Below are 230,686 nucleotides of genomic sequence, written 5' to 3'. Positions count from 1 at the left end.
ATCACTGTAGGGTATGAACCAAAAATGACTACGTTGCCTTACGGTTACGTGGAGCGTTTGCAGGAACAGGGCCTGCTCCATGGACGTACACAGGTGGATAACTTCGGCATCGCTGGACTTAAAACCAGTGGTTTGAAGAACTTTACCAATGCGATCAAGGAAGGCAAGACGTTGACTTCGGAAGCTATTCAACCAAGTCTGCCTGATCCGAGAGCGGGACAGTTCGGAGCTAATACGGCTGCGATCCGTGAAAGCATTGCACAGGCTAATCTTGTGGCGATGACGATTGGTGGCAATGATGTTTCGGAGCTTCTAGGTACAGCGAACACCATGAGCGAGCAAGAGCTGCAAGAGAAAGTGAAGGAACTGCTGTCCACGTATACAAGCAATGTTACTGCTATCATCAATGATATTCATGCGATTAATCCAACTGCCCGAATTGTTATTGCTGACCAGTATCAGCCGATGCCGGAAGTAGCAGGCAAAGAGCTGTATGCCAAGCTGATGAAGGCTTCCCAAGGATTCACACAAACGATTGATGGCATTGCTGCTCAGTTCACAGCTCAGGGTGCAGATGTAAAAGTCGCTCATGTAGCCAAAGACTTTATTGGCGGTGAGGGCACCATGACACATATGATCAAAAACCGTGATTTCCACCCGAATCAGCTCGGATATGCTGCTATTGCTGAAGAGTTTGCAAAAACCATCTGGGGTGACTACACGAAACTGACTGCACCTGATGCGGGCCAACCGATGAACATCATCGTAAGTGGCAAGACGCTGAGCACACCGTATAAACCAGTTATTCGTAACGGCAAAAACTTCGTTGCAATCCAGGACATTGTGAATGCGGTGGGTGCCAAAACGGTATGGGACAACAAAACGTCAACTGCGACCATTACCTACGGAGATCGCACAGTAGCTGTGAAAATTGGAGCAAATGCCGTGAAAGTGAACGGCTCATCCGTTGCAGTGGATACACCGGCGTTCCTGAACAAAGTAGGCAAAGAAGCTAAAACCTATGTACCGGTAGCTATGGTTGCCGAGGGTCTTGGTTTTGACGTGCAATATATCGCGAAGCTCAGAACGGTATTTGTAAATCCTTAAGGTTTTACCTCACACATATGATGAAGTGGCGAAGCAGGGCTTATACCTGTCTCGTCACTTTTTTTGTGGTGTTCTTTTAAAAGAATGCATGATGAGATAAAAAGCTAAAGCAAGCAAACTTAAGGTAGAAAAGGTAAACGTAATGGACAACTAATGCAATGTAGTAAAAGCTGTAGATGAATAATGCGAGGTGGAATGATTAGCGGGTGATGGATGGCAGAGTTATTTAACGATCTGGAGAAGGTTTATTTTGCTTGAAATGAGCTTATTGGAATTCTAACGATTCGTAGAGACGTTATTTAGGGAAATCCCTTCGATTTATCCTGTTGTCACATGAAATGGGGTCAAATAGCGTCGTTGGTGATCGTTAGGTTTTGGAACCTCGTCAAAATGGCCAAATAAGGTCTGCTGTGATCTTTAGAATTATTGCTGCACGGTGTTGATCATATTTCTTCGAAACCCATGCACTCAAAGTAATATAACAGTTGTATACCTTCTCAGGTGACCCAACATGTTGCGTAAATATGACTTGTCATCCGACCATGGATGTGTAAATATGAAAATAACTTACAAGTAAGCTGAATTGTTCGAATCAATAAAGACCTTTGTTCATCCCTTTAGTTAGTCCAGCATCCCCAAAACAGCAACCCTTCGCCAAGCAAAGGAGCGCTCCTGAGTGAGTAAAATTAAAAACGCTTTCAACACACTCCCCATCCATCACAAAACAATGTTGCTGATTGGCTTTTTGATGTTGATCAGCTTTGCTTTTTACGTATCTGTCATGCAGTACGTGTTGAACATTTATGACCGCCAGATTTACGAGAAGTCATCACAAGTACTGAATATGTCGTCCGTTGGCATAGAGAACAAACTGCGCGAGTTATCCAATCTGTCCTTCAAAGTGATGTCGGATGAGCCACTGCAACAGTATCTGCTGCAACTGGAGAAGGCGGAAACGGGATATGAGCGGAATGGTCTTCGTAAAAAGATTACAAACCGTCTTGTCGCTTACGCCGGTTCCGAGAAATACGTCTACTCTATGATCTTTATCGACAATGATAACAATGTCATGGCGGCAGGCAATCGGGAAGGCATCTCGTCGGCGAAGCAAAAAGAACTGATTTCGCTCGGTGAACAAAAAGCGGGTTCCAACGTATGGCTGGCAAGTGGAGATCAACAGGCGAGGCTGCTGTCGGTTAGACAAGTGAAGTCATTTACTGGCGGGGCATTTACGCTGGAGAAGCTGGGTACCCTGATTATCCGGGTGCGGCTGGATCGTATCGTCCAGGATCAGATGCAGGAACCAGCGGAAGACTCTCAGTTGCTAATCGTTGATGGAACGGAAGTTATCTATCCGACCGAATCCACCGTTAGCAAGTCCGAAATAGCAGATGAGCTGAAGCGGACCCAACCCTACGGAATTGCCACGTTAGAGCAGGGAAAGTATTTTGTTGCCCGCACGCACTCATCCTATACCGACTGGAACTATTTGTACACGACCCCATTTAATCAGATGTTCAAGCAGATTCAATTTGTTAAACAGCTGGTCATGGTCATTTTTATTATGATCTTTCTGGTGGCACTTGTGATCGGAGCCAAATACTCTCGCAGCATCACCCATCCGATTGCTCAATTAATCAAGAAGATGCGTAATATTGAAAAAGGGGATCTGGATAAACTGGAGGAAGCAGCCCTTGGCAATATTCCCGTATCTCCGCAAAATGAAGTCGGACTGCTGCATCGAACGTTTAAGATGATGCTGCAGCGAATTCGTGAGCTGATCGATGAGAACTATGCAAAACAACTCGTCATTCGCGAGACCGAATTGAAAGCGCTTCAAGCACAGATTAATCCGCACTTTTTATATAACACGCTTGAATCCATTAACTGGATGGCCAAAGTGCAGAAACAACATCAAATCTCGGAAATGGTCGAGGCTCTTGGATTTCTGCTGCGTAGCTCAGTCAATATGTCTGAGAAATGGATTACGCTGGAACGGGAGCTGGATATTGTGCGCAGCTACGTCACGATTCAACGTACCCGGTTTGAGGAAAGACTTGATTTTGACATGTATATCGCACCTGAGGTTGGAACTGCACGAATTCCCAAGTTGACGTTGCAGCCGCTTGTGGAAAATGCCATTCATTATGCGCTGGAACCAAGCATCGAACCTTGCCAGATTCGAATCCGTGCCAGAGCAGAAGGGGAACACATTCGGATTGAAGTAGAGGATAACGGGCCGGGTATGACCTCCGAATTCATGGAACGTTTGCAGGAAGGACAGATTCAGACCAGAGGGCAAGGCATAGGGCTTACCAATATTCAGGAACGTCTCAGACTGACCTTTGGCGACGAAGGCATCATGAACATAAGCAGCAAGCCTGGATCAGGAACTGTAGTATCGATCAGCATACCTTGGATCAGAGAGGACGATGACGATGTACAAAGTGATGCTCGTAGATGATGAACGTGTCATACTGGAGGGAATTTCCCAGGTGGTTGATTGGGCGGCTGCAGGGACAGAGCTTGTGGGCACGGCCAGAAATGGAGTGGAAGCTCTGGGGAAAATCGAAAGCGCCAGACCGGATATTATCATTACTGACATTTCCATGCCGGGTTTGGATGGACTGGGTCTGATCGAAAAAGCTTCCGAGGCTTATCCAGCGGTACGTTTTATCATGTTGTCCGGCTACAAGGAGTTTGAGTATGCTCGGAAGGCGATGCAATATGGCGTGAAGCATTATCTGCTGAAACCCTGTAACGAGAATCAGATTCATGATGCTCTGGTTGAGTTGTTACAGGAGCGTCAGGATGCACAGGTGAAAGAGCATGTTGCAGGAGAGATCAAGCAGCGTTTGCAGCGAGTACTTCCCCATGTGAAGGAGCAGTTCTTGCTGGAGTTCATGACCAATCGCACGTATGGCCCCGTCGATCTGGCGTATTATCAGGATCTGTTCAATCTGGAGCTTCAACAGAACAGTGTCCGGTTGCTGTTGCTTCGTATTGTGGATGAGCATGATTACAGCCATTTATTTGCGATTAAAAATATAGCTGCTGACCTGCTTCCGGGTGTACTGTTAAGCACCACGATTGAAGGCAAGCTCTTGATTGTGCTGGCAGAACAATCCGATGTGAATGTACTACAGGAGCAGATTGAAGCGGTTCGCCAAACTTTTACCCGTCTCTACAAATTAGAGCTGACGGCTGCGCTCAGTGAAGCCGATCATATGACCCAGTCCCGGCGGTTGTTCCGCGAGGTAATGCAGTATTTGAATCACCGCTTTTTCATTGGAGAGGGCAAACTCATTACCAAGAATGATGTGTTGCTGGCAGGGGAATGTGACGGTGTGAATGTGGAACAGGATGCCGAGCAGCTGTGCCAGTTAATTAAATCGGGCAATACAGAGGAAGCTGCCGCTGAGGTACATCGTCTATTCGAACAGCTGGCAGACCAGAAGCTGGATATTGAAGTGACACGCGCTTATGTGGTGCAGTTATACTCTGCCATGATTCAAGTCTGCCCGCCGGAAGAGGCGACCGATTTCACGCAGCGGATGGCGGAACTGACACATATTGATACTCTGCCTGATTTGAATACGTTTGTGGCAAACAGTGCTGCCCGGTTAACCGCTGGTTATTATAAAAATTATATTAGTCGCCAATCATCAGCGGTGGAGAAAATGATGGACATCGTGGAACGTCACTATGGTGAGGCTGACCTTTCCCTGAGCGGAGTGGCGCACCAGATGTTATATATGAATCCCGACTATCTCGGCAAAATTTTCAAAAAAGTCACCGGCGAAAATTTCTCCAATTACGTCAATCGCCTGCGCATTGAACGGGCATGTGAACATATCCGTAGAGGCGGGGATGTGAAGGTATTTGAGCTGGCTGAATTATTTGGTTTTGGAGGTAACTCGCAATATTTCAGTCAGGTGTTCAAAAAATGGACCGGCATGACACCTACCGAATTCCGCAGATTCGGCATCTAACAATGAATTGGCAATGGCAAAGCCATATAATGCGAGGTAATGCCGTATCTCAAGAGGAGGACAACTGGCGCTTGGAGCGTCTGGGGTGTCCTCCTCTGTTTTTTGAACCAACAAGACGGTTTTGTGTATTCAACTTGGATCGTACTTTTGCGAAAATGACATTATCAAGTTTGTGAAAGCGTTATCAGTATATCGTTAACAGATAGAGATAACTCGTTCACAATACCATATCAGCATAAAAAGGGGAGATTGGCATGGTGAAAAAGGCACTATTCCTGATGATGGCTGCGTTGCTTGTTTTTACAGCAGCGTGTAGCTCAGGTGGAGGCAGCGAACAGGGGTCCGGGAGTAAGGGGGATTCAGTAAATCTGCGTATCGCATGGTGGGGCTCGGATACACGACATGAATATACACAGAAGGTCATCGACCTGTATAAAACGAAAAATCCAAACGTCAAAATTGACGTGGAATATGCTTCTTTTGATGACTACTGGAAAAAGCTTGCCCCGCAAGCCGCAGCGAACCAGCTGCCTGATATTATTCAGATGGATATTTCCTACATCAGCCAATATGCACAGAACGGTCAGCTTGAAGATCTTGCACCGTATCTGGGCAATCAGATCAAGGTGGATGACGTGGCCGAGAATGTCATCAGCACAGGTGTAATTAACGGCAAACAGTATGGTGTACCTGCCGGGGTTAACGTACTTGGCTTCCAATATGACCCGGCACTGCTCAAGAAAGCTGGCGTGGATGCTATGCCGGAAAATCTGACGTGGGAATCCTACGAAGCGCTTGGCAAACAAGCAGCAGAGAAGGGACTGTATCTGGATGGCGGCGTAGCTCCGGATATCTTTTTCCACTATTTCCTGCGGACCAAAGGCAAATCGCTTTACAACCCGGAAGGAACCGGGCTTGGATATGACGACGATGCTCTGTTCGTAGAGTTCTTCGGATTAATGCACCGGATGATCGAGCAGAAGGCTGCACCTTCACCGGATGTGGCTAACCAAACGAAAGGCATCATTGAAGAGTCGGATTTGGTCAAAGAAAAAGGCATCGGGGTATGGCAATGGTCGAATCAGTTCGTCGCTTTGCAACAGGTCGCTAACCGTCCACTCGCGATTGCGCCAATGCCGGGACCGGATATGGAGAAAGGACTTTATATGCAGCCAAGTATGTACTGGGGTGTAACGTCCAACTCCAAGGTGAAGGAAGAAGCAGCGAAGTTCATTGACTTCTGGGTGAATGACGAAGAGGCCAACAAACTGATCAAAGGGGAGCGCGGTGTGCCGATTTCCGGAAAAATGAAAGAGGCCATTGCTCCTGAACTGAGTGACGCAACGAAACAGGTATTTGAATTCGTAGCATCGATGGAGCCGAAGGCTTCCCCAATGAGTCCACCACCACCGGTTGGATCACCAGAAGTGATCTCCTCACTCGCTGATGTAGTGGAAGAGTTGAACTTTGGCAAGATTACTGCCGAACAGGCGGCACAGACCTTCCGCAAAAATGCAGAGTCCGTGCTTGCAAACAATAAATGATAATTGAATGATGGCTTGCTCGTCCCACTTGCAGGGATGGTCGGGAACGAGGCTGCTCGCTGACGGTGAGGGCCTTTCCCCGTCCCATCTGCATCCTGAAGTACGGTAGCAAGCTGATCCATGAAGGAGGTACGTTCCACTTGAGGCAGTATTCTTCATTGCGCAGAAACTTGACGGGGTATGCTTTTATCAGCCCATTTATTATTGGTTTTCTCGGATTTACGCTTATCCCGATGTTTGTTTCCCTCTACATGTCGTTTACGAGTTATAACCTGTTCACCTCTCCCAAATGGATCGGGATGGACAACTATACCAAGATGTTTTTGAATGATCCGAAATACTGGAACTCGGTCAAGGTTACATTTTTATACGTATTCATCGGGGTACCGTTAAGGCTGATTTTTGCCCTCTTTGTCGCAATGATCCTGAACACGGGCTCTCGTATGGTGGGAACGTATCGTACGTTGTACTATCTGCCCTCGATCATCGGAGGAAGCGTTGCTGTATCCATTATGTGGCGTAACCTGTTCAGTAATGAAGGTGTCATTAACAGTGCGATGACCGCCATCGGCATTGGGCCGATCAGTTGGTTCGGTGACCCGGATGCCGCTCTTGTGATGCTGATCTCCCTGTCCGTATGGCAGTTCGGTTCATCGATGCTGATCTTCCTGGCAGGACTCAAAAACATTCCTTCCGAGATGTATGAGGCTGCAGGTGTGGATGGCGCCAATCCGGTTCGGAAATTTTTCAGCATTACGTTGCCCTTGCTCAGTCCAATTGTACTGTTCAATCTGATTATGCAGACGATCGGTGCATTTATGACCTTTGTTCCTGCTTACATCATCTCCAAAGGGGAGGGCGGCCCGATGGACGGTACGATGTTATACTCGCTGTATCTGTTCCGTCAGGCATTTATGTTTAACAACATGGGTTATGCTTCCGCGATGGCATGGGTGATGTTGCTTATGATCGGATTACTTACAGTGGCTGTGTTCCTGACGTCCAAGTTTTGGGTGTTTTACGAATCTGAAGGAGGGAAGTAATGATGGTGTGGAGAAATGTAAAATGGCCGATCTATCATCTGTTCGTTGCCGCACTTGCCCTTCTGATGCTCTACCCGGTACTGTGGATGTTATTCAGTTCTTTCAAGGAAAGCCGAACGATTTTTGTAACCGCAGAGAGCCTGTTTCCGACCGAATGGATCTGGTCGAACTATGTAGATGGCTGGAAAGGAACAGCAGGACGGCCGTTTATGGATTACATCACCAATTCACTGATCATTGTGGTGATCTCTACCATTGGGGCAGTGTTGTCGTCGTCACTGATCGCGTTTGGTTTTGCCAGACTGAGTTTCAAAGGACGTACCTTCTGGTTCTCGCTGATGATGCTCACGCTGATGCTGCCGCATGACGTGGTATTGGTTCCGCAGTATATCATCTTTACCAAGCTGGGCTGGCTGAACACGATTCTGCCAATTGTAGTACCTACCTTCTTCGGGATGCCGTTTTTCATCTTCCTGATGGTGCAGTTTATTCGCACGATTCCGAAAGAGCTGGACGAGGCCGCAACGATTGATGGCTGTAACAAATTCAGGCTTTATATCCAGATCATCATGCCTCTGATCAAATCTTCGCTGGCGACAGCGGCAATCTTCTCCTTTTACTGGAGATGGGAGGACCTGCTCGGACCGGTGTTGTATCTGAACTCGCCTGACAAGTATACCGTATCAATGGCGCTCAAAATGTTCCTGGACAGTGAATCTGCCTCCAACTGGGGTGCGATGTTCGCGATGTCTATTGTTAGTCTGGTGCCGGTTGTGGCCATATTCTTCATCTTCCAGAAGCAGATTGTGCAAGGCATGAGCACGAGTGGTTTGAAGGGGTAAGGAGGCAAGCAGTCATGGAGTGAGGGCTCGCATGAAATAGCTAAGGTTGCCTCTTCTGCAACAAACAGTCCATACATCGCAAGGAGGACACAAATTGCAGGAAGTACAGGGTAAGGAAGGATTAAGCGGGGGAAATCATGCAGTGGACTCTGCAGTTATGCAAAAGGATACACAGAGCGTGACCTCCTGGAAGTTTAACTTTGGTCCATCTTCAGATACAAAATCCAATTCGACTTCAGGAACGGGTAAAGTAGAGAAGGAAACGGGCAAAGGCGGAAATCATGCAAGTCCGGACAAAGCAGAAGGTTATAAGGCTGTTTCCTCCGCAACGATATATGATGAGCACAGAGGATACGGATTCGAGCCAGGTTCGTTGGTCTATGAGAAACAGCGGGTTGAGGAGCAGGAAGCCCAGTCGCATTTGGCAAAAGGGTTTCGTGCACCGCAGGGGCAGACAACGATGTCTGTCCGCTTGCGTTCGAGCTTCTGCATCCCGCTCAAGGCGTCGTTTGTGCTCGATATACCGGACGGGACGTATCAGGTGATTATGATGGCGGGAGATCCGCTTGCCGATACGATAACTCATGTCAAAGCGGGAGAAGGTCGCCTGATGTTACCAGCAATTCGTACGGTCGCTGGACAATGTGCAGAGATGAAATTTGCTGTTGTTGTGCGTGGAGGCCGGCTTCGCCTTAGCTTCTCGGGGCCAGCTCCTCGTATCAATGCATTGGAGGTTACACTGGCCAATCAAACGATGACTGTATTTCTCGCCGGGGATTCAACGGTAACGGATCAGCCGGAGAGCGGATACCCGTATTGTGGCTGGGGGCAGCTGCTGCCTGCACAGTTCAAACATGATGTGGCGATGGATAACCATGCGCAATCGGGCCGGAGTTCCCGTAGCTTTATTCATGAAGGTCGCCTGGATGCAATTAGGCAGCGAATAAAGCCCGATGACTTTCTGTTTATTCAATTTGGACATAACGATGAGAAGCCTGACCCAGAACGGGGAACGGAGCCTTTCACCACTTATAAGCAGCATTTGAAAAAGTATATCGATACCGCACGCGAGGCCAAAGCTCGCCCGGTGCTGATTACACCGGTACATCGCCGATATTTCGCGGAAGATGGCACATTGACAGATACACACGGCGATTATATTACCGCCGTGCGTGAACTTGCGGCAGAGGAAAAGGTGCCGCTCATCGATCTGGCTGAGCGCAGCCGCCTGATGTTTGAGGAGGCGGGTGAGGAAGGCACCAAGGATGATTTTATGTGGGTGCTGCCTGGCGAGTATATCAACTTCCCAACAGGGATGGAAGATAACACACATTTTCAGGAGCGAGGTGCACGCCGCCTGGCAGAGCAGGTGGCCGAGGCCATTCGTGAGCTGCGTTTGCAGCCGTTACAGATGTATTTGCGTTGAACCGCGAGCCACACAAACGCTTTTAAATAAAACGTGAGTTGAGCGAAGCAACGAGCGCAAAAAAATGGCCCAAGCGAAGCGAAGGTCATGCTTTTAAAAGCAGTAGAGGGAGAGCGAGGCAGCGAGGGGGGCGGAATCGGAAAAAGGGAGCGAAGCGCCCGCGTTTGGTACGGGATTTCCCCATGGAGGGGGAATCAAAGAAATCCCGGACCAATGAGTGGCCCGAAAGCCGATCCGCGCACCGAGCGTCCGCTCGCGAGCAACCAATTGTTTTAAGTGAAACGCGAGTTGAGCGAAGCAACGAGCGCAAAAAATGGCCCAGCCGAAGCGAAGGCCATGCCTTTTAAAGCAGTAGAGGGAGAGCGAGGCAGCGAGGGGGGCGGAATCGGAAAAAGGGAGCGAAGCGCCCGCGTTTGGTACGGGATTTCCCCCATGGAGGGGGAATCAAAGAAATCCCGGACCAATGAGCGGCCCGAAAGCCGATCCGCGCACCGAGCGTCCGCCCGCGAGCAACCAACGCTTTTAAATAATACGCGAGTTGAGCGAAGCAACGAGCGCAAAAAAATGGCCCAGCCGAAGCGAAGGTCATGCTTTTAAAAGCAGTAGAGGGAGAGCGAGGCAGCGAGGGGGGCGGAATCGGAAAAAGGGAGCGAAGCGCCCGCGTTTGGTACGGGATTTCCCCATGGAGGGGGGATCAAAGAAATACCGGACCAATGAGTGGCCCGAAAGCCGATCCGCGCACCGAGCATCCGCCCGAGAGCCAACACGAGTTTTAACTCACATCACCTTCGCAATGAGCCTAAGGAGAGTGTCCCATGCCAGACCACACAAGTATCCCCAGATCCACACGTCATGGTCATACCTACTGGGTTATTCCGGATGGTTACATCCCCCCGGATAGCTCAGGCGTGTTGGAGAGTCACGAGAGTATCTGTGTATTAAATACAGGCAGTGCAGATGCAGCACTGGAAATCACAATTTATTTTGAAGATCGAGAACCCCTTGAGCATATTCAGGCCAATGTCCCGGCTCGAAGAACAAAGCACATCCGCACCGCATCATTACGTTCTGGAGAAGAAGCCATCCCTTCGGGCGTACCCTATGCGATTACAGTATCAAGTAATGTACCCGTCATCATTCAGTATAGTCGTCTGGATTCAACACAACTGGAACTGGCATTAATGAGCGTCATGGCATACCCAATCACAGAAGTGTAGATCTACGTAAAAATCGATGTCCCAGTAGTCCAAAGTCAATGGAACCCAAAGACCTGTAACCCGGCATCAGATCAGATGCAGAGTACAGGTCTTTTTTTCGTTTACGTTACTCCCCGTATTTATACGTACTGGCATTCAGAATATGCACTTGAACGTCAACTTTGCCAAGCTGGAAACGTGAGAGTGGGTCGGCCCGCTTTGCTACCTCTTCTTTCCACCAATCCAGATGGTGGCGGTACAGGTGTTCCACAAGACCAAATGAATCTATTTTGCGTGTTTTGGTTTTGGCAAACGTATTACGGAGTTGAGACTCAATCTGCTTGCTCGCCTCATGCTCCATAACACGGGGAGAACGAGGAGGAGCATGGTCCTCGGCAATCGTACCTTTCACCGACGTGAACAGATCAAAGGTGATACCGTTGGTATTTTTTTTCGCTTCTATACGCGTTTTGGGTTTGTGAAGATTCAATGTAAGGTCAGGAGTACTGGTATGTTTCCCATAGACGTACAGCGGATATTGATACACATGGTCGTAGTTCACATAACGTGTGCCGTCTGCTTCGGCTCCAGACACTTTTCCCTGGCTTTTGCCATTGCTCACAACGTAAAATCCATCCATTCGAATCAGTGGCGGGGTCTCTTCACCTTTATGCCACGTCTGATTTTTAGTGGAAACGGAAGGTAGAAGCACTACCGATGAAGGTTCTCTCAGAGAATCCAGCAATTGATGCAGGCGAATAGGCTCATACCCGGAATGTTGCCTGTACAGTTTCATCGGTTCAAACAATTCAATCGTTTGAGCCGACTGGTTCAGGATCGCGGAGGGAGAGAGCAAGGTGGACATGTCCTGGTCCGTTGCATAAATCCATGGCGTGTATCTCAGCTGCCCGGAGTGAAGTAACGTATCAAAAATATCCTCAAGTCGTGCTTCCAATGCACTTTTGGATAACACAATTGCCTTCACATGAGTCCACAAGGTCTGTTGCTGTGAAGTCTCATATAGATCGTTGATTGCCATACTCAAAGTGGTGCCAGTACCTCGCCCGATCCAGATTTGACTGCCCTCTCTGGACGTTGGGCCTTCTTGTTTCGCTATGCTCGAAAAATCGATTAACTGGGCGTACGTCGTATATTGATTATCCGAGTAATCGATGCCGATGGCTGTAATAAAGTTAATGCTCTGCACTTCCTTGGAATCCCAGCATCCTGTCAGCAGCATGACCCAAACCGCAAGTATGCTAATTACGCAAGCCCTTCTCATCAAGGTTTTTCCTTATGACGGGTAGAGTCCTGTGTGCGTAATACGGCTGGGCGCTGGGTGCGTGTCATGGAAGGTGGCATCGATACAGCTTGTGTGAAGTCTCCCGGAATGTAGGGTGATACAGGGGAGAGGTAAGATACACCGTAGCACTCCAGAGATACGAGATGAACTAACAGGGCAAACAGGGCAACCATAAATCCGAATAACCCCAAGACAGAGGAAGCGATTAACATACCGATACGGACTTGGGATGTGGCTCCCCCCAGAACGGTGTTCACCAGAATGTAGCTGGAGATCACGGAGATCGCTACAGTGACAATAATGGTGGGAGATGTAATTCCGGCACGAATGGCCGCATCCCCGATAATTAAGCCGCCGACCACACTTACGGTCTGTCCCAATGCACGTGGCAGCCTACGACCAGCTTCATTAAACAATTCAAACATAAATATCATTAGAAATGCTTCAAGGGTAACCGGCATGGGCAAACCCATCCGTGTTCCTGCAATCGTTGCGAGCAGCGGCAGCGGAATCTGTTCCAGATTAAAGCTGGTCAGACCGATGTAGAAGGCCGGAAAAAAACAGGCAATGAGCAGCCCGGCAATCCGTAATATGCGTTCAAAGGTCACGATGAAAAAGGGAGTGCTCTCGTCCTCCGGTGACTTCAATTGATTAAACAGTGTTGTGGGTGCAATGACGGCTACAGGTGACCCATCTGTGATTACGGCAAAACGCCCGTTGATTAAGGAGTCCGCGACATAATCGGGCCGTTCGGAGTTATCCGTGAGCGGAAAGATGCTTCGCACGCCTCCCATAACTGCACGTTCCATGATAGAGGTGCCCATGATGCCATCCACGTTAATCTGATTCAGATTGCTGCGAGCAGTATCCAAAATTTCGGGGTTAATAATATCTTTGACATACAACAGGCCAATGGTTGTCTGTGTCCGGTCCCCTTTTACTATTTTCTCATAACACATGGATGACGTTTTCAAACGTTTGCGAACCAAGGCGATGTTTGTGGGCAGCTCTTCGGTGAACCCATCACGTGGTCCTTTTACGGACGTCTCGATGGCGGATTCTTCAGGAGTACGTCCTGGAATATTGGCGATATCGAGGCTACAGGCTTGTACACCATTTTCAAAAACAAGCAAGAGTTGTCCACTGAACAGGAGCATGTTTATGTTTTGCAGATCAGAGATATCCTCTATGGGCTTCAGGGTTAAACCTAGCTCATTGGGCACAGTCTCTTCCATGATCAGTGTATGTTGTTCCAGCCGTGGGATGATGAATTGATTGATCTGTTTACTATCCACCAATCCGTCGCAATAGAGCAGAATGACAGATCGAGCGGTCTCCTCTTTGGCAGAAAACGTCTGGATGACCACATCCGCGCAGGATTCGAAGTTTTTTCTCAGGGAGGAGAGCAGGGTTTGATAGGAAGTGGTATCAATCAGGTGTTTCTCCATGGTGGTGTTTCCTCCTCTGATGGCGTGATTGGATGAAGGCAATCAGGGTTGCCAGAACCGCAAATCCGCTCAGATATACGAGATTAAAAGGGAAGATGTAATCAACCAGAATCTTCACGAAAGTCATATCGTCCAGAGGATACAGCATGGATAGTATAAAGAATACAGCTAATGAAACACAGGTGATCTTTCTTCTGGAGACACTTTTAATATTCCAAATCTCTACCACAATATACATGGCCAGGCTGATCCGGGTGAAAGAACCTGCAAGCCACTGATAGATGGAAAAGAAGTCGGTCTGCGCAATATATTTTCCCAAGGAGGCGATGCGCCATTCTTCAAAAGCAGGATATCTCATTTTGGCCGCTTCGTAAGGGTCGAATTCTACGATAGCTCCAATAAGGGGGCCTGTCGTTAAACCAACCATGATAAAGGCAAGCATTAGATACTGCCATAGCTTTATTCGTTTGGCGAGGTGAGGTTGAATGTACCAGAGGAAAAGCAATTCAAACATGCCTGCGAGACTGTATACCATACCATGAAATACTGGCGACCATCCATGCTCCAGCACAGGTAACATCCGGCTGTAATCTTTGTACTGGGAATTAACGATAGCAACATAGAAGCCGAGCAGTACAACGAGGGGCAGAATCAACCCCGCGGTGAAGGCAAGAGAACGCATGCCTTTAAAGGCGGCATATGCACATAAGGCCATAAGTGCAATGGTTGTTGCAATAACAGGCGTTTCCGTCAAATAGTTCGTTTTGGCCCAGGTGGTGGTGTCGCGAAGGGTGAAGTAGATTGTGCATAGAAAAAAGAGACTGTTTCCCGCCCGCAGCAGCAAGCCTACGGGTCTGCCGAGATGGGAAGACAGCCAATCATGCAGATTTTGATGCTGTAGGAAACGGGAAACGAAGGCAAGCATACATGCAAACAGGAGCAACGGTCCAGTCGATAAAAGCACGGAAATCCACGAATCTCTTTTCGCCGCACTCAGAAGGGCAGGAATAATTAAGACATGGCTAATAAGGCCAACGGATAGCATGATTAACATCATGACTTGTAAAAAAGAAGGTTGTGTACGTTTCATGCTGAGGAACTCCTTTTCAGGGTAGAGTATCCTCAGCAGTGTTAACGTGTTCGGGAAGCTTCATACAGGGCGAATATTTAGTTGGGCAGCTCTTTTTTAATCAGCCCCTGCTTGCGACCGCTCATGTTGGTGCCCAAAACTCCGATGATGATCAGGACTGCACCGATATAATGATAGCCATAGACCGGTTCATGCAGAATCAAGGCTCCCCCTGCAATAGAGATGAGTGTGGAGAAGTTGGTGAAGACGCTCATACGGGAAGCTTCCAGATGTGTCAGTGCATAACTGGCAAGAAGCGTAGAGAACATCGTAGAAAGAATTGCCAGATAGGCCAGTGCACCCAGATAGGAAGGTTCTCCAAGAGGTTTGATGTAATCGGCCATAGAACCGTTGAAAGCATGAATGCCGAGCGAAGCAACGTTAAAGACAACACAACCAACCAAGAGTGTTACCCAAGTTAATTCCAGTGGTTTGTACTTCCGGGTCAGCGGTCTTGCAAGCACGCCATAACCAGCAAAACATGCAGCAGACAAGAGCAGTAAGAAGATTCCTTTGAAATTACTCAGCGACATGCTGCTGCCTTTCATCATGAAGATAAAGATTACGCCAGCAACGGATAGAAGCACAAACATTTTCTGCATCGTGGATGAACGCTCTTTCAGGTAGATTGAGGCGAGTAACATCGTGAATATTGGTGTAGTGGCCTGAATAATGCCGGCTTCCGACGAATTAGAGGTGACCAGTCCAAAGGCTTGAAAGGCAAAGAACAGGACAGGGGACAGCAACCCGAGCGGGATAATTCGCCACAGATCAGCGAGGCGAAGATTAATTTTGATCCAGCCGAATAGAACTGGAATACTGACAACAATCAGTGAAAGAGCAAACCGATGTGCGAGCACATCAATAGGATCTGCTATGGTGACGGTCATTTTTACAAATAAAAAAGAGAGACCGATAATCGCTGCATACAATACAGCTGCAATATAAGCATAAGTACGTGTAGACGTATTATTCATTTGTATTCCCTCCGATATGATAGTAGCCATGATGAATGCTTCTGATGATCCTATATCTAAACCTGACAGGATGTGGAATACATTCGCTTGATTTAATATTACTTCTGCTCATCTCGTGCTACAATAGTCAAAAGCGTGAATTGTACCGGTACAATCTAATGAAGGAAGGGAAAGGTATGAAAAAATATGAGGTGATTGCTCATGCATTGCAACAGTGGATACAAGAGCAGATGGTACAACAGGGGAGCCGTCACTGGGATGAGAAAGGAATCAGACTGCCAGCTGTTCGCCGTGTGGCGGAGCAGTATCACTGCAGTGTAAGCACAGCGATTCGTGCATATGAATGGCTGGAACAGCGACATTTGGTGTACGCGGTTCCCCAATCCGGTTATTACGCTGTTCAGAATGGTTTGGGTATACAGGATATGGATTGGGAGGAACCGCTGGATTTTGCATCGGCCGCTCCTGATCCCAGGGTGTTCCCTTATGCCGATTTTCGGCATTGCGTGGAGTTGGCGATGAAACAGAAGCAGGATGAACTTTTTTTATATGGTACCCAGCAAGGGTTGCCTTCGCTCATTAAGCTTTTACAGAAACAGTTCGCCGATTATCAGGTGTTTGCGCGGCGGCCAGAGCAGTTTTTCATCACATCGGGTGTGCAACAAGCGCTTGCGGCACTGGCGTTGATGCCTTTTCCCGGCGGAAAAACTACAGTCATGGTGGAACTGCCGACATATCACAATATGCCTACCCTGCTGAAGAGCCTGAATGTACCCGTTGCAGGTGTACGAAGAACACTAGGGGAAGGGCTGGACTGGGATTCTCTTGAACGTCAGTTTGCAGAGGGAGCGATCAAGTTTTTCTACGTCATGCCGCGGTTTCATAATCCCATCGGAACATCCATGACGGTCAAGGAGAAAAAAAGGTTACTCCGACTTGCTCAGCGGTATGATGTCTATCTGGTGGAGGATGACTATCTGGCAGATTTGGAGGACAGCGCAAGACAAGATCCTTTGTGGGCTTATGATACGCATGACCGGGTAATTTATCTGAAAAGTTATTCCAAGATCCTGTTCCCTGGACTTCGTATGGGTGTAGCTGTTCTACCCTTACCCTTGATTGCCTCTTTCGGCACAATGAAAAGAATGCTGGACATCGACACCTCACTGCTGTCTCAAGCTACACTGGAAGTGTATATTCATAGTGGAATGTTCGCCCATCATCGCAAAATCATTCGTAGCCGCTATGCCTCACGTATGGATGTTGTTCATGAACAACTGGCCGCTCATCCTGAATTCGAGCCCTTTTTTGCCGCGCCACGAACCGGAGGGGAGCATACGGTACTCCCTTTGCCAGGAAATATGCCTGTTCGTGCCTTGCTGTCCCGCTTAAAGAAGCGCGGAATTATTACGGATACAACAGAGCAGTATTATCCCGAAGGGACTTACCGCGCCTATACGGATCAGATGCTGCGCCTAAACATCTCCAATGTTCCGAAACAGCGTATTGAAGAAGGGATGCGGATCATTCGGGAGGAGATTTTGAAGTTGCAGATCAGATCTTCAACGTGAAGATAGACCAGCCTTTGATGGACTGGTCTATCTCGAATTTTATAACATGTTGCCGAAGGTAAGTGTTAGGTGGGGGCTACTCCTGAGCCATCGCTTTAAAAGAAGCTTCTGCAGCTTCCAGAGTAGCAGCGATGTCTTCATCCGTATGAGATGTGGTCAGGAACCAGGCTTCATACTTCGATGGAGCCAGATTGATACCGCGATTCAGCATGTGGCGGAAGAAGGACGCGAAGCGTTCACCATCCGTGTCTTGTGCGTGATCATAGTTTGTCACCGGATGGTTGCAGAAATGTGTGGAGAACGCACCACGAATCCGGTTGATCGTCAGATCAATGCCATGGCGGTCGGCGGAAGCCTGCAGACCAGCAGTCAGATCGATAGCGAGACGTTCCATTTCTTCATATACGCCAGCGCTTTGCAGCACTTCAAGACAAGCAATACCCGCCGAGATAGATGCCGGGTTACCCGCCATTGTTCCGGCCTGATACGCTGGTCCGAGTGGGGCAACTTGTTCCATGATATGTTTACGTCCGCCGTAAGCACCAATCGGCAAGCCGCCGCCAATGATTTTACCAAGTGCGGTGAGGTCAGGCTCAATCTCTGCATGATTGTTCAATCCGGCATACGTTTGAGTAGATCCGTAATGGAAACGGAACGCAGTAATAACCTCGTCATAAATCACGAGTGAACCGTTCGCACGTGTCATCGCACAGAGGCCTTCGAGGAACCCAGGCTCCGGCATAACCATACCGAAGTTACCGACGATCGGTTCCACCATCACCGCAGCCACATCATCACCCCAGCGTTCGAGTGCATCCTTCAGACCACCCAGATCGTTATAAGGAACGGTAATGACTTCATGAGCAATACTGGTCGGGATACCGGCACTGTCGGGAATGCCAAGCGTAGACGGGCCTGAACCGGCAGCAACCAGCACGAGGTCGGAGTGACCGTGATAACATCCGGCAAATTTCACAATTTTATTCCGTTTTGTATACGCGCGTGCCACCCGAATCGTTGTCATTACAGATTCTGTACCTGAGTTCACAAAACGAACCTTGTCCATGGACGGGATGGCTTCTTTGAGCATCTTGGCAAGTTTGATCTCAAGCTCCGTCGGTGTACCGTACAGAACACCATTCGCAGCAGCTTCCGTAATGGCTTTGGTAATATGAGGGTGGGCATGTCCAGTCACAATCGGACCGTATGCCGCGAGGTAATCAATATATTTGTTGTCGTCAACATCCCAGAAGTGAGCACCTTGCGCTTTTTTCATAAAAACGGGTGCTCCGCCTCCCACTGCTTTGAATGAGCGTGAAGGGCTGTTTACGCCGCCCACAATATGCTCCAGGGCTTCTGTATATAACAACTCAGAGTTCGTGCGTGTATTCATAAGATAACTTCCTTTCGTAATTCCAATAGTTTAAACGAGCAAAACAATGACATGCTATGATTATTTTCGCATACTTTGGCGTACAGGCACAGCGAAAGGGCAGCATATAGGCTGCCCTTCTAAGAATGAATTGGATCATCGCTATGGTATAGATGGTGCTTTGATCCATCCATACATTTACCAAGTTAGCTCAGACCTGTATCTCGGCCATACTACTTCATATCACCGGCTCACTTACTCTGCCGGCTGCTGTGTGTTCTTCTCATCACCGCTGGCGGTTTTGTCTTCCTTGGCTTTTGGATCTTCTGTCTTGGCTGGCGGGTGAATGATGTCCTGAACATGCTGTTTCAACTTTTCTTCACTGGTTACCGACAAGACTTGCGCACCGCCTGGTGTGCGTTCTTCTTTCAACAGATTCATTGGGGGAACCTGCTCACTGCCATTCATACTGCTCTGGTAACCAAGTCCACCCAGCTTCCACATGTCCGAAAGGGTAAGATTGGTATCTACAAACGGGCTGACTTCTTCCAGGATGGAAGGCAGCTTGGCAATGGTTGTCGTGGATTGCATTTTTGCAGTCACGGCTTTGAGCAGCTCCCGCTGACGTTCCGAACGGGCGAAATCTGACATGGCATCGTGACGGAAACGAACATACATCAAGGCTGTTTTGCCGTCGAGATGCTGGTACCCTTTTTTCAGATCAATATCGTACTCGTTGTTGTCGGCTTTACTTGTATAATGCATGTCCTTCTCTACATCAAAGTCTACACCGCCAACTGCATCAACCAATTTGATGAATCCTTGGAAATCGGTATACACATAATATTGAACAGGGATACCGAGCAAATCACTTGCGGCTTCCATTGCTACATTCGGGCCATGGGTGATGGCTGTGTTAATACGATCTTTACCATATCCGTCGATATTAATGTAAGTGTCACGCAGAATGGAGAAAAGATTGATTTTTTTGGTCAGCGGGTCAAGTGATACAACCATCATGCTGTCGGAACGGGGAACTTCACCCTTTTTCAGACCGCGCGCATCGACACCCATAACCAAAATATTAACAGTCTCGGTGCCTTCCCATTTGGGAGGGTCAGGTGTATTCACTTTCTCTACATTTTGAATATTGGCAAATGGCGAATCCTCGCCTTTCTTCTGTAATCCATCCAACTGATTAAGAATAGAACCGAAATAATAGGCCGTTGCTCCTCCAACAATTAACACGAAGGCGGCAAGAGAGATCCATAGGGTCCTCTTCGTCTTTCTGGTCATGCTAGCGCTCCTTTGTAATTGAGATAAAAAATAAACGAGTTCAGTACATGTAAAGTTGCGTTGAATTTGCGTATAAGTCGAAGCTTTCCGTTCGCTTCCCCTCCGAACCTCAAGGCAGAGGAGGCCGCTTCGGACTATTTTTTTAGCTTGCTGAATTTTGACTGTTACTATTATAATTTCTTTTTGGGCTACAAGCAATTTCAACAAAATCCAAGTGAGGTATAAACATGCTGGCGATTGATGTCAAAGATTTGCGAAAGTCGTTTAATGTCCAGAAAAGCCGTGGTGGGCTGAAGGGCGCGTTTCAAGATCTGTTCAAACGTCAATACCAGGAAGTATTGGCTGTGAATGATATTTCATTTCAGATACCGCAAGGCGAAATATGCGGATATATTGGAGAGAACGGTGCCGGCAAATCAACAACGATCAAGATGTTGACCGGCATTTTGGTGCCTACATCCGGGCATATATCAGTAGGTGGGTATGTTCCGTATCAGGAGCGGGAGAAGTTTGTCAAAAATATTGGTGTGGTATTTGGGCAGCGCAGTCAGCTATGGTGGGATATCGGTGTTATTGAATCTTTTCATCTGCTGCGCAAAGTATATCGTGTGGGGGAACAGGACTTCCGTAAACGGCTGGACGAGCTGGTCGAGCGTCTGCAATTACAGGAGCTGTTAAGTCGTCCGGTACGTAAGCTAAGTCTCGGTCAGCGGATGCGCTGTGAATTGGTAGCAGCCTTGCTGCACAATCCGAGCATTGTATTTCTGGATGAACCGACGATTGGTCTGGATATCGTGGTGAAGTCGGAGATTCGCGAATTTCTGAAAGACATGAATCAGCAGCATGGCACAACCATTTTGCTTACAACTCATGACTTGCAAGATATCGAAGCATTGTGTTCGCGAGTCATCATGCTGGATGCAGGAAGCATCATCTATGACGGTGGTTTGGATCACCTCAAGTCTCAGTGGGGCACAGAGCGGGAGGTGCGCTTTAAGTTCGGCACAGGCCATAATCTGGCACAGATGAATGAATGGACAACTGCTATGCCTGTAAGATGGACCGTGGAGAATGAACTGTCGGCATCCGTGTGGATTCCGTTAGAATTGAACGTTTCTGATGTACTGGCTCGTGTGGTGGGTCAGGCAGATATTACGGACATTCAAATTATTGAGATCAATACAGATGAGATTGTGCGTAGCATCTACCAGTCCGGTTCTGCCGAGCGTCCCGAGATTGTATCAGCAGGAAATGAAGCGGCAGGTGTATCCTAGATGAATAGTGCATTTATCGATTTCATGCGCATTCGTTTTCTGACGATGCTGGCGTATCGAGTTAATTATTATTCCGGCATTTTGATATATACGCTGAATATCGGCGTGTATTACTTTACATGGCAAGCTATTTATGGAAGTAGCGGAGAGATCGGCGGTTTTACGGCAGCACAGATGACAACGTATGTTGCGGTCTCGTGGATGGCGCGTGCATTTTATTTTAACAATCTGGATCGGGAGATCGCCGCTGATATTCGGGATGGCTCCATTGCGATTCAGTTTATCCGGCCGATTAACTATGTGATGGTCAAAATGATGCAAGGGCTTGGCGAAGGCATATTCCGCTTCTTACTGCTCATGATCCCAGGCATGATTATTGCCATCCTGCTGTTCCCGGTTGAACTGCCAACAGCGCCTTCGGCGTGGATTGGTTTTCTCGTCATGCTGTTCTTCAGTTTCATCATTAATTCCCAGATTAATGTTATTACGGGACTAGCCGCATTTTTTGTGGAAAATAACGAAGGCATGATGCGCATGAAACGGGTGGTGGTCGATTTGTTCTCGGGTCTGATCATTCCGATCAGCCTGTACCCGGACTGGTTGTCCACGATCATGAAGGTGTTGCCGTTTCAGGCGATCACGTATCTGCCCGGCTCGGTCTTCACTGGCAGAGTAGAGGGCACAGGCATCTGGAGTGTACTCGGTATTCAAGTGCTCTGGTTTGTCATACTGCTGCTGCCAATGGTGCTGATCTGGCGGCAGGCACGTAAGCGTCTGTTCGTGCAAGGGGGATAAGCGAATGTACTATATGGGTCTAATCTGGGAATATTTGAAAAATTATATGAAGACTCGTCTAACCTACCGCGCCGACTTCTGGGTCGAGATCATCTCGGATCTGCTCTTTCAGGCAACCAATCTGATCTTTATCTTTGTCGTTTTCCGGCATACGGACAACCTCGGTGGCTGGAGTGAGGCGGAAGTATTGTTTGTTTACGGATACTTTATGGTGCCTTACGGCATCTTTAGCTGTTTTATCAATCTGTGGGGGTTCAGCGAGCGTTATATTGTCAAAGGTGAGATGGATCGCATTCTTACAAGGCCTGCACACAACCTGTTTCAGATTCTGCTTGAAAATGTAGACCCGCCCTCTCTCGTAGGTTCGTTCATCGGGTTAATTATCATGATCAGCAGCGGCGCAGAGATGGGGCTGGTACTGGAATGGTGGCACATCCCCGCATTAATTATTCTGGCGATCAGTTCGGTGCTGATCTATGCAGGTATCTATACCACATTGACGTCACTATCCTTTTACTCTGATGCGCCGACAGGTATCCTGCCGTTGATGTACAATATTCAAGGATATGGACGTTACCCGGTAACGATCTATAACAGAGCCATTCAGGTGTTGCTCACCTGGATCATCCCGTTTGCTTTTGTGGGAATCTATCCTGCTGCACTGTTCCTGGATCGGGCCGAGATGCATCGCATGGCTTTGTTGACTCCGGTCATGGGGGTGGTCTTTGCAACGATTGGACTTACCTTGTGGAACTTTGGTGTGAAGCGGTATCGGGGAGCGGGGTCATGACCCGCTAAGAGATCATTTCATCATGTAACGTCAATTCCAGTGGTTTCTGAGAGCGAGCTTAAAGGATTACATCACGCAAGTCTGAAGGATCATATCATTTGAATTCCAAGGAGGACATGAAAATGACTTTAGCAGAAGGTGTACAAGTTCCGGATTTTGAACTGCCATCCAGCACGGGGGAGTCTGTGAAGCTGTCTGATTTTCGCGGCAAACGTGTGCTGATTTACTTTTATCCCAAAGATATGACCTCGTCCTGCACGCAGCAAGCCTGTGATTTTCGGGATCGACATGAAGAGTTTCAGGGGCTGAATACGGTCATTCTAGGCATCAGCACCGATCCAATGAAGCAACATGACAAGTTTATTGCCAAATATGGACTTCCTTTTATCCTTTTATCGGATGAGGAGCACACGGTTGCCGAGCAGTTTGGCGCATGGCAGTTGAAGAAGATGTACGGTAAGGAGTATATGGGCATCGTGCGTTCCACCTTTCTGCTGGATGAAGAGGGCAAGCTGATCAAGCAATGGACGAAGGTACGTGTGAAGGGACATATTGAAGAGGCGCTGGACACGGTAAAAGGACTCTAGTTATATCTGATGTTATGAAAATAAATAAAATCGTGCATTCAGCTAGCATAGTTAACAATAAACAGGCTACATCTATGGACAACATTCCATTGAGATGTAGCCTGTTTATTTTTGCGAAAGAGTATTTGCGTTATTTCGTTGTTTGAATCGACCTTTAATGAGATAAACCAGCAACAAGCACGAAGGAATGACGATACTGACTGTAATGTCCCAATAGAACCAGGGGTACATGATGCCAAGTGTATAGAAAAGAACATCGGGCGCAAGCACTATAGCCATGCCAAATAATAATATCGTGGTCGGCAGGATGAGCGGCTGGTATGACTTGAGACGAAACAGCTGAGCAAGGCCTAAGATGAATCCAAACGTGTACAGCGAAGTTTTAAAGTAAGTAGATACGAGCCAGGCTATGGCAGAGAGTGCTTCAATTCGTTGCAGGAAGCCGCCGATGTTAATTTTCTGTGCAAGGATATAGGTTACATAGATGTTGTGTTGTGTCAGTTCAGCCCCAAGCACAAGCAGAGAGGTCAGAAGGATGAATGTTAATATGACCCCGCCAAGCAATCCGGCTAAAAACATGTCTCGTCGCTTGTGAGTGCCGTGATTTACATAGGGGTAAATCATGGTGATAATGATAAGTTCTCCGTATGGAGCTGTAGCACCTCGAATACTCGCGCTTATAAACGAAAACAGGGATGTGTCGAAGAAAGGCTGGATATTGGATATTTCCATCTGTGGGAGCAAGCAAAGAATGAAGATGCTTAAACTGAGGATAACAAATGGCACTAAAATCTCCGCAGACCTACCAAAAGTTCCTAATCCTTTGAGTGCTGACCAGCCTAGAGCAATGACAAAAAGAAGAATGATTGCCCGAATCGGGGTGCGGAGATAAATCTGAGTGGTCATAAAATCTCCGACTTCGCGGATACATATAGCCGATCCAATCAGAAAGTAAAACAGGTACGCAGCAGCTAAAATGCCACCTATCCACTTACCAAGTATTTTAGAGCAAATTTCAATGAGTGTAAGTCCAGGATACGTCTGATGCAGTTTATAGAAAATCCACAATATGGCCATGCCAATAAATTGAGAGATGATTGTACAGATCCAAGCGTTCTGGCGGCCGGAATAGGTAATTAATGTAGGATAGATCAGCATCATATCCCCTATCAGGCATAAGAAGGTGAGAACAGCGAATTGTCTTACGGTAAGTTTCTCTTTAATTAGCATGATCTGCACCCTCCTTTTATGAATTTGTTTTACCTTTGATGGTTGTTAACCTGGATTTAATCAGATGAATGATCAACAGCAAGACAGGTAAGACCAGACTCACAGTAAAATCCCACTCCAACCAATAGGGAATGACCGTTGTGTTAAAAAAAACCATATTGGGTGTCACAAGATTAGATAGCGCATATACAATCAGTACGCATGGCAGAATGAGAAATTGGTAGCTCTGGAGACGAAAAAGCTCAGCGATACCAAGAACAAAGGCGTACAAATAAACGGTAGCTTTAAAATAGGTGGATATCAGCCAGGAAGAAGCCATCAGTACTTCAATACGCTGAAAAAAATTGGCGATATTGATTTTTTGTGATAATACAAATGAACCAAAGATCGTGTGCTGGGTAAGAAAAAGGCCCATAACCAGCATAGAAATAGTGACCAGGATGGCCATGAGCAAATTGGAAAATCCGGCAGATATCATAAGATCACGGGTACGATGAGCCTGTTGACTTGCATAGGGAAGGATCATCAGAATGGGAAGAGATTCACCCACCGGGTATATAAAACTGACCACAATCCCATGTGTAAGTTGGTTAATGGTGGTGTCTGTGAATGGTACAAGTTGGTTTAATTTTACCTGAGGTAGCAAAAACACTACTAAAATTAACATAAAAATAGTGATGATTGGAACAAGTATTTCACTGCTTCGCCCGATGTTTTCCAGTCCGTTATACAGAGCCCAACCGATGGGGATGACAAAAATAAGAAGTACAACCCGAATGGGCGTATATAAAAAAATTTGGCTGGTCATAAAGTCACCTACGATCCGCGATTGTGCTGCAGAGCTAAAAATAAAATACATCAGGTAAAACAGGGATAACACCGTGCCTGGCCAAAATCCAAGGATTTTACGAAAAACCCCAATCAAATTTTCATTGGGATACGTATCTGCAAGTTTGACGAACAGATACATCAAGCCCATGCCAAGAGGAACACCGATAAACGCATAGAGCCAGGCGTTTTGCCCTGAATAGGTTGCGATGACCGAAGGATAAACCATCATCATGTCACCTGCAATAATCAAAATGGTCAAGATACTTAATTGTCTGATGCCAAGCCGACCTTGCTCCAGCATGTTGTCAACTCCTCTTTGGCTAGCTCCCCGTAATATAAGCTAGTAATTGATTCACGGGTTTGTAAATCCAGATGATGATGTAGAGCGGGCTTGGAAACTCCCATAGATTGACCGCGACAACACCAAAAAAGGTGCCTGTCAGTAGTAAACAGGAATAGACAGTGACTTCTTTCCACTCCTTTTTTCTCCATAACTTAGGTAGATCGATCACCCCCATTAGGCCACCGATAATGACAACTGCAATCGATAACAGCAAATGTGATCACTCCTTGGCTTTTCTCATGAATGAATTGTCCAACGTTCCGATACGACGAATCTGTACGTTAGCTTCATATGTGATGTCTAAGTTTTGAAAATACTTATCCCAGTTCTTTTCTTCTTTTTTATAAATTTTCGGATATTTATGGTAGATGTCTTGTCCAAAACCGAAGATGTCCACTTTATATTTGCTGCGCACGAGACTTACAGTCTCTTTCATCAGTTCGACAACCCGATCCTGTGCCATTTCCTCTAATTTTTTGATGGCTTCCATCGAACCAATCTCCATATCACAATCGACGGAACCAATGACGGAGACCGTATTAACTTTCAAACTAATTTGGGGTTCACCCCGCACCATTTTGACTTTGTGATCGGTGGAGGTACGCAACGTTTTCAGGGTGACATAACCTCCTTCCGGACATTCGGTGGGGCCAATCGTTGATTTCACGTTATCGCGAATGTAGTTGTACCCTTTAGACTTATCCTGGTCAAGCCAGCCAATCAGCTTATCTTTCCGAAACACGCTAAGGCCGCTAAACTGGAGAGATGCCGGTGGTTTGATGCTCTCAACATTTTTGGTTTCTCCACTTCCCTCTTCATTCCCAACAAGCTCGACTCCAGTAATGACCGGGGACATACTGGGCGTAAGAATGTATTGCATCAGCTTGTCATTGGTCACGGTTGTTGTCGGAGCCCAGCTTTTGGCGGAAATATCAAGAGCGTTAAACAATTTTTCTGCCGGAATGTTTTCCAGCGGAGTGAGCACGTTCAAAATGTTGGAGGCCGTCGTTTTACGAGCTACCATCACATAATAGTCCGGACGTACGTCTGGTTCCCTTAATAGTGCTTCTATGACGTCATATATGCCATTTTTTCGCGCAAACTCTTCTCCGAATACCAATACCCGGATATGAGCCATAAAGATGGCGCGAGGGCTTGTCTCGGTAAGTTTTTGAATCGCTTCAAGCAGTGTACGGGCACTTGCTTGGTATTGGGTAACCGATGTAGCATTAGTTCCTTGGCCTTTGGCAACCTCACGAGGCACAACAACTTGTGCACTAACTTTAATCATGTCGCCGTCTCGATCTACACCCAGACCAAGCATAATTCCGAGTTGATTCAGTTCCTGACGATCCCAGCACCCGCTCAGCAACGGCAGTATAACGATGAGGGACAGCAAGGCGCGTAAACATTTCATCATAGCTTTTTTTCTCCTGCCTTCATTAACGCTTGGTTTTTTTACTTTTCTGTCGGGTTACGTTTGAAGTGCCAGATGATAACGGGCGGGTTTTCATATGTGACCAGGGAACACGGAACAGCGTATCTTTCAGGTCATTTTTAATGAAGGGTGCAAAAGGAGACATGTACGAGATACCAAAAGAGCGTAAACTGCAAAGATGGGTTAACGTAATGAGCAGAACGATCAGAATGCCATAGAACCCAAACGCCGCCGCCGCCATCATCAGAATAAAACGCAGAATTCGAACGGATATGGATAATCCGTTTTCTGGAATGACATAGCTGGAAATGGCCGTGATGGAAACGATAATAACCATAGCCGCAGAGACAACGCCTGCCTCGACCGCAGCTTGTCCGATAACAAGTGTGCCTACAATGGATACGGCCTGTCCGACCGTTCTCGGAATTCGAATCCCTGCTTCACGCAATATTTCGTAGGTCAATTCCATCAGAACGGCTTCAATGAAGGCTGGAAAAGGCACCCCTTCACGCTGTGCAGCCAGGCTGATCAACAGTGTGGTTGGAAGCATCTCCTGATGAAATGTCGAGATAGCAATATAAAAGGATGGAGCCAGCATGGCGATCAGAAACGATAAATATCGCAACATACGAACAAGGGAACTTATATCAGAACGTTGGTAATAATCTTCAGGTGATTGGAAAAAGTGCATGAATAATGCGGGCACAAGCAATACAAATGGTGTGCCGTCTATAATGATGGCTACTCGCCCTTCAAGCAGTGCGGCGCAGACCGTATCCGGACGTTCGCTATTGTAGACCGTCGGAAAGATTGTCGTGGTTTTGTCCTGAATCAGTTCCTCGATGTACCCGCTCTCCAGAATACTGTCGATATCAATTTCACTCAGCCGTCTGCGAAGCTCATCAACAACCTCTTCGTTGACTGTATGTTCGAGAAATACGACACCTACTCTGGTTTTGGTGACACGTCCAATCTCTCGCTCCTCAATCCAAAGCTGAGGGTCACGAATCCGCTTGCGAATCAGTGCCGTATTTGTACGCAAGTTTTCTGTAAAACCTTCCATTGGTCCTCGTACAACGGTCTGGGACACAGGCTCACCCACCGCACGGTCTTCCCAACCGGCAGCACCGATCTTGAGTCCTCGCGTAGATCCATCCAGCAGCAGGATGGCTTCACCGGCCAGCATCGCTTTCAACGCAGCATCCATATCATCGATGAACGTTACTTCACTGGCGGTGAGAACATCGTTCTGGAGATAACTTATATGTTCATCGTCCGCAGAGAAATCGGGCAAGTTGCGCACTTGCATCAAGGGTTGAAGGACGGCCTGGTTTACCACTTGAGTATCGACGAGTCCATCAATGTATAACAGCATCGAAGGCCATTTGTGCAGGCTTTGCAATGGACGAATCATCAAGTCATTACTATTCCCCATGATCTTTTTGCAATAGGCAATATTTACAGCCAGATCCGGATGAATGGCATGCGTTTCATGTGCAATTTGTGTATCTGTAGCCATCCATTGTTCCCCCTCACACATCCTTTATTTGCAAGTAGTATGACCGGGAGTGTTTCAGTTTATGAAAAAAATATGAATGAAAGGGTATTCGGTCTTCATATGCCAATAAAATCAAACAAAAAAAGCCGTATATATACGGCTTCTCTACTATTAAAGGTTGAATGGACTTGAAAACTAGTCCGCATTTTGTTTTTGACGCTGGCGAGCAGGGAGGGGTTTGCGACGGGAACGAGCGAACAAAGCTTTGCGGTAACGATAGACGATGCCAGCGATCACCAATAATACAACCGTGGCAAGAATGTATGCCGTATATTGATGGGCCAGTGTGAATACGGCACTCCAGCCAGGGCCAAACAACTTACCGATCCCAAGGAATAGCACGACCCAGAACAAAGCTCCAGAATAAGCGTACAGAGCAAACTTGCGAAACGGAATGGCGGCAATGCCGGAGAAGTATCCTGTGAAATGGCGAACACCTGGGATGAAATATCCGATAAATATCAGGCCGTAACCATATCTGGCAAACCATTTTTGTGTTTTGTCCAGCTTGTCCGGTTTGAGTAAAAACCATTTTCCATATTTAGTAATAAAAGGTAGTCCAGCTTTGGCTCCGATGAAATATGTAATGGTCATGCCAATCGTTGTACCCAGAAACGCCAGAATGATGAGTATACCGAAATCAAGCTGACCTCTGTAGGACAAGTAGCCGGCATAAGCCATCGTCGTTTCGCCTGGGAAGGGAAGCGCAATAAATTCCAGAAGCAAGCCGAAAAATAATACACTATATCCGTAAGACCCGAATAGCTCCTGGACCTTCTGAAGTAATTCCAATAGGTTCACACTCCTGGTGATTTCATATGAATCAGGGCTTTAAGTGCTGTTTGCCCGTACTTGTTTGTTATTTTCCTAATGCTACCGAATTGTAGATCAAGAATCAAATGCTATATCAAGCTCGATCAAAAATGTTGCAAAATAATAGAGGAATGACGTCTTTTTTGCGATCTGTCTCCATATAATTCTAACAAATCTGCTGAAGTCTATCAGCAAATTCAATAGAGTGCTGGAGGTTGATTCACAAATGGCGCAGGGATCACACGAAATGATGCAACGAAATGGGCGGCTTGCGGGGCAGCAAACTTTATCTCATTCCTGTGGGACAATACGGTTTTGGCAGCGTCTGTTGCTATGGTTTTCGCTCGCCGTGTTGCTGCTTACAGGTCTACTTGGAGCAAGTGTTCCGTCTGCTGCAGCGTCGGCACAAAGCAAAAAAACAGACAAAGTTGTCTACTTGAGTTTTGACGATGGGCCCGGCAAACATACACCGGAAGTATTGGAGATTTTACGTGGTGCGAAGGTTAAGGCTACTTTTTTTGTACTGGGAGAACATGCGGAACGCAGGCCTGGATTGATCAAGCGGATGACCAGTGAAGGTCATGCCATCGGCAATCATACATATAACCATGAATATAAAGAGCTATACCGGGATTTCCAAACGTTCTGGCAGCAGATTAAACGCACGGAAGAGATCATTAACAACATTGTGGGTATCCGTCCTGTACTGGTCAGAGCACCTGGTGGAACGTACGGACATTTCGACCACACTTATTTTGACCTGTTGAAAAAGGCAGGATACGCTGTCATGGACTGGAACGTAGATAGCGGTGATTCCAAGCGAAAAAATGTACCCGCTAGCGAAATTGTTGCTCATGCTACAGATGTCCCTGCGGGCACATCCTCAGCCGTCGTGCTGATGCATGATGGAGGTGCACATGCGGAGACAGTGAAAGCACTGCCCGATATCATTCAATACTATAAACAGGAAGGGTATCGGTTTGCAGTGATGCAGGCATCCGATAAACCTGTGCAATTCCAGGTCAAACCTGCGGCTAAATATAAAACTCGCCAGTCTCCGGCCCCGAAATGGATTGCCCGACATATAGACACAAACGCAGAGCAATGGATGGCGACCAAACCACTCAAGATTGAATTGGGATACATGACGGTTGAGCTCCATTCGAACGAATATCAGTTCAAAGATCAGACATTGCTGGTTCCGCTACGCAGTTATATGAACAAGCTGGGAGGCAGTATAAGCTGGGATCAGGCTTCAGGTACGGCCACCACCTGGTGGAAAGACAGGATTGTCAAGATCAACCCGGGCGTAGGTACATTAACGTCCAAACGATTACATGATCAGGAGGGGAGAACGCTGCAAGCGACTATAGAGAGCCGTGAGGGAACAATTTGGGTGTCTGTGGGCGATTTGATGCAGCAACTCGGAGCAAAACAATATACGGTTCAATCCAGGGACAGTGAGTGGGTACTTACCGTAGAACCGCCGTGGACGTCTATGGAGCATGGACATTTTTATAGCATGATTTGAAAGAAACGGTGGATCATCTGACTATTCTCTCTACTTCCGGGCAACAATGAATCATAGATTACGATAATCAGGATTCATAGGTAAGGAAGGAGAGTGTAGTCCATTGACCAGAGTAAGAATAGAGCATGATCATGCTACCGAACTGTTGAAAAGACTTAACCATCGAATTGCCGACGTGATCATCGGCAAGAAACAGGAAATTCAATATATTATTGCAGCTATGCTCAGTGAAGGACATATTCTGCTGGAGGATGTACCCGGTACGGGGAAAACGATACTGATCCGTACGGTAGCTTCTTCGTTAAACTGTGCGATGGGACGCATTCAGTGCACGCCGGATGTGATGCCAGCTGACGTGACTGGCGTATCGATCTATCATGCCGCTACAGGAGAGTTCAACTTCAGGCCGGGGCCGCTGATGAACAATATTGTACTTGCAGACGAAATCAACCGGGCTTCTCCCCGGACACAGTCTTCGTTACTGGAAGCGATGGAAGAGCGCAGTGTTACCGTAGATGGCACAACCCACACGTTGCCCAAACCTTTTCTACTGCTTGCGACACAGAACCCGTTGCAATTTGAAGGCACCTACCGTTTGCCGGAAGCGCAGTTGGATCGCTTCATGATGCGGATTACACTGGGGTATCCCGAACCGGAGCAGGAAGTAGAGTTGCTTTCCCGTGAGCGTAGCCAGGATCTGCTGGAGCACATGCGTCCCATTATGCTGGCTGAGGAAGTTGTCGCCATGCAGCGAGAAGTAAGACAGGTGCATGTGGATGCTGTGATCAAGCAATACCTTGTGGCTGTCGCTGTGGCTACGAGAACGCATGATGCCGTAAGGCTGGGCATCAGTCCCCGGGGAACGCTGGCCTGGATGACAGCCGTGCAGGCATATGCCTATTTGCAAGGGCGCAGTTATGTTGTGCCAGATGACGTGCAATCACTCGCCGTTCCTGTGCTCTCCCACCGAATTCAGCTGAAATTGATGAACAGAATAGACGGAAGTGCAATGCAAGAGCAGGTGATCCGTGAAGTGCTGTCATCCGTACCTGTACCTGTGCAGATGAGTGGTCAGGGAAGGGGACGGCGGGCATGAGAGGGTTGCGCGGGAGCATAGCTCAAGTGTTGATGGCTGTTCTTCTGAGTTGCTTCTATTTCTGGCATGGCGGAAAATCGGCATTGTTCTTGGCGGTTGTATCCGTGCTAATCGTGATACATGGAATACTTCTGCGTGTGTTTGGTCCCTCTCAAATTCATATAAACAGGCATATACGGCAAGGTCAGATTGAGGCAGGAGAACACATCCGTGTGCGGGTAGAATTACAGATGCAATGTCCGCTTCCGCTATTGTGGTTTGTGGTATGTGACAACACCCCCGGTGGTGTGCATCGCAAATTGCTTTTTCCAGGATTGAAGAGACGATGGTCTTATCAATATGAGATAACAGGTCTTGCTCGAGGAGTGTATGTGTGGGAGGAAGGGCGAGTATACTGGGGTGACGTTTTTGGGTGGAATAGAGCCTGCACGATCATTCAAGGTGAGGAGCCGGTTGTTGTTGTGCCTGCTACTACCGGAAAAGCCGTGACATCGATCCGGCCAGAAGCGTGGACAAATCATGGCGAAGGCGCGGGGGTACAGCATCAGTTGCAGGGTGCTCCTGGCATAGAAATCCGTGAATACCGGCAGGGGGATTCGTTTAACCGGATTCATTGGAAAAGTACAGCCCGAACCGGGAAGCTGCACACCCTGATTCCTGAAATGCAGCAACATTCCTCACTGGCGATTATGGTATACGAAGAACATTCAGGATATGCGAGTAATGGTGCTGATAATCGGGCTCAGGAAGAGTTCGAACGCGCAGTGCATGGTGCGGCTATCTGGGTTCGTGAGGCAGCAGGTGCACAAATGCCTTGTCAGCTTTGGTTGAGCGGAGATGGGCTGGCAAGTAAAACGGACATGCCTTTTGATGAAGTGTTATGGAATGAAGTGCGGACGAAACGCAGGGATGATGTTGGTGAAAGCCAGAGAAGTCAGGGTAACCCTGAAGAAGGTCTAGCTTATGCATTGAAACGGCTGGCCTATGCTCGATTACATCAAGAGCGGGTATCAGATGGAGAGTTGCTGGATGTGGGCAGACTGGAGCATCTCCCTTATGGATCAAGTATATTGGTCTTCACCGGGCAGCTGGATGAGCGTTTGGTTGTATGGCTCGAATACGCGTCTGTACTTGGGTTCCAGGCCATCGTACACCTGACGGAGACTGTTGTAACAGTAGATGGGAAGGCCGGAAATGGAGGATATTTGTCCTCCCAATCGCGGAAGGATGATCAGGTTCGAGGGAAGAAAGATGATTATCTGGAAGACAACATGAACGTTCTGCTGAAGGGTGTGACGAGCAGAAAAGGAAGTGCTGGATCTTCGGCTGGATCGCGTTCGTCAGCGGTGCAGGCCAATCGTTCGCAAGAGTGGACTGAACGTCTTGTATCCAAAGGGGTACAGGTTGTCAGTCAGGAGTACGTTGCAAGCGTTGGAGCTATGTCTGGCGGAAAGGCGGGGATTGTTGATGTGGGGGCATAAAATGAAACGGCAGCCCGAATCTGCAGTCTACGTTGGACAGGTGGCGAAGGTACAGAGTTCAGAAGTGAAGCTTGCATTATCTCAGCCCGGGAGTTTACCTCCTCCTGCGCTATATCTATGGCTTATCACAGCGGGGCTGCTCGTATTGTGCATGGAATGGATATTTCCTGTGACTTCGGATGGTCAAGTAGGCAGTGAACGATTTACCGCTGTTATGGCAGGCTATTCAGCTGTTCTTCTATCTACTGGTTTGCTGCGTACCAGCTTGGTTACAGGCATTGTGCTACGTATCCCTATGGTCTATGCTGCGTTATGTGTGATGTATGGGGCCAGTCATCCAATTGAATGGGGCATATCCTATCCTGGCATGCTCAATGCAGATCTGGGAGAATGGATTGACAAAGGGCGTTTTCGTGTGATGAGCAGGGAAACGAGAGGTCTGTTCATGCTATGCGGTTGGAGCATGCTGCTGGCTTCGGTGCAATATCTGGTGTTGCTTCGCCGCAGTATCTCTCTGTTTGGTACAGGAACATTAGTATATCTGATTTTGCTGGAGAGTCTGGTGGGATATGATGCTTATGGCTCCGTGGTGCGTTCGGTATGCTGGCTGCTGTGCATTCAGGGCATGCTGCATCTTCTTCGCCTTTCAGAAGGAACAGGTCATGAGAGGAACGAGCAGGATCAAGGGAGGACACATTATGAAGGTGCAAATCGAAGTATAATTCAGGGGAAGAACCAAAGTGTAGATCAAAGTATTATTCATGGCACAGACCAAGGTGCAAATCCAGGTATAAACCAAGGTGTAGATTCAGGGACAAACCAAAAGGCGACACGACGCGAGAAGAGTAGCTCTCCTCGGATACGGAGTAAGGTCTATCTATTTTGGATCACTGCATCTGTGAGCACAGCGGTCTGTATAGTGTTGATATCTACACTTCCTGCCCGGTTGAGTTCTGTGTCACCTGCCGGACAAATTTCTGTTATGGATACGGTCGAACGATTGGCTAAATGGGCAGGATATACGCCGTCAGGAAGTATGCCAGCTTCCCTGAGTGTGACGGGATACAGTACGGTTGATGCGCCTATGGGAGCACCCCTGGTGCAGGGGAATGAACCTGTGTTCACGGCAAACACACCTGTCTCCACGTATTGGCGCGGGGAAACCCGTTCTTATTACAACGGTAGTGCCTGGAGTGATACGGAACAGCGCTTCCGTTATGCGAATCCATCTGATTTGTTGCGTTCCGATGGATGGGAAGATCACCCCTACTGGCAGCGCGTCCGTCAGATCATTACGATGGAGCGGGAGTGGAGAGGGCCTAACCCTCTGTTTACCGGGGGGCTTCCAGTGAGTTTGTCTTTTCAGGACGGAAATACGATGAATAACAAAAATGAAAAGCGGTTGCTGTCCAGTGAAGATACGGGCACATTATGGCTTGCAGGGGGAAGGGACAAGAACGATCTTGTCCGGAATTATACCGTAGATGTGATGGTGCCGAATGTAACACCAGAGCAGCTTAGACAGAGTGTGAGCATCGATGGGAAGAATGTTAGTAGTGAGGGTGGCAGGAAGAACTTTGGTGTGGGTGGTCAGAAGCATACTGGCGGGGGAAATCCGGCGGATCCGGCCTCCATTCGCAGAAAGGATTTACAGCTTCCAGATACACTGCCCCAACGGGTAAGAGATCTTGCTGCCGATATTATTGATCCCAGTGCAACGCGGTACGATGCTGTACAGGCCGTTCGCGCTTATCTGAAAGCAAACGCTCGTTACTCGCTGGATACCCGGATGCCCTCGCCCGGTACAGATTTTGTGGATGATTTTCTATTTGTGACCCGGGCGGGGTATTGTAATCATTTTTCCACCGCGATGGTTGTTCTGCTGCGTGCCGAGGGTATATCGGCACGCTGGGTAAAAGGTTACGCCCCAGGACAGGCAGACTCGCAAGTCCCAGGGCGTGTTGTTGTCACCCAGGGCGATGCTCATTCCTGGGTGGAGGTCTATTTTCCCGGCGTGGGCTGGATGCCGTTTGAGGCTACGCCGGGGTTTGGTTCGGCGCAGGCTGCAGATGCCAGCGCCGCTGGGGTCGCCGCGGCGGAGCCTGGCGAAGGAGCACCGCTGCCGGATGGGGGCAGCGGGCTGGCTCGTGCAGGCGCGTGGCTGGCCGCGCACGCCCGTGCTCTTGTCGCGGCGCCGTGGCCGGCCGCGACGGCACTTGCGGCAGCGGCGCTGCTCTGCGCCGCTGCATGGGCCTGCGCGCTGCGGCTTCGCCCCGCGCTGCGGCTTGGGCTGCTGCTGGCGTGGCCGCGCAGCAGCTTCCCGGACCGCGAGCGGCTGCTGCAGGCTGCCGCTCCGGTCTGGCGCGCGCTTGCGCGCCGGTACGGCCCGCGGCCGCCGGGCATGACGCTGCGGGAATACGCAGCGTCACCCGCCGTGGCCGCAGGCACGGACGGCGCGGACATCGCGCGCTTTGCAGCCGACTGGGAGCGGCTGCTGTACGGGCCAGACCGTCCGCTGCGCGCGGACAGTCTCGACTTCCTGCGCCGGGCGCTTCGCCTGGCCCGACGATCCCCAGGGCGCCAGCGCTAATTCCTGACCAGTCTCGTTTGCCCAAGGGTGAACGAGACTTTTTAATTTACACCACTACACTCTATCGAGGTACAACGGAGCAACTGCGAATGAACTTGGTTGGAGGTAAATAGCAAGAGTACGATATTTCGATTTCCAAACTTTGTGGGGCCCGAATTAGACTTCACCATTTCTAACGATCACCAGCGACGCTATTTAGTCCTTTTTTGACATTTTAAAATTCTAACGATCACCAGAAACCTTATTTACTTGAAATGCCGCGATTTTCGCTGAATTTTGGGAGTTTTAGTTCAAATAGCGCTTCTGAGGATCGTTAGATTTTCAAACACCGCTTAGCGTGCGAAATAAGGTCCGGTTTGATCGTTAGCGTGTTGAGATGTTTTTGGTGCTGCCTCTTGGCATATTTGCTTTGCAACTTTAATACCGAATCACCACTCTCGCTTATACTGATGACTTTACCATGGCTTGTTATATGTCCATATGGCGGATGAGATCCGTTCTTTTATCCAATTATAAGAGTACACATGAGGGTGGAGCATACGTGCTTGCTATATTGAACAAAATTTCATCCTGTAGATTCGCCTTTAGGGAATAGCATCGACTGTCGCTTTATGTCACATCTTCCCGTTACTTGCCTGAAAAATGGAGTTTCGTCTTTCCTTGACGGTAGGTTTTGTCGTTGCGTATAATTAGTTTCATTGAATTGAGGGAGGCACGGTAATGAATAAGCAGAATGAAATTGTGGTTGTCCTTGACTTCGGGGGCCAATACAACCAGTTAATCGCCAGAAGAATCCGGGATCTTGGCGTATACAGCGAGCTTTTGCCGTATAACACACCAGCGGAGAAAATTGCTGAAATTGCGCCAAAAGGTATCGTATTCTCGGGTGGGCCTTCCAGCGTATATGCTGAGAATGCACCGCACGTAGATCCGGGTGTCTATGATCTTGGACTTCCAATCTTCGGAATCTGTTATGGCATGCAGCTGATGGCTCAACAGCTTGAAGGTAAAGTCGAACGTTCCGAGAAGCGTGAGTACGGTAAAGCAGATCTGGAGTTTGCTGCAGGTGCAGCACTGGCTCAAGGTATCGAAGGTGAACATACAGTATGGATGAGTCACGGTGACCATGTTGTTACATTGCCTCCGGGCTTCAAACTGGATGCAGGCACGGAAAGTGCGCCAATCGCTGCAATGAGCAACGACGAGCGCAAATTTTATGCAGTTCAGTTCCACCCGGAAGTACGTCACTCCGTTCGTGGTAACGACATGATTCGCAACTTCCTGTTCGAAATCTGCGGCTGCGAAGGCAACTGGACGATGGAAACATTCATCGATGACACGATTAGAGATATTCGTGAAAAAGTGGGCGACGGCAAAGTGCTGTGTGCACTCAGCGGTGGCGTGGATTCTTCTGTTGTAGCAGCTTTGCTGCACAAAGCGATTGGCGATCAACTGACGTGTATGTTTATCGACCACGGTCTGTTGCGTAAAGGTGAAGCAGAGAGTGTAATGGAGACGTTTGTTGGCAAATTCGATATGAAGGTTGTCAAAATAGATGCACAAGAACGTTTCATGTCCAAGCTCGCTGGTGTGGATGATCCCGAGCAAAAGCGTAAAATTATCGGTAACGAGTTTATTTACGTATTTGATGAAGAGTCCAAGCAATTTGATGATTTCGCATTTTTGGCACAAGGTACACTTTACACAGACATCGTAGAGAGTGGTACAGCTACAGCGCAAACAATCAAATCCCACCACAACGTGGGTGGTCTGCCGGAAGACATGAACTTCAAGCTGATCGAACCGTTGAACACACTGTTCAAGGATGAAGTGCGTAAAGTAGGTACAGAATGTGGTCTGCCGGACGAAATCGTACACCGTCAGCCTTTCCCTGGTCCGGGTCTTGCGATCCGTGTGCTGGGTGAAGTGACGGAAGAGAAGCTGCAAATCGTTCGTGACTCCGACTACATCCTGCGTGAAGAAATCGCCAAAGCCGGTCTTGACCGCGAAATCTGGCAATACTTCACTGCCCTGCCTAACATGAAGAGTGTTGGCGTTATGGGTGACGCACGTACGTATTCCTACACGGTAGGTATCCGTGCTGTAACATCCATCGATGGCATGACTGCAGACTGGGCACGTATCCCTTGGGATGTGCTGGAGAAAATCTCCGTACGGATTGTTAACGAAGTAGATAACGTAAACCGTATCGTTTATGACGTAACGTCCAAACCACCTGCAACAATCGAGTGGGAATAAACCATGAATGGGATTGCTCCCAAAATTCATTGTGATTTTTTAGCCCCCACTGAAGTTCCATCGTAAAGTAAAATGGAAACCTCCAGCCCCGCTTATATCGCGGTTTTGGAGGTTTTTTTATTCTGATTTTGATACTGGCTCATCAGAATGAACTCTTTTGGAACAGCCCTGTTTTGCATATAAATTTTTTATTTGTTGAGAAGTTTTCTTTTAAGCGTACCCCAAAAGGTTTCATTTTTAATCTTATCTATACTATTTTTAAGCGAGTTGTTTTCTGTCTTTAAATCATGAATTTCTTGCTTTTTTTGTTCTGATTCTACTTTCAATTTTCTAACTAACTGTTTATTTATTTTGTAATCTAATAGTAAGGCTTGATTATTGGAGATATCTTCTTCAAGATGAATAGCTGTTCTTTTAAGTTCATCATTTCTTTTTGCTGATTGGATTTTATCTTCTTCGAGTTTCTTAATTTCAACATTTAGCTCATCTTTTTTCTTTTGGTACTTAGCAATTTCGGTTTCAAATTGTGACAACAATATATAACTCTCCTTGTTCTCGTATTCTGGTTTTGACTTAGCTATAAATTTTCCTAATAATATGAATTTATTGTAGTTTTCATATCTTTTTTTAAGATGATCTATTTTATTTTGTCTTTTTTGTTCATTTTCAAAAAATTCATTTGTTTCGGGAATTTCATCTTGTATAGCTTTAGGTATTGATGCCTCAAATGTTGCTATATTTTGGTTTTGCAAAATATTCCTTTTCTTTGGCTCGACTGCATGACTTACTTTTACTTCAATAGCTAATTTGGAATTCCATAAATATTTGTAAGAATGCGGATCTGTGTAGTCGATGTCCAAGAATACATCAATGAATATTCCACTTTTATTATCGACCTTTATATAATGTTCTATCTGAGCGGATTTTATGGTTACTTGAACTTCTCTTTTATTCTCATCTTTAATAATAAATTTGTTTAACTGCAAGAACATCATTTGATATAGTAAATGGGCATTTGTCATGTTTTTTGAATAAAGAATCTGTTTTTTATTTTCATTATTAAAATAGCGAAAATGTGATTCTCTGGCAACTTTCTGATCACCAGGGCTGGAGGAAACGGGTAGCATTCCACTGTTCTCATAATCGAAAAAAACAGGATTATCTTTATTGATTTCAATTTTCCCTTGATTTCTTAGTCGAAGAGCTTCAGAAACATGTACTTGTCTATTTTCAAGTGAAAAATAGGCAAACTTTTTTGTTTGCGCTTTCAAGATATAACCTCCATTCTATGTATTTATTTCTAAACTAACACTTTAGTGACCATTATACAATTTGAGTACATTGACAGATCACCTTGAATGAATAGCTAGGGTTACGTATAGATCCGAGTGCATTAAATAAGAAACAACGTGCCACCTGAGACTATGGGTACATAAGAGTGCTGTGTTACTGCAAACAAAAATAATTTGGCTAACCTGAAAAATCAGTTGCTGCCTCCATTGTATATTTACACCTAATGAATAAATGGCTTTTTTATTGTCTGCCATGTGTATGTTTAGTTTGAAAATATGGACATATCCAGCTTTGAATCCGTTATCAATCGTATATACATCTGGGTTGTAAATTGCTAAAATGGTTTGATTTGTTAAATAATACGAACGTTATTTAAGGTGGGTGGTATAATCATTCGTTTTTATCGTTGACAAAATAGATGCCCCCTCCTAAAATGGGTGATGGGAAACAAACAAAAAGCGCATACTAATTCGTATAATCCTGGGGATTGGCCCGGGAGTCTCTACGAGATCACCCTAATGATCTGGCTACGAAGAGGAGCAGGCTAAGCACATGAATTCTACATGACTGCGGTGGGACATCACCCGCGCACATTAGAATTTTTTTTGTTCTTGGTCAACGGGCTGTGTGCCTGCTTCTGGTCAAGCTGAACTCTGGGGAATTTACTTCTCAGGGTACTTTGTCGTTTTTCAATATAGCTTCAACATCTCTAAGGAGGAGTTAGTGAATTATGGATCGTTTCTTTAAACTCAAAGAAAACGGAACAAATGTTAGAACGGAGATTGTTGCGGGTCTCACCACCTTTATGACAATGGCGTACATTCTTTTTGTAAACACATTGTTCTTGGGTCAAAATGGGGCAGGAATGTCCGATAACGCAGTATTTTTTGCGACAGCCGTTGGTGCTGGGTTAATGACAATTATTATGGGGTTGTTCGTAAACGTTCCGATCGCGCTCGCTCCGGGTATGGGATTGAATGCATACTTTATGACCGTAGTTCTGAGTTCGAATGGTGCGATTAGCTGGCAGGCGGCACTCGGTGCTGTATTCCTCTCGGGTATCGTATTCATTATTCTGACAGTGACCCGCGTTCGGCAAATGTTGCTCGTTGCGGTTCCACAATCCATTAAAATGGCAATTACCGTAGGTATTGGTTTATTCATTACAATTATCGGTTTCAAACTAGCCAATCTGGTAGCAGTAACCGTGAATGTTGCACCGGATGCAGATTTGAGCCAGCCGATTCCAGGCAGTAGCTTTAACTTGTCTCTGGGGAACTTTGTAACTCACCATGATGCATTGCTTGCTTTGATTGGTCTGCTGCTGATCGCAGTCCTTATGGTGATGCGTGTAAAAGGTGCTTTGCTGATTGGTATCGTTGCGACAACGTTGATCGGTATTCCGATGGGCGTAACCAATCTGAGCGGACTGTCCAGTGCGAGCTGGTTGCCTAACTTCAGTGATCTTGCTGTTGGACAACTCGATCTGAAAGGCGCTATAAGCCTGGGATTGTTTGAAATCATCTTTATTTTCACATTCGTTGAACTGTTTGATACCTTTGGTACGATGGTTGGGACGGCGACGCGTATGGGCATTATGAAGGATAAAGCCAAAGGTGAGAAAACGATTGGTAAAGCAATGCTCGTCGATGCAGTTGGTGTCAGCGCAGGTGCGGCACTGGGTACAAGTACGATTACGGCTTACGTTGAGAGTGCTTCAGGTGTTGAAGCTGGCGGACGTACAGGTTTGACCTCAGTAACGACAGGTCTTTTGTTCATTCTGGCTTTGTTTATCGCACCACTTGCTTTGGTTGTTCCATCTGCTGCAACAGCTCCAGCACTTATTATTGTAGGGGTACTGATGATGAGCCAAGTTCGCAGCATTGAGTGGGATGACTTCCTGCAAGCTTTCCCAGCTTTCCTTACCATTGTACTGATGCCATTTACAGGCGGGATTGCAAACGGTATTTCTGCCGGGATCGTATCCTACGTCATTTTGGCTGTGTTCAGCAATCTCGTTACTGAACGTAAAGTGAAAGTACACTGGCTGATGTGGGTGCTCGCGATTATCGTTGTATGCCGTTACGTATTCATCGGCGGAGAGTAAGTATTATTTTGTATATGAAGAAAGCGGGGCTTCGATAGCACATCGAGCTCCGCTTTTTTATTTTTCCTTCTATATATGTGTTATTATTTGATGATTTTTGAACTGCTCCAGCGTTTTAATGAAAATATGATTCGGACTATCTTGTCTATGGCAGTGGACGATAAGGTATTTGAAGTGATCCACTCGACATTTGTATGCTCTGTTGCCGAAGTGCTTATAACGTAATGCATTAATGGGCTGAGAGGTATAAAAGGTCGGGTATTTTGATGTGAGTGGCTCGGAAGGGGGAGATGGGGAGGTGATCTGATCTGGTCTCATCGTAACCTTTGACGTGCATTAGCTAGAAGTTAAGCTTCCTCTTTTGGTTGAGTTTATTTGGTGGTATAGTATAAGATTTCTGAATAACGCTTACAATATGGATGCATTCGATTTAATATACCATTGATTGTTTATGTAGCAGTGAGGGCTAAAAGGTGGATATAAAAAAGCTTGCATTCTAAAAGTGTACATGATATATTATTAATCCGGCCAAGAAAACACAGTTTACACGGTGCGGCAAGCAAATGGAAAACAAGCTTCGAAAGAAACTTGAAAAAAGAGCTTGCAAAGTTGGTTCGGGCATGATAATATATAAGAGTTGCTGAAACGAACTGGTTTCGGTGGCGAGATAAGTTTGATCTTTGAAAACTGAACAACGAGTGAGTAAACATTCTGCTTGCAGAATGAACGCGAAAGTATGAGACAAGCCTTGGCTTGGATCGACTGGAGCACAAATGAGATTTTTAATCTCGTCAGATTCAAAATGAGCTTATCGCTCTTTTCAATACCCCGATGAGTTTGACAGCGTTTAACGACGCTGACCAAATTCATCTTCATTGGAGAGTTTGATCCTGGCTCAGGACGAACGCTGGCGGCATGCCTAATACATGCAAGTCGAGCGGACTTGAAGAGAAGCTTGCTTCTCGGACGGTTAGCGGCGGACGGGTGAGTAACACGTAGGCAACCTGCCCTCAAGCTTGGGACAACTACCGGAAACGGTAGCTAATACCGAATACTTGTTTTCTTCGCCTGAAGGAAACTGGAAAGACGGAGCAATCTGTCACTTGGGGATGGGCCTGCGGCGCATTAGCTAGTTGGTGAGGTAACGGCTCACCAAGGCGACGATGCGTAGCCGACCTGAGAGGGTGATCGGCCACACTGGGACTGAGACACGGCCCAGACTCCTACGGGAGGCAGCAGTAGGGAATCTTCCGCAATGGGCGAAAGCCTGACGGAGCAATGCCGCGTGAGTGATGAAGGTTTTCGGATCGTAAAGCTCTGTTGCCAGGGAAGAACGCTTGGGAGAGTAACTGCTCTCAAGGTGACGGTACCTGAGAAGAAAGCCCCGGCTAACTACGTGCCAGCAGCCGCGGTAATACGTAGGGGGCAAGCGTTGTCCGGAATTATTGGGCGTAAAGCGCGCGCAGGCGGTCATGTAAGTCTGGTGTTTAATCCCGGGGCTCAACCCCGGATCGCACTGGAAACTGCGTGACTTGAGTGCAGAAGAGGAGAGTGGAATTCCACGTGTAGCGGTGAAATGCGTAGATATGTGGAGGAACACCAGTGGCGAAGGCGACTCTCTGGGCTGTAACTGACGCTGAGGCGCGAAAGCGTGGGGAGCAAACAGGATTAGATACCCTGGTAGTCCACGCCGTAAACGATGAGTGCTAGGTGTTAGGGGTTTCGATACCCTTGGTGCCGAAGTTAACACATTAAGCACTCCGCCTGGGGAGTACGGTCGCAAGACTGAAACTCAAAGGAATTGACGGGGACCCGCACAAGCAGTGGAGTATGTGGTTTAATTCGAAGCAACGCGAAGAACCTTACCAGGTCTTGACATCCAACTAACGAAGCAGAGATGCATTAGGTGCCCTTCGGGGAAAGTTGAGACAGGTGGTGCATGGTTGTCGTCAGCTCGTGTCGTGAGATGTTGGGTTAAGTCCCGCAACGAGCGCAACCCTTATATTTAGTTGCCAGCACTTCGGGTGGGCACTCTAGATAGACTGCCGGTGACAAACCGGAGGAAGGTGGGGATGACGTCAAATCATCATGCCCCTTATGACCTGGGCTACACACGTACTACAATGGCCGGTACAACGGGCAGCGAAATCGCGAGATGGAGCCAATCCCAGCAAAGCCGGTCTCAGTTCGGATTGCAGGCTGCAACTCGCCTGCATGAAGTCGGAATTGCTAGTAATCGCGGATCAGCATGCCGCGGTGAATACGTTCCCGGGTCTTGTACACACCGCCCGTCACACCACGAGAGTTTATAACACCCGAAGTCGGTGGGGTAACCGCAAGGAGCCAGCCGCCGAAGGTGGGATAGATGATTGGGGTGAAGTCGTAACAAGGTAGCCGTATCGGAAGGTGCGGCTGGATCACCTCCTTTCTATGGAGAATCGTTTCCCGCGTGGAAACATTCAAAAAGTCTTCAGGAAGTATGCTTCCGAAGCGAGCTTTACTTCGTAAAGCTTTCAACTCACTCGTTGCTCAGTTTTGAGAGCTCAAACTCTCAAAACTTCTCGTTTATTCGACCGACACTTCTTGTGAACGGCCCGAATGAAACGATTTGTTCTTTGAAAACTAGATATCGAAACGAAACAAACGCGAATTAGAACATTCCTTTAAGGGATGAATGCTTGCTCGGTTCATGTAACCGAACAAGCATTCATCCTAGCTGATCTTGTGCAAACAAGTGAAGTGTTTTATAAGGTAGATTGCTGGAGCGAGTGATCGAAATGGAGCGACTTTTGGCTTTGCGCAAGCAAACCAAGCGGAGCGACAGCTCGAACACGAGCGTCATGGTTAAGCTACTAAGAGCACACGGAGGATGCCTAGGCGCTAGGAGCCGATGAAGGACGTGGCGAACAACGAAACTGCCTCGGGGAGCTGTAAGCAAGCTTTGATCCGGGGATGTCCGAATGGGGAAACCCAGCTGGGGTAATATCCAGTTACTCATAACTGAATACATAGGTTGTGCAGAGGCATACCAAGGGAACTGAAACATCTAAGTACCTTGAGGAAGAGAAAACAATAGTGATTCCGTCAGTAGCGGCGAGCGAACGCGGAGAAGCCCAAACCAAGGAGCTTGCTCTTTGGGGTTGTGGGACGTCTCACATGGAGTTACAAAGGAACCGGTTAAGCGAAGAGGTCTGGAAAGGCCCGCCAAAGAAGGTAAAAGCCCTGTAGTTGAAAGTTGGTTCCCTCCGAGACGGATCCCGAGTAGTGCGGGGCACGTGAAACCCCGTATGAATCCGGCAGGACCATCTGCCAAGGCTAAATACTTCCTAGCGACCGATAGTGAAGCAGTACCGTGAGGGAAAGGTGAAAAGCACCCCGGAAGGGGAGTGAAATAGAACCTGAAACCGTGTGCTTACAAAAAGTCAGAGCCCGTTTTAGGGGTGATGGCGTGCCTTTTGTAGAATGAACCGGCGAGTTACGTTCCCGTGCAAGGTTAAGGTGAAGAGCCGGAGCCGCAGCGAAAGCGAGTCTGAATAGGGCGCCATAGTACGTGGACGTAGACCCGAAACCGGGTGATCTACCCCTGTCCAGGGTGAAGGTGCGGTAACACGCACTGGAGGCCCGAACCCACGCATGTTGAAAAATGCGGGGATGAGGTGGGGGTAGCGGAGAAATTCCAATCGAACTCGGAGATAGCTGGTTCTCCCCGAAATAGCTTTAGGGCTAGCCTCGGAAAACAGAGTCGTGGAGGTAGAGCACTGATTGGGTGCGGGGCCCGCAAGGGTTACCAAGCTCAGTCAAACTCCGAATGCCATAGACTTACTTCCGGGAGTCAGACAGTGAGTGCTAAGATCCATTGTCAAAAGGGAAACAGCCCAGACCATCAGCTAAGGTCCCCAAGTGTGTGTTAAGTGGGAAAGGATGTGGAGTTGCACAGACAACCAGGATGTTGGCTTAGAAGCAGCCACCATTGAAAGAGTGCGTAATAGCTCACTGGTCGAGTGACTCTGCGCCGAAAATGTAACGGGGCTAAACACACCACCGAAGCTATGGCTTGGATCGACTTCACTGCTTCTTTGAGGCGGTGTTTACCACAAGGACATTTTTGTCAGACAAGGCTTATAATCTTGGAAGACCAAATGTTTCTCAGGGGATAAACACAGGACTTCGAAGCTGGAGTGAAGTCGATCCAGGGGTAGGGGAGCGTTGTATAAGGGTTGAAGGTGTACCGTAAGGAGCGCTGGACATTATACAAGTGAGAATGCCGGTATGAGTAACGAAAAGATCAGTGAGAATCTGATCCGCCGAAAGCCTAAGGGTTCCTGAGGAAGGTTCGTCCGCTCAGGGTAAGTCGGGACCTAAGGCGAGGCCGAAAGGCGTAGTCGAAGGACAACAGGTCGAAATTCCTGTACCACCGTAAATCGTTACGAGCAATGGGGGGACGCAGTAGGGTAGTGACGCGGACTGATGGATGTCCGTCTAAGCAGTAAGGCTGATGTGTAGGCAAATCCGCACATCGTAAGGCTGAGCTGTGATGGGGAGCGAAAATTACAGTAGCGAAGGTCATGATCTCACACTGCCAAGAAAAGCCTCTAGCCAGATGAAGGTGCCCGTACCGCAAACCGACACAGGTAGGCGAGAAGAGAATTCTAAGGCGCGCGGAAGAACTCTCGTTAAGGAACTCGGCAAAATGACCCCGTAACTTCGGGAGAAGGGGTGCCCCGGTAGTGTGAATAGCACGAGGGGGCCGCAGTGAAAAGGCCCAAGCGACTGTTTAGCAAAAACACAGGTCTGTGCGAAGCCGTAAGGCGAAGTATACGGGCTGACGCCTGCCCGGTGCTGGAAGGTTAAGGGGAGTGGTTAGGAGTAATCCGAAGCTGTGAACCGAAGCCCCAGTAAACGGCGGCCGTAACTATAACGGTCCTAAGGTAGCGAAATTCCTTGTCAGGTAAATTCTGACCCGCACGAATGGCGTAACGACTTGGGCGCTGTCTCAACGAGAGATCCGGTGAAATTTTAATACCTGTGAAGATGCAGGTTACCCGCGACAAGACGGAAAGACCCCATGGAGCTTTACTGCAGCTTGATATTGAATTTGGGTACGATCTGTACAGGATAGGTGGGAGCCTTAGAAGCATGAGCGCCAGCTTGTGTGGAGGCACCGTTGGGATACCACCCTGATCGTATCTAGGTTCTAACCTGGTGCCCTCATCGGGTACGGGGACAGTGTCAGGTGGGCAGTTTGACTGGGGCGGTCGCCTCCTAAAGAGTAACGGAGGCGCCCAAAGGTTCCCTCAGAATGGTTGGAAATCATTCGAAGAGTGCAAAGGCATAAGGGAGCTTGACTGCGAGACCTACAAGTCGAGCAGGGACGAAAGTCGGGCTTAGTGATCCGGTGGTACCGCATGGAAGGGCCATCGCTCAACGGATAAAAGCTACCCTGGGGATAACAGGCTTATCTCCCCCAAGAGTCCACATCGACGGGGAGGTTTGGCACCTCGATGTCGGCTCATCGCATCCTGGGGCTGAAGTAGGTCCCAAGGGTTGGGCTGTTCGCCCATTAAAGCGGTACGCGAGCTGGGTTCAGAACGTCGTGAGACAGTTCGGTCCCTATCTGTCGTGGGCGTAGGAAATTTGAGAGGAGCTGTCCTTAGTACGAGAGGACCGGGATGGACGTACCGCTGGTGTACCAGTTGTTCCGCCAGGAGCACCGCTGGGTAGCTATGTACGGACGGGATAAGCGCTGAAAGCATCTAAGCGTGAAGCCCCCCTCAAGATGAGATTTCCCAGTATGTAAGACCCCTTGAAGACGACGAGGTAGATAGGCTGGGGGTGGAAGTGCAGCAATGCATGGAGCTGACCAGTACTAATCGGTCGAGGGCTTATCCAATAGCACGTTTGAGTTTGCGTAAGTTTCGTTTCGAATCTAGTTTTCAGAGAACAACACTCTGATGAATGGAAGAAGCTATGCTTCGACCAATCGCGTTTGGTGGCGATGGCGGAGGGGTTCCACACGTACCCATCCCGAACACGACCGTTAAGCCCTCTAGCGCCGATGGTACTTGGACCGCAGGGTCCTGGGAGAGTAGGACGCCGCCAAGCAAATTAAAGACACACTTGATGAAAATCAGGTGTGTCTTTTTGTTATGTTTGAGTAAATAAATGTACCTAAGAACAACGCACAGTATTGTCAAAGGCTATAGGAGGTAGTTGTTCTTTTTGTATATTATTTCGATCAGTACTAACCTCTACAAAGACAGGGTTATATAAAGTTTGGATAATAGGAATGATAGAGATTTAAAAAGACAAAAATAATTAGTACCAAGTACTAAGACTTAGTGCTATAATAATAAAAAAACAAATGAGGTGATCTCAGCTATGAATCATCAATCTAAATCAACAATAACAGCCATGGGTACGTATGTACCGGATCGAATATTAAGCAATGCAGATTTGGAGAAATTGGTCGATACAAGCGACGAATGGATTGTGCAGCGAACAGGAATGAGAGAACGCCGGATTGCAGCAGAGCATGAATTTGTATCGGATTTAGCCACGAAAGCCGTGGAAGATATGGTACGTCGTTACGAGGTGAATATCACCGATGTAGATATGATTCTTTTTGCAACAAGTACGCCTGAGTATGCTTTCCCAAGTTCGGCTTCACGAGTACAGGCGAATCTGGGCATTCCCCATACAGGAGTGCTTGATCTGAACGCGGCTTGTGCGGGCTTCGCATACGGGATGCAGCTTGCAGATAGTCTGGTGACCAGTGGTATGTATAAGAAGGTACTTGTCATCGGGGCAGAGACATTATCTAAAATAACAGATTATACTGATCGTACAACTTGTGTGTTGTTTGGAGATGGAGCAGGTGCCTTTTTAGTGGAGCGTACTTCTGGTCAGGGTGACTTCAAATCTTTCGTTTCTGGGACACAAGGAGAAGGCGGGAGGCACTTATACAAAAGCGGACTATCTACGGAGATGAATGGTCAGCCCTTGAATGCCGAAGGCACTTTGGTGCAAAACGGAAGAGAGGTTTACAAGTGGGCAATCCGCATGGTTCCAGAGCAACTTGCTGAACTTATTACGAGAGCTGGAATGTTACCTGAGCAGATTGATTGGTTTGTCCCGCATAGTGCCAACATGCGTATGATTGAAGCGATGTGTGAGCGCGGGCCTATTCCGATGGAACGTACATTAACAAGTGTGGAATATCGGGGGAATACCTCTGCTGCCTCCATTCCGCTTGCATTGCAAATTGCAGTGGATGAAGGGAAGCTAAAATACGGACAGAACGTTGCGCTGTTTGGTTTTGGTGGTGGACTGACGTACTCAGGTCTGGTTGTTCAATGGGGCGTGCCAGATAGGGCATAAATGTAAGTACCAATGTATTTAATAAATCAGACTTCAGCCCAGTCTTCATAGCTAGCAAAGAAGGAAGAAAAAAAGGAGCTGTCCCAAAAGTCATGTTATGATTTTTCAGCCCCCACTTTAGACAGGAGTTCAAGCAAGAGAGAAGCCTTCAAACCCACTTTAGCGGTGGTTTTGAAGGCTTTTCCGTTCAACGTTTGGGACTGGCTTATCCGTCGGTACCCTTTTGGGACAACTCCTTCTATTTATTATTCTCCAACTAATATTCCCCAACGTTACTGTTCGAAGTCTCCATCACCTTCATCTTCCCAAAACGTATTAAACACATTAAAATCAGTCCATTTGCCCGAGAAATAAAAAAACAAATCTAATTTTTCAAAAAAATCAGGCCCTTCCATTTCTCCCTGATCTACAATAGGTTTGCCTGTCCTGCGTAAAATAGGATATACCTCTGCATAATCTGCACCATCAAATGCGATCATTATAGGTGCATCGAGTACGCTCAAACGTTCATAAGGGTAGGTTATACTTTCACCGTTCACAATGACTTTCAGATCAACCGGTTCTGTTGCGCTGATCGCCAGATAGGCAGTAGAAACGTTATCCATACTAATAAGTGCCACGTTATCTGATATCAGACTACCTAAAGAAGAATCTCTATAAACGTACTCGCGGGATAACTCTCTGGGAATCAGTTCATCTTTGGTTGGCTGATGTTTATAACCTTTCCCGCCATAAAAGTTATAGATGCGTTGCAGGATAACCACGGTTTCCGCTAAGGTTACCTTTTGGTTCGGATAAAACTTTCCTTTAGCGTCACGTTTCATGATGCCTGCTTTGGAGAAGCCAAGCAAGGCTACCGTTTTAACACTATCAAGATCGGAGCCAAGATATGCATTCTGTTTTTTTTCTTTAACAATACCTAACTCGGGAGCGAGTGGTTGATAAGCATATTTCCATTTGTCATATGTTTCATGAGAAGAGAATGTTCTTTTCGGGATATCCATGAATGATTTTACTTTAGTTATGATTTCTTTGGTGTCCATTTCGTCCAGGCTATAACCGATATCAGGAAAGAGTGCATTCAGGGCAATCAACAAATCCCAGCGAGACAATTCTTTAGTGGGTCGGTAAGTAAACGTATGGTTGTTATAATTAATCAGATCTGCTGCTGCGATCATGCCAGAGGGATTGCTCGGAATGCTTCCGTACACATCTCTAAAAATAGAATAATACGTACTTCCTTCGGGTACACCTGGAATTTCGATTTTTTTGTCTTGTTCAACACGAAACTCCTTGAATAAGGTATGTATCATTTGGGTTAATTCGGCTTTGGATACCGTCTGATTTAGACGATCTGCTTCCTGTTCAAAGCTTTGCATGACATCGTGAGAAGCCATAAATTGTACAGCGGGCTTGGCCCACTTGTATTTCTTGGCATTTGAAGTCGTGGCAGCACTGACCGTTGATGTGGCAAAAAGGGAGAAACTGAGCACGGCAATAAGCAGTACATGCCATTTTGAATAATTCATCAAAGACCTCCTGTATGGTTTGGTTCAAGCTATGTTTCTATGATAGACGTTCTCTTACATATTGTAGACGACAAATTAGGATTAGGGCAATTTAAAAAAACACCCCGCTTCACAGAACTGTGAATGGGGTGCACGTGTAATGAAAACCGTTTAATAAAGGGTGTGTGTTGAGTTTAGTCTATAGGAGATCTTGTCTTGATTGAAGAAGATTTCTCCTGGAATTGGTCATCGACAAAAGAAGTAAGAGTGCTCTTGCTCATATATCATGAGTCATCAATACATTAGGGTGTAAACTTTGGTGCTTGGCGATGGTGTGTACCTTGTTCGTAGCTGTAAGCCAGCTTGATCAGTGTGCCTTCGTCAAAGGCGCGGCCCAGGAATTCCATACCTACTGGTAAGCCGTCCGTTGTAAAGCCAGCCGGTACGGTAATAGACGGAAAGCCGGAGAATGGACTTAGACGATTGTTGGCACCAGAGGTTTGACCTTTGCCGATCACGCCAGCAGCTTGTGTTGATGTTGGATAGATAATCGCATCCAGATGGTTGTCGGCCATCACTTTCAGTAAGGAATCACGAGTGATTTGGGTACGTTTCAGTACGATATCTTTATATTCCGATGTTTCCAGCGTGTCACGCGCGTCACGAGCTTTCATGGCTTGCTCTTGGGTTTTATCAAACTGACCGGATGCGATGATCTCGGATAAGCTATGATAGGGTGCTTTGTCTCCCAGAGAATCCAGATAGTTATTCAATTGGAATTTGAATTCATAGCCACTGAGGCTAGGATATTTATTAATCTCGGCAAAGTTTGGAATGGAGATCGGTACAGCGGTTGCGCCAAGGGCGGTAAGTTCTTCAACAGCTGCGTTGATGACGTCAGCAACGGCTTTTTCTTCCGCTTTGGTGCTAGGAACAAGTTCGGGAGCTACTCCAATTCGGGCACCTTTAAGTCCGTTTACATCAAGGAAGTCTGTGTAACTCGATGGAATCTTGCCTACGGCGTAAGCAGTGGCAACATCCTTTTTGTCATAACCAACGGTAGCATCGAGCATGATAGCTGCATCACTTACGGTACGAGCCATCGGTCCGCCAACGTCTTGCGTAAGCGCCAGCGGAATGATACCTTCACGACTGGACAGTCCAATGGTTGGACGAATGCCTACAAGGCTGTTAAAGCTGGACGGTATGCGGATGGAGCCGCCCGTATCAGTGCCCATACCGGCAGCTGCAAAGTTTGCAGCGATGGCGGCACCTGTTCCGCCACTAGAGCCGCCTGGATAATGGTCAAGAGCGTAGGGATTCAGCGTTTGTCCTCCAAGTGAGCTGGACGTAGTGATGCCGAAAGCGAACTCATGCAAGTTGGTTTTGCCCAAAATAATCGCTCCCGCTGCCTTCAGCTTCTTCACTTGTTCTGCATCATGAGCCGGGATGGAATCCTTCAGGCAGATACAGCCAGCCGTTGTTGGCATGCCTTGGGTATCAAAATTATCTTTCACCAGAATCGGAATCCCGTGAAGCGGACCGCGAATTCCCTGAGCCGCGCGCTCTTCATCTAGCTGTTCCGCAATTTTAAGGGCATCCGGATTCAGATTCAGAACAGCGTTGATACTTACACCTTGGTCATCGTATTTGGCGATACGATCCAGATATTGCTGCACCAGCTCTTTCGATGTCAGCTTGCCTTGTGCCATAGCAGTCTGCATATCCATAATCGTAGCTTCTTCGAGCACAAAAGGTTTTATGTAGTTATAGATGCGATCTTTCAGAACAGAGACATCGTTCGTTGTGAGCACAGCGTTAGGCAAGAAAAGAGAGTCTGTATAGCCCTTCATCAGTCCAGCGGCATTCAGGGCACCGACGGCGCTGGCATACTCGGACTGATTCGGCACATCCTGAAAGGATTCCGGAGCAGCGTCCAGCTTGAGCCATTGCTGCAAGGCGAGTGCAGCATCTTTGCGTGATAGTGTCGCACCGGAGGGCTTGTCCATGGTAAAAGGTACACCTGCAAGTGTAGCGGCTTCTTCCATGGCCTGAACGAAGGTTGCGGCACTTACCGGCACTTTCCCTGCAAGGGTGGCGGCGGTAGAGGTTTGACTTGAAGGAGTTGCTGCGGCGGCGAAAGCCGGAGGTACAGCAGTTCCTCCCCACGTTGCGGCAACTATAGTTCCCGCCAGTAATAAGGCCCCGCCTTTTTTCAATACAGATCCATGATAAGTCATGCATCCACGCTCCCTTCCTGTGTCTAAGATGATGTGTTTGGTAGCATTCTGTTGTATATGCTTTTGCACATCTTATATTTATGTTAGGTAATCTTACAACCCTAGTATTTTTTCAAAAAAACGCATACATATTGGTTTTAGGTTTGTATATCTCATATTTTCTCTTCATACCTTTGAAGTGAAGTGCATTTTTTTTCTTGAAAATTGAAAAAGTTAAGTGTTATATTACACATACATTACATTTATATGACATTGTTGTTGGATGATGAGGTAACTGTTTTGCTAATAAGAGGTACAGTGGAAACCCTGTCCGAATATCTACTAGTGGAAAACAAGATCCCGGTTGAAATGATATAATGGAAAGATGGAAAGATCCACAGACAGATCGTTGTCGCAGATCATTAGCGTTAGGATAGAAAGGAAGAGATACGAAGTGAAGACATTGGTACTCGCAGAGAAGCCATCTGTAGCAAGGGAAATTGCTCGAGTAATGGGTGCGCGTGATAAACATAAAAGTTACATGGAAGGCCCGAAATACATTGTAACCTGGGCGCTGGGACATCTGGTGGGCCTGGCTGAACCGGAGGATTACGACAAGAAATATGCCACCTGGAATCTGGAGGATCTACCGATCTTGCCAGAGCGGACGAAGCTGAAGGTGCTCAAAGAGACAAATCACCAGTACAAAGCAGTACAGCAACTCATGAAACGTCAGGATGTAAGCGAGCTTATCATTGCAACCGATGCGGCTCGTGAAGGAGAGCTTCTTGCAAGGTGGATTATGCAGATGGCACAGTGGAAGAAACCGTTCAAACGCCTGTGGATCTCATCTCAGACGGATAAAGCGATCAAGGATGGATTTGCCTCGCTTAAGCCAGGCAGTCAGTTCGACCGACTCTATGAATCTGCACGCTGCCGCGCAGAAGCAGACTGGATGATTGGACTTAATGTGACGCGTGCATTAACCGTAAGGTTCAATGCTCAATTGTCGGCTGGACGTGTACAGACCCCAACCTTGGGCATGATTATGGATCGGGAAAATGAAATTAATGGCTTCCGCTCACAGGAATATGAGACGTTAACCGCGGATTTTGGAGATTTTCAGGCTGTATGGCGGGCAACTGGCGGGGATTCGAGAGTTTTTGATAAACAGGATATGCAGCAATTGAAAGATCGAGTGGATGGACGCAAAGGCACGATTGCTCAGGTGAAAAAAAGTGAGAAAGTCGAGCCGCATCCGCTGGCGTATGACCTTACGGAGTTGCAGCGTGACGCGAACCGTAAACACGGGTTCTCCGCCAAACAGACATCTAACGTATTGCAACGTCTGTATGAACAGCACAAGCTGGTTACTTATCCACGTACAGATAGCCGGTATCTGACTTCCGACATGACTGGAACGCTGAAAGAGCGATTAGAGAGTGTAGCTATTGGCCCGTATGCGTCTCTTGCACGCCCTTTGCTGCGCAAAAATCTGAACATCACAAAGCGGATTGTGGATGACAGTAAAGTCACGGATCACCATGCCATTATTCCAACTGAGCAGACAGTGTTGCTTAATCAGCTGAGCCCGGAGGAACGTAAGTTATATGATCTTATTGTTCGCCGGTTCATCAGTTTGTTCTACCCAGCGGCTAGGTACGATTCCGTAGCTGTTACGGTACAGGTTGGGAAGGATTCCTTCCATGTGAAGGGCACAACGGTAAAGGACAGTGGCTGGCGTGAAGTTTACGGCGGTGATTACACCGACGAAGACGATGAGCGTGAGGATGACGGGGGCGGTCAGGACCGCGTGCTTCTGCCCGATGTACAGCAAGGGCAATCTGTAACTCTTCAGCGCTGCCATATCAAGAGTGGGCGTACGATGCCGCCGAAGCGCTATACGGAAGCGGCTTTGTTATCCCAGATGGAAAAGCATGGACTTGGTACTCCAGCAACACGTGCGGATATCATTGAAAAACTGGTCAGTTCCGATACGATCGATCGTCAAGGCAATAGCATGCATCCTACTGGCAAAGGTAAACAGCTGATCGAACTTGCTGCACCGCAGCTGCGTACACCGGAACTGACGGCTCGTTGGGAGGCCGAGCTGGAGCGGATTGCGCGTGGACAGGGTAAACCTGGCCCATTTCTGGATGGTATTCGTTCTATGGCAAAGGAACTGGTGTCTACCGTAAAAAGCAGCAAAGCAGAGTACAAACCACATAATGTAACCAACAGCCATTGTCCGGACTGTAACGCAAAGCTGCTTGAGAAAAAGGGGAAGAAAGGCAAGTTCCTTGTATGTCCTACGGAGGATTGCGGTTATCGCCGTTCCAATGAGAAGAGGTTATCGAACCGTCGCTGCGCGCAGTGTCACAAAAAGATGGAGATCAAGGAAGGCAAAGCAGGGTTATATGTTCAGTGCCTGCCGTGTGGAATTACAGAAACGCTGGACAAGGACAAACAGCATGTGAACAAACGCGAGCAACAAAAACTGGTGAAGCAATATGCCAAGCAGGAGTCCATCGGCTCCAACCTGGGAGATTTGCTGAAGGCAGCTATGGAGAAACAAGGGAAATAAGATTACTGCAGTATAGCGTAATTATAGGGCATCCGCGTGCACAGCCTGTTGTGCTGGAGCGGCATCCACTGGCAATCGCTGAACCAAACCTGTACGGAGCGTTATACCATCCTTAACCATGGCAGAAATACCTAGACATATGCTGCAAGCCCGGATATAACTACCTCCTTCGTATAAGATGTTTCGTTTTCAGGCAACGTAAGCGGAGGAGGTGAGCCTCAGATGCCACATAACAAACCTGAAAAACGCCATAATCAGCAGAACAAGGACAGTATTCGTGAAGAGAGTATTGCGATAAGCCCAGAAAAAGCAGCCAAGCGGGTACCAAGCCTGAACGGTATTCCGAAACAGGAGTCCTAGACTTCGTTGGAATAGATAGTATTAAGTAAGTGGCCGAAGGCGTGAGTAGTTAGAGCTTTGGTCTATCATCGGGTGTTATCAGAGTATGATTCAGCTTGTATATTGGGTGTGAAACTAATGCGGTTCTCTGCCCGCGTTGATCATCTGCCTGCCTTGGGATTATAATGGAGACAGGGAGATGTCCCGGGATAGGGGGACCGCTAAACGCATATGCAGACTGGACTTATCGTATGGTTTATATTTATTAATGTAGTCGCATATCTGGTCATGTCCGATGACAAGAGACGTGCACAGCAGAGGCGGGATCGGACGCCTGAACGAACGTTATTTTTACTGGCCTTTATCGGTGGTGCACTAGGTGTCTGGATTGCGATGTATCGGAAAAGGCATAAGACGAAACATGCCAGCTTTACGGTGGGCATTCCGTTGCTCGTGTTCCTGAATGCAGTGATGTATGGTTACTTTTTGCAATAAGTATTCATTCAACCATATGTAATTATTTTCTTAATGAATGGTTCATCTTAACCTGTGAAGGTTTAAGAAGTTACATGGTTCCAGGCTCTGTAAGAGATTTAGATGTCATACTGAGGCTTGTGCCGGGTTCTACATATATAAGGAAGGGACGGGATTTACATGTTATTTTCCAAAATCTTAGTAGCTTATGATGGGTCAAAAGCTTCAAATAAAGCGCTGGATCGTGCAATCGAGTTTGCCAAGGCGTCACCGGGGGCTGTGCTGGATGTGATTCATGCGTTTGATTTCCCACGTGTGTTTATCGGGGAAGGTCTGGCACCGCTGCCGCCTTCACTCAACAATGATTACTATAATCTGGCTGTGCAAACGACGGATGAGGCCAAAGAACGGATTCAAGCTGCTGGTGTTACGGCAAACGTTGATTTGATTCAAGGGGCTGCAGCTGAAGTACTTCTGGACTATGCCAAAGAAAACGGGTCGGATATCATTGTTATTGGTTCCCGCGGACTAGGCGGAATCCGTGAATTCGTGCTGGGCAGTGTCAGCCACAATGTAGTACAGCATGCACAAGTTCCTGTATTGATAGTAAAATGATCTTGAAATAATGGGAATGTACTCCGTTCCTGTGTGAAACAAGCCGGCTGTCTTCGAGAAATTGAAGAGGAGCCGGCTTTCTTTTTTCATTTTGCTGTAACAGGACAGGTTATTGCAAATGAATTTGGGAGTTTATTGTATTACACTGCACTGATTCCCGAACATTATATTTGTCAATATGTTAAATGTTCGTCTTTAAGTTGACATACGCTGTAGGGGATTGTTAGAATGTTAGATGTGTCGATCAGGTTAAAATAAGGTCGAGTAGGAACGAAAGATGTATGATTATGGAATAATGTGAACGAAAGATTTGGTGAATAGATATTTGCTCGTATAACGCCGGGAATAGGGCCCGGAAGTATCTACCCGGAAACCGTAAATTTCCGGACTACGAGGAGATACGGCTGAGAGTCGCATGGATGAATGCGGACAGCAAGCCCCCTTTGGCATGCCCAAATGAGGGATACGTATTTCTTGGAGTCCGGTGTCCGAAGAAAATGTGATGTTTTCGCGGGTAGCGGACTTTTTCGTTTTGTTACGCACATTGGTTCTAAAATGCTCAGATGGGAGTGGGATGTATTCATGTCAGTGCAAGTTGCTGTAATTATGGGCAGTAAGTCAGATTGGGAAACGATGAAACATGCGTGCGAGGTGCTGGACGAGCTGGAGATTGCTTATGAAAAAAAAGTCGTCTCTGCCCATCGCACACCGGATTTGATGTTTGAATATGCAGAGCAGGCGATTGACCGCGGATTCAAGGTCATCATCGCAGGTGCAGGCGGAGCGGCACATCTTCCAGGTATGGTAGCAGCCAAAACGATGCTTCCAGTCATCGGTGTTCCGGTTCAATCCAAAGCATTGAACGGTCTCGATTCCTTGCTGTCCATTGTGCAGATGCCTGGCGGCATTCCGGTAGCAACGGTTGCGATTGGCAAAGCGGGGGCGACCAATGCAGGCCTGCTCGCGGCGCAGATCATTGGCACATTTGACCCGGAGGTGCAGCGTCGCTCCGAAGTTCGCAGAGAACGGATTAAACAAGAAGTACTGGAAAGCAGTGATGAGCTATGAGTAACGAGGCAACTAGACAGGATATGGGAACAGGGCAAGAACAGCCTGTCTTATTACCTGGACATACAACAATCGGTATTCTTGGCGGCGGACAGCTCGGACGGATGATGACGCTAGCCGGAACGGCGATGGGGTATCGATTCGTGACTCTTGATCCAACACCGGATTCACCTTGTGGTCAGATTGCGAAGCAGATTGAAGCTGGATACGATGATGTACAGGCAGCAAGAGAACTCGCGCGGCAATGCGATGTCATTACGTATGAGTTCGAAAATGTGGATGCAGAGGTGGCAGCATTACTTGAGCGTGAGTCCTCTGTACCGCAAGGCAGCACTCTTTTATATACAACCCAGCATCGTCTGCGTGAGAAACGTGCAATTGAGGCGGCAGGGGTAAGGGTTGCTCCATACCGCGAGATTACAAGTCTGGATACGATGACTGCTGCGGTGAGTGAACTTGGTGTTCCTTGTGTGCTCAAAACGGTGACTGGTGGATATGACGGAAAAGGGCAGCGAGTCATTCGCGCGGCAGCAGATGCTAAAGCGGCGTATGAAGAACTTGCGGTGACAGGCGCAGAGCTGGTGCTGGAGCAATTCATCAAGTTTGAATGCGAGATATCAGTCATTGTTGCTCGCAGTACCCATGGAGAGATCAAAACGTTCCCGCCTGCGGAGAACATTCATGTGAATAATATTTTACATGCCTCCATCGTTCCGGCTCGTGTGGCCACGGACATTCAGCTTGAAGCACAGAAGCTGGCAGCTGCGGTGGCGGAATCCATGGGAGCTGTTGGATTGCTGGCCGTGGAATTGTTCGTAGCTGCTGACGGAAGACTGTATGTGAACGAGCTGGCTCCGAGACCGCATAATTCGGGACATTACACAATGGAAGCCTGCGCCACTTCACAGTTTGAGCAGCATATTCGTGCCATCTGCGGATTACCGCTGGGAGATACTACGCTACTGAGCCCGGTTGTTATGGTCAATGTGCTTGGAGAACACCTCGAAGGCATCATCGCGAGAACAGGGAAACCTGATTCAGAAGCGATGGAACTCGGTATCATTCCCAAGCTTCATATATATGGCAAGAGTGAGGCGAAGACCGGACGGAAGATGGGGCATGTGAATCTGCTCTGTCAGGACACCGAAGAAGGATTGCAATGGATTGAACAAACGAACCTATGGAGGCATACAAATTCATGATTGAACGTTATAGCAGACCCGAAATGAGAGCCATTTGGACAGAAGAGAACAAATTCCAATCGTGGTTGGAAGTTGAAATTTGCGCATGTGAGGCTTGGGCAGAACTTGGAGTCATCCCGAAAGAAGAAGCAGCTTTGCTTCGCCAGAACGCTTCTTTTGATATTGATCGCATTTATGAGATTGAACAGGAAACACGCCATGATGTAATCGCGTTCACACGTACCGTATCCGAGAGCCTGGGTGCAGAGCGGAAATGGGTTCACTACGGCCTGACTTCCACGGACGTGGTTGATACGGCACTGGGGTATGTACTGCGTCAAGCGAACGAAATTCTGGAAAAAGACATCGTGAATTTCATTGAAATTTTACGTGAAAAAGCACTTGCTTACCAACATACACCTATGATGGGACGTACACATGGTGTGCACGCAGAGCCAACGACTTTCGGATTGAAAATGGCCTTGTGGCATGAAGAAATGAAGCGTAACCTGGAGCGTTTCCGCCATGCGGCTGATGGCGTACAATACGGTAAAATCTCCGGTGCAGTTGGAACATATGCCAACATTGATCCATTTGTTGAAGAGTTTGTTTGCGAGAAGCTGGGTACCAAGCCGGCACCAATCTCGACGCAAACGTTACAACGTGACCGCCACGCCGAGTATATGGCAACGCTGGCTCTGATTGCGACGTCTTTGGACAAGTTTGCTACAGAAGTACGGGCACTGCAGAAGAGTGAATTCCGTGAAGTGGAAGAAGCTTTTGCAAAAGGCCAAAAAGGATCTTCCGCGATGCCACACAAACGCAACCCGATTGGCAGTGAAAACATCTCTGGTCTGTCCCGTGTCATTCGCGGACACATGGTATCAGCATATGAAAACGTAACGTTGTGGCATGAGCGCGACATCTCGCACTCTTCCGTAGAACGTATCATCCTGCCGGATGCTACGATGCTGCTGAATTACATGCTGAATCGTTTTGGCAACATTGTGAAGAACCTGACTGTATTCCCGGAAAACATGAAACGTAACATGGAGCGCACCTTCGGTGTACCATTCTCCGGTCGTATTATGACGAAGCTGATCGATAAAGGCTTCAGCCGTGAGCAAGCGTACGATACGGTTCAACCGCGTGCCATGCAGGCATGGGAAGAACAACGTCAGTTCCAGGACATCGTGAAGTCCACACCGGAAATTACAGCCGTGCTGAGCGAAGAGGAAATTGCAGATGCATTTAACCCGTCCTGGCACCTGAAGCACGTCGATACGATTTTCAAAAAACTCGGCTTGAACGACTAATATATATCCCTTATTAGGCTAGAGAAACGAAGGATGGGCTAGCAGAGAACGCAGAGGACAGAAATAAGCTGAAGAAGCGAAGCGCTCGCCTAAAAGCTTTCTGAAAGAAAGCTGCATCGGAAGCATACGCTTATCCCCCGGATTTTCACTTCGGAAAAGTGGATTGGAAAAATCTGGGGATAACAGCGATCGGAAGATTGTTCTGTCATCGGAGTGGAGTCCGCACCATCAGGATTCGTTCTTAGCCTTACATCTCCTGAAAGAAGGTGACCCCATGGCACTGTCCACGGCGGCAGATATTGTTAAAGCACCTCTGTTATACAAAGGAAAAGTACGTGAGCTGTATGATCTGGGTGAGCATTTTCTTATTGTAGTAACAGATCGAATCTCAGCGTTTGATTACGTGCTCGACCCGGCAGTTCCGGAGAAAGGCAATGTGCTGAATCAACTCAGTAGCTTCTGGTTTGAACTTACAGGCAGGATGATGGACAACCACTTAGTTCATACCGATGTGAATCAGCTGGGAGACCTTATCACAGATCCTGAATTGCTCAAAAACCGTATCATGGTAACACGCAAGGCAGAGCGCATTGATATCGAATGTGTGGTGCGTGGATATATCACTGGTGGTGGCTGGAGACAGTATGAGACAACCGGGGAAGTGAATGGCATCAAACTGCCGGAGGGCCTACGCAAAAACGCCAAGCTGGAAGGGCCAATCTTCACACCGGCCGCCAAAAATGATGTTGGTCATGACGAGGACATCCCGATGGAGCGTATGAAAGAACTTGTTGGTGATGCTCTGGCCATCGAACTTCAAGAGAAAAGCTTGCGCCTGTATGAGTTCGCTCGTGATTATTGTGATCAGCGCGGTATCATTCTTGCAGACTGCAAATTCGAGTTTGGTATCGTGGACGGCAAAGTGATCTTGATTGATGAAATTTTCACCCCGGATGCTTCCCGCTTCTGGGCAAAAGAAAACTATGCACTCGATATCGAGATCGACAGCATGGATAAAGAGCCTGTCCGTACCTATCTTGCGGGCACCGATTGGGACAAGAACAGCAAGCCCGATCCGCTTCCAAAAGAGGTTGTGGAAGCGACCACTGCCAGATACGTCGATATTTATAAACGTTTAACGAAATAATAAGTGGATCGTTTGAGCGCGGGCTACAGGAAAGTTTGGCTTTCGATCGCTGTTGCCCCCGGAATGTTTGGATTCGTATCCTTTTTGCAAAAGGACACATTCCGGTTGCAAAGGCGAACGCTTTGCTTCTCCAGCTCAAATCTTTCCCTCCGCCAGTGTTCAAACTGGTGGATGAGGCAATTAGGGCGCAGGCTTCATCTAGTATGAAGCCTGAAGAGATGCAACTGAAAGACTGAAAATCAATGTTGCTCAAATGACTTTAAGATCTGTCAACCTATGCGATAACTATGGATAAGTTTAAGTTTTACCGTTGCCAACTGTGCAACGCAAAGGGTTTAGGCGTTTAAAAAAAATATTGCCGCAGGATCAAGCGTAGAGGTGGAATGGTTCACGAAGGAGCGAAGCGTCCGCCTTTGTTCCCGGGTTTTGACCGCAGCGCGGGCCAAAAACGAATCAGAAAAACCTGGGAACAACAAGCGGCCGGAGGAACCATCCACATCGAAGCGAGCGTCCCAAGGCCACGCATTCACTTTTTTTAACAGCATAAAGCATTTATCCCGTTTATTACTGAGGAGGAACATCGAATCATGATCAAAGCAACCGTATATGTCACTATCAAACAAAGCGTACTCGACCCGCAAGGCGTAGCTGTTCAAGGAGCCCTGCATTCCATGGGATTCAACGAAGTGGAAAGTGTACGGATCGGTAAAGTCATGGAACTGAATCTGGATACAACAGATCGTGCGGAAGCGGAGAAACGATTGAAAGTGATGTGTGAGAAGCTGCTCGCCAACACCGTTGTTGAAGATTACCGCTACGAATTGGAGGGTTAATCTCATGAAATTTGCAGTTCTTGTGTTCCCTGGCTCCAACTGCGACATCGACTGTTACAAAGCGGTAGAAGATGCGATTGGACAAGAGGTTGATTATGTATGGCATACGGCTACGGACTTGTCCGCGTATGATTGCATCCTGGTTCCTGGTGGTTTCTCGTACGGAGACTACCTGCGTTGCGGAGCGATTTCCCGTTTCGCACCGGTAATGAACGAAGTGGCTAAAGCTGCAGAGCAAGGCAAGTATGTACTGGGCATTTGCAACGGATTCCAGATCCTGACGGAAGCAGGCTTGCTCCCGGGAGCGTTGATCCGTAATACGTCCCTGAAATTCCGCTGCCATGACACGGTACTTAAAGTGGCTAACGCAGATACACCTTTCACACGTGACTATGCACCGGGCGAAGAGATCATCATTCCGATTGCTCACGGTGAAGGAAACTATTATTGTGACGAAGCAACACTGGCAAGCTTGCAAGCGAACAATCAGATTGTATTCACATATGGTAACAACCCGAACGGTTCCCTGGGTGATATCGCAGGGGTTTGCAACGAAGCGGGCAACGTCGTCGGCATGATGCCGCATCCAGAACGTGCAGTGGATTCGCTGTTCGGTTCGGAAGACGGCAAACGGATGTTTACATCAATTTTGAAAGCATGGAGGGATCGGCATGACGCAGCAGCTATCCGCTAAGGAGCCAACAGCAGAACAGGTCGCAGAACATAAACTTTACGCACAGATGGGCGTATCTGACAGCGAGTATGAGCTGATCTGTGAGTTCATGGGCCGTAAGCCAAACTACACGGAAATCGGTGTATTCAGCGTAATGTGGTCTGAGCACTGCGCATACAAAAACTCCAAGCCGCTATTGCGTCGTTTCCCGACAAGTGGCCCACGTGTCCTGATGGGACCAGGGGAAGGTGCCGGGATCGTAGATATCGGTGACAACCAAGCCGTTGTTTTCAAAATTGAAAGCCATAACCACCCTTCCGCGGTAGAACCTTATCAAGGGGCGGCAACAGGTGTGGGCGGCATTATCCGTGATATTTTCTCTATGGGTGCAAGACCGGTAGCGCTTTTGAATTCTCTTCGTTTCGGTAAGCTGGAGAGCGATCGCGTGAAATATTTGTTTGAGCATGTAGTTGCGGGGATTGCAGGATACGGTAACTGTATCGGGATTCCGACCGTTGCAGGTGAAGTGATGTTTGATGAGAGCTATGAAGGCAATCCGCTCGTGAATGCGATGTGTGTGGGTCTGATTGATCATGATAAAATCCAGCGCGGTGTAGCCAAAGGTGTGGGTAACCCGGTGTATTACGTTGGCCCACCAACAGGTCGTGACGGTATCCACGGTGCAACGTTTGCATCCGTTGAGCTGACCGAAGAATCCGAGTCCCAGCGTACAGCCGTTCAGGTCGGTGACCCGTTCATGGAGAAGCTGGTTATGGAATCCTGTCTGGAATTGATCGACACGGGCATCGTGCTCGGTATTCAGGACATGGGTGCAGCAGGTCTGACGTGCTCTAGTGCGGAGATGGCAAGTAAAGCAGGTAACGGTCTGGAGCTGTATCTGGATCAGGTGCCGCAGCGTGAAGAAGGTATGACACCTTACGAGATGATGTTGTCTGAGTCTCAGGAGCGGATGCTGTTTGTCGTTGAGCCGAAGGATGAGGCGCAGGCGATGGAAATCTTTGAGCGTTGGGGTGTTATCTGTGCCAAAGTTGGTAAAGTTACAGACGATGGTCGTCTGAAACTGATCCACCACGGAGAAGTTGTGGGTGATATGCCGGTAACGGCTTTGGTTGACGAGTGTCCTGTATATGACAAGCCATCTTCTGTACCCGCTTATTATGAAGCGAGTGCTTCCATCGACACGCTTCGTTATGACGAGGTGTCGGATCTCGGCGGTGCATTGAAACAAGTGCTGGCTTCCCCAACGGTGGCGAGCAAAAAATGGGTTTATGATCAATATGACTACATGGTGCGTACAAGCACAGCTGTGCGTCCGGGTTCAGATGCAGCAGTGGTGACGATTCGTGGAACGCGTAAAGGTCTTGCGATGACTACGGACTGTAACGGTCGTTACGTATACCTTGATCCTGAGGTGGGTGGACGTATTGCGGTGAGTGAGGCAGCGCGTAATATCGTATGTTCCGGTGCGGAGCCGCTCGCAATTACGGACAACCTGAACTTTGGTAACCCGGAGAAACCGGATATTTTCTGGCAAATGGAAAAAGCAGTGGACGGTATGGCGGAAGCTTGCCGTGTGCTGGATACGCCGGTTATTGGTGGTAACGTAAGTTTGTACAATGAAAACGCCAAAGGCTCCATCTATCCAACGCCAGTGGTCGGTATGGTAGGTCTCGTTCATGATACGGATCATATCACGACACAGGCTTTCAAATCCGAAGGTGATGTCATCATCCTCCTCGGTGAAACCAAAGCGGAACTCGGCGGCAGCGAGCTGCAATACGCCGTGCACGGCGTGACCGAAGGCCGTCCGCCGGAGCTTGACCTGAACACGGAGAAGGCATTGCTCAGCACCGTGCTGGAAGCTATCCAATCCGGACTCGTTCGCTCCGCGCATGACTTGTCCGAAGGGGGTCTGGCGGTTGCGCTGGCAGAGTCTTGCATCAGCGGTAACGTAGGTGCACAAGTAAATGTAGAGACTGCACTCCGTGCAGATCACACCCTGTTCAGTGAAAGCCAATCCCGTATTTTGCTGTCGGCTTCGCCGGAGCAAGCAGGGAAGCTGGAAGCTTTTGTACGTGAACGCGGAGTGCCAGTAGCCGTGATTGGACGTGTTGAAGGAAGTAACCTGACCATTGAATTGAACGGAACATCAGCCGTGAACGAACCTGTAGGAGGTTTGGCTAAGGTCTGGGAGGATGCGATTCCATGTCTCATGAACTGATGACGGAACCGTTGTGGACAGGCGATTATTATAACGAAGGGTCCGGTAAGGAAGGACTCGACAAATTAAAGGAAGAATGCGGCGTATTCGGGGTGTATCGGCACCCTGATGCGGCTTCCCTTTCCTACTACGGCTTGCATGCACTGCAGCATCGCGGGGAAGAAAGTGCAGGTATGTGTGTAAGCGATGGGACACAGTTTAACTACCACCGCGGCATGGGACTCGTAAAAGAAGTGTTCACCAAAGACCTGATGCAGACACTGACAGGTGATATTTCCATTGGTCATGTGCGTTATTCGACGAGTGGAGACAGCAAATTGACCAATGCACAGCCGCTCGTATTCAAATATCGGGATGGCGATCTGGCCGTTGCAACGAACGGCAACATTGTAAATGCACCAACGATCCGGCGTGAGCTGGAGCAGAGCGGTTCTATTTTCCAGACAACCAGTGATACTGAAGTTATCGCTCACTTGATTGCACGATCTTCGAAAGGGCTGGTAGAGGCGGCAAAAGATGCATTCCAGCGCATTGTTGGGGGATACGCGTTTTTGATCATGACCAATGATAAGCTGTTAGTCGCTTCCGATCCGCATGGACTTCGTCCGCTAACGATGGGTAAACTCGGTGATGCTTATCTGTTTGCGTCCGAGACCTGTGCACTCGAAACGATTGGAGCAGAGCTGATCCGTGATATTGAGCCAGGGGAACTGCTTGTGCTGGATGCAGATGGATTGCATGAAGACCGATTCGATAATCATAAACACCGCAAGGCGCTCTGTGCGATGGAATATATTTATTTTGCTCGCCCTGACAGTGATATGAACGGAGCGAATCAACATGCTGCGCGGAAACGTATGGGTAGTCGGATGGCCATTGAGGCGTTTGTGGATGCGGACTTGGTTACGGGGGTACCAGATTCCAGCATCTCGGCGGCGATTGGATACGCTGAACAGACAGGTATTCCATATGAGATGGGCATGATCAAAAATAAATACACGGGACGTACGTTTATCCAGCCAAGTCAGGAACTGCGTGAGCAGGGTGTGAAAATGAAGCTCAGTGCAGTACGCCGCGTCGTCGAAGGCAAACGTGTAGTCATGATCGATGACTCCATCGTGCGCGGCACGACATCTCGCCGGATTGTGAATATGCTGCGTGATGCAGGGGCAACAGAAGTCCACGTGCGGATTACTTCGCCGCCATTTAAGAACCCGTGCTTCTACGGTATTGATACACCGGATAGTCGTGAACTGATCGCATCTGCTTTGTCCGTTGAAGAGATTTGCCGCGAGATTAATGCGGACTCGCTGGCTTTCCTCAGCCCGGATGGACTGATTGCATCAATTCAGGGAGATAATCAGGGCGACTATAAGGGCGGATTGTGTCTCGCATGCTTCGATAATGACTATCCGACCCGCCTCGACTTTGACGGCGAGGAGAAATTTGGCTGCAGTTGTTAGGAGGCAAGGCTTATGGGAAGAAAAAGCTATGATGAGGGCGATGTGTTTCTGATTCCAATGCATGATGGACGTTTTGCCGTGTGTCAGGTGATATGTGCACTGAGAGACCGCTTCAAAAAGGCATTTTCGTTCGGCGTGATGAGCATTCAGCGTGACGAAACCGTAAGTTTGGAAGACGGCGAATTCCTTGTCTATTCTTATGGTCAACGTAAGAGTAGCGTGATTTTCACGTCACCCAAATTGCTGAAAGATGGCAAATGGAGCATTGTTGGTAACATCCCGCTGACTCCGGCGAAAAAAGAACTGCAAGTATTCCAGTGCGCCGGTGCGGTATACAACGGTGATGAATACATTCGAATGGTTCCACCAGAAGAGTACAGTCAGTACGTTACAATGGGTGTAGCTGGGTTTGAATTGGTACAGATTCATCTTCTAGAGATGAGTAGCAATAAATGAGTTGGACTTTTCATTTACACATAAAACGGAGAGGACAGAAAAAACCTGAAGAAGCGAAGCTAAAAGCTTTCTGAAAGAAAGCTACATCGGAAGCATAGGCTGTGCCTTTATCACCGGATTTTCCCTTTGAAAAAAGGGAATCAAAAAATATGGGGATAACCGCTACTCTCCAGGTTATTCTGTCATCGGAGTGTACGGTGTAAATATTTTCAACTCAATATACAAGATACGAAGGGTGTGAGGGTTGTGTCCGAAGCATATAAAAAGGCCGGCGTTGATATCGCGGCAGGGAATGAAGCGGTTGAACGGATGAAAAAACACGTAAAGCGTACCTTCCGTCCGGAAGTGATGACGGATTTGGGTGGATTCGGTGCCCTGTTCGGATTGAACAAGGACAAATATGATGAGCCGGTATTGGTTTCCGGTACAGATGGCGTTGGAACCAAGCTAAAAATTGCTTTTGCCATGGATCGTCATGACACGATTGGTATCGACGCAGTAGCGATGTGTGTCAACGATATCGTTGTTCAAGGGGCAGAACCACTTTTCTTCCTGGACTACCTCGCTTGCGATAAGGTCATCCCTGAGAAGATTGAAGCAATCGTTGCGGGTATCGCGGAAGGTTGTCACCAGTCCGGCTGTGCGCTTATCGGCGGTGAAACGGCTGAGATGCCGGGCATGTACAGTGAAGGTGAGTATGATATCGCAGGTTTCACCGTAGGTATTGTGGACAAAGCAAAGATCATCAACGGCACAACCATCGCACCTGGAGATACGGTAATCGGTCTCGCTTCCAGCGGTGTACACAGTAATGGATTCTCTCTGGTTCGCAGACTGCTGCTTGAAGAAGCTGGCCTGGATCTACACTCCGAAGTGACGGAGCTGGGTGGCAAACTGGGCGATGCCTTGCTTGAGCCGACGAAAATTTATGTAAAACCGCTGTTGTCCTTGCTGGAAAGTGTCAACGTAAAAGGGATGGCACACATCACGGGCGGTGGATTTATTGAAAATATTCCACGTATGCTGCCAAGCGGCGTGAATGTAGATATCGATTATGGCTCATGGCCAATTCTTCCGATCTTCAATCTGTTACAGCAAAAAGGTGATGTATCGAACCGTGATATGTTCACGACGTTTAACATGGGTATCGGGCTTGTGTTGGTTGTGAACGAAGCAGATGCAGCCAAAGCCCTGGAACAGTTGAAAGCGTCCGGTGAAGAAGCGTACATCATTGGCCGTGTAACTGAAGGAGATGCGCGAGTAACCTTCACGGGAGCGGATGTTTAATGACGAACTACCGTATTGCTGTATTTGCCTCAGGGACAGGAAGTAACTTTCAGTCTTTGGTGGATGCAGCACGGAATGGCGCGTTGGGGGCCTTGGTGGAACTGCTGGTCTGTGATAAACCTGCTGCACGTGTTGTGCAGCGAGCACAGGATGCAGGGGTAGACTGCCATCTGTTTACGCCCAAAGCGTATGATTCGCGTGAAGCATACGAGGCAGAGATAATCGAGGTGCTGGAAGCCAAACAGATTGATCTGGTTGTGCTGGCGGGTTATATGAGACTGCTGACCTCCGTGATGGTGGAGCGTTATGCGGGTCGACTGATCAACATTCATCCATCGCTACTCCCGGCATTTGCTGGTAAGGATGCGATTGGACAAGCACTCGATTATGGTGTGAAAGTGACAGGGGTAACCGTTCATTTTGTTGACGGTGGAATGGATACCGGGCCCATTATTGCCCAACATCCTGTGCCAGTTCAGCCAGCAGATACAGCGGAAACGATTAGCAAAGCCATTCATGCAGCCGAACAACAGTTATACCCTGAAGTGGTATCCTGGTTCGCGCAAGGTCTTGTCCAACTAGACGGACGTCACGTCACCGTGAACAAACCGGTTTGATATAAGTTGCCTCTTTTTACACGTTAACGGAGAGGACAGAAAAAACCTGGAAAAGCGAAGCTAAAAGCTTTCAGTAAGAAAGCTACTTCGAAAGCATAGGCTGTGCATTTATCACCGGATTTTCCCCTTGAGAAAAGGGAGTCAAAAAATCTGGGGATAACAGCGATTGAAAGGTTATTCTGTCATCGTAGTGTTCTGCGTAAATACCCTGGTTCAACTTATATAACAGAAGTCGAAACTTGGTACGCATTTTGTGATATTTCTCGGGAAATAAATCGGCTGTGTTTCGTCAGGAAACGCGAAGCTTATGGGACAATAAAGGAGGAGCATATTGTGAGTATCAAAAGAGCGCTGGTTAGCGTATCGGATAAAACAGGCATCGTGGACTTTTGCCGCGAGCTGTCGCAAATGGGTGTGGAGATTATTTCGACAGGAGGTACAAGCAGCCTGTTGTCGAAGGAAGGCGTACCAGTCATCGGAATTTCGGACGTAACCGGATTCCCGGAAATTATGGACGGACGTGTCAAAACATTACATCCGGCAGTTCACAGCGGTTTGCTCGCTGTTCGTGATAACGAAGAGCACACACGCCAAATGCAGGAGCTTGGTCTAGGTTATATTGATCTGGTCGTTGTAAACCTGTATCCATTCCAGGAAACCATCGCTAAACCGGATGTAGCCTATGAAGATGCTATTGAGAACATCGATATCGGTGGTCCAACGATGCTTCGCTCTGCGGCTAAAAACCATGCTTTTGTTAGCGTTGTTGTGGATGCAGCCGACTACAGCCAAGTGCTGGAGGAAGTTCGCAGCGGTGGGGATACCACGCTGGAAACACGCAAACGGCTTGCGGCAAAAGTGTTCCGCCATACGGCGGCTTACGATGCACTTATCTCCGATTACCTGTCCAACGTTAATGGCGATCCACTACCAGAGCGTCTGACGGTTACTTACGAAAAGCTCCAGGATCTACGCTACGGCGAAAATCCACACCAACAGGCGGCATTCTACCGCAAACCGCTGGCTGCACAGGATACATTGACTACAGCCGAGCAATTGCATGGTAAAGAGCTGTCCTACAATAACATCAATGATGCTAACGCAGCATTGCAGATTGTCAAAGAATTTGAAGAGCCAGCAGTGGTTGCCGTGAAACATATGAACCCTTGCGGTGTGGGGATTGGCGAAAGCATCTATGAAGCCTACAGTAAAGCTTATGCTGCTGACCCAACATCGATTTTTGGTGGAATTGTGGCAGCGAACCGTATTATCGACAGCGATACGGCGAACAAGCTGAGCGAGATTTTCCTGGAAATCGTACTCGCACCTGATTTTACCCAAGAAGCACTGGATATCCTGACGAAAAAGAAAAACATTCGTTTGCTCAAAACGGGTGAGCTGAATGCAGCTCGTAACCGTGAAAGCCAATTCGTGGTGACATCGATTGATGGCGGTATGATCGTGCAACAATCAGATGTACACTCCATTGAAGCTAGTGAGCTTAACGTGGTTACTGATCGTGCACCTTCCGAAGAAGAAATGAAACAGCTGTTGTTTGGCTGGAAAGTTGTTAAGCATGTGAAGTCTAACGCGATTGTACTTGCTGCGAACGACATGACGGTTGGTGTAGGTGCAGGTCAAATGAACCGTGTCGGCGCTGCCAAAATTGCAATCGAGCAAGCTGGTGAGCAGGCCAAAGGTGCCGTTCTCGCTTCGGATGCTTTCTTTCCGATGGGTGATACACTTGAACTGGCAGCCAAAGCTGGCATTACAGCAGTCATTCAGCCGGGTGGCTCAATCAAAGACGAAGAGTCCATCAAAGTAGCCAATGAATACGGCATTGCAATGGTATTCACAGGCGTACGTCATTTTAAACACTAGGACAAGTGATAAGCAGATTGGAGAGTTAAAGTCCGAACGGGATCATTAAAATACTCTCTCATCAAAAAGTGGCAAGTGTTATAAAGGGGTGTCACCTGTCATGCTGATGACGTATGGGGCACTCCTTTTTTTCAGGAAAGAGAGCACCTGATGTGTTTGAAGTGTAGGAACATTACAACCCAGTAAAGCGTGGAGGGGACAGACGGATGGATATTTTGGTAGTCGGCGGCGGTGGCCGTGAACATGCAATCATCTGGGCACTCGCGAAGAGTCCAAAGGCAGGCAAGATTCATTGCGCACCAGGGAATGCGGGCATTGCGCAGCTGGCAGAGTGTCACCCGATTGCGGTGCATGAATTCGATAAACTCAAAGCACTGGCTGTTGAGCTGAAAGTAGAACTCGTCGTTATAGGACCGGATGATCCACTGGCAGACGGTATTGTAGATGCATTTGACTCGACAGGTCTTCCGGTCTTCGGTCCGCGCCGGAATGCAGCGGAGATTGAAGGCAGTAAAACGTTCATGAAAGACCTGCTGCACAAATACAATATCCCTACGGCTGCGTATGAGAAGTTTGATAACTACGAGCAGGCTCAGGCATATCTGGACGAGCAAGCGATCCCGGTTGTCATTAAAGCGGACGGACTCGCTGCAGGTAAAGGGGTTACCGTGGCATACTCCCGTGAAGAGGCCAATCAGGCGCTTCACAACATCATGGTCGATAAGGTGTTTGGTGAAGCTGGAGCCAAAGTAATCATTGAGGAATTCCTCGCCGGACAGGAAATGTCTATTCTGGCCTTTGTTGACGGTGAGACGGTTCGTCCAATGGCTGCTGCGCAGGATCATAAACCTGTGTTCGACAATGATCAGGGACCCAATACGGGCGGCATGGGTACATACTCTCCGCTTCCGCACATTCCGGCCTCCATTATTGAAGAAGCGATTGAAACGATCATCAAGCCAACAGCCAAGGCGATGGTAGCCGAAGGCCGCCCATTCCGTGGGGTATTGTTTGCAGGTTTGATGATCTCCCCGGATGGTAAACCCAAAACGATTGAGTTCAACGCACGTTTTGGAGATCCAGAGACACAAGTCGTGCTGCCACGTCTAAAAACGGACCTGCTCGATATTTTCTGGGCAACCGTTCACGGAAAGCTGGCTGATCTGGAGATTGAATGGAGCGATGAGGCTGCGGTATGTGTTGTGCTTGCTTCAGGCGGATATCCCGGCCCTTATGCCAAAGGTGTTGTAATTGAGGGACTGGATCAAGTCGAAGAGGCTGTTGTGTTCCATGCGGGAACCGCGCGTAATGAAGCGGGAGACTGGGTGACAAACGGCGGACGTATTCTCGGTGTTGTAGGCCTAGGGGCAGACATCGCAGAAGCAAGAGCCAAAGCTTATGCACAAGCAGAGTTCATTCAATTTGAAGGCAAACATCAACGCACCGACATTGCAGCCAAAGCTTTGGTGTAAGAATTACATGTGAAGCATTCAAGCAATAAGTTGGTTAGCTTAAGCAAAATAAAATGAAGTTGAATTCAAATCAACTTTGTTAAATTGATTAGGAACAGAGCATGTTATGATCTAATTAAACCAGTCCGTAGGATAGAGTGCCGAAAGGTATTTGCACCCTGCGGGCTTTTTGCTGCGTATTACCGATATCATGTGTAAAAAAGAGATAGTTAGTACCCTCCACATACTGCGTGAACATAACGTTTAGCCCTACTTTCGTAGGCATAAATAGCTGTTTATTGCCTATATGGAACGGGTAGTATTTTAGTAAACTGCACTATTCTATAACAAGAGGACTGTGGCTAGCAGAAAGAAGCATTTACGTACAAACGGGGAAATATAGAAAACCTGAAGGAACATAGAGGATAAGAACTCCATTTCCTAGGTACAGGATCACGCTGGTTAAAATGCCAGACGATAACATACATATAGACTATCCTGTAAACAATAGAATGTAAGCTTGTACCAAACCATAACGTGCTGCTGGATGGTTCGAATCAAAACATGATATAATCTTCGGAAACAGGAATCGATACGTTGGGAGGTGGATATCTATTGGGTAGGCGATATTGTAAATTGTCCAAATGGCGAATCTAGGTGGAGTTAATCAAGGAACAATGGACAGCATGAGGGGTGACCCGTTTTGATTGAAGTCGTTTCTACACGTCATGGACGTCATTGACTTCATCTTGGATTCCTGTTTTAGATTTACAAGGTCATTATGTGATTATACAGAATGGATCAGGAACTGATTTTTTATATACGTTTTACACATCAATACACGTCAATTACTCTTGGTAACTTACATTAATCAGCGCATGAAAGGTTAACAGTATGAATGTTAACGCATCACGCTGTAACTATCTTTGGAGGTGAATCCCTGACTATCGGGGAAGTCTTTGGACATAATTACCATATTAAATATCGCATTACTTATCATCTTGATTGTACTAACCGCATTTTTCGTTGCGTCGGAGTTTGCTGTTGTAAAGATTCGTACATCAAGGGTGGATCAACTGGTTGCCGAAGGCAATAAAAAGGCAGTGCTCGCCAAAAAGGTCGTCTCGGATCTGGATTATTATCTGTCCGCCTGTCAGTTGGGTATTACGGTCACGGCTCTGGGACTCGGGGCATTGGGTAAACCAACGGTGGAGAGATTGTTATATCCGGTGTTTAGTTATTTGGATGTACCTGCCTCTGCCTCGGCGATTGCTTCCTATGCGATAGCTTTTATTCTCGTTACGTTTTTGCATGTCGTTGTTGGTGAGATGGCACCCAAAACGTTGGCGATTCAGTTTTCGGAAAAACTGACATTGTTACTCTCGCCACCGCTGTACTGGTTTGGTAAAGTCATGTACCCGTTTATCTGGGCGCTCAATGGTGCATCGCGTGTAATCCTGCGTGGATTCGGTGTGAAACCTGCCGGACATGATCAAGCCTATTCCGAGGACGAGATTAAAATTATTATGAGCCAGAGCTATGAAGGCGATGAGAGCAACAAGACCAAGCTTTCGTATCTGGAAAATGTTTTTGTGTTCGACGAACGTGATGCCAAAGACATCATGGTTCCGCGTACAGAACTGGTTACACTGAATCAGGATATGACCTACGACGATATTATTCCTATATTGGATGAGCATAACTACTCCAGATATCCCGTCATCGAGGATGGAGACAAAGACCGCATTATTGGTGTTGTGAATGTGAAGAAGATTTTGCCGGACATGGTTGCGACCCGGGCACATCAATTGAGTGAATTTGTGCGTGAGATTCCATTTGTGTCGGAAGTCACTTCCATTCAAGATGCGATGATCAAAATGCAGCAGGAACGTGTTCATATGGCTGTCGTCGTGGATGAGTACGGCGGTACTTCGGGAATCATTACGATGGAGGATATCCTCGAAGAGCTGGTCGGTGAAATCCGGGATGAGTTCGATGCAGATGAAGTAGCGGACATTCAGGAAACCGGGGAAAACCAGTATCTGATTAACGGACGTGTACTTCTGGATGAACTGGAACGTCAATTCGGGATTGTATTCGAGGGTAATGAAGAGATGGATACCGTTGCCGGATGGATTCAGTACCAGAAGGGTGTCGGCGTGGAAAAAGGGGACACGGTTGAACACGGCGACTATGTCTGGACGGTTGTGGATGCCGAGAACTATCACATCAAGCAGGTGCTGCTTGAGCGTGTAAACGGCATTGAGGTCCAAGAAGCTGCAAGCGCTCTGGCTTAATTGTTGGAAGAAGAACGTTGCTCTGCATATATTTATTTCAAAACTTAATGGAGGTGAATCCCTCATCTTGAGGGAAATCATTGGACGGAATAATAGCCTTGAATTTATTTTTAGTAGCTGTATTTATCGGTTTGACCGCGTTTTTCGTAGGAGCCGAGTTTGCTATTCTGAAAGTGCGGATGTCCCGTATTGATCAATTGATCTCGGAAGGCAACAAAAAAGCAGTGGTCGCCAAAAAAGTGGCACAACATCTGGATTATTATCTGTCTGCCTGTCAACTGGGTATTACGATTACAGCGCTCGTACTGGGTGCCTTGGGTGAACCGACCGTAGAGAAGATGTTGCATCCGTTATTCCAGAGTCTGGAAGTGCCGGCTGCACTGTCAACCGTACTTTCTTACGCGATTGCATTGGCATTTATCACCTTCCTTCATGTCGTAATCGGCGAGCTTGCACCCAAAACACTTGCCATTCAGTTTGCTGAGCGAATGACGTTGTTGCTTGCACCACCGCTCTACTGGTTCGGTAAAATCATGAATCCGTTCATTTATGCGCTGAATGGTGCAGCACGTTTATTACTCAGCATATTCGGTATCAAACCGGCCGGGCATGATACGGTCCACTCCGAAGAGGAATTAAAGCTGATTATGGCGCAAAGTTATGAGAGTGGCGAGATTAACCAGACGGAGCTGGATTATCTCAAAAATATTTTTGCCTTTGATGAGCGTTTGCTTCAGGAGATCATGATTCCCCGAAATAAAATTGTTACGCTTAGTAAGGAAATGCCACTGGATCAGATTATTGAAGTGTTGAACCAGCATGAGTACACGAGGTATCCTGTGATTGCAAATGGGGATGTGAACCATTTTGTCGGGTTTATTAATACCAAGCAAACGTTAACCAGTGTGGCTGCGGGCAAAACGTTTAGTATGAACACCTCTGTGCATCCAATGCCGAGCTTCTCGGAGCGTTCACCGATCAAAGATGTGCTCGTGCAGATGCAGCATAGCCGTGTGCATATCGCTTCTGTCAAAGACGAAGCTGGCGCAACGATCGGAATGGTGACGATGGAGGATATTCTCGAAGAGATTGTAGGGGATATCAAGGATGAATACGAGCATAAGGATCTGGTAAATCCACCGAAGAAATTAAAATTGGTGTAAGAATCAGAGCCAGAAGCAGGTCTAGCTCAAAACGGTTCATTTGTATTTACGTTAAGACAGGTTTCCGTGCTTCGGTGCGGAGACCTGTTTTTTAATGTGAAAAGCGGTTCCGTGCTACACCTCTAGACTTGAACATCGAACAAGTTAAGGTCGATTGTATTATTATCTTAATTTTAAAATAAATGCTTGCATAATGCTTACAGATGGATTAATATGAATTTAAAGAATCTTAATTTAAAGATAAATAACGATGTACAATAATCCAAAACCAAGGGAGTGGAGATTATGTTCAGAACTTCAGGCATTCACCACATTACGGCTTTTGTCGACGATGCTCAGAAAAATGTAGATTTTTACGCAGGTGTGCTGGGACTTAGATTGGTGAAAAAAACGATCAACTTTGACGCACCGGATGTATATCACTTGTACTACGGCAATGAGCAAGGTGCGCCGGGTACGATCATTACGTTTTTCCCGCAGCAAAATTCAAGAAGAGGTGTGATTGGCTCAGGTCAGACCGGAGTTACCGTTTATGCGGTACCGGTGGGCAGCCTGTCGTTCTGGAAAGAACGTCTTGCTTCCTTCGATATTCCATATGAAAATAAAACGAGATTCGGTGAACAATATATTCGTTTCTTCGATAAAGGAGGATTGCTCCTTGAACTGGTTGAGCGCGAAGGCGGCGAGCCAAGCCAGTGGGCATTTAACGGGGTGACACCAGAGCATGCGATCAAAGGCTTTGGCGGTGCGGTGCTCTATAGTCACGTGCCTGAGAAAACGATGGATGTGCTTGTCAGCAAGCTTGGTCTGGAGCAGGTCGGCGAAGAAAACGGACTGATCCGTCTGCGTGCAAACGGTGATCTGGGGCAGATCATTGATATTCAATCAACAGGCATTCAGCGCGGCATCGGCGGCGCAGGAACGGTGCATCATATTGCATGGCGTGCCAAAGACTACACGGAACATGAACAGATTCAGCAGGAACTGGATCAAACCGGATATCATCCAACACCGGTGATCGACCGTCAATACTTCAACGCGGTATATTTCCGTGAACCGGGCGGCATTCTGTTTGAGATTGCGACAGACCCTCCAGGTTTTGCGCGGGATGAGCCGCAAGAGACGATGGGTGAGAAATTGATGCTGCCAGAATGGTACGAACCACAGCGTGCGCAGATTGAACAATTGCTGCCACCAATTCAAGTACGTGAATGGAAAGGGGAGTCTAAACCATGAGTACAGCCACAATGAAACATATCTATAAAGCAGGTGCGCAGCCAGATGCGCCAACATTACTCTTGCTCCACGGTACTGGAGGCACAGAGAATGATCTGATTGGACTGGCAGAGATGATTGCTCCGGGTGCAGCGATTCTAGGGGTACGGGGAAACGTATCCGAGAATGGCATGCCACGTTTCTTCCGCCGGCTTGCGGAAGGTGTATTTGACGAAGAGGATCTGATTGCACGGACGGCAGAGCTGGGTGCTTTTATCGATGCGGCTGCTGTGGAATTTGGATTTGATCGTTCAAACGTGTATGCACTGGGATACTCCAATGGTGCCAATATTGCGGCGAGTTTGATGTTCCATCGGTCCAATGTATTCAAGGGAGCAATCCTGCACCATCCGATGGTACCGCTACGCGGACTGACACTACCTGATATGAAAGGACTGCCGGTCTTTATCGGTGCAGGGGAGAATGATCCCATCGTACCGAGACGTGAAACGGAGGAACTGGCTACGCTGCTGAGCGGAGCAGGTGCTAATGTGCATATGCATTGGGAACGTCAGGGACATCAACTGACACGTACCGAAGCAGAAGCTGCGGCAGCATGGTATACATCACAGGTGTAATACAGGTACGGTACTTGAATGTATTGTATTACGAGATCGAGCACATATCGACATATATAAGAAGTTCACAACAGCCTGATCGGTGAGATCGGGCTTTTTTTATTTTTTTATAATCTATATAGGATATAGCGATTGGAAGGTTATTCTGTCATCGGAGTGCACAGTGTAAAACTGTTCATTCAACATATATGTCTCAGGAAAAATGAAGGAATCTGTTATGTAAACGTCACGAACCGGGTAAGGATTTGAAATGGTGAGAGTTCACGCGGTATGCTTAGTATATTACTTTGACACTATACGGATATCATGAACTGGAGGGGTTAATGTGGAACGTAACATCAAAGATTTGGTACAGCAGATGACACTGGAAGAAAAAGCAGGAATGTGTTCAGGACTCGACTTTTGGCATCTCAAAGGGGTGGAGCGTCTCGGCATTCCATCCATCATGGTGACAGATGGCCCTCACGGATTGCGTAAACAGGATAGCAGCGCAGATCATCTGGGTCTGACCTCAAGTGTTCCTGCAACCTGTTTCCCGTCTGCCGCAGGGCTGGCGAGTTCGTGGGATACCGAGCTGGCGCGCCAAGTGGGCGTGGCTTTGGGTGAAGAATGTCAGGCTGAGGATGTGGCGGTACTGCTTGGACCGGGTGTAAATATTAAACGTTCTCCTTTGGGCGGACGGAATTTTGAATACTTTGCCGAAGATCCGCTGTTATCAACTCAGATGGCTACCGCTCATATTCAGGGTGTGCAGAGCCAAGGCGTGGGGACATCGCTCAAACACTTTGCAGTGAATAATCAGGAAGAGCGGCGGATGTCCATTGATGCGGTGGTAGACGAAAGGACGTTGCGCGAGATTTATCTGGCCAGCTTCGAAGGCGCGGTGAAGGACGCACAGCCTTGGACGGTGATGTGTTCCTATAATAAAGTGAACGGCACGTATGCAGGTGAAAATGAGTGGTTGCTGACTGACATTTTGAAGGATGAATGGGGACATGAAGGGCTGGTAGTTTCGGACTGGGGTGCTGTGAATGAGCGGGCAGATGCACTTGCAGCTGGACTGGAGCTGGAGATGCCAGCAAGCGGCGGTATTGGAGAACGCAAGGTGATGGATGCTGTGGAGAGCGGTAAGCTGTCGATGGACAAGCTGGATCTTGCGGTGGAGCGTTTGCTTACGCTAATTTTCAAAACGGTCGATCATAAGAAAGAAGCAGCTTCGTACGATAAAACCGAGCACCACCAGCTTGCACGTAAAGTGGCATCCGAGAGTATGGTTTTGTTGAAAAATGAAGCCGGACTTCTTCCGCTAAAACGTGAAGGCAGCGTAGCCATCGTAGGTGCTTTTGCGCGTAAACCTCGCTTTCAGGGAGGGGGAAGCTCCCACATTAATCCGACCAAGGTCGATGATATTGTGGACGAGATGACTAAGGTGGGAGGCGATGGAGTGACCATCTCGTATGCACCAGGGTACCGGATTGAAGAGGACGATGTGGATGATACGTTGTTGCAGGAGGCCGTTCAGGCTGCGCAAGCAGCAGATACCGCAGTGGTATTTGTAGGGTTGCCGGATCGTTATGAATCCGAAGGGTATGACCGTGCCCATCTGCGTCTGCCGGACAACCACATCCGACTGATCGAAGAGGTGGCGAAGGTGCAGTCCCGTGTGGTGGTTGTGTTAAGCAACGGTTCTCCAGTGGAGATGCCTTGGTTGCCGCAGGTTCAAGCGGTGCTTGAAGCTTATCTTGGCGGACAGGCTGTAGGGGGCGCAATCGCCGATCTGCTCTACGGTGAGGTGAACCCGTCTGGTAAACTGGCTGAGACATTCCCGGCCAAGCTTAGCCATAATCCGTCCTATCTGAACTTCCCTGGTGAGGCGGATCGAGTGGATTATCGCGAGGGTATCTTCGTTGGTTACCGTTATTATGATAAAAAAGAGCTGGAGCCGCTGTTCCCGTTTGGATATGGCTTGAGTTATACAACGTTTGAGTATAGCGATTTACAGGTAGATCGCACAGCACTAACAGATCTGGACGAGGTGCAGGTACAAGTACGCGTCACCAACACCGGAGAACATTCAGGGAAAGAGATTGTGCAGCTGTACGTTAGTGATGTGGAGAGTACGGTGATTCGTCCAGAGCGGGAACTGAAAGGTTTTGTGAAAGTGGCACTTGAAGCAGGTGAGTCCAAAATGGTTCATTTCACCCTGAATAAACGCTCGTTCGCGTATTACAACGTGGATATGAAAGACTGGCATGTTGAAACTGGCGAGTTCGAGATTCAGGTAGGCAGCTCTTCGCGTGATATTCGTTTGCAGACTCGGGTGAGTGTCGAATCCACCGCTACGTTTATTCCTACGTACACACGTAACAGTACACTTGGCGATATTCAGCGCGATCCGGAGAATAAAAAGCTGATTGAGCAGGCTTTGCAGCAATTTCAGGAAGCGAGCGGTTTCGGCGGCGGTGACGATTCTGGTGATAATGACCATGCGGATATGATGAATGCCATGATGAAATATATGCCGCTGCGTGCCCTTGTGGCCTTTAGTGGTGGCGCCATGACCGAGGATACGATGAATCAGTTACTCGATCAGATGAACAATAAGAATCACGGCATTCGCGGATAAGAAAATGCAGGTATACGCTGATGGATCATTAATGCGAATGGAATTGGATATGCGCTAGGAAAAGGACGCGAGGTCGTACGTTTTATATTGTACGTTCAGCCGTTGCAAGGCTGAGAAGGAGACCCGATCCGATTATGGATCGGGTGTTCTTTTTTTACAAGTAAAAAGGTATAATTAGTAATTGATAATCATTTTCATTTAGGGTCAATGATGACAGACGGAACGTGGGGATCAGTGGAGAGGAAAGGTGAAGCATGAGTCATGACGGTGGATTACATACGTTAGGTTCAAGTGCATATATTCAGACCCGGGATGGCCGCAAGCTGCATTACATGTCGAAGGGCACGGGGGAAGTGACTGTGGTTTTTGAGTCGGGCATGGGTGTCTCCAGATCTACATGGGGGCTGGTAGTACCGGCGATTGCGGAACATGCGCGTACTGTTGTGTACGACAGGGCAGGAGCAGGGCGAAGTGATGTCGATTCTTCTCCACGCACCCTGACCCGAATTGCGGAAGACCTGAATGAGCTGCTGGTGGCGCTCGGGAAGGGGCCGTTTATTCTGGTGGGGCATAGCTGGGGAGGGCCAATTGTACGGGCAGCGGCGGCTACTAATCTGTCACGTCTGCGGGGGATCATTCTTATTGATCCGTCGGATGAGCATTGTGAGTTATATTTTTCTCGCATGGCGAAGGTTGGTTTTGCGGTTAATGGTGCATTTATTCCGGCTTTGGCTCGCGTGGGGCTGTATCGTTTTCTTGGCATAAAGGATTTTCTTAGTCAGCCTGCTGACATTGTAGCGGATCACCGCCGGGAGGACTTTACGGTACAAGCCGCTCAGACGATGGCTGCGGAGGGAAAGAACTTTTTGCGAGAGTTGAAGCTGTTACAAGAGCAGCCCCCGAAGCTGGGGGATCTGGAAGTGAGCATTATTTCGGGTACCTTAGCAGGCAAGGGAGAACGTAAAATCAGACCTGTAGTGGTTGAAGCTCATCGTCAGACGGTGAGCCAATTGTCCAATGCAAGGTGGGTGGAGGCAGCACATTCGGGGCATATGGTGATGTTTACAGATCCTGAGGTCATTACAGGTGAGATTTTGCGAATGCTAAGTAATATGGAGTAAGGCTAGGAATTTAGGAGAAAGGGATAGAGATTAAGAATTAAGCGATGAGGGATAGGGGACAAGTTGTAAGATTTAAGTCTTCATGGGCAGCAGCAGACGGTTTCTCTTCGCATCAGACGCAAGGACAGAGTAAAAGTGATACAATAAAAAGAAAAAGCAATGTATGACATTGCTAGAACATATAAGCGGAGTGTGGAGACAGATGAAACCAGAGAATCAAGAAACAACAGGAACGGGAGCCGGAAACGAAGTTTCCAGACATGCCAGTGTGGGCATGGAAGATATCGTGCGCGCACACCATGTGCTGCGTGAAGTGATTGTGAGAACGCCGTTACAGCGTGATGCTGTATTGTCGGCCAAATATAACTGTAACGTGTATCTGAAACGGGAAGACCTTCAAGTGGTGCGTTCGTTCAAAATTCGCGGGGCCTACAACATGATACGCAGTCTGACTCCTGCTGAAATGGAGAAAGGCATCGTCTGCGCCAGCGCAGGCAACCATGCACAGGGTGTAGCTTTTAGCTGTAATGCACTGGGCATTCACGGTAAAATCTTTATGCCAAGCACAACGCCGAATCAGAAAGTGAAGCAGGTGCGGCGCTTTGGCGGCGACAATGTAGAAGTTGTTTTGATCGGTGATACGTATGATGATGCGTATGCTGAGGCAATGCGTGCATGTGACGAACAGGGTATGACCTTTATCCATCCGTTTGATCAACCCAAGATTATCGCGGGTAACGGCACAGTTGCGATGGAGATCATGGAAAGCCTTGATGAAAATGCGGACTATGTATTTGTCACAATTGGTGGCGGCGGTTTGGCAGCAGGGGTAGGAACGTATATGAAAACGGTGAGCCCGGAGACACGCATTGTTGGGGTGGAGCCACTTGGGGCAGCTTCCATGAGTGAAGCGATGTTCCGCAAACAAGTGGTCACGCTGGATGATATCGATAAATTTGTGGATGGTGCAGCAGTAAAACGGGTTGGTGATCTGACATATGACATCTGTAGTAACATTCTGGATGACATTGTGAAGGTGCCAGAAGGCAAAGCCTGCACAACGATTCTGGAGTTATATAACGAAAATGCCATCGTTGTTGAGCCTGCGGGCTCGCTGGCAGTAGCTGCACTGGAGCAATACCGGGAACAGATCGCAGGCAAGACGGTGGTCTGTGTCATCAGCGGTGGTAACAATGACATCGACCGGATGCAGGAGATCAAAGAGCGTTCCCTGATCTATGAAGGCCTGAAATATTATTTCATGGTGAATTTCCCGCAGCGTGCAGGGGCTTTGCGTGAGTTCCTGGAGGAAGTGCTCGGCCCGAATGACGATATCGCCAGATTTGAGTATACGAAAAAACATGACAAAGAAAATGGCCCTGCCCTGGTTGGCATCGAGCTCATGTACAAAGAAGACTACCAGCCGCTCATCGAACGAATGAACCGCAAAGGCATTGCCTACACCGAGCTGAACAAAAACCTGAATCTGTTCAACATGCTAATCTGATCAAACTGTAATTGGACGAATGATTCAATTCGAACAATTCGAATTAGATAAGCGATGAAGATCTACAGGTACAGATATAGGGATAAACTGGGAACAACGCTAGAAACAGAAGTAGAGACAGGGAATAGAGCTAAAAACAGAGGCAGGCATTGTAGATATAGATGTAGAGAGGGGCGTCTTTTCACAGGTGAAATCAGTTATAAGATCGGATCAACAGAAGTCAGTGCCTCAGCTCCGACCAGCTCGGAAGGAAGATGTGGATCAGATCATCCCGCTGCTGGTGCAGGCAATTGGGGAGATTGCCTATGCGCTTGCAGGTGAGGGTAATCATGAGCGGGCGATGGACATTTTACGGGAGTTCATTACACAGGAGAATAACCGGATCAGTTATCAGAATATCACCGTGATGGAGCAGGATGGGCAGATTGCTGGGATGCTGGTGGCGTATGCCGGTGATAATGTAGAGCGACTGGATCAGCCACTTCTCAATCGTTCCGGACGTGATGAGGATGAGAAATATGCTTTGGTAAAAGAAACCCGTCCGGGAGAGTATTATCTCGATACTCTTTCGGTAAGTGAAGTTTTTCAGGGGCAGGGAATCGGCCGTGCACTGATGGCTGCATTTGAGCAGCAGGGAAGAGAACTCGGGCACACGCAGGTTGCCCTGATCGTGGAGCAGGACAATGCCCGTGCCATGCAGCTCTATGAATGGCAAGGCTACGTTCAGGATGAAGTGATTCTCATCGGTGGACATGAGTATTATCATATGGTTAAACGAATTGAATCTTAGTGGTAATTCGAAGGGGCAGGGACGTGGTTAGGCACGGATACTGTCTCAGCAGCATGAAAAAGACGAAGCAACGCCCAGGAGGGTCGTTGACTTCGTCTTTTTGGTGTCATATGTGGTGACAGATAAAGCGATTATAATCGAACGAACCATGGTCTTACACCAGAAATTACAGCAACGAGCACCAAAGTAACCACGATCATACACCAGAAGCGCCGCCCCGCCCAAGTAATCGCAATCATGCCGATGTTTTGAGCCGTGGATCGGCTAACGATCACAGATGACGCTATTTGGTCGATTTCAGCCCTTTTCAAATTCTAACGATCAGGAGAAGCGTTATTTCACCATTTCGGGCGAAAAATCATCGACTTTTACTCATTTCAGATGAAATAGCGTCTCTGGTGATCGTTAGATTTCTGAACACCTCTACATCGGCCAAATAAGGTTTCTGGTGATCGTTAGAAATATATCGTGCACTCGTACACGCATCGCGTAAGCTCCGTTACACACCCACACACCCACACACCCACACACCCACACACCCACACACCCACACACCCACACACCCATAACACTCTTAAACTCATCTGGGTGATTAGCTTGCTGTGGAGGCCTACTTATCGTCATTTTGCCGATTCATCGCATCGATTTCTTTTAATTCATTCCTGTACAGATTCCATCTTCCGATCTCGTGCCCTTAATTGGAGTCTTCACACATGCTCGCCTCTACTGATTTGAATATTCGTTCCTGGATACGTTCTGCTCCAGCCATTTTTCCACCGTTTCTGTTTTTTCAAACTTGGATTCAGCGACGACATCCATGAATTCATTCAGTTTTTTCAAAAAGGCACTATCCTCGGAAGCGTTGCGCTGTAAGACAGCTTTGTAACCTTTTTGCGCATTTTCAGCCATAATGTTGGTATCGTAATCAAACAGAGGTGTATTATCCAACCCGTAAAAGGTGTATAGAGTATATTCATTCATTAGCATCTGTACCCGCTGTTTACGATTGGAGTTAGGATAATCATTCAGGAATTGTTCCTGATTCAGAGCACGATTCAGCATGTCCTGATATCCGATCATCAGACCTCCATCCTCAGTCGAGATGTTACTCGTTTCGACAGCCATGATTCGGATGTACTGTTTGATATCCTTATTTACATAAGAAGTATATTTTTCAAAGGCGGCATAATTCATGATTGGATAGAGTGAACCCTCGATCGTAACCAGACGATAACCACTGTCTCTGGCCTGCTGCAGCAGTGAGCGAAGACTTGTGTCCTTGGTGCGGGACATCAGCTGGGTGAAGCTGTCATTCCACTTGTATAATTTCTGCATCTGATCCTGAACATTTGGCACAAGCATGCGATCCGTTATGGCGGTTAGCGCCTTGAAGCGGGCATTTTCCAGTTGAAGAACCATCAATGTTGCATGATAAGGGGTGACTTGGCTAATCTTGGACTCCAGATAGCGGTCTGTCGCAGGAAGGCCATCTTTTTTGTATAACATGTTCTGGAAGGATTTGTAGATCGCGGCCGAACTGACCGAAGTTACTTTGCTGTCCGCAGCAGGGGCAGCAGAAGCAATGCCAGCGACTGGAGCAACTGCTGTTTGCATCAGCATAGCAATCGCCGTGGCGGTAAGCAGCGTGCGAATACCTTTATTTTTGAAAAAATATATAGATGATGTCATAGATATAAACCTCCTGTAGTTCTGTGTTATTAGAAGAAGACGAAGTAGACGAAATAAAAGTTGCCTATTAAAAATGGAAATTGATAAATAGCATGTAAACCATGCTCGGTTAACGATTACTTAAAGATTATAGTAATTGATGCAGGAAGTGGTTGCGGAATGGTGACAAATTCTTCTGTTATTTTTAACCTTTACAGGGTAGATGAATGGCTAATTTTTCTGCGAAAATAATTTTGGGGAAACCGGAAACTTTTTCACAAACCGGAGCGTCTTAGTTGTGCATAGGAAAATACAGGAATTACTGAATCGCATAGCTAATCTATAAGAGTGAACTAATTATGGGAGAATGGGGATAGAGTTATGAGGAAAGCGGGAGGCAAACAAGTTAAAAAGGTGATGTCAGCGTTGGCCGTATCGGCCATGCTTATGTCTGCACTGCCAACGTCTGTGATGGATGCGGCTGCAAGAATCAGCATTTATATTAATGGTACAGAGATACCGTCTGTTCAAGCCCCTGTGATGAAGGCTGGACGTGTGCTGGTTCCGCTTCGGTCGATTTTTGAAGGACTTGATGCAGAAGTGAAGTACAACAATAGAACGAAAACCATTACAGCAACCCGTGGGGATCAAGAGGTTTCATTAACACTCGGTTCCAAGGCTGCATATATCAATGGTCAACTGAATGTATTGGATGTTCCTGCGACGACGATCAAGGGTAACACCATGGTGCCGATTCGTTTTGTGAGCGAAGCCTTCGGAGAAAAAATATACTGGAACTCACGTAGTCAGCGTGTCGATGTTCAAAACACATATACACCGGAAACGCCGATTGACGATACGCAGTTTTCCGCGTGGAATATCTACGGATCAGTATCTGGCAGCAACGGAGATGGACGTGACCTGACGGTAAGCTTCACACGTGCAACGTCAGAAAGAACAGTATCCGCTTACCGAGTGATGCTGGTGAAAAATCGGGATACAAACAGTTTTAAAGAATCAGTTGCTTCGGCAGTGTCTCCGGCAAACTACACTTCCATTACACCAAACGGCACGAATCCAAAGTTGACCCTAAACGCTCAGACACGTGACGTCAACGGTGATTTGCTGAATAGTAATGAAACATACCGTCTTTATGTACTGACCGTGGGCAACAGCAATAATAACTACCAAAACACATTAGGTTGGTCTTCACAGGCTCTGAAGCTGAACCAGGTGAAACCTTCCGTTCAGGCTGTAACGGGTCTGCGTATTGCCGATGTTAGCGATTATGGCGATGGAAGAGATCTGGAGATTAATTTCACACAGCCGAGCACGAATTCAAATATTACGTATTACCGTGCATTGGTTGTAAAAGCGAAGGACGCATCCACATTTAATCAAAATGTTGCGAATAAGGTATCTACCACAAATTCCACGATCATCTACAAAGGAAACTCTGCTACAATCAAAAGCCAGCTGACCTCTTCATCACGGGATACGTCGGGTGAGTTGATCAAGAGTGGAACGGCATATGTTGTGTACATTATGTCCGTTAGTGCGAATACAACAACAGATAGCAAGCTGTCCGCGGCTTCATCTTCACTGACCTTGTCTGTGAACACAGCAGCAGCTCCGGTTATTACACAAGTGAGAGATATCTCGGATTATGGAGATGGACGTGACATTCAGGTAAGTTTTAATCGCTCATCGGATGAGTCAAAGGTAGCGAACTATCGTGTGTTTGTTGTGCGTAACTCGGTAGCCAGCAGCTTTAACTTGAACACTGCCAGCAATCTGTCTTCAAGCTTGTACTACACCGTCAATAAAACAGGCAATAACCTTACGGTGACACTGCCTTCAAACATGCGGGATACCAGTGGTTACAACATTACGAATCTGCAGGATTATCGAATCTATGTCATGGCAGCCGGCAATCAGCAGAATAACTACACCCATGCGTTGTCGGCTTCTTCCAGTGTGCTGAGACTGACTTCGAATAATATTGCAGGTGTGGCATCGAATTTGTCTGTTACAGATGTTGCGGACAACGGGAATGGGTCAGATCTTCGCGTGTCGTTTAACAGAGCAACTAACGAATCCACTGTTTCCCACTATCGCGTGTTCGTTGTACCTGCCAATAATGTAGGAAGCTTCAATCTGAATGCTGCAAATTCTTCGAACTATTACACACAGGTGAATAAAACGGGTGGTAATTTGTCCGTAACCCTTTCGAGCAATGCATTTGATACAAATGGATATAGAATTGCAAACTACAACGCTTATCGTGTATTTGTCCTGTCCGTGAATAGCAACGGGAACTGGAGCCAAAACGCATTGTCTTCATATTCGGCCCAAATTACGCTGACACCAAATACAACGGTTACTGCACCTACGAAAGTAAGTGCAACTGATGTGGCGGATAACGGGAATGGCAAAGATCTACAAGTGACCTTTAATAGACCCTCGAATGAGGCTAATATAAATCATTATCGTGTCTTCGTGGTTAAGTCCGCCAATACAGGAAGGTTCAACCTGGAAGAAGCAAATCGGAATCCTTATTACAAGAGTGTGAATAAAGCTGGTGGTAGTGGAGATTATACCTTTAACCTAGAAAATGTTAAAACTACAGATGGCGCAGATATTACGAATGATCAGAGTTATCGTATATTTGTTCTTGCTATCAGTAACAGTAGCAGCACTCCGAATGTACTATCATCAGCATATGCAGATATCAGTTTATCAGTAACGTCTGCCGTGTCAGCAGTTAAGTTTGGCGATATTGTTGTTAAAAAAGCAGATCAAGCTGCAGGTAATGCGACTGATGTAACTGTGAATTTTAGTAAACCTGATTCGGCGCAAGGTATCAAGCGTTACATGTTAATGGTTGTACCGGCTGCAACTCCATTTGATCTTAATACGGCTAAAGCGACGATTAGAGAAAATAATGCAGTTGAGGTAACTTCAAGCCCTGCAGTACTGCCTTCCACTTTGAAAGACAGCAATGGCATTGAAATTAAAGATGGAGTGTCATATAAAATAGTCATCTTGTCAGAGTCTGATAGCAAAAGAGAATCAAATATAGCGACATCTACTAATTTTACGATTAATGCAAAAAACCAAGCACCAACACCTGTTGATAAGGCGACGGTAACAAGTGCAACGCCTACAGCTGATTCAGTTACCGTGAACTTTTCCAATTTAACCGAAACAGGGATCGCTAAATATGAAATTTACATTGTTAAGAATGACTCTACAAATCCACCCTTGAAAGCTATACAAACGGTGAATGTAGGCAGCACACAGCCAATAAAAGTAGAATTTGGAAGTGGTGCTACAGATTCTAACAATGTAGCTTTTGCAGCTGGGCCGTATAAAATTTGGGTGGTATCTGTTCCTGTCGAATCAACAAAAAACACAACGAATAAATCAGAGGATTTTATCTTCTCTATTCCAGCAGCCGTTTCAAATTCTGACCAAGGAACAGGTGGATCAGGAACTTCGGCATCTGGTACGGATTCCGGAGCAAGTGCTTCTGGTGGAAGTAACAGTCAGACTTCTGGCGGTAGTGAGTCATCATCTTCTGGTACACAAACTCCGTAAGTGTAAGGAGAATACAGGTGTGCCAAGTTTATTGTTCTAAATTTAACCCCAACTCCCTTTCCATCCTGGAAAGGGAGTTTTTCAATGCATCCGCAGGGTAATCTGTACATGGGAATTTGGCCGCTGGTTTAAAGGGACCCAACGGGGCAATAAATTTAAGCGTGAATTCGGGGAAACGCCAGGCAAAAGCAGTAAACTGGGCAATCAGCTCCAACTGAAGCAGAGTCTGCACTTGTATAACGATTAGAGAACCAATCTTCATACAATAAAAAAAGAGACCCGACGGTCTCTTTTTTTATTGTATGATTATGCCTGCTTTTTCTGCCCAAAGAGAGGCCGGATTAGAGCAAGTCCTGCAATACCAATAACGGCACTCACCCATGGTGCTAGGTAAAACACAGGAAGTTTATCCCGGAGTGGGTAACCGACGAAGAGAACAAGCACAACAATAACGATGTAAATGGCAACGCCCCGAACATTAACTTTAGGCAGGAGGTTTTTGTCCTCTCCCTGGTCGTCTGGACGCTCTGCTAATCGGCGCAGCATCTCCACGAGTGCGATTCCACCTACAGCGGCAATAATAAGAGAGAACAGGCTGATATGTTCGAAAGCTTCCGTATCCCCGTCGGTTAAGCCGAAGAACAAACCTGCACACCCCTGAATGAATAACACAACGGATATCGCTGCCCAAGCGATCATAACGTACCATTTGGGTGTTCGTTTCACGGGTTCGGTGGGTTCTGAAGGGTCAGCAGCCTGAGCTGTGTTGGCTTTGATATTTTTGTTAAAATTCCCCGAAGAATTGGTATGTGATTTCTGAGCGTTTTGCTTTTTTTCGGGACGGTTTCTTTTGCTGGTGTTTGCCGCAATAGTATCGGTTTTCATTGTTATGTCCGCTTCTGATTGCGTATCTTTATCTGTATCACTTATTCCAAGTTGAGCATAAATATCCTGTTCCAGATCAGAGCTGTACAGTTCACGAACTGATTTGTTATCCTTTTGTGCTTGTACAATGGCTTTTCCTGCAGCAAGAATCCATTCTTCCTGTGCTCTTTCGTCTGCCGGAGCCTGCCGTGCGATGGTGCTAATCTGGTTATAGAATTGCACGTTGTCTGGTGTCATACGACTCATCTCTGTGATTTGCCGATTTTGTATTTCTTTCAGCTTTTTATAGGAAATCCCCAATGCTTGCTCCCCCTGTCTTCACACGTTCTGATCTTCCATTCTCCGAAGACCCTGACGGTAATTTAGTATACGGGATGGGCTCTCGTTTCGCAAAGTCATTCCTTATAAAATAACTGCTTGTGGTTTACCCATAGTCCGATACAGGCCAGCACAACACAGGTGCATAGGAGCACCAGCTTTCCATGATGCTGAATCCATCCAAGTAGATGTGCCATGAGTACATTCCTTTCGGTAACAGGCTTACGGGACAGGCATGCCTGTGATTTTGGTTTTATTTTCCCCTGCGCATGCCTGAATATACCTGGCTTGATCCGAAGAAGCAACAATTGTGTGAACCATGAATAAAGGGCTGCCTAATCCATCACAATAGTAGCATTTCCAAACCGAAATGAATGATGGATAGGAGAGTGGTTAGCATGGATAAACAATCAGATCTGACACGTAAGATGCTGCTCAATAGTAATTCCCGTGGTGTCGTGGATGAGGTGGTTCCGTTGGAAGAGGCTGGGGAGGATACGGAATTTGGAGAAGAGCTGAACGATGACAATTGGCAGGGCAGAAGTTTTTGGGACAACGAGGGAGCAGGTCAGCAGCATGAGTGGAACGGACGAATCGAGACGCATGCGATGTTCCGCAGGAGCTATGAGTAGGATCGTAAGGAGCAACATAACAGACATGCACATGGAATGAATATAGGAACTGAACTGAAACATGACACAAATTGCGGGGCTTGGCTGAATACAGTCAGGCTCTTTTTTTTACAGGGAAATGGGTCAAAACAGAACAACTCTGGACGAAATAATTGTATCGTTTCTCGCGTTGACTTGCGGGTGTGGGAATGATAATATACTAATATCTTCTTAAAACTTACTAAACTTATCGGATTAAACATAATTAACATAAAACATTGAATATATAACGAGGAACGGATAACAAGGAACAGATCGCAAGGTCACCATGGAAAGGGGAAATCGGTATGGAACGTCAGATCAGCATCCGTCACGGAGAAGAGGAGTTAACCGCGACTATTCACTATCCGGTTGTAAAAGATATCAAAGAGGAGACACGTCAGCAACGTGTTCCCTTGGCTGTAATCTGCCATGGCTTCGTAGGAAGCCGAATTGGAGTGGATCGCTTGTTTGTGAAGACAGCCCGTGAACTCGCGGAAGACGGATATCTGGTGCTGCGTTTCGATTACATCGGCTGCGGAGAGAGTAGCGGTGAATACGGAGCAGAAGGGCTGGAGTCCATGGTACTGCAGACTCGTTCTGTGCTGGATTATGCTGTGAACTGCAGTGATGTAGACCCTACTCGTGTGACTTTGATAGGACATAGCTTGGGTGGAGCAGTTGCACTGTTGACTGCTGTACGGGACAAACGGGTTAAAAACCTGGTGATGTGGTCGGCTGTGGGTTATCCGTTTAACGATATTGTGAAAATTACGGGCCGTGATGTGTATGATGACGGTGTAAAAGCAGGAGCTGCCGATTATCTCGGCTACAGATTCACTCCCAAATTCTTCAACTCTCTGGCAGAACATCAGCCATTCCAGGAAGCGGTGAAGTTCAGCGGCGATGTGCTGGTTGTGCACGGTACTTCGGACGAGGTTATCCCTGTAGACTATGCGTTTCTGTATCAGAAGGTCTTCTGGATGCGTCAGGAAGGACGCTGCGACAAAGAGATTATTTTCCAGGGCAATCACACCTTCTCATCCGGTAAAGAGCGTGAACAACTGATCACCCGTACGAGAGAATGGCTCGGGGAGCGTCAGAAGATTGAAGAGAACTGGCAACATTGGATGATCTAAGGGATAAGTCAAAAGTCATCAGTCAAAAGTAACGGTTATTAACTTGGAAAAGCGCCTTCTTCGGGGTAAAATAGAGAGGTAAGCATCCTATCCGTGTCTGGAGGTTGGCAGCAATGACATTACCCGCACTATTCATTGCGCATGGTTCTCCCACTCTGGCGTTGGAGAGCAGTGACTACACTCAATTTTTGAACGAGCTTGGAGACAGGCTGCCGGCTCCAAAGGCCATCGTTGTATTCACCGCACACTGGGATTGTCCCGAGCCTTCGGTGACGATGGATGAATCCCATCAGACCCTGCATGATTTTTACGGATACCCTTCAGCGTTGTATAACATACAATACCCCGCAGCAGGTCAGGCCGAGATTGCAGATGAGATCTGTGCGTTATTCTCGCGTAGCAACTTGCCACATCGACCTGTCCGTGGGCGGGGGCTGGATCATGGCGTATGGGTGCCGCTGCTGCATATGTACCCTGAAGCGAACATCCCGGTTATCGCCGTATCGGTAGATTCACTGCGTTCTCCGCAAGAACAGTATGATATTGGGCGTATGCTGGAGCAGCTCAGGCATGATAATGTGCTCATGATCGGAAGTGGGGGAACAGTGCATAATCTGAGAATGCTGGCACAGGATGACGAGCCACAGGATTGGGCCGTAGAGTTCGATGACTGGCTTGCTGAGCGTCTGCAACAGTGGAATACCAGAGAATTGTTTCTGTATGAAAAAAAAGCTCCTCATGCTCGGACGGCAGTTCCGTCCTATGGCATGGAACATCTGGCACCAATGTTCTACGCCATGGGCACAGCGGATATGTCTCGCACAGCAAAGCGATTATTTCAATCGTATGCCTGCGGCACATTAAGTTTGAATTGCTGGCAGTTTGGTGACGACATATAACTTGGAGCAGATAAGAACAGATAACGATTCATCTGGCGCAAGTTATTTATGATGAATGAAATGAAGAATACAGTAGTATGATTTTAAATAAGTAAAAAGGTTCCTGCGGTCAGCTGGCTGACTGCGTGGAACCTTTTTTAGTGTTAATTACAGGACTATTTGCGAAGTTCGAATAACTCACATTCGGTACGTGAGTGGTAGGCCAGTTCACTGACACTGGACTGAACAACAATGGTTTTCTCGTCGAAACGAATGATAATACCTCCAGAGTCGATCTGGTGATTATCTTTGAAAACCCGAATTTTATGTTTTAAGGTCATGGCTTCCTGGAAATCGGCATCAGTTTCGAGACGGCGCTGCGTAGGCATAGGGATACTCCTTTGTTCTGTTGGACTTTATAACCATCATAATATGGGATTCTACTAGTGAGCAAGTGTTGAGACTTGGATGCACGATGGTTGAAGACGGCAGAGTGGCTGGGAATAAGAGCAAATCAGTGTAGGTTGTCAGGTTCTGAACAACGAATGAAAATAATGCAATAAAAAGCCCTGCTTCAAGGGGAGGAAGCAGGGCTGAATTTATATTATTTTAATGATTAAGCTGTTTTCTTAGTGGGTGTGATGGTTGGCGTGTCTGTTGGCTGAATGCTTCTGTCCTTTTTGAACAATCCGCGAAGGTAAGGCAGTACCCAATGATCCAGACCGATTTTACCAGCATTTGCACCAGCGACAACGATGAAGATTTGGAGTAGAACCAGTTGAGCATTCGTGCTTACTGTACCCGAGAAGAGGAACGCGAAGTTCATGACCATCGCCATCAGTGCTGCAACTGTTGTGAAGCATCCCAGAATGAGTCCCAAACCTACCAGGAATTCACCGAGCGGGATGACGAAGTCGAACAATCCGGCATTAGGAATAGCGAATTTTTCAAGGAACGTTGCCCACCAAGCTTGAACGGCTGGATGATCGCCCGTTGCTTTTTCAAGTGCTCCTGTGAGGAACCCGCCAGCTTGGAATCCGCCAGTCAATTTGCTCCATCCGTGAGTCATCCAGTCATAACCGATATACACCCGAAGTACTGTCAAAATCCACATTGCCACTTTGTTTTCTCTAAGCCATAGGTTGAAGCTAAACATATAAACCACTCCTTCTATTTAATCTAGTGTGTGTTGTTTTTGTTTTTCTAAGTGATCACCTTTGATGTCTTTATTGTATAGTCCGATGGCGCTTTTGTTTGTGATTAAAATCACAATCTAGTTCAAATTTTAAGTAAGGTTTAAGAAGTTCACATTTAGGACATATTTATTTGCTCATTTCATGATTCAAAGGCGATTTCTGAGATAAGACAAGGCTTACTAGGCGCAGACAAAACGGAAGTGTTGTGATTAAATGGAAAGAAATACGTGAGATGGTTGTCTGCATGAGAGAAATATCACATGACAAGCAGAAGAGAGTCAGCCAAATCGTTCAGGAGGTTCTATGTTGAAGTCTTTTTCTTGGAGCAAAGCCGTATCGGCAGCATTAATCTGCTTTCTTGCCATGAGTCTTGCTGCTTGCCAGAACAAAGAGGTCGCCCAAATTCCCCAGCCGGAGCCCACACCTGCACCCGTTCAAGAAGAGAAGCCTGTGGAGGAACCTGTTAATTCTGGCTTTACAGCCCCTTTCACGGGACTAGCCGTGGAGAGAGCGTCTACGCAGCGGCCGCTGGCCGTGATGATCAACAATGCTCCAGCAGCACGTCCCCAATCGGGGTTGAGTGCAGCGGACATTATTATTGAGGTGCTTGCCGAAGGGGGTATTACTCGCTTCATTGCCATTTTCCAGAGTGAAGGCGAGGCAGAGACGGTTGGCCCTATACGCAGCATTCGCCCGTACCTTATTGAACTGGGTGAAAGTTATGACGGTCTGCTTATTCACGCCGGAGGTAGTCCGGAGGCCTATTCGATTTTACAAAAACAGCGTAAACAGCATATGGATGAAATTTCGAATGGCGGGCCTTACTTCTGGCGTTCCAAAGACCGTAAAGCCCCTCACAATCTATATACATCTGTGGACAAGCTCAGAGAAGGAGCGGACAAGAAAGGGTACAGTCATGAATTCCAATCTCCCGTATACAAATATGACGAGGCAGGTGCCACGTCTACGGGGGAAAACGTCAAGCGGTTTGAACTCCATTATTTATTAAATAGTTATAAAGTAACGTATGATTATGATGAAGTTAGCGGACGATATATGAGAATGGTGAATGGGAAGCCAGACCAGGATAAAGATAACGGTAATCAGCTTGGCGCAGCGAACATTATTGTCGCAGGGGCTGACCATAAGGTGCTCGACGAAGTGGGCAGAATATCTGTCAATCTGGATCATGGCGGTGAGGCAATGCTGTTTCAGAAGGGCAAGATGATTCGCGGGCAATGGGTTAGAAAAAAAGGGGATATTATTCGTTTTGTGAAGGATGGACGTGAAATGAATCTTGTACCGGGAAAAACGTTCATTAACATCGTACCCAACCATTCACAATTTGCGGATCATGTGAAGCTGGCAGAGCAATAATCAGAAAATAGACAAATATCAGGAACAATCGAAAGAATCATCTCTGCAGGATGAAATGAAAGAGAGCGCTGAAAACGATGATGAGTGTTGACAATGTGTTGTCGTAAAGTGGCGCTTTTTATAAAAAATTGCTTTGGGTTATGTGTCGAATTTTGTGCATTTTTGTAAACGCAGTGTAAAATTCGAGTCTGATTTTGCCATAATTCCAAATAATTACGATTCATTTCAGGTTAATATGAGAAGAATATAAAAAAGGATCGCAGCTTTTGTACAAACCATGAAACAAATATGATAAGATATCAAAGGTTGTCATTTCATGTTTCATCGGTTATCGGCGCAATTTCTCGAAGAGGGGATAGAGCTATGAAGATTAAGAAGAAGAAGGACATATTTTTTGAAACACTGGAGAACATGGCAGATACGGTTGTTCAAGCGGCAGATTACTTCTCCCAGCATATTTCCAACCTTCAGGATGTAACTCTTTTTGCTAATGAAATGAAAAAGTACGAGTCTAAATGTGATGACTATGTGCACACGATCATTACAGAACTCAACAAAACATTTATCACGCCGATCGAACGCGATGATATTATGGAATTGACAACAACTCTTGATGACGTATTGGACGGAATTGAAGCAACAGCTTCCCGTTTCTATATGTACAATTTGGTGGAACCGGACGAATACATCATTCAATTTGCAGAGATTTTGCGCGAATCGGCTTACGAAATCCAGAAGGCGATTCATTTGTTATCCCAGAAAAAATTGCTGGCGATTCGGGAATATACCATTCGTCTGAATGATTTGGAAAACCAAGGCGACGAAGTTTTGCGTAACTGCATCAAGAATCTATTCGCTACTGTATCCGATCCGATTGAATTGATCAAGCGCAAAGAGATTTACGAACGTCTTGAGACAACAACGGATGCTTGCGAACATGTTGCGAACGTTCTTGAATCCATCATCATGCGTAATTCTTAAGGAGCCAGAGAATAATGGAAACAACGATTTGGGTATTAGGTATAGTCGTCTTCCTTGCACTGGCGTTTGACTTCATTAATGGATTTCATGACACAGCCAATGCCATTGCGACCTCGGTATCAACACGTGCACTGACGCCGCGCCGTGCCATTATTTTGGCAGCGGTAATGAACTTTGTCGGTGCGATGATGTTTACAGGCGTGGCGAAGACGATTGGGGGTAGCGTGACCGACCCCACCAAGCTTGAGAACGGGATTGAGGTCGTCATTGTTACCTTGATTGCCGCAATCATCTGGAATTTGGTGACCTGGTGGTTTGGAATTCCTTCCTCCTCTTCACATGCATTGATCGGAGCGCTCGCAGGTGCTGTACTCGTCGGAGCCGGTTCGGACAAAGTAAAATGGAGTGGATTCTCAGATATCGTCGTAGGTTTGCTGATATCACCTCTGATTGCCTTTGCCATTGGTTATATCGTCATGACGATTCTCAAATATGTGTTTGCGAAACGCAGTCCGCACAATGTGAATAAAGGCTTCCGTACGGTACAGATTTTCACAGCTGCCCTGCAGGCATTTACGCATGGTACCAACGATGCACAGAAAGCGATGGGGATTATTACATTTGCACTCGTCGCAGCCAAAGTACAAGATAATCTCGATGTACCTCTGTGGGTTAAAATTTCTGCAGCAACAGCTATGGCTCTGGGAACATCAATTGGTGGATGGAAAATCATCAAAACGATGGGGACCAAGATTTTTAAAATCGAACCGATTAACGGTTTTGCTGCCGATCTCTCTGCTGCATCCGTTATTTTCTCAGCAACATTGCTGCACCTCCCGGTAAGTACGACACACGCAATCACGTCCGCGATTCTGGGCGTAGGTTCGGCGAAACGTTTCTCCGCTGTAAAATGGGGACTGGCTGGACGTATTATTATTACGTGGTTCATTACGATTCCAATTACCGGAGCCCTTGCAGGTCTGTTGTACTGGATCATTTTCTAAATTGTTGTCAACAGAAGAGCCAAGTATTCGTGGATCGTATACAGCAAGCAGGGCGTTAACCTGTTTATAACCATGTGAATATCGGGATATGTGGATAATTATACAACGAGTTGAAGAAATGCCTGTGCACGAAGGTGTGGACAGGCTGGATATGTGGATAGCCATCCGTGGAATGATAAACCAAAAGAAACCTTCCTGTGGATAGGGGAAATGAGAGAAGCCAACCGGGTTGGCTTTTTTTGTTGTCCAGGTTGTACAATGAAATTAAGAACTTTGATCAGAGACAAGGACGTGGTCTAATCCATGATTCGTACACTTGCCATTACACAGGATCATCAAATCACTGTGAACATGCCGCTGGAGCAGCTGGATTTGAACGATTATGCCTGGATATGGGCAGATTTCAACCAGCCTACGGAGGAAGAAAGCGGGCTGCTGGATACATATTTTCATTTTCACCCGCTTGCTATTGAAGACTGTTTGCATGTATTACAGCGTCCAAAACTGGATTACTATGAGAATTTGCAGTTTCTTGTATTACATGCGCTGAATCCAGCCACACTTGAGGCAGAAGAGGTGGATCTGTTTCTGGGACAGAACTTTCTGGTGTCCTTTCATCATGGGAAACTGGAAGAAGTGGATGAGGCCTGGGATCGGCTGCTGAAACATGCACATGAACGTACGATCTGGGCAAGAGGACCGGTGGCAGCAGCATATACAGTAATGGACAAACTGGTTGATCATTATTTTCCGTCGTTGTTTACCATCGAGGATGAGCTGGCTGAACTGGAAAACCGGGGTGGTCAGGAGTCGGTGGAAGAATTGATGAATCAGGTGTTTGACCTGCGTAGTCGACTCTTAAAGCTTAGACGTACCGTTGTCCCGATGCGCGATCTTCTCTACCGGGTCATTAATTCGCAGCATGTACAGCGAACGGGAGAACACACTGCGTATTTTACTGATATTTATGACCATCTGCTCAAACTGACAGATATGATCGAAGCGGATCGGGAGATGACGGCAGACCTGCGCGACAGTTATATCTCGTTGAATTCGAATCGCATGAATCAGATTATGAAAACACTGACGGTCATTACGACGGTATTTATGCCGCTAACTTTAATTGCAGGCATTTATGGAATGAACTTCACCCATATGCCGGAACTTCAATGGAGGTATGGCTACGGTGCGGTGCTTTTACTAATGTTTGTTCTAGGGGGCTGTATGGTGGCCTGGTTTGTGAAGCGGGGCTGGTTTAAGTAGGCCGGATGGTTACACGGATAAAGATAAAAAATATAAATGGTAAAAGAACAAAAAAAGAGCCGTCAGGCGAGCCACGCGAGCAAACGAGAGATCGTTACTCCAAGAGTGGTAGCCTGGCGGTCATTATTTTTCTATCCACATGTGTATAAGTGATTCGTTAATACCAGCTTGTGCATAACTAAAATGGAGTTCCACGTTCCGAGGTTTAGTCTGCCTCAAGCACAAAAGAAGCGGTCTCCGTTTCCTGCCCATTTACAATGATCGTGAGCGTGTGCAGACCTGCGTGATACTTACGTGTGGTGATCAGTTTGAACGATTGTTTTGTAGCGACCTTGCTTCGACCTTCTGCATACATTTTGTCAGAACACTTAAATCGTTTGGGCGCCTGTTTGCCATTAGCCTTCATATATCCGATCTCATATTCAAGCCTCAGCATTTGTGGTTCACCACTTGTATTGACCACATCAAATGAAAAATGAAGATCCTCACCCGTGGCAATCTGATCCCGATCCAGCTTCAGGTTTTCAATATGAACGGCCTCCTGTTTATGGTAGCCGAAGAGGCTTAGTGCAGCAGGGTGACCTTTTTTGAGCAATGAACGACTCGCGTGACGGATAATCCAGTCGGTATGCGGGTGTTGACCGTACCAAGTCTTAGTCAGATCAAGAACAAGATTCGGATGATCTTTGGAAATATCGTTCAGATGATTCGCTACACTTTTTCGTACATACAGGGACTCGTCCTGTCGAAGCGCATGCAGGATTGGAAGAACCGGTGTAGGATCAACAATGAATTCCCCGAGCTTGGCTCCCCATGGCAAACGAGGACGACTGCCTTCGCTGGCTAGCCTGCGAATATGCTCATCGCCGCTCTCCGTCCATTCCATCATATGTTTCATCGTCTTGAGTGGATAACGTTGAATGAACGGCCTTACTGCAAACTCGGAGCTTGAATACGGTGTAAATACCGCAAGATACTTCATGGACAGCTCGTACTTGTCCGGTGCAGTCCCATTCACTTCAATAAAGTCAGGCACAAAAAGATACTCAACACCCCGCATCTGCGGAGCTGCCTGCTCTAGAATATGTAAAGCTTCTTCGTAATCGGCCGGCAGTACCTGGGTCAAAGATTCCGTAATTCGTCGAATTCTTGCTTTGAACTCCAGCGCTTCCCAGCCTTCAGCGAAAACCAGTTCCCGAAATTGCTGTGTCTGTAGCTGCGGATAAAATTGATGCAGCTGATCGCCGGTACGATCAATGAGAGCCGGTGAATACTTGTCTTTTAACAGTTCCATGGTCTACCTCCTTTAGATTTCTTTAGTATACCTCATTTTCCATTAGTAAGAACATAGGTTCTTAAGTGTTTTATTGAATATAACATTTCTAAACAGGGAGCAGGGCCAGGGTGGTGAGTTAGCATGGACGAAGCCATGTGTTGCATGAAAAAAGGTTAAGGCACCCCCCTTCTGAGAGGGAGTGCCTGGATGGAACTAGCTTTTGCGTCTTTTGGGACGCGGTTTAGCTGCTGCCGTTTTACGGCGAGCCGGAGACGAGCTGCGTTTCCGCTGCGTACCCGTCGTTTTTTTGCGGCGCTTGCGCGGGCGTGGCTTGGAGTATTCTTCGAAGTCGGCATCCGCCTCGCTGCTGCTATTTTTATTTTTTCCAAACGGCAGAATGCCCATGACGAGCTTCATCATCGGTGCCATCTGCTGAATGCCGCCAACCACTTTTTGCATTTTGGCAACGCCGCTCATGATGCCGTCGATACCACCAAAGCGGTCAATCATTCCTTTTAATTCACCCAGATTGGCGAGGGAAAAGCCGGAGCTGCCTGAAGAGGCAGCAGCTGGATCAGGAACAACTGGAACAACCGGAGTTGCACCTGCGTAGAGGTTTCCGGCAGATCCGCCTTGCCCGTAAGGTACAAGACTGGAGGCTTCGACTTCAGCGAAGGTCGGGTAAGTCGGATTAACACCAGGGTACATCGGCTGAATCTGGGCTTCATTCAAAGAGCGTGGCACAGTTTCATAAGGTGCATATGCCGAAGTGCGAGCTTGCCGCTGACCATGAGGAGCCGGACGCTGTCGTGTTCCGGGCTGGCGATGGTAATAATGCTGTGGCATGAACGATCACGTTCCTTCTATATTAGATTTTTCGGAATTGCGTTCCACCATAGATTTCGGAATTCCGTTGCATCGAGAAATCAATCGTGTGAGATAAGACAATAACAAGCAGGGTGGAACTCCCTTTTGATATACTGTATGTCATTCGCGGAGAGGCGGCGTAGGCAGATGTCACGGAAAACGGGATATTTGCGGATTTGGGCGCAGGTTATGCCAGTGTGTTTAGAAGATGTATTTAGGAATAAAAATGAAGTTTGGACACAAATTTGTAACAATTGGAATGATTGAAATCCTAGATATATAATCGGAAATGTTAACCTCAAGTGGGCAAAAAACGGGATATTCATGCTTGATGTCCACCCAGAGAGGACGATAGTACTGTTTGTAAGCGGTAACATGTGTTTTTGTTCTGTAGTGCGTGAAATCGTTAACGCTTGAAATACCAACTCAGGGTAGGTACAATGTATGTACACAGTAACCGCTAGGGGATGATGATAAAATGCAGCTGAAAAAGCTAAATGATAAAAGCATTGAACAATTATTTGAGGCCATTTTGACACTTAAGGATATTGAAGAGTGCTACGTCTTTTTTGATGACCTCTGCACCGTGAACGAGATTCAATCCATGTCTCAGCGGCTGGAAGTGGCACGTATGCTTGGCAAAGGTAACACGTACAACCAGATTGAAGCGGAGACGGGCGCAAGTACGGCTACGATTTCGCGTGTTAAACGTTGTCTGAATTATGGTAACGATGGTTATAAAATGACGCTGGAACGCCTGGGACGCTAAGTTATGAAGAAGCCGGGTGTACTCATCATTAGTCACGGTTCACAGGAGAAGACCTGGGTAGAATCCGTCGATGACGCGATTTCCCGGTTGAATCTGCCTGATCCGTTACCTGTTGAAGCCGGATTTCTGGAATTGGTGGATGGGCGTTTGATCCAGGACGGTATTAACCGGCTGGAGGCTCAGGGTGTAACCGATATACTGGTTGTGCCTCTGTTTGTATCGTCTGGCAGTACCCATGTGGATGAGATAGAATATGCGATTGGGGCCAAAGATGCACCTGAACGTGAAACAGATCTCGAACCATTCGAAGTAAAAGCCCGGGTTCATTTTGGTTATCCGGTAGATCATGATCCTGATATTGCCGTTATGGTATGGGACAAGGTTCGGTCACTGTCGCAACAGCCGGAGCAGGAGACAATTCTGCTTGTTGGACACGGCAGTATCCATGATGGATTCCGCCAACGCTGGGAAGCAGGCATTTCCTCCCTTGCGAAGCATGTACATGAAGTTAGCGCAGTTGCTCATACGGACTATGCGTTGCTGAATCCGGAAAGTGTGTATGACAAGGTGAAATACTGGAGCGAAGAGCGTGGAAGTCGCGTTATTGTGGCACCGCTGTTTTTGAGTGCCGGTTATTTTACCCAGCATGTTATTCCGAGGCGGCTTAAGGATCTGGAATATGCATATAGTGGAGAGACCCTACTGCCTCATCCATTGTTAGGTCAGTGGTTGGAGCGTCAGATTCACGTTTTGCTGGAACGGTGTAACAGGGCTGAAGAATAACGTTATCATCGGAATCATTCTATTTTGCATAAAACGTAAAACCACGTCCTTGGACGTGGTTTTTTTTGGTCTATTTTTCTTTAGTTAGAAAAGTGTAATCAGAAATTTTACAAGAATGAGGATGTCTAACCTAATTATCTAAACCAGGCCTTATTCAGATTGCTCGCAAAACTGTTGTCGTTAAAAGGCACATTGGCACTGCCAAAGTCCGTTGTATTCAGGGCATTACGTGCTGCTGGAGTCAGGTCGTCCCAACCGATGAGTGGCTGCGTTCCACCAACAACATTGGTTACACCAAGCTCGTGATTGAGCGGCCAGGTGCTATTATAGGAGATTTTTGGATGATTGCCCTGCATGTTACTGTTGCTTGGAGATACTTTAGTAAATTGACCATGACCAGAATAAGCGATGGAGAGTACTTTCGGATTGGCTACAGCCGGATTATCGACCCATACCACAATGCCTTCCCAGTCATGACGATGTCCAAATCCGGGAGAAGGATTGTCTTTAGGGAAGTACCATGCGTACATAATCGCCCACACCCCATTATGCCAAGCGGAACGGGAGTAGATCTGACCCAGATTGGAGCCGCAGCCACCATTGTGTGATCCGGATGTTGCCAAGCCGGCACTGGTGTTTCCCTGTGCATCAACGGCAGGGAAAGGGACGCATCCATGGTAGACCTTCAGAAAAGGTTGAAAACGTTTGGCTGTGATCTGCGTGGCCGTCACGGGTGTGACCTCTTGGAAACCGACGACCTGATCATGATTAATGACAGCAGCTTCCGCAGCGGTGCCCATAGGTAAGTAGGCTAGCAGGGTAACCATAAGCATAAGTACAAATTTCTTTGTTTTTTGCATCGCGCAAATCTCCTTTATAAATGTAATAGAGTGAAGCAAATATGTATGGATGAATTCTGTACTTCAATGGTACTGGAAAAATATTGATTTGATTTATATTTTTATATTGAGATTTGTAAATTTGCTGTATATCTATGTCATAATTGAATGCAAGCAGGGGAAGGCACGAAGATTAATTCCTGTCCAAGCGGGCAGAATGGAAGATCAGTGGGTTCTTTTGCAAAAGAAGAATGTTGAATCAGTTTCAAGTTGGCTAAGGCATGTTTATTAGGGTAAGGGACTTTTTGAGTTGTGATTTATACAATAATCACGATTGGATTAGGCTAGGACATCTTTACATTTGATGATATGATAGAAGTAACAGCTTTTGGAATGAGACGAAATTCCTCTGGCATAGTTATATATAGAACGAATTGTTCGGGCAAAATTAACGGAAATTCATGATTGTGTTAAGTTAAATAGTACCCCTTGGTGGACTGATGCAGCGTAAGAAGATGAGGTCATTCCGACTCATGGATAATGTGGAATAGGTGGCGTATCAGATGAAAAGTGCTCGATTAATATATAATCCGACTTCAGGCCGGGAAGAAATGAAGAAACGTCTGGCTGATATTTTACAGCGTTTGGATCAAGGCGGCATAGAGGCTTCGTGTCACGCAACAACCGGGGAAGGCGATGCAACCCGGGAAGCGGAAATTGCGATTGAACGCGGATATGACATGATTCTTGCTGCTGGTGGGGATGGCACGTTGTATGAGGTCATTAATGGTATGGCCGAGCGGGAGAACCGTCCTCCGCTGGGTGTGTTTCCTTTGGGGACGACCAATGATTTTGCGCGTGCGCTGGGTATTCCAAGACAATGGGAAGAATACGTGGATCTGGTCATTCAACAGCAGACGCGCCCACTTGATCTGGGCAAGGCGAATGACAGGTATTTTATCAATATTGCCGGTGGTGGTTCGTTAACTGAACTGACCTATGAAGTGCCAAGCCGTTTGAAAACAATGATTGGGCAACTGGCCTATTATATGAAGGGTATTGAGAAAATGGCAAGCCTGTCCCCGCAGGAATTAATCATTCATGCGAACGGTCAGGAAGAAATTCATGACGAATTCATGCTGTTTCTCATTGCAAATACCAACTCCGTTGGCGGCTTTGAGAAGCTGGCTCCGGGGGCAACCATCGATGATGGGTTGTTCGATGTAATTGGTGTACGCAAGTGTAACCTGGCGGATATGATTCGTCTTGTTACTTTGGCACTGCGCGGGGAACATCTGAACGACAAAAAGGTCGTGCATTTCCAGACGGATCACATGGAAATCACTTCACCGGGGTATGTGCAACTGAATCTGGACGGTGAGCTGGGTGGTACACTGCCAGCAACGTTTACCAATCTAAAACATCATCTGCAGCTGTTCCATCGGTAGATGTTACAATGAAATAACGTTTCTGAGATTCGTTAGAATTTTGGAACGTTATTTTTGGCGTGAATAAGGCAATTCTTTTATTAAGATTACGAAAATGACGGAACAGTTCAGAATAGCTCAAGTTAAACTCAACTCAATTCAGATCAACTCAATTAACAAATCAATTCAGCTCACCGTCATTGCAGGCGGTGTACTATATTAAGAAAGAAGTGAATGTACGTTGTCTAATACGAACCGCAGCGGTCGTGGAAAAAACCGCCGGAATTCGGCTGCTCCTCAAGGGAAAGGGAATGCCTCAGCTTCCCGTCAGCCAAGTCAATCAACGCAACCAACTCGTCCATCACCAAGTCAGTCAGGCAAAGAGGTGCGGTCACGGGGTGCATCTCTTTCTGGTGTGCGTTCCAAAGGCAGAACACGTGAATCCGCATCAATTGAAGGATTACCCGTTAGCAAAAATGAAGAAACCGTCATTGAGATCATTGGTATGAACCATGACGGAGAGGGTGTAGGCCGTGCGGACGGATACACGTTATTTGTACAGGGTGCCCTTCCGGGGGAAACCGTGCGTGTGCGCGTCATGAAAACCAAGAAGCAGTACGGATATGCCAAGTTGCTGGAGATTGTCAAAGCCAGCCCGGATCGTGTATCCGCACCATGTCCGATCTACGATCAATGCGGTGGCTGTCAGATCCAGCATATGAGTTATACTGGTCAACTGGCGTGGAAACGTCAGCTTGTTATTGATAATTTGCAGCGGATCGGGAAGCTGAACGTGCTGACGGAGGATGAGACTCAGGCAGCCCATTCAGAACAATCTCCATTGGATGAACAAATAGATGAACACACTGTACAAACCAACGAGAGTAATCACATTCGTTTGCGGCTTGAAGGTGTTATGAACGAAGAAGATACAGAACACGGGATTCGTGTCCTGCCAACGATGGGCATGGACGAGCCGTGGCGTTATCGGAATAAGGCACAGGTACCGATTGGTGTAACCGAAGGTGGTTTGGTTGGTGGTTTTTATGCCAAAGGAAGCCACCGGATCATCGACATGGAGACCTGTCTTATTCAGCACGAGCACAATGATGAAGTTGTGGCGAAGGTGAAGGAGATCGGCAGTCACCTTGGCATCAGTGCGTACAACGAAGAAACAGGCCGCGGCCTGTTGCGTCATGTCGTAGTGAAAAAGGCGTTCCGTACAGGTGAGATGATGCTTGTCCTGGTGACAAATGGCCGAGATATTCAACATAAAGACGAGTGGATTGGTAGTATCCGCGAAGCGATTCCTCAGGTGGCGAGCATCTGCCAGAACGTGAACAAAAAGCAGACAAACGTTATTTTCGGTGACGAGACCCGCGTCCTGTGGGGCCGGGATGTAATCTATGATTATATCGGGGACGTGCAATTTGCGATCTCTCCACGTTCGTTCTATCAGGTCAATCCGGTGCAGACCGAAGTGTTGTATGGAAAAACGGTAGAGTACGCCGGACTGAGCGGCAAAGAAACGGTTATTGATGCCTATTGCGGCATCGGAACGATCTCTCTTTTCCTGGCGCAGCATGCGGATCAGGTATATGGAGTTGAGATTGTGCCCGAAGCGATTGAGGATGCGCGTAGCAATGCGATGCTGAACGAGATGCGCAACGTCAAGTTCGAAGTTGGTGCCTCCGAGGACGTCATCCCGCGTTGGAAAGAACAAGGCATCGAAGCCGACGTCATCGTCGTCGATCCACCCCGGAAAGGCTGCGACCCGCGTCTGCTCGACACGATCCTTGAGATGAAGCCGGAACGCGTGGTGTACGTGAGCTGTAATCCAAGCACCTTGGCGCGTGATTTAAGAGTGCTGGAGGATGGTGGTTATCGGACGGTGGAGGTAACGCCGGTGGATATGTTCCCCCATACGGTGCATGTGGAGGCCGTAGTAGGAATGCAACGAATAGATACGTAGAAATCCTTTGTTTTCAACACTTTGCGGGTTTCATGACCTTCACGAAGGATGGCGCTGATTTCAAAAATAAGGTGCTGAAGGACAAAATCGAGGTTTCGGTCGTGCTGGACCTTGGTTTTGACGTCGAGTGTGTAGACATGTCAGGGGATAGTAAGTAGTTTAATAAAAATTTTAAGAAAACGTCCTCTATGTAGGGCGTTTTTTCTTTTTTTAATGTGTAGATTATTAATATGTCTAATACTATGAAACTTATGGGAAATGGAGTAGAATTTTATGGGATAGAGTTTTGAAAGACACTCTTTAAAATCATGGGTTAAGGGTTTCGTAAAAAAATCAATAAAGTTGGTTATAATAAATAATAGGTGATATTGAGGTAGTAATATCTGAGCAATAAATAAGAACTTTAAGGTGGTGATTTTATGGCTGGGTATAAAGAGGATAACGGAAGGATTGAAGAACTTGTTGATGAGTTTTATGGATTTGAATATGAAGAAAATGAATATGAGGAGCAGGAAGATGAGAATTATGAACGTCCTTTCGATGCAGACAAAATTAGAATAGATCAACAAATGCTATCTCTTAAATATTTGACTGATCTTATGAAAGAGAAACAAATTATTCTTAATCCAGGCTTTCAAAGAAATAAGGTTTGGAACGAAAAGAAAAGAAAGTCCCTACTAATAGAGTCTTTAATGTTAAGAATCCCTATTCCTGCATTTTATTTTTATGAGAATGAAGATTCGAAATTCATTGTAATTGATGGTTTACAGAGATTGTCAACAATAGCTGAATTTATTAACGGGGATTTTAGACTTTTTGGTTTAGAGTATCTTGAAGAATATTGTGGAGGAAAAAAATTCTCAGAACTGGATGTCAAATATCAACAAAGAATATACAGGACACAATTAGCCGTAAATATTTTGGATGCTAGGTCTCCTTCGAATGTAGTTTTTGATATTTTTAGAAGAGTGAATACTGGGGGGATTAGCCTTAAACCTCAAGAGATTCGAAATGCAATCTCTAAAAATCACACTAGGCAACTTCTAAAGAGCCTATATGCTAGCGAGGAATTTAGGGAAGCAACTCGTGGACGTATAAAGGATGATCGAATGGATGGACAAGAATTTATTTTACGTTTTATTGCTTTTTACAAAGCTTATAATTTCGATGAAGGAACTTTGAATTACTATTCAGGAAATATAGCAGCATTTCTTGATAACGCTGTATTGAAGCTTAATGAAACGAATAACAAAGAAATTGAAGAATTCATGGTAGCTTTTAAAAGAGCTATGGTTGCAGCGAAGAAGCTGTTTAAGGAATATGCATTTAGAAAATGTTATGTTAATTCAAATGGATATGTTTATAGTAATCTTGATATTATTAATAAATCTTTATATACTTCATGGGCAGTTGTTTTATCAAATCCAAGATTTATAGATATTGAATTTTTAGAATTCGGAGATGAGGTTCTAAATAAATTAGCAAAGCAGTTAACTGAGGATGTTACTTATAATACGCTTTTGACTCAGGGAACAAACAGTACACGTTCCGTACAATATAGCTTTTTAAAAGCAAAAGAGATACTGTCGGAGGTCTTAAAATATGATTTCTAAAATAAGTATTCAAAATTACAAATGCTGGGTTAATCAAGATATTATTTTTCACCCTATAACCATATTAGCAGGTGGAAATGCAGTTGGAAAATCAAGTGTTGTACAAAGTATACTCCTTATGAAAAAAGCATATGAGAACGCATATAACGGTGAAATTTTATCAAGCGATGTAAATGGAATTAATTTAGGTTTGCCTAAAGATATTATTGCTAAAGACAAAACATCCGAAGAAATCATTTTTAATAGTGTTCTTAGTGATGGAAACAGTCATGTTGTACGATTAGGCATAGGAGATGAAATAACTAATCCTTTATCACTAACAATAGAAAATCAGGAAGAGTTATTGAAAGATTTAGACCCATACAATAATTTTCAGTATTTGAATGCTGAACGTGTGGGGCCGCGAATCACTTCTGACATAAGTAGTAATTCTGTTTTTAATGTAGGGAATAAAGGTGAATTTACTAGTCATATTATTTATAAAGCAAACTTATTGAAACATGAGGTTCATGATTCAATGCGTACTAGCAATCTCAGTAGATTTTCTGCAAATTGTGAGGGTTGGCTGCAGATAATAATACCTGGAACTCAGTTGAGTATTTCAATGTACGAGGAAGTAAATAAGGTCACAATTAAATATAAGAATGAAAAAATCAAATCGGATGAATATGTACCTACTGCTACTGGATTTGGAATCACATATGTATTACCTGTAATTGTTGCTGGCTTATTATTATCTTCATCTAACAATTCTTTACTTATAGTAGAAAATCCCGAAGCTCATCTTCATCCATATGGACAATCAAAAATAGGACAGTTTTTAGCTCTGTTGTCCTCATGCGGAGTACAGGTTATTGTTGAAACTCATAGTGAGCATGTTATAAATGGGGCGAGGTTACAATTGGCTAAGATGAAAGAAACCAATAAAATGGCTGTGAATTTTTTTAATTCAATTGATTCAAGAATTGAAGTTGAAAAAATTGAACTTAATGAACATGGGGAACTGAATAAGTGGCCCAAAGGTTTTTTTGATCAAAATAAAGATGATTTAAGAGACTTATTGAGGTTACGTTTATGATTAATAGTATATCTTACTATATAGCGCCGTTGTTAGATGATAATTTATCATTTCCACAGTTTGAGTCTAGTATCGTTGATTTCTGTGATTTATTGGACGCTATTATTGATAATGAAGATGAAGTAAAGATACCAAAGGGTTTATATGAGACAGCGATAGTTAACGATATTATTTTTGCAGATTATTTATTTAACACTGAATATGCAAGTGATACTAGAGAGCTTTTTTTTGAAGTTATCATGAAACAAATTGTAGATGACATTGACTATAATTCTTTATTTAGTACGCTAGATTCAAGTGAAAATACAAGTTATAAAGCACTCACTGGGATAGTAGATAATAAGTTTATTAATCAAGATCAATTGTATGTTAAAAATAAGAACTTTATTTGTTGGCCGCATCGTTTTTACTTATTAAGGTCAAGAAATCTTGATGATTTTAAAAGAAACTATAGAAAATGTTTTCCAATGTTGATTTTTCATGAACGTATAGAAAAAACCTTAAATGTCTTTAATGATATTACTGAACATGTAGAAGAAGTTGTGAGACATTTGTCGGTTCTTAATGACTTTGCTAAGGAACTATATTTAGAAACTGGAGGAGCTTCTGATGAGATATACAGGCGATTAAAAAGTGAATATAACATTATTTCATCTGGAAGAGGTTCAAATGAAAGTTTGAACAAATTCCTCTGTAATTTCTCTAATATGGATAATGAATTTGAAGAAGTTAGATGTAATCCACACTCTAAGCTTTATACTGATTATTCTGAATATAGAATATATTTTAATTGGGGAAGAGAAAGGATTGAAAATGGTAAAATACTAATTGGTCATATCGGAGGCCATTGGGCGTAGTAAAAGAATTCAGTTGTATTATTCTAAACTACTCAGGCTGAACATAATTCCTGCTAGTATGGATCTGCTTAATAGTTCTCCCAACTACTGCTACTTACTATGTAGCTAATAGTGAGAGCTATGAATACTTTCTGTCTTATTATTTCCTTTGTTTATTACACCCAAGAGAGCATCCTTCGCCGGATGCTCTCTTTTCATATAGATATCCTTTAAAAGCCGATTGCCCTGAAATTGATATGCTCCCATCATAGTAGACAGTAGAAAAAAACAAAACTTTCTACGTCTACTATGCTGGGAGTTTTTCTAATGTCTAAACGAAGCCAGGTGTCCCTTGAAGCGAAACTACGCGCAGTGAAGCAGTGCCTTGCGTTGGAGTCCAGTCCAAACCAGGAAGCCAAGCAATTAGGATGTAGTGCGTATACGATCAGGCAATGGATATGGAAATATAAAGAAGAGGGCTTGCGCGGATTAGTGGAATCAAGAACATGGCATGCGTACTCCAACGAGCTTAAACAAGCTGCCGTGCAGGATGTATTGTCTGGAAGTTCCTCCATAGAAAAGGCAATCCAAACCTATCATATTTCAAGCCGAAGCGTTTTATCGAGATGGATTTCCAAGTATACTCAAGAGATCGTATGGAAAAACACCCTTCAAGGTAAAGGACGATCTCACATGAAAAAAGGACGTAAAACCACATTCGAGGAACGAATCGAAATTGTGAAATATACCCTCGCACATGAACTGGACTATCAGAAAGCGACTGAGAAGTATGATGTGTCTTATTCGCAAGTATATGCATGGGTTCGGAAATATCAAGCAGGTCAAGAAGAGGCTCTCCAAGATCGTCGGGGGCGTAAAAAGCCTGTAGAAGAACTGAGCGAGCAGGAACAACTCAAGCTGCGGATCAAGGAACTGGAAGCCCGAAACGAATACCTGGAGATGGAGAATGCCTTCGCAAAAAAGTTGGCAGAGATCGGGCGACGAAAACCACGTTAACCCTGGTCAGGCATGTAGAACGGTATCAAGCGATACAAGAACTACACCGTGAAAAGGGATACGCTATTGCGGTATTATGTGTGTTAGCTGATGTAGCACGATCTTCCTATTACAAATGGTTAAAATGGATACCTTCTGCCAGAGAACGTGAAGTACGTATGCTGGCTAAAGAAGTGAAGCGTCGTTATGACAAGCGAGATGGAATCAGTCATTCGTAAAAAACGGCTACATTACGTGAGTGCCACAGCGATCCATGTAGCTGAAAACAAAATGAATCGCAACTTTGATGCCCCTGCTCCAAATGTCAAATGGTCTACCGATGTGACAGAACTGAAGTATGGAAATGGGCGTAAAGCTTATTTAAGTGCCATTATTGACCTATACGATAACTCCATTGTTTCATGGGTACTGGGTCATTCCAACAACAATAAACTCGTGATGGATACGCTGAAAAAAGCGTACGTCAAGCATCCAGGTGTGTCCCCAATGATCCAAAGCGACAGAGGCTTTCAGTACACGTCTCATGAGTATAAAAGGCTCCAGTTGAAGTACGGATTTACAAAGAGCATGTCTCGTGTAAGTCGCTGTTTGGATAACCAGCCCATTGAACGATTTTGGGGCACATACAAGTCAGAAAGTTATTATCTTACGAAGTATGACACCTATGAAGCTCTGTACTGCGCAGTTCGTCGTTATATGCGCTACTACAACAACTACCGTTACACAGAGTGTCTGGACGGTTTGTCTCCGAACGAATACCGAAGAGCAGCATAACAAAGATACCTCAGCACGTCATCCGAGCTAAGGTATCCAAACGAATCATTTTTGTTTTTTAAAGTGTCTACTTGACGGGGAGCAGTTCAGATAGCTAAACTGAAAATGCAGTCTATTAAGCAGCAAAAAGGCAGCAGAATACAGGCGGAACCTAAAAAGCAGTCTCCTGCTCAATCAATGAATCCCTCTTCTTTGAGGCGAATGTCTAACCTTGAGAAACAATCCGGTGATGTTGAAAGGAGACTCTTCCGTACGGAGTCATCATTTCAATTTTCTAAGAAGTCAAAGCATTCTCGGCCGGTCAGCCATTCTATTACTAACAAAGGGCAAAAAATAATCAAAACTTTATCCAAGCAAACAAGGCTGGGGGTGTCCAACAGACCAAAAAGCAGTATGAATGCTTCGGTTCGTTTAAAAGGGTGGCATAGAGCAGGCTAGGAAAGCGGTCCACCAGGCAGCACTAGCTCGAAGAAATATACAAAGAATACAGGCCATGAACCGATTTAATCTTCGAATCATTCGTATCGTAGTAAAGGCTGCCGCTGTGGCAGTGAAGGGAATCATGGCTTTATTAGGAGTGAGTGGCTCAGTCATTATGCTGATGTGCATCGTATTAGCGGTTGCTTCTCTTATAGCATCCCCCTTTGGCATTTTCTTTTCTGACGAAAATACGGAGCAGGATGTAAAGCCCTTGTCTGCGATTGTCCAAGAAATGAATGCTGCATTTGTTGATAGGCTAGAGGAGATTAGACAAAATGCAGGTACTGTTGATCGTGAGGAGCTAAATTATATTGGTGGTGCAGATAATACTCGTGTAGATAACTGGAGTGATGTCATTGCAGTCTTTGCAGTTAAGACGGCGCTGGACGCTGAGGGTGGAATGGATGTGGTCACGATTGATGCGACGCGTGAGGAAATGATTCACTCCGTCTTTTGGGATATGAACATAATTGAATACGATTTAGAAAAGATAAAGCATGAGGAAACAGTAGCGGTAGATCAGGAGGAGGGTAGCTTAGAAAATAAGACGGTGACAACGTATGAAACGGTTCTCCGTATTACGATTACTAGCCGGACAGCCGAGGAGCAAGCAGGGGAATATAGATTTACAAACGACCAATATTCACTTATGGAAGAGATGCTTTCAGAGGAATTCAGGACTCTTATGTTTGCTCTTTTAGGTAAGGATAGTGATACAGGCTTATCACAGGAGCAGCTTGAACTGGTTTATCGAGATTTGCCAGAGGGAGCACATGGGGCTGAGGCGGTTAAGCTAGCATTAACTCGTTTAGGTGATCCGTATAGCCAGCCCAAGGCAGGAATCGGGCGCTACACAGATTGTAGCTACCACGTACAGTGGGCTTATAAGCAGTTAAATATTCAGTTGCCACGCACCGCGGCAGAACAGGCACGTTATATCGTAGATAATAACCTTGCAATCCAATATGAGCATTTAGCTCCTGGAGATTTGGTGTTTTGGAGCTATGAACGCAATGGTCGTTTTATGGATATCACGCATGTAGGTATTTATGCGGGTGATGGGAAGGTCGTGGATGCTTCCTCCAGCCGTGGACAGGTGGTATATCGGAATTTATTTGATGGGGACAAGCAGGTGATGTATGGGAGGGTTTCAAGTTCATTGTAATAAGAAGTTTTTAAGAAAGTTTAACTTGTATATTAGAAATAATAAATTGAGCAGGAAGAAAAGTACCAAGTCTACCTGAACGAGCTTTCAAAGCGATTTATGCCTATTCTGGAAGCCTATTGGCGGGAGGATGTAATAGATATTGAACATATTGGACTATGATGGAAAAGCAGGGCATCAAGAGCCAGTGCAATGATCTGATGCTCTTTAATCGGCTCTTGTGGCGTAAAGCCAGAGAACTTGAAGAGAATGAATGGACAGATGATAGAAAAATCGATCAGGTTTATGAAATGATAAAAGGTGTCGGCAAGATATTTGAGGTTAGAGCGGGAATTTGCTCTATAGAAACAGATTCAATATATTTCAAAACAGAGGATTCTATTTTCTGGCATGGGTGCTGATAGGAGAAATTACATGTTTAAAGCATACCGATTTTTAGAGCGCGGAGGAAGCTATTTCCCTGCTGATCCGTTAGAAACGGCCGCAGACGTATACGAGTTATGTAAAAGCACATAAGGCGCATTATCCTGAGATACGTGTTACTACGGATATGGATAATTACATTGCTGTGCAAGCTATTGATGGGGTTATCGTATTTCCGAAGCAGTGGACGTTGAAGGAGATTAAGGAGAAGCACATCGATGCTTCTCCCATCTTTAAATCAAATGAATTTATAAACGCCCTGGAGAGGTCAGGGTTTATTGTTCAGTCGGATGTCAGCTATACATCTTTGAGTGCAACGGAATATTTAATGGAACTGTATGACGGTATAGAAAAAACTTGAAATGAATAACCCAGTTAATTCTTTTAGGGAATTAACTGGGTTATTTTAGTGCGCCCGGGAAGGGCGATAACTAGGCGGTGAAAGTCCGCTACAGGCTTGGCAGTAGGAACTGTTAGCCAAGGGCAAGGGTGTCCGTCGCGAGGCGGAATCTGAAGGAAGCCGGAGGCAAACCCTCGGTCTGACGAACAGAAACCACATACAAGGCATGGTGGAACGGACGAGCTTGCTAAACAAAGCGAAGTCCAATACTGCCCGAATTCTGGCATGTAAATGTGGCAAATGGATGAGGGGAAGGTTATCGCTCTTACCCGGGGAGGTCTCACAGACGTGGAGTAGGAAAAAAATCTGAAACACGGAGTAAAGCTTGCTGTGAGAAGTCAGCAGACGCCATAGTACGCTTATCGCGCAAGCGACAAGCGGAAGGGCTGAACCATCGTAAGTCTTGAGTACAAACCGAAAGGAGAGTCGATGCAATGAAAGCAGAATACCGAAAGGGCTACCGGCAAAGAGATAGTGTGGAACGCGAAGGGTATGCAAGAGCGCGGAGCATCGAAGCTCGAGAAGGTAGAGAAAGAGACGGTGCAAAAGGCCTGATAGAACGCATCCTGAACAGAGACAATCTGAACCGGGCGTATAAACAGGTTAAACGGAACCATGGGGCGCCGGGAATCGACGGAATGACCGTTGAGGCGGCGTTGCCATGGCTACGGGAAAACAGAGAGGAGGTCGTCCTGCAACGTATTCGGGAAGGCAGCTACAAGCCAAGCCCGGTGCGACGCAAGGAAATCCCCAAACCAGATGGAAGCGGTGTGCGAAAGCTGGGCATCCCGACGGTCGTCGATCGGGTGATTCAACAAGCGATCGCACAGCAACTGCAACCGTTGTTCGAGCCGCTCTTTTCGGACGGGAGCTACGGATACCGCCCGGGACGAAGCGCACAGCAAGTCATTCGAAAGGTGAAGGCCTATGCGGAGCAGGGCTACGGGCATGCGGTCGAGATCGACCTGTCGAAATACTTCGACACGCTCAACCACGAGCTACTGTTAAACCTGCTGCGGAAGCGAATCCCGGACAAACGCGTCATTGACCTGATCAAGAAGTACCTGAAAAGCGGCATCATGGAAAATGGCGTACGCCAGGCAACGGAAGAAGGTTCGCCGCAAGGAGGGGCGTTGTCCCCACTTTTAGCGAATATCTACCTGAACGAATATGATCAGGAGATGGAAGGTCGAGGCGTGAGGGTCATCCGCTATACCGATGACATCGTTGTCCTCGCGAAAAGCAGGCGAGCGGCCCTACGGCTGCTGGCATCCAGCCGGACGTATTTGGAGCAAAAGCTCAAGCTTCAACTGAATACACAGAAGAGCAAAGTGGTAAGCATCGTGGCACAGAAGTACTTTAAATTTCTGGGATTTGCGTTGGGAAAGAACGGGAAGGGCGTGTACATACGTGTACACCGCGAATCTCTAGCCAAGGCAAAGCAGAGGTTAAAGGGGCTAACGAGTCGAAGTCAAGGTAAGAAGGCTCGGCAGGTGATGGAGAATGTGAAGGTCTACATTCGCGGCTGGATCGGTTATTTCTACGTAGCCGACATGAAGCGGATCCTGCAAGGCTGGAACGAATGGTTGCGAAGACGAATGCGGATGTACATCTGGAAGCAATGGAAGAAGCCTCGAACGAGGGTGCAGAACCTGCGAAAGCTGGGGATACCGGAGTGGCAGGCCTACAAATGGGGGAATACAAGGCTGGGCTAATGGCGAATAGCCGGTAGTACAGTGTTGAATCGCTCTGTAACAAACGAAAGACTCGCACAGGCAGGGTATTTTGACTTCCCTGCCCAGTACGAGCGCTTGCGTCAATTGCACTTAAACGGTTGAACCGCCGTATACCGAACGGTACGTACGGTGGTGGTGTGCTGTGAAAGGCACATCAGAGATGAGGAAGGCCCCTCGACGGGGATCGAGTCAGGCGAACCCGTCAAACAGCCCTAAGCTGCTGCAATAAAGAGTTGTGGTAGTGAGCGTCTAGGGAAAAGGTTGCCGTAAGCAATCATGTGGGATATGCAAAGATGAACGAAAGTGAACTGCCGATGAAGTATCGATAGCGTAAAGTTTTGTCAAAACCTGTTGTTCACCACTAGGCAGGGAAAAGAGCAGAAGTAGACCTGGAGGCTGACTGCTCGGCAAACGGTATTAAGGCAGCATGAGTGCATATAAGGCTCTGATGTGAAACACAGGAACCTGCATCATGATGGTAAGTGAAAAGACACAAGTCACAGAAAGACGAGGTCGAAATAGCAAAGCATGATGCAGGGGCGGAGGCGCCTGTAGTAGTCATGAAGTTGCTGTAATGGCAATGGAGCGAAGGGGCGCCATCATTCAGCTCGAAGCAGAGAACAACTGGTTAACAGGAGGATTCGATGAAAGAGAGCAAGCCATTTAACATTCCAAAGCAGGTAGTTATGACAGCATTTAAGAGAGTCAAAGCGAATAAAGGAAATGCAGGGATCGACGGTCTGGACATCAAGAACTTTGAAAAAGACCTCAAAAGAAACCTGTATAAGATTTGGAACAGAATGAGTTCCGGGAGTTACTTCCCTCCACCGGTTAAATTGGTCGAAATTCCAAAGAAATCCGGTGGGACGCGAGGACTCGGCATTCCGACAGTCGGAGACAGAGTGGCTCAAATGGTAGTGAAAGTGTATATAGAGCCGCGAGTAGAGGCCATCTTCCATACAGATTCCTATGGGTACCGTCCCAACAAGTCAGCGATTGATGCAGTAAGACAAGCGAGGAAAAGGTGCTGGAAAAATGACTATGTCTTAGAATTTGACATCAAAGGTCTATTTGACAACATCGATCACGAATTATTAATGCGTGCAGTGCGAAAACACATCAGCGAGTCATGGATACTGATGTATATCGAAAGATGGCTCAAAGCACCGTTCATAAATGTGGAAGGTCAATGGAGCGAACGCAAAAGCGGAACCCCTCAGGGCGGCGTCATCAGTCCTGTACTTGCGAATCTGTTTATGCATCACGCTTTTGACTTGTGGATGAAACGGACAAATCCAAACGCACCGTTTGAAAGTTATGCAGATGACGCCATTATCCACTGCAGAACGCAAGCGGAAGCTGAGGAGATTCTGGGAAGACTCAAGGAACGACTAGAGGAATGCAAGCTCGAATTGCATCCAACGAAAACCAAGATTGTATACTGCAAGGATAAGGACAGAGTAAAGGAGTATCCAGTCACTGAGTTTGAATTCCTGGGGTACACCTTTCGAAGGGTGTTCATCAAAGACAGACTGGGGAGATTGCAGTTCAACTTCCTGCCATCAGTGAGTGCGAAATCGGCCAAAGCGTTTCAGAGACAAAATAAAATCGATGCGAATTCATAGCTACACAGGTAGTAAAATTGAAATGATCGCAGAAATGCTGTCTCCAATGGTCAGAGGATGGCTCAACTACTTCACAAAATTTAATCCATCAGCAGTAAAGTACACCATGGACTGTCTGAACCGCAGATTAGTCAAATGGGCGATGTGTAAATACAAGAGGTTCAGAGGACATCGCACTCGAGCAGAAAAATGGCTGAAAGAACTCGCAAAAAGAGAACCCAATATGTTTCCACACTGGGTCCTCGGAATGGTACCGTAACTGGCCGAATGATAAGAGCCGTATGAATCGAGAGGTTCACGTACGGTTCTGTGAGGGCCTGAAGGTGAAACTCCTTCGGGCTACTCGACTGAGAGGTCGGCTACTCAACTAATGGGTAGCCTCCTACTCGATTTTTTCAAAAACCACATTCCCTAAATATGAAATTTTTGTAACAATAGCCAAAAAAAGTAGTTTAGAGTTATAATATACAATGTAATAATTTACAAATAAATATAATAAAAGGAGGGATGAGGTTAAAGGAGGTTTGTATTTTTACCATTAGTCGTGCTGTTTTGATTTCAGTTTTTTTATCATTCGATCTAAGGAAAAACCTACCAAGAACCAGAAAACTATAGTTAATACGTATGTTAAAACAATTGGAATACCTATTTGTCTGAAGGCTGGATAGTTTATTGAAATCCACATCACAGGGCTAGTCAAAGCTAAAAGTACGCCATATTCATCAAAATCAAAAATTTCTATAATGACGATCATTGATGAAATAAAGGTGAGCCAAAAACGAAATGTTTTAAATATTCCTCTCATAATAGAACCTCACACCCCCAGAGAAAATTCATAACTTACCATATATTATAAACCAAAACAGTTTCCAAGTGACATACCTTGTGATGAAATTATTCTTTAGGAGGGCGTTAACTTTGAAATTCAGTAAAACTTTAGTGGCTGTTGGAGCATCAGCACTTCTTTTATCCACCCTGGTTCCGGCTGTTATGGCATTGAATGGTGACTCGTCGGAGACTGAAATTGTAAAACCGAGTAGGGCATCTATAGAAAGTTTTAATCATGTTGACAAGCTGCGTTCTTTTGAAAGTCCTAATAGCTTGTCACGAAATTCTGAAGAAGAAGTAAATAAAACATTACGGCAACAAACATCTTACTTGAAGTCATTAAAAGCAAACGACTTAATCGAGACTTTGGGTGAACTAGCTCTGTATGATGAAACAAATTTTGAAAAATACGCTGAGTCAATATTACCAATTTTATATGAGAAGTGGGGCAGAGAAATACCTTTAGAAGTTACAAATATTTTTGCAGATCAAACATACCCCCAAAAGATGAGAGCGTTTTTTTTAGATATAGCAGCTAATTCGGGGGAACAATTAAGTGGCTCTAATATAGAACAGATTAAAACAGTAGTAGAAGATAAATCTGAGGATATGGTGTTACGAAGATACGCATTATTACAACTTAAAACAGAAAATGTACAAGAAAAGAGTACATTTAATAAGCAATCTTCTATTAATTTGAATGGGATATTTGAAGACTCTTCAGAACCAATTGAAGTAAGGTCCGCTGCTGTTACAGCCATGAGAAGATTAGGTGATCCTAACTTTTCAAATGCTTTGGCAACAATGGCTAAAACAGAGAATATGAATGATCCTTTGTTACGTTCATTCTTGACCAGTGCTGCTCATGCAAAGGAGTTAGATACGTATTTTGATGTTGTTAAACAAGTAGTTGATCAGACAGAGAATCAAGAGATATTTGAAAGTGCAATTTATTCTCTCGGGGTTTCTGGAGGGGAAGATGCTGTCAGAGTAGTCATGCAGATGAAGGACAAGTTCGGAGGCACTGCAAAGGATATTATTCGGTTTGCATTATTATCAAATGCTAAGCAAGTTTCAACTCTGCTGGATAGCCCATCTGATGAAGACAAAATTATGGCTATAAAAGCATCTGAAATCATGCATTATGGTGAAGTGTATGGAAAGATTAAAGAGATACACGCTAATTCCCAAAACAGCGAAGTCATTTTAGCTGCTGAACAGGCTTTAGAAAATATAGACCCCAATGATTTGATTGATCCTAATAAAAATGGAAAATGGGGAGGACAATAACATGCAAAACATTATGAAGATCAATAAAAAATTTCTTGTACTATTACTATTGCCTTTAATATTTTTGATTGGAGCCAACAGTTCATACGCAGCAAACGCCGGAGATGCAGGGTATAGAGAAGGTGGGTGGCTTACATTCGGTAATAACCATGCAGGATTATATTACGGGACTACAGGTGGGACGACAGAGTATGTTTATGAAATCCAAGGCTATCCTGCACCTTATGTCCAACTAAGCACACTTAATACTTTTAAGGATAATAAAACTTTTTATGGGTGGTTCACTAATCCCAATATTTATGCTTCTAAAAGAGATCAAATTATGAGTACAGCAGCCGCTTTGAAAAACAACCCTGATATAGGATACACCGCATTTGCACAGCTTACTTATGATGATTCTTCATCAAGTGGTTATATTTCGCCAGCTTATGTTGGAAATATTCGTTGCGATGGGGTTGTAGAATACTCATACGAATATAATGATCTTTGGGTATGGGGAAAAGCTGACCCTAACAATAGTTCAGGTACACCAAAAGATTTTGATATATCTCAGAAAGCAAATGTAAAAGCGCATTCTAATTTAGGATATGATGATCCTTGGTTTGAAGTTAGTCCTAGAGTACAGCGTGGGGCTGCTGATGTATCTAACCCTACTAAGTGGACGCAACTAAGACCAAGAACTTCATAATCTATTTTTTAAATGGAAGGTGTGCCTTTGATTAAATACAAGGGCACACCTTATTTATTTTTTGAAAAGATATATATTGAGACGGAGATATTTATTTGCATTCCTCTCGTTATACCCGTCCTTAAAGGTATACTTTTAATGCTCTGAAAAGCCCACATTGTATAATAACGAAACAATATAACTAGCCCGGCAAAAATTGTACCGGGCTAACGATTCACAATGTGATATGTGCTAAGACTTTCATCTAAAAATATATTAGTAGATTGAGGTATGGCAATTTATTTATCATTGTACTGTTTACTTAAACGAGAATCCTTCAGTTTGGGTTGTGCCTATTTTTATAGAAGATTAAGCTATAATATAAGTTTTAGCGGGAGAAATCATCCCATTGTTCCAAAGTGCCAGTACTACATCCATTTGGAAATTATGTGACTTTTGATTTCCTTGCATAATAGCCCTCCACAATTGAAGCGATTTGTATGAAGCGTAATCTCCATTTTCTGTAAGAAGTTGAACAGCTTCAATCGCATGATCTTTGTTAGTTGTTTTTTTTAGAGGTTGTTTGATATGTATCTGATGAACACCTTTTACTAAGCCTGCTTCACAAAGCCCTAAAAAAGCACTTTTGGGACATGCCTTGGTTTTAGTTGTGAAAAATTCTGTGGTGGCTTGTTTCCAGGCATCTTCCGTATAAAGAACGTCACCTGATTGAATGAGTTCCACTGCTCGAATAGCAGATTTTCCATAATTATTCAAAAAATAACCTCCATCTTCAACCATTCTATAAAAGTTAAATATCTCATTGTAATTATTCGACTTAAAGTAAAAAATACCTCCCTTAATAAATATTTCTTAGCAGATTTAGTCGAAATTTGTAGTATGATTTAGTTTAGCAAGGGTAGCTCGGAACCAAAAGTGGTGTTATAATTAATAATGGATTGCATAGAAGAGGTGATGTCAAATTAAATACTTAACAATTATAGCTTATTTAGTAGCTATTGTTTCATCAAACGTCGTGACGGCAGGAGTAGCCCCATTTTTTATCGGTCCCTTCATCATTCCAGCGGGGACTTTTATTATTGGGGCAACATTTATTTTCCGTGATTTTGTGCAAAATTTTGTGGGTCGGCGTAAGACCTACTTGCTTATTTTAATAGCAATGATTTTGTCAGCATTAACATCGTATCTACTTGGTGATACACTCTGGATTGTATTTGCTTCAATTATTACATTTGCGGTATCTGAGACCACAGATACAGAAATCTATTCTCGTCTTAAATTACCTTTTCATTTAAGGGTAGCGTATAGTGGAATTGTCGGTGGAGTCTTAGATAGTATTATTTTCGTTGTTATTGGTTTATCACCATTGGGCGCTAATATTCTTCCATGGAATGCTGTGTTCTTAGCTATCGTTGGTCAAATTATTGTTAAGACATTAGTTCAATTAGTTGCTGCAATTATTGTTAAACAAATTTTCTTTAAGCAAGGAAAAGTTATTTGAAAATAGGGCGTTCTCGCCCTATTTTATATTGTGTTAAAGGATGGGATGTTTTTGTCAAACCGTATTCTTGTTGTGACTTCTTGTACTGGAGAGAAGTTACATAAACCTATAAATCAGCTTGTATTTGACGATTTTCAAAATAAAGAAGTATTGAGAAGAAGAGAAGAAGAATTATTGGAATTTAAAGAACGTGCTGATGAAATGTACACTGGTAGTCAACATCTTGCGCTAATGAGTGGTATTAAAGAATACCGTCAACAAGGGGGGGACATTGATCTTTGCATTATTTCAGCGGGTTACGGCCTTTTGAATGAAGATGAACAAATTGTTCCTTATGAAGTAACTTTTAATTCGATGGATTCACAGTCTATAAAAAGATGGGCGCGTGAACTCAAAATTACTCAGGCACTCCAAACAAAAATTGCAGAATATGATCTTATTTTTTTCTTGCTCGGAGATAAATACTTACAAGCTGTGGAATGGCCACTGAAGCTTGATAGCAATCAAAAAGCTATCTTTTTCGCGGGAGCATCCAGTCGTACTAGAATTTTAAATTGGGATGATTATCATGTACTAACTATTGGTGAAAAAGAAGCTAAAACCTTTAGATATGGATTAATCGGAATCAAAGGCTATCTTTTTGCGCAATTATTAAGAAATGTTATCACAACAGATATTGATCAGAAATGGAGCACAATAATAGATCATCCGGATCAAATTAGATCATTTATTTTAGATTCCATTGCTTCAACTAAACAACTAGAGTTATTTAATGAAACATCGGATAGTGAAGATTTATTAAGGTTTTATAGTGAAATGTTCCCTGTTCCGGATGAATTGGTTGCTATAAATTGTATTGAGGAGCCAAGATTTTATCTTCCAGAGAATGATGATAGGGTAGATCCTAAATATGATTTTATGACTGATTTCTCAGAAAAAAACAGAAATCCATTGGAAAATGATGTGTATGCTCACCAGATATTCGATAGACCACAGTTTGATGGGTTACTTGTCTCTAAAGTAAACATTGATAGTGCTACCAAACAAAAAAATCAGATGATTGAAGAAATGGGTTTGCACGATTTTTATAAACTACCTAGAGAGTATCCTATTATGGGTGATTGCGGTGCTTTTAGTTATATTGATAAAGATGTACCACCGTATACAACCGAAGAAATTATGGATTACTATCATACATTAGGTTTAGATTATGGTGTATCTATTGATCATCTGATAGTTGGCCCATTTCAAAAAGATGAAAACATTCGAAATCAGCGTTATGAATTGACCCTTACGATGGCGGAAGAGTTTTTACGTATGTATAGAGAAAGAACAGAAATAATGAATTATCAGTTTCATCCGATAGGTATAGTCCAAGGATGGGACCCGCCTTCTTTCCGAAGAGCGGTTGAGCATCTTATTGGATTAGGTTACGATTATGTTGCCTTAGGTGGTTTAGCCAGAGAACAATCAGAAAAAATATATGAAATTTTAAAAGAAATAGCACCTATTATTCCAAGTCCCACGTTTCGAATGCACTTATTTGGTGTTGCACGAGATGTGAGAACAATGGAGGCATTTCATAAGTTGGGTGTGACATCTTTTGACTCTTCTTCACCATTGAGAAGAGCATGGTTAGGAACCGGGCATAATTACCACACCTTAAATGGAAAACACTACACAGCGATAAGAATTCCGGAGGCAAAGGAAACATCTGGACGAGTGAAAAAAATGTTGCAAAATAGTGATGAAATAGGTTTTGCTGAGTATAAAAGACTCGAACAAGAGGCCCTGGGTGCTCTTAGGGAGTTCAGTGCAGGCACAAGAGAGTTAGATTCAACGCTTGAAGCCATACTGGAATATGACAAAATACTTGGTGAAAAGCGTGAAATTCATGAGGACATGTATAGAGAGGTTCTATCTGAACGACCGTGGGAGCAATGTAATTGTAATATATGCAGGGAAATTGGAATTGATGTAATTGTATTCAGGGGCAACAATAGGAACAGACGAAGAGGCTTCCATAATACTCATGTATATTACAGTCAAATTCAGGAATTAAAGAAACGGTGGAATAAATAGTACGCAAATATGCCTTAGTGTGGTACACTAAGGCATATTTGCGTTGGGGGAAATTCCATGCTCTTTACTTTTGAAAACGTAAGCAATTTAACGAGAAAGAACAATGAGGTTTATTTTACTGTCTTGTCCCTAGGTCTAATCAAAGATTGGGGATTTCCAGTAGTTCAGTCTGATGTAGTTGGCGAAGATGTCGTTCTAGTCAATTATGATACTGTTGTAAGTTTAATTGATAACAAACTACAAGTGAAAAATCCACAATTTACATACAAACTGCCGAATGGTAGTAAGAATGATGAATATGTTGTTCTCATTGTATCTGAAGTACAACAGTTTCCGAGTTACTGTGTTCATCAACTAATGGCTTATCAACGCTTTGAACGGTTAATAGAGAGAGGAGAAAAGATAAGTAGTAACTCCACTAAATTAATGACCATCAGATCGTTGCATGGCATTTTTGAGGATTTTTTAAACTATCGGATTGAGCGTAGTCTATATCCTCAATTAGCAAAAGATTTAATCAGGTACGTTGATTCCTTAATGAATGATTATCCTGAATTAGGATACCTCTCTGTAGTACAAAGGAAACAATTCCGAAAAAAATCTATTGGTGATTCCTCAATAGCGTGGTATTGCTATATTAGGTATTTCATTGAACAATGGATTACTGGTTCTCAAATTTTGCCGCGGCCATTGTTATTAAATGAATTTCAATATGAAAATTGGACTGGAAACTTCTTTGACAGAGATAATCCTGTCTTACATGTAAATAATGGCCGATTTAAATTTAATGATGAACAACGCGGATTAATATATGAAATATGGAGACAATGGATAAAAGAAGCCTGAGGGCTTCTTTTTTTTATTTTTTAGAGTAGTCGTATGAAGAAAAATATGCTAATATTCTAAATATCACGTATTATCACGTATAAATGGGGGGTTGAGATGTGGATTTTTATATTGGTTGGTCACATAGTGATGCAATTTTTTGTGACTACTTTCCTACGTGTCCGGTGTTAATAAGTGCAATTCCAGACAATAGAGGAGGAGTAAAGAAGTATAGAAACAAACCCCAAAAGTTAATAATAGATTGTGGATCAGTATTCTATGTTAAACAAAAAAGTAGGCCGCGGCTAAAAGATGTTTTTAATATTCAACAATCAATCTTGGAAGATTGTGATTCAACGGCGAATATTCAATTGGTTCATTTTGATGAACCTCTACTGAATAAGAATTCTTTATCTGAACGTTACATGGCTATTGAAAGAACGCTATATAATGCCTACGAATATTTAAATCTCTTTAATAGGTATAAGCTTCCTAAATTTGTGAAACCAATGGGAGTAATACAAGGTTATGACCAAGCTAGTATAGAGTTTTCAGCCTATGAGTTAATTAAGATGGGATATACAAATTTCGGGATCGGGTCCTTGTTATTTAAACATCAGACTGAACAGATTGAAATGATTAGGAGAGCTGTGGATGTTGTTGGAGCTGCCAACCTTCACGTCTTTGGAGTAACGGGGATTCCTCAACTTCATGCGATGGTTGATATTGGAGTAAAGTCATTTGATTCAACTCGACCAACAATGGCCGCTGCATTCTTTCAGGTATTTTACAGTAGACCATTTAGAACTTTTTTTCTGCCTGAATCCAGAGCAAAACCCACAAGCCCTCGATTGGAAAATCCACTTCATTGTGAGTGTCCTGTATGTGAAATTAATGCAAAACAGATTTTTATTCCTTCACCAAGAGAATATATGAAGTTAAGATCAGTCCACAATTATTATCATTTATCCAGAACATTTAAAGATATTTTAGAAAATAAGCAGAGGAGGTACAAAAATGTTGTTCCAGATGTGTTACGGGCCAGAAATTGAAGTAATTTATGAGGAACTAAGATCTAAGCCTGGAATGGATACAAATGAACTGAAAACAAAATTCCAGTATAGGGAAGAGGGAGATATTACCTCTTTAATCGAATGTGCCTTGATGGTATTAGAAGATTTGCAGTTTATATATAAAGACAAAGCACAATTTTATGTGTCACAAAATAAAGCTTGGACTAACAAAGAAGTTTTTTTAAGGTTAAAGGAGATTTCAACTTCTGATGCTATACCTAGTGATTCTCTTGATTGTATATTTGCTACTATTTTTGAACAGTTATTTGTAAAGCCAGATAGATTATTTGTGAGTAACATTCATTATCAAGTTAATAGTAAGTTAATGAAGACAGTTGTTGGTCATGAAAAAATAAATGCATGGAAGCGAATGATGGAATGTTGGGGATTGGGAAGACGTGTCTACTCCGGTTTTTACGCCCTTCCACAACTCTCATTAATGAAAAGTATCATTGAAAGAAGTGAGACATGGGAGGGTGGGTTACATCTATTCTGTGAAAAATTTATTCATCCAATTATTCCGTGCTTGACATCAGAAGGGAAAATATATAGGGCGATTATTTTTTCATTAATGGGATTAGCTGAGGCAGGGGAAATAGAATTGAGTTATGTGCAAGATCTTCCCTATAAATCTTATGGGCCAAAAAATACGCTGAACTGGATTAAGATAGAGGGGAGATGTGACACTAATGCTTCCTTGTCTCAACAAAAATTCGCTTAAACTTTTAGCTGGTACTGCAGATGAACGATATGACCAATCACCTGAATACTTCAGAAAAACGCACTTTCCGCAAGTAATGCATAGGTATAATGATAGTCAGTTAGTCGCTGAAGTTACAGAAGATGAACTGCTGGATGAACTTCAAGAAACTGATGCTAGCGGTAACAGAGTTTATTTAGTTTTCGGTTCCACAGGATCGGGAAAATCCGAACTGCTACGTTGGTTAAAAGATAAGTGGTTAGTGGAAGTACCAGATAGACCCGTGATACGAATTTCACGAACAGAGCTAAATCCTCAGACCTTAATCAAAAAATGTTTAGACACACTGAATTTATCCTTGGATGTTTGTATTGATGAAGACAGGTGGGGGATTTTGCTTAAAAAGCCTATAACGCTTGTTAACCAAATGGTTTGGACAACATTAGCGGAAGCTATGGAGTCCGATGAGGAGATCGTTCCAAGCGCACTATTGTTAAGACCGGTGATTGAGCAAAATATTATTGATTTTACATCACAAGTCAAACGAGGAAAAATTAAAAATCCACTAGAGGTACTGCATCGGGAACAGTTTGAAACCTTGCTCGCCAATACAACCCTTCATATCCCATTAGAATACGCAGCATTTCGACAAAATCTCTCGCGGCAGTTGGACCATTTTCTTTTTGAAGGACAAGATATCGGAACACTTTTTAAACAAATATCTTTGCAAATAAAAAACAGAGGAATCCGTCCTTTGTTATTGATTGATGATTTAGTTCAATCAGTTAATATTTACGCAACCAGTATCCTTGATCAACTTATTACATTGGAAGAAGGAAGCTGGGATGTGGTCATTGGCTTAACACCTGGTGCAGTTCAGGATACAGAGAAGGGGTTTAGTCTCACACAAAGAATACAGAATCTTGATACGATTAATGATCGTGTAAAAAAGTTATGGCTATCGGATGAGTCGGGGAAAGACTTTTTCAATCTTGATCGTAAGCAGGTAGTACCATATATGGCAAATTATCTTACCCAACTGAAAGCGACACAGGGGTTCAGTTGCTCTCTCCAATGTCCGCATTTCAAACAATGCTCTGCTTTTCTGCCAGAGGAAAGCAACAATGTTAATTGTCTTGAAGTTCAGTTGCTCCCATTCAATAGTCATATGCTAAGACGCACATTCGATGCTATCCCTATAGGAAAAGGTAAATTACGTTACATGATACTGAATAGCAAGGAAATCCTACGTTTCTTTCTAAAAGGTAAAAAGCATATTAGTAGAGTTCTTCCACTTATGCGCAGGGAAATGTTTGCGGATCATGAAGATATGTTTATTAAAACACTATCTGAGTGGTATGCGTCTGAAGATGCAAGTCAAGTGATAATTTCTGAACCTTTGTTAAAGCACTTTGGTTATAGCGAAAATCAAATATCTATTAAGTTAAACAAGATAGCAGCAGGTAATTCAAGGGAAGAACAACCGCTTCATATAGAGTATAAAAATGATAATACTATCTTCAATGAAAAAGAGGTAGTCAGAGATTGGGTAGAAGGAAAAGAAGTAAACGATGAACTATTATTACCTGTTAGATCTGGAGTGGCCGCTCTGGTACATGATGTGATAAAGGGGGTACATATGAACCGCTCATTCTCCTCTCGAACCTCCGCAGTTATTCAATGGAATGAAGTTGTAAATAGAACGCGATATCCTATTAAACTAGACAAGAATGATGATGAGTTCTTTATAAATGTAAATCGTGATTACGTTGGTATTCAAATAACTAACTTTCAAACGATGAAGTATTCAGAAAAATTAAATATATTTCAAAAAATCTCAAATGAGTATGAAATCTCAAAGTGGATATATCAGGGAGAAAGTATTCATAAATTATGGTTTGAATCTCTTGAACAGGCTCTTGGGTTGAAGTTACCTGTATTTGTGTATGGAATGAGGAATTGGGCCCAACAAGCTAGAATATATAGTGAATCTTTATGGACTTTCGATGCGAAAGAAAAATCTCCCTTCAATAAAGACTTAATGTCATTACTTGATGAGTGTTATTCAGATTGGTATTTGTTACGTGAAAATTTTTATGAGACACCAAATGATGAGGTATTAACGGATGAAGAATTCGATCAATGGTTATTGAATTTTGTACCTTCTAAAAAGTTGGAAAGCTATATAATAGGCAATCTAACCTTGAAGGATTTCCTATCAAATTTAAAACAAAGCTATAGTGGTTATCTTGAGTTGCTTCATCAAAGCTTTAGGCAATCAATTAAAATAAGACTAATGATGATACCATTTCTTATGGGTTCTAGTAGAGCAGAATGGATTAAACTTGCAGACCAAATCTATAATTTTAACGAAAAGAAGTCTCTTCGACAACAAGATCTTGTGAACTATACGCTGCTTGAACAACAATTAGAACAACCAGAGTTAGTCATCCAATTTAATAGGTTCTTTGCTTTAAAAAATGAAGTTGATCAGTTATTAAAACAATTTGACCAGGATTTAATGGAAATAGTTGACTTCCTTATTGAGTGTGGTATGCATGTGAATCATGAAGAAGTCGGAGAAGAAATTGTTGATAATAGTAAGTTCTCTTTGCCTGAATTAGAGGAGAGAAAAAGGATAATTCTAGCTAATATGCAAAAGGTATCAGAGCTAAAAAACTGTCTTGCTTTAACTCCGCGTACTATAGTTAATTATTTGTTCAATCTTCAAGTCCAATTAGAAATTCTAAAGCCAATTAAGGAACTTCAGTTGAAAATGATTGCATGTGTTGAACTATTATTGGAGGGTTCACAGATTGAATCTAAACTCAATTCCGTAATTGATGAGTGGCAGTCGATGGACTTTTATGAATTAAAAGAACTGGTTGAAAGAAAACTTCAACATGAGCAAATCCAGATAAACCTTCTTGAAGTCATTCGAAATGATCTTGAATATGAAGACGTTGGGAATATCTATCATCTCCTAGAAATAATAAATCACAATTCTCAAATCAGGCCTTCTATAAAAAGACATATTAGATTGCTCATTGAGAATGGTTATAGTACCCTTCCACCAGTTCAGGGTAAGCGTTTATTAGAAGAGATTAAAGAGAAGTTTCCTAATCTGTTTGAAGTTGTAGAGATAAGATTAGTTGTGGGCAACGATAAATAGTCAACTTTCGATAAAATAGTACATCTGTTATCATTAAGGGAGAATGGTGAGAAAGTGGGTAAGATTATGGAACAAAAAAACAGAAAAGCCGTTGTAGTTTTTAGTGGCGGTCAAGATAGTACAACTTGTTTGTTTTGGGCAATGAAGCACTTTGATGAAGTTGAAGCAATCACCTTTAATTATGGACAAAGGCATGCTTTAGAAATTGAATGTGCTAAACAAATCGCTGATGAACTGGGAGTAAATTGGACGTTACTTGATATGAGCTTGCTCGGTCAACTAACTCAGAATGCTCTGACACGTAATGATCTCGAGATTGTTCATAATGAAGGTGAACTTCCGAGCACATTTGTGGAAGGGCGCAATCATTTGTTTTTAAGTTTCGCCGCGGTGTTTGCTAAAGGAGTAGATGCTAGACATATTGTAACGGGTGTCTGCGAGACAGATTTTAGTGGATACCCTGACTGCCGGGATGATTTTGTCAAATCCCTAAATGTGACGTTAAATTTAGCGATGGATCATAATTTTATCATTCATACTCCGTTAATGTGGATAGATAAAGCAGAGACGTGGGAAATGGCAGATCAATTAGGGGCGTTTGAATTTGTACGCCAAAAGACTTTGACTTGTTACAACGGTATTATCGGTGATGGATGTGGTACTTGTCCTGCTTGCCAGTTGAGAAAAGCGGGTTTGGATAAATTTTTGCAAGGAAAAAATTCGGAGCAAATGTTATGAATAAAATACCGGGGCAATTCGTCATTGTAGATGCATTGCAAAAGTTTAAAGAGGATATTACTTATGAACAGTTGAAATATCATCAGCGCAGAGTATTAGTTAGTAAAGAATTTACTTTTGACGCGGCGCATCACTTACATGCATATGAGGGCAAATGTAAAAATCTACATGGTCACACCTATAAAGTTGTATTTGGAGTGAGTGGATATACAAATGAAATTGGAATGACGATAGATTTTGGAATGATAAAAACAATTTGGCGTGAGCAAATAGAGCCATATTTAGACCACAGATATCTAAATGAGACGTTGCCGTTAATGAATACGACTGCTGAAAACATGGTCGTTTGGCTTTATGAGCAGATGGAAGCAGCGCTGAGTACTGATAAATACTCATCAAAAGACGTGGATGCAAGAACTGAATTTGTCCGGTTATTTGAAACACCAACCAGTTATGCCGAAGCAAGACGGGAGTGGATGGCAGATTGACTCATATGGAAAAGCCCATCCCGGTACTGGAAATATTCGGTCCAACTGTTCAGGGAGAAGGTCTGGTTATCGGACAAAAAACAATGTTTGTTCGAACGGCAGGCTGTGACTATTCCTGTTCATGGTGTGATTCCTCCTTTACATGGGACGGTTCTGCAAAGAATGAAATTAAACAATTATCTACCCAAATGATTTGGGATGAATTAATCAATCTTGGTGGAAACACTTTCGAGCATGTAACCATCTCTGGTGGTAATCCAGCACTCTTAAAGAATATTGGATACTTAGTGGATTTGCTTCATGATCAAGGAATTCGAGTTGGGTTGGAAACGCAAGGAAGCAGATGGCAAGAGTGGATGGCAGATATTGATGACTTGACGATATCTCCGAAACCACCAAGTTCAGGAATGATAACTGATTGGGATAAATTAGACGAGGTTATGGAGAACTTGAAAAATAGTTCAAATGAAATATGTATTAAAGTAGTGGTTTTTGATGAAGATGATCTTCAGTATGCAGTACTTGTTCATAAACGATATCCTCACATGAGGCTGGTTTTGCAGGTAGGTAATAGCGATGTAACGACAGCAGATAGAGAAGGATTGATGTTTGCTTTATTAGAGAAGTATGAATGGTTGATTAATCAAGTCATGGCTTCCTCAGATTTGAGACAAGTTAAAGTTCTCCCGCAGTTACACACTTTGTTGTGGGGGAATAAGCGTGGGGTTTGAAGAGATTTGTTTGTAGCAGACGTGATCTTCTATGAAAGTAATTCGAAAGAAGTTTCATCCGTTTTTTTACAATACAGAGATTGACAATAGCCTAGTATTTGGTATGATTATACTAACAATAAGGGCGTAGTGGCACTTGAAATATATTAAACTATAATTTTGACTTAGAGAGACCCTACTTTTGTAGGGTCTTATTTTTTTAATCATATCGTCAGTTCGTACTAGAGTTAATTTCTACTTGGAGGAAATTCAATGTCTAGAATCTATGTAGGTTCATTTGTTAAAGTGGCTTCTAATTCAATGGGAATTGGAAGTTTATCTGCTATTTCAGCAGACAAGAAAACAGTTGAGGTAACTTATTTTCATTCAATTAATAAACAAACGAGTGACTGGTTCTCTATATTTGATATTAAATCGGTAGTATTGGAACACCAGTCGAGATGTTACTACTATGATGTGGAAAAAGACGAGTGGAAGATGGGAAGGGCTCTTCGCAAACTTGATGACGAGTACGAAGTCGATTTTCCTGATACATATTCTTGTTACATTTCTCAAAAGGATCTTTTTGTCCGATGTGTTGATTCTACTACTAATCCTATGGAAGTGTTGTCAATTCTAGGGCAGGAGACATCTTTTTTTTATCAGAGACGCAATTCATTTTTACAAATGCTCATAGAACAGCGAGCAGTAGCTAGCGGAATGACTGGACTGATCTCCTCGGGCATTGAAATACTTCCTCATCAAGTTGAGGTGATTCGACGCGTCTTAGAGGATCCTGTACCTCGATACCTACTTGCAGATGAGGTCGGAATGGGCAAAACTATCGAAGCAGGAGTAATTCTTCGTCAAAAGCTATTGGATCATCCAAATCATCAAGCAATCATTTTGGCTCCTAAATATTTGTTAACTCAGTGGGAAGAAGAATTAACACAGCGTTGTTTAATTGATCAATTCCCTAAGCGAATTCATTTTGCTGGGTTAGAATCTATTGATAATCAATACAACACCATACCAGACATTATTATTGTAGACGAGGCACATGAACTAGCAAGAAAGGCCTTCTCTAAAGACCCTGTTGAACAAAAACAATATGACATTTTAAAGAGTATGTGTCATAGTGCCAAAACATTGCTTTTGTTATCTGCTACTCCAGTGCTAAACAATGAATGGGAGTTCTTGTCTATGCTGCATATTTTGGCTCCTGAGCAACACCGCTTAGAGGACATTGATGCTTTTAGGTATAAGCTGGATAAGAGACAAGAGGTAGGTAAAAGTCTCTTGTCATTCCGAGAGGAGACGAAACCGTTCTTAATCCAGCGACGAATTGGAAATTTCCGAATTCTCTTTAGTGAAGATAAATTACTACTGTCATTATTAGACGAATTGGAAATAAGTTTGGATTCAAAGTATGAAGAAAAAAGGAAGGAATTGATACGCCGGATACGGATACATATATCAGAAACTTATCGCTTACATCGTCGGATGCTTCGTAATCGAAGGGATAATGCTACATCCTTGTTTCAACATCACAGGGGAGAACTGCCGGTTATGGAAGAGTGGGATCTGGATGAGAGAACGGAAGAACTTCATCTTATTTTGGATGATTATCGTATAGAATCCTGGGCAGCAGAGAGGGAGGTATGGGAGGATGAAAGTGCAGTCACTTCCCCTCGGCTTAGTATTTGGAGGTCTTTTCTTGAAGGAGTATGCACCGATGAAAATTTGCTTCGTGATCTAGTTAGAATTCGTAAAGAACAAAAACTGATAGAAGATATGTCTGAAATCTTCAGTGAAATTAATTTGCAGTATATTGTTGAGACTCCGCATTTTGAGGGAGAATCAGAAATGCTGGATCGCCTATTAAGAGTATTGGCTTACCCTAGTGAAATGGGAGATAAGAATCAATTACTAGCGACAATGATTCAACATACTCAAAAACGAGCACAACAAAAAAAAATGTCCCCTCAAAAAATTATAGTATTCACTCAGCATACTCGTGTCTGTAAGCAGGTTACTCAGTTTCTGAAAGAAACGTTTGGTGATGAGGCAGTAGGCGGATATTATATGGGATTGAATAGAGAGCAAATTGAGTTAATTACAACTAATTTTCGTGATAATAGCGAGTGTCAGATACTCGTATCCGATAAAACTGGTGAAATAGGTCGTAATTTTCAGTTTGCAGATGAAATGATTCATTATGACCTGCCGTTTGCTCCAAATCAACTGGAACAGCGCATTGGACGACTTGATCGTATAGGTCGTAATAAGCCATTTCGAATATCAGTTCTAACTGGTCCAGATGCAGAGGTCAATTATCAGTGGGGATGGCATCAATTTTTGAAAGAAGGCCTAAATATTTATAACGATTCAATATCATCTTTGCAATTTTTCATTGATGCTATCCTACCCGATGTTTTACGCGATCTTTATATTCATGGGTTGCCAGGGTTAGAAAAAAGCATAGAGGGAATGAGGGTTAAAATTCATGATGAGAAAGTGCGGATTGCTGAACAACAGATTATTGATGAAATCGATGCTCATGAGCAACAGGCAAATGGTTTCTTTGATCAGTTAGTTCTTCACGAAAGCAACCCAGAGAGAATACAGCAATTACTTGAGCCTTGGGTATGTGAAGCTATGAGATTTAAAAAAATTGAAAAAGAAGGCCAAATTATCTACAAACCTGCTTTTGGCACGCTTTTACCTACGCAACACTTGGTTGCTCTTAACGAGCAGATGGAAAGACCAGGTTGCTTTGATCGCGAAATTGTGATTAAAAACAACAATTACAAGTTGTTTCGTCTTGGTGATCCGTTCTTTGATATTCTTAGTGAATATTTACGTAAGGATGATCGAGGTCAAACTTATGCATTTTGGAGAAAAGTAAAGTCTTGGACACAAGATACAGATTGGTTAGGATTTCGCCTCCATTACATTGTAGAGGGGGATCTTAAACCATTATTAAATCTATTGGAGGTAAGGGGTCTCCAAGTGGATTTAAAAGTATATCAACGACTATTGGATAAGTTCTTCGAGCCTACTTATGTCGAAGTTATACTTGATTATCAAGGCAATAGAGTAGATGACGAACTTGAATACTTGCTGGCTAGGCCCTATTGTGATGTGGAAGACGGTGGAACGGATACGAGTATAATAAAAGATAGATTAAAAGTAATATGTGACATTTTTACAACAAAGCAATGGCAAAAAGTATGTGATTTGATTTCATCCCAGTCACGCCAATATTTATATGAGGATCCTAAGTTTATTGAAAAATGCAGAACAAAAGCAGAAGTTGCAATCAACCATTTCAATTACTTAAAAGTTCAAGTGGAGATGAGAAAACTTTTCGAAGGTGATTCGGTAACATATGATGCATTTGACGAGGAGCAGTATGAGGCTCTAGTCCAGGGTATAAAGCAACCCAAGGTCCAGCTGGATTCGGCAGGATTTATAATTTTATCAGGAAGGGACTTGTTGAAGTCAGTGCGAAGAGGAGGAACCACATTTTGAATGAATTTGATGAATTGCAGGAATGGATTCTAAATGAAAACATAATCTTTAAACCAAGCAATCCTTTTATTAGTAGATTTGTTGAAGCAATTCAGAGTGGTGCCATTGGGATGGATTTAGCAGCACTGATTCGGGGCGTTTTACGTTATGAATCTGAAAGAAGTGGAGGGGAGCGCATATTTTTGCGTGTCCCTCGTAGAGCCAATTGGCCAAATGAATTAATGTATAAATTAGTTGGAATAGTTATATTGGATGAAGTTCGGGATTCGTATTTATTGTGTGCTGAGACTTGGTTGCCTGATTGGCTCCCACAGGCCGATAAAGAAGGTCCTGAAAGACCACTTTTTGCATTGAAACCACGTAATCAAATGAAGGAAGTAGAAGGAGATCCATTTTTAAAGGAAGTAAATAGACTGAATTACAGATGTAATGCACAGCGTGCTGCAGTTCGCACTGTGCTTACTTCACCTCAAGATGCAACAATATTATTAAACCTTCCTACTGGAACTGGAAAAAGTTTGTGTGGACAATTGCCAGCGCTCCTGTTCTCAAGACAAGAAGGCGTTACGGTCGTCGTAGTTCCAACCGTTGCACTAGCTTTGGATCAGGAACGTGCATTAATGCCACTGATTAATCGGCCATCTGCATATTTTTCCAGTAGTTCACGTCAAAGAGAAAATAAAGAAATTCAAGAATCGATAATGAATGGAACGCAGCGTATCGTATTTGCCTCTCCAGAAAGTGTTCTTGAATCTTTAGACTATTCGTTGCAGATTGCTGCTGAGCGTGGTTATTTCAAGATGTTAGTCATTGATGAAGCGCATATTGTTTCTGGCTGGGGTGAGGGGTTTCGTCCTGCTTTTCAAGAACTTGCAGGATGGCGTAAAATGATGTTGCGTCATTCAGTTACTCCATTCCGTACGTTATTACTTTCAGCAACTGTGACCGAAGATTGTTTGGAAACATTACAAATTTTATTCGGTAGTCCTGTACAACTTAAGATGTTCTCATCGGTAACTCTTCGACCAGAACCGGCTTATTGGATGAGAAAGTGTTCAAGCAGAACGGAGAAAATTAATAAGATGTTGGAGGCAATCCGAAGTCTACCACGTCCTCTTATCATTTATACCACTGAAGTTAAGGATGCCGAAGAAATATACTCAGCAATTCTGGCGGATGGGTACAAACGAATTCGTGTTTTTCATGGAAATACGGGACAAAATGATAGAGAAGCAATTATTCAATTATGGAGCAAAAGGCAGTTGGATATTATTGTTGCTACATCAGCGTTTGGACTTGGTGTTGACCAAGCGGAAGTTCGTGCCGTCATCCATGTCTGTATTCCTGAAAGCATAGACCGTTTTTATCAAGAGGTAGGTCGTGGTGGGCGAGATGGGAAGGCATGCCTTTCTCTTCTTATTTATGATGAAGAAGATGTTAGTCGCGGAAGAAGAATGAGTGCTGCTCAACTGATTGGAGTAGAAAAAGGGCGTCTTCGTTGGGACCGGATGTTTGCACGAAAACAGCAACTTCCAGGGCAAATAGATACTTTTTTATTCTCGATTGGTAAGCGCTCTAAAAGAATTAATGGTAGAAATGATTATAATGAACAGTGGAACCTACGTATTCTAACAATGATGTCGCGTATGGGGATAATTGAATTTGATTGGGGAGTAAGGGGACAGATTTCAGATTCAAATGATAATATTACACGAGTTGTACGGATCCTAAAACACCATCATCAAGAAGAAAGTTTCTGGAATGAGGTGGAGAAATATAGGAGGTCGAGCAGGGGGAATGATAGAGAAGAGTTCGATCTTATTAATAGGTTACTGAAAGGTGAAGAATGTGTTTCTGATGTGTTGAAAGATCTCTATTCTATTAACGATCATTCTGAAGGGATGTACACAAAAAATTATGTTGTTGCTGTACCAGCCTGTGGAGGATGTCAAGCATGTCGAAGAACGAACAAACTTCCTAGAGGAGTTCCTGGCACATCGTACCCCCTTCAATGGCCTGCTGAAAATACTACAACAGAATTACTTGAAAAGTACTTAGATCCTGTCCGACATCAGTTGTTATTGTTTAGGGAAGCTAAAGGAAGTATGCAAAATGCTTACAGTATGCGAGAAAAACAAAATATGTTTAGAATAATTCAATGGTTTCTACATCAAGGAATCCGGCATATTGTTGCAGATTCAAAATGGATTCAATGGATAAAGGAACATGAAGTATTGTCACAACGACATATATTCTTTACATCTTCTTTAGGTGAATATTCACGTCGTGCACGTGTAAAGTGGCAAATACCTACATTGGTTATTAATGAGCAACCAGAAGATTCAGTAAATGTTTTTCGTTGGATGGAGCATCCAACTACCAAAGAAAACCCTGTTATCTTTATAGTTTCTAGTACAATGGCGAATCCAATACGTCCTGAAACGTTGTTGCAGAATACCTCGAATATACGATTTTATCAGTATGAAGTTTTTAAGCAGGAGGTCGGAATATGAGTTTAATTAAAACGCCAGAAGCTTCTCCAGCACGTATATATGCCATTTATGCACTGATGGCTCAAATGAATGTACAACGATTAGAGATTGATGCACTTAAGAAGATGATTATGCCATCTGTTTTTGCATCTCAAAATCTGGAGCGTAGTGAAACGGATTTTATTGGGAAAACAATCCCTGAGATGATTTCACTTGGACTTATTCAGCAAGAGAATAACTTCTTGGAAATAACCGATACAACGATTCCAAAGGGATCAATATCATCCCAAATAGCTATGCTTCTGCCACATACCATTAGAAAAAGAGCATTAGTTCCAGAGGAAGGGCAAAATGATGATTTAGGAAGAATCATTGCATGGTACTTGTCACAGAACCCTTATCGAGCACCTGGTAATTGGAAAGAAGTTGAAGAAGCACTATTAAAGCAATTAAACGAAAAAATGGAATGTTCTAGTGATGCTCGTTATGGTCAGTTTGAAGATTGGTCTCTGTATTTAGGTTTTACTACTCGTATATTGAAACAACTGATACCAGACCCTACAAAAGTAATTAGATACTTTCTACCTGAATTATTTCATGACAGTCAAACTCATCTTATAGATACGATTGTGCATAGATTGGCACAGTTATGCCCGGTATTTGAGCATGGTAGTTATCGGACAAAAATGAATGACATATATGGAACAGAAGAACTGCTTCAGAATCACTTATCACAGTCAACCTCTTATGCTTGGCTGAGGTTGCAGGACGAAGGCATTGTTGATTTGAAGATGAGATCGGATGCAGACGTTTACGTTTTAACGGCACAAGAGAAAAAATATCGTTATTCTGAAATAACATGGAATGGATAGGAGGAAGGGATTTGAAGCCATTGTTGTGTTGGCAGACAGAGCAAGTATATAAAGTTATGGATAAGGATGCGCTACATGTTCAGCAGCACTTATTTCTTGCTACTCACCATCCAATTAAGATGTATAAACAGACGGCAAGCCCAAAAGTTCACGACAAAGGTGCATCTTACGATGAGACAACTTTCTTAAATAACTTTACATCTGGAAAAGATCAAGTTTTTGTTCCCATTCTTGGAGAATCAGGAACAGGGAAATCACATCTTATTCGCTGGTTACATGCAAAGATAGATAAAAGAGGGCGTAAGGTCCTGCTTATTCCTAGGTTAACAAACCTTAAAGAAATAATCCTTATGATATTGGAAGATCTCGAAGATCCATTGTTTGAAGAATATCGGCAACGTGTCCGACATTCAGTAGGTAATATAACGTCTGAACAAGCAAAAGAAATATTACATAACAACATTACTCTTGCCATCGGTAAGAATGGTAATCATGTGGTTGAACGCTTAAATGATGCTGAACTGTTTCTCATGGAAAATTTACCTCATCTATTTCGTGATCCAGCATTCATTCCCGAGTGGTTTAAAGAAGATGGGATTATCCATCAGCTGGCGGAACATATTGTTGGTGGTAACGGAGGCCGCTTAAATGAACGTCGAGAATTCACTATTCAGGATTTACCAATAAATCTGACATATATTAACCGTGCAAGCGAAGATGCTCAGTATGTTTATAGTGAACTTGTAGCAGATTATCAACTACAGCAAGAGGCAGTTGAATGGATCAATCGGAATTTGGATCAAGCGATTTCTACAATGCTTAGCTTGTCTAGTACCGATTTGGTAAAAATCATGAAACAGATACGTATTGAATTAGCAGCCAAGAATATTGAACTTATTTTACTCATAGAAGATTTCACTGTACTACAAGGCATTGATTATCAACTACTTGATGCGCTTATCTACACATCCGCTAAAAATAATGATATCAAAACATTAGAAGATGAAGAGGAAAAAGACAAACTATGTAATATGCGCGTTGCTCTTGGCTGTACAACTGGATATTTCCATAGGTTTGAAGATACTGTCCTAACAAGAATCTCCTTTAGAGTGACGCTTGATGTTGGAGAAGATTTAGTGCCCCCAGAAGAGATAGAGAGATTTTCTGCTAAATATCTAAATGCTTTGCGTACTCCTGAGCAAGAAATTAGGCAGTGGGCTTTAGATAAAGAGAATACTAAACCGTTGAGGTCTGCATGTGAGGACTGTTCTTTTGTTGAATCATGTCACGAAGCATTCGGACAGACAGATGGGATTGGATTATATCCTTTTAACAAAAAGGCACTTCAAATAATGTACAAAAGAGGAACCTCAGAGGAGAATTTCAATCCTCGTCTCTTAATAGGAAAAGTATTGCGTTATATTTTAGAGAATTACGCAGAACCAATATGTGAAGGACAATTTCCATCACCGGCGTTGTTCGACCATTTTGGTGGCAAATCCGTAAATCGACTTTCCGTAATAGCCCAAAAGGAAATAGAACGCCTTGATCCAGTTCATTATGACCGACGATTAGCTTTAATTGAATTGTGGACAGAAGAATACGATGTAGTTGATTTTCATCCTTTTATTCATGAAGCATTCAACCTTCCACCTTTACATGATCGAAGAGTTTTCTTACAAGAGGTAGCAACTAGTCAAGAAGCAAACGGAGAATTAGTTGTTGATTATACGTCAAAAGATCAGTTTTCAGTAAGAGAGCACTCTCCAGAGAATAAGCAAAATTTAAAAAATGAAATTGAGTCTACCTCAAGGTCGCTTGATGATGAATTACCGCAATCCTTGATGGAACGTATACAGATCCTAGATCAATGGGCTAACGGGGGTTCTTTAAGTCAAAGTCATTCACAATTTATGCGTGATATTTTGTTTGAGGCAGTTAATGATTATATTAACTGGGATTTTGAGCAAATAAATCAGAAATGGTTCCAAGATAACGGCCTATGGTCAAAACGAAGTATACTTTTTGAATCTCAATCTACACAGCAAAAACAAGCGTTAGGTCAAATTCGTTTGAATTTACCATGTAGGGAAAATGAACGAAAAGATACAGCACTTACTCTTCAAGGGTTGATCTACCATCAATACTATAAGCACTGGGAATTTAACAAAGGATCTGAATTTTTACGTTACTCTGCCCGTTATCTTGAGCAGTGGTGTTCCATGCTAATAAAGCAGATGCGTCAAATTCCTTTAAATAATGAAGCATTCGACCCTCTTCCACTGGCTTTAGATGTGCTTGCAATAACTGCCGCAATGGGGGGGGCAGTTAAGAATAATTCTCCTGAAGGCATAACAGAAGTTCTTTTTAACCCTATCACTTTACCAAGTGGCGTAAGGACATCAGAGTGGACCAAATTACTCGAATTATTACTTCTTCATAGAGATGAAATAAAAAGTATAGCCTTAGCAAGGCTGTCTATTATAAAAGGTGAAACCACAAAGCGTGTGAGATTGGTAGACGCTTCAATCGTGTATAATCATGTTTTAAATTTGGAAATGAGTAATTTAACCTTACCTCCAGATGATAAGATAGGTGCATTTGACAAATTAATTAAATGCTCCGATATGTTAAAAAAGCAAGTATGCCAGGTGCTAGAGTCCGAGCAACTAGATAAATTGAAGTGGACTGAAAGAATGAAGGAAACCCTTGGGGACACGTTGGACGGAAAGGTGACTGCTATGCAGGTAAATCAAGCAATAAAAACGGCTATTTCATCTGCAACATTACGCGGAGATCAAAATGAAATACAGGCGGCTACTGCTGCTCTAGAAGCTAGATCCATTAGCAACTTGGTACGAGTTATTAGTGATAATGAAAATAAACAAGGTTTAGAATTGGCAGTTTCTTTAGGTAAATTGCCTACGAAACATATATCTGATATTACAAGTAGCTTAACAGTAATAGAAAAATTTCTAGAGCAATCTACTAAAAAAGTTGAAAATGATCTGGTGCAATTACAGGGCGATGAATCAGTGCAGGTAATTGAAAAAATAAAAAATGATATACAAAAAGATTTAGCTTTGGTTGAGTTAGCGTTAAAATCCTTTTGAAGGAGATGGGAAAATGCTTGCTGTAAAATCGGCAACATTTATCGAGTTAGTAGAGAAAAAAAAGTTATTAGAAGAGAATAAAGAACAAATTCAGTTGTTTAAAACACGTCACATTGAACTTCGTAATGCCCTTATAGAATTAGCAAAGATTCGGTCTAAATTCTTGTTAATGCGAGATGCTGGGATACCTTGTCCAGAATTAACAGATCTGCTTAGCCCTATAGAAGTAATAGCAAAAGAGAAGGCGCAATTATTTATTGAAAATCCGCAGATGGTTCTTGAGAAGACATCTTTCCATGCATTTATAAAGGTCATTAGTACTACTGTGACATCAGTTGGCCAAGAGTTATTGCAAGAATGGAAACTATATATCGAAAGTTTAATGCCCACTATACAGCAAGATACATTAAGTATTTTTAAGAGAGTACCTGCTTTCAAACGGGAAACTGAACTTATAGAACAATATATGGATTCATTACGATTTCATAAGAGTAAATTACCGAATGATAGTGATGAGATTGAAAAATTAAGAGAAATGAGTAAAGTGCTACATCAACTTTGGATTAAATTTGGTCAAGGAAATTTTCCTCCTAAGATACTAGAATTTCTCAGGCTGGCAGGAAGTTCGACGGGAGCACCTTTGTCAATATTAACAGAAGATGTATTGAAATGGCTTAGTGAACATGGGATTTATAATGATTGTACTATTCGGATTTAAGGGTTAACTGCTCAAGTGAAGAATATTACGATCTATTGAAATGAGGGGACCTAAGATGGACTGGAAGCAATTATTCTTGAATGAATTGGAAGCAGAAGAAGCTAAATATCTTTCTTGGGGGTATGTGGAAGGATATTTCACTGATGAAGAATTGACAAGTTTGGCCGAGTCTTTTATTGAGCGGCATGAGATTCATGATTTCTCAGCAGAGGAATTAATAAATGCATTGCTTGAAGACCTGCATATCTCGATGTTGCCATCCAGAGATGGTGAGGTATGGCGAACGCGGATGGCGGAAACAGTTAGATTGATTGCACGTTTGCGGCAGTGGTTTCCTACAAAGGCGTGGCAATCCTCTCCAACTTTGGTTGCCGATTTTCGTTTTCAGGAGAAAATTCGCATTTATCCCAAAAGAAACATTAATTCCCAATCACTAATCGACACCACTAAAGGATTATTAAATTCATTAGAGGCTGATGTGCTTCGTTATTTCTTGGAAGGCAAGGGCTCTACTTATAAGTTGTCTGACTTTCAACAAGAAGCTGCTATTCAAATGTTTAAAGATCTTCAAGATGAACAATCTCGAGGCTTTATCGTGACATCTGGCACTGGGACTGGTAAGACATTGTCGTTTTATTTGCCAGCTTTAACGTGGATTGCTGCGCGGATTGATAAGACAAATTGGACAAAAGCAGTTGCACTATATCCAAGAAATGAACTTTTAAAAGATCAGTTTATGGATACTTTTAAAGAGGTTCTCGAATTAAATAAAATGAAATCTTTGGAACGTCCTATCTCAATCGGTGCAGTATTTGGAGACACGCCTACTAATCAAAATCAGGTAAAAAGTAAATGGAAAATGACATCGCAAGGCTATGTCTGTCCATTCCTGAAATGCCCTGGTTGCAAAAGTGATCTAATTTGGAGTAAGTCAGATCATGATAGTAATCTCGAACGACTAATTTGTCTTAAGAGGGAATGTAATACTGTTATTGAGGGTGAAGTTCTACCGTTAACTCGAAACAAAATGCTTAGAAACCCGCCAGACATTTTATTTACAACAACGGAAATGATGAATCGTTATATGAGTGATCAAAAATATGGTTCTCTTATTGGAATTGGTACATCTCAATCTCCTCGAATTGTGTTACTTGATGAGGTTCATACCTACACTGGAACCCATGGTGCACAAGTTGCACTGTTATTACGCAGATGGCAGCATGTGCTAGGTGGGGTGCCACTTCAATTCGTTGGCTTATCCGCAACATTGCGGGATTCAGGTGATTTTTTTAGCCAGTTAACAGGGCTGGCACGCACCAAAGTTGCTGAAGTAGATTCATCATATGGTGAACCTGAAGAAAAGGGAAAGGAATACCAATTGTTACTACGTGGGGATCCGGCATCGGGTACTTCATTGCTCTCAACAACAATTCAAACAGCGATGCTACTGCGTCGAATGTTAGATAGAACACCATCAGATGGGAATGGCACTACATATGGTTCAAAATTGTTTTTATTCACGGACGATTTGGATGTTACCAATAGACTATTTCACACACTTCTTGATGCTGAAGCGAGAGATACCAATCAGAAGAATTATCCCAAAAAACTTGATCGAGATCCACTTGCTGCTTTACGGAGTCACAATAATGATGAGGCAAAACAACGAATGCAGAATGGGCAATCATGGTTATTTGCTGAAGATATTGGTCATGACTTGGTCCAATCTTTAATAGTTGGAAGAACCAGTTCACAAGACACAGGTGTGGATCAAAAAGCAGAAGTTATTATAGCTTCTCCCTCACTTGAAGTGGGTTTCAACGATAAATTAGTTGGAGCAGTTATCCAGCACAAAGCTCCACGTGATTTAGCTTCATTTGTACAGAGAAAAGGACGTGCTGGTCGAGACCCAGATATGCGTCCATGGATGGTCACTGTTTTATCTGACTTTGGCCGAGATAGATATATGTATCAAAGTTATGAAACACTCTTTCAACCTGTTTTAGAGAGACAAGAACTGCCGATTATGAATCGTTACGTGTTGCGAATTCAAGCCGTTTTTGCTTTTATGGATTGGATCGCTTATGAGTTAAGGCATAAAAAATTTATAGTAGGAAGCCTGTGGCAAATGTTTGCGCAACCTCTTGATCATAGCTATCCAGATCAGTATCAAAAATTATTACGGGGAGAAACACGTAAATTAATCAAGAAAGTAATAGATGATAGCTCAATTCGGGGGAGAATGGAAACTTATATTCGGAAAGCATTGAGTATAACGCAGCAAGATGTTAGAGCTATTTTATGGGATCCTCCTCGTTCACTTATGTTAGAGGTTCTTCCGACGTTGCTTAGGCGGTTAGAAACAAATTGGGGGGTAGTAGGAGATTCTCGTGCTAAAGAGACACACATATCTAATCATCCACTACCAGAGTTTGTGCCGTCAACGTTATTCAGTGAACTTAGCCTGCCAGAGGTCAGCATTGTTCTGCCTTCAGATAAAGTTGAAGATCAATCAATGGATATTCTACAGGCGTTGAACACTTTTGCGCCAGGACGTGTATCCAGAAGGTTTGGAATCGATCATAGTAGAGAAAGTCATTGGATTGCCCCGCCTACGCTTAAACCGAGTGAAACTGGAGAGTCATCAGAGTTAATGATCTCAACATTTTGCAATGAAGACGAATATCGAATTCTTGGCCTATTTTCATATATTAACAAAGACGGTAGTGTTGTTGAACTGCCAGTAATCCGACCGTGGAAATTGAAACCTGCACAATCTAATTTTAATGTTGATACTAAATCTAATGCCCATTTGGTATGGAAGTCTCAGATATTTCCTTCTGTACAAGCATTTATTGAAAATGAAGAAAAAATAATTTCTGATGATGGCGAATATGGTAGAGATGTAGAAGTTCCTACAGGATTATATTGGTCATCTCTTTTGAAGGATATTCGTTTTTTTACACATGATACATTTAGCGCTGTTACAGTAAGAAGATTTGCTATTGGTTCGGAAGCATCTGTAAGATTAGTCACTCAATCGGATCCGGTGCAACTTTCTATTCGATTTGGCTTAGAGCCTGGAAAATCGGCTGCTTTAGGATTTGTCCAACAAGTTGATGGTATTCGCTTCGAATTGATGAATGTTCCAGATACTATTATTTCATCTGCTGATTTAAATACTGCAAAACTTCGATCATTTAGGACAATGTATTTTCAGTATTCTGTTATGAATGATCCATGCTTAATGGAACAAGGGAACATGTTTGTGCTGGAACGTATGGCGGAGATCTACCTGTCTGCTTTGTTACAAATTGCACTAATCAATGACCTCTCCTTAACTGAAGCTTGTGACCATATTCATTCAAATGATTTTCCAAAGATAATGAATAATGTGATGCATGTTATTTTTCAAGTATTAGAAAAGGAAGAGATCTCTGATATTGAAGAGGAGGCTCATTATCAGCGGACTCATCTCAAGTTAAAAGCTATGTTCGAGATCCCATTAATAGGCGAAAGATTAAAATCATTAGCAGTTATTCTTTGGTCAGAGGAAACAGAAGACTGGAATAACTGGGCTAAAAAGCGTTGGATCGCTACTTTAGGTGAAGCAATATTGGCAGCATGTTTAGAAATTGCTGGTCCTCATCGTAATGGTGAATTGCTTCTCGATATTGGTGGTGGACCTCAAAGACAAGAGGATGGAAGTTGGTTGGATAAAGATCAAGAGATCTGGGTTACGGAAACAATTGAGGGTGGGAGTGGTATTATTGAGGAGATTATTAAGCAGTATCAAAGAGATCCTCGGAGGTTCTTCAGATTGATAGAAAGTTCTCTTACACCGTCTGATGCCGAAATTGTTCATAGTGAGTTGTCACGTATAATCAAAGAAACACAGATAAATGAAGAACTTCAAAGTCAACTTTACGAGTTTCGTAACGCCAATGGATATAAGGAAACTACTAAAGCGGTAGAGGGAATTAAGAAAGTTATGGAGCGTTCTGGAATATTAGTGACACATCCTGTGATGAATGGACTATTTAACCGTCTGCTAAGACCTGGAAGTAACCAACAGACTGATTGTTTTATGTTCGAGTTATTACAGTTGTGGGAGAGAGAAGAAAGTAGACTTGGTATCGAAATGGATGCTCGTGTCTTTGCTTATGTCTCTAGTGTAGATAGTGGGAAGTCAGCAAATTTAATATCAGCACTTGATCACATTGATCCTCGTGCATCTGATGATGTTAATTGGAGATTTAATGTGATTTACGGCATGATTTGGCCAAGAGGTTCACAAATACGTCGTAGAGCATTAGAATCATACAATCCATTTAAGTCTCCGGTTCCGACGGATCGTGAATTATTGTTGAATACAGTGAAACTCCATAAACATGTCGAATATTGTACACCTAATTGGAGAGATCTGATGATAGAATCCCTTATCTCATATGGATCTGTTCAGTTGCTTGTTCCGCAGGATAACAAACTAGAAATCAATGATATTATTTTAAGTCTTACTGCAGCACCTCTTGATCTAGGCTTTTTACATTCTTACCCTCGAGTAGAAGGAATCACGAGAGACAATGGAATGTTTATCATTCATTTTGAAATTCGGGAGGCACTTTTATGACACGATATATATATACCAATGCTGCTTCTCGGGAGATACCGGATTTATTACAAAGCATCCTTGTCGCTGAATTAATTAGGCCGAGCCGTTGGCTCTTCCTTGCTTCACCATGGATTTCAGATATTCTAGTCATTAATAATAGAGCTAATGAATTCATGTTACTTAATCCAGAATGGGCTCGGAAAAACATTACTTTTACTGATGTCATTGTGGAGTTAATGGAGAGAGGAACTGAATTTTTTCTTGAAACACGCCCAGTTAAATCAAACCAGCATTTCATAGATAATATTAAAAGAAAGACTACCAAACCATGGAATAACCTTCATCAAAATGCTGTTCTTCATCGTAAAGGGTTGTTAGGGGATGGTTACTTTTTGAGTGGATCGATGAACTTTACTAATAACGGAATTACTACACTTGAAGAGTTTGTCCAATATACGGTTGACCCATCTGAAGTTTCAGAGAACAGAATTGTATGGGGACGATCATGGGGGAAGGGGGGAGAATAAATGTTATCTCAGATAGTTCACGATTTTCTAAAACGATTTTATGCATTACCCAATTTGCTCATATGGGACAAAATCAATACTGGGGACTATGGAGACAGATTTAAACCATATTTAGCTAGATTAGAAGGAGAGTATCCTACTTTTACAGTATTGCCTTACATGGAGCAAGATAAATCATTTACATGGTTTGCAATCGCTTTTAATGAAAACTCATTTACACAAGTGCGAGAAGTGATTCGATCTTTTGTTGGAACCACATACAGCAGTATGGATTTTTATCAAGTGGATAATTTTAATCATATTCAAGATGAAAATGTTAGAATTTTTACTAATGGACATTTTTTTAAATTTCGTGGAAACGATAAGGCCATTGGACAGAAGGTTCAAGATTTATTTCGTCTGCTACGAGAACGACCAGAACGCGGAGTAAGTATTCCCACTGACCCAGCTCCGCTATTAAGAACTTTTGAGTTAGCTTTACAGGCTGGTGAACATGGTCTTGCTGAAGCACAAATAGTAATTTTGGAACGTCATAACTTAATTGATCCTCGCAATGCATTGTTTATGAGAATTGAAATGTTATCAAGATTGAATTGTTGGAAAGAAATTTTGATTCATCCACAAATGGAAGATTTATTAAAATCACCACGACCGGCAAGAGTAACAGAAGGGATCATACGTGCGGTGTACTCGGAGTATCTGGAGACGCTAGAATCTGATTCTGAGAGTATGAAAAAAGTTTTTAGTGAAGAGATTTGGCCGGTGTATCAATCATTGTTTCGAGTACGCGGTTCCCTAACACATCCTCATGTTTTAATGTGTTTCATGTTACGCTCGGTCATGCCGGAGGAACCTATGCATGAATTGCGTAATGAAATATTGTCATTGGCTTCTGGACAGGCAATTGAACCGCTACTTCGATCATTAACAAACGACTCAACTTCTATAACAGAAACATTAGAAATAGCAGTTTTTACTTTAGAGGAAGCAAAAAGTCTAGCGGATAATAGTAGATATGAAGAAGCATTTAAGCTAGCTGTGCAACTGCCTTTGTCCAAAGAACAGATTCAGTTATTGTTAATATGTGCCTATGAACTACAAGATCTGACCATAGATAAACAAGTAGTGGATTTAATATTCCAGTCAACAACAATAATAGACTGGAAATCAATACTAACTACTAGACATTTGCGCACCTGTTTTGAGTATTTATATCCTTTAAATGATAAAAAATCTAATATACAGGAATCTAATGTTAGTGCTACGCTTCCAGGATCATGGAATGAATGGTTTGATAAGATGGAGGATTTTGATCTTAATCAAGCAACAATGCTAGCTAGACGTGGGGCAGTTGAATGGCATAGAGATGGATTTCTAGATAATTCAGCTGAAATGGAAAAGTTTAAGAATTTTTTGAAAGATGGCAGTAAGACAACACAAGATACATTGAACTTGTCAATGTTATACTTGTTGCGATTTTTTTCTGAAGATACACAATGGCCACGCGAAGAATTAAAAGATACGTATGGAGAACTTCATCGAATATTTCTTTCTCATATGCAGGGAACATCAGAAGAGATGAAAATCTCATCAGTTTGGTTGCGTACACTACTTAATTTAGGCTTACCAAAAGATCAATATAGAAGTTTATTTGAAGATCTGACAGTGACGTGGAGGAAATATGCATCTAGAGAGTATTTTAGCACTTTAGTGCCAGTTCTTAGTCAATCTGCAGATATTCCTTGTCCAGATCTCTTATCCAGATGTCGTCTTGTACATCAGGTTCAAGATCTGGCATCCAAAAATAAAAATTTTGGGATAGAAGAATGGGTAAAAGTTGAAGATAAATTAATACCAAAGGATTGGGACACATATTTTGGTTTATTGCACTCTGCCCAAAATGACTATCAGTTCTTAGCAGATTGGTATGAGCAGATTCAAAATAAGGATATAGATTGGACACCTACGTCAGCACTACGAGTCAACGATTATTTTATTGATTGGATTGTTGAAGAGCCTGAGTCTATAAAAAGATCAATACTAGCACGTGCTCTTCTACCTTTTGTTCAATTCATTGTTCAATACCGTGATTTTCCAAGAATTGATGATGTTGATCTCTACGAAAACGTGGCTGAAGCAATGCGTATATTTTCAAATAAGAACGAGGAGACTTTACAGAGCTTAATTAAGCTCTTGGATGGTCTTTTACTTAAGAAGCCGGGAGAAGCTGACGCACAGTGGCGTTACATGAAAGAATGGCTAACATTTCAGCCGATTCTACGTTTGCTATCTTCTATATTTGACTGTATGGAGTTATTTCGGGACTATGGCGTTCCTGGAATGGAAATCAAGCCCGTTTGGGATGAGTGGGTTGGTAGGCTATATGACAAGTTTGAAAAAGATATGGATTCATTGAGAGATTATCTAATTCTACTTGGTGAAGAGGTATCTGGTAATTATGACGTTTTGGAACTGCTTCGTAAACAGGTTCAGGATATTACACAAGATAACAGCGATCCACTACAAAAATTGAAAAACATGAAAATCACTATTTTTTCCTGTAGAGAAAAGGCAGCTAATCGGGCGGCTGACCAAATAATGAAACGAAATTCCCTTATTACAGTTAATGTTTGCACAAGTGATCGAGCTACAGATCAAACGACGGCATATGCTAGAAATTCTGATTTATCGGTTGTAGTTACGGCATGTATCTCCCATGCCCTAACGTATGGTATTAAAGACCATTTGTCGTATGAGCCAATTTATCCTAGAAGTTCTGGAGAAGCGGGGATTATTACACGACTTGAGGAGTATGCTATGAGTTTGAATGCGAGTTGAGTCCAATAAATGTTACAAAACTGAACTGAGTTATATACAGTTCAGTTTTGTTGTATGTCATTAATGTAATTAATGTGCAAAAATATATATATAAAGTGGTGCACAGTATTGATCAAACTAAATTTCATGAAAAAAGATGTTAATATTCGACAACAGATAGTAAGGAACTACTATGAACACTTGAAAAAAAAATGCCAAGGTAGTTACATCAACAGTGTAAATAATTGGTGCGATTTAAATTTGGATATTGACCATCTTTTTCCCGATAAAAAAAATGAAAAGTTAACAACTTCTTTTGAGAAAATCGTAACAGCCGATCTAGAAAAATTGCTTTCTATTAGAGACTATATTGATTCTAATAAAGTGAAAATGACAAATGCCTTGAAAAGATATTTGTTGAAAACAGTGTACCAGTGTAATATAGATCGACTTGCTTTTGTTCGTGACCTTGGAGTAACGGTATGTCCCTATTGTAATCGAAACTTTATTAACAGCAGTTCAAGAAAAACGAGTTGTCAATTAGACCATTTTATTAATAAGAGTGATTATCCTATTCTATCAGTATCATTTTATAATTTAGTTCCTGTCTGTGGAAGTTGTAACCATAAAAAGGGGAGTAAGGATTTTTCTTATTCTCCTTATGATAACACTATTGAAATAGATGACATGCTCACCTTAAGTTATGACATTAAAGGAGTTGAATACTTATCTGATTTGTCAAAACTGCAGATATTAATTGATTTAGGTTTAAACAAAATATTGGATAAAAATATAAAAATATTAGAACTTGAGGAATTGTATCAGATTCATAAAGATGTGGTTCAAGAATTATTGATAAAAAAAGAGATTTATATAGAAGAGTATCAGGAACAATTATTTCGAGAATTTAGGGGGGTATTCGCTTCAAAACAAGAACTTGAACAACTTATCATAGGAGCATATGTTGAGTCTGAGAACTATGGAAAAAGGCCGTTGTCCAAAATGGTTTCAGATATTGGGAAAGAGTTAGGAATAGTGAAAGGAAACATCAAAATATGAAGTTACTATATATGTATGTAGAATCACTAGGTGATATTTTTAGTGATATATTCTTCAACTTTTCCAGTGAATATATAGTTGAGTACGATAAAGCTTATAATAGAATTTTGATTAAAAGCAATCCGAAGTATTTTAAAAACTTCTATGGGAAAAGCATTTCAGATATTACAGCTATTGTTGGGAAAAATGGTTCAGGAAAAAGTTCAATTCTTGAAATTGTAGGAAGAGAAATTAGAGAAAGGATTGAATTATTGAAAATTGAAGGAGGAGAAATAAAAGACCGATATTTTATGATCTTCCATGTGGAGAAAAATATATTTTATTTTGAAGGGGTAGGTATTGTTCAAATTGAGAACATCATTGACCGCGAGAATATATCACAAGAAAATTCAGACATAGTCCGTAGTTTTTATTTTCGGAATAATGATGAAGGCATTTATACAATTGATAAAATCTATGAGAGAGAAATTAAAGACAGGATAATTTATATTAGGGATGATTTGATAAGAAGTTCAAGTAATAGCCATATTTTATTTAACCCAAGTTATGCTGAATTCATTCCTAGAGTAACAGGTTCTGTTTTTTCATGGGTAGATTGGTATAATATTTATTTGGATTTGTTTCAGGAAAATATTATTCAGAGTCCTAATATTCATATTCTTTTCCAAACATCTGATTATCTGAAAAATTTGAATGATGGATTTTTTATTCCATCAATGAGAAAGAGTTCCGGTGAAAGAATTGGTGGGATGTTAGTTGTTGAAGAAGAATTAATGGAAGATTTTTTTTCTCGTATGTTTTATTTATTATTGAATTCTATTGTTGTTTCCGGAGATACATTATTAACAGACGAACAAACAGATGAATTACACACCATCAATAGAAAGTATCACGAAAAGATCACTTATTCGCTTAATGACTACTTAGAAATATTTGAGGAGTACTCTGGTGTATTTAAAAAGAAGAATTATGCATATTCAGAAGAGGTTGTTCTAATTGAAAATTATATTATGCACGTAAAAGAATATTTTCAAGCTCTTTACCAAGTAAAAGATCATATATTACCAGGCGTAGATGAGTTCAAATTGGTAGTGCCATCTTCATATAAAGTTGACAATATAATAAATTTCTTTTATTGCCTTACAAAACTCAGAGATTTTATTATGTATCACTTCAAATATGATCGTAGAAATAAAGATGTATTCGATGAAGATGAGTTAAATACTAGATACTCAGGTCAACAAATTGAAATTAGAATGCCTTTTTATATAGAGAGGGTTCAGCTTTCTACTGGTGAGAAAAAAATCCTTGAACTGCTCAGTATCATTGTCCATGAAATTTATGAAACTACTGTAAATCAACGTATTGGATTGATGAATCACAAGATTAGAAAGAACATAATTATTCTAATTGATGAGATTGAATCTACTATGCATTTGGAATGGTCTAGAAACTTAATAAATTACGTAGTTTCTTACCTGGATGAGATGATTCTCCCGGACTACTTCAGCTACATGAAGTATATTGAGGTTGGAGTAAGTGTGCAGTTAATTATGACTACACATTCTCCCTTTCTACTGTCTGATTTGAATAAAGACTCAATAATCGCGTTAGAGTTTGTTGAAGGGAAGGTTCATAAGAGGGAATCTATTAAAGCTTTTGCTCAAAATATTCAACGAGTAATGAACAATGAGTTTTTTATAAAAGATTGCTATGGAGCTTTTGCGCAAAATAAAATAAATCAAATTATTAAATTATGTAATAAAGAAGAGCGATTAAGTAAAGGTGAGAAAAAGAAGATAAGGTATGTTATTGAAGAAATAGGTGAGCCGATTCTCAGAAAGAAGTTAGAAGAAAAATTTATGCAAAAATTAAAAGATGATTCAGACATACAAGCTGAAGAAGTAGGATTGTTAAGTAAAATTGAACAACTTTATGAAGGGCTTACCCAAAATCAAATTGTAGATAAAATAAGGAAAATATTGAATGATCGATCGGATGTTTGAATGTTTTTGAATTGTTCAATTTATATGTTTGAAGTTAATACCAGGTCTAATCTGTAGACAACATTCAAAGTGTTAACATTGAGTGTTGTTTTTTTATGCTTACTATTTTCAAAATTCTTATTAAGAATTCAAGAACTTACCTAGAAAATCCTAGAACATAAATGTAATTGAAGCGTTCAATTGATCAAGTTCTAATTTTGGTTTCATGTCTTAGAATCAAATTCATTTTTTAAGTTCCGATTTTAGTTTAAAAATGAAACGATAAGTAGAGGAATAAAACCTCCTTGTTCATTGAAAACAAAATACTTGTCTTATCCGTTACGTTCTTCGCATGCTCCAAAAGGAGAAAGCCAGTCTGTAGGTGCGCCATAATCATCTTGTATTATTTAAGATGCAAGCGATTTTGCCATGCAGTAAATAAATGGTGGTTCCATTTAAGGCGACGATCCATGCGAAGTATAATGATACTTCTGTCCAGCCACAGCTTATCGCAATGGGGGCAGCTCGCAGAGAACCTGGGAGAGGTTAGCTACCTATGAGAATGACTAACCATCGTTCGCTGGATAAGTAAATCGTCAAACCAAAACAGAGGAGAAGGGGCATTCGCATGCCCCTTTCATTTAAACTTGTGCCAAACTATGTATTTATCTTGAATAAAACCCTTTAATAATGATTTTCTTAATCTACTTTATTGGGAGGTATTGTATGAAGCGCAATCTGATCCGATACAGCATGCAAATTGCTATGCTCAAGCAGCTATTATCTATATCTCTAATTACCGAACAGGAGTTTCGTGCGCTCAAAAGCAAAATCATGAAGGACTACGGTGTGATTTCTGACCTGACAACCTGATTCGCACAATTGTTGATTACACCCAGTCTTATTATACTAATTCCGAGATAATAAGCGCTGAGGGAGGAATAACAATGGCATATGAAGTAGAAGTGATTAAGGCCAGCCGAAAAATATCTGATCGAAAAGGCGGAGGAGCCTCCGATATTTTAAGAGTAGCCCCATATGCAAGAGTAAGTACAGATACTGAGGAACAGCTTAGTAGCTATAAATCACAGGTTGCTTATTACACTGAGCTTGTGAACAAACGAGGGGACTGGCAGCTTGTAGATATTTATGCAGATGAAGCAGTCACGGGGACACAGGTCAACAAGCGTGAGAACTTCCAGCGAATGATTGATGATTGCATGAACGGAAAAATTGATATGGTTATCACCAAATCAATTTCCCGATTCGCTAGAAATACGCTAGATACACTCAAATATGTGCGAATGCTCAAGGAGCAGAATGTAGCTGTTTTTTTTGAGGATGAGAATATCAATACTATGACGATGGATGGCGAATTGTTATTAGTTATTTTAAGCTCAGTGGCACAGCAAGAGGTTGAAAATATATCCTCAAACGTTAAAAAGGGCTTGAAGATGAAAATGAAGCGTGGTGAGCTTGTTGGATTCCAAAGCTGCCTGGGTTATGATTATGATGTTCAAACGAAGAAATTATCTGTTAATGAGAAGGAAGCGGAAATCGTTCGTTATATATTCGAGCGTTACATAGCTGGCTATGGGGCTCATATGATTGCTAAGGAACTAACTGCCGCGGGTCATAAAACACGGGCAGGTCGAAGTATTTGGCAGGATGGTGCGATTCTTGGCATTGTTAAAAATGAAAAATATAAAGGTGATTTGCTTCAAGGAAAGACATTTACAGTCGATCCGATTTCAAAAAGAAGGCTGGAGAATTATGGCGAGGAAGACCAATTTTATATAAAAAATCACCACGAAGCAATAGTCAGTGAAGAGGTTTTTGAAAAGGCTCAGGCTATCCTGCATCGAAGAGGAGCAAGATTAAGAGGCGTTGAAAAGGGAAAACGTAATAAATATAGCCGACAGTTTGCTTTTAGCAGCAAGCTGGAATGTGCCTTTTGTGGGAGTAACTTATCCAGGAGAAACTGGCATAGTGGAACGAATCATACAAAGGTAATTTGGCAATGCGTCACTGCAACGAAAAAGGGTAGAAGGTATTGTCCACATAGCAAGGCTCTATTCGAAAATGTACTTGAAGGTGCTTTCCTTGAATCTTATCGGAGATTGTGCAGTAATCATACGGATGTATTAGATGAGTTGATGGGAAATATGGAAACTGTTCTTAACAATCAGAGCCATATTCGGCAACTAAATAAAGTAAAAAATGAAATCAAGCTATTGGAGCAAAAGCGTTGTAAGCTCATTGACCTTTGCTTGGATGAAAAAATAGATAGAGCTACTTATGAGAGCCGGTATGGGGAACTGGAGGCACATCTCAGTAAGCTTTTAGCTGAGCAGACTCAGCTAGAAAAAGGCTCGCGACAGGAAGTTGATTTGGAAAAGAGATTGGAGCATTTGAGAAAGGTGCTGCAAAAGCATGAAGGGCTTTCTGCCTTTGACCGTAATGTTTTCGAAAGCATTGTTGAGAAGGTTATTATAGGAGACTTTGCTGATCCTACACAGCCAGAACCACACAAACTGAAGTTCATTTATAAAACGGGCTTCACAAATACCGTCGAAAGTAAGATGTTTAAGCAAAAAAAATCCTACGTAAATGAAAGGGGGGAATTGCCTTCCCTTGCTGAGAACGACACATGTGGAGTCGGTGGCGATGTTGGTTAGGGAGTAGTGTTCTGGGGCCCTATGTATTTGTTTAAATAGCTACTTAGCCCGAAGCTTCTAAAGTTCGGGCTATTGTTATTGTTGTTTTTACCAAAATAATATATTTAGCGCAAAGCAGTGATTGTGGCTTCTGTTCATCGGGTGAATCAGTTTTCAATAACGTTGTGTGGCTCATTATTTTCCCAAGCTGCAGTAAGACGTGGTAAAGGTATACCCCATTTTTTTGCATCTTTCACAACTTCAAGTACCGAAAAACCTGCTTTAGTATTGTTGTATTCAATGAAAAGTCTTGGTAGGCTGCCCTTTGCAAAAATAACCTTGTTAAAAAGCATACTGAGAAGTGGGGGTGGAATCTTAGTCAGCAGCAGAGAAATCATATCAATCTTAGCACCTCTTGCATTAAGTACAGGTGCAATTTCCCTCATATTTTTCCCTACATTGGCGAATGAGTCCTTATGATTCAAGAGTGCTGGAAAACTTCCCAGTCTCAACACCTCGGCTTCTACAGCCGCATTCATGGCAAAGTGATTCCATAGCCAGTTTTGCATATCCTTTATCCAACTAATTTTAAGATTGGCACTTTCAAATAGTTCCTTGACCTTGTTGTTAATATGTTCAGTGCCTGCCCGTGGTTTTTCAAGAAATAGCCTTTTCAAAAAGCCGCCTCTAAGTCTATTGTCAGCAATGCCGCCGCCGGCCTCTGGGAACCCAAAGGCAACATTGTTCATAGACAAAGGTGAGATCGATGATTTCAAATCTTGCCAAATATTATTGAAAATGAGGACAGGGGTGTTTCCAGCAACAGTCGATAGAAATTGGGCTGCTTTTGGAAGTTGTTCCGTGGTTACACTTACAATAATGAGATCATAATTTGCGCGTATCTCCTCATGAAGGTTGACGTTCCAGTTTTCTTGTATCAGCTGTTTCCCTCTTCGTGCATCCCACATTTCAAGCTCTATATGGCTTCCGAAGGTTTCTTTTCTCCCTTTTCTAACGTAAAACTCTACTGTATGCCCTGCCTTTTCAAAAGCCCAAGCATATTGGGTTGATATTACACCTCTACCGAAAAATAAAATTCGCATATTATCTCCTGTAAATATTTTTTTTGAATCCTTGTTAGTAATCCAACAACATGTTGTATGATGTTATTGTATGGATTCTTTATATGGTCATCAACCATCAGATTTTTAATATCTGTCGTATGATTGGTTGAACAGATTGCACAGAAAATGGAGGCGAATCATGCATAAGCAACCTGAAATTACGGACAAAACAAGGCAGGCATTTGTAAATGTATTTTGCGATTTATATAGCCGCAAACCAATCGAAAAAATCTCCATTCAAGAGATCGCTAACCAATCAGGATATAACCGCAGTACATTTTATCAATACTTTACAGATATATATGATTTGTTGGACTGTGTTGAAGAACGTATTCTAAATTCCATTAACGAGGAAATGGCAGGCAGAGAGTTTTCTACACATACTTTCCAAGATGCACTTCAGTGCTTGGAAAATGCAGAGGAAATTTCAATTCTGAAAGCTCTCTTGGGTGACTATGGCTCTGTACATTTTGTGGAACGCCTGAAAAGAGAAATTCCCTTTGAACAATTGATTGTGGATTATCCATCAGATGATACTTTAGCACCATATATCATTGAGTTTTACATATCAACATTAATATCTATGTTTCGCCTTTGGATACGCAACGGCAAAGATCTATCGTCAGAAGAATTGGTCGGACTGATTGATAGCTTATTTGCAAAGGGGATAACGCCATATCATATTTTTGGATCGGTCAATCCGCGGCGCCAATGATTCGAATAAAAAAAAGGGATGAGAAGAACGAAAAAGAGAATGAGGGACTTGCTACAATAGAATTCCTGATACTAGGGGATGTTTCGCATATCAGCCTTTCCATTGCTCTGCGATTATACTATAATACTCAAATTTCTGGATAGATGAAGGATAATTCGTATTTTCTGTATATGGATAGTTGATTTGAAACGGCGACAACAGCAGATCAATCAATATATGCGGCGATGAGAAAGCCTTATTCTGCGCGTTTTTTTGCTACTATGACAGAAACCTGATATTGTCTCTTAATCTAGGTTAAGGCTTGTTATATCAGCCTGAAAATTTCACGATTATCCTTATGTAAGCACAGTTACACAAAAGAAAAAGCCGTCCATGCTGAAACAGGAAACGGCTTGTTGCCTCTGTTGACGTAGGAAGCGACTCGTAAAACCCTCTGTGTATGTCAGAAACCTATGGGCTTCTGTTCCTGAAACTATGTATGTTAGCATATAAAACTAATTGGCGTAAGAGGATGAGGAAAATTCCGACCTCATCGCTTGTTCACATAAGCTGGAGTTATGGTTAGGGCGGTGGTAGAGATGACATCTAGTGTTTTACGAGTTTAACTCTTTTAGGAGTTCTTGTTTCATTGCGTAGAATTTATGTTTTAAAAATACATAAATGCCCAATATAATAAAAGTAATACTATAATCCCTCCAAAAAAAACGTAATGTCCTTTTGTTTCCAATAACAATTTTATAAGAACTATAGCTAGAAGTACCACGACAATACCTATAAAAATCAAAGCCACGCTTCCTAGTCCTAATAGTGCGTCCATATTCCACCTCCCCATTGGAAAGTTCTGTTCAATATTTGTAGTTCCAACACAGGTAATAAGTCCCGATTCATAAATTCGACAAAATCTTCTAATGCCCTTAATTTGTGGCTCTCACCTTTGCAAACACATGGAGCGACCATTGAGAGAAGGAGATGATAATAATGAATGTTGAACGAACTTTCATTGGGAACGAGTCATTAATTAACCTACTATTTAATTGATGCTGAGATTGACAGAATTTTGGAGCAACATAGCGACTTACAGTATAATATGTTAATGCCAATACACGTGATTCTGTATCGTGTTCGTGAGCGATTCCAGTTTGAAGTCGAGCCGTTCTCCTTAAATGATTGACGTTCGTTCTTAACAGCCCCACAGCATGCGTTGAACATCCCCTTGGCATCAACGGGCTTTTTCAAAATTGTTGACAATTGTCATATATGTAATTATATTAAATATATCAGGCACTTGGTGCTGTAAAACTACTATTGTAAACGCTCTCCAAGTAAAATTTACACAATATAGTTCGATCCCGTCGAGGAAGAAAATGGAGAGATGATGGGGTACTTAGTCCCAGTTTTGTACAAGCTCTTTCCATTTACGAGTGACATTTTTCTTAGTTTTGTAGAGCATTTTCAGCAACGCTTCATTGCTTGGGAAAATGCTTTTTTCTGTAGGCTTTGCGATGTTGACGATGGTAACCCTCAATTATTTCCGTCGTTGTACTCTTCGCGTCAAGCTTTTTATGTCCTGCACCGTGTCATATTCCACCTCCAGCATGAATTACAGCATCTTTGCAAACAACTCTTTCAGTGCAAATTCACCTTTGTCCATCGCTATGGACTTATTCTTCTTCACTATCAATTTTACTTGCTCATCACTTATACTATCCTCTTTAATCAGCCTTTTTTCTAAAGATTATCTAACGGGGGAAACATGATGTCTAAATCAATAGAACCTATCTTGAGAGACGAAATTTTTGCTGAGCTGGACATCGAGTATCCAGAAGACCACGATACCCGTTTGATGGACCAAGGGATCGATTCAGTAGGCTTCATCAAGCTTATTGTTTTAATGGAATCGAAGTTTAACATCTCGATCCCTGATGAAGATCTGTTATTTGAGAAGTTCTCCACGGCTGGATTAATCCTTAATTATTTGACTGAGAAAACGCTATGATGACTATCATTCAGCGTCTATTTCTGGAGGCCTCTGATCGCCAAGATCATATTATCCTTGAAGATCTAAAGCAGCAATGGACTTACGCAGAGGTGATGAAAGAAGCTTACTTGATTGCTTTATATATCCACAAGAATTTTGAGCTTGAGTCCGGAAGTCATCTTGCATTATATACAAATAATGAGGCCTTGTTCATTATTGCGGCGCTTGGCATTCAATTCTGCGGTTATGTGTTAGTACCCGTTCCTTATTCGGCATCCATTACTGAAATTGAAAATATTTTAAATGCCAGTGACGCCAAATTGGTTATCAGTAAATATGCACAACCTGCGCATTTAAATTGCGACATTCCTTGGGTTACCGCTCAGGATTTATCGCAAGAACCAATGCCATCGTTCGAATCGATCTCGTTAACAAATCAGTCCGATCCCAATCAATGTGCGATTCTCCTTCCTACATCGGGCACAACCGGAAAATCTAAAATCGTTATGTTATCCCATTGGAATGTATTAACAAATGCGTTGGCACATGGCGTAAAGGTGGGGTATACGGATCAAGATTCGTTTCTTGTAACGATGCCCGTTCATTTCAGTTCTACGATTGTCACGCAACTGATTTCTTGCATGTTATATGGAACCCGAATTAAACTTATCAGCTTGCCCTTGCTGCCGCGCACAGCGTTCAAACTGTTTCAGAATAAGGAGGTCACGGCATTCTCAGCGGTGCCTACGCAATTGATGCACTTTGTTTCCGATTTCCATCAGACAAAGAACTGGAGTGCCTTTGATTCCATTGAATTTATTGTGATTAGCGGTGCGGCGATTCCCGCGAAATTAGTAGACCATCTTCAGGCTGTATTTCCCCACGCGGACATTATTCAAACCTATGGATTGACCGAAGCTTCTCCGCGGGTGAGCATGATGGAACGGGGAGAGCGCAGCTTATCCTGTGGATCACCCATAAATGACGTTTCTATTCGTCTTGTTGACGAAGAAGAGAATGAGGTTGTAGGAGCAGCTATCGGAGAAATTTGGGTCAAGGGCCCGAATGTGATGCTCGGTTATTACAAAAACCCGGAGTTAACGAACGCTACCATTGTTGAGGGCTGGTTAAAGACAGGAGATCTGGGATATTGGAATGAATCAGGGTGTCTTATACTCACAGGCCGAAAGAAGAATATCATTATATCCGGCGGTATTAATATCTATCCGGAAGAAATCGAGGAATTTTTGTACGGCTTGAAAGAAGTGGAGGAGGTCATGGTTGTTGGTGTACACGATGATTTGTTAGGCGAAGTGCCCATCGCATTTCTAAAAGTTTTTAATGAATGCCTGGTTGATATAGATGCACTGACACGACATTGCAACTTGCATTTGTCATCGTATAAAGTGCCTAGACAATGGAGGATTATAGATAACATTCCAAAAACAAAGACAGGAAAACTGGACAGGGCAAGTACGAAGCGCTTATTGCTAAATGAGATATACTGATTCGGAATCCTTAAGCCATTTAACCAAATAACTAGGGGTGAACGAAAGGTTGAAGAATTCAACTCAAACATTGGGCAGAGAAATATTGCCGGTCAGTTATCCTATGATTACAACCTATACGCAACATGCTCATCTTTTGTCCATACTTACCCATTACGAGTGCGCACACCCATGGATATATAGCAATTATATTCAATTATTTATTAACAAAGATTATAAACACCATTGGGGAGATTTTTATTTCCCTCTGACTTATGAGCTGCGGCCTTCGGATGGGTGCAAATGGATTACTACTCAAAAGATACATAGAGATACTGTAACAACTCAATGGGACTCTGTTATTCATTTTATTATAGAAAATATTAATGCTAATAACTATGTCCACACCATGGTCAATTATTTCTACGTGCCCCTAAGTGATCGCTACAATAGACTCCATTTGCATCATGACATATTTGTTTACGGTTATGATTTGGATAGAGAGATATTGTATGTTTCCGATTTCTTTAAGAACGGCGTGTATAGTCAGGCTGAGATATCATTTACTGATTTCAATCTTGCGTTCGACACTAATCACCTAACAACCAATCATGATTATCTTAGAGAAATGGTTTATCTGTATACATTCAATGATCAATATCAGGATAAATTCAGTGCAGATACCCTAGTGAATTCTATAAGAAATTATTTCACTAAGAAAACGCCGGAGTATTGGGAGATGTTCAACTATGGGGGCGACAGGGATAATCTTGACTTCGGCATGCAAATATACACAACTCTATTAAATTATGCGAAAGAGACATCGGAACATAAGGTTATGCTTGATATAAGACCCTTTCATTTACTTTATGATCATAAGAAGATAATGACGCTAAGACTCAAGTACTTGTACGATAATCAGCATTTAATTAAATTAAATCAAGAGCATATAGATGAATTCACTGCCATTGAACTTAAGGCAAAGATACTTGTGAATGTAGCGATTAAATATAATTTGACAAGGGATACGAGTATTTCCGAAAGATTACAAACGCTGATTACGAATATAGAAAGTGAAGAATTCATATTCCTTGAACGATGGCTGAAGAAGGTAGGCATTCAGTAATGTTGAGGGAGTAGATGATGTCAGCTGTGGATATCTCTTCTTGTACCCGAATAGAAGCCTTAGCCCGAAGCGGGTGGTGATCCGGTCATATTTATGGAGGGAGTGATGCCGGGATTATAATCGTTGCGATACAGCTTATTGAGTAAGCCAAACCGTTGCTCTTGTCTTAAAGATTCCGTTTGCTGACAGCTTATTGTCTTCTTGTCTTTTAACGAGCGGCATTGCTTCAAGCGCTTTTTTTCGGCACAACCACAGCGAATCCTCTCACCTCAAGAATCTCTCCTGGTATTTGACCCGACATCTTGTGACTCATGCATAGACGCGTACCTGTATAGTTTGGGAGCAACGCACAGTTCATAATTGTTTAATACCTATAATTTGTTAGGTAATATATATGAATTTATTGGGTGATGAACGCATGTTTTTTCAATAATATATGTATATGAATATAGAAATTGGTTATTAAGTGGTTTTCGATCCTTAATTATCTAATCATCTAGATGAAACAGCGATTGAATTAATAGTGGTTTCACAAACCTTAAGCAAAGGGGGGGATCATAATAATCATTGTATTAACAGGAGTCGCAGGCTTCATCGGTTCCAACCTTGCCGAGAGGCTGCTGCGGGAAGGCCATACCGTTATCGGCGTCGATAATTTTCTGACCGGGTCTACTGTCAACATAGACAATCTCTTACGGTCGCCCAATTTCAAGTTTATCGAGCATGATGTCATTTATCCGCTCGCAATTGAAGGCCCTGTCGATTGGGTGATGCATTTTGCAAGTCCTGCCAGTCCGCCAAAATATTTGTCCTATCCGATCGAAACGATGAGGGTCAACAGCGAAGGGACGATGCATCTGCTGTATCTGGCCAAAGAAAAGCAGGCTGCTTTCTTCTTGGCTTCAACAAGCGAGATCTATGGTAACCCAACTGTTCACCCTCAGCCGGAGAGCTATTATGGCAACGTGAATTCGGTTGGAGCAAGAAGCTGCTACAACGAAGCGAAGCGGTATGCAGAGGCGATCACCTACTGGATGAACAGGAAATACGGTATACCGGTAAGGGTCATTCGGATCTTCAATACATTCGGCCCGAAGATGGATCTAAATGACGGACGCGTCATTACCAATTTCATTAATGAAATCATGTCCAAGCAAAACCTTACGATTTATGGCGACGGCAGACAGACGAGAAGCTTTCAGTATATCGACGATTTGCTGGAAGGGATTGTGAGACTGCTGAGCACCACGTATGAACAGCCAGTCAATTTGGGGAATCCGGAGGAAGTCACCATACTTGAAGTCGCCCAAATATTGAAGGAGCTAATGAAGTCCAACGCGCAGTTAGAGTTTCTCCCGCTGCCGGAAGACGATCCAAGGAGAAGGAAGCCGGATATTACCATTTCAAGGACAATTATGGACTGGGAACCGGCGATCAGTTTGCATGATGCACTCGCTAGAACGATCCATTATTACCAGGGTCAATATATCCATTAAACGGGAGGTACCTATGCAAGAACAGATCATAGCGATGATAAGCGAAATCAAGGAAGACGCCCAACTGGCAAACAGTTTGAACGAGCATTCCAACATCATGGAAGACGGGGGATTGGACTCTTTACAGCTAATTACTTTTGTATTAAAGGTGGAAGAGCATTTCGGTATTGAAATCGATTTTGAACAATTCGACTTCAATCTTATGGAGTCGGTAACGACCTTCTGCAATTATATCTCGGAGCTGCAGAAGACAACGCCTGTATGAACGATAGACGCAAGTCCGAGCTCATTATCGGGACATTTGATGCGGAACGCTTCTGGCGCGACCCTAATCTAGCCAAACTGCCGTCGTTTCACGATCCTGAAATGGAGAATATCGTGATGGCCATGGATGAGCTGCTCTTCCCATTTTGCGAGGCACAGGATAGGCTCATTACTCGCTATCGAATGAACGTTTGCCATAAAGATTATTTGCATGAGATCGGATTTGAATTTCTTTCCAATTCAACCGATCTCGAGAGTCCTGATGTAGGAAGCGCAGGCAGAACCGCCAATATATTCGACCTGCTCATATCAGCCGATCGAATGGATGACATGGATCTACACTGGCTGGACGGCGCCCGGTTGTCGCCCTTTGCCGTCATTCCGGGGGCGGATCGTACTGCAGCGCGTTACGGGCTGGAACAGGATTTTCCAGCTGTCGAAACGGTTCAGATTGTCAATTCGAAGCTGTATTCAACCGAATTGAACCGGCACCTTGATCTTCGGTGTGACAGCCAGACGGTCTATTCTCCTGAAGAGTTGCTGGCAAGCGGCTTGACTTTGCTGAATCAAGGACCCTTCCTGATCAAAGATGAGTTTGGGGTATCCGGGAAAGGGAATTTGCTGATCGAGTCGGAAGCGATTTTGCAGCGAGTCACATCTTATGTCGCCGATCAGTGCAGCAAGGGAAAAACGGTTCGGTTTATTATTGAGCCGTTCCTCCGCAAGGAATTGGATTTTTCTTGCCAATTCCACATCGATCCGGACGGTACTTACCGACATATCTCAGTGCAGCAGTTGGTCAATCACAATTTCGCTTACCAAGGCTCCTATACAGCAGACGATAGGTTGCTTCATGTGCTGCAGGAAGCGAAGTATTTTGATGTAATGAAACGGGCGGCTCGCGAGCTGTATCGGTCGGGTTATCACGGCGACGTATGCGTCGATTCTATGTTGTTGACAGACGGCCGCATCGTTCCGATTGTTGAGGTGAATGCAAGAAGATCGATGAGTCTGATCAAGCATTACGTTGACCGCTACCTGAAGAAGCACGATACGGCCGGGAGCATGACGCATGCGACTTTACAGTTTGCATGCGATGTATCATTCGATCAATTGATGGAATCGCTGGACCGCGAGGGTGTTCTATATAAGCCTGATCGAGGATTCGGTATTTTACCGTTAAGTGCGAATACGCTCCTTATTAACAAAGTCGTCAGCGAGTGCAAGGGGATCCGGAATAAGCAGGTGAAAGGCAGATTGTATTATTCGTTGATCGAGGGGGAATGGGATAACGAACGATTGACCGCTAAGGTTAAGGAGGTGCTGTCGTCGTTATCCTTCAAGATCGTTGGCTGATGCAGTCTGAAGCGCTTTAAGCCATGAATGGAGGAAGAAATTTTATGGGTAAGCGGAAAGTGACGATTCTATGCTCGGGTTTCGGTCTGGGTTTCTATATTCCCGGCCTGTTAGCTGCAAGTGATTTCGAGAAAAGGGATATCGCGACGGAAGTGCTCGTGTTCGAAAGCTATTTGGAGCAAGACAAGATGGATCATATTGTAGACAGCAGAAAGGCTTACCACAATAATTTCGCACTTGCCAATTTATCGGCCCGAATGCCGATGGATATCCGGGGCAGCATTGATTATGCCCAGGTCGAGCTATTGCTGGAGGCGTGGAAAGCGGAAGATCGGTACGAATTCATATCGTTATCCGGACACTGGATCTATATTCTGGATTTGTATAGGGAGAAGATGCTGCCGAATCAAATTCATGTAGACCTGCTCTACGTTGATTCAGATCTGGCCCCGTCTTGGAAGAGCTTGAAGAAGTTTCATCCTCGCTATGACGAGTATTATTACAATGCTTGTCTCTATGACACCGACAAGATGGAGATTCGATGCGAAATCCCGGTTCTTCATCGTACGCCACTGCCCTTCGACTCAAGGAAGCGGCGGCTTGTTGTTCATGGCGGCGGCTGGGGGATGGGCACTTATCAAAGTACAATTCCAGAGCTTGTCGGCCATAACTATGGGCTTGATATCGTAGCTTACGATTGGAAGGAAGCGAAGCCCGATCCCGATCACCGATATTGGATGAACGATCCGGAATGGTGTGCATGGGTGAAGAGTGCGAACGGCCTGCACGAGTTTCCGCCATACATCGAAATAACGGGAGAAGATACGAAGTCATACGCCGCTAAGGTTGATCATCATTGGTTGATCGATGTCGCTTCGGAGGCGATGGCTATCGTGGCCAAGCCGGGAGCGGGCACATTAATCGACTCGCTTGCATCCGAAACCCCTCTTATTCTGTTGGAGCCGTTCGGAAGTCACGAGCTTAGCAATTTGGAATTGTGGGAGTCGCTGGGGTTCGGAATACGCTACGAGAAGTGGCGGGAGATGGATTTTTCCGTAGAGGTCCTTAAGGAGATGCATCAAGCGATCATGAACAGATCCGGAGAACGGACGAATTATGTGGATCAGTATTGTGCGAGAGTCGCGTTAACGAAGGGGTAAGATTTCAATGGCAGAAGGGGTTATGCGATGAGCGTAAACAAATTGAGTGTCGCCCAAGATAAGACAAGCTATCCGAGATGGATCGTCATGCAGCTGTTGGAGGAGTGTAATTTACGATGCAAGATGTGCTATGAGTGGGGACTCGAAGGGCCCTACAAAAGCAAAAAAACGTTAGCACAGCTGGATCCGGATCTGATCAAAAAGATCATCGTCGAGTGCAGCCCGGGCAAGCCGTATTACGATTTCTTCGGCGGCGAGCCGCTGATGTACCCTTGGCTGAGCGACATTCTCGCCATGATCAATCATTATGGAAGCATAGCGGACTTCCCCACGAACGGCACATTGCTTGAGCAGCATGCCGAGATGCTTGTCGAGACTGCTCCAAATAAGATCTGGATGTCGCTCGACGGCCCTGAGGAAATCAACGATAGGCAGAGAGGCAAAGGCGTATTCAAGAAAGTAATCAAGGGGATCGAGAAGCTTTATGAGCTTCGGGAAAGCAAGGGCAAGCAATTTCCGAAGATGGGTGTATCCTTTATCATTACGCCCTTGAACTATATGTACGTTGAGGAATTTTTCTTTAAGCATATCGACTTGTCGATGTTGGACCATATCAGCATGGAAGTGCAGCTCTATGCAACGGAAGAGCAGTATGCCCAATATGTGGAGGTTCTTAGTGACAAATTCGACGTGCATGAAGCTCCTTATGCCAAGGGGATGGTGTGGCGTGACACCAGTTCGTTCAGCCAGATCGATATTCCGGAATTGACGAGACAGCTCAATAATGTTAAAGCGTATTGCTTGAAAAACCACATCCATGTGATCACCTATCCGAAGACGATAGATGAACAAAATTTGAGCAACTATTTCTCGGGGCAATTCCATCAGATGGCTGATAAACGAAATCGGTGCTCCCTTCCATGGGTTTATGCGGAGATTACGGCAAGGGGGGACGTTTCGCCCTGCCATGCCTTCTATGATTTGACCTTCGGCAACGTGAACGAAGAGAGTTTGCTGGACATCTGGAGTAGTGACAAGTACAAAGATTATCGCGCGTATATGAAAAAAAATATGCTTCCGATTTGTACGGCTTGTTCAAGGTATTATATCTATTGATTCATGTGAATAACTTAATAAGTTTAAGAAGGGTGTGTTGATATGAATCCAAAATCAGAGATTAAACATTCCCCAAAGGATTTGCAAATATTGAAACGTACTATCAAGAATACGGTGGAAACAAAGCGGAACATGGAGAAAATAGCGGGTTACGCGACACCGTTGCCGGAGTCTGTCGGGATTAAACTGACGAACCAATGCAACTTGCGCTGCAAGCATTGCTATCAATGGAATGACACTGGCTATCATCACTTTATGACACCGGAGCAGCAGCGGGAACAGCTCGACTATGGGCTGCTGGAGAAGCTGATCCTCGAAACGGAACCAGCCAAGTCGAGACTCTATATCTGGGGCGGCGAGCCGCTCGTATACAGCCATTTCGACCGTTTGGCCGACTTGCTTGAAGCCCATCCTCGCGAGACGACGATCTGCACGAACGCGATGCTGATCGAGCGAAAGCTGGACGCCTTGCTGAGAATCTCCGACAACCTGGAGCTGCTCATTGCGCTTGATGGATTCGAAGAAGAGAATGATGCGCTTCGCGGCAAAGGGGTATTCAACAAGGCGATAGATGCTATTCGGATGCTAGTCGAGCTGCGCAAGGAAAACCGATTCAAGGGCAAAATTACGATCCACACCGTCGTTAACGATGCTATGACCGACAAGCTTTACGATCTGCTGGACTTTCTGGAGGGCGTCGGTGTAGATATGGTCATGGTCTGCTTCCCGTGGTACATCTCGGACGAATGCACGCAGGGAATGGACGATTACTTTGACCAGAAGTTCGACTTCCTTCCGGCGAGCGAGCACAAGGGCGAACGAAGCTGGCACGCCTTTAACTACAAGCTCGATCCGGAGCGTATCCCTGCTTTGATGAGCGAGTTGGACCGGGTGAATAATCGGGTCTGGAAAATGCGTTTACGCTACCAGCCGAATCTGGATTATGACCAGATCGAAGATTTCGTGCTCGGCAAAGAGGTGAGGAGTAAAGGCACGATGAACAAGAAGTGCCTGGCTCTCTCGAACCGGATGGATATTACGCCCGATGGAACGATTGTTGCGTGCAAATTTTTCAAGGAGTTCGAGATCGGCAAATTAAATGAAGCGTCCGTACAGGAATTATGGCACGGCATGACCTACAGAAGGATAAGGGAAATGATGGATGAACGACTGACACCGGCATGTTCCAAGTGCAGTGTCTTGCATTTGCACGGTGTTTAACTATTCTACATGAGCATAAATGAGGTGAACCAGTGAGCATTATCCAAGTGGAACGCTTATCCAAAAGCTTCAATTACTACGAAAAAGAATTGGGGTTCAAAAAATCGCTGAAAAATTTAGTGAAGCGGAAATCACTGATCAGAGAAGCGGTTAGCGAAATATCACTTGTAATCGAGCAAGGCGAGATGGTCGGGTTCTTAGGCCCGAACGGTTCCGGCAAAACAACTACGCTTAAGATGCTGTCCGGCATCTTGTATCCGACAAGCGGGCAAGCGACGGTATTAGGCTATGTCCCTTGGGAGCGGAAAAAAGAATTCAAGATGCAGTTCTCGATCGTAATGGGGCAGAAATCGCAGTTGTGGTGGGATTTACCGGCCAACGAATCGTTGTACCTGAACAAATGCATTTATGAGGTTGAGGATAAGCCCTACAACCTTGTTCTGGATGAGCTTACGGAGATGCTTGACGTTAAAGATCTGCTCAATATTCAGGTGCGTAGGCTTTCGCTGGGGGAACGGATGAAGATGGAGCTAATTGCGTCGCTCATCCACCGGCCTAAGGTGATTTTCCTGGATGAGCCTACAATCGGACTCGATCTGATTTCGCAGAAGCGCATTCGGGAGTTCCTGAAGTATTATAACCAGCAGACGAAAGCAACGGTCATTCTGACAAGCCACTATATGGCAGATATTGAGGATTTATGCAAACGAACGATCATCATCAATCAAGGGAAGATCGTATACGATGGCGATCTTCGGCGTGTGAACGAGCTGTTTCATGCAAAAAAGATCATCAAGCTGCAATTTACGGACGAAGTGCCGAGGCAAGCGCTAAGTGACTATGGCGCTATTATGCAACATGACGGCATGAATGCCGTCATGGAGATCGATAAGCATGACCTCCAGCGGCTTTCCAAGATGATGTTGGACCGGTTCCCGATCCTCGATTTCACAGTTGAAGATATACCTGTCGAGCGAGGCATCGAAAGCTTGTATCAGAAAGATGGGGTCAGACATGAAAGCCTTGCAGAAGTATAAAAGGACGTACATCCTTGCGCTTCAGAATGCGATGGAGTATCGGACCGATTTCTTTATGAGTATCATCAGCGGCGGCTTCATCATTCTCGTCCAATGCTTCCTCTGGACGGCCGTGTTTCGCAGTTCGCCGCAAGAGATTATTAACGGCTATACTTATTCACAGATAATCATTTATTCCGTGTTGTCCGGCGTCGTCTCCAAGCTGGTTTCTGCCGGCTTCGAAGGGGAAATCGCGAATGATATCAAGACGGGTGGACTGAGCAAATTTATCGCTCAGCCCATTCATTATTTCAGCTATCGGATATGCAATTTTTTCGGTGGGAAAACGGTTCAGACCGGGGTCGTCCTTGTCTTATTTGTCATACTGATGATCGTTTTTACTCAGATTTGGGGGTTTCAGGTTAGAGGGGTGCAGATATTTATGTTTCTGGTCAGCATTCTGTTCGGACTGCTCATCAACTTCCTGCTTTTTTATTCGATTAGTGCTCTCGCGTTCATCATTACCGAGGTTTGGGGCGTTTATATCGCGTTCAACCAAGGCGTCTATCTGCTCAGTGGTGCCATCTTTCCGCTTAATATTTTCGGAGATACGTTTGCCAGAATCTCCAGCTATTTACCGTTTCAATATGTCGTATTCTTCCCGGTTAACATCATCAATGGGAGCATGGCGATTCATGAAATCGTGCGCGGACTCCTCTTACAGGCGGTCTGGGTAATTGTGCTTATGGTGATTTCCAAGTTGTCTTGGGATTCCGGGATGAGGAAATATGTAGCCGTTGGAGGTTAGATCTGTGAGTATCAGCTTGACGGAGATTCGGAAGCATATACGTATGTTCTTTATTTTCGCTAAGAACAGCTTGGTCGGTTACATGGAATACAAAGCGAATTTCTACTCCGGTTTGATCATGGAGACCGTATTTCTGTTTTCCAAGCTGATCTATATCTTGTTCGTTTTCCAGCTCGGGATCGAAATCAATGGTATTTCTCCTGACCAGATGTTGATCTTCACGGGGACCTATACGATTATGATCGCAATCTATACAGGGCTGTTTATGGATAACTTTTATAGATTCGCCGGCCATATCCGCAACGGGACGCTGGACTTATATATGACGAAGCCGCTATCACTGCAGTTCATGATTTCGTTCCGGCATGTTAACTTCGCGTTTCCGATCCCGAACCTGATCGCCGGTATCACGATGATCGTACTGGCCTGGCGGCGTCTTGACATCGAGCCAAGCTTGATCCACGTGGCCGGATATATCGGCGTGATCTTGAGTAGCACAATCGTGACCTATTCGGTACTTCTACTTCCGCAAATCCTTGCCTTCTGGACGGTGAAATCCGGTTCGATCTTCGAAATACTCGACAAATGTTGGGATTTAAACAATATGCCGATGTACATATACCCCAAATGGCTGCGGAGAATAGGACTGTATGTTGTGCCGATCTTGTTCATCACCAACATGCCGTCAGTTTATTTGATCGATCGATTGGACTTGTTCCTTGGGATATGGATTTTTGTAGCTCCCGTTATATCGCTTCTAGTGGTCAGGCTGTTCTGGAAGCTGGCCGTCAAACGCTATGAAAGCGCCAGCAGTTAGAGAAATGCCCTATAAACAAATTATTGAGAAGGTGAATTGAATGAGCAAGACGGAGCATGAGCGTCATCCATTGCAGACAGAGGCCATTACAAAGAAACGGCTGCACAACGGGATTGAAATCTATCAAAACAACGAAGGCGAGACCGAGTTTCTCTACAACGAGATTTTCCAAAAGGAGATGTATTTCAAGCACGGTATTACGCTTCCGGATCATGGCACGGTCATGGACGTCGGGGCTAATATCGGCATGTTCAGCCTATATGTCAGCAGCAAGAGCGACTGCAGGGTATATGCCTTTGAGCCACTGCCTCCGACGTTTAAACTCTTGAAGATGAATACGAGCTCGCTGCCTCGCGTAACGACGGTTAACGTCGGGCTTTCCAATGAGATCAAGGAAGCGGAGTTTGCCTATTTTCCTACGATGTCCACGGACTCTGTCCAGATCAAATACAGGGAGAACCACGATCAAGATCTCCGATACGGGTTAATCAACCATTACGAAGATAATTTCGCTGACCCGCGAATGCTAAACCGCTTTGTCGACCATCTTATGTCGCCGAAGCTTCTGAATGAACAAATCTATCGTTGCAAGCTAACTACGATCTCCGAAATGATCCGCTTTTACGATCTGAACCAAATTGATCTGCTCAAAATCGACGTGGAAAAAAGTGAGTTCGAGGTGCTGGAAGGCATAGAGCCGGAAGATTGGGGCAAAATCAGGCAAATTGTAATGGAGGTACATGGACTGGACGGAGAGCAGATCAGCAGGCTCGAGAACATCTTCCAAACCAACGGCTTCTATGCCGTGATCGATTACTACGAAGATTTGAATATCCCAAATTATTATAATGTGTACGCGTTGAATCAAATGCATACGTCGGCTGGGTGATAGTCATGCTACAGCATCTGAATGCAAGGTTGGTATGCTCCAGCTGCAAGGGCGTGCTGGTCCAGTCGGAGGCATTGCTGCAATGCTGCGGCTGCGATGCGGTTTATACGAAAGATGACCGTTATGTATCAATGCTCGACCGGCGTGAGCAGTTTGTTCACCCTTCCGAATGGAACCGGAAAGAGGCTGAAATTCGGGATTATAGCGAGATTTCGGACTCCCTTGCGCTGTCCGGTATAGGTCGATTCGCCACCTTCTTAAATTATGGTTACGTCCCGCACGGGAATGAGCAACATGCGGTGATCGAGCCGGGCGATGCATGGAATAGAAACTCAGTCAAGCTGCTGCTTGAGACAGTGGGCAGGACGGCGATTCGGGAGCGGCAGGTGATCGACATCGGATGCGGCAGGGGAGGGAACATAGCAGCTCTGTCTAAATATTTCAAGCCGCTGTCTATTGTCGGTCTCGACATCTGCCCGGCGAATATTGCCTATTGCAATGATAAATCCCGAGGTGGGGAATCTTTTTATCTCGTCGGCGATGCGGAGAATATACCGTTTGCAGACGAGAGCTTCGATGTGGTGTTAAATATAGAATCCGCACATGCCTATCCGAACCGATCACGATTCTATGAAGAGGTGTACCGGATAATGAGAGTTGGCGGCGTATTTCTGTATACGGAGCTGATGCTGGGAGATCAGGTAGCACAGAACATCAGGCTGTTAGAGGAAGCAGGCCTGTCTGTAATCCGCAATCAGGATGTGACTTCGAATGTTCTTCTATCATGTGATGAGAGTGCGAAGCAGCGTACTGGCACACAAGGGATTGCGAGCAACGCCAAAGCGAGCACGAATATTGGAGATATCCATGAATTCATCGCATTGCCCGGCTCGAAGAAATATGAAGAGATGAAGGCTGGAACGCGGCAATACCGTATGATGAACCTTGTTAAGAGGTAATATAGCCGTAATATCAACAATAATTTTAGTATAGGAGAAATATTTTATGGAAGAAATTATTTCCCTGGACACCTTTCAGCCCTTCGACGGCATGACAAAAATGTTTCCTCATCATAATTTTCCTTATTTTAATTGCGGCTACAATTTGTTATTAACACTTGCCAGATATTTCAAAAAAGATGAGTTGCCGATTTTGAATAATGTTATTAGTATTTATAGATTTGATGAACAAAAAATACAAACAAGAGGATATTTCAAGTTAGAGGTGTTGGATCTTGAAGAGGGAGATCAGATCCTTGAGGAAATGGGGATCTCTATTCGTAAAAAATCCCCTGCACTAGATACGTTACAAGATGAGATCATAAACTCTATTTCAAGTGGTCATCCGATTTCCATATTTATTGATTTGTTTTATCAACGCGGGAGAGACTTTTACTATAACAAAAAACATGGACTGCACCCTGTTTTTGTTTATGGCTTCAATCTTACGAACGAGGAAATATATACGGTTGATGATATTACAGAATACAGACAATATTCTCTGCCATTTTCAGAATTTAAATGTTCATGCATGACTTCGGAACACGTAAAGATGCCAGACTACTTTTGGGAATATGCGCTAGTGCCTCCCGGTAATCATGAGATCTTAAACAATAAGAATTCAGCACACACAACCATCAATACATTCGTAGAAAATATGTGCAGGTATCAAAATGAAATAACGGAAAGTTTGAATAATATACTGTTGTTGGCAGAAAATTACGAGCTCATTATAAAAAATGAAACGATTATAGAAACACTTAGCAGTACGATTTATAGAAAATGTTCTGAGAAATACAGGTTAAATACTCTCTATAAGTACAACATTGATCATATCAATGCAAAACATACGCTTGACCCGTTATTAGACCAAATAATTCATGACTGGAAGACAGTAAGGATCTATTCGAATAAAGCCATCATGTCCCAAAAGTTCACTGGGGAAATCATAGACAAGTGCATTGGTTTATTTACAAAAATATATACGAATGAAGTACATTTTAATAATCAATTATTTTTAATGTTAAAGGCTTTCAGGTAAAATCACATCTAATATTGCTAGTAATGAGCCGCATCAACAGGAATACTGTGCAGGTGTCTTTTCATCGTATGAAAACCGCCGCGAACAGAGAAGCCGCCGCCGCTGTCTGCATCAACACTTTAAACACAAACGGCAGAGATGCCGTTTTTTTGTTTCTAGTAGGCTTTCAATCTCTGTTCTGAGTAGAGTTTTATTGGTTTTAGATAGTAGTATTTTGTCCATTTAAGTGCGTATCACTGATCGTAGAATGTTCCCAGGATTGGATGTATTATAAATTCTCTTTAAATGTTCATCGTCACCAACTCATTACTGTACTATGGCCGTTCTATGGATTTAAAAAGGTATGCTCGAAAGATAAAGGGTTTTGGAAGGTTTTGTCGAATAGTTCTACATGCCTACAAACATTCAATTAGGAGGGAATCAAACGAAGTGCAACGTGATAATAGAACCGTACAAACTAATAGGGCTGTTAGCGGTCAATCTAGGACGACTAGTCCCCAAGCAAGCAGTACAAAGAGCGTAAATGCAGTTATTTGTCGTAAGTGCAAGTCACAACAAATTGTAGCCAATAAAAGGGGATACAGCTTTGCAAACATGTTTAAAACACTGGGATGGATGGGGTTATTTCCTCTCATACTAGTGTTAGTCGGTTTTATTGGGACTTATCTTCTTACGAGGTATGTGAGAGTTGGTAGCGGTGGAGGTTTTGAAGGCATACTACTGATCATTGGTATTATTTGTTGGATATCCATTAGTTTTTCCTTACCTGTTAGTATATTAGTCGGGTTTGCTGGGAGAAGTGAAATTGTTAACGGCTGTATGAACTGTGGTTTCAAATGGAGACCTGCTAATAGGAAGTAAACTGTTGAAGGGCAAGTGTAGATCTACCCGGCCAATGTTGAGCTATAAGGGAGTTACAATACTCTTAGGAAATGCAGACTATTTTGTATAATGAAGTTTTGAGCGGTGCAGAAGGCTGAAGATGATCAAATTTAGTTAGTGGTCGGCTTCCTGTGTCAGTAGGGTGGATTTTATACATAATATGTTAATTTTTTGGACGTTTATGAACCCCTAGAGTGTCCACACGCAAATGTCGAGAGTGTAACCATGTTAGTGAGAAAAGACTAAACTAAATGTTACGATATCAGAGCCCTTTCAATATGACGGAAGGGCTCTATTTTATATGGGTAATTATGGTGATGAGCGATTCATATTAAAAATTGAGTAGTATCTACTTTTTGAACTTTAGGAAGATTCAATACATTTGAATGGAACATTTGATACGTTTTTTAATGTTACTGCCAGGCATAATTGTGTAGGTATGAGATGAAAGGAGTAACTATATGAACAGATTTAATTGTCCTTGTTGTGGCTATCCCACACTAGAGGAAAGACAAGGTTGGGAAATTTGTTGTTTATGTAATTGGGAAGATGATGGGCAAGATGATCCGCATGCAGATGAAGTTTGGGGTGGACCGAATCAAGACTATTCACTTACTGAGGCTCGTGGGAACTTCAAAGAACACTACATCATGTATAGAGATAAAGAAAGAATCTTTAAACAAACGGACAAAGAAGTTCAAACCAAGAAAAGATTAATTCATGCACTTGAAAAGCTTAGAACCGCAAGTAATGAATCTGCTCAACAAATATGGCAAGAGATCGACTCCTGTGAAAAGGAACTAGATGATATAGTTCACGAAAGAGTAGAACGTTACAGCAACAACATAGAGAAGAATCAAGAGATTATAAACCTAATCAACTCCAATAACCCTGACACAATCGTAAATGGCTTGTTATCTCTAGCATTTCATGCGGATGATGGAGAGTTTGTACAAGAACTGATGGTTCGATACACTCAGCATAAAAATGAAAATATAAGAGGAATAGCCATTCTTTGTTTTGGCCATATCGCAAGAATACATGGAGCAGTGAATAAACAGTTGATTATGCCAATTATCCATGATGCATTAAAAGATGAGAGTTCATTTGTTAGAGGACATGCTGATTCAGCATTGGATGATATAAACATGTTTTGCAGGTAAGTAACTTGGAAATCGTAGAGAGGGGCACTGACCCCTCTTTTGTTGTTAAGTCTGTCCTCGTGCTATGTCGATGCTTGGCAAACCATTTTTGTTAGATCATTTCTAATTTGATCCACATTGGTCGTTGGTAAATTGTTCAACATGATGATTGTAATTCTGTCGTTGACATAACGAATGATTTCATTTTTGAATCCAACAATACCGCCGCCATAATAGACTCTTCTCCGATGCTCATCTTCATCTATAAACCAACCATAACCATAACCATATCCAAAGCCAGGGGCAGCGAATATTGTTCTGAGGTATGAACTGTTTTTTCAGCCGTCGTGGGTTGCTTCATTAATTCTTTAATATAAGGAAGTTGTGTAATATCGGGGATGCCTTGAACGTGTTAATAAATGATGCGATTGAATATGGACACTGAGGAGCTGAACAAAAGAATCTTCAAATCTGTAATTGTAATGTTGAATACATAGATAGAATTCTGATAGCGGCGTATGGGAAGTCATCCCTACGCCGCTATTTTTTAATATCTTAGATGTTCTCTCTTACAAGCTACTCCATCCTTCTTATTAGGGGATTGAAATCCCCTCGCTATAACTCTTCGCAAATCTGATTCCTTCAACCCTTCGCTGATTCTGATCAAACTTAAAGTTTTCTTTACAATCCACAAATGATCCTATCTATCATGCTAAAATACGGAAGAAAAAACGACATGATTCGCCTGTGTCGGTGTCACCATTCGACGGATAAGAAAGGTGGATGAACGACTGCTATCTGTAGAGTTAGTAGCTTCCTGGAAGCAATGCTGACTTGCTTGGAAGTACTCGCTCAACGCCTTATCCAAGGATACCAGCCGTTCCTGCGGTTTCAAGTCAAGCTAGAGGGATGCCGGATCTCGAAGCAACCGGAAGCCCCTCAGCCCGGATGTTCGAGCTGACATTGATATCCCGAACGTGATGAACGCCGCAGTTTGCACAGCGCCATTCTATGTGCGAGGTTATTTTCCCCGTTTGATCACCACATGCCGAGCAGCTCTGACTCGCAGACAACTAGTGCTCTCGAAAGGGGCACTGGTTTTCACTCCCATTCTGCATTGCTGATCAGCTTGGTTAGAAAGCTCCATGAGACAGCGACGATCTTTTTAAACACGTTCTTTTTAATGATGGTTTCGTTTCATATTTTATTTGGTCGTTTTTTAGTCTGATCTATACATAGAGGAGATGAATGACAGTGAAAAAAGTAATAAGACAGGGGTGGAAGCGTAGCCCGCAGATTCTGATATGGATGCTGGTCTTCAGCCTGCTGGTGACTGCAGTGCCTGTGTTTCCATCGCATTCGGCAGCTGCGGCTGAACTTCCGATGCGGGAGACAACAGTCACCCCAGCTGCTAATTTTCAGGATGTAAGTCCAAAGGACTGGTTCCACGATGCAGTCATCCAGATGCAGGAGAAGGGGATATTTAGTGGCACGACTGCCAGCACCTTCTCGCCAAAAGGAACGATGACTCGCGCCATGTATGTGACGGCGCTCGGACGGATGGCCGGCGTGGATACAGGGGCGTATACCAATTCGAGCTTTGCTGATGTACAGAAGGGTACTTGGTATGCGCCTTATATCGAATGGGCGGTGAAGAAAGGTATCACCGATGGTATGGGTGGAGGCAAATATTCGCCGGATGCCACCGTATCCCGGGAACAGATGGCAACGATGACGTTGCGGTATTTTGAAAGCGAACAGATTCCGTATCAGACGGGCAATCCAATCACGACGGAACCCGGCGATCTCGCTAAAATTTCGCCTTGGGCAGCGGAAGCAGTCGTGAAGCTGTGGCAGGCAGGCGTCTTCACGGGCGACGAAAAAGGCAATTTTAACCCGCGTGTGCAAGCGTCTCGCGCGGAAGCGGCGGTTCTGTTCATGCGGAACAATGCGGTTGTGGAGGCGTGGAAAAGTCAGAATCCATCGACGGTCACCCCGACACCAACACCAACACCGACAGTGACGCCAAGTCCGAATCCAACGCCGAGCCCTGGAGGCAACAACGGTGGCGGAACGCCTGGGGATAATAATGGCGGTGGAATACCAGGAGGCAACAATGGCGGTGGAGGCACCGATAACACGACATACATGCTTACCTTCGAAAGTAACGGAGGTACGGCAGTCAAAGCACAGAAGGTCCGCAGCAACGAAAAGCTAACTAATCTTCCTGTTCCGATCAAAGACGGCTACATCTTCCAAGGGTGGTTTACCGAAAGTGATCTCTCGTCGATCTTTGCAGAGGGAAGTATGGTAACTGCGAACACCAAACTGTATGCAAAATATACAGATAGTGTGGAAAATGCTGTACAGCGCACGCCGAGTTACTCTGTCTTGAATGTCAAGCCGAACTTCACGCTCACGCTGAAGGATGCTTCGGGCAGTTTGACAGTAGCCGAGGTCAAAGCTGGATTGACATTCGTCGACACGGCGAATTCTGATTTTGCAGGAGTTAAGGTCACGGGAGGGAACGGTCTCTTCACCGTCGCGTCCGCTGCTGAAAATGGCAAGTTCGTGGAAGGCAACACGTATCAGTTGACGTTGACGGATGAGAACTTATCCTTCCAGGGCCAAGACGCATCCACAAGCATTTATGTGTTTAGCGTTGCCAAGCAAGAAGTGATGGATATTCCGCTTAATCCGACGATGATCTACCTTGCGTTCACGGACGTCAAGGATATGATACTTAATGGTGCAAAAGTCAGTTCACCTTCAATTTCGGTCATGAACACGACGGTGGGCGGTAACAGTGATCTGCTCTCCGAAGCGAATGCGAGTAGAGGCACATTCGTGTACACCGGTAGTACAGTGATTCGAGTCGGTGATACGGTTGCCATCTACGAAGGAGTTCAACCCGATCGGCGTACCGTTGAAATGACCGGTGCCGAAGACGGCGATGTCGCCTATGTTCGGATCACAAAAATAGACGACAGTACCTACACGTATGATCGTGCGGATGCGAAGGAAGTATTGCTTAAGCCGGATGTGCTACCGGTTAACGTAAAAGACGATACGGATGGGGAATCAGATAACCACTCCATCACGATCGAGCATATCGCGATGAATTACAGCGATAGCGTGTATGAGCCTTTTGGCCTGAATGAGTTGACTACAGTAGATGTAGGTGACTTTATCGGATTCTATGAAGGCACATTCGCTGCAGAAACATCCAAGGTTACCGGTTATGGACGCATCACGTCGATTACACCTGCGGCAGAGATGGATATCATCACGTATAAAGATGCCACGATTGAAGATATCCAGAATGTCTTCAATATCTACCAGAAGCAGGCCATTGACGGCAAAGATCTGTTATCGAAAGAACAAATCGAGCAGCTTGAAGAGCAGATCGAGCAGCAAGCGATCGCCAGTGGATTCGTGGATCAAGCGGCAGATTATCTATCCGATCTGGCTATGGAAACGAAGGGAATCAAGGAGATTCAGAATATTAAGGCTCAGTCCTCCCGGGGTTCGGGCGAAAGTAGTCGGGTAAGCGTGAAGAATCTGACCGTTGTTGCTTCACTCGGCACAAAGCTGAAGAACATTAGCGGTCGAAGCTCCGGAGTGAGTGCAACCTTGCAAGTAGGCGCTGATATTGTCGTCGATACCAGTGAAGAGAGTGATCTCGTCATTCATATGACCGGTACCTTCGTTCAGGAGATGGGATTGGATCTTGGCATTAATGGTGATATGCAGGGGCATTGGCTTACAGCGTGGGGGATTCCTTACTGGTACAGCATTGATGATTACGTAATCACGGCGAATCTGGATACTTATAGTTATACCGGAATCAATATTACAGCAGAGATGGCGCTTGTCGAAGTCGATAAGTTAGAAGCGGCATTAGAGAACTGGCTGGACGCACAGACTTCCGGCAAGCTAAGTCAGGTGCGGAATATTGCAACCGAGATTAAAGCCATCATGAATGGTGTACAAGATACCTCCATGGATGAGAAGAAGCTGAAGGAACAGTATCAAGAGATGCTGAAGGAAGAGACAGAATGGGTTCCGCTAATCAAGAAGACCCTGTTTGAAAAAAGTATACGAGTAGCTTACGGACTCGTAGAAGTCAAATTCGAAGCCGAGTTTGTGGTCAGCGCCCAAGTAAACCTGTCGATCGGAGCGGATTTCTATTATAAGAGTGCCAAGCGTTACTCGGTAACTTTGCGCGTGCTCAGTTTCAGTGGTACGAGCAATACGGTAAGCTTGCCGGGAGACGGTGACTACCAGTTTAGCTTTTATGTCATGGGGACACTGGGCCTCCGGGCCGGTATTCATATGGAGGTTAAAGCAGGGCTGGGTAGCGTCGATTGGAATAGCATCGGGTTATCTGTGGAGCCTGGTGTATATGTGAATCTATGGGGCTACTTCTACTATCAGTTGAAGAATGTGAACGGTGTAGAATCCAGCAAAACGTTAGGTGCTTTGTTTATAGAAATCGGTATTTATTTAGAAATCGCAGTAGGTGCACAGTTGGGTGATGGGATGCTTGAAGGCAGTGCCCCATTGTATGAGAATACATGGCCGCTATACACAGCAGGCATGCAAGAAAGCATTGAAGATTTTGCCTACCCACAGAATGATGAGCTTGGTTTGATCTTTAGAGGAGGGGCTGGCGGGACCAGCATTATAGATTTGCCAGAGTCATTTTTAAAGATGAAGGGTTTTGATTTGAAAACAGGTACAGATATGCAAGAGATTTATGATATTGATCATTTTGATATTCAAGTAAGTGGCAGTTTCATCTATTCCCCGGAGAAAAAGCAGATTAGTGTGAAAGACTGGCGGAAGGCATCGAGTACGGGGATGTTGGTTATTACGTGGAAGGGAGCTCCACTATCTTTCACATCAGCTCCAATCAAACGTACCATTCCATTGAACTGGATCAAGAATCAGGATGGTGACCTTACGATCGTATTCGATCCCAAAAACGGAGAAGCGCCCGAGACTGTCGCGGCCCTCTTTAATGCACCAATTGTTGTGAAAAAGAAAGTTCCGGTAACTCCTGGATATACTTTCGATGGATGGTATACATCTTCTGTTGGGGGTACGAAAGTGGAGATACCAAGTCGGATGCCTGCAGGCTTAGGTGCTCTTTATGCCCATTGGATCGTGAACACGGATACACCGTACAGAGTTAATCATTATTTGATGGACTCGAACTCGAAGAAAACCTCTGTGCTTGCGGATTGGGAAATGAAGACGGGCACAACAAATGAACTGGTTCGCGTAACCTCTAACAAATATGCAGATCGCGGTTACATGGAAGGAACAACGCAAGGTATCATTAAGGGGGATGGGTCGGCGATTCTTAATATTTATTACAAGCCGATAAGCCAGACAGTGACTTTCAATTTAGGTTATGAGGGCCCTTCCGAAACCAAGATAACCGACCTAATCTATACGAATATCGTGAGCCGAATTCCGGTTCCGACAAGACCGGGATATAAGTTTGCGGGTTGGTCCCCTTATGTTCCAAGTACAATGCCGACAGAGAATACAAGCTTTACTGCCAAGTGGACAGCCAGGAATGACATGCCTTACCAAGTGGTATATCTGAAGCAAGATATAGGACACCCAACCTATACGGTCGCAGATACAGAGACGTATTATGGTACAACGGATACGAAGGCAGTTCTACCTGTAGAATCACTGAAGTCTTACGAAGGATTTACAGTGGATACAACTTTCCCGGGTACTGTGCTGGAAGCCAATATTGCCAGCAACGGCACAACGGTTCTAAGGGTGTACTACAAGCGCAATACGTATAAGCTGACTTTAGATTACAACGATCAAATCACGCCTGATAAAGTAGTGGGCGAAGTGCCTTATGGATCAACGACTACTATCCATATGGGTAATCCGACTTGGCAAGGGCATCAATTCAAGGGATGGTCGCCTGATCCGCAAGCTACGATGCCTGCGCAGGATGTCGAGTATATCGCGAAGTGGGACATCGACCAATACACCGTCAGCTTTAACAGCAATGGCGGAGTGGAAGAAGTGCCTGATCAGCAGTTGGATTATGGCGCTATAGCGAGCGAACCAGAGCCTCCAACCCGGCAAGATTATACATTCGGAGGTTGGTACAGCGACAGTACGTTGACGAAACCTTACAATTTTGCGATGCCAGTCGTGAGTCCGACTACGTTGTATGCAAAATGGATGAGCAGTTATACGATTAGCTTCGACAGTAATGAAGGATCAGCAGTCCCTGACCAGACGGTTTACGGGGGAAATAAAGCCGTAGCACCCAAGTCGCCAACACGAGCAGGATATGTGTTCGGAGGTTGGTTTAGCGATACAGGTTTGACCAAAGGTTATAACTTCGCAACCGAAACTGTAAAAGGCAATATCACATTGTATGCGAAATGGACAATTGCTCAGAAATATGAGTATCAAGTGCGATTCTACGAGACGGGTGTTGCGCTGTTACAACAGCAGATGGTGAAAGAAGGTGGCGTGGCAGAGTCATTTGAACCAAAACCAAGAGAAGGATATACGTTCCTGTATTGGAGAGATAAAGAGGCACGGAGCAAGCCATTTGATTTCACAACACCGATCACACGGAATCATGATTTATACACGGCGTGGCAAACGAATAAATATGAGGTAAGCTTTATGAGCGATGGCACCAAGGTGAACAGCCAGTCCGTGTATTATAAAGAATCTGCTAAAACACCTTCAACGCCAACGAGGGAGGGGTATACGTTTAAAGGCTGGTATAGTGACACTGACTTGACGAACGGATACAACTTTAGTAGCCCGGTGTTGAATCATATTACGCTGTACGCGAAGTGGGCGCCTATGATCACAGTAAGCTTCGACAGTAAAGGCGGGTCAACAGTCAATACCCAGACGGTGGAATTCAATACTAGAGCCACGACACCTGCATCCCCAACGCGGACAGGCTACGCATTCGGTGGTTGGTATATCAATGAAGGTTTAACGGATGCCTACAATTTTGCATCGCCGGTGACGATAAATGTTACGTTGTATGCGAAATGGACACCTTTATTCACAGTAAGTTTCGATCTTAAGGGTGGGGCATCTGTAATAGACCAGAAGACAGTGGTCGAAGGTGGCACGGTTGCTGAACCTGTCGTACCGGTGCGAGAAGGCTATGTGTTTGGCGGCTGGTACAGCGATGAAGGCTTGACCACAGCCTATAATTTTGCTACACCTGTGTCGTCGAACATCACGTTGTATGCACAGTGGAAGGTTTTGTTTACGATAAGGTTCTATTCAGCCATTGACTCTGGTCCAATGCTCCCGAAGAGCGTGATGGATGGCGATGTGGTTGCTGAACCTGCCGGAGCTGAACTTCCGGTATACCCAGGACATATAATATATGCATGGACTAAGGATCTTAGAGATAAAATACCTTACGATTTCCAAACACCGGTGACAGAGAACTTCATGTTGACTGCAATGTGGAGTGAGATTTATACGGTGAATTTCGAGACTAATGGTGGTTCAGCAGTAGAGACTCAGCTTCTCGGTAGCGGAAATGTAGTCAAAGTACCCGAATCTCCAACAAAGCCAGGGTTTGTATTCGAAGGATGGTACAAAAATTCAGGTTTGACCTTTCCTTATGATTTCAGGCCAATGGTCAGAGGCGGAGCCTTGACACGTACCATATATGCAAAGTGGACTGAACTCTAATAAAGAATTTGACGGAAATTTTAAAAGTTAGATCAAAAGCCGATTGCCCTGAAATTCAGTGCAGTCGGCTTTTCGTATCATCATGTAATGACTAATCGTTGAGATGTATTAGGTGAAAAACTAAAGAGAGGCTTTCGCCACTCTTTAGTTCATTAATAACAGGAGTTTAGAAATCTCCATTGATCTGCACACTTGGCTAATATACCTTCACGTCCGTTCCAAGAACGGATTTGTTCTGCACCGAATTGCCGGATAGATATACTTTTTGCAGTTTAGGTAGTCGGCTTAGAGTCTCGATATTAGAGATGGCATTGTTTTCAAGATGAAGCTCTTCGATGGCCTGCCAATTGCTCATAAATTCAAGCGAAGCCAAATTACTGTCTTGCAGGGTGAAAGAACGCAGAGCGGACAGTTTGGCGAAGTATGGCATGATCTGGTTAACCTCAGAGACAGAGTCATTATTTACGCTAAAATACGGCTGCTCTAAGGTCAAATATTCAAGTGCGCTGTTCTCCACACCTGCTTTTTGTTCAAAATTCAGCCTACACTCGGAGCACACCAGAGATTTAATTTGCTTCAAACGAAATAATGCATCACTCTGCTTGTAGAGTGATGAGTCATAAATGTTCAGCGTCTGCATACGTGGCAAACTGTCCAAGGAGCTGAGTTGAGTGATTTCACTGATTTCCCAGAGGGAAAGTTGCTCCAGCTTCGGGAATTTCCCTAGGGCAGCCAGATTTAACTCCCCGCTTCCGCCACGGAGTGTCAGGTTGGTTGCGGCAGGTGCCTTCAGCCCGGAGAGGAAGGAGCCGGGGATTTCTACATTGCCTGCATTAGGCAATGTAAGTGCTTCTGCATTTTCGTAATAACCGGACAACGTTAATTCTCGCAGAGAAGCCAGAGTGTTTATGGCCTTTACCGAGCTAAGCTTGCTTAAAGAAGCCAGGCGCAGTTTGGTAATGGAGGTTTTTCCAGCCAATGGTTCCAAACTGGAAAAGTTTAAATTTTCGATATCCAGCTTCTGTAGGGCAGGCATATTTTGCACAAAATCGATGGATTTTACGTTGGTTAAATAGGAAAGCTGAAGCTCCTGTAGCTGGGTTAAAGCATACAGTGGCTGCAAGTCTGTTGTTTCACTGTAGTTGATGGATAAGGATGTCAGCCCGGTCATGGACGACAACCATCCCAGTTCATTGACATAAGTGAACGACAGGGACTTGAGCGGCAATTTGTTTAACAGGTGAAAGTCCGTTATAGACTCATCGACATAGGTGATCGATAAAGAGTTCAGGTTAGGGAATTCCAGCAGTAAGGCTAATTCCTGATTGCTTCGTAGCTGGGTAGTCAGGTGCGTAATTTTAGACTTGTCACCAAAGTAACCTGAAAACATGCTAAAGGATTCGTTAAAAGCACCACCATAACTTTTTAGTCCGGACATATGGGCAAAAGTGGTTTGATCTGTCTGGGAGATTTCGTAGGTTCCCGTCAGATCGAGTGCCGTAAGTCCCGTAAAGGCTTCAAAATCCCGCTGATCAATCTTTTGTGCATTCAGTTTCTTGTCCTGAGTAACATAAGTGATCTTCTCGGCCTTTTCATCGCTGAAGGGATCGGAGAAGCTATAGGTAAACTGCCATTGATCACTATCTAGATAATCTACGGTCAGATAGCGCACGCGAGCGAGCTCCTCTTCTGTCGGCAAGGCAGATCCTTTATCAAAGATATCCCGTAAAAAAGAGAGCAGAACCTCGCTCTCAGGCATCTTCCGCACAGGCAGATTGGCCTCTGTTCTTTGAAGCGTGGAACTTGTGCTGTAGTAAAAGTAAGTGCCGATGGCTCCTGATAAAATCAACATCATGATCAGTAATAGCCTTACAGAGACGTTCGGCTTCGGCGCTGCCTCAGGAGGCGTCCCGTGGTAATGATTAATGGTTTGATCCACATAGTAGACATGATTTTGCTTCAACAAAAGCTCTGTTTCACAATATGGGCACTTTAAAACCTGCCCCTCCTTGTATTCAATTCTTCCGTTGCAATTGGGACAGTTTAACGCAATAAATGCCACGGATGCCTCCTCCTTCATGACGAAAATAAGATCATACCTGTTTACTTCATAGTTTATCGTTCTGAAGTGTTACGTTCAATAAGAGAATGAAGTTTCACATAGCGAAGGAGCAGGGGGAACCTGCTCCTTTTTGATCGTTTTTTAATTTTAACGAGGGAAGTTATTGTTAACTTATCATGATTAAATAAAACGCTAAGCGATTGATGTAATCGGATGTTTGACGTCTACGGGATAGAGGTTGTCACCATGGTTTTTTACGAATAAGCCATCATTGTTAATCGTACTTTTAAAATTCATATCCTCATCATCATCTGGAGTAAAATGAAACGTTACTTTCTCCGTATCTGCATCCGCAATCTTATTCAGAATATCTTTCATATTGATTTCGTTTGAGCTGACAACATCGAAGAGGTCGATATGATTATCTTCTTTCTGATAAATAACAATGACGTTTTCGTTTTCCAAATAATAAATATCATCACTAAATACATTCAAGCAATAAAACATGAATATGCCAGGAGTACGATCGGTTGCAAACCGCTTGGATACAGGCAATCTTTGCGATGCTAATTGTTGAATAAGGTGTAAATCGTCTGCGTCAGCTACATCTAGTTTCCGCAGGTTCGCAGATTCTAATGGGTTAGCTGTACAATGAAAGTCCATTGAAAATAAATGTTCTTCTACAGCTTGGAACCCAAACTTGGGATAGAAATCAAGAACGGATTCATTGGCAAAAAGGTACATGAGATCGTACTTGTTTTCGTATTCCTCTAAAATTATGTTCATTAAACGAGCAGATAGTCCTTTCCCGCGATAGTCGGGATGTGTCATCACCGTGCCGATTTGGATCGCTTTTTTCTTCTGCCCGTGGATGACGAGTTCAAGGACATTGACAGAAGCGTTGGCAACAACCTGATCTCCATCAACAAATGAAAAAGGGATGTATCCTTCGCCCCAGCACCCTTGTTGGTACCAATTTTCAAAATGGATATCAAATGTACTCGCAGCGAGTTCGAAAAAACTGTTCCGAAGTGTGTCATTGTTTCTATAATTTTTTGTAAATTTCAAATTCTGCATGGTATCCTCCCCTTGGCGTGCAATAAGTCTATTAATAATAAGGATTTAAGATTACATTTCTACCATATATTATTCAGTAATAGGTTGCTAAACTCCTCTTTATAGCTCCGAATATTAATAATGTAGAAAAAAACCGGGTAACGTCGGCACAATTTAAAAAAAAATGATCGAATAACAGTAGACTATTTGTACCTAAAGGGGGCTAAGAAAGGTGCCTATCATCATATTTAATTTGTACAATATACCAGGTTCAAAATGTAGGCTTACACTTCAATAATAGGAGAATTATACCGATAAAACCTATATAACATAAAATTGTTCAGCAGTGTATGCACCCACTGTTTGATCTCGGTCTCAGAACCTATTTTGTTAATCCCTGGTCTTGATAATAGTTGAAGTATGCAGATTAAATTTATACAGAGGCGGAAATAGGATGAGAAAATACCAACAAAAGCAAATTCTTAATATAGTGAAATCTATATATGAAGTAATCAATGAGATTAATCGCCAGTTCCTTAATAGAAACTTCTCAACGGTAATTAATCTTTTGATAGACTGCCAAAATGCAGTGGTACAGATCGGGGAGTTCATCGAAAAGTTAGAGGGTGATGATACACAAACGGTTAAATTGTTAACCGACTATCATAAAAGTCTTTATGATGTGGCCGTAGTGATCGAAACCACTGATGTAAGATTTACCAGTCAACTTAAACAAGAACTTAACCTGATTGAAGAGAGTATTAACAATGAACTTAAGCCAAACAAAATTGAAGTTGCATTCTTTCCTTATAAAGCGTCGATGTGGGATGCGCTCGAATCTATTTGGTTTGCAGCAAAAGAAGACCCAGCATGTGATGCTTACGTCATTCCAATTCCTTATTTTGATCGGCTCCCTGGTGGTGAGTTAGGAAGAGCGCATTATGAAGGCGATCAATTTCCTGAATATGTACCTATCGTAAATTGGAAAGATTACAACATGGAGCAACGACGCCCAGATATTAGCTTCATTCATAATGCCTATGATAGTGGTAATGTAATTACTACTGTTCATCCAGATTATTATAGTAATCATTTGAAGAAATACACTGAATTATTATGTTATTCTCCCTATTTTGTAACATCCAATGAGGTTGAACAACAACTCGCTCTCTCAGCAGGGCTGGTCTATTCTGACAAAATATTTGTGCAGTCTGATCGAGTTCGTGAAGCTTATGTTAATGCCATTCAAGCATACGAACAAGATCAAAACTGCGTGGGTGGATTCGGGAAACTGGAGGAAAAGATCGTGGCTTCCGGTTCTCCTAAATTTGATAAAATAATTAACTCCAAAGCAGACGATTTCACACTGCCCGATGAATGGAAAAAATTCATTGTTAAATCGGATGGGACTTGGAAAAAAATTGTGCTCTATAACACCTCAGTAGGTCCCATCCTTAAAGGGAATGAAAAGTATATTGCAAAATTGCGGTCTGTATTCAATACCTTCCGCAACCATGATGATATCGTTCTTTGGTGGCGCCCTCACCCTTTGAGTGAGGCTACTTACAGCTCCATGCGTCCACTGCTCTTTGATGAGTATACACAACTTATTAATGAGTACAAGTGGGAGGGCTATGGGATTTATGATGATACTGCAGATTTACATCGGGCTCTAAACTTAAGCTCTGCTTTTTACGGAGATGCTACTTCACTAGTGCCGATGTATCAATGCATGCCAAAACCACTAATGGTTCAAAATGAAGATTTAAGTAGTCTTCTTTCCATTGGAAGTATATGCGATACAGAGGAATGTTTATATTTTCTAACGTTGCATATGAATGGTTTCTTTCGATTAGATAAGAAGACATGGAATGTGGAACATTTGGGGAATTTTGCGAATGAGAAAATGCTGGATTGGAGAGTATACCACTCTATTCATCAAAGTGGAAATAAATTATATTTTTCTCCACACTCTGCTACCGCGATCGCTGTATACGATATAACAGAGTCCACTTTTGAGTATATTGATCTACCTGTACCAAAAGACATAAACTATAACGTTCATAGTAAATTCTCAAAAATTATTGAATGCGAGGGTTCGCTCTACTTTATCCCATTACACTACCCGGGTATTGTCAAACTCAATATGGAGGATAACAGTACAGAACTTATAGATGATTGGGTGGATTCTGTTAGAGAGAATAGCAATCCTGAACTAGGATTTTTCTCGAATGGTGTTCATGATGAGGAAAGAGGCTTACTGGTTTTGGCATTTATTAATGCCGATGCAGTTATGGAGATTGATTTAATCCACAAAACGACTAAATTGAATGTTCTGGGAAACGGGAAATATGGTTATTCAGATATAGTATTAATCAATAAGGGCTACTGGTTGTTACCCTTGGAAAGTCCAGAATTAGTTAGCTTTAATATAGAGGATAGTTCAATTCTAAAATACAAACCAAATCTTGAAATCAAATCGGCAGATGAGTTAGGTCCTTTCCAAAAAATATTATATTTTAATGATTACTTATATTTAGTCCCAGTTGGCGCACAACAGATGGTTAAGTTTAGTTTGGTAAACGATTCGTATTCTTATGTAGATGATTTTTGTCCGGCTAGTTTCCAAAGCAACGATTTATCTTCCGAAATCATTCATACTGGATACTTTTATGTGTCATCAAACGCTACAGATCATATTTATGTTACGGAAAAACATAGTAACTTATTTATTCAATTTGACCCAGCTACAGGAGTTCTGTGTGAAGAAAGCATTACACTTTCAATTGACGCAAGGAATATGAACAATTTCTCGATGCATAAACAGGAAAGAGATTTTATAGATGCTAACAGTTGTGCATTTTGGGAACATCCTTACTTTGCGACTCTTGAAAATCTGCTGCAGATGATTTCGCAGCCTTCGCTTGAGCCGTGGGTATCGAAACGACTCGAACAGCAAGTCGAACTTCAACATGCACATATCGCACATGCTGATGGAAAAGCCGGGGTCGAAATCTATGAAAATTCGAAGAGGGCGGTGTTGAGCTAATGGAATATGATTATTTGATAGTGGGCGCAGGGCCATTTGGTGCCGTGTTTGCACACGAGGCTACAAAACGGAATAAAAAATGCCTGGTGATCGACAAGCGTAATCATATTGGGGGGAACATTTATACCGAGCAGGTTGAAGGTATAAATGTACACAAATATGGAGCACATATTTTTCATACGAACGATAAAGAAGTATGGGAATATGTCAATCGTTTTGCAACCTTTAACCGCTATACTAATTCACCTATAGCCAATTTTAAAGGTAAGATATACAATCTGCCATTTAATATGAATACCTTCTATCAATTATGGGGAGTTACTGATCCAACAGAAGCAGGAGAAATAATAGAGTCACAGCGCTTGAAGTGTGAAGAACCCAAAAATCTTGAAGAACAGGCGCTTTCATTGGTTGGACGTGATATTTATGAAAAGTTAATTCAAGGGTATACAGAGAAACAATGGGGACGTAGCTGCAAGGAGCTTCCGGCATTTATTATTAAACGATTACCTGTTCGTTTCACTTGGGATAACAACTATTTTAATGATCAGTATCAAGGTATACCTGTTGGCGGATATACACCAATCATTGAAAAGATGCTTGAAGGCAGCGAGGTTAGATTAAATACAGACTATTTCGCTCAAAAAGAATACTTCGATCGTATTGCCGCTAAAATCGTTTATACAGGCATGCTGGATGAGTTCTATGACTTCAGGTTCGGAGCACTGGAGTATCGTACTTTACAATTTGACTCTGAAGTTCTCGACAAACCGAATTTTCAAGGTAATGCCGTTGTGAATTATACAGATCAGGAGACACCATTCACCCGTATCATTGAACATAAGCATTTTGAATTTGGTACTCAACCAAAAACAGTCGTTACACGTGAATATTCAAAAGAGTATGAACAAGGGGACGAGCCCTATTATCCGGTTAATAACCAGAAAAATAATACGAGCTATTTAAGTTATAAAGAGCTTGCAGATCAAGAGGAAAATGTGATTTTCGGCGGAAGGCTAGCTGAATATAAATATTATGACATGTGGCAAATTGTCAGAAATGCACTGGACACAGTGAGAAACGAATTGGGAGAACGATAGGTTAATGAGTCACCATAAAGATTACGAAGGACAAAGAAGAAAGCAGAGGAGGTAAGCTTTGAAGATTTCATTAATGGGTCTAGCAGGGATGAAGATACGGGCAGGCGATGGTCTGCAAGAACTGGGACATCCGGAAATGCTAAGTACTCCTGTATTTTATTTTGCACAACCTGGAGATCAGATAAGGCTTATGGATTCGCAGTATAAGTTTAATGTCGCAACCTATGCGCCGAAGATCGAAGATCGCTGGATATATACCTATGATTATGCCCCCGAAGAGAACTGGACGGTTTATCGATACGACTTGAATGGAAACACATACAGGCAAGATCAGTATACTTTTTCAGAGTGTGTTTATTTTCGAATATGCTTGAGGAAAATGGATGGAACTGATTTTGAAGGACACGAGGATATCAATCATATACTTTCTTTTCAGAGAAAGAAGCCTTACCTGCATCAAATACAGCCTTGGGTACAAGCAGAAGTGAATCGGGTTTCGAAGTGTGTCACGGATGCACAGGAGAGTGATGAACTTTCCTTTTTGCTTTTGACAGATTCACACTATACAGTGAACGGGACATGGAATGATACAGCTGGAGCTATCCAAAAGCTTCATCAAAAGTTGAATTTCGATGGAATTATTCACCTCGGGGATTTTACAGACGGCATGACAACACGTGAGGTAAGTCGTTATTATGTTGAAAACATTCTTAGCGATCTAAGAAAGTGTGACGTTCCTATATGGGCAACACTGGGGAATCATGATTCAAATTATTTTAAAAATAACCCAGATCCCTTTTCCTTAAAAGAACAATGCGAGCTTTATCTAGGCAGAGATGAACCGCGATATGCTGTTGATTTTGCAGACCAACGACTACGTTTTATCTTTCTCGATTCTTTTGATCCGAACGAAGTTTTGCGTTATGGATACAATGCGTCATGTATCCAGTGGGTCAATGAACAATTGGTAAGCACACCTGCTGATTGGCAAGTGGTTATTTTTTCTCACGTTGCACCTATTGGCCGTTTACAATACTGGGCCAAAATAATGCGCGGTGAAGAAGAATTGATGAAGGTATTACATGAGCATTCCGATAAAATTTTGGCTTTCATCAATGGTCATAATCATGGTGATTTGATAGATAATGCAGAAGGATTTCCTATTTTATCGATATTGAATTCAAAATGTGAAGCTTTTACGGAATATAAGTCACCAGGTTTTATTACCCCTCATCGTAAATTAGGAGATTCTTCACAAGAAGCCTTCGACGTTATGGTTGTAAATACAGAGAAACGGCAGATCCGTTTTGTGAGATTTGGTGCAGGTAATGACAAGATCATTATAGATGGAAAGGCAGAGTGGCTTAAATGAAAATATGGGGTCACCGTGGGGCCTATTCTTCTGCACCGGAAAATACGCTAGAGGGTTTTGAATTGGCGGCTCAAATGCGAGTAGATGGGGTAGAACTTGATGTTCAGCTCACCAAAGATGGGGAAGTCGTTGTTATTCACGATGAAACTGTGGATCGAACCAGCAATGGTCAAGGATGGGTGAAAGACTTTACACTATCCGAGATCAAGAAGCTTAATTTTAATAAAAGAGGTCTGATCGAACCATGGTTTATGGAAGTCCCTACGTTGGCAGAAGTGTTAGAATTGTTGGAGCCAACAGGAATGACCATAAATATTGAGTTGAAAACAGGGATTATTTATTATGATGGAATTGAATCTATCGCATTAAAAGTCGTTGAACAATATGGGATGTCTGACCGGATTGTGTGGTCGTCATTCAACCATTATTCTGTTCAAAAAATTAAACAGTTGGAGCCAGCCTCCCAAACAGCACTGCTATGTGGTGGAGGGATTTTAGTCACGGGGGAGCAATGCGAGAAGGTTGGAGCTGAAGCATTACATCCAAGTGTGCATATGTTGCGTTATCCTGCTCTGGTGGAAGATTGCAACAAGAGGGGAATACTCATCCGTCCGTGGACAGTAACAAGTGACGAAGAACTCAAACTTGCAGAAAGTATTGGGGTAGATTCAGTGATCGTTAACCGGATCGATTGGGCAAAGGATGTTTTAGCTTATGGTAAATGACATGAAACTTGATCACATAAAAAAAGGTCCGCTTACCTCAGAGGATCTGAGAGCCGTTCAACTTATACAAATGGAAATGTTGGTAGAAGTAGATCGAATATGCCGTTTGCACGATATTAATTATGCTATGATTGGCGGTACGATGCTTGGTGCTATCCGCCATAAAGGTTATATACCCTGGGACGATGATGCAGATATTGGTTTGCTTCGAGAAGAATATGAAAAGTTTCGTCAAGTGTGTGAAACGGATTTAGATCATAGCCGGTTTTACTTTCAAGACATGCGGGCTACTCCTGGTTATCGCTGGGGATATGGCAAGATTAGAAGGAAAAACACGTACTTCCTCAGGGAAGGACAAGCTCATATGCCTTATGAATCCGGGATTTTTATCGATATTTTCCCATTCGACAACGTGCCTGACGGGAAAATTGCTGAGAAGCTGCATAACCTTCACTGCACCGTTATTCGGAAAATCTTATGGTCGGAAGTAGGCAAAAAAACAGACCGTAACCCAGTGATGAGAGGCGTGTACTCACTATTGAGCAAAATTCCACTTCAGGTGGTCTCCAATCATCTACAGCATTTTACGAATAGAGGGAATCGAAAAAAAAGCAAGCGTGTACGGACAATTACGTTTCCCGCTCCTGATAAATATAGCGAGGGCATGAAAGAATGGTTTGAACAAACTGTTGAGTATTCATTCGAAAACCTTAAGCTACTGGGGCATCGTGATTATAATGCATATTTAAAGCATAAATTTGGTGATTACATGCAACTTCCTCCTGAGAGTAAACGAAAGTCACACCCAGTTTCATATTATATGCTTCTTGACAAATTGTAATATTTATCGAATTGGCAACTCCATTCACAAATTAATTAAAAGGTAGTGTTTTCTATGTTAAGCAGCAAATTAAGAGAATACTATGAAAACTCTCCATGGAAAGATTCCGTTTTCAGTTGGTATCCTTTTGAAGAGGGAATTACCTATGAGATGGTCATGGATCCAAAGGAAAAGGATTTATCAGTGGAGGCTTTGGCATCTTATAAACAAAAATTGGGTGCGGATGGTCGTCTTCTCCTGGTATATGAGAATCCTTTTGCATTAAGGTATTGGGCAGGTAAACGGTCGGTAGATACAGGATTGCCCTACGACACGTTATTTGGGCGAGGGGAGAATCCGCTCCCAAGTAAGGCAGAGCTACAAACTCGTTTGAGACTTGCTGGTTTTGAAGGTCAAAAGTGGTATTATCCATTAACCGACCATTACTTTACACGGGAAGTATATTCAGAGAACTATCTTCCTGATGAATTTTTGAATCAGCGATTTGTTCCGTATCTAGGACAAGATATATCTTTACAATTTGATGAGCGTCCACTCTATCGAGAGGTCATTCGAGGTGGAGCATTTGAATTTATGTGTGGAGCATATTTTGTTGAGGCTCGGGTGAGCAAGGAGGCCCCTCCTTGTGCAGTGGATTACGCTGCAGTCACAATTTACCGTGAACCTGCTAAACGTTTTGCCACAACAGTTCGTGATGACGGTACAGTGTACAAGACGGCTCTTCACCCTGAGGGTAAAGCAAGCTTACAGAGAACCTTGCTTAACCACGAAGAACTGCTGGGTCTCGGTGTGAATACAATTCAGATGAGATTAGTAAAAGATACATTGGTCATGCCACGTATGAACTTGCCTACACTATGGGATTATTGGGCAAAAAAACTCTCAGATGGAGTTTTTGATGTTGAAGAGATGATCTCACAGTTTGATCGTATTCACGAAGCTATCATGAAGGCTGCAAAGAATGGAAAGTGCTATTGGGAGCTAGTTCCGGCAAATTGTTTTTATGACGAACGCAATGATGAACTGCTTTTTATCGATCAGGAATACTTTTGGGAAGATGTTGTACCTGAGGTGGCATTGACAAGGGCAGTTTTGTCACTGAACTATTCTCCGGCGTTTAGTGCAGATCCACGCAGGGATATCTGGCTTGAAATGTTGAAAACACGTTACGGAATTACAGAACGGTTTGATTGGTTATCAGAGCAGGCTGAGTTACAGACATATAAAGAAGTGTTTGGTGACGGGACACTTCAACTTGACCGTGAGACGGAGCAGACCGAGAGAAATATTGTGAAACAATCTCAAATCATCCACCGATATTACAGATTCCTACCTGTTATTGCTAAATTAGAGAGTATGGGGATGAAACGTCCAGCAATCTATGGGCTTGGTGCACGGGGGATCGTTTTAAAAAAACTCTTGGATGATAGCGGATTAGCCGTGCAAACGATTTTAGATCAAAGTCTCTGTAATGTTGAAAATCTTGAGAATAATCAAAGTCTCAGCGATAGTGATGTTTTAATTGTAAGCTTTTATAAAGGTGACACAGTAAAAAGTGAACTGGAACAAAAATTAACTATACCTATATACACGCTGGGAGAATTAATTGGTGAACAAACTAAATGACTTACAAGTTATTGAGCTAGATATCCTTAAAGAGTTTGCACGAGTTGCCGAACGTGAGGGTTTAACTTGGTTTTCTATGTTTGGCACACTACTTGGTGCGGTACGTCATAATGGATTTATTCCGTGGGATGAAGATATTGATATTGCGCTGCCGCGTAGAGAATATGAACGTTTAAGACTTTCCCAGCATTGGTTTAGTGAACCTTATTTCCTGCAAACACCACAAAATGATCCAGCAGCTGCTTCTCATTTCATAAGGCTGCGGCGGAGTGATACAGCTGTCCTTGTAAACTTTCCTAATGGATACACACGTGGTGGCCATATGGGAGCCTATATCGACATCCTTCCGCTTGATGATATGCCAAATGGCAGAGTAGCCAGGGATGTCCAGGATACTGTTCTTCAGATGCAAAAGCAAATGTATGCTTCGGCTGCACTAGATGAATGTGAGGGTGCTGAAATCTCAGAAGGAAAAGAATATTTTTGTTATAGTTCCGGGGGCATTTCAGGACAATATGATGTTCTTGCAGAGCGTTATGAGCGTTTTTGCTCCAAGTATTCTAACCAGCTATACTACGCAATGCCTGTTCTCGGTGGAGAATATGGTAGAAGAGTTTATGATAAAAAGTGGTTTTCTGAGAGTGTAGAAATGGATTTTGAGGACTTGAAAATTCCTGTACCTGTAGGTTACAAGGAAACCTTGATTACATCTTATCCTGGAGGATTATATGAGCCGGATTTGAAAGATCGCACCTCAAAACATGGAAAGTCTACTGTTATAGATCTAGGACGTCCGTACAAAGATTATGTTCGTCGTTATACTGACATGTTGAATGGTATCGAAGATAAGAAGGTTTTTATTTTTGGCGCGGGCGATAGCCTGCGAATTTGGATGAAACGTTACAGTAAAGATCTGAATGTTGTTTGTGCATTTGACAATAGGAAGGATGCATGGGGGAGTTACGCATACGGTGTACCAATACATTCTCCAATAGAACTTCCTGGATTACTCGATGAGAATTCACGGCTTATTATCGCGAGTGTCTATCACCAAGAAATAGCCCAACAGCTTGAGGAAATGCGGATACAGGAATACTTTGTTTTCATTGATGGCTTAAAATATAGTTCTTTATAGAGAAGCTAAGAGTTAAAGGATTAACAATAGAATTGGAGGATTAAAAGTTGCTAGCATCAGAGACTAATAAACACTGGGACGTTGGGTATATCTCCGGCTCTTTTGACATGTTTCATATCGGGCATCTGAATTTAATCCGCCAAGCGAAGAGAAGGTGTAACAAGTTAATTGTCGGTGTGCTTACAGATGAGTTGGTATCCAGAAGTAAAAATAAATGGCCGACTATACCGCTTCATGATCGCCTGGAAATAATTACAGCGCTTAAATATGTGGACGAGGTTGACGTTACGACTGAATTACTGCTTCATAAGCGTAATGCATTAGAAAAGTACGGATTCGATGCTATGTTTAGCGGAGATGATCATATTTCTGATGGTTGGGCCTGTGAAGAAGATGAACTTAGAACGTTAGGTGTTGATCTAGTTTTCTTTCCTTACACTAAAAAAGTATCTAGCAGCCACTTGCAGGAGATTACGCTCCCACCCAGAGCCGATCATGCGGGTAAAGCGAAAAAGATTGGTGAAGGAATCCAATTTCTATTCCCCTATGATAAGGTAAATAAAAATGAGCGAATTATCATCTACGGCATTGGCAAAGTTGGTGAACAATATTACCGCCAATTGTCTGAACTGAACTTCTGCAAAATTGTCGCTTTTGCAGATACTTATGCCAAGCCTGGTGATTGTTTTGAGGGACAACGCTGTTTGACAGCTGAGGAGGTACGTTCTATGGAACAACAATATGATCGCATTGTGATTGCTTCTACAACTTATCATTCACAGATTGTATCACGTTTACGTTCATTAGGAATTGAGCCGGGGAGAATTGTATGAAAAAAGTGATAACGTACGGAACTTTTGATCTATTTCATGAAGGCCACCGCAGGTTACTTGAGCGTGCCAAAGCTCTTGGTGACTATCTCATCGTTGGGGTGACGACTGAACAATATGATATCCAGCGTGGGAAAATGAATGTTGTTGATTCTTTAATGCGTCGTATAGACAATGTGAGAAGTTGTGGTTATGCCGATGAAATCATTGTGGAGGATCATGAAAGTCAGAAGATTGGGGATGTTCAAAAGTTCAACATTGATACTTTTGTTGTCGGCTCAGATTGGCGTGGCACATTCGATTATTTGAATGAATATTGCGAAGTCGTATATCTCGAAAGAACGAAGGATGTTTCTAGCACAGAACTTCGTATCGAAAGACATAGAAATATCCGACTCGGCATTGTGGGTAGCGGTCGTATCGCAGAGAGAACGATGTCTGAAGTGAAGTTTGTAAGTGGTATTACGGCTACATCTGTATTTAATCCTCGCTTAAGTAGTGCGAAAGTTTTTGCGCAGCGATTTGATCTGGCTACAGCATTTGATAATTATGAGAACTTTCTAAACGAAGTTGATGGGGTTTATATTGCTTCACCACACGAAACTCATTATGAATATGCACGTTTGGCTCTGCTGGCAGGAAAGCATGTTCTTTGTGAAAAACCAATGGTGTTGAGGGAAAATGAAGCTCGTGAGTTGTATGATCTGGCACAACGGACAGGCCTTGTTCTGATGGAAGCGATCAAGACTGCATACGCTCCCAGCTTTTTGAATCTCTTGGCTATCGCTAAAAGTGGACGAATCGGGAAGATTTATGACGTTGAAGCAACATTTACAAAGCTTGTACCGAATGATCCTGGGGCTAGGGAGTATATTCCCACCGTGGGGGGGAGCTTTACGGAACTGGCCAGCTACAATCTTTTGCCGATTTTAAAGTTGTTGGGAACCAAATTTAATGACCTGCGGTTTGATTGTTTTAAAGGTCATAATGGTGTAGATATTTATACAAAAGCGTATTTCCGCTTTGATGATGCGATTGCTACAGTGAAGACAGGTATAGGTGTTAAAAGTGAGGGGCAGTTATTAGTTTCCGGTACGAAAGGCTATATTCAAGTGAAATCACCTTGGTGGCTAACAAAAACATTTGAGGTTTGTTATGAGAACTATGAGCATAATGAAAGTTTCTCTGCACCGTTTCCCGGGTTTGGGATGCGCTTTGAGCTTGCTGACTTTGTTCGTAATATAAGTGAAATGTCGAGACGTAACTATAAACTCACTGCTGAGGAGTCCATAACGATGGCGAGCATTATGGAAAAGTTTTTGCATGTGACGAGGTAAGAAACCTGATTAATACTGTTCATTATCAGTTTGATCGAGAGTCAAGATTTTAGCGAAATATTGATTTTTTTCTTTGGCCTTGTCACATTAAAAAGTTATAACGATGAAAAAGAGGTCTAAGGAGTGTAATCAGTTGAACAATCCTAAAGTATCAGTCATTATTCCGGTTTACAATAGAGCAAAATATTTACAAGAATGTTTAGACAGCGTACTGATTCAGACCCTAGAGGATATAGAGATTATTTGTATTAATGATGGTTCTACAGATGACTCTTATCAGATTCTTATGGATTATGAGCAAAAAGATCGTAGAATTATAATTTTAAATCAGAATAATCAAGGTGTAGCAAGCTCTCGAAATAATGGATTAAAAATAGCAAAAGGTGAATTTGTTATTTTTATGGATTCGGATGATTTTTATCCTGAATCTGATATTTTGGAATGTTTATATGCTAAAGCTAAAACTCATCATGTAATGATATGTGGAGGATCCTTTAGCCATTCTAAGAATGGTGATGTAATTTCCAATTATACAGGGGATTACAAAGATTATGCATTTCATGAAGAAGGAAAAATTGTTTATTCTGAATACCAGTTCCACTTCGGTTTTACAAGGTTTATGTATGATCTTCAATTTTTGAGAAGAGAAAGAATTGAGTTTCCTTTATATACGAGGTATGAAGATCCACCTTTTCTTGTAAAGGCAATGATGATAGCTGGTGAATTTTATTCTATACCTAAAATTACCTATTGTTACCGGGTAGGGTACAAATCTAATGTAGTTACCGCTGAAATGGCAATAGATTGGGCCAAGGGGATCTTAGATTTATTAAGGGTCTCCAAGGAACATGGGCTAAGTAAGCTGCATAATCTCACGATACAAACAAGTCGTGCTGATTTGTACCCGGCTATGTACAAGCACATATCTGAAGGAAATGTGCAATTGTGTTTGTTAGCAACTGAAATTAATGACTCTATAGAAATTGAATATTTATTCAGATCAGGGCATCCTATCTCAGAAAATTATTTGCTTGCTTTAGATGATATAAATAACTACGTCAAAGAAGCTGAAAGAAAAGAATATGAGTTTTTACGTTATGCAAGGAAATTCGATCAAATTATCCTTTATGGTGCTGGTAATATAGGTGTTAAGGTTGCTGAGTATTTTCAACAGTTTAAGGAGATTAACATCCTTTCTTTTGCGGTTTCAGAGAAGATGAATAATTTAAGTGAGATTTTAGGGATTACAGTACAACCTATAACAGAACTAACACCATATAAACAAAGTTCACTTGTGATTGTGTCCACAGCATTGAAATTTCATGAAGAAATCAAAATAACACTCAGTCAACTGGGTTTCAAATATATTTTACTTTTTGATCCTCAGCTACTAAAACTATTTCGTTTGGGAGCTGGAAAAGACATAGAGATCTCATGATATATATTAACTCGAGGTGAATAAATGAAAATTAGCATTATAATACCAATTCATAACTCTGAGGAGTATTTAAGAGAGTGTTTAGAAAGTTTATCAATGCAAGATTTGTATGATGTAGAATTTATTTGCATCGATGACAACAGCACAGATAGTTCGAGAGAGATACTACAAGAATATGCTGATAGAGATCAAAGGTTTCGTCTAATTAATGATCCTGATGGGAGTTACGGACATAAGATAAATCGTGGTATTGCAGAAGCAAAAGGCAAATACATTGGTATTGTTGAGTCTGATGATAAAGTTTCACTAAATATGTTCTCTACACTTTATTCTTATGCTGAAGAATACCAGGTTGATTTTATTAAATCAAATTACTACACATTTATTACAATTTCAGAAGGAACATTACAAACAATTACTAATGTAGTTAATAACAGTACATTGTACGGGGAAGCTTTAGACATATCATCAAACCATCAATTGATTACTATTAAATCAGGAACAGGTATATGGTCTGGAATCTACAACAGGGAGTTTTTGTTGGATAATCACATTTCATTAAATGAGACTCCTGGAGCATCGTATCAAGATACAGGGTTTAATTTTTTTGTTGCGTTGCATGCAAGAAGAGCTTATTTTTTGAACACGCCTCTGTATTGGTATAGAACAGATAATGTAAGTTCATCTGTTAAAGATGAAAGAAAAGCAATGATGATTAGAGAAGAATTTAGGTTGATAGTTGAGAAATTAGAAAATAATAATCTTCTTATTAATGAAGTTTTATCCTTAATCGCAACCAGAAAGTTTACTGCATATTGGTGGAACATTACGAGACTATCGCTAGAAAACCGTATCGTTTTTATTAATGCTGTACTAGAAGAGATACTAGGTGATATTAATAATAACTTGGTAATCTGGAGTGAGTTGTCATCTGAAGCGTGTATTTTTTATAAAGGTTTGCTAGAGGGGGAGAGTAAAGCTTTAGACGATCTAAAAAATAGAGAACAATATGTAAAAAGGGTTATTATAGATACCTTTAATAAAATAAAAAGTAATCAAAGCTTAATATTGTTTGGAGCAGGAATAGTTGGGATAAGTACACTAGGTAGACTAATATCTATGGGTAAAATTATTAATTCCAATAGTGTTCTTTGCTTATGCGATAACAACGCTGACCTTTGGGGAAGAGATATTCAGGGAATACCAATTATGGCACCGCAAGAAGCGATAAATAATTTTCCAGATGCAGATTATATCATTACATGTAATAAATATGCTGATGAAATAAAAAATCAGTTATTGAGCCTGAATATTAAGGAAAGCCAGATTCTAGTACATGATGTATATGGTATGTATACTGATTTAGCTGCATTGAAGGGAATTTGGATGGAGTATTACGAGGAAATGTAATGACAATGAACCATATTATTTTTGGTGAAATCAGGTTTAATGGCTATTTTTTTTTAATTGTTCCTTTCCGACTGGAAGTGGAAAAGTTACACGAAAGGCGGGCTTTATGTACGATTTGTTGCTCTTATCATATTTCGTACATAAAGAAAAGCGCTAATTCAAAAGATGGATCAGGCTGCATGCTTTTCAGACTAGAATTATTGAGGGGGGGAGAGAACTTGCAGCCCAAAGTAAGTGTAGTCGTACCTTGTTACAATAAAAGTGAATATATGCATAGAATGTTTGATTCAATTTTAGCGCAAATATGGAACAATATTGAGTTGATTTTGGTGGACGACGGATCCACTGATGACACTCAATATGTAATTAGAGAGTACGCTTCTAAGTTTGAAGCGAGGGGATTTGGATTGATTACGATTAAGCAGGAGAATAAAGGATTACCTGCTGCTGTATATGAGGGACTAAAGCGGATAACTGGTGAGTATGTATGTCAAGTTGATGCGGATGACGAACTTGAACCCGAGTATATTTCAACCATGGCGGGTTGGCTATCTTTAAACCCGGATTACGATTGGGCCGCTTGTGATTTTTGGTGTGTTTATAATGATCGAAGTGTATACCACAGTTATTTTAAGACACAGGATCATGAAAAAACTTTATCTAAAATGACTGATAGTTTTCTTCTAGGTAGAATCATAGATATGGTATGGGTATACATGGTGCGTAGTAGCTATTTGATAAAAAGCGGTGTTATCGATAATTATTACCACGAAATTAATCGAACTCAAGAACCACAATATGTACTACCTTTAGCCGCGAATAAGGGTAAGATCAAGCATTTTGCTCTCCCACTGTATCGTTATATACAAAATGATACACAAATGTCAATTCGGAAGACATTTGACGATTATGAAAAATATTATGAGCAGTATTATTTAATTGTTAATAGTACGATAGAGTGGCTTTGTGATATCCACCCTGAGGATAAGAGGTTAATCGTTTTGGCTAAATGGGGTCGTTTGAGACGAATGTTACTGTTATTTGATCATTTCAATCAGACAAATTCAAACAAGTTACATCTACTGCGTAAGGAGACGGTTGATTTTATAAATCAGGTCTATGCACCAAATCCCAATATAAATGAGGGGCATCTGGTAAATCCGCAATTATTTTTTACCGCTAGCGTAGACAATAATTTTGATTATAAGCCAAAGAGGATAAACTTACGTAATGGCTGTATTATTGCTTGGGGTGCTCTCGGAAAAAACGGACGTTCACTTCTTGTAGATCTAAAGGGTACATTGCTTGAACCGCATGAACTGTGGGACAAAGGTGGAGATGGAATTTTCGTTAAAATCCCAAGTGTTGAGAAACTGTCTGCAAATGACACAGTTTTAATTTTCCCATCAGATCTTAAAATAGTTACGGAAATTTTAGAGGTTCTTCAACCCATTGGCTGTATGATTTTTACGTATAGTGACTTATTAACTTATGCAGCTTCAAACAAATTCCCGGAATTTTATAACCATTCATTTGAACTATCGCCAGAAGGAGTAAACTTATGCAACCTAAAGTAAGCATGGTCGTTGCATGCTATAACAAAGTAGATTACATCTCCGAGATGCTCGAATCTGTCATTGCACAGAAGTGGGATAATATTGAGATTATTTTAGTGAATGATGGAAGTGTGGACGGAACAAGAGAAGTGATGAGTTTATATGAAGAAAAACTTAAAGCCCGAGGTTATGAGATTAAAATTTTTGATCAGGAGAATCAAGGTGTGGCAGCGGCAGTTAAAAATGGGCTGAAGCTTGTAACGGGTGAATTTGTCTGCATGCCTGATTGTGATGATTTTTTGCATGAAGACTATGTTTTTTCAATGGTTAATGCACTCAATGAATTTCCAGACGTTAATTGTGTGATTTGTGACGAATCAAGAAATCGATGGGATATGGGTTTTGCTCCTGACATTTCTTCCTCTGAATTAAGCCATGTATCTAGCTGCAACTTAATTGAATCATTTCTATTGGGAAGGCTATTGACACATGTGGGAGTTATTATGCTTCGAGCATCATTGATATCTAAATTGCATCTAATTGAAAATTTTGTTACACATGTAAGCAATACTCAAGAACCACAGATTTGGTTGCCTATTATGTCATCAGAGGATTCTATTGTTCACTTAAAAAGACCGTTATATTCGTACATTCTTAGAGATAACTCAATTGTCACATCGCAAACAAATATGAAGTTGCTATGGCGGTATGCTGAGACGAAATGCGTATTAGTTCAAGAAACTTTAAGTAAATATATTGACTCCTCTTCGAAATTAAACTTCTATTCCAAATTAGAAACAATATATAAATATGCTTTTATGATAAGGAGAATCAATAGAAATTCTCATTTGAAAAAATACAAACCTGAATATATAAGCCTATTTTTACAATCGGTAGAAGACAGTGGGCTGATACCAATTAAATTGAGTGAGAAGTGTATTGAAAATTCTGGTTACACTATTTTATACCATGCGATTAGCAATTATTTTATAGGATACTCACCTAAATATAGAGGAGCACTTGACACTATTCGAAGAGCGGAAGGACGCTTAATCGCATACGGTGGAGGTTTTGTGGCGAAGAGTACATTAGAAGACTTTGCTAGGTGCAACATTATCCCAAATGAAGTATGGGATAGATCTGCACAAGAGAATACGAATTTATTTGGGATTCCAGTTGTGACCCCTGATTTTGAATCATTAAAGAATAATGATACAGTTATTATTTTTATGTACGGAGATCGGGATGTAGAGCTGAGAATACGCCAATCGAATTCGAATGTATTTTATTTTCATGATGTTTTGGATGACTTAAGTTCGGAATTTTACCCAGAACTTGTTCCAAGGCTGGATAACGCATAGCTGAATTTATACAAATAAAAGCATAAAGGGAAGTGTATTCTATATGGAATTTGTTATATTCGGCGCTGGTATACTTGGTAAAGCTTACTATGAAAAATTAAAAGACAAATTTAATATTGTTTGTTTTGCAGATAACAATACTAAAAAACATGGGACACAACTTCTTGAACTAAAAATTATAAATCCAAATGATATAAAAATTCGAGGACTTAAGGTGATAGTTGCTAGTAACTATCACCTTGAAATAGCACAACAACTTTATAATATGGGAATTGAAGAATTTTATATTCCAAACAAATATGGAGAAGGTGACTTGTCCAAAGTAGACCTAAGTATATACGGAGAAATAAAGGAATCACTGAATAAAGTTTGTATAATAGGTCATTACAATTCAGGTGCTGTGTCTAAAGCTTTAATTCATAATCCTTACAAGGATATTGAGGTCGTTCTTGTTAAGGATTCAAGAAGAGACAGTGAATACTATTACCATTATCTTTCTAGCAGTCTCATAATTACACAATATGCTGAGCAGTGTGGAAATAAGAAATCAATAGAATTATGGCATGGGTTTACAATAAAGACATTGTTTTTTATGAGTAACGAAGAATTAGATCGAAGCTTGTCAGAAGGAAAAAGTGAAACTTTTAATAACAAAACAGCCATTTGTTCCATGTCCCATTTATATAGTATTTTCATGGGATACTGTTTGAAGGTTGATTTCGAAAAGTTCGTTATTACGGGGTATCCACGCAATGATATGATTTTTAAATCAGATGGAAAAAGAACATTAGAAAAGTTAATGGGACCTATAAAACAACGCAAAATTCTATTTTATGCTCCAACACATCGAGATTCATTTTTAACCAGTAATGGTAATAATGCAGCTCTAATTAGTGATATGGACGGATATAACGAGAAGACATTTAATGATTTCTTAAGTAAAAATGATATCCTTTTTCTATATAAAAAGCATACCGTTCAGCTTAGCCGGCCTATGTTTAATAATTCAGATCATATCAAAGAAATTACAGACGAAATGCTGCATATGAACGATATGGATCTCTACGAAATTCTAAATGGTGTAGATGGTCTGATCTCAGATTATTCATCAATTATAATAGATTTTCTACTCACAGATAAACCTATCATCCTGACTCCGTTAGACCTTGAGGATTATAGTCAAACAAGAGGCTTAATGATGGAGCCTTATGACGCATGGATGCCTGGAGAGATAGCCTTAGAGTACAGTCAGTTTGAGCAGGCAGTGATTGATTCGTTGTATGGTGAAGATAAGTTTAAGAAAGACAGAGAGCGTCTGAAGCGCATAACGCATAAGTATGCTGACGGTAATTCATCACAACGAGTACTTGCTCTTGCACGTGAGTTGTTAGAGCTTGAGGACACAAATGTACGGGGGAATCATTAAAAAATGAAAAAAATTAAAGTGCTACAGTTGCCAATTGCGAAAACCAGAGCTGGAATCACACATTATTCAATGAGAAACTGGGATTACATTGATAAAACTAGATTTCAATTTGATTTTGTAACTTTTAGCAAATCCATTGATTTTGAAGATGAACTGACGAAAGATGGCTGTAAGGTGCACTACGTATCTTGTTATGCAGAAGAGAATCGAGAGCAATTTATAACAGAATTAAGAGAGATTTTATCTGAGGGTTACGATGCGATACATTTACACACGGGCCATTGGAAAAATTTTTTGGTAGAAGAGATTGCAATTGAAATGAGAATCCCCATTATTATCGTTCATGCACATAACAATATGATTGGTATCAATGACCCAGAACTCAGGCAGCAGGCTATTGATCTACATGAGCAACAGAAAAAAATGTTTATGCCTTACCACGCTACTCATTTCCTGGCCTGTGCAAAGTCAGCTGCGGATTGGCTCTACGGCCCGCAAATTCCCAAAGAAAACATTCGTATACTTAAAAATGCAATTAATATAGACAAGTTTTCTTATCAACCAGAAGTAAGGGAAGAGTACAGAGAAAGACTTAGCTTAAAGGATTCTTTTGTAATCGGACACGTTGGAAGATTTGCTTATCAGAAAAATCATGAGATGTTAATGGAAATTTTCGCAAAAGTCAGCAAAGAAATATCTAACGCGAAGTTAATGCTAATTGGTGAAGGAGAAGGGTTTGAGTCTATAAAAAGTACTGTATCTGCTCTTGGACTAGAAGACAGAGTTTTATTTCTTGGGCGTCAATCAGATATCGAGGTTCCCAAACTGATGCAGGCCATGGATACTTTCTGTTTGCCGTCAAGGTTTGGTGGTTTAGATCTTGTGTTAGTAGAAGCACAAACTTCAGGACTGAAGTGTCTGGTGAGTGATATTATGCCGGAAGAAGCAAAAATCACTGATCATATTCAATATTTACCGCTAGAGATTAACGCTTGGTGCGATGCCATCATTAAATTATCTAAAGGTTATATTCGAACAGATTGTAAAGATATTGTGGCGAATGCTGGCTATTCACTGACAAATCAAATTCAGGAGCTTGAAAAAATATATTCTGGTCAAGTTTGAATTTAGAGAATGGTGTTTATTACATTCACTATGTCGGTTAAAACCACTCAGATATATAATACGACACGATGAGAACGGTCTTGTCAAAATACAGATGTATAACTTGGGGAACCGGGTGATACACATAGCAGAACAATTTTTGCAAAAATGAACGCCTGAACTTACCTAAGTTCGGGTTATTTTTCATTTTCAATTTGCCGGACGAGTAAATGCCTGTCCCATCTAAAATGATCATGTCGAATACCCGATATGTATTATAATAAAAAGCGCCAACCTTTAACATGAACGGAAAAGGGGATTGAAGCCGATGATACGTGTCATGTTGATTGACGATGAAGAAGCTGCACTCGATTTGCTTGAAATATTACTTGGTCAGATTGGGAATGTGGAAATTGTGGGAAGATACTTGAACCCCATTCAGGCTCTAGATGACTTGGAAAAAATAACGGTAGATGCCGTATTTTTAGATATTCAAATGCCGGGTATGAAGGGGACACAAGCGGCTCGTCACATCCGAACGATATTTCCGGAGATGCCCATCGTATTTACGACAGCCTATGCAGAATTTGCGGTAGAAGCATTTGAGATTGAATCAACGGATTATCTGTTAAAGCCTTTTACGACTAGCCGGTTGCAGAGTACACTGGCACGCATCACAAAACATATGCGGGAACCTGTCAATCTGCAGGAACATAACAAAGGATCCATTCCTCTTGTACGGTGTCTTGGAGGTTTTCACATTATATGGCCTGGTGAACTTAACAAGGAAGTCGTGTGGAAAACGAAAAAAGAACGGGAGCTTTGCGCATTCCTGATCCACCATGAAGGGAAACGTGTTAACGCTCCCGTTATTATCGAGGCATTGTGGCCGGGGTACGATCTCGTAAAAGCTAAATCGTATCTGTACACCTGTCTGTCCTATCTTCGCAAAAGCTTGGTGGAGCAAGGGGTCCCGATCCATATTAGCAAAGGGAATCAGGGGTTCACCGCAGAACGGAATGAAATGGTAGTGGACGTCTCTTCATTTGAAAATATACTTAATCAAATACTATCCGAAGAGCTATTGAATGAGAGGGACTACGATCAGATGAATCAGATGTATACAGGTGACTATATGGAAGCTTGTGATTTTGGATGGGCGGCTGCCAGACAACTGGAGATCAAATCGCAGTATGTGCGTGCACTTCGCAGATGGCATATGCATTATCGAAGCCAAGACCAACTCTCGCTTGCAGCAGATAGCTTGCAGCGTGTACTGATGCTGGTTCCCGATTCCGAAATCGACGGCCGCGCGTTAATCCGCGTTCATCTGGAACTCGGGAATCGAAGCGAGGCACATCGTGTATGTGTACAGTTGGAACAGGCTGTTCGTGTACAGATGGGAACGGAACTGGAGGAAGAAACGATGCTGTTGCTTCAGCAAACGATGGAAAGATCGGAGCGCAGCGTTTGATGAGTCGAAAACTCCTTGCAGTACTAATTACTATAACGATGTTGTTTGCCACCTACGGGTTGCTGCTGACTTATTTTACAATAAATAAAAAAGCGATGCCGATTGCCACAAACGGAGTCATGGATCTGAGGCACTGGAATTTCGAAAGAGACGGTGTGGTTCGGCTCGACGGACAATGGGCGTTTTATCCGCATCGTCTACTCTTTAGCCATCCGCTCGGAACAGAGGGGAAAAGTGATCAACCAGCCACATTCATTCAGGTTCCGGGAGCATGGTCCAAACAAATGGATACGCTGGGAACAGCAACCTATAGACTGAGACTGCTGGTTACGGCGGACAGTAACGTATACGGGTTGAAAACAGCATCTATCCTTATCTCCAACAGGCTGATTGTCAATGGACAGGTCGTAGGCTCCAGCGGGCAGCCTGATCTGAAGGAAAATTATTGGGCACTTAATAAGCCGTATGTCAGCTATTTTACGCTAAAGCCAGGATGGAATGATCTTCTCGTAGAGGTCGCCAATCATGAATTTCGGGTCAACAGCGGGATCGGTGAGTCGATTCAATTGGGGAAGGCGGATCAGATTTCGAGTATACGCGACCTTGCGACAGCTCATGACTGGATCGTGATCACAGCGTTCCTGATTATGGGCCTGTATTTCATCGGATTGTTTTCCCAGCGCAGGAATGATCACTCTCTTGTTGTATTTGGACTTGTCTGTGTATTTATCGCGGCATTTACAAGTGTTAGCGGAGAGAGGGTACTCTTCGATGCGATTGGTCCAGTTCCATTCTGGCTATACTTCCGTATTCAGATGGTGCTGACCGTAGGGGTTGGTGCTGGATTTTTCCTGTATGTCTATACCGCATTTCGCCCTTACAGCTACAAATGGCTTACCAAAGGAGGGCTGGTCGCAGGTGCAACCTTGTTGCTTCTGCATATGGGCTTTGCAGCGCAGATCACGACAGGTCCATTCCGCCTTCTGACGTCTTTATATGTCACATTTGCTTTGCTGTATGCCACGTATGTGTTTGTGTACGCCGTTCTGAACAAGGTGGCTGGAAGCTGGTACCTCGCTGTGGCAGCCATGGCCTTGAACGCAATGGTGCTGAATCAGAACTTGAACGTTTACTTTGGCGTACCGATCTATTCTATTGCACCCGTCGAGCCATTTCTTGTACTGCTCATGCTTGCGCTGATGATGTCACTCCGCTTCTCCAACGCCTTCAAGAGAATTGAAGAGCTATCGGGTCAGCTGCTGGAAGCGGACAGACATAAGGACGATTTTCTGGCACGCACCTCACATGAATTCAAGACACCTCTTCACGGCGTAATGAATATATCCAGATCCATGCTTGAGGATGTGACGAATCCCCCAGGGATTGACCAACAAGAAAAGCTTCAATTAATGATTGATATTACGAAAAAACTGTCTCAGCTTGTCTACGATATTCTGGATTTGTCCAAGCTGAAGCAGGGCGAACTTAGAATCGAGCCGTCACCTGTCGACGTGCGTTCAGTTGTGGAGATGCAGGTTCGTTTTTATGCATATCTATGTATGGAAAAAGAAGTAGAACTTCTCAATCAGGTGCCGACAGGTCTTCCCCATGCATATGGTGATGAAGCACGATTGAGCCAGATCGTCGGAAATTTGCTGGATAATTCCATCAAGCATACGGACAGCGGGACGATTATGGTTACCGGGAGAGAGCACAGCGGTATGCTTCAGTTTGAAGTCCGGGATACAGGAGTGGGTATTCATCCGGAAGATCTGCCGTATATATTCGAACCGTTCAAATCCATTGATAACACAGGGCGGCGGGGCACGGGTCTGGGTCTGTCCATTGCGAAGCAACTGGTTGAATTGCAAGGGGGAACGCTTCTTGTGAGTTCTACACCGGGAGTGGGGACAATTTTCACCTTCACACTACCCGTGGCAGATCCAAATGGTAAATCCACCGGGATCTTGGACAATATGGCTGTATCTTACGTACAGCCTATGAAGACCGATTATTCGTTCCAAACCCCTTACGTTACCAATGCTGAAGGTAAACGCACCGTGTTAATTGTTGATGATCAGTACGTGAATCTGAAGGTTCTGCTGGATGCCTTGCAATCACTCGACTATCGTGTCATTGCTGTCAAGAACGGAGTGGAGGCTCTTCATGAGATTGAGCAACCGGGGAGGATCGATCTGGTTATTCTCGATCTGATGATGCCGGGCATGTCTGGATACGAAGTCTGCCAGGAAATCCGCAAGCGTTATTCCTTATTGGAGTTGCCTGTACTGATGGTCACTGCCGCATTCCAGCCGCAAGACAAAGTGGCGGCCTTTCAGGTTGGGGCCAATGATTATCTGCCCAAACCATTTGATCTTGAGGAACTAAAAGCAAGAATTGGCAGCCTGCTCGCCATGAAAGAGTCACTGGGACGAGCAGTAGATATGGAGGTTGCATTTCTTCAATCACAGATCAAGCCACATTTTCTATATAACGTTCTGAATAGCATTGTGTCTTCCAGCTATACAGATGTGGAACGGGCACGGAACATGATTGTTTCACTGGCTGATTACTTGCGGGGGAGCTTCCGGTTCAGTAATACGGATGAACGGATCGCGTTTGAAGAGGAGTTCAGCCTGATCCAAACGTATGTAGAGATTGAGAAAGCCAGATTCGGGGAACGCATCAGTTTCGAATATGACATACCTGAAGCTGCTTATCATGTGGCAATGCCACCTCTATTGTTGCAACCGTTAGTGGAAAATGCAATTCGCCATGGTATTGGTGATCAGATCAAAGGAGGCAAGGTCAAATTGACAGCGGTGTGTGCAGAAGGATATTGGTTATTCACCGTAACCGATGATGGAATCGGAATTTCTCACGAGCAACAGCAACAGTTACTTGATCAAATTAAACCAAACAGCGAGCAAGGTGTTGGATTACGGAATATTGATAAGCGGTTAAGATTTGAATATGGCACCGCGCTCGAGATTACAAGTGAGCCGGGGCATGGAACGAGTGTTGCTTTCCGTATTCCCGATGTGCAGCTCTGAGCAGCCTTAATCGCAGAAATATGCAGTTATAAGTATGAGTCCTATCGTATGAGCGATGGGGCTTTTTTGGTTTTTTTTAAATAAACGTACGAGTAAGACAAAAAAGAATTAAACTCCCTCAGATTTTTGTTAGAAAAAGTCGAATTGTGTCATTGTTTTAAGGTTTTTTTAAGGTATCTTCAGATATGCTGAGCTGAATGTATAGATGCAATAACAGAACGATACGATGGAGGGATCGAGACGTGGTATTTTCAGAGAGCACAACAGGGGAGAAATACAGCACTATTCGAAGAATGGCACATTTGTTTTTAGCCATGATTCTCTTGATACCATCTTTGATAGTTGGCGGTGACAAGACTCTGGCAGCGGCCAGTGGCTGGTCGATCATCGACGGAGGCGGAGCAAACGGGCTTAATGTAAATCAAGCGATGGCTGCTGAAACACCTGCAATAGTGGAGTGGAATGGGGAGATTTACGTGGCATGGAGTGAGCGAATTCAGACAACTCCTGCCATCCACCAGATTAGGGTTAAAAAGTTTAATGGGTCTGGCTGGGTGAGTATTGATGGGAACCAGCCAGTGTACGGTCTAAATGCCGATATTAACAGAGATGTTGGAAATCCTGATCTGGCGGTGTACAACAACGCTTTGTACTTGACCTGGATGGAGAAGAATGCATCTTATAAGGATCAGGTCCGGGTTAAAAAATACGACGGCACCATGTGGACGAATGCAGAAGGCGGGTCCACTATTGGAATCAACGTGAATCCTGCAGCAAATGCTTTGGGTCCCAAGTTGACTGCTTATAAAGGTGAGTTATACGCAATGTGGACAGAAGACGGTAAAATGCGTGCCAAAAAGTATAACGATACCACGTGGACAAGCATAGATGGTGGAGGAGCAGGGGGAATGAACATTAATCCTTCCAGTTATTCTGGTCCTCCTGCAATGATTGTCATGGGAGATGACTTATACGCAACATGGTACGAGATGACAACTGGCCCAAATTACAAATTGCGTGTCCTAAGGTATGACGGATTAAACTGGTCGGTGGCTGATGGAGGGGTGGGGTTAAACAGATCTGCCGCGAAGCTTCCGATTAATCCCTCTCTTGCGGTCATGAATGATATCTTGTATTTAGGATGGACAGAACCGATAGATAGAACAGACGAGCAAGTTTATGTGAAGAAGTTTGAAAGTGGTATCTGGTCCAGTATTGATGGCGACGGTAACAATGGAATAAGCGTGGCTCCGGGAGCACGCAGCAACACTATCAAGTTGGTAACATTAAACAACGAATTATATGCGGTTTGGTCTGAAAATAGTTTTACTACAGTCAACACGGTACCTATTTTCAAAATCCGTGTGAAAAAATATGACGGTAACGGATGGAAACTAGCTGAAAGCGGGAGAAATGGTGGTTTAAATACATCTACAAGTAGAACAGCAGTTACGCCTTCTGTTGTGCCAATGAACGGAGCACTCTATGCCGTATGGAGTGAGAATGATCGATCCGTGACGAATGTAAGGGCTGCGGGGTATATACCACCACCTCCGCCTAGTGTTAACGGTGTTACCGTTAGCCCCATTACAACTAGTATGCAGCAGGGTGTGAACAGACAGCTAACGGCTGTGGTGGATGCAGTGGGTGAGGCTGCAACGACGGTGACGTGGAGCAGTAGTGACGCAACGAACAAGGTAACTGTGGATTCTGGGGGAGTAGTGAGGGTCGCTCGGGATGCAGTGCCAGGTGATTACTTGATTACGGCAACTTCCACATATGATAACAGCAAAAAAGGAACGGCTACGGTGACGGTGACTTATGCACCCGCTGTCAGCAGTGTTACTGTGAACCCCAGCACGGCCAGCCTTTTGCAGGGGGAGAGTACACAGCTCACGGCCAGTGTGGCATCCGTAGGGGGAGCGCGGACAACGGTGACGTGGAGCAGCAGTGATACGAATAATAAAGTAACCGTAAACGGGACGGGTAAAGTATCCGTTGCAGCCAATACGCCTCCGGGTGATTACACCATTACGGCGACCTCCACGTTTGATACTAGCAAAAAAGGATCAGCGGTCATTACGGTGGCATACGCACCTGCTGTGACTAGTATTATCGTTACCCCGGATAACGATAGCATGATGCAGGGAGAGAGCAGACAACTTGCGGCAACGGTCCATGCGGTGGGCGGGGCTGCAACAACGGTGACATGGGTCAGCAGTGACGCAGATAACAAGGTTGCGGTAAGTAATACAGGTTTGGTTACTGCTGCACCCGATGCCGTACCTGGACTCTACTCTATTACAGCAATCTCAACTGCAGACAGTAGTAAGTCAGCTACAGCAACGATTACCGTGACATATGCTCCGGCCGTCAACGGTGTTACCGTTACTCCTGATCCTGCAAGCATTGTTCAAGGAGATAGTTTACAGCTGGGAGCCAGCGTGGACGTAGTTGGGGGAGCTTCGACGGAGGTAACGTGGAGCAGTAGCGACCTTAATGGTAAGGTGCTGGTTAGCAATACAGGCAATGTAACGGTCGCATCCGATGCGATGCCAGGCAATTACATCATTACGGCAACCTCGGTGGAAGATAACAGCAAAGCAGGTACATCCACTGTGACAGTGACATATGCACCAGCCGTTCAGGGAATCAGTATTCAGCCGGACAGTGCCCGTGTGGTACAAGGAAGAGGCAAGCAACTTGCCGCGACTGTAACTGCCGTTGGTGGAGCAGATGAAACGGTGAATTGGACAAGCAGTGACTCCAGCGGCAAGGTAACGGTGAGTAATGCAGGTTACGTAAGTGTGGCCGTGGATGCCGAACCAGGAGACTATACGATTACGGCGACCTCAGTATTCGATGCTTCCAAAACGGCAGCAGCAACAATCAAGGTGACGTATGTACCAGCCGTGAACCGTGTGGTTGTAACCCCGGTTACGGCGAGTCTCATGCAGGGGGAGAGCAGACACCTGGCAGCCACGGTGGACATTGTAGGTGATGCTGACAATAGTGTAATGTGGAGCAGCAACGACACCACAAATAAGGTTGGCGTAGATGATACGGGTTACGTTACGGTGGCTACCGATGCGGAGCCGGGTGAATATATCATTTCCGCGACCTCTACAGAAGATAGTAGCAAAAAAGGAACCATGATCCTTACGGTCACGGCTGCTCCGACTTATACGATTGCTGGAATTGCAGATCAGACATTGCAATCGGTGTTGCTCGGTTATAATTCGGGTTCTCAGGAGATGATTACAGTGCCTGTTCAACATACCGGAACAGGCAAATTAGTTAATCTGTCGGTATCTCTTAGCGGTAATGATCTAGACGCTTTTACCATCACGCAGCCCATGGTTGAATTGGAAGCGGGTGATAAGACAAGTTTCAATGTGCATGCCAAAGACGGATTGTCAGCAGGAACATATACGGCTAAGGTTACTTTGACGGCAGATCACATGCTGCCTGTGACTTTCAACATCACACAAGCGGTAAACTTACCGAATGCACCAGCTAATCCTCGCCATCTGACAGCAGAGAGTGGGGAACGCAAAGTCACGCTAAAATGGGATATGGAACCTGATGTTACGCAATATCGAATTTATATGGCAACCGATGCTGATCCGAATCACAGGGTAGAAGTGACTGCCAATGCTTCGTCACCATACACGATCCCGGATTTGGTTAATGGTACCGCCTACTACTTTGTGGTAAAAGCAGAGAATGTGGGAGGGCTGAGTGAAGCTTCTAATTTGGTTAGTGCCATTCCTTCAGATATGCCAGGGGTACCAACGGATGTGACAGCAACTCCGGGTGACGGACAAGCTGTTTTGAAATTTACAGCACCGACGGATGACGGGGGTAGCCCAATCACGGGTTATGAAGTAACCGTATCGCCAGGAGACAGGAAAGTCACTGGTAATGCCAGCCCAATAACCATTACCGGATTAAGGAATGGAACAAGTTATACCTTTACAGTGAAAGCAATGAACGGAGCAGGTAAAAGTGCAGAATCAGCCCCATCCAATGCGGTTGTTCCATTAGCTACCTCCGTACCGTCAAACAATTCGCCGGGCACACCACCCACAGCGACTGCACCTGGGCCGTCTACGACACCAGTACAGCCAGCAACGACGGGTGTAGACATTCTGGTGAACGGCAAGGTGGAGAATGCTGGACAAGCGACGGTAACCAAACGAGACCAGCAAACGGCTCTGACCATTGTAGTTGATCAGAAAAAACTCAATGACAGATTAGCTGAGGAAGGGCGAAATGCGGTGGTCACCATCCCGATCAATCGTTCGTACGATATTTTTGTAGGCGAATTAACGGGTGAAATGATTCGGACCATGGAAGAGTATGAAGCTGTCCTGGAATTCAAGACAGATCAGGCTTCATATATGGTTCCTGCCAGTCAGATTCGTATTGCGGAATTAGCTGATCAGGTTGGAGGAGCGGCCGATTTGCAAGCGCTCAAAGTGCACGTTGAAATTGCATCTCCAACAGCTGCAGAACAGAACATTGTGGAGCGGGCAACAGCACAAAATGAGCTAACGCTTGTGGCTCCGCCACTGAACTTTGTAGTTAACGCCTCCTATGGTGAGAACTCTGTCGAAATTAAAAAGTTTGATGCTTACGTCGAAAGATCGATCGTTATTCCAGACGGCATTGATCCGAACAAAATCACGACAGGTGTTGTTGTGGAGCCAGATGGGTCTGTACGTCACGTACCAACCAAAGTTCGGAAGAATAACGGACGATATGAGGCTCAGATCAACAGCTTGACCAACAGCACCTATGCCGTGGTATGGCATCCGCTGGAATTCAGTGATGTTGTGCATCACTGGGGCAAAAATGCGGTCAATGATATGGGCTCACGGATGATTGTCGAAGGATTCAGTAATGGCACTTTCAATCCAGATCAAGCAGTTACCCGTGCCGAGTTCGCAACAATGGTTATTCGTGGGCTAGGACTTCGAGTGGAGAGTCGAGATACAGCTTTCTCGGATGTGCAATCCGGACACTGGTACAGTGGGACTATTCATACAGCACATGCCTATGGTTTAATTAACGGTTTTGACGATGGTACCTTCCGTCCAGATGACACCATTACCCGGGAACAAGCGATGGTGATACTGGAGAAAGCGATGCAGATTACCGGACTCCGAGTCAAACTGAACAACGAATCGCCCGAATCAACACTTCAGGGCTTCGGTGATGTAACAGCGGTATCCCCTTGGGCACGCAGTGGTGCAGTGGACAGTGTGAAGGCAGGACTTGTGCAAGGTCGAAGCCAATCTTTGCTGGTACCCAAGGGCAAGATGACCCGTGCCGAGGTTGCGACTATGTTGCAGCGCTTGTTGCAAAAATCGAATCTGATCTAACACAAAAGCAGAACATAGGCTTTATGAGCCTGTTGTTCTGCTTTTTTCTATATGTAACAAGCAGGTTCTTTTGAATAACCTGCTCTTTGTGCTCCATTCGATATCGCGTAATCGCGCATGAACTTCGCATGAACCCATCAAGCCACAGCAAAATGTACGACGGCACTATAGAGCATTTTATTGCGAACAGGGTCAAATGTGACTTGGTGCTGAACCAGCTTTACGCGCAAAAGAAGAGCTTTGTTCACACCGATGCGGTCATCAATTGCTCGTTCCAGTTCCTGAAAATCATAAGCTTGAAGACATTCAACCTTGTCTTTGATCATTTCCAGTGAAATTTCCATATGTGATGTAGACCTCCATTGTATACAATTGGCCAAATCCAGAGCCTGCCGAGATTAATTGTAGTCGAGCCTTTGGGGATCAGCAAGTGAAGATCAGGAAACCGAATGTGATTATTCTATTTTATACAAATTCATTTTGGGAGGAATGGTTCCGAGGAGTCTTGCGATTTTCGTAATCTGTCCTCGATGATGAAATTCATGGGTTGTGCAATGTGTAAATAGCCATAATTCGCTTAATTCAGCGGTTTCACTCATCCAACTAGCTTGAATATCGGTGTCCCAGTTGTCTCTGAAATTATGGAGAAATTCATCAACCAGCAAATCTGTTTTTGCAAATAATGCACGCATTTCCTGTACATCTCTGATGGATTCAGGCTTTAACTTGGGAATGGTTCGTCCCAGACCGCGGACGCCTAACCATATGCGATAACAATCTGTGACATGAACATGCAGGTTACGGATGGATTCTCCGCCTAATGCGTTGGCGGTTTGCAAGTAAGCTGCAGGGGGCATCGTCTCACACATTCGGAAGAGGGACTCTCTTGTTCGTTTAATCATTTCATATTGACTCGTTAGTATATCCATTTTCATTAATCTCCTTTATAAGTGGCTTCCCAATCACTTTTAATTAAGGATTAAACATGTCTATAATATCTCTGATATATATTAATGTCAAATATATTCCGTTTTACAGGAGAAGTATGCTTCTTTCAGGGGTATGATATAATTGTTCTACAGATGTTTGGCTATTTTCGGGATAAATCATTTCCCTAGTATGCATAGAGAGGTTTTGGATATGAAGAAAGACAATTTTTGGCGTGAATTGCCACGACCATTTTTCATACTTGCGCCGATGGAGGATGTGACGGATGTGGTATTTCGGCATGTCGTCAGTGAGGCGGGGAGACCGGATGTGTTTTTTACCGAGTTTGCGAATTCGGAAAGTTACTGCCACCCGGAGGGTAACAAAAGTGTGCGTGGACGGTTAACGTTTACGGAAGATGAACAGCCCATTGTAGCTCATATTTGGGGAGACAAACCGGAGTTTTTCCGCGAGATGAGCATTGGGATGGCGAAGGAAGGGTTCAAGGGCATCGATATTAATATGGGCTGTCCTGTAGCCAATGTAGCGGAAAATGGCAAAGGAAGTGGTCTGATCTGCCGACCTGCCCTTGCTGCGGAGATTATTCAAGCAGCGAAAGCTGGAGGCTTGCCGGTCAGCGTCAAAACAAGACTGGGATTCACCGAGGTCGATGAATGGCGCGACTGGTTAACTCATATTTTGCAGCAAGATATTGTGAATCTGTCCATTCACCTGCGCACAAGAGAGGAAATGAGCAAGGTAGATGCCCACTGGGAGTTGATTCCCGAGATCAAAAAACTGCGGGATGAGATCGCACCGAATACGCTGTTAACCATCAACGGGGATATCCTTGACCGTGAAGCTGGCCTGAAACTGGCAGAGCAGTACGGTGTGGATGGCATTATGATTGGACGGGGCATATTCCAGAATCCGTTTGCTTTTGAGAAGGAGCCGAGAGAGCATACCACGGAGGAGTTCCTCCACCTGCTGCGGCTGCATCTGGATCTGCATGATCAATATTCCGAGCTGGAACCACGTTCGTTCAGTCCGCTGGCGCGTTTTTTCAAAATCTATGTTCGTGGATTTCGCGGTGCAAGTGAGTTGAGAGGTAACTTGATGAACGCCAAGACAACCGCTAAAGTGCGTGAGTTGCTGGATGAGTTCGTAAGGAAGGAACAGGCAGAGACAGAGAGCAGCATATAAAAATCGCCTATCATCACCTCCTGTTGCTGGAACCCGTCATCTAAGGTGGAACTTCCGATTTTCCATAGCAGGAAATAGCATCGGGATGGAAAGACATTCTTTTCTAAATCGCTCAAGTGTAATAACCGCTTGGGCCTTTTTTATTATGCAGAAATAACTGCATAAGAGCAGCCCTTTTTATATTTTTTACAAAATAAAAAGACGTTACCGGAATGGTTGATCACATCGACCAGGGATTCCAGTACACGTCCTGCGCTTATCATGGCAACATGCGGCTAAAGATTGGTGCTCAACCAGCGAATCGCTGAGTTGAAATTACGGAGATTTATGACGAGGCCAGCATGTACCCGGCTCCCCGAATCGTAATAATTCTCTCTGGATGGAGAGGATCATCCTCGATTTTTTTACGTAAATTACTGATGTGTACAGCGACTGTTCTCGTATCCTCCAGACTTTCCATGCCCCAGACGAGATTGAACAACGTATCAACAGAGATGACCCGATTCACGTTTTGTGCCATATAGGAGAGGAGACTAAATTCTTTTTTGGATAAAAAGATCGGTTTACTGCCTATGTTGACGGACTGTGCATAGAAATCCAGCGTCATTCCTGATAACTCCAACAGTTGTTCCCGTCTGCTTGTCGATACTCTGCGAAGGTGAGCCTTGATTTTGGCCATGAGCACGCCCGGACTGAACGGTTTGGTCACATAATCGTCACCGCCATCGGTTAATGCACTGATCTTTACCTCATCTTCCTCATGGCTGCTCAAAAACAAGATCGGCGCGTCGGTATAGATCCGTGCGTTCCTGCACCAGTCAATGCCACTTTCATTGGCCAGCATCACATCCAGCACAATCAGATCCGGGTTAAACGATGTAAGCAGCTGCATAGCTTCTGTCCCAGTGTGGCTATAGGAGGAACTAAAACCTTCTCGTTCACAATACGCCTGAACAATCTCGCATATATGGGGATCGTCATCAACGATCATAATTTTGTACGTGTCCTTCATGCTGTCACCTTCCTGCTTGTTGAATACAGTGGCAGCGATATATAAAATATCGATCCCGTCTCGCCATCGCTGTCCGCTTGAACGATCCCTCCATGCGCTTGTACAATTTCCCTGCAAATCGCAAGTCCGAGTCCGCTGCCCTCTACTTTCATGTCCGTGCTTGGCCGATCATATCTGTAATTGCGATCAAAGATTTGTTCGAGTTGAGCCGGGGGAATTCCCATGCCAGAGTCTTGTACACTAATGATCACACAGGGGTGATCTTCTGCCTCGTCTACGGCTAGAGCAAGACGTATCCTTCCACCAGTAGAGGTGAACTTCATCGCGTTGGATACAAGATTAAACAATGCCTGCTCTAATCTTTGTTCATCGATCTCAATGATCGGAAAGTCAGCGCGTTGATCGTCCCCTTTTCCGATGTCCAGTGTGAAGTCCAATCCTGCGTCAAGCACAACCAGCTCATATTGTTCAAAAAAACTACGTAAGAACTCGGCTGCATGAACCGGCTTCATTTGGTATTCCACTTGTCCCGTCTCCAAATGTGACAAGTAGGACAACTCCCCGATCATATGATTAATCCGTATCGTGTTATCACGGATATACTTCAGGTACTGTTCGTTGCGTTCGGGTTTCACCATGTCTTTTACAGCCTCAACATAACCAAGCATGCTGGACAGAGGCAAGCGTAAATCATGCGTGATATAGGCAAGCAGCTTCTTTCTTCCATGCTCTGAGCGGAGTAGCTGCTCATACGATGTACGCAGGTCTTCATGAGCTGCAGATAGTGCAAATGTGCGTTCCTTTACGAGTTGCTCCAGATTAGTATTCATATCGGTAAGCCTGTCATTCGCTTCCTGAAGCTCACGGGCAATCCGTACCTCGTTTGTTGCGGCCCTTGTGAATCTGGAAGAAACCAGAATCAGCTGTGCAATCGTAAATATTAACAGACCCATCGGTGATGTATTTCCGATTGGCGACCACTCATTGTAATATAAGAAGTCGTTAATCACGGTAACCAAAGCAACCACAGATACGAGTAGGAAAATCAGAGCCCCCTCCATATGCTGCATAGCCGCTTTGGCTAGTCCAACCATCAGATAGGCCATATGAAGAACAACGACCGCACCAATCAGCATTAACATTTTGGTATAGATCAGTGCAGGGGTTACGACAACAACCAGGCAGAGTAAGCCAGTTGCGATCCGGCTGCCAAGACGGAACCATCGCGAGACATAATTCGGGAAAATACATTCAAAATACTTGGTAATGACATAGCCGCCAAGAGAAAGAGTCAGATACTCCATCTTGAACTGCAATTCCCACGGGAAATCAGGGAAAAATTGTGTAAACATCAGCTCGCCATTCAGCATGGATCGGATGCCAAACAACAAGGTAAACAGACCAAAGTATAACGGTGCTCTATCCTGACGTCGGAGCAAGAACAACATCAGATTATATATGCCAATGACGAGCAGACTTGCCGTTATAAACATGTCTGTGGCAACCTTCTGTTTAGTCTGGACCGTTAATACGTTACTGCCACCTAGTTCTATTTCCTTGGTGATGCCGCCACGATTATGATAGAAGTTGGATACTTGCATCACGAGTTCTACCGTGTCGCTCTTGGGCTGGAAGAACACCAGTCTAGTTGCCAGTTGCGGTGTCATGTCACTTTTGTCCTGACCAACCATACCAGCGTCCGCAAGCAGTTCTCCATTTACCCATAGTTTATAGGCATGGAAAATGGAAGGGAGCCGCAGCGCAAGTCGCTCATTTCTGTCCTGCTCGCTTAGCTTAATGAGCAGACGAAAAGTGGCAAAGCCTTCTCCTGTCAGTTCTTGACCATCTAAACGGTAACCTAGCCATGATCCAGGGATGTTGATGTATCGGTTAGGCTGTCCCCCCTTTTCCATACGACTTCGTATATCCTCAGGCGAAAGCAACTCATGCCAGTAAAATGTCCATTCTCCCTCTAACTTTACAGGATTCGTACGAATATGATCCTGAGTTAAATCGAGTATGCCTTTTTCACTTCGAATGGGAGGGGATTCTGGTGCAGACATGATGGAATAGCTTATGGCCAAACCGATAACAACAACAAACGTGATGTGAAACAAGATCGTACGAGAACTGACTCGAAGAATATCCCTGATCATGAAGTCGACCCCAATCTACAAAATACGCTATAAATATCTGAATATCTTCATGATAGCATCAACATAAGAAAATGTGTGAGTCGTGGAGATAAAAACTTCAAGATAGGGCTGATCCATATAAAAATCAACGTTTATATTCCGGTTGCACCAATGCGACAGGATAAGGATTATCCAGCACCCATAATACGGCTAACTCACTTAATCGGGCAGGTGCATCATAATCCGATCCATTGCGTAGCCTGTGTGCCAAGTCGTGTGCCTCTTGTAAGAGAGTCGGGTTTAGTGGAGCACCTGTGCCTAAGTGCTGAACCAGGGTAGTCAGCATCTTACGATAATCTGCATCCCAGTTTCCACCACCATTGCGCAATACTTCATCAGAGATGCGCCCTGTAATACGAATGACCTCGCCCTGAACCGTTGAGGCATGACCCTGTGGAGGAATGAGATACGCCCACAGCTCTTGATGTTGCTTGGACCAATGATCTGCCTTTACATGGATGGGGCTTGTTCCATCATGCATGATCCGATTGGCCACAGGTTTAACATCAAATTGTTGATACAACTTGTCCAGTGCGTCCGACACTTTGTCAACCTTGTCTTTATTATAATTTTCACGGACGAATTCAAAATCCTTGCCGATTCGTTTCACCGACTCTTTCATTGCCGGGGTGATCGTTGCTCCGGCATTCAGCAGAATTGAGGAAATCTCTGACATATTCACAATATCGCTATTCCGGCAATTGACTAATCCCTTTGCTAGCGGGGTATTTCCTTGTTTATTTTCTACATTGATCTCAGCCCCCCGGTTTACCAGCTCCTGAACCACCGGTGTTCTATATGAATTCACTGCTACATGTAAAGGGGTTTCATTGGTGTAATCTACCGCATTCAGATCGGCACCGCGTTCAAGGAGAAGTGTTACGTTCCCCGACCAATGTGAGGCATGAGCATGCAAGGGTGTACGCTGGTATTTGTCACGGGCATTCAGATCAGCCCCTTTCTCCGCAAGCCAGTGAATAATCTCATCTGGAATATGCCGAAAGCTGAGGGCTGTACCTTTGTTATATCCCCCGATTGCATCCCATTCGCAATGTTCAAAGACCTCTTTTATCGCATCCATATCTTGATTCTTGAAAAGCTGTTCCAGATTCGCAGGTAATGTTGTTTGCTTCTTCTTCATTAATGTCTCCCTCTCCTTAGTGAGTATAAGATCTCTAATGATAGGCAATCAGGTTCACGAGTGATGGACAATGCCAGAGTAGAATGCAATGATTACCAAATTTTATTATACATGTTCATGGAGAACCAAACATCGGTTGCCTTCAAAATCGAACTATTTCTTTGTTCTGTAGCTAATAGCGGGGCGTATCGTTGTGCTGTGATATACTTTAGGTAAATGTTCTACTGAAGCTTTACTGAGAATAGGAGGAACGATGTCCTGGAGTAAATTAAAACAACAATTAGAGAGTTTCCTTAGCCCCGCACTGGCCGGAACCGTAGCGTACCGGGCAACCAGTTATCGCTATTCACCAGATAAATCAGGGAGTGGTTATCTGACCGTGGATCAGAAGAATATCCTCAATATGGGGGATTCGACCACACCGATTCGGTGGTATCAGACCGATCAGGAAATCAAAAATGATCCGAATATCGTCATTCCTGTAAGTATGGAAGAGATTGAAGCTATTCGCAAAGAAACCAAAGGGGCTGTCCCGGAAGAGCGTCTGGAGATCATGGTGCGAGGTAGAAAAAGTACATCTCATGCCAAAGAGCTGTTAGCTGCTCAAGCTGCGTTAAGCAAATCTAATTTTACAGCGGTAGCAACGACGTTTCTAGCCACTTCAATTGAGGACAATCTGGAGAGCAATGACATTCTGCTTAATATTCTGGCGCTGATCGACAGGCGGGTGGGCAAAAAGCGGATTCTGAACATGTCGGATTCGATTAAAATGAAGCATTCTGCCGTGCAGTATTTTTACGAACTGCGCCGCAGAACGGTGTGAAATCTGAATATTGCTAGATATACTAAAGCTATAGACAGCTAAAAGTTAATAATGCAAAGAGAGCCATGCGTCAACATGACTCTTTGCGCAATAGCCACTTTTAAGCGGTGGGCTTCAAACAAGTGGAGATACGACTAAGTAGACCGCAACCTTTGTAAGGGGGCGGTCTGCTTGTGTTTATCGGACAGAAGCTAACCAAGACTCCAACTAATTTGGAGTTTTTTTATTGTGATTTTATGTTGCTAAAAGGCTCAATAGGTGGAAAACGTAATGAAGAGTTGTTTAGAACAAAAGATAGTTTTTATTTTGTACTACATATTGTTTTTATACTTCAACAAAGATAAAATAGAATAAGAACATATGTTTTGTTCGTTCTATATTTTATACATATTCGGGGAATTACTGTGGTTGAACTTGTTAAGGGGTGGACACGTCCAATGATACGATTAACTAAACAGCAAGCCAGGCAGTTTTTATTGTTAAAGCACGGGTTAATGGGTGAGCATCAATTTGTCGGCAAGTCAGGGATCATGGAATATACAAGACAGGTTGGCTGTATTCAATATGATCCTATTGATATCTGTGGAAAAAATGCCGAATTGGTACTGCAGTCACGCATCAGTGGGTTTAGCAAAAACATGCTCGACGAATTGTTGTATCAGGATCGATTGCTGATGGATTATCCCGACAAGAATCTCGCTATAATCCCGGTGGAGGCCTGGCCTTATTTCGAACGGTACAGACAAGCGGCCAGACAACATGCAGAAAGCTATCCTCAAATGGAGACACTGATAGGACAAGTACGTGCCCATATACAGCAGGTTGGTCCGGTAAGTTCGAATGAATTAAATACATTGCAACTAGAAGGAGACTTCACTTGGCGTTCAGCCATTCACTGGAGTAGTGGGAACAATGTTTCGCGTTCTGTGCTAGAGCAGATGTATTCGACAGGTGAGCTGGTTATCCATCATAAAAAGGGAACACGTAAATATTATGATCTGGCTGAGAAATACATACAGGCCGATTTGTTGCATGCGCCAGATCCATTGTTGAACGAATTAGATCATCACAAGTGGAGAGTATTGCGCCGAATCGGTGCAGTTGGCTTACTGTGGAATCGTGCATCAGATGCCTGGCTTAATATATGGGGGTTGAAAACAGAGCAGCGGAATATAGCTTTTCAAGAGCTATTGCTGGAGGAGCGCATTGTTGCTGTTGAGGTAGAACAAATGAAGGAACGGTTATACTGCAAGGCAGAAGACTTACCTTTATTTGAACTTATACTGCAAAGTACGGAGTTACAAGAGCGCTGTGAATTGATTGCTCCACTGGATAATTTAATGTGGGATAGAAAGCTTATTTATGAATTGTTTGAGTTTGACTATAAATGGGAGATCTATACGCCGGCACTCAAACGGAAATTCGGTTATTATGTGTTACCTTTATTGTATGGAGATTGGTTCATTGGAAGAGCAGAGATTATCGTGGAACGGAAATATGGTAGGCTTGTGGTTAAACATGTCTGGTACGAAAAAGATATAAAGATAACCGAAGAACTTGTAACCGTGGTACAGGAGTGTTTCGAACGTTTTTCAATATTCAATGACTGTGAGACGATTTCAATAGAGGCATAAGACTACAGACCAAAGACCAAAGTTGAAGATTATACATGTTTTTAATTTGGTATAGCCTGAAGCTATAACCAGTCATGCCTATTTGGTATCTCTTCTAACCCCGTTCCGCGTGATATGATGTTTATATACAACGAGGGGGTTATTTACATGACTGACAAGTTCCAGATCGTAGGAAGTTTATTGCGGCCGGATGAGCTGCTGACATATAAAACACAGATTGAACACCGGGATGATATCCAGTATCCGTTCTATGAAAATTTTCAAGGATACCAGCAATGTGAGACCAAAGCGATTGAGCAAGTGGTACAGAAAGAGATCGAGAATGACTTGTCCGTCATCACGGACGGGGAATTTTCCAAATCGATGTGGCATCTCGACTTTGTCTGGGGTTTTGGCGGAGTGGAACGTTATATCGCGGATCATGGGTACTTTTTCCGGGATGTGGACGGCACTTCAAAATATGAGACTCGTAAAGATATCGGGCTGCGCATCACAGGTCAACTGAGCGGCAAGAATCATCATTTCATTCAACTGTTCAAACAGCTGCAAGACCAAGCGGGTGAACAGCAGACTAAACTCTGCATTCCGTCGCCATCTCATATTTTCGGTGAATTGTCCTGGTCGGACAACATTGGGGGCAAGGATGCAGTGTACCAGAATACGCAGGAACTGAAAGCGGGTCTGGTGAGTGCTTATACGGAATTTGTGCAGGATTTCGTAGATGCGGGCGGTACCATTTTGCAGATGGATGACTGCCTGTGGGAGCTGTTTGCCGACGACAATCCGAACTCGCCGTTTACCGGAGAGCATATTAATCAAGAGGAAGTACAGGGCCTCGCCACGGATTTTATTGATATCAACAATACGGTCATTGACTTTGGTCATAGCTTGGGTCTGAAAATGTGGACACATAACTGCCGCGGCAACTATGATTCCCGCAATATGGGCGGTGGATCGTATGCGAAGATTGCAAATCTGTTCTTGAAGCAATTGAAGTATGACCGTTTCTTCCTGGAGTGGGATGATGACCGTGCCGGTTCTATCGAAGCGCTGGAAGTGTTCAAAGACAGACCGGATACAGAGATTGTACTGGGATTGTTGTCCTCCAAAACGAGTACACTCGACGATGAAGAACGAGTGATTCGTTTGCTGGACGAAGCATCCAAAATCATCGATAAGGATAGGCTGTTATTGTCTCACCAATGTGGATTTGCCTCCTGTGATGGCGGTAACGAACTGAGCGAAGCCCAGCAGTGGGCGAAGATTCATCAGGGCCAGCAAATTGCGAAGCAATACTGGGGCAGCTAATCACATAAGATATAGATATTCTCATAGGTGTAGACATAAACACGGACTGTATCTCTCAAGGTAAGGCGATGGCGGAGAAAGTACTTGGCACATTGTTGGACACTAAGTAAACATACAGAAGCGGCGGCCTGTCCCGAAATAACACCGGGGAGAGGCTGCCGCTTCTTTTTATGGTCTGATTCCACTATTCGGCAGCAGCCTGTTGTGCCAGCCATTCTTTTTTTAATATCGCATATTGATACGTGTTTTCGTATTTTGGCGTGCCGTCTTCATTTTTCACAAAAGAAATGAACTCCAGGAATAGACCTTCCCGGCGCATGCCCAGCTTCTCACACAGCTTCTGGGAACGGTAGTTATTATCTTCGACATAAGCGTAAATTCTCCGAATTCCCTGTTCCATAAAGAGGTATTGCATGAAAGCACCAGCACTCTCACTGGCATATCCCTTTCCTTCGAACCTTTCATTGAAATTCCAGCCGACACTATACGTATCTGAATCTGATTTTGAACCCGATTCCGAATCTGGATCGGGACCTTCTGTCATGCCAAACAGCTCTCCAATAATTTCGTTGCTGTCTTTCAAGCACACGGCAATATGGGAGTCGTCCTTGCTTCGTTTTTCAACCTCTACAGCCGCGTCTTCCAGCGTTATAAGCTTGTGATCCATGAAGCAGTTCACTCGTGGATTCGCCGTATACTCCAATAATCCAGCCGCGTCTTCTGAGGAAAAATTGCGTAAAATCAGGCGACTTGTTTCAATCGTTTGCATAGGTATTCCTCCAATGATGATGGAGACAGATGAATGGCATCTGCTCCTTATTTCGTATTTTGAATGGTACAAAAATGTTGGATAATACAATATGAAATACAGGTTATCCTTTTTTCGTTGCCAAGTCTCTCGTTTTCACGATAGCAGGTGCAGCTTTGGTTTTGATCGTTGTACTGATTTCTTTTGCCTCTCTTGTTTCTTTTGTCTCTTTTATTTCAATGATCTCGGTTGTTTTATCCGTTTTATCCGTTTTGGAGAACAGGTTCATTAATTTGTTCTTGTAGATGTATCCGAATATAAATCCAGCAACGGCAATAACCGATATGATGATGGCGATGGTATACTGCTGCATATGAAGGTTGGAACCTACCACGGCCGAAGCGATAATCCACGGCAAGCGTCCAACCAGCAGAATGGTGAAGAAGCGCAAAGAGCTGATGGATGTCAGAGCAGCGACAAATACGAGCATATCTTTGGGCAGACCGGGGATGAGGAAAAAGATAAACAGAAAAGCAGCAAATTTTCGCTCATCATGCATAAAGGACATCCATTTCACATTTTGCTTCTGCAGCAGGCGCGATACAAAATCCCGACCGATAAAACGAGTGAAATAGAAAGCGATCGCTGACCCTATGATCAGACCGACCGTTGTATAGAAGGAACCGAGTGCAGTACCGTAGATATATCCCCCGGCAATCTGTACGACCTCTCCGGGAATAGGTGCAACGACGATCTGCAGAATTTGAAATAAAATAAACATTATCGGGCCCCAGTGTCCCGTGGAATGAATATATGCTCTGAAATTGTCCATGGACGACATGATTTTGATGATGGCAGGCGCATAATAGATCAGTAGACCCGTGGACACGACAGCAATCAGACCAAGCAATACTTTCATCACGATACGTTTTGAGATTTGCGGCATAACTTAAGACCCCTTTTTGTAATGACTTTGACTATTAACATTATAAAACGAAATCATGAAGAGATACCTACTTAACTTCTGAAGAATTCTTAAGACGATTCTGATCCGCTGGCTCTGGTGAGACTCGCAAACTATACTGAGATGAACGGAGGGATTTCGAATGAATAACAACAAGCAG

Annotated in this window: 174 protein-coding genes, 3 rRNA genes, 2 pseudogenes and 2 riboswitches (2 of these 181 running past the window's edge); of the genes and pseudogenes, 139 read left to right on the top strand and 40 right to left on the bottom strand. The window is 43.8% G+C overall.

What is annotated here, in order from left to right; all coding sequences use genetic code 11:
- The 9 genes from ACR8BL_RS13290 to ACR8BL_RS13250 form a co-directional block, all read left to right on the top strand.
- Nucleotides 1-1,107, top strand: the 3' portion of a protein-coding gene (locus tag ACR8BL_RS13290) for a stalk domain-containing protein (RefSeq protein WP_434748112.1). 219 nt of this gene lie to the left of the window's left edge; only the last 1,107 of its 1,326 coding nucleotides appear in the window; its start codon lies beyond the left edge, outside the window; its stop codon occupies nucleotides 1,105-1,107.
- A 676-nt stretch (nucleotides 1,108-1,783) separates the two neighbouring features.
- Nucleotides 1,784-3,571, top strand: a complete 1,788-nt coding sequence (locus ACR8BL_RS13285) for a cache domain-containing sensor histidine kinase (RefSeq protein ID WP_434748111.1) — start codon at nucleotides 1,784-1,786, stop codon at nucleotides 3,569-3,571.
- Nucleotides 3,546-5,099 carry a response regulator transcription factor gene (locus tag ACR8BL_RS13280; protein WP_434748110.1) on the top strand — a complete coding sequence of 518 codons (1,554 nt, stop codon included), beginning with the start codon at nucleotides 3,546-3,548 and terminating at the stop codon, nucleotides 5,097-5,099. Before ACR8BL_RS13285 ends, ACR8BL_RS13280 begins: the two co-directional genes overlap by 26 nt.
- A 254-nt stretch (nucleotides 5,100-5,353) precedes the next feature.
- Nucleotides 5,354-6,643: an ABC transporter substrate-binding protein gene (locus ACR8BL_RS13275; RefSeq protein ID WP_434748109.1), complete on the top strand. Its 1,290-nt coding sequence runs from the start codon at nucleotides 5,354-5,356 to the stop codon at nucleotides 6,641-6,643.
- Between the two features lie 140 nt (nucleotides 6,644-6,783).
- The gene (locus tag ACR8BL_RS13270) at nucleotides 6,784-7,686 is read left to right on the top strand and encodes a carbohydrate ABC transporter permease (protein WP_434748108.1); all 903 of its coding nucleotides are present in this window, start codon (nucleotides 6,784-6,786) and stop codon (nucleotides 7,684-7,686) included.
- A gap of 2 nt (nucleotides 7,687-7,688) precedes the next feature.
- The gene (locus tag ACR8BL_RS13265; RefSeq protein WP_434753114.1) at nucleotides 7,689-8,528 is read left to right on the top strand and encodes a carbohydrate ABC transporter permease; all 840 of its coding nucleotides are present in this window, start codon (nucleotides 7,689-7,691) and stop codon (nucleotides 8,526-8,528) included.
- 157 nt (nucleotides 8,529-8,685) lie between these two features.
- Nucleotides 8,686-9,954 (top strand): rhamnogalacturonan acetylesterase, encoded by a 1,269-nt coding sequence (locus tag ACR8BL_RS13260; protein ID WP_434753113.1) that lies wholly within the window; start codon nucleotides 8,686-8,688, stop codon nucleotides 9,952-9,954.
- Between the two features lie 87 nt (nucleotides 9,955-10,041).
- Nucleotides 10,042-10,230, top strand: a complete 189-nt coding sequence (locus ACR8BL_RS13255) for a hypothetical protein (protein ID WP_434756351.1) — start codon at nucleotides 10,042-10,044, stop codon at nucleotides 10,228-10,230.
- 539 nt (nucleotides 10,231-10,769) lie between these two features.
- The gene (locus ACR8BL_RS13250) at nucleotides 10,770-11,171 is read left to right on the top strand and encodes a sensory rhodopsin transducer (protein WP_434748107.1); all 402 of its coding nucleotides are present in this window, start codon (nucleotides 10,770-10,772) and stop codon (nucleotides 11,169-11,171) included.
- Between the two features lie 106 nt (nucleotides 11,172-11,277).
- On the opposite strand, the gene ACR8BL_RS13245 is transcribed toward ACR8BL_RS13250, so the two are convergent.
- From ACR8BL_RS13245 to ACR8BL_RS13230, 4 genes are all read right to left on the bottom strand, one after another.
- Complete coding sequence (locus tag ACR8BL_RS13245; RefSeq protein ID WP_434748106.1) at nucleotides 11,278-12,432, bottom strand: Ger(x)C family spore germination protein; 1,155 nt, start codon at nucleotides 12,430-12,432, stop codon at nucleotides 11,278-11,280.
- Entirely contained in the window at nucleotides 12,432-13,901 is a 1,470-nt protein-coding gene (locus ACR8BL_RS13240) for a spore germination protein (RefSeq protein ID WP_434748105.1), read from the bottom strand. The genes ACR8BL_RS13245 and ACR8BL_RS13240 overlap by 1 nt, the downstream gene beginning before the upstream one ends.
- Complete coding sequence (locus tag ACR8BL_RS13235; RefSeq protein WP_434748104.1) at nucleotides 13,882-14,991, bottom strand: GerAB/ArcD/ProY family transporter; 1,110 nt, start codon at nucleotides 14,989-14,991, stop codon at nucleotides 13,882-13,884. The genes ACR8BL_RS13240 and ACR8BL_RS13235 overlap by 20 nt, the downstream gene beginning before the upstream one ends.
- Nucleotides 14,992-15,068: 77 nt before the next feature.
- A complete protein-coding gene (locus ACR8BL_RS13230) occupies nucleotides 15,069-16,007 on the bottom strand; it encodes a DMT family transporter (RefSeq protein ID WP_434748103.1) in 939 nt (312 codons plus the stop codon).
- Nucleotides 16,008-16,183: 176 nt separating this feature from the next.
- Between ACR8BL_RS13230 and ACR8BL_RS13225 the strand changes: the two genes are divergently transcribed.
- Nucleotides 16,184-17,578, top strand: coding sequence for a PLP-dependent aminotransferase family protein (locus tag ACR8BL_RS13225; RefSeq protein ID WP_434748102.1), 1,395 nt, complete (start codon nucleotides 16,184-16,186; stop codon nucleotides 17,576-17,578).
- Nucleotides 17,579-17,654: 76 nt separating this feature from the next.
- On the opposite strand, the gene ACR8BL_RS13220 is transcribed toward ACR8BL_RS13225, so the two are convergent.
- Both ACR8BL_RS13220 and ACR8BL_RS13215 read right to left on the bottom strand, forming a co-directional pair.
- Entirely contained in the window at nucleotides 17,655-18,971 is a 1,317-nt protein-coding gene (locus ACR8BL_RS13220; RefSeq protein WP_434748101.1) for a glutamate-1-semialdehyde 2,1-aminomutase, read from the bottom strand.
- A 234-nt stretch (nucleotides 18,972-19,205) separates the two neighbouring features.
- Entirely contained in the window at nucleotides 19,206-20,246 is a 1,041-nt protein-coding gene (locus tag ACR8BL_RS13215) for an LCP family protein (RefSeq protein ID WP_434748100.1), read from the bottom strand.
- A 227-nt stretch (nucleotides 20,247-20,473) separates the two neighbouring features.
- Between ACR8BL_RS13215 and ACR8BL_RS13210 the strand changes: the two genes are divergently transcribed.
- From ACR8BL_RS13210 to bcp, 4 genes are all read left to right on the top strand, one after another.
- Nucleotides 20,474-21,520, top strand: a complete 1,047-nt coding sequence (locus ACR8BL_RS13210; RefSeq protein ID WP_434748099.1) for an ABC transporter ATP-binding protein — start codon at nucleotides 20,474-20,476, stop codon at nucleotides 21,518-21,520.
- Complete coding sequence (locus tag ACR8BL_RS13205) at nucleotides 21,521-22,315, top strand: ABC transporter permease (protein ID WP_434748098.1); 795 nt, start codon at nucleotides 21,521-21,523, stop codon at nucleotides 22,313-22,315.
- A gap of 4 nt (nucleotides 22,316-22,319) precedes the next feature.
- Nucleotides 22,320-23,105, top strand: coding sequence for an ABC transporter permease (locus tag ACR8BL_RS13200; protein ID WP_434748097.1), 786 nt, complete (start codon nucleotides 22,320-22,322; stop codon nucleotides 23,103-23,105).
- Nucleotides 23,106-23,227: 122 nt separating this feature from the next.
- Nucleotides 23,228-23,692 carry a thioredoxin-dependent thiol peroxidase gene (gene bcp, locus ACR8BL_RS13195; protein ID WP_434748096.1) on the top strand — a complete coding sequence of 155 codons (465 nt, stop codon included), beginning with the start codon at nucleotides 23,228-23,230 and terminating at the stop codon, nucleotides 23,690-23,692.
- A gap of 105 nt (nucleotides 23,693-23,797) precedes the next feature.
- Here the strand turns inward: bcp and ACR8BL_RS13190 are convergent, their stop codons facing one another.
- From ACR8BL_RS13190 to ACR8BL_RS13165, 6 genes are all read right to left on the bottom strand, one after another.
- Complete coding sequence (locus ACR8BL_RS13190; RefSeq protein WP_434748095.1) at nucleotides 23,798-24,922, bottom strand: GerAB/ArcD/ProY family transporter; 1,125 nt, start codon at nucleotides 24,920-24,922, stop codon at nucleotides 23,798-23,800.
- Between the two features lie 16 nt (nucleotides 24,923-24,938).
- Nucleotides 24,939-26,054 carry a GerAB/ArcD/ProY family transporter gene (locus ACR8BL_RS13185; RefSeq protein ID WP_434748094.1) on the bottom strand — a complete coding sequence of 372 codons (1,116 nt, stop codon included), beginning with the start codon at nucleotides 26,052-26,054 and terminating at the stop codon, nucleotides 24,939-24,941.
- A gap of 19 nt (nucleotides 26,055-26,073) precedes the next feature.
- Nucleotides 26,074-26,310 carry a hypothetical protein gene (locus tag ACR8BL_RS13180; RefSeq protein WP_434748093.1) on the bottom strand — a complete coding sequence of 79 codons (237 nt, stop codon included), beginning with the start codon at nucleotides 26,308-26,310 and terminating at the stop codon, nucleotides 26,074-26,076.
- A gap of 6 nt (nucleotides 26,311-26,316) precedes the next feature.
- Nucleotides 26,317-27,516: a Ger(x)C family spore germination protein gene (locus ACR8BL_RS13175; RefSeq protein WP_434748092.1), complete on the bottom strand. Its 1,200-nt coding sequence runs from the start codon at nucleotides 27,514-27,516 to the stop codon at nucleotides 26,317-26,319.
- A 22-nt stretch (nucleotides 27,517-27,538) separates the two neighbouring features.
- Nucleotides 27,539-29,053 (bottom strand): spore germination protein, encoded by a 1,515-nt coding sequence (locus ACR8BL_RS13170; RefSeq protein WP_434748091.1) that lies wholly within the window; start codon nucleotides 29,051-29,053, stop codon nucleotides 27,539-27,541.
- Between the two features lie 174 nt (nucleotides 29,054-29,227).
- Nucleotides 29,228-29,884: a DedA family protein gene (locus tag ACR8BL_RS13165; protein ID WP_434748090.1), complete on the bottom strand. Its 657-nt coding sequence runs from the start codon at nucleotides 29,882-29,884 to the stop codon at nucleotides 29,228-29,230.
- 247 nt (nucleotides 29,885-30,131) lie between these two features.
- Here ACR8BL_RS13165 and ACR8BL_RS13160 point away from each other — a divergent pair, with 247 nt between their 5' ends.
- From ACR8BL_RS13160 to guaA, 5 genes are all read left to right on the top strand, one after another.
- Nucleotides 30,132-31,436 carry a polysaccharide deacetylase family protein gene (locus ACR8BL_RS13160; RefSeq protein WP_434756350.1) on the top strand — a complete coding sequence of 435 codons (1,305 nt, stop codon included), beginning with the start codon at nucleotides 30,132-30,134 and terminating at the stop codon, nucleotides 31,434-31,436.
- 103 nt (nucleotides 31,437-31,539) lie between these two features.
- On the top strand, nucleotides 31,540-32,532 hold the full coding sequence (locus ACR8BL_RS13155) for an AAA family ATPase (RefSeq protein ID WP_434748088.1): 993 nt from the start codon (nucleotides 31,540-31,542) through the stop codon (nucleotides 32,530-32,532).
- Nucleotides 32,529-34,013: a DUF58 domain-containing protein gene (locus ACR8BL_RS13150; RefSeq protein ID WP_434748087.1), complete on the top strand. Its 1,485-nt coding sequence runs from the start codon at nucleotides 32,529-32,531 to the stop codon at nucleotides 34,011-34,013. The genes ACR8BL_RS13155 and ACR8BL_RS13150 overlap by 4 nt, the downstream gene beginning before the upstream one ends.
- 1 nt (nucleotide 34,014) lies before the next feature.
- Complete coding sequence (locus ACR8BL_RS13145; protein WP_434748086.1) at nucleotides 34,015-36,603, top strand: DUF4129 domain-containing transglutaminase family protein; 2,589 nt, start codon at nucleotides 34,015-34,017, stop codon at nucleotides 36,601-36,603.
- A gap of 720 nt (nucleotides 36,604-37,323) precedes the next feature.
- Nucleotides 37,324-38,862 carry a glutamine-hydrolyzing GMP synthase gene (gene guaA / locus ACR8BL_RS13140; protein ID WP_434748085.1) on the top strand — a complete coding sequence of 513 codons (1,539 nt, stop codon included), beginning with the start codon at nucleotides 37,324-37,326 and terminating at the stop codon, nucleotides 38,860-38,862.
- A 188-nt stretch (nucleotides 38,863-39,050) separates the two neighbouring features.
- On the opposite strand, the gene ACR8BL_RS13135 is transcribed toward guaA, so the two are convergent.
- A complete protein-coding gene (locus ACR8BL_RS13135) occupies nucleotides 39,051-40,133 on the bottom strand; it encodes a hypothetical protein (RefSeq protein ID WP_434748084.1) in 1,083 nt (360 codons plus the stop codon).
- 472 nt (nucleotides 40,134-40,605) lie between these two features.
- Nucleotides 40,606-40,705, top strand: a riboswitch (purine riboswitch).
- Between the two features lie 180 nt (nucleotides 40,706-40,885).
- Here ACR8BL_RS13135 and ACR8BL_RS13130 point away from each other — a divergent pair.
- From ACR8BL_RS13130 to ACR8BL_RS13110, 5 genes are all read left to right on the top strand, one after another.
- A complete protein-coding gene (locus ACR8BL_RS13130; RefSeq protein ID WP_434756349.1) occupies nucleotides 40,886-42,262 on the top strand; it encodes an NCS2 family permease in 1,377 nt (458 codons plus the stop codon).
- An 872-nt stretch (nucleotides 42,263-43,134) separates the two neighbouring features.
- Nucleotides 43,135-44,690, top strand: a 16S ribosomal RNA gene (locus ACR8BL_RS13125).
- Nucleotides 44,691-45,104: 414 nt separating this feature from the next.
- Nucleotides 45,105-48,152, top strand: a 23S ribosomal RNA gene (locus ACR8BL_RS13120).
- 95 nt (nucleotides 48,153-48,247) lie between these two features.
- Nucleotides 48,248-48,364: ribosomal RNA gene (gene rrf / locus ACR8BL_RS13115) — 5S ribosomal RNA — on the top strand.
- Together the 16S, 23S and 5S rRNA genes form the textbook arrangement of a ribosomal RNA operon.
- Before the next feature lie 276 nt (nucleotides 48,365-48,640).
- The gene (locus tag ACR8BL_RS13110) at nucleotides 48,641-49,639 is read left to right on the top strand and encodes a ketoacyl-ACP synthase III (protein WP_434748082.1); all 999 of its coding nucleotides are present in this window, start codon (nucleotides 48,641-48,643) and stop codon (nucleotides 49,637-49,639) included.
- A 272-nt stretch (nucleotides 49,640-49,911) separates the two neighbouring features.
- Here the strand turns inward: ACR8BL_RS13110 and ACR8BL_RS13105 are convergent, their stop codons facing one another.
- The gene (locus ACR8BL_RS13105; RefSeq protein WP_434748081.1) at nucleotides 49,912-51,168 is read right to left on the bottom strand and encodes an S-layer homology domain-containing protein; all 1,257 of its coding nucleotides are present in this window, start codon (nucleotides 51,166-51,168) and stop codon (nucleotides 49,912-49,914) included.
- Nucleotides 51,169-51,449: 281 nt separating this feature from the next.
- Entirely contained in the window at nucleotides 51,450-53,387 is a 1,938-nt protein-coding gene (locus tag ACR8BL_RS13100) for an amidase family protein (RefSeq protein ID WP_434748080.1), read from the bottom strand.
- A gap of 433 nt (nucleotides 53,388-53,820) precedes the next feature.
- Here ACR8BL_RS13100 and ACR8BL_RS13095 point away from each other — a divergent pair, with 433 nt between their 5' ends.
- The 8 genes from ACR8BL_RS13095 to ACR8BL_RS13060 all read left to right on the top strand — a co-directional run bounded on the left by ACR8BL_RS13095 (nucleotide 53,821) and on the right by ACR8BL_RS13060 (nucleotide 62,090).
- Nucleotides 53,821-55,950, top strand: a complete 2,130-nt coding sequence (locus ACR8BL_RS13095; RefSeq protein ID WP_434748079.1) for a DNA topoisomerase III — start codon at nucleotides 53,821-53,823, stop codon at nucleotides 55,948-55,950.
- Between the two features lie 222 nt (nucleotides 55,951-56,172).
- A complete protein-coding gene (locus tag ACR8BL_RS13090; RefSeq protein WP_434748078.1) occupies nucleotides 56,173-56,310 on the top strand; it encodes a hypothetical protein in 138 nt (45 codons plus the stop codon).
- 210 nt (nucleotides 56,311-56,520) lie between these two features.
- On the top strand, nucleotides 56,521-56,784 hold the full coding sequence (locus tag ACR8BL_RS13085; RefSeq protein WP_434748077.1) for a DUF1294 domain-containing protein: 264 nt from the start codon (nucleotides 56,521-56,523) through the stop codon (nucleotides 56,782-56,784).
- A gap of 159 nt (nucleotides 56,785-56,943) precedes the next feature.
- Nucleotides 56,944-57,378 carry a universal stress protein gene (locus ACR8BL_RS13080; protein ID WP_434748076.1) on the top strand — a complete coding sequence of 145 codons (435 nt, stop codon included), beginning with the start codon at nucleotides 56,944-56,946 and terminating at the stop codon, nucleotides 57,376-57,378.
- A gap of 309 nt (nucleotides 57,379-57,687) precedes the next feature.
- A riboswitch (purine riboswitch) is annotated at nucleotides 57,688-57,789 on the top strand.
- 171 nt (nucleotides 57,790-57,960) lie between these two features.
- Complete coding sequence (gene purE / locus ACR8BL_RS13075; protein WP_434748075.1) at nucleotides 57,961-58,446, top strand: 5-(carboxyamino)imidazole ribonucleotide mutase; 486 nt, start codon at nucleotides 57,961-57,963, stop codon at nucleotides 58,444-58,446.
- Nucleotides 58,443-59,648: a 5-(carboxyamino)imidazole ribonucleotide synthase gene (gene purK, locus ACR8BL_RS13070; protein WP_434748074.1), complete on the top strand. Its 1,206-nt coding sequence runs from the start codon at nucleotides 58,443-58,445 to the stop codon at nucleotides 59,646-59,648. Before purE ends, purK begins: the two co-directional genes overlap by 4 nt.
- Nucleotides 59,645-60,943: an adenylosuccinate lyase gene (gene purB, locus ACR8BL_RS13065; protein ID WP_434748073.1), complete on the top strand. Its 1,299-nt coding sequence runs from the start codon at nucleotides 59,645-59,647 to the stop codon at nucleotides 60,941-60,943. Before purK ends, purB begins: the two co-directional genes overlap by 4 nt.
- A 274-nt stretch (nucleotides 60,944-61,217) precedes the next feature.
- A complete protein-coding gene (locus ACR8BL_RS13060) occupies nucleotides 61,218-62,090 on the top strand; it encodes a phosphoribosylaminoimidazolesuccinocarboxamide synthase (RefSeq protein WP_434748072.1) in 873 nt (290 codons plus the stop codon).
- A gap of 335 nt (nucleotides 62,091-62,425) precedes the next feature.
- Here ACR8BL_RS13060 and ACR8BL_RS13055 read toward each other — a convergent pair whose 3' ends face one another.
- Complete coding sequence (locus ACR8BL_RS13055; protein WP_434748071.1) at nucleotides 62,426-62,635, bottom strand: hypothetical protein; 210 nt, start codon at nucleotides 62,633-62,635, stop codon at nucleotides 62,426-62,428.
- A gap of 42 nt (nucleotides 62,636-62,677) precedes the next feature.
- Here ACR8BL_RS13055 and purS point away from each other — a divergent pair, with 42 nt between their 5' ends.
- The 17 genes from purS (at nucleotide 62,678) to ACR8BL_RS12970 (ending at nucleotide 84,350) form a co-directional block, all read left to right on the top strand.
- Complete coding sequence (gene purS, locus ACR8BL_RS13050) at nucleotides 62,678-62,923, top strand: phosphoribosylformylglycinamidine synthase subunit PurS (RefSeq protein ID WP_017690695.1); 246 nt, start codon at nucleotides 62,678-62,680, stop codon at nucleotides 62,921-62,923.
- 4 nt (nucleotides 62,924-62,927) lie between these two features.
- Entirely contained in the window at nucleotides 62,928-63,617 is a 690-nt protein-coding gene (purQ, locus tag ACR8BL_RS13045; protein ID WP_110897837.1) for a phosphoribosylformylglycinamidine synthase subunit PurQ, read from the top strand.
- Nucleotides 63,595-65,838 carry a phosphoribosylformylglycinamidine synthase subunit PurL gene (gene purL / locus ACR8BL_RS13040; RefSeq protein ID WP_434748070.1) on the top strand — a complete coding sequence of 748 codons (2,244 nt, stop codon included), beginning with the start codon at nucleotides 63,595-63,597 and terminating at the stop codon, nucleotides 65,836-65,838. The genes purQ and purL overlap by 23 nt, the downstream gene beginning before the upstream one ends.
- Nucleotides 65,823-67,301, top strand: coding sequence for an amidophosphoribosyltransferase (gene purF, locus ACR8BL_RS13035; RefSeq protein WP_434748069.1), 1,479 nt, complete (start codon nucleotides 65,823-65,825; stop codon nucleotides 67,299-67,301). Before purL ends, purF begins: the two co-directional genes overlap by 16 nt.
- A 12-nt stretch (nucleotides 67,302-67,313) precedes the next feature.
- Nucleotides 67,314-67,757 carry an immunity 26/phosphotriesterase HocA family protein gene (locus ACR8BL_RS13030; RefSeq protein WP_434748068.1) on the top strand — a complete coding sequence of 148 codons (444 nt, stop codon included), beginning with the start codon at nucleotides 67,314-67,316 and terminating at the stop codon, nucleotides 67,755-67,757.
- Between the two features lie 246 nt (nucleotides 67,758-68,003).
- Complete coding sequence (gene purM, locus ACR8BL_RS13025; RefSeq protein WP_434748067.1) at nucleotides 68,004-69,044, top strand: phosphoribosylformylglycinamidine cyclo-ligase; 1,041 nt, start codon at nucleotides 68,004-68,006, stop codon at nucleotides 69,042-69,044.
- Nucleotides 69,044-69,661, top strand: a complete 618-nt coding sequence (gene purN / locus ACR8BL_RS13020; protein WP_434748066.1) for a phosphoribosylglycinamide formyltransferase — start codon at nucleotides 69,044-69,046, stop codon at nucleotides 69,659-69,661. Before purM ends, purN begins: the two co-directional genes overlap by 1 nt.
- A 333-nt stretch (nucleotides 69,662-69,994) precedes the next feature.
- A complete protein-coding gene (gene purH / locus ACR8BL_RS13015; RefSeq protein ID WP_434748065.1) occupies nucleotides 69,995-71,542 on the top strand; it encodes a bifunctional phosphoribosylaminoimidazolecarboxamide formyltransferase/IMP cyclohydrolase in 1,548 nt (515 codons plus the stop codon).
- Between the two features lie 206 nt (nucleotides 71,543-71,748).
- Complete coding sequence (gene purD, locus ACR8BL_RS13010) at nucleotides 71,749-73,014, top strand: phosphoribosylamine--glycine ligase (protein WP_434748064.1); 1,266 nt, start codon at nucleotides 71,749-71,751, stop codon at nucleotides 73,012-73,014.
- A gap of 938 nt (nucleotides 73,015-73,952) precedes the next feature.
- Nucleotides 73,953-75,290: a hemolysin family protein gene (locus ACR8BL_RS13005; RefSeq protein ID WP_434748063.1), complete on the top strand. Its 1,338-nt coding sequence runs from the start codon at nucleotides 73,953-73,955 to the stop codon at nucleotides 75,288-75,290.
- 80 nt (nucleotides 75,291-75,370) lie between these two features.
- Nucleotides 75,371-76,453 carry a hemolysin family protein gene (locus ACR8BL_RS13000; protein WP_434748062.1) on the top strand — a complete coding sequence of 361 codons (1,083 nt, stop codon included), beginning with the start codon at nucleotides 75,371-75,373 and terminating at the stop codon, nucleotides 76,451-76,453.
- 285 nt (nucleotides 76,454-76,738) lie between these two features.
- The gene (locus tag ACR8BL_RS12995) at nucleotides 76,739-77,689 is read left to right on the top strand and encodes a ring-cleaving dioxygenase (RefSeq protein WP_434748061.1); all 951 of its coding nucleotides are present in this window, start codon (nucleotides 76,739-76,741) and stop codon (nucleotides 77,687-77,689) included.
- A gap of 11 nt (nucleotides 77,690-77,700) precedes the next feature.
- Nucleotides 77,701-78,306, top strand: a complete 606-nt coding sequence (locus tag ACR8BL_RS12990; RefSeq protein WP_434753112.1) for an alpha/beta hydrolase — start codon at nucleotides 77,701-77,703, stop codon at nucleotides 78,304-78,306.
- 325 nt (nucleotides 78,307-78,631) lie between these two features.
- Nucleotides 78,632-80,932 carry a beta-glucosidase gene (locus ACR8BL_RS12985; protein ID WP_434748060.1) on the top strand — a complete coding sequence of 767 codons (2,301 nt, stop codon included), beginning with the start codon at nucleotides 78,632-78,634 and terminating at the stop codon, nucleotides 80,930-80,932.
- A 254-nt stretch (nucleotides 80,933-81,186) separates the two neighbouring features.
- Nucleotides 81,187-82,053 (top strand): alpha/beta fold hydrolase, encoded by an 867-nt coding sequence (locus ACR8BL_RS12980; protein ID WP_434748059.1) that lies wholly within the window; start codon nucleotides 81,187-81,189, stop codon nucleotides 82,051-82,053.
- A gap of 274 nt (nucleotides 82,054-82,327) precedes the next feature.
- Nucleotides 82,328-83,560, top strand: coding sequence for a threonine ammonia-lyase IlvA (gene ilvA, locus ACR8BL_RS12975; protein ID WP_434753111.1), 1,233 nt, complete (start codon nucleotides 82,328-82,330; stop codon nucleotides 83,558-83,560).
- A 256-nt stretch (nucleotides 83,561-83,816) separates the two neighbouring features.
- Nucleotides 83,817-84,350, top strand: coding sequence for a GNAT family N-acetyltransferase (locus ACR8BL_RS12970; RefSeq protein WP_434756345.1), 534 nt, complete (start codon nucleotides 83,817-83,819; stop codon nucleotides 84,348-84,350).
- 131 nt (nucleotides 84,351-84,481) lie between these two features.
- Here the strand turns inward: ACR8BL_RS12970 and ACR8BL_RS12965 are convergent, their stop codons facing one another.
- Nucleotides 84,482-84,625 (bottom strand): hypothetical protein, encoded by a 144-nt coding sequence (locus tag ACR8BL_RS12965; RefSeq protein WP_434748057.1) that lies wholly within the window; start codon nucleotides 84,623-84,625, stop codon nucleotides 84,482-84,484.
- Nucleotides 84,626-85,073: 448 nt separating this feature from the next.
- Nucleotides 85,074-86,039 carry a hypothetical protein gene (locus ACR8BL_RS12960; protein WP_434748056.1) on the bottom strand — a complete coding sequence of 322 codons (966 nt, stop codon included), beginning with the start codon at nucleotides 86,037-86,039 and terminating at the stop codon, nucleotides 85,074-85,076.
- 360 nt (nucleotides 86,040-86,399) lie between these two features.
- Between ACR8BL_RS12960 and ACR8BL_RS12955 the strand changes: the two genes are divergently transcribed.
- Complete coding sequence (locus ACR8BL_RS12955) at nucleotides 86,400-89,618, top strand: stalk domain-containing protein (RefSeq protein ID WP_434748055.1); 3,219 nt, start codon at nucleotides 86,400-86,402, stop codon at nucleotides 89,616-89,618.
- A gap of 28 nt (nucleotides 89,619-89,646) precedes the next feature.
- Here the strand turns inward: ACR8BL_RS12955 and ACR8BL_RS12950 are convergent, their stop codons facing one another.
- Nucleotides 89,647-89,880, bottom strand: a complete 234-nt coding sequence (locus ACR8BL_RS12950) for a hypothetical protein (RefSeq protein ID WP_434748054.1) — start codon at nucleotides 89,878-89,880, stop codon at nucleotides 89,647-89,649.
- A 44-nt stretch (nucleotides 89,881-89,924) separates the two neighbouring features.
- The gene (locus ACR8BL_RS12945; protein ID WP_434748053.1) at nucleotides 89,925-90,803 is read right to left on the bottom strand and encodes a hypothetical protein; all 879 of its coding nucleotides are present in this window, start codon (nucleotides 90,801-90,803) and stop codon (nucleotides 89,925-89,927) included.
- Between the two features lie 416 nt (nucleotides 90,804-91,219).
- On the opposite strand from ACR8BL_RS12945, the gene ACR8BL_RS12940 reads away from it, so the two are divergent.
- The 3 genes from ACR8BL_RS12940 (at nucleotide 91,220) to ACR8BL_RS12930 (ending at nucleotide 93,509) form a co-directional block, all read left to right on the top strand.
- Complete coding sequence (locus ACR8BL_RS12940; protein ID WP_434748052.1) at nucleotides 91,220-91,453, top strand: hypothetical protein; 234 nt, start codon at nucleotides 91,220-91,222, stop codon at nucleotides 91,451-91,453.
- A 326-nt stretch (nucleotides 91,454-91,779) separates the two neighbouring features.
- Entirely contained in the window at nucleotides 91,780-92,610 is an 831-nt protein-coding gene (locus ACR8BL_RS12935) for an alpha/beta hydrolase (RefSeq protein ID WP_434748051.1), read from the top strand.
- Nucleotides 92,611-92,723: 113 nt separating this feature from the next.
- Nucleotides 92,724-93,509 carry a DODA-type extradiol aromatic ring-opening family dioxygenase gene (locus tag ACR8BL_RS12930; RefSeq protein ID WP_434748050.1) on the top strand — a complete coding sequence of 262 codons (786 nt, stop codon included), beginning with the start codon at nucleotides 92,724-92,726 and terminating at the stop codon, nucleotides 93,507-93,509.
- A 155-nt stretch (nucleotides 93,510-93,664) separates the two neighbouring features.
- Here the strand turns inward: ACR8BL_RS12930 and ACR8BL_RS12925 are convergent, their stop codons facing one another.
- Entirely contained in the window at nucleotides 93,665-93,877 is a 213-nt protein-coding gene (locus ACR8BL_RS12925) for a hypothetical protein (protein WP_434748049.1), read from the bottom strand.
- A 227-nt stretch (nucleotides 93,878-94,104) separates the two neighbouring features.
- On the bottom strand, nucleotides 94,105-94,644 hold the full coding sequence (locus ACR8BL_RS12920; protein WP_434748048.1) for a DoxX family protein: 540 nt from the start codon (nucleotides 94,642-94,644) through the stop codon (nucleotides 94,105-94,107).
- Nucleotides 94,645-94,987: 343 nt separating this feature from the next.
- Here ACR8BL_RS12920 and ACR8BL_RS12915 point away from each other — a divergent pair, with 343 nt between their 5' ends.
- The 4 genes from ACR8BL_RS12915 (at nucleotide 94,988) to corA (ending at nucleotide 99,309) form a co-directional block, all read left to right on the top strand.
- Nucleotides 94,988-96,061 carry a DUF3048 domain-containing protein gene (locus tag ACR8BL_RS12915; RefSeq protein WP_434748047.1) on the top strand — a complete coding sequence of 358 codons (1,074 nt, stop codon included), beginning with the start codon at nucleotides 94,988-94,990 and terminating at the stop codon, nucleotides 96,059-96,061.
- 363 nt (nucleotides 96,062-96,424) lie between these two features.
- Nucleotides 96,425-97,042, top strand: a complete 618-nt coding sequence (locus ACR8BL_RS12910; RefSeq protein WP_434748046.1) for a DUF47 domain-containing protein — start codon at nucleotides 96,425-96,427, stop codon at nucleotides 97,040-97,042.
- A 14-nt stretch (nucleotides 97,043-97,056) separates the two neighbouring features.
- The gene (locus tag ACR8BL_RS12905; RefSeq protein ID WP_434748045.1) at nucleotides 97,057-98,046 is read left to right on the top strand and encodes an inorganic phosphate transporter; all 990 of its coding nucleotides are present in this window, start codon (nucleotides 97,057-97,059) and stop codon (nucleotides 98,044-98,046) included.
- A 303-nt stretch (nucleotides 98,047-98,349) separates the two neighbouring features.
- Complete coding sequence (corA, locus tag ACR8BL_RS12900) at nucleotides 98,350-99,309, top strand: magnesium/cobalt transporter CorA (RefSeq protein WP_434748044.1); 960 nt, start codon at nucleotides 98,350-98,352, stop codon at nucleotides 99,307-99,309.
- Between the two features lie 205 nt (nucleotides 99,310-99,514).
- On the opposite strand, the gene ACR8BL_RS12895 is transcribed toward corA, so the two are convergent.
- Together ACR8BL_RS12895 and ACR8BL_RS12890 are read right to left on the bottom strand one after the other, a co-directional pair.
- Nucleotides 99,515-100,603 (bottom strand): DNA alkylation repair protein, encoded by a 1,089-nt coding sequence (locus ACR8BL_RS12895; protein ID WP_434748043.1) that lies wholly within the window; start codon nucleotides 100,601-100,603, stop codon nucleotides 99,515-99,517.
- Nucleotides 100,604-100,798: 195 nt separating this feature from the next.
- Nucleotides 100,799-101,431, bottom strand: a complete 633-nt coding sequence (locus ACR8BL_RS12890) for a tyrosine protein kinase (RefSeq protein WP_434748042.1) — start codon at nucleotides 101,429-101,431, stop codon at nucleotides 100,799-100,801.
- 499 nt (nucleotides 101,432-101,930) lie between these two features.
- Here ACR8BL_RS12890 and ACR8BL_RS12885 point away from each other — a divergent pair, with 499 nt between their 5' ends.
- Nucleotides 101,931-102,221, top strand: coding sequence for a YerC/YecD family TrpR-related protein (locus ACR8BL_RS12885; RefSeq protein WP_017690665.1), 291 nt, complete (start codon nucleotides 101,931-101,933; stop codon nucleotides 102,219-102,221).
- Between the two features lie 3 nt (nucleotides 102,222-102,224).
- Nucleotides 102,225-103,004 carry a sirohydrochlorin chelatase gene (locus ACR8BL_RS12880; protein WP_434748041.1) on the top strand — a complete coding sequence of 260 codons (780 nt, stop codon included), beginning with the start codon at nucleotides 102,225-102,227 and terminating at the stop codon, nucleotides 103,002-103,004.
- A gap of 134 nt (nucleotides 103,005-103,138) precedes the next feature.
- On the opposite strand, the gene ACR8BL_RS12875 is transcribed toward ACR8BL_RS12880, so the two are convergent.
- Nucleotides 103,139-103,864, bottom strand: coding sequence for an NPP1 family protein (locus ACR8BL_RS12875; protein WP_434748040.1), 726 nt, complete (start codon nucleotides 103,862-103,864; stop codon nucleotides 103,139-103,141).
- Between the two features lie 542 nt (nucleotides 103,865-104,406).
- Here ACR8BL_RS12875 and ACR8BL_RS12870 point away from each other — a divergent pair.
- The 15 genes from ACR8BL_RS12870 to ACR8BL_RS12800 all read left to right on the top strand — a co-directional run bounded on the left by ACR8BL_RS12870 (nucleotide 104,407) and on the right by ACR8BL_RS12800 (nucleotide 118,648).
- Nucleotides 104,407-105,291: a diacylglycerol kinase gene (locus ACR8BL_RS12870; RefSeq protein WP_434748039.1), complete on the top strand. Its 885-nt coding sequence runs from the start codon at nucleotides 104,407-104,409 to the stop codon at nucleotides 105,289-105,291.
- Between the two features lie 220 nt (nucleotides 105,292-105,511).
- Complete coding sequence (gene rlmD, locus ACR8BL_RS12865; RefSeq protein ID WP_434748038.1) at nucleotides 105,512-107,242, top strand: 23S rRNA (uracil(1939)-C(5))-methyltransferase RlmD; 1,731 nt, start codon at nucleotides 105,512-105,514, stop codon at nucleotides 107,240-107,242.
- A 32-nt stretch (nucleotides 107,243-107,274) separates the two neighbouring features.
- Nucleotides 107,275-107,400, top strand: a complete 126-nt coding sequence (locus ACR8BL_RS12860; protein ID WP_434748037.1) for a hypothetical protein — start codon at nucleotides 107,275-107,277, stop codon at nucleotides 107,398-107,400.
- A 261-nt stretch (nucleotides 107,401-107,661) separates the two neighbouring features.
- The gene (locus ACR8BL_RS12855) at nucleotides 107,662-108,855 is read left to right on the top strand and encodes a DUF262 domain-containing protein (protein WP_434748036.1); all 1,194 of its coding nucleotides are present in this window, start codon (nucleotides 107,662-107,664) and stop codon (nucleotides 108,853-108,855) included.
- The gene (locus ACR8BL_RS12850) at nucleotides 108,845-109,933 is read left to right on the top strand and encodes a DUF3696 domain-containing protein (RefSeq protein ID WP_434748035.1); all 1,089 of its coding nucleotides are present in this window, start codon (nucleotides 108,845-108,847) and stop codon (nucleotides 109,931-109,933) included. The genes ACR8BL_RS12855 and ACR8BL_RS12850 overlap by 11 nt, the downstream gene beginning before the upstream one ends.
- The gene (locus tag ACR8BL_RS12845) at nucleotides 109,930-110,790 is read left to right on the top strand and encodes a hypothetical protein (RefSeq protein WP_434748034.1); all 861 of its coding nucleotides are present in this window, start codon (nucleotides 109,930-109,932) and stop codon (nucleotides 110,788-110,790) included. The genes ACR8BL_RS12850 and ACR8BL_RS12845 overlap by 4 nt, the downstream gene beginning before the upstream one ends.
- 306 nt (nucleotides 110,791-111,096) lie before the next feature.
- On the top strand, nucleotides 111,097-111,786 hold the full coding sequence (locus ACR8BL_RS12840; RefSeq protein ID WP_434748033.1) for a helix-turn-helix domain-containing protein: 690 nt from the start codon (nucleotides 111,097-111,099) through the stop codon (nucleotides 111,784-111,786).
- An 80-nt stretch (nucleotides 111,787-111,866) separates the two neighbouring features.
- On the top strand, nucleotides 111,867-112,004 hold the full coding sequence (locus ACR8BL_RS12835; protein WP_434748032.1) for a hypothetical protein: 138 nt from the start codon (nucleotides 111,867-111,869) through the stop codon (nucleotides 112,002-112,004).
- Complete coding sequence (locus ACR8BL_RS12830) at nucleotides 111,973-112,560, top strand: IS3 family transposase (RefSeq protein WP_434758358.1); 588 nt, start codon at nucleotides 111,973-111,975, stop codon at nucleotides 112,558-112,560. Before ACR8BL_RS12835 ends, ACR8BL_RS12830 begins: the two co-directional genes overlap by 32 nt.
- A 493-nt stretch (nucleotides 112,561-113,053) precedes the next feature.
- Nucleotides 113,054-114,205, top strand: a complete 1,152-nt coding sequence (locus ACR8BL_RS12825) for a C40 family peptidase (protein WP_434748030.1) — start codon at nucleotides 113,054-113,056, stop codon at nucleotides 114,203-114,205.
- A 158-nt stretch (nucleotides 114,206-114,363) separates the two neighbouring features.
- Nucleotides 114,364-114,606, top strand: coding sequence for a hypothetical protein (locus tag ACR8BL_RS12820; protein WP_434748029.1), 243 nt, complete (start codon nucleotides 114,364-114,366; stop codon nucleotides 114,604-114,606).
- A 149-nt stretch (nucleotides 114,607-114,755) separates the two neighbouring features.
- On the top strand, nucleotides 114,756-114,989 hold the full coding sequence (locus tag ACR8BL_RS12815) for a hypothetical protein (protein ID WP_434748028.1): 234 nt from the start codon (nucleotides 114,756-114,758) through the stop codon (nucleotides 114,987-114,989).
- Between the two features lie 473 nt (nucleotides 114,990-115,462).
- A complete protein-coding gene (gene ltrA, locus ACR8BL_RS12810) occupies nucleotides 115,463-116,743 on the top strand; it encodes a group II intron reverse transcriptase/maturase (RefSeq protein WP_434748027.1) in 1,281 nt (426 codons plus the stop codon).
- A gap of 665 nt (nucleotides 116,744-117,408) precedes the next feature.
- Entirely contained in the window at nucleotides 117,409-118,389 is a 981-nt protein-coding gene (gene ltrA, locus ACR8BL_RS12805; RefSeq protein WP_434748026.1) for a group II intron reverse transcriptase/maturase, read from the top strand.
- Nucleotides 118,376-118,648 carry a group II intron maturase-specific domain-containing protein gene (locus ACR8BL_RS12800; RefSeq protein WP_434748025.1) on the top strand — a complete coding sequence of 91 codons (273 nt, stop codon included), beginning with the start codon at nucleotides 118,376-118,378 and terminating at the stop codon, nucleotides 118,646-118,648. Before ltrA (ACR8BL_RS12805) ends, ACR8BL_RS12800 begins: the two co-directional genes overlap by 14 nt.
- A gap of 279 nt (nucleotides 118,649-118,927) precedes the next feature.
- Here the strand turns inward: ACR8BL_RS12800 and ACR8BL_RS12795 are convergent, their stop codons facing one another.
- Nucleotides 118,928-119,194, bottom strand: coding sequence for a hypothetical protein (locus ACR8BL_RS12795; protein WP_434748024.1), 267 nt, complete (start codon nucleotides 119,192-119,194; stop codon nucleotides 118,928-118,930).
- Between the two features lie 113 nt (nucleotides 119,195-119,307).
- Here ACR8BL_RS12795 and ACR8BL_RS12790 point away from each other — a divergent pair, with 113 nt between their 5' ends.
- Nucleotides 119,308-120,507: a hypothetical protein gene (locus ACR8BL_RS12790; RefSeq protein WP_434748023.1), complete on the top strand. Its 1,200-nt coding sequence runs from the start codon at nucleotides 119,308-119,310 to the stop codon at nucleotides 120,505-120,507.
- Nucleotide 120,508: 1 nt separating this feature from the next.
- On the top strand, nucleotides 120,509-121,195 hold the full coding sequence (locus ACR8BL_RS12785) for a hypothetical protein (RefSeq protein WP_434748022.1): 687 nt from the start codon (nucleotides 120,509-120,511) through the stop codon (nucleotides 121,193-121,195).
- Nucleotides 121,196-121,543: 348 nt separating this feature from the next.
- On the opposite strand, the gene ACR8BL_RS12780 is transcribed toward ACR8BL_RS12785, so the two are convergent.
- Nucleotides 121,544-121,951 (bottom strand): DUF6979 family protein, encoded by a 408-nt coding sequence (locus ACR8BL_RS12780; protein WP_434748021.1) that lies wholly within the window; start codon nucleotides 121,949-121,951, stop codon nucleotides 121,544-121,546.
- A 259-nt stretch (nucleotides 121,952-122,210) separates the two neighbouring features.
- On the opposite strand from ACR8BL_RS12780, the gene ACR8BL_RS12775 reads away from it, so the two are divergent.
- From ACR8BL_RS12775 to ACR8BL_RS12675, 21 genes are all read left to right on the top strand, one after another.
- Nucleotides 122,211-122,696, top strand: a complete 486-nt coding sequence (locus tag ACR8BL_RS12775) for a VUT family protein (RefSeq protein ID WP_233901819.1) — start codon at nucleotides 122,211-122,213, stop codon at nucleotides 122,694-122,696.
- A gap of 51 nt (nucleotides 122,697-122,747) precedes the next feature.
- A complete protein-coding gene (gene dpdA, locus ACR8BL_RS12770) occupies nucleotides 122,748-124,778 on the top strand; it encodes a tRNA-guanine transglycosylase DpdA (RefSeq protein ID WP_434748020.1) in 2,031 nt (676 codons plus the stop codon).
- Between the two features lie 57 nt (nucleotides 124,779-124,835).
- Nucleotides 124,836-125,624 carry a hypothetical protein gene (locus ACR8BL_RS12765; protein WP_071639634.1) on the top strand — a complete coding sequence of 263 codons (789 nt, stop codon included), beginning with the start codon at nucleotides 124,836-124,838 and terminating at the stop codon, nucleotides 125,622-125,624.
- Between the two features lie 98 nt (nucleotides 125,625-125,722).
- Nucleotides 125,723-126,655 (top strand): queuine tRNA-ribosyltransferase, encoded by a 933-nt coding sequence (locus ACR8BL_RS12760; RefSeq protein WP_434756344.1) that lies wholly within the window; start codon nucleotides 125,723-125,725, stop codon nucleotides 126,653-126,655.
- A complete protein-coding gene (locus tag ACR8BL_RS12755; RefSeq protein WP_434752948.1) occupies nucleotides 126,621-127,397 on the top strand; it encodes a hypothetical protein in 777 nt (258 codons plus the stop codon). The genes ACR8BL_RS12760 and ACR8BL_RS12755 overlap by 35 nt, the downstream gene beginning before the upstream one ends.
- The gene (locus ACR8BL_RS12750; protein ID WP_434753110.1) at nucleotides 127,366-130,548 is read left to right on the top strand and encodes a hypothetical protein; all 3,183 of its coding nucleotides are present in this window, start codon (nucleotides 127,366-127,368) and stop codon (nucleotides 130,546-130,548) included. The genes ACR8BL_RS12755 and ACR8BL_RS12750 overlap by 32 nt, the downstream gene beginning before the upstream one ends.
- A 66-nt stretch (nucleotides 130,549-130,614) precedes the next feature.
- On the top strand, nucleotides 130,615-131,286 hold the full coding sequence (gene queC, locus ACR8BL_RS12745) for a 7-cyano-7-deazaguanine synthase QueC (protein ID WP_434752947.1): 672 nt from the start codon (nucleotides 130,615-130,617) through the stop codon (nucleotides 131,284-131,286).
- Nucleotides 131,283-131,774: a 6-carboxytetrahydropterin synthase QueD gene (queD, locus tag ACR8BL_RS12740; protein ID WP_071639639.1), complete on the top strand. Its 492-nt coding sequence runs from the start codon at nucleotides 131,283-131,285 to the stop codon at nucleotides 131,772-131,774. The genes queC and queD overlap by 4 nt, the downstream gene beginning before the upstream one ends.
- 5 nt (nucleotides 131,775-131,779) lie before the next feature.
- On the top strand, nucleotides 131,780-132,505 hold the full coding sequence (queE, locus tag ACR8BL_RS12735) for a 7-carboxy-7-deazaguanine synthase QueE (protein WP_434752946.1): 726 nt from the start codon (nucleotides 131,780-131,782) through the stop codon (nucleotides 132,503-132,505).
- 252 nt (nucleotides 132,506-132,757) lie between these two features.
- Complete coding sequence (dpdE, locus tag ACR8BL_RS12730; protein ID WP_434752945.1) at nucleotides 132,758-136,018, top strand: protein DpdE; 3,261 nt, start codon at nucleotides 132,758-132,760, stop codon at nucleotides 136,016-136,018.
- Nucleotides 136,015-138,531, top strand: a complete 2,517-nt coding sequence (gene dpdF / locus ACR8BL_RS12725; RefSeq protein WP_434752944.1) for a protein DpdF — start codon at nucleotides 136,015-136,017, stop codon at nucleotides 138,529-138,531. Before dpdE ends, dpdF begins: the two co-directional genes overlap by 4 nt.
- Nucleotides 138,528-139,382: a protein DpdG gene (dpdG, locus tag ACR8BL_RS12720; protein WP_434752943.1), complete on the top strand. Its 855-nt coding sequence runs from the start codon at nucleotides 138,528-138,530 to the stop codon at nucleotides 139,380-139,382. Before dpdF ends, dpdG begins: the two co-directional genes overlap by 4 nt.
- A gap of 11 nt (nucleotides 139,383-139,393) precedes the next feature.
- On the top strand, nucleotides 139,394-142,495 hold the full coding sequence (gene dpdH / locus ACR8BL_RS12715; protein WP_071639643.1) for a protein DpdH: 3,102 nt from the start codon (nucleotides 139,394-139,396) through the stop codon (nucleotides 142,493-142,495).
- Nucleotides 142,496-142,508: 13 nt separating this feature from the next.
- The gene (locus tag ACR8BL_RS12710; RefSeq protein ID WP_071639644.1) at nucleotides 142,509-143,213 is read left to right on the top strand and encodes a hypothetical protein; all 705 of its coding nucleotides are present in this window, start codon (nucleotides 142,509-142,511) and stop codon (nucleotides 143,211-143,213) included.
- Between the two features lie 55 nt (nucleotides 143,214-143,268).
- Complete coding sequence (gene dpdJ / locus ACR8BL_RS12705; protein WP_434752942.1) at nucleotides 143,269-147,843, top strand: protein DpdJ; 4,575 nt, start codon at nucleotides 143,269-143,271, stop codon at nucleotides 147,841-147,843.
- Nucleotides 147,840-148,352 (top strand): phospholipase D-like domain-containing protein DpdK, encoded by a 513-nt coding sequence (gene dpdK / locus ACR8BL_RS12700; RefSeq protein WP_434752941.1) that lies wholly within the window; start codon nucleotides 147,840-147,842, stop codon nucleotides 148,350-148,352. Before dpdJ ends, dpdK begins: the two co-directional genes overlap by 4 nt.
- A complete protein-coding gene (locus ACR8BL_RS12695) occupies nucleotides 148,353-151,190 on the top strand; it encodes a hypothetical protein (protein WP_434752940.1) in 2,838 nt (945 codons plus the stop codon).
- Nucleotides 151,191-151,316: 126 nt separating this feature from the next.
- Nucleotides 151,317-152,228: an HNH endonuclease gene (locus ACR8BL_RS12690; RefSeq protein WP_434752939.1), complete on the top strand. Its 912-nt coding sequence runs from the start codon at nucleotides 151,317-151,319 to the stop codon at nucleotides 152,226-152,228.
- Nucleotides 152,225-154,234 carry an AAA family ATPase gene (locus ACR8BL_RS12685; protein WP_071639649.1) on the top strand — a complete coding sequence of 670 codons (2,010 nt, stop codon included), beginning with the start codon at nucleotides 152,225-152,227 and terminating at the stop codon, nucleotides 154,232-154,234. Before ACR8BL_RS12690 ends, ACR8BL_RS12685 begins: the two co-directional genes overlap by 4 nt.
- 705 nt (nucleotides 154,235-154,939) lie before the next feature.
- Nucleotides 154,940-155,086, top strand: coding sequence for an SHOCT domain-containing protein (locus tag ACR8BL_RS12680; RefSeq protein WP_071639650.1), 147 nt, complete (start codon nucleotides 154,940-154,942; stop codon nucleotides 155,084-155,086).
- A 74-nt stretch (nucleotides 155,087-155,160) separates the two neighbouring features.
- On the top strand, nucleotides 155,161-156,891 hold the full coding sequence (locus ACR8BL_RS12675; protein ID WP_434752938.1) for a recombinase family protein: 1,731 nt from the start codon (nucleotides 155,161-155,163) through the stop codon (nucleotides 156,889-156,891).
- Nucleotides 156,892-157,037: 146 nt separating this feature from the next.
- Here the strand turns inward: ACR8BL_RS12675 and ACR8BL_RS12670 are convergent, their stop codons facing one another.
- Nucleotides 157,038-157,973, bottom strand: coding sequence for a ketopantoate reductase family protein (locus ACR8BL_RS12670; RefSeq protein ID WP_434758357.1), 936 nt, complete (start codon nucleotides 157,971-157,973; stop codon nucleotides 157,038-157,040).
- A gap of 160 nt (nucleotides 157,974-158,133) precedes the next feature.
- On the opposite strand from ACR8BL_RS12670, the gene ACR8BL_RS12665 reads away from it, so the two are divergent.
- On the top strand, nucleotides 158,134-158,709 hold the full coding sequence (locus tag ACR8BL_RS12665) for a TetR/AcrR family transcriptional regulator (protein ID WP_434752936.1): 576 nt from the start codon (nucleotides 158,134-158,136) through the stop codon (nucleotides 158,707-158,709).
- 646 nt (nucleotides 158,710-159,355) lie between these two features.
- On the opposite strand, the gene ACR8BL_RS12660 is transcribed toward ACR8BL_RS12665, so the two are convergent.
- A complete protein-coding gene (locus tag ACR8BL_RS12660) occupies nucleotides 159,356-159,526 on the bottom strand; it encodes a hypothetical protein (RefSeq protein WP_434752935.1) in 171 nt (56 codons plus the stop codon).
- A gap of 567 nt (nucleotides 159,527-160,093) precedes the next feature.
- Nucleotides 160,094-160,247, bottom strand: a pseudogene (locus tag ACR8BL_RS12655) (IS256 family transposase); the annotation flags it as partial.
- 242 nt (nucleotides 160,248-160,489) lie between these two features.
- On the opposite strand from ACR8BL_RS12655, the gene ACR8BL_RS12650 reads away from it, so the two are divergent.
- The 16 genes from ACR8BL_RS12650 to ACR8BL_RS12575 all read left to right on the top strand — a co-directional run bounded on the left by ACR8BL_RS12650 (nucleotide 160,490) and on the right by ACR8BL_RS12575 (nucleotide 177,528).
- On the top strand, nucleotides 160,490-160,705 hold the full coding sequence (locus tag ACR8BL_RS12650; protein ID WP_434752934.1) for a phosphopantetheine-binding protein: 216 nt from the start codon (nucleotides 160,490-160,492) through the stop codon (nucleotides 160,703-160,705).
- On the top strand, nucleotides 160,702-162,195 hold the full coding sequence (locus ACR8BL_RS12645; protein ID WP_434752933.1) for a class I adenylate-forming enzyme family protein: 1,494 nt from the start codon (nucleotides 160,702-160,704) through the stop codon (nucleotides 162,193-162,195). Before ACR8BL_RS12650 ends, ACR8BL_RS12645 begins: the two co-directional genes overlap by 4 nt.
- A 49-nt stretch (nucleotides 162,196-162,244) precedes the next feature.
- A complete protein-coding gene (locus tag ACR8BL_RS12640; RefSeq protein ID WP_434752932.1) occupies nucleotides 162,245-163,300 on the top strand; it encodes a hypothetical protein in 1,056 nt (351 codons plus the stop codon).
- A 554-nt stretch (nucleotides 163,301-163,854) separates the two neighbouring features.
- Entirely contained in the window at nucleotides 163,855-164,796 is a 942-nt protein-coding gene (locus ACR8BL_RS12635; RefSeq protein ID WP_434753109.1) for an NAD-dependent epimerase/dehydratase family protein, read from the top strand.
- 13 nt (nucleotides 164,797-164,809) lie between these two features.
- A complete protein-coding gene (locus tag ACR8BL_RS12630) occupies nucleotides 164,810-165,061 on the top strand; it encodes an acyl carrier protein (protein WP_434752931.1) in 252 nt (83 codons plus the stop codon).
- Nucleotides 165,058-166,416 carry a hypothetical protein gene (locus ACR8BL_RS12625; protein WP_434752930.1) on the top strand — a complete coding sequence of 453 codons (1,359 nt, stop codon included), beginning with the start codon at nucleotides 165,058-165,060 and terminating at the stop codon, nucleotides 166,414-166,416. Before ACR8BL_RS12630 ends, ACR8BL_RS12625 begins: the two co-directional genes overlap by 4 nt.
- Before the next feature lie 44 nt (nucleotides 166,417-166,460).
- Nucleotides 166,461-167,576 (top strand): UDP-glucuronosyltransferase, encoded by a 1,116-nt coding sequence (locus tag ACR8BL_RS12620; protein WP_434752929.1) that lies wholly within the window; start codon nucleotides 166,461-166,463, stop codon nucleotides 167,574-167,576.
- A 27-nt stretch (nucleotides 167,577-167,603) separates the two neighbouring features.
- Nucleotides 167,604-168,692, top strand: a complete 1,089-nt coding sequence (locus tag ACR8BL_RS12615; RefSeq protein ID WP_434752928.1) for an SPASM domain-containing protein — start codon at nucleotides 167,604-167,606, stop codon at nucleotides 168,690-168,692.
- Between the two features lie 42 nt (nucleotides 168,693-168,734).
- Complete coding sequence (locus ACR8BL_RS12610) at nucleotides 168,735-169,913, top strand: radical SAM protein (RefSeq protein WP_434752927.1); 1,179 nt, start codon at nucleotides 168,735-168,737, stop codon at nucleotides 169,911-169,913.
- Between the two features lie 32 nt (nucleotides 169,914-169,945).
- Nucleotides 169,946-170,950, top strand: a complete 1,005-nt coding sequence (locus ACR8BL_RS12605; RefSeq protein ID WP_434752926.1) for an ABC transporter ATP-binding protein — start codon at nucleotides 169,946-169,948, stop codon at nucleotides 170,948-170,950.
- Nucleotides 170,928-171,737 (top strand): ABC transporter permease, encoded by an 810-nt coding sequence (locus ACR8BL_RS12600; RefSeq protein WP_434752925.1) that lies wholly within the window; start codon nucleotides 170,928-170,930, stop codon nucleotides 171,735-171,737. Before ACR8BL_RS12605 ends, ACR8BL_RS12600 begins: the two co-directional genes overlap by 23 nt.
- 4 nt (nucleotides 171,738-171,741) lie before the next feature.
- Entirely contained in the window at nucleotides 171,742-172,554 is an 813-nt protein-coding gene (locus ACR8BL_RS12595; protein ID WP_434752924.1) for an ABC transporter permease, read from the top strand.
- Between the two features lie 40 nt (nucleotides 172,555-172,594).
- The gene (locus ACR8BL_RS12590) at nucleotides 172,595-173,443 is read left to right on the top strand and encodes an FkbM family methyltransferase (RefSeq protein WP_434752923.1); all 849 of its coding nucleotides are present in this window, start codon (nucleotides 172,595-172,597) and stop codon (nucleotides 173,441-173,443) included.
- Nucleotides 173,444-173,448: 5 nt separating this feature from the next.
- The gene (locus ACR8BL_RS12585; RefSeq protein WP_434752922.1) at nucleotides 173,449-174,402 is read left to right on the top strand and encodes a class I SAM-dependent methyltransferase; all 954 of its coding nucleotides are present in this window, start codon (nucleotides 173,449-173,451) and stop codon (nucleotides 174,400-174,402) included.
- Nucleotides 174,403-174,448: 46 nt separating this feature from the next.
- Nucleotides 174,449-175,483, top strand: a complete 1,035-nt coding sequence (locus ACR8BL_RS12580; RefSeq protein WP_434752921.1) for a hypothetical protein — start codon at nucleotides 174,449-174,451, stop codon at nucleotides 175,481-175,483.
- Nucleotides 175,484-176,826: 1,343 nt separating this feature from the next.
- Nucleotides 176,827-177,528: a CPCC family cysteine-rich protein gene (locus ACR8BL_RS12575; protein ID WP_434752920.1), complete on the top strand. Its 702-nt coding sequence runs from the start codon at nucleotides 176,827-176,829 to the stop codon at nucleotides 177,526-177,528.
- Nucleotides 177,529-178,403: 875 nt separating this feature from the next.
- Here the strand turns inward: ACR8BL_RS12575 and ACR8BL_RS12570 are convergent.
- On the bottom strand, nucleotides 178,404-178,580 hold the full coding sequence (locus ACR8BL_RS12570) for a zinc ribbon domain-containing protein (protein WP_434752919.1): 177 nt from the start codon (nucleotides 178,578-178,580) through the stop codon (nucleotides 178,404-178,406).
- 181 nt (nucleotides 178,581-178,761) lie between these two features.
- Here ACR8BL_RS12570 and ACR8BL_RS12565 point away from each other — a divergent pair, with 181 nt between their 5' ends.
- Nucleotides 178,762-185,229, top strand: a complete 6,468-nt coding sequence (locus tag ACR8BL_RS12565) for an InlB B-repeat-containing protein (RefSeq protein ID WP_434752918.1) — start codon at nucleotides 178,762-178,764, stop codon at nucleotides 185,227-185,229.
- A 196-nt stretch (nucleotides 185,230-185,425) separates the two neighbouring features.
- Here ACR8BL_RS12565 and ACR8BL_RS12560 read toward each other — a convergent pair whose 3' ends face one another.
- Both ACR8BL_RS12560 and ACR8BL_RS12555 read right to left on the bottom strand, forming a co-directional pair.
- Nucleotides 185,426-187,195 (bottom strand): leucine-rich repeat domain-containing protein, encoded by a 1,770-nt coding sequence (locus ACR8BL_RS12560; RefSeq protein WP_434752917.1) that lies wholly within the window; start codon nucleotides 187,193-187,195, stop codon nucleotides 185,426-185,428.
- A 288-nt stretch (nucleotides 187,196-187,483) separates the two neighbouring features.
- Nucleotides 187,484-188,368, bottom strand: a complete 885-nt coding sequence (locus ACR8BL_RS12555; protein WP_434752916.1) for a GNAT family N-acetyltransferase — start codon at nucleotides 188,366-188,368, stop codon at nucleotides 187,484-187,486.
- A gap of 433 nt (nucleotides 188,369-188,801) precedes the next feature.
- Between ACR8BL_RS12555 and ACR8BL_RS12550 the strand changes: the two genes are divergently transcribed.
- From ACR8BL_RS12550 to ACR8BL_RS12460, 19 genes and pseudogenes are all read left to right on the top strand, one after another.
- Nucleotides 188,802-191,396, top strand: coding sequence for a hypothetical protein (locus ACR8BL_RS12550; RefSeq protein WP_434752915.1), 2,595 nt, complete (start codon nucleotides 188,802-188,804; stop codon nucleotides 191,394-191,396).
- Nucleotides 191,396-192,496 (top strand): UDP-galactopyranose mutase, encoded by a 1,101-nt coding sequence (gene glf / locus ACR8BL_RS12545; protein ID WP_434752914.1) that lies wholly within the window; start codon nucleotides 191,396-191,398, stop codon nucleotides 192,494-192,496. The genes ACR8BL_RS12550 and glf overlap by 1 nt, the downstream gene beginning before the upstream one ends.
- Before the next feature lie 58 nt (nucleotides 192,497-192,554).
- Entirely contained in the window at nucleotides 192,555-193,868 is a 1,314-nt protein-coding gene (locus tag ACR8BL_RS12540) for a metallophosphoesterase family protein (protein WP_434752913.1), read from the top strand.
- Nucleotides 193,865-194,593: a glycerophosphodiester phosphodiesterase gene (locus tag ACR8BL_RS12535; RefSeq protein WP_434752912.1), complete on the top strand. Its 729-nt coding sequence runs from the start codon at nucleotides 193,865-193,867 to the stop codon at nucleotides 194,591-194,593. The genes ACR8BL_RS12540 and ACR8BL_RS12535 overlap by 4 nt, the downstream gene beginning before the upstream one ends.
- The gene (locus ACR8BL_RS12530) at nucleotides 194,583-195,434 is read left to right on the top strand and encodes a LicD family protein (RefSeq protein ID WP_434756694.1); all 852 of its coding nucleotides are present in this window, start codon (nucleotides 194,583-194,585) and stop codon (nucleotides 195,432-195,434) included. Before ACR8BL_RS12535 ends, ACR8BL_RS12530 begins: the two co-directional genes overlap by 11 nt.
- 54 nt (nucleotides 195,435-195,488) lie before the next feature.
- The gene (locus tag ACR8BL_RS12525; RefSeq protein ID WP_434752910.1) at nucleotides 195,489-197,060 is read left to right on the top strand and encodes a hypothetical protein; all 1,572 of its coding nucleotides are present in this window, start codon (nucleotides 195,489-195,491) and stop codon (nucleotides 197,058-197,060) included.
- A complete protein-coding gene (locus ACR8BL_RS12520) occupies nucleotides 197,044-198,195 on the top strand; it encodes a LicD family protein (RefSeq protein WP_434752909.1) in 1,152 nt (383 codons plus the stop codon). Before ACR8BL_RS12525 ends, ACR8BL_RS12520 begins: the two co-directional genes overlap by 17 nt.
- Before the next feature lie 47 nt (nucleotides 198,196-198,242).
- On the top strand, nucleotides 198,243-199,028 hold the full coding sequence (locus ACR8BL_RS12515) for an adenylyltransferase/cytidyltransferase family protein (protein ID WP_434752908.1): 786 nt from the start codon (nucleotides 198,243-198,245) through the stop codon (nucleotides 199,026-199,028).
- A pseudogene (locus ACR8BL_RS12510) lies at nucleotides 199,025-199,396 on the top strand (adenylyltransferase/cytidyltransferase family protein); the annotation flags it as partial. The gene ACR8BL_RS12515 and the pseudogene ACR8BL_RS12510, both read left to right, overlap by 4 nt.
- Entirely contained in the window at nucleotides 199,397-200,362 is a 966-nt protein-coding gene (locus ACR8BL_RS12505) for a Gfo/Idh/MocA family protein (protein ID WP_434753108.1), read from the top strand.
- A 133-nt stretch (nucleotides 200,363-200,495) separates the two neighbouring features.
- Nucleotides 200,496-201,800, top strand: a complete 1,305-nt coding sequence (locus ACR8BL_RS12500) for a glycosyltransferase family 2 protein (RefSeq protein WP_434756692.1) — start codon at nucleotides 200,496-200,498, stop codon at nucleotides 201,798-201,800.
- A gap of 24 nt (nucleotides 201,801-201,824) precedes the next feature.
- On the top strand, nucleotides 201,825-203,210 hold the full coding sequence (locus tag ACR8BL_RS12495; RefSeq protein WP_434752906.1) for a glycosyltransferase: 1,386 nt from the start codon (nucleotides 201,825-201,827) through the stop codon (nucleotides 203,208-203,210).
- Nucleotides 203,210-204,787 (top strand): glycosyltransferase family 2 protein, encoded by a 1,578-nt coding sequence (locus ACR8BL_RS12490; RefSeq protein ID WP_434758356.1) that lies wholly within the window; start codon nucleotides 203,210-203,212, stop codon nucleotides 204,785-204,787. The genes ACR8BL_RS12495 and ACR8BL_RS12490 overlap by 1 nt, the downstream gene beginning before the upstream one ends.
- Nucleotides 204,772-206,127 (top strand): glycosyltransferase family 2 protein, encoded by a 1,356-nt coding sequence (locus ACR8BL_RS12485; protein ID WP_434752904.1) that lies wholly within the window; start codon nucleotides 204,772-204,774, stop codon nucleotides 206,125-206,127. Before ACR8BL_RS12490 ends, ACR8BL_RS12485 begins: the two co-directional genes overlap by 16 nt.
- A gap of 43 nt (nucleotides 206,128-206,170) precedes the next feature.
- On the top strand, nucleotides 206,171-207,553 hold the full coding sequence (locus ACR8BL_RS12480) for a CDP-glycerol glycerophosphotransferase family protein (protein WP_434752903.1): 1,383 nt from the start codon (nucleotides 206,171-206,173) through the stop codon (nucleotides 207,551-207,553).
- A gap of 3 nt (nucleotides 207,554-207,556) precedes the next feature.
- Nucleotides 207,557-208,678 carry a glycosyltransferase gene (locus ACR8BL_RS12475; protein WP_434752902.1) on the top strand — a complete coding sequence of 374 codons (1,122 nt, stop codon included), beginning with the start codon at nucleotides 207,557-207,559 and terminating at the stop codon, nucleotides 208,676-208,678.
- A 307-nt stretch (nucleotides 208,679-208,985) separates the two neighbouring features.
- A complete protein-coding gene (locus ACR8BL_RS12470) occupies nucleotides 208,986-210,131 on the top strand; it encodes a response regulator (protein WP_434752901.1) in 1,146 nt (381 codons plus the stop codon).
- Nucleotides 210,131-213,184 carry an ATP-binding protein gene (locus ACR8BL_RS12465; protein ID WP_434752900.1) on the top strand — a complete coding sequence of 1,018 codons (3,054 nt, stop codon included), beginning with the start codon at nucleotides 210,131-210,133 and terminating at the stop codon, nucleotides 213,182-213,184. The genes ACR8BL_RS12470 and ACR8BL_RS12465 overlap by 1 nt, the downstream gene beginning before the upstream one ends.
- A 242-nt stretch (nucleotides 213,185-213,426) precedes the next feature.
- The gene (locus ACR8BL_RS12460) at nucleotides 213,427-218,571 is read left to right on the top strand and encodes an S-layer homology domain-containing protein (RefSeq protein ID WP_434752899.1); all 5,145 of its coding nucleotides are present in this window, start codon (nucleotides 213,427-213,429) and stop codon (nucleotides 218,569-218,571) included.
- 137 nt (nucleotides 218,572-218,708) lie between these two features.
- On the opposite strand, the gene ACR8BL_RS12455 is transcribed toward ACR8BL_RS12460, so the two are convergent.
- Together ACR8BL_RS12455 and ACR8BL_RS12450 are read right to left on the bottom strand one after the other, a co-directional pair.
- The gene (locus ACR8BL_RS12455; protein ID WP_434752898.1) at nucleotides 218,709-218,915 is read right to left on the bottom strand and encodes a DUF2536 family protein; all 207 of its coding nucleotides are present in this window, start codon (nucleotides 218,913-218,915) and stop codon (nucleotides 218,709-218,711) included.
- Nucleotides 218,916-219,026: 111 nt separating this feature from the next.
- Nucleotides 219,027-219,500, bottom strand: a complete 474-nt coding sequence (locus ACR8BL_RS12450) for a DinB family protein (protein ID WP_434752897.1) — start codon at nucleotides 219,498-219,500, stop codon at nucleotides 219,027-219,029.
- Between the two features lie 211 nt (nucleotides 219,501-219,711).
- On the opposite strand from ACR8BL_RS12450, the gene ACR8BL_RS12445 reads away from it, so the two are divergent.
- Complete coding sequence (locus ACR8BL_RS12445; RefSeq protein WP_434752896.1) at nucleotides 219,712-220,701, top strand: tRNA dihydrouridine synthase; 990 nt, start codon at nucleotides 219,712-219,714, stop codon at nucleotides 220,699-220,701.
- Nucleotides 220,702-221,026: 325 nt separating this feature from the next.
- On the opposite strand, the gene ACR8BL_RS12440 is transcribed toward ACR8BL_RS12445, so the two are convergent.
- The 3 genes from ACR8BL_RS12440 to ACR8BL_RS12430 all read right to left on the bottom strand — a co-directional run bounded on the left by ACR8BL_RS12440 (nucleotide 221,027) and on the right by ACR8BL_RS12430 (nucleotide 225,049).
- Nucleotides 221,027-221,713 (bottom strand): response regulator transcription factor, encoded by a 687-nt coding sequence (locus tag ACR8BL_RS12440; RefSeq protein WP_434752895.1) that lies wholly within the window; start codon nucleotides 221,711-221,713, stop codon nucleotides 221,027-221,029.
- Nucleotides 221,710-223,869 (bottom strand): ATP-binding protein, encoded by a 2,160-nt coding sequence (locus ACR8BL_RS12435; protein WP_434752894.1) that lies wholly within the window; start codon nucleotides 223,867-223,869, stop codon nucleotides 221,710-221,712. Before ACR8BL_RS12435 ends, ACR8BL_RS12440 begins: the two co-directional genes overlap by 4 nt.
- 124 nt (nucleotides 223,870-223,993) lie before the next feature.
- On the bottom strand, nucleotides 223,994-225,049 hold the full coding sequence (locus tag ACR8BL_RS12430) for an ankyrin repeat domain-containing protein (RefSeq protein WP_434752893.1): 1,056 nt from the start codon (nucleotides 225,047-225,049) through the stop codon (nucleotides 223,994-223,996).
- Nucleotides 225,050-225,302: 253 nt separating this feature from the next.
- On the opposite strand from ACR8BL_RS12430, the gene ACR8BL_RS12425 reads away from it, so the two are divergent.
- The 3 genes from ACR8BL_RS12425 to ACR8BL_RS12415 all read left to right on the top strand — a co-directional run bounded on the left by ACR8BL_RS12425 (nucleotide 225,303) and on the right by ACR8BL_RS12415 (nucleotide 228,814).
- Nucleotides 225,303-225,872, top strand: a complete 570-nt coding sequence (locus ACR8BL_RS12425; protein WP_434752892.1) for an SF0329 family protein — start codon at nucleotides 225,303-225,305, stop codon at nucleotides 225,870-225,872.
- 437 nt (nucleotides 225,873-226,309) lie between these two features.
- Nucleotides 226,310-227,506, top strand: coding sequence for a winged helix-turn-helix domain-containing protein (locus ACR8BL_RS12420; protein WP_434752891.1), 1,197 nt, complete (start codon nucleotides 226,310-226,312; stop codon nucleotides 227,504-227,506).
- Between the two features lie 147 nt (nucleotides 227,507-227,653).
- Nucleotides 227,654-228,814, top strand: coding sequence for a 5-methyltetrahydropteroyltriglutamate--homocysteine methyltransferase (locus tag ACR8BL_RS12415; RefSeq protein WP_434752890.1), 1,161 nt, complete (start codon nucleotides 227,654-227,656; stop codon nucleotides 228,812-228,814).
- A gap of 184 nt (nucleotides 228,815-228,998) precedes the next feature.
- On the opposite strand, the gene ACR8BL_RS12410 is transcribed toward ACR8BL_RS12415, so the two are convergent.
- Together ACR8BL_RS12410 and ACR8BL_RS12405 are read right to left on the bottom strand one after the other, a co-directional pair.
- Nucleotides 228,999-229,583, bottom strand: a complete 585-nt coding sequence (locus ACR8BL_RS12410; RefSeq protein WP_434752889.1) for a GNAT family N-acetyltransferase — start codon at nucleotides 229,581-229,583, stop codon at nucleotides 228,999-229,001.
- Between the two features lie 103 nt (nucleotides 229,584-229,686).
- Nucleotides 229,687-230,508 (bottom strand): TVP38/TMEM64 family protein, encoded by an 822-nt coding sequence (locus tag ACR8BL_RS12405; RefSeq protein WP_434752888.1) that lies wholly within the window; start codon nucleotides 230,506-230,508, stop codon nucleotides 229,687-229,689.
- A gap of 160 nt (nucleotides 230,509-230,668) precedes the next feature.
- Here ACR8BL_RS12405 and ACR8BL_RS12400 point away from each other — a divergent pair, with 160 nt between their 5' ends.
- Nucleotides 230,669-230,686: the start of a response regulator transcription factor gene (locus ACR8BL_RS12400; protein ID WP_434752887.1), read on the top strand. The gene runs 681 nt beyond the window's last position; only the first 18 of its 699 coding nucleotides appear in the window; it begins with the start codon at nucleotides 230,669-230,671; its stop codon lies beyond the right edge, outside the window.

The organism is Paenibacillus amylolyticus (genome assembly GCF_051136285.1).
In the GTDB taxonomy this organism is placed as follows: Bacteria; Bacillota; Bacilli; order Paenibacillales; family Paenibacillaceae; genus Paenibacillus; species Paenibacillus amylolyticus_F.
The sequence above is the reverse complement of the archived record's forward strand: the minus strand, read 5'-3'. Positions and strand labels throughout refer to the sequence as shown.

What these genes read in the sequence shown, in the direction of transcription:
- ACR8BL_RS13245 (WP_434748106.1), bottom strand. Translation starts at nt 12,432, where the DNA reads ATGAGAAGGGCTTGCGTAATTAGCATACTTGCGGTTTGGGTCATGCTG.
- purQ (WP_110897837.1), top strand. Translation starts at nt 62,928, where the DNA reads ATGAAATTTGCAGTTCTTGTGTTCCCTGGCTCCAACTGCGACATCGAC.
- ACR8BL_RS12620 (WP_434752929.1), top strand. Translation starts at nt 166,461, where the DNA reads ATGGGTAAGCGGAAAGTGACGATTCTATGCTCGGGTTTCGGTCTGGGT.
- ACR8BL_RS13185 (WP_434748094.1), bottom strand. Translation starts at nt 26,054, where the DNA reads ATGCTGGAGCAAGGTCGGCTTGGCATCAGACAATTAAGTATCTTGACC.
- ACR8BL_RS12470 (WP_434752901.1), top strand. Translation starts at nt 208,986, where the DNA reads ATGATACGTGTCATGTTGATTGACGATGAAGAAGCTGCACTCGATTTG.
- ACR8BL_RS12440 (WP_434752895.1), bottom strand. Translation starts at nt 221,713, where the DNA reads ATGAAGGACACGTACAAAATTATGATCGTTGATGACGATCCCCATATA.
- ACR8BL_RS12860 (WP_434748037.1), top strand. Translation starts at nt 107,275, where the DNA reads ATGACCTTCACGAAGGATGGCGCTGATTTCAAAAATAAGGTGCTGAAG.
- purF (WP_434748069.1), top strand. Translation starts at nt 65,823, where the DNA reads ATGTCTCATGAACTGATGACGGAACCGTTGTGGACAGGCGATTATTAT.
- ACR8BL_RS12980 (WP_434748059.1), top strand. Translation starts at nt 81,187, where the DNA reads ATGAGTCATGACGGTGGATTACATACGTTAGGTTCAAGTGCATATATT.
- ACR8BL_RS13030 (WP_434748068.1), top strand. Translation starts at nt 67,314, where the DNA reads ATGGGAAGAAAAAGCTATGATGAGGGCGATGTGTTTCTGATTCCAATG.
- ACR8BL_RS12675 (WP_434752938.1), top strand. Translation starts at nt 155,161, where the DNA reads ATGGCATATGAAGTAGAAGTGATTAAGGCCAGCCGAAAAATATCTGAT.
- ltrA (WP_434748026.1), top strand. Translation starts at nt 117,409, where the DNA reads ATGAAAGAGAGCAAGCCATTTAACATTCCAAAGCAGGTAGTTATGACA.
- ACR8BL_RS12685 (WP_071639649.1), top strand. Translation starts at nt 152,225, where the DNA reads ATGAAGTTACTATATATGTATGTAGAATCACTAGGTGATATTTTTAGT.
- ACR8BL_RS12710 (WP_071639644.1), top strand. Translation starts at nt 142,509, where the DNA reads ATGCTTGCTGTAAAATCGGCAACATTTATCGAGTTAGTAGAGAAAAAA.
- ACR8BL_RS12850 (WP_434748035.1), top strand. Translation starts at nt 108,845, where the DNA reads ATGATTTCTAAAATAAGTATTCAAAATTACAAATGCTGGGTTAATCAA.
- ACR8BL_RS12425 (WP_434752892.1), top strand. Translation starts at nt 225,303, where the DNA reads ATGTCCTGGAGTAAATTAAAACAACAATTAGAGAGTTTCCTTAGCCCC.
- ACR8BL_RS13100 (WP_434748080.1), bottom strand. Translation starts at nt 53,387, where the DNA reads ATGACTTATCATGGATCTGTATTGAAAAAAGGCGGGGCCTTATTACTG.
- ACR8BL_RS13220 (WP_434748101.1), bottom strand. Translation starts at nt 18,971, where the DNA reads ATGAATACACGCACGAACTCTGAGTTGTTATATACAGAAGCCCTGGAG.
- ACR8BL_RS13210 (WP_434748099.1), top strand. Translation starts at nt 20,474, where the DNA reads ATGCTGGCGATTGATGTCAAAGATTTGCGAAAGTCGTTTAATGTCCAG.
- ACR8BL_RS12625 (WP_434752930.1), top strand. Translation starts at nt 165,058, where the DNA reads ATGAACGATAGACGCAAGTCCGAGCTCATTATCGGGACATTTGATGCG.
- ACR8BL_RS12680 (WP_071639650.1), top strand. Translation starts at nt 154,940, where the DNA reads ATGAAGCGCAATCTGATCCGATACAGCATGCAAATTGCTATGCTCAAG.
- ACR8BL_RS13240 (WP_434748105.1), bottom strand. Translation starts at nt 13,901, where the DNA reads ATGGAGAAACACCTGATTGATACCACTTCCTATCAAACCCTGCTCTCC.
- ACR8BL_RS12910 (WP_434748046.1), top strand. Translation starts at nt 96,425, where the DNA reads ATGAAGATTAAGAAGAAGAAGGACATATTTTTTGAAACACTGGAGAAC.
- glf (WP_434752914.1), top strand. Translation starts at nt 191,396, where the DNA reads ATGGAATATGATTATTTGATAGTGGGCGCAGGGCCATTTGGTGCCGTG.
- ACR8BL_RS13080 (WP_434748076.1), top strand. Translation starts at nt 56,944, where the DNA reads ATGTTATTTTCCAAAATCTTAGTAGCTTATGATGGGTCAAAAGCTTCA.
- ACR8BL_RS13280 (WP_434748110.1), top strand. Translation starts at nt 3,546, where the DNA reads ATGTACAAAGTGATGCTCGTAGATGATGAACGTGTCATACTGGAGGGA.
- ACR8BL_RS13200 (WP_434748097.1), top strand. Translation starts at nt 22,320, where the DNA reads ATGTACTATATGGGTCTAATCTGGGAATATTTGAAAAATTATATGAAG.
- ACR8BL_RS12455 (WP_434752898.1), bottom strand. Translation starts at nt 218,915, where the DNA reads ATGGAAATTTCACTGGAAATGATCAAAGACAAGGTTGAATGTCTTCAA.
- ACR8BL_RS12870 (WP_434748039.1), top strand. Translation starts at nt 104,407, where the DNA reads ATGAAAAGTGCTCGATTAATATATAATCCGACTTCAGGCCGGGAAGAA.
- ACR8BL_RS13205 (WP_434748098.1), top strand. Translation starts at nt 21,521, where the DNA reads ATGAATAGTGCATTTATCGATTTCATGCGCATTCGTTTTCTGACGATG.
- ACR8BL_RS12995 (WP_434748061.1), top strand. Translation starts at nt 76,739, where the DNA reads ATGTTCAGAACTTCAGGCATTCACCACATTACGGCTTTTGTCGACGAT.
- ACR8BL_RS13085 (WP_434748077.1), top strand. Translation starts at nt 56,521, where the DNA reads ATGCAGACTGGACTTATCGTATGGTTTATATTTATTAATGTAGTCGCA.
- ACR8BL_RS13250 (WP_434748107.1), top strand. Translation starts at nt 10,770, where the DNA reads ATGCCAGACCACACAAGTATCCCCAGATCCACACGTCATGGTCATACC.
- ACR8BL_RS13255 (WP_434756351.1), top strand. Translation starts at nt 10,042, where the DNA reads ATGCTTTTAAAAGCAGTAGAGGGAGAGCGAGGCAGCGAGGGGGGCGGA.
- ACR8BL_RS12755 (WP_434752948.1), top strand. Translation starts at nt 126,621, where the DNA reads ATGTTGTTCCAGATGTGTTACGGGCCAGAAATTGAAGTAATTTATGAG.
- ACR8BL_RS12475 (WP_434752902.1), top strand. Translation starts at nt 207,557, where the DNA reads ATGAAAAAAATTAAAGTGCTACAGTTGCCAATTGCGAAAACCAGAGCT.
- ACR8BL_RS12430 (WP_434752893.1), bottom strand. Translation starts at nt 225,049, where the DNA reads ATGAAGAAGAAGCAAACAACATTACCTGCGAATCTGGAACAGCTTTTC.
- ACR8BL_RS13175 (WP_434748092.1), bottom strand. Translation starts at nt 27,516, where the DNA reads ATGATGAAATGTTTACGCGCCTTGCTGTCCCTCATCGTTATACTGCCG.
- ACR8BL_RS12410 (WP_434752889.1), bottom strand. Translation starts at nt 229,583, where the DNA reads ATGCAAACGATTGAAACAAGTCGCCTGATTTTACGCAATTTTTCCTCA.
- ACR8BL_RS12580 (WP_434752921.1), top strand. Translation starts at nt 174,449, where the DNA reads ATGGAAGAAATTATTTCCCTGGACACCTTTCAGCCCTTCGACGGCATG.
- ACR8BL_RS13260 (WP_434753113.1), top strand. Translation starts at nt 8,686, where the DNA reads ATGCAAAAGGATACACAGAGCGTGACCTCCTGGAAGTTTAACTTTGGT.
- ACR8BL_RS13110 (WP_434748082.1), top strand. Translation starts at nt 48,641, where the DNA reads ATGAATCATCAATCTAAATCAACAATAACAGCCATGGGTACGTATGTA.
- dpdG (WP_434752943.1), top strand. Translation starts at nt 138,528, where the DNA reads ATGAGTTTAATTAAAACGCCAGAAGCTTCTCCAGCACGTATATATGCC.
- ACR8BL_RS13190 (WP_434748095.1), bottom strand. Translation starts at nt 24,922, where the DNA reads ATGCTAATTAAAGAGAAACTTACCGTAAGACAATTCGCTGTTCTCACC.
- queC (WP_434752947.1), top strand. Translation starts at nt 130,615, where the DNA reads ATGGAACAAAAAAACAGAAAAGCCGTTGTAGTTTTTAGTGGCGGTCAA.
- ACR8BL_RS12610 (WP_434752927.1), top strand. Translation starts at nt 168,735, where the DNA reads ATGAATCCAAAATCAGAGATTAAACATTCCCCAAAGGATTTGCAAATA.
- ACR8BL_RS13265 (WP_434753114.1), top strand. Translation starts at nt 7,689, where the DNA reads ATGGTGTGGAGAAATGTAAAATGGCCGATCTATCATCTGTTCGTTGCC.
- ACR8BL_RS12815 (WP_434748028.1), top strand. Translation starts at nt 114,756, where the DNA reads ATGGATAATTACATTGCTGTGCAAGCTATTGATGGGGTTATCGTATTT.
- ACR8BL_RS12665 (WP_434752936.1), top strand. Translation starts at nt 158,134, where the DNA reads ATGCATAAGCAACCTGAAATTACGGACAAAACAAGGCAGGCATTTGTA.
- ACR8BL_RS12855 (WP_434748036.1), top strand. Translation starts at nt 107,662, where the DNA reads ATGGCTGGGTATAAAGAGGATAACGGAAGGATTGAAGAACTTGTTGAT.
- ACR8BL_RS13130 (WP_434756349.1), top strand. Translation starts at nt 40,886, where the DNA reads ATGGATCGTTTCTTTAAACTCAAAGAAAACGGAACAAATGTTAGAACG.
- purN (WP_434748066.1), top strand. Translation starts at nt 69,044, where the DNA reads ATGACGAACTACCGTATTGCTGTATTTGCCTCAGGGACAGGAAGTAAC.
- purS (WP_017690695.1), top strand. Translation starts at nt 62,678, where the DNA reads ATGATCAAAGCAACCGTATATGTCACTATCAAACAAAGCGTACTCGAC.
- ACR8BL_RS12925 (WP_434748049.1), bottom strand. Translation starts at nt 93,877, where the DNA reads ATGCCTACGCAGCGCCGTCTCGAAACTGATGCCGATTTCCAGGAAGCC.
- corA (WP_434748044.1), top strand. Translation starts at nt 98,350, where the DNA reads ATGATTCGTACACTTGCCATTACACAGGATCATCAAATCACTGTGAAC.
- ACR8BL_RS12445 (WP_434752896.1), top strand. Translation starts at nt 219,712, where the DNA reads ATGAAGAAAGACAATTTTTGGCGTGAATTGCCACGACCATTTTTCATA.
- bcp (WP_434748096.1), top strand. Translation starts at nt 23,228, where the DNA reads ATGACTTTAGCAGAAGGTGTACAAGTTCCGGATTTTGAACTGCCATCC.
- purK (WP_434748074.1), top strand. Translation starts at nt 58,443, where the DNA reads ATGAGTAACGAGGCAACTAGACAGGATATGGGAACAGGGCAAGAACAG.
- ACR8BL_RS12670 (WP_434758357.1), bottom strand. Translation starts at nt 157,973, where the DNA reads ATGCGAATTTTATTTTTCGGTAGAGGTGTAATATCAACCCAATATGCT.
- ACR8BL_RS12415 (WP_434752890.1), top strand. Translation starts at nt 227,654, where the DNA reads ATGACTGACAAGTTCCAGATCGTAGGAAGTTTATTGCGGCCGGATGAG.
- ACR8BL_RS12890 (WP_434748042.1), bottom strand. Translation starts at nt 101,431, where the DNA reads ATGCCACAGCATTATTACCATCGCCAGCCCGGAACACGACAGCGTCCG.
- ACR8BL_RS12825 (WP_434748030.1), top strand. Translation starts at nt 113,054, where the DNA reads ATGAACCGATTTAATCTTCGAATCATTCGTATCGTAGTAAAGGCTGCC.
- ilvA (WP_434753111.1), top strand. Translation starts at nt 82,328, where the DNA reads ATGGAAGATATCGTGCGCGCACACCATGTGCTGCGTGAAGTGATTGTG.
- ACR8BL_RS12690 (WP_434752939.1), top strand. Translation starts at nt 151,317, where the DNA reads ATGAAAAAAGATGTTAATATTCGACAACAGATAGTAAGGAACTACTAT.
- ACR8BL_RS13235 (WP_434748104.1), bottom strand. Translation starts at nt 14,991, where the DNA reads ATGAAACGTACACAACCTTCTTTTTTACAAGTCATGATGTTAATCATG.
- ltrA (WP_434748027.1), top strand. Translation starts at nt 115,463, where the DNA reads ATGAAAGCAGAATACCGAAAGGGCTACCGGCAAAGAGATAGTGTGGAA.
- ACR8BL_RS12950 (WP_434748054.1), bottom strand. Translation starts at nt 89,880, where the DNA reads ATGAAGATTGGTTCTCTAATCGTTATACAAGTGCAGACTCTGCTTCAG.
- ACR8BL_RS12405 (WP_434752888.1), bottom strand. Translation starts at nt 230,508, where the DNA reads ATGCCGCAAATCTCAAAACGTATCGTGATGAAAGTATTGCTTGGTCTG.
- dpdE (WP_434752945.1), top strand. Translation starts at nt 132,758, where the DNA reads ATGTCTAGAATCTATGTAGGTTCATTTGTTAAAGTGGCTTCTAATTCA.
- ACR8BL_RS12960 (WP_434748056.1), bottom strand. Translation starts at nt 86,039, where the DNA reads ATGACATCATCTATATATTTTTTCAAAAATAAAGGTATTCGCACGCTG.
- ACR8BL_RS12450 (WP_434752897.1), bottom strand. Translation starts at nt 219,500, where the DNA reads ATGGATATACTAACGAGTCAATATGAAATGATTAAACGAACAAGAGAG.
- queE (WP_434752946.1), top strand. Translation starts at nt 131,780, where the DNA reads ATGGAAAAGCCCATCCCGGTACTGGAAATATTCGGTCCAACTGTTCAG.
- ACR8BL_RS12525 (WP_434752910.1), top strand. Translation starts at nt 195,489, where the DNA reads ATGTTAAGCAGCAAATTAAGAGAATACTATGAAAACTCTCCATGGAAA.
- purE (WP_434748075.1), top strand. Translation starts at nt 57,961, where the DNA reads ATGTCAGTGCAAGTTGCTGTAATTATGGGCAGTAAGTCAGATTGGGAA.
- ACR8BL_RS13225 (WP_434748102.1), top strand. Translation starts at nt 16,184, where the DNA reads ATGAAAAAATATGAGGTGATTGCTCATGCATTGCAACAGTGGATACAA.
- ACR8BL_RS12920 (WP_434748048.1), bottom strand. Translation starts at nt 94,644, where the DNA reads ATGTTTAGCTTCAACCTATGGCTTAGAGAAAACAAAGTGGCAATGTGG.
- ACR8BL_RS12495 (WP_434752906.1), top strand. Translation starts at nt 201,825, where the DNA reads ATGAAAATTAGCATTATAATACCAATTCATAACTCTGAGGAGTATTTA.
- ACR8BL_RS12830 (WP_434758358.1), top strand. Translation starts at nt 111,973, where the DNA reads ATGACAAGCGAGATGGAATCAGTCATTCGTAAAAAACGGCTACATTAC.
- ACR8BL_RS12590 (WP_434752923.1), top strand. Translation starts at nt 172,595, where the DNA reads ATGAGCAAGACGGAGCATGAGCGTCATCCATTGCAGACAGAGGCCATT.
- ACR8BL_RS13215 (WP_434748100.1), bottom strand. Translation starts at nt 20,246, where the DNA reads ATGACCAGAAAGACGAAGAGGACCCTATGGATCTCTCTTGCCGCCTTC.
- ACR8BL_RS12530 (WP_434756694.1), top strand. Translation starts at nt 194,583, where the DNA reads ATGGTAAATGACATGAAACTTGATCACATAAAAAAAGGTCCGCTTACC.
- ACR8BL_RS12930 (WP_434748050.1), top strand. Translation starts at nt 92,724, where the DNA reads ATGACATTACCCGCACTATTCATTGCGCATGGTTCTCCCACTCTGGCG.
- ACR8BL_RS12940 (WP_434748052.1), top strand. Translation starts at nt 91,220, where the DNA reads ATGGATAAACAATCAGATCTGACACGTAAGATGCTGCTCAATAGTAAT.
- ACR8BL_RS12880 (WP_434748041.1), top strand. Translation starts at nt 102,225, where the DNA reads ATGAAGAAGCCGGGTGTACTCATCATTAGTCACGGTTCACAGGAGAAG.
- ACR8BL_RS12935 (WP_434748051.1), top strand. Translation starts at nt 91,780, where the DNA reads ATGGAACGTCAGATCAGCATCCGTCACGGAGAAGAGGAGTTAACCGCG.
- ACR8BL_RS12895 (WP_434748043.1), bottom strand. Translation starts at nt 100,603, where the DNA reads ATGGAACTGTTAAAAGACAAGTATTCACCGGCTCTCATTGATCGTACC.
- ACR8BL_RS12905 (WP_434748045.1), top strand. Translation starts at nt 97,057, where the DNA reads ATGGAAACAACGATTTGGGTATTAGGTATAGTCGTCTTCCTTGCACTG.
- ACR8BL_RS12615 (WP_434752928.1), top strand. Translation starts at nt 167,604, where the DNA reads ATGAGCGTAAACAAATTGAGTGTCGCCCAAGATAAGACAAGCTATCCG.
- ACR8BL_RS12490 (WP_434758356.1), top strand. Translation starts at nt 203,210, where the DNA reads ATGACAATGAACCATATTATTTTTGGTGAAATCAGGTTTAATGGCTAT.
- ACR8BL_RS13275 (WP_434748109.1), top strand. Translation starts at nt 5,354, where the DNA reads ATGGTGAAAAAGGCACTATTCCTGATGATGGCTGCGTTGCTTGTTTTT.
- ACR8BL_RS12990 (WP_434753112.1), top strand. Translation starts at nt 77,701, where the DNA reads ATGAAACATATCTATAAAGCAGGTGCGCAGCCAGATGCGCCAACATTA.
- ACR8BL_RS12955 (WP_434748055.1), top strand. Translation starts at nt 86,400, where the DNA reads ATGAGGAAAGCGGGAGGCAAACAAGTTAAAAAGGTGATGTCAGCGTTG.
- ACR8BL_RS12465 (WP_434752900.1), top strand. Translation starts at nt 210,131, where the DNA reads ATGAGTCGAAAACTCCTTGCAGTACTAATTACTATAACGATGTTGTTT.
- ACR8BL_RS12875 (WP_434748040.1), bottom strand. Translation starts at nt 103,864, where the DNA reads ATGCAAAAAACAAAGAAATTTGTACTTATGCTTATGGTTACCCTGCTA.
- ACR8BL_RS12420 (WP_434752891.1), top strand. Translation starts at nt 226,310, where the DNA reads ATGATACGATTAACTAAACAGCAAGCCAGGCAGTTTTTATTGTTAAAG.
- ACR8BL_RS12555 (WP_434752916.1), bottom strand. Translation starts at nt 188,368, where the DNA reads ATGCAGAATTTGAAATTTACAAAAAATTATAGAAACAATGACACACTT.
- ACR8BL_RS13105 (WP_434748081.1), bottom strand. Translation starts at nt 51,168, where the DNA reads ATGAATTATTCAAAATGGCATGTACTGCTTATTGCCGTGCTCAGTTTC.
- ACR8BL_RS13055 (WP_434748071.1), bottom strand. Translation starts at nt 62,635, where the DNA reads ATGCTGTTAAAAAAAGTGAATGCGTGGCCTTGGGACGCTCGCTTCGAT.
- ACR8BL_RS12915 (WP_434748047.1), top strand. Translation starts at nt 94,988, where the DNA reads ATGTTGAAGTCTTTTTCTTGGAGCAAAGCCGTATCGGCAGCATTAATC.
- ACR8BL_RS12845 (WP_434748034.1), top strand. Translation starts at nt 109,930, where the DNA reads ATGATTAATAGTATATCTTACTATATAGCGCCGTTGTTAGATGATAAT.
- ACR8BL_RS12585 (WP_434752922.1), top strand. Translation starts at nt 173,449, where the DNA reads ATGCTACAGCATCTGAATGCAAGGTTGGTATGCTCCAGCTGCAAGGGC.
- ACR8BL_RS13090 (WP_434748078.1), top strand. Translation starts at nt 56,173, where the DNA reads ATGCCACATAACAAACCTGAAAAACGCCATAATCAGCAGAACAAGGAC.
- ACR8BL_RS12820 (WP_434748029.1), top strand. Translation starts at nt 114,364, where the DNA reads ATGATGGAAAAGCAGGGCATCAAGAGCCAGTGCAATGATCTGATGCTC.
- ACR8BL_RS13060 (WP_434748072.1), top strand. Translation starts at nt 61,218, where the DNA reads ATGGCACTGTCCACGGCGGCAGATATTGTTAAAGCACCTCTGTTATAC.
- ACR8BL_RS12630 (WP_434752931.1), top strand. Translation starts at nt 164,810, where the DNA reads ATGCAAGAACAGATCATAGCGATGATAAGCGAAATCAAGGAAGACGCC.
- ACR8BL_RS12485 (WP_434752904.1), top strand. Translation starts at nt 204,772, where the DNA reads ATGCAACCTAAAGTAAGCATGGTCGTTGCATGCTATAACAAAGTAGAT.
- ACR8BL_RS12695 (WP_434752940.1), top strand. Translation starts at nt 148,353, where the DNA reads ATGTTATCTCAGATAGTTCACGATTTTCTAAAACGATTTTATGCATTA.
- ACR8BL_RS12800 (WP_434748025.1), top strand. Translation starts at nt 118,376, where the DNA reads ATGCGAATTCATAGCTACACAGGTAGTAAAATTGAAATGATCGCAGAA.
- ACR8BL_RS13145 (WP_434748086.1), top strand. Translation starts at nt 34,015, where the DNA reads ATGAAACGGCAGCCCGAATCTGCAGTCTACGTTGGACAGGTGGCGAAG.
- ACR8BL_RS13170 (WP_434748091.1), bottom strand. Translation starts at nt 29,053, where the DNA reads ATGGCTACAGATACACAAATTGCACATGAAACGCATGCCATTCATCCG.
- ACR8BL_RS12480 (WP_434752903.1), top strand. Translation starts at nt 206,171, where the DNA reads ATGGAATTTGTTATATTCGGCGCTGGTATACTTGGTAAAGCTTACTAT.
- ACR8BL_RS12785 (WP_434748022.1), top strand. Translation starts at nt 120,509, where the DNA reads ATGCAAAACATTATGAAGATCAATAAAAAATTTCTTGTACTATTACTA.
- ACR8BL_RS13160 (WP_434756350.1), top strand. Translation starts at nt 30,132, where the DNA reads ATGGCGCAGGGATCACACGAAATGATGCAACGAAATGGGCGGCTTGCG.
- queD (WP_071639639.1), top strand. Translation starts at nt 131,283, where the DNA reads ATGAATAAAATACCGGGGCAATTCGTCATTGTAGATGCATTGCAAAAG.
- ACR8BL_RS12750 (WP_434753110.1), top strand. Translation starts at nt 127,366, where the DNA reads ATGCTTCCTTGTCTCAACAAAAATTCGCTTAAACTTTTAGCTGGTACT.
- ACR8BL_RS12535 (WP_434752912.1), top strand. Translation starts at nt 193,865, where the DNA reads ATGAAAATATGGGGTCACCGTGGGGCCTATTCTTCTGCACCGGAAAAT.
- ACR8BL_RS12435 (WP_434752894.1), bottom strand. Translation starts at nt 223,869, where the DNA reads ATGATCAGGGATATTCTTCGAGTCAGTTCTCGTACGATCTTGTTTCAC.
- ACR8BL_RS12765 (WP_071639634.1), top strand. Translation starts at nt 124,836, where the DNA reads ATGCTCTTTACTTTTGAAAACGTAAGCAATTTAACGAGAAAGAACAAT.
- ACR8BL_RS12885 (WP_017690665.1), top strand. Translation starts at nt 101,931, where the DNA reads ATGCAGCTGAAAAAGCTAAATGATAAAAGCATTGAACAATTATTTGAG.
- ACR8BL_RS13230 (WP_434748103.1), bottom strand. Translation starts at nt 16,007, where the DNA reads ATGAATAATACGTCTACACGTACTTATGCTTATATTGCAGCTGTATTG.
- purL (WP_434748070.1), top strand. Translation starts at nt 63,595, where the DNA reads ATGACGCAGCAGCTATCCGCTAAGGAGCCAACAGCAGAACAGGTCGCA.
- ACR8BL_RS12550 (WP_434752915.1), top strand. Translation starts at nt 188,802, where the DNA reads ATGAGAAAATACCAACAAAAGCAAATTCTTAATATAGTGAAATCTATA.
- ACR8BL_RS12600 (WP_434752925.1), top strand. Translation starts at nt 170,928, where the DNA reads ATGAAAGCCTTGCAGAAGTATAAAAGGACGTACATCCTTGCGCTTCAG.
- purD (WP_434748064.1), top strand. Translation starts at nt 71,749, where the DNA reads ATGGATATTTTGGTAGTCGGCGGCGGTGGCCGTGAACATGCAATCATC.
- ACR8BL_RS12575 (WP_434752920.1), top strand. Translation starts at nt 176,827, where the DNA reads ATGAACAGATTTAATTGTCCTTGTTGTGGCTATCCCACACTAGAGGAA.
- ACR8BL_RS13150 (WP_434748087.1), top strand. Translation starts at nt 32,529, where the DNA reads ATGAGAGGGTTGCGCGGGAGCATAGCTCAAGTGTTGATGGCTGTTCTT.
- purB (WP_434748073.1), top strand. Translation starts at nt 59,645, where the DNA reads ATGATTGAACGTTATAGCAGACCCGAAATGAGAGCCATTTGGACAGAA.
- dpdK (WP_434752941.1), top strand. Translation starts at nt 147,840, where the DNA reads ATGACACGATATATATATACCAATGCTGCTTCTCGGGAGATACCGGAT.
- guaA (WP_434748085.1), top strand. Translation starts at nt 37,324, where the DNA reads ATGAATAAGCAGAATGAAATTGTGGTTGTCCTTGACTTCGGGGGCCAA.
- ACR8BL_RS12840 (WP_434748033.1), top strand. Translation starts at nt 111,097, where the DNA reads ATGTCTAAACGAAGCCAGGTGTCCCTTGAAGCGAAACTACGCGCAGTG.
- dpdJ (WP_434752942.1), top strand. Translation starts at nt 143,269, where the DNA reads ATGGACTGGAAGCAATTATTCTTGAATGAATTGGAAGCAGAAGAAGCT.
- ACR8BL_RS12645 (WP_434752933.1), top strand. Translation starts at nt 160,702, where the DNA reads ATGATGACTATCATTCAGCGTCTATTTCTGGAGGCCTCTGATCGCCAA.
- ACR8BL_RS12660 (WP_434752935.1), bottom strand. Translation starts at nt 159,526, where the DNA reads ATGGACGCACTATTAGGACTAGGAAGCGTGGCTTTGATTTTTATAGGT.
- ACR8BL_RS12795 (WP_434748024.1), bottom strand. Translation starts at nt 119,194, where the DNA reads ATGAGAGGAATATTTAAAACATTTCGTTTTTGGCTCACCTTTATTTCA.